At 51.6% G+C, this 230686-nt stretch carries 232 protein-coding genes, 13 tRNA genes, 1 other RNA gene, 1 pseudogene and 1 riboswitch (2 of these 248 running past the window's edge); of the genes and pseudogenes, 120 read left to right on the forward strand and 127 right to left on the reverse strand.

The genetic code is table 11. The annotated features are described in order from the left end of the window. Positions 1-144: the 3' portion of a hypothetical protein gene (locus HX448_RS08320; protein WP_102331808.1), read on the forward strand. Its footprint begins 657 nt before the window's first position; only the last 144 of its 801 coding nucleotides appear in the window; its start codon lies beyond the left edge, outside the window; the stop codon is at positions 142-144. Positions 145-221: 77 nt separating this feature from the next. Further along, positions 222-680 carry a hypothetical protein gene (locus tag HX448_RS08325; protein WP_102331809.1) on the forward strand — a complete coding sequence of 153 codons (459 nt, stop codon included), beginning with the start codon at positions 222-224 and terminating at the stop codon, positions 678-680. A 97-nt stretch (positions 681-777) separates the two neighbouring features. Here HX448_RS08325 and HX448_RS08330 read toward each other — a convergent pair whose 3' ends face one another. The 10 genes from HX448_RS08330 to HX448_RS08375 all read right to left on the reverse strand — a co-directional run bounded on the left by HX448_RS08330 (position 778) and on the right by HX448_RS08375 (position 10767). Further along, entirely contained in the window at positions 778-1641 is an 864-nt protein-coding gene (locus tag HX448_RS08330; RefSeq protein ID WP_102331810.1) for a hypothetical protein, read from the reverse strand. Beyond that, positions 1634-3016, reverse strand: a complete 1383-nt coding sequence (dgt, locus tag HX448_RS08335; RefSeq protein WP_102331811.1) for a dGTP triphosphohydrolase — start codon at positions 3014-3016, stop codon at positions 1634-1636. The genes HX448_RS08330 and dgt overlap by 8 nt, the downstream gene beginning before the upstream one ends. A gap of 431 nt (positions 3017-3447) precedes the next feature. Next, positions 3448-4554 carry a tRNA 2-thiouridine(34) synthase MnmA gene (gene mnmA / locus HX448_RS08340; RefSeq protein ID WP_226846915.1) on the reverse strand — a complete coding sequence of 369 codons (1107 nt, stop codon included), beginning with the start codon at positions 4552-4554 and terminating at the stop codon, positions 3448-3450. Between the two features lie 18 nt (positions 4555-4572). Further along, positions 4573-5004: a Fe-S cluster assembly scaffold protein NifU gene (gene nifU / locus HX448_RS08345; RefSeq protein ID WP_102331813.1), complete on the reverse strand. Its 432-nt coding sequence runs from the start codon at positions 5002-5004 to the stop codon at positions 4573-4575. A gap of 9 nt (positions 5005-5013) precedes the next feature. After that, complete coding sequence (gene nifS, locus HX448_RS08350; RefSeq protein WP_102331814.1) at positions 5014-6183, reverse strand: cysteine desulfurase NifS; 1170 nt, start codon at positions 6181-6183, stop codon at positions 5014-5016. Between the two features lie 16 nt (positions 6184-6199). Continuing rightward, positions 6200-7183 carry a cysteine synthase A gene (gene cysK, locus HX448_RS08355; RefSeq protein WP_226846917.1) on the reverse strand — a complete coding sequence of 328 codons (984 nt, stop codon included), beginning with the start codon at positions 7181-7183 and terminating at the stop codon, positions 6200-6202. A gap of 37 nt (positions 7184-7220) precedes the next feature. Continuing rightward, positions 7221-7826 carry a methionine biosynthesis protein MetW gene (gene metW, locus HX448_RS08360; protein WP_102331816.1) on the reverse strand — a complete coding sequence of 202 codons (606 nt, stop codon included), beginning with the start codon at positions 7824-7826 and terminating at the stop codon, positions 7221-7223. A 6-nt stretch (positions 7827-7832) separates the two neighbouring features. Further along, on the reverse strand, positions 7833-8972 hold the full coding sequence (gene metX, locus HX448_RS08365; RefSeq protein WP_336470075.1) for a homoserine O-acetyltransferase MetX: 1140 nt from the start codon (positions 8970-8972) through the stop codon (positions 7833-7835). 10 nt (positions 8973-8982) lie between these two features. Further along, positions 8983-10281, reverse strand: coding sequence for an O-acetylhomoserine aminocarboxypropyltransferase/cysteine synthase family protein (locus tag HX448_RS08370; protein WP_226846735.1), 1299 nt, complete (start codon positions 10279-10281; stop codon positions 8983-8985). A gap of 42 nt (positions 10282-10323) precedes the next feature. Further along, positions 10324-10767: an RrF2 family transcriptional regulator gene (locus HX448_RS08375; RefSeq protein ID WP_102331818.1), complete on the reverse strand. Its 444-nt coding sequence runs from the start codon at positions 10765-10767 to the stop codon at positions 10324-10326. A gap of 926 nt (positions 10768-11693) precedes the next feature. Here HX448_RS08375 and HX448_RS08380 point away from each other — a divergent pair. The 4 genes from HX448_RS08380 to HX448_RS08395 all read left to right on the forward strand — a co-directional run bounded on the left by HX448_RS08380 (position 11694) and on the right by HX448_RS08395 (position 16733). After that, positions 11694-12287, forward strand: coding sequence for a hypothetical protein (locus HX448_RS08380; RefSeq protein ID WP_046736458.1), 594 nt, complete (start codon positions 11694-11696; stop codon positions 12285-12287). Positions 12288-12432: 145 nt separating this feature from the next. Continuing rightward, positions 12433-14103: an ATP-binding protein gene (locus HX448_RS08385; protein ID WP_052749520.1), complete on the forward strand. Its 1671-nt coding sequence runs from the start codon at positions 12433-12435 to the stop codon at positions 14101-14103. After that, positions 14084-14761, forward strand: a complete 678-nt coding sequence (locus HX448_RS08390; protein ID WP_046736456.1) for a response regulator transcription factor — start codon at positions 14084-14086, stop codon at positions 14759-14761. Before HX448_RS08385 ends, HX448_RS08390 begins: the two co-directional genes overlap by 20 nt. A 1285-nt stretch (positions 14762-16046) precedes the next feature. Further along, the gene (locus HX448_RS08395) at positions 16047-16733 is read left to right on the forward strand and encodes a response regulator transcription factor (RefSeq protein WP_102331821.1); all 687 of its coding nucleotides are present in this window, start codon (positions 16047-16049) and stop codon (positions 16731-16733) included. A 271-nt stretch (positions 16734-17004) separates the two neighbouring features. Here HX448_RS08395 and HX448_RS08400 read toward each other — a convergent pair whose 3' ends face one another. The 6 genes from HX448_RS08400 to HX448_RS08425 all read right to left on the reverse strand — a co-directional run bounded on the left by HX448_RS08400 (position 17005) and on the right by HX448_RS08425 (position 22035). Further along, positions 17005-17289 (reverse strand): dehalogenase, encoded by a 285-nt coding sequence (locus HX448_RS08400; protein WP_102331822.1) that lies wholly within the window; start codon positions 17287-17289, stop codon positions 17005-17007. A 21-nt stretch (positions 17290-17310) separates the two neighbouring features. Next, positions 17311-18969: a reductive dehalogenase CerA gene (gene cerA, locus HX448_RS08405; protein ID WP_102331830.1), complete on the reverse strand. Its 1659-nt coding sequence runs from the start codon at positions 18967-18969 to the stop codon at positions 17311-17313. A 181-nt stretch (positions 18970-19150) separates the two neighbouring features. Continuing rightward, entirely contained in the window at positions 19151-20935 is a 1785-nt protein-coding gene (locus HX448_RS08410) for an adenosylcobalamin-dependent ribonucleoside-diphosphate reductase (RefSeq protein ID WP_102331831.1), read from the reverse strand. 5 nt (positions 20936-20940) lie between these two features. Continuing rightward, positions 20941-21153, reverse strand: a complete 213-nt coding sequence (locus HX448_RS08415; protein ID WP_046736451.1) for a DUF2795 domain-containing protein — start codon at positions 21151-21153, stop codon at positions 20941-20943. A gap of 175 nt (positions 21154-21328) precedes the next feature. Continuing rightward, a complete protein-coding gene (locus HX448_RS08420; protein ID WP_046736450.1) occupies positions 21329-21607 on the reverse strand; it encodes a DUF2795 domain-containing protein in 279 nt (92 codons plus the stop codon). 2 nt (positions 21608-21609) lie between these two features. Next, positions 21610-22035: a PleD family two-component system response regulator gene (locus HX448_RS08425; RefSeq protein WP_102331823.1), complete on the reverse strand. Its 426-nt coding sequence runs from the start codon at positions 22033-22035 to the stop codon at positions 21610-21612. 158 nt (positions 22036-22193) lie between these two features. Between HX448_RS08425 and istB the strand changes: the two genes are divergently transcribed. Next, the gene (gene istB, locus HX448_RS08430; protein ID WP_102331824.1) at positions 22194-22832 is read left to right on the forward strand and encodes an IS21-like element helper ATPase IstB; all 639 of its coding nucleotides are present in this window, start codon (positions 22194-22196) and stop codon (positions 22830-22832) included. A gap of 1112 nt (positions 22833-23944) precedes the next feature. On the opposite strand, the gene HX448_RS08435 is transcribed toward istB, so the two are convergent. The 3 genes from HX448_RS08435 to HX448_RS08445 all read right to left on the reverse strand — a co-directional run bounded on the left by HX448_RS08435 (position 23945) and on the right by HX448_RS08445 (position 29462). Then, a complete protein-coding gene (locus HX448_RS08435) occupies positions 23945-24631 on the reverse strand; it encodes a response regulator transcription factor (RefSeq protein WP_046736448.1) in 687 nt (228 codons plus the stop codon). A gap of 1656 nt (positions 24632-26287) precedes the next feature. Next, positions 26288-27556 carry an IS110 family RNA-guided transposase gene (locus HX448_RS08440; protein ID WP_190259856.1) on the reverse strand — a complete coding sequence of 423 codons (1269 nt, stop codon included), beginning with the start codon at positions 27554-27556 and terminating at the stop codon, positions 26288-26290. A 280-nt stretch (positions 27557-27836) separates the two neighbouring features. Continuing rightward, the gene (locus HX448_RS08445) at positions 27837-29462 is read right to left on the reverse strand and encodes a coiled-coil domain-containing protein (RefSeq protein WP_102331471.1); all 1626 of its coding nucleotides are present in this window, start codon (positions 29460-29462) and stop codon (positions 27837-27839) included. Between the two features lie 226 nt (positions 29463-29688). Here HX448_RS08445 and HX448_RS08450 point away from each other — a divergent pair, with 226 nt between their 5' ends. The 4 genes from HX448_RS08450 (at position 29689) to HX448_RS08465 (ending at position 33531) form a co-directional block, all read left to right on the forward strand. Beyond that, positions 29689-30138, forward strand: coding sequence for a DUF7669 domain-containing protein (locus tag HX448_RS08450; RefSeq protein WP_102331472.1), 450 nt, complete (start codon positions 29689-29691; stop codon positions 30136-30138). Positions 30139-30149: 11 nt separating this feature from the next. Beyond that, positions 30150-30647, forward strand: coding sequence for a heavy-metal-associated domain-containing protein (locus HX448_RS10660; RefSeq protein WP_336470085.1), 498 nt, complete (start codon positions 30150-30152; stop codon positions 30645-30647). An 18-nt stretch (positions 30648-30665) separates the two neighbouring features. Beyond that, complete coding sequence (locus tag HX448_RS08460) at positions 30666-33230, forward strand: heavy metal translocating P-type ATPase (RefSeq protein WP_102331473.1); 2565 nt, start codon at positions 30666-30668, stop codon at positions 33228-33230. Positions 33231-33336: 106 nt separating this feature from the next. Beyond that, positions 33337-33531, forward strand: a complete 195-nt coding sequence (locus HX448_RS08465; protein WP_102331474.1) for a hypothetical protein — start codon at positions 33337-33339, stop codon at positions 33529-33531. Positions 33532-33611: 80 nt separating this feature from the next. Here HX448_RS08465 and HX448_RS08470 read toward each other — a convergent pair whose 3' ends face one another. Then, on the reverse strand, positions 33612-33992 hold the full coding sequence (locus HX448_RS08470; RefSeq protein ID WP_162486010.1) for a hypothetical protein: 381 nt from the start codon (positions 33990-33992) through the stop codon (positions 33612-33614). Positions 33993-34609: 617 nt separating this feature from the next. Here HX448_RS08470 and HX448_RS08475 point away from each other — a divergent pair. From HX448_RS08475 to HX448_RS08520, 10 genes are all read left to right on the forward strand, one after another. Beyond that, positions 34610-35131 (forward strand): NfeD family protein, encoded by a 522-nt coding sequence (locus tag HX448_RS08475; RefSeq protein WP_102331476.1) that lies wholly within the window; start codon positions 34610-34612, stop codon positions 35129-35131. A 10-nt stretch (positions 35132-35141) separates the two neighbouring features. Further along, positions 35142-36674 (forward strand): SPFH domain-containing protein, encoded by a 1533-nt coding sequence (locus HX448_RS08480; protein ID WP_102331477.1) that lies wholly within the window; start codon positions 35142-35144, stop codon positions 36672-36674. 197 nt (positions 36675-36871) lie between these two features. Then, a complete protein-coding gene (locus HX448_RS08485) occupies positions 36872-37387 on the forward strand; it encodes an SHOCT domain-containing protein (protein ID WP_102331478.1) in 516 nt (171 codons plus the stop codon). Positions 37388-37664: 277 nt separating this feature from the next. Then, complete coding sequence (locus tag HX448_RS08490; protein ID WP_226846737.1) at positions 37665-39137, forward strand: reverse transcriptase domain-containing protein; 1473 nt, start codon at positions 37665-37667, stop codon at positions 39135-39137. A 71-nt stretch (positions 39138-39208) separates the two neighbouring features. After that, positions 39209-40135 (forward strand): IS1595 family transposase, encoded by a 927-nt coding sequence (locus HX448_RS08495; protein WP_102331479.1) that lies wholly within the window; start codon positions 39209-39211, stop codon positions 40133-40135. Between the two features lie 31 nt (positions 40136-40166). After that, a complete protein-coding gene (locus HX448_RS08500) occupies positions 40167-41075 on the forward strand; it encodes a DNA adenine methylase (RefSeq protein ID WP_102331599.1) in 909 nt (302 codons plus the stop codon). Further along, entirely contained in the window at positions 41041-41514 is a 474-nt protein-coding gene (locus tag HX448_RS08505; RefSeq protein WP_102331480.1) for a PD-(D/E)XK nuclease superfamily protein, read from the forward strand. The genes HX448_RS08500 and HX448_RS08505 overlap by 35 nt, the downstream gene beginning before the upstream one ends. 447 nt (positions 41515-41961) lie before the next feature. Next, a complete protein-coding gene (locus HX448_RS08510) occupies positions 41962-43029 on the forward strand; it encodes a DUF3800 domain-containing protein (protein WP_102331482.1) in 1068 nt (355 codons plus the stop codon). A 142-nt stretch (positions 43030-43171) separates the two neighbouring features. Further along, on the forward strand, positions 43172-43447 hold the full coding sequence (locus HX448_RS08515; protein WP_102331483.1) for a hypothetical protein: 276 nt from the start codon (positions 43172-43174) through the stop codon (positions 43445-43447). A 24-nt stretch (positions 43448-43471) separates the two neighbouring features. Next, positions 43472-44578 carry a saccharopine dehydrogenase family protein gene (locus HX448_RS08520; RefSeq protein WP_102331484.1) on the forward strand — a complete coding sequence of 369 codons (1107 nt, stop codon included), beginning with the start codon at positions 43472-43474 and terminating at the stop codon, positions 44576-44578. A 104-nt stretch (positions 44579-44682) separates the two neighbouring features. On the opposite strand, the gene HX448_RS08525 is transcribed toward HX448_RS08520, so the two are convergent. After that, positions 44683-45174, reverse strand: a complete 492-nt coding sequence (locus HX448_RS08525) for a DUF7000 family protein (protein ID WP_102331485.1) — start codon at positions 45172-45174, stop codon at positions 44683-44685. Positions 45175-45382: 208 nt separating this feature from the next. Between HX448_RS08525 and HX448_RS08530 the strand changes: the two genes are divergently transcribed. After that, positions 45383-46387: a DUF4870 domain-containing protein gene (locus HX448_RS08530; protein ID WP_102331486.1), complete on the forward strand. Its 1005-nt coding sequence runs from the start codon at positions 45383-45385 to the stop codon at positions 46385-46387. Here HX448_RS08530 and HX448_RS08535 read toward each other — a convergent pair. Then, the gene (locus HX448_RS08535; protein WP_102331487.1) at positions 46378-47619 is read right to left on the reverse strand and encodes a hypothetical protein; all 1242 of its coding nucleotides are present in this window, start codon (positions 47617-47619) and stop codon (positions 46378-46380) included. The two genes, HX448_RS08530 and HX448_RS08535, sit on opposite strands and share 10 nt — an antisense overlap. 614 nt (positions 47620-48233) lie before the next feature. Between HX448_RS08535 and HX448_RS10615 the strand changes: the two genes are divergently transcribed. The 4 genes from HX448_RS10615 to HX448_RS08550 all read left to right on the forward strand — a co-directional run bounded on the left by HX448_RS10615 (position 48234) and on the right by HX448_RS08550 (position 50230). Next, positions 48234-48359, forward strand: coding sequence for a hypothetical protein (locus HX448_RS10615; protein ID WP_264294063.1), 126 nt, complete (start codon positions 48234-48236; stop codon positions 48357-48359). A 115-nt stretch (positions 48360-48474) separates the two neighbouring features. Then, positions 48475-49389 carry a DNA-3-methyladenine glycosylase family protein gene (locus tag HX448_RS08540; protein ID WP_102331489.1) on the forward strand — a complete coding sequence of 305 codons (915 nt, stop codon included), beginning with the start codon at positions 48475-48477 and terminating at the stop codon, positions 49387-49389. Next, the gene (locus tag HX448_RS08545; RefSeq protein ID WP_102331490.1) at positions 49386-49913 is read left to right on the forward strand and encodes a DUF488 domain-containing protein; all 528 of its coding nucleotides are present in this window, start codon (positions 49386-49388) and stop codon (positions 49911-49913) included. The genes HX448_RS08540 and HX448_RS08545 overlap by 4 nt, the downstream gene beginning before the upstream one ends. 107 nt (positions 49914-50020) lie before the next feature. After that, positions 50021-50230, forward strand: a complete 210-nt coding sequence (locus HX448_RS08550; protein WP_102331491.1) for a hypothetical protein — start codon at positions 50021-50023, stop codon at positions 50228-50230. A gap of 11 nt (positions 50231-50241) precedes the next feature. On the opposite strand, the gene HX448_RS08555 is transcribed toward HX448_RS08550, so the two are convergent. Continuing rightward, positions 50242-50907, reverse strand: a complete 666-nt coding sequence (locus HX448_RS08555; protein ID WP_102331492.1) for a peptide arginase family protein — start codon at positions 50905-50907, stop codon at positions 50242-50244. 352 nt (positions 50908-51259) lie between these two features. Between HX448_RS08555 and HX448_RS08560 the strand changes: the two genes are divergently transcribed. From HX448_RS08560 to HX448_RS08595, 8 genes are all read left to right on the forward strand, one after another. Continuing rightward, positions 51260-51733, forward strand: coding sequence for an Hsp20/alpha crystallin family protein (locus tag HX448_RS08560; RefSeq protein WP_102331493.1), 474 nt, complete (start codon positions 51260-51262; stop codon positions 51731-51733). A gap of 282 nt (positions 51734-52015) precedes the next feature. Further along, positions 52016-52924 carry an EamA family transporter gene (locus HX448_RS08565; RefSeq protein WP_102331494.1) on the forward strand — a complete coding sequence of 303 codons (909 nt, stop codon included), beginning with the start codon at positions 52016-52018 and terminating at the stop codon, positions 52922-52924. Between the two features lie 96 nt (positions 52925-53020). Beyond that, positions 53021-53437, forward strand: coding sequence for a response regulator (locus HX448_RS08570; protein WP_102331495.1), 417 nt, complete (start codon positions 53021-53023; stop codon positions 53435-53437). Between the two features lie 50 nt (positions 53438-53487). Continuing rightward, on the forward strand, positions 53488-53895 hold the full coding sequence (locus HX448_RS08575; RefSeq protein WP_102331496.1) for a pyridoxamine 5'-phosphate oxidase family protein: 408 nt from the start codon (positions 53488-53490) through the stop codon (positions 53893-53895). Positions 53896-54283: 388 nt separating this feature from the next. Beyond that, positions 54284-55972, forward strand: coding sequence for a sensor histidine kinase (locus HX448_RS08580; RefSeq protein ID WP_102331497.1), 1689 nt, complete (start codon positions 54284-54286; stop codon positions 55970-55972). Between the two features lie 14 nt (positions 55973-55986). Then, positions 55987-56661: a response regulator transcription factor gene (locus HX448_RS08585; protein WP_102331600.1), complete on the forward strand. Its 675-nt coding sequence runs from the start codon at positions 55987-55989 to the stop codon at positions 56659-56661. Positions 56662-56798: 137 nt separating this feature from the next. Next, entirely contained in the window at positions 56799-57146 is a 348-nt protein-coding gene (locus tag HX448_RS08590) for a hypothetical protein (RefSeq protein ID WP_102331498.1), read from the forward strand. Beyond that, positions 57124-67401 (forward strand): tandem-95 repeat protein, encoded by a 10278-nt coding sequence (locus HX448_RS08595; RefSeq protein WP_190259857.1) that lies wholly within the window; start codon positions 57124-57126, stop codon positions 67399-67401. The genes HX448_RS08590 and HX448_RS08595 overlap by 23 nt, the downstream gene beginning before the upstream one ends. 719 nt (positions 67402-68120) lie before the next feature. On the opposite strand, the gene HX448_RS08600 is transcribed toward HX448_RS08595, so the two are convergent. Both HX448_RS08600 and HX448_RS08605 read right to left on the reverse strand, forming a co-directional pair. Continuing rightward, positions 68121-68194: transfer RNA gene (locus tag HX448_RS08600), tRNA-Glu, on the reverse strand. Positions 68195-68205: 11 nt separating this feature from the next. Then, positions 68206-68279: transfer RNA gene (locus HX448_RS08605), tRNA-Gln, on the reverse strand. Between the two features lie 347 nt (positions 68280-68626). On the opposite strand from HX448_RS08605, the gene rnc reads away from it, so the two are divergent. The 7 genes from rnc (at position 68627) to purU (ending at position 73411) form a co-directional block, all read left to right on the forward strand. Further along, complete coding sequence (gene rnc, locus HX448_RS08610) at positions 68627-69328, forward strand: ribonuclease III (protein WP_102331500.1); 702 nt, start codon at positions 68627-68629, stop codon at positions 69326-69328. Positions 69329-69378: 50 nt separating this feature from the next. Next, a complete protein-coding gene (locus HX448_RS08615; protein WP_190259858.1) occupies positions 69379-69522 on the forward strand; it encodes a hypothetical protein in 144 nt (47 codons plus the stop codon). A gap of 15 nt (positions 69523-69537) precedes the next feature. Next, a complete protein-coding gene (locus HX448_RS08620) occupies positions 69538-69819 on the forward strand; it encodes an acylphosphatase (RefSeq protein ID WP_102331501.1) in 282 nt (93 codons plus the stop codon). A 72-nt stretch (positions 69820-69891) separates the two neighbouring features. Then, a complete protein-coding gene (locus HX448_RS08625) occupies positions 69892-70536 on the forward strand; it encodes a lysophospholipid acyltransferase family protein (protein WP_102331502.1) in 645 nt (214 codons plus the stop codon). Continuing rightward, on the forward strand, positions 70533-71378 hold the full coding sequence (gene ispH / locus HX448_RS08630; protein WP_102331503.1) for a 4-hydroxy-3-methylbut-2-enyl diphosphate reductase: 846 nt from the start codon (positions 70533-70535) through the stop codon (positions 71376-71378). The genes HX448_RS08625 and ispH overlap by 4 nt, the downstream gene beginning before the upstream one ends. A gap of 125 nt (positions 71379-71503) precedes the next feature. Beyond that, complete coding sequence (gene trpS, locus HX448_RS08635; RefSeq protein ID WP_102331504.1) at positions 71504-72478, forward strand: tryptophan--tRNA ligase; 975 nt, start codon at positions 71504-71506, stop codon at positions 72476-72478. 78 nt (positions 72479-72556) lie between these two features. After that, complete coding sequence (gene purU / locus HX448_RS08640) at positions 72557-73411, forward strand: formyltetrahydrofolate deformylase (protein ID WP_102331505.1); 855 nt, start codon at positions 72557-72559, stop codon at positions 73409-73411. Between the two features lie 73 nt (positions 73412-73484). Here the strand turns inward: purU and HX448_RS08645 are convergent, their stop codons facing one another. The 6 genes from HX448_RS08645 to HX448_RS08670 all read right to left on the reverse strand — a co-directional run bounded on the left by HX448_RS08645 (position 73485) and on the right by HX448_RS08670 (position 76458). Further along, a complete protein-coding gene (locus HX448_RS08645) occupies positions 73485-73895 on the reverse strand; it encodes a RidA family protein (protein ID WP_102331506.1) in 411 nt (136 codons plus the stop codon). Between the two features lie 3 nt (positions 73896-73898). Then, positions 73899-74798 carry a VOC family protein gene (locus HX448_RS08650; RefSeq protein ID WP_102331507.1) on the reverse strand — a complete coding sequence of 300 codons (900 nt, stop codon included), beginning with the start codon at positions 74796-74798 and terminating at the stop codon, positions 73899-73901. A gap of 33 nt (positions 74799-74831) precedes the next feature. Next, positions 74832-75242 carry a VOC family protein gene (locus tag HX448_RS08655; RefSeq protein WP_102331508.1) on the reverse strand — a complete coding sequence of 137 codons (411 nt, stop codon included), beginning with the start codon at positions 75240-75242 and terminating at the stop codon, positions 74832-74834. A 39-nt stretch (positions 75243-75281) separates the two neighbouring features. After that, positions 75282-75653, reverse strand: a complete 372-nt coding sequence (locus HX448_RS08660) for a DUF1428 domain-containing protein (protein ID WP_102331509.1) — start codon at positions 75651-75653, stop codon at positions 75282-75284. A gap of 94 nt (positions 75654-75747) precedes the next feature. Further along, positions 75748-75936: a hypothetical protein gene (locus HX448_RS08665; protein WP_162486012.1), complete on the reverse strand. Its 189-nt coding sequence runs from the start codon at positions 75934-75936 to the stop codon at positions 75748-75750. A gap of 135 nt (positions 75937-76071) precedes the next feature. Next, complete coding sequence (locus HX448_RS08670; RefSeq protein ID WP_102331511.1) at positions 76072-76458, reverse strand: hypothetical protein; 387 nt, start codon at positions 76456-76458, stop codon at positions 76072-76074. Between the two features lie 66 nt (positions 76459-76524). Between HX448_RS08670 and HX448_RS08675 the strand changes: the two genes are divergently transcribed. Beyond that, positions 76525-76872, forward strand: a complete 348-nt coding sequence (locus tag HX448_RS08675; protein WP_102331601.1) for a DUF488 domain-containing protein — start codon at positions 76525-76527, stop codon at positions 76870-76872. A gap of 4 nt (positions 76873-76876) precedes the next feature. Here the strand turns inward: HX448_RS08675 and HX448_RS08680 are convergent, their stop codons facing one another. From HX448_RS08680 to HX448_RS08705, 6 genes are read right to left on the reverse strand one after another with little or no spacing between them, the layout of a single operon-like run. Continuing rightward, positions 76877-77401, reverse strand: coding sequence for an NADH-quinone oxidoreductase subunit B family protein (locus HX448_RS08680; protein ID WP_102331512.1), 525 nt, complete (start codon positions 77399-77401; stop codon positions 76877-76879). Further along, entirely contained in the window at positions 77398-78972 is a 1575-nt protein-coding gene (locus tag HX448_RS08685) for a hydrogenase large subunit (RefSeq protein ID WP_102331513.1), read from the reverse strand. Before HX448_RS08685 ends, HX448_RS08680 begins: the two co-directional genes overlap by 4 nt. A 3-nt stretch (positions 78973-78975) precedes the next feature. Next, positions 78976-80448 (reverse strand): proton-conducting transporter transmembrane domain-containing protein, encoded by a 1473-nt coding sequence (locus HX448_RS08690; RefSeq protein WP_102331514.1) that lies wholly within the window; start codon positions 80446-80448, stop codon positions 78976-78978. Beyond that, positions 80448-81125: a hydrogenase subunit gene (locus HX448_RS08695; protein WP_102331515.1), complete on the reverse strand. Its 678-nt coding sequence runs from the start codon at positions 81123-81125 to the stop codon at positions 80448-80450. Before HX448_RS08695 ends, HX448_RS08690 begins: the two co-directional genes overlap by 1 nt. After that, positions 81122-82060, reverse strand: coding sequence for a respiratory chain complex I subunit 1 family protein (locus HX448_RS08700; protein ID WP_190259860.1), 939 nt, complete (start codon positions 82058-82060; stop codon positions 81122-81124). The genes HX448_RS08695 and HX448_RS08700 overlap by 4 nt, the downstream gene beginning before the upstream one ends. After that, complete coding sequence (locus HX448_RS08705; protein ID WP_102331516.1) at positions 82057-83988, reverse strand: proton-conducting transporter transmembrane domain-containing protein; 1932 nt, start codon at positions 83986-83988, stop codon at positions 82057-82059. Before HX448_RS08705 ends, HX448_RS08700 begins: the two co-directional genes overlap by 4 nt. Before the next feature lie 188 nt (positions 83989-84176). Between HX448_RS08705 and HX448_RS08710 the strand changes: the two genes are divergently transcribed. Continuing rightward, positions 84177-84509, forward strand: a complete 333-nt coding sequence (locus HX448_RS08710) for a Smr/MutS family protein (RefSeq protein ID WP_102331517.1) — start codon at positions 84177-84179, stop codon at positions 84507-84509. 54 nt (positions 84510-84563) lie between these two features. Here HX448_RS08710 and HX448_RS08715 read toward each other — a convergent pair whose 3' ends face one another. The 4 genes from HX448_RS08715 to sso10a all read right to left on the reverse strand — a co-directional run bounded on the left by HX448_RS08715 (position 84564) and on the right by sso10a (position 87664). Then, the gene (locus HX448_RS08715; RefSeq protein ID WP_102331518.1) at positions 84564-86201 is read right to left on the reverse strand and encodes a GH3 family acyl-acid amido synthetase; all 1638 of its coding nucleotides are present in this window, start codon (positions 86199-86201) and stop codon (positions 84564-84566) included. A 4-nt stretch (positions 86202-86205) separates the two neighbouring features. Then, a complete protein-coding gene (locus HX448_RS08720) occupies positions 86206-86787 on the reverse strand; it encodes a methyltransferase family protein (protein WP_102331519.1) in 582 nt (193 codons plus the stop codon). Between the two features lie 160 nt (positions 86788-86947). Then, positions 86948-87370 (reverse strand): hypothetical protein, encoded by a 423-nt coding sequence (locus HX448_RS08725; RefSeq protein WP_102331520.1) that lies wholly within the window; start codon positions 87368-87370, stop codon positions 86948-86950. Between the two features lie 12 nt (positions 87371-87382). Beyond that, positions 87383-87664, reverse strand: a complete 282-nt coding sequence (sso10a, locus tag HX448_RS08730) for an Sso10a family chromatin protein (protein ID WP_102331521.1) — start codon at positions 87662-87664, stop codon at positions 87383-87385. Between the two features lie 124 nt (positions 87665-87788). Between sso10a and HX448_RS08735 the strand changes: the two genes are divergently transcribed. Then, on the forward strand, positions 87789-88886 hold the full coding sequence (locus HX448_RS08735) for a type IV pilus twitching motility protein PilT (protein WP_102331522.1): 1098 nt from the start codon (positions 87789-87791) through the stop codon (positions 88884-88886). A gap of 170 nt (positions 88887-89056) precedes the next feature. Then, positions 89057-91603 carry a diguanylate cyclase gene (locus tag HX448_RS08740; RefSeq protein WP_102331523.1) on the forward strand — a complete coding sequence of 849 codons (2547 nt, stop codon included), beginning with the start codon at positions 89057-89059 and terminating at the stop codon, positions 91601-91603. 63 nt (positions 91604-91666) lie between these two features. Here HX448_RS08740 and nadC read toward each other — a convergent pair whose 3' ends face one another. From nadC to HX448_RS08765, 5 genes are all read right to left on the reverse strand, one after another. Continuing rightward, positions 91667-92530, reverse strand: coding sequence for a carboxylating nicotinate-nucleotide diphosphorylase (nadC, locus tag HX448_RS08745; RefSeq protein ID WP_102331524.1), 864 nt, complete (start codon positions 92528-92530; stop codon positions 91667-91669). Positions 92531-92538: 8 nt separating this feature from the next. Further along, on the reverse strand, positions 92539-94074 hold the full coding sequence (nadB, locus tag HX448_RS08750; protein WP_102331525.1) for an L-aspartate oxidase: 1536 nt from the start codon (positions 94072-94074) through the stop codon (positions 92539-92541). Positions 94075-94131: 57 nt separating this feature from the next. Continuing rightward, the gene (gene yajC / locus HX448_RS08755; protein WP_102331526.1) at positions 94132-94416 is read right to left on the reverse strand and encodes a preprotein translocase subunit YajC; all 285 of its coding nucleotides are present in this window, start codon (positions 94414-94416) and stop codon (positions 94132-94134) included. After that, entirely contained in the window at positions 94413-95693 is a 1281-nt protein-coding gene (gene miaB / locus HX448_RS08760; RefSeq protein ID WP_102331527.1) for a tRNA (N6-isopentenyl adenosine(37)-C2)-methylthiotransferase MiaB, read from the reverse strand. The genes yajC and miaB overlap by 4 nt, the downstream gene beginning before the upstream one ends. A gap of 1175 nt (positions 95694-96868) precedes the next feature. Then, entirely contained in the window at positions 96869-97084 is a 216-nt protein-coding gene (locus tag HX448_RS08765) for a hypothetical protein (protein WP_102331529.1), read from the reverse strand. Positions 97085-97533: 449 nt separating this feature from the next. Here HX448_RS08765 and kaiC point away from each other — a divergent pair, with 449 nt between their 5' ends. Genes kaiC through HX448_RS08790 form a run of 5 tightly spaced genes read left to right on the forward strand, consistent with a single transcriptional unit; the run spans position 97534 to position 101838 of the window. Next, entirely contained in the window at positions 97534-99261 is a 1728-nt protein-coding gene (gene kaiC / locus HX448_RS08770; protein WP_226846739.1) for a circadian clock protein KaiC, read from the forward strand. 1 nt (position 99262) lies between these two features. Continuing rightward, complete coding sequence (locus HX448_RS08775) at positions 99263-99589, forward strand: circadian clock KaiB family protein (protein ID WP_102331530.1); 327 nt, start codon at positions 99263-99265, stop codon at positions 99587-99589. A gap of 27 nt (positions 99590-99616) precedes the next feature. Next, on the forward strand, positions 99617-99934 hold the full coding sequence (locus tag HX448_RS08780; RefSeq protein ID WP_102331531.1) for a circadian clock KaiB family protein: 318 nt from the start codon (positions 99617-99619) through the stop codon (positions 99932-99934). 1 nt (position 99935) lies between these two features. Further along, positions 99936-100334 carry a circadian clock KaiB family protein gene (locus HX448_RS08785; protein ID WP_226846741.1) on the forward strand — a complete coding sequence of 133 codons (399 nt, stop codon included), beginning with the start codon at positions 99936-99938 and terminating at the stop codon, positions 100332-100334. After that, positions 100309-101838 (forward strand): PAS domain-containing sensor histidine kinase, encoded by a 1530-nt coding sequence (locus tag HX448_RS08790; RefSeq protein ID WP_102331532.1) that lies wholly within the window; start codon positions 100309-100311, stop codon positions 101836-101838. The genes HX448_RS08785 and HX448_RS08790 overlap by 26 nt, the downstream gene beginning before the upstream one ends. 59 nt (positions 101839-101897) lie before the next feature. Here the strand turns inward: HX448_RS08790 and HX448_RS08795 are convergent, their stop codons facing one another. Continuing rightward, entirely contained in the window at positions 101898-102218 is a 321-nt protein-coding gene (locus tag HX448_RS08795; RefSeq protein WP_190259861.1) for a response regulator, read from the reverse strand. Positions 102219-102600: 382 nt separating this feature from the next. Here HX448_RS08795 and HX448_RS08800 point away from each other — a divergent pair, with 382 nt between their 5' ends. Then, complete coding sequence (locus tag HX448_RS08800; protein ID WP_102331534.1) at positions 102601-102972, forward strand: PadR family transcriptional regulator; 372 nt, start codon at positions 102601-102603, stop codon at positions 102970-102972. Next, entirely contained in the window at positions 102962-103888 is a 927-nt protein-coding gene (locus tag HX448_RS08805) for a sensor domain-containing protein (RefSeq protein ID WP_102331535.1), read from the forward strand. Before HX448_RS08800 ends, HX448_RS08805 begins: the two co-directional genes overlap by 11 nt. Positions 103889-103971: 83 nt before the next feature. Here the strand turns inward: HX448_RS08805 and HX448_RS08810 are convergent, their stop codons facing one another. From HX448_RS08810 to HX448_RS08830, 5 genes are all read right to left on the reverse strand, one after another. Beyond that, a complete protein-coding gene (locus HX448_RS08810) occupies positions 103972-104334 on the reverse strand; it encodes a cupin domain-containing protein (RefSeq protein WP_226846743.1) in 363 nt (120 codons plus the stop codon). Between the two features lie 308 nt (positions 104335-104642). After that, complete coding sequence (rsgA, locus tag HX448_RS08815) at positions 104643-105578, reverse strand: ribosome small subunit-dependent GTPase A (protein WP_190259862.1); 936 nt, start codon at positions 105576-105578, stop codon at positions 104643-104645. A gap of 346 nt (positions 105579-105924) precedes the next feature. After that, complete coding sequence (locus HX448_RS08820) at positions 105925-106716, reverse strand: hypothetical protein (protein ID WP_102331537.1); 792 nt, start codon at positions 106714-106716, stop codon at positions 105925-105927. Between the two features lie 173 nt (positions 106717-106889). Beyond that, positions 106890-106981, reverse strand: a tRNA-Ser gene (locus tag HX448_RS08825). A 50-nt stretch (positions 106982-107031) separates the two neighbouring features. Then, positions 107032-107262, reverse strand: coding sequence for a hypothetical protein (locus HX448_RS08830; protein WP_102331538.1), 231 nt, complete (start codon positions 107260-107262; stop codon positions 107032-107034). A 113-nt stretch (positions 107263-107375) separates the two neighbouring features. On the opposite strand from HX448_RS08830, the gene rsfS reads away from it, so the two are divergent. Further along, positions 107376-107696, forward strand: coding sequence for a ribosome silencing factor (rsfS, locus tag HX448_RS08835; protein ID WP_226846919.1), 321 nt, complete (start codon positions 107376-107378; stop codon positions 107694-107696). 6 nt (positions 107697-107702) lie between these two features. Here rsfS and HX448_RS08840 read toward each other — a convergent pair whose 3' ends face one another. From HX448_RS08840 to HX448_RS08910, 14 genes are all read right to left on the reverse strand, one after another. Then, positions 107703-108302: a YkgJ family cysteine cluster protein gene (locus HX448_RS08840; RefSeq protein ID WP_102331540.1), complete on the reverse strand. Its 600-nt coding sequence runs from the start codon at positions 108300-108302 to the stop codon at positions 107703-107705. Between the two features lie 12 nt (positions 108303-108314). Next, entirely contained in the window at positions 108315-109199 is an 885-nt protein-coding gene (locus tag HX448_RS08845; protein WP_102331541.1) for a diacylglycerol/lipid kinase family protein, read from the reverse strand. A gap of 140 nt (positions 109200-109339) precedes the next feature. Beyond that, complete coding sequence (gene ndk / locus HX448_RS08850; protein WP_102331542.1) at positions 109340-109771, reverse strand: nucleoside-diphosphate kinase; 432 nt, start codon at positions 109769-109771, stop codon at positions 109340-109342. Between the two features lie 11 nt (positions 109772-109782). Then, complete coding sequence (gene tsaB / locus HX448_RS08855) at positions 109783-111135, reverse strand: tRNA (adenosine(37)-N6)-threonylcarbamoyltransferase complex dimerization subunit type 1 TsaB (RefSeq protein ID WP_102331543.1); 1353 nt, start codon at positions 111133-111135, stop codon at positions 109783-109785. Continuing rightward, positions 111132-111602, reverse strand: coding sequence for a tRNA (adenosine(37)-N6)-threonylcarbamoyltransferase complex ATPase subunit type 1 TsaE (gene tsaE, locus HX448_RS08860; protein WP_102331544.1), 471 nt, complete (start codon positions 111600-111602; stop codon positions 111132-111134). Before tsaE ends, tsaB begins: the two co-directional genes overlap by 4 nt. A 74-nt stretch (positions 111603-111676) precedes the next feature. Continuing rightward, positions 111677-112663: a thiamine-phosphate kinase gene (gene thiL / locus HX448_RS08865; RefSeq protein WP_102331545.1), complete on the reverse strand. Its 987-nt coding sequence runs from the start codon at positions 112661-112663 to the stop codon at positions 111677-111679. A gap of 120 nt (positions 112664-112783) precedes the next feature. After that, positions 112784-114049, reverse strand: coding sequence for a serpin family protein (locus HX448_RS08870; protein ID WP_102331546.1), 1266 nt, complete (start codon positions 114047-114049; stop codon positions 112784-112786). Positions 114050-114233: 184 nt separating this feature from the next. Beyond that, positions 114234-114443 carry a hypothetical protein gene (locus tag HX448_RS08875; protein WP_102331547.1) on the reverse strand — a complete coding sequence of 70 codons (210 nt, stop codon included), beginning with the start codon at positions 114441-114443 and terminating at the stop codon, positions 114234-114236. A 116-nt stretch (positions 114444-114559) separates the two neighbouring features. Further along, positions 114560-114934, reverse strand: a complete 375-nt coding sequence (locus HX448_RS08880) for an ArsR/SmtB family transcription factor (protein WP_102331548.1) — start codon at positions 114932-114934, stop codon at positions 114560-114562. Positions 114935-116400: 1466 nt separating this feature from the next. Further along, positions 116401-117756, reverse strand: coding sequence for an RNA polymerase sigma factor RpoD (gene rpoD, locus HX448_RS08890; protein ID WP_226846745.1), 1356 nt, complete (start codon positions 117754-117756; stop codon positions 116401-116403). 357 nt (positions 117757-118113) lie between these two features. Then, a complete protein-coding gene (locus tag HX448_RS08895; RefSeq protein WP_102331552.1) occupies positions 118114-118323 on the reverse strand; it encodes a hypothetical protein in 210 nt (69 codons plus the stop codon). A 253-nt stretch (positions 118324-118576) separates the two neighbouring features. Beyond that, entirely contained in the window at positions 118577-118882 is a 306-nt protein-coding gene (locus HX448_RS08900) for an RNA recognition motif domain-containing protein (protein WP_102331553.1), read from the reverse strand. A gap of 99 nt (positions 118883-118981) precedes the next feature. Beyond that, positions 118982-119302 carry a CxxC-x17-CxxC domain-containing protein gene (locus tag HX448_RS08905; protein ID WP_102331554.1) on the reverse strand — a complete coding sequence of 107 codons (321 nt, stop codon included), beginning with the start codon at positions 119300-119302 and terminating at the stop codon, positions 118982-118984. Positions 119303-119535: 233 nt separating this feature from the next. Next, a complete protein-coding gene (locus tag HX448_RS08910; RefSeq protein ID WP_162486013.1) occupies positions 119536-119784 on the reverse strand; it encodes a hypothetical protein in 249 nt (82 codons plus the stop codon). Between the two features lie 109 nt (positions 119785-119893). Here HX448_RS08910 and HX448_RS08915 point away from each other — a divergent pair, with 109 nt between their 5' ends. After that, the gene (locus tag HX448_RS08915) at positions 119894-120106 is read left to right on the forward strand and encodes a tyrosine-type recombinase/integrase (RefSeq protein WP_226846747.1); all 213 of its coding nucleotides are present in this window, start codon (positions 119894-119896) and stop codon (positions 120104-120106) included. A gap of 58 nt (positions 120107-120164) precedes the next feature. Here the strand turns inward: HX448_RS08915 and HX448_RS08920 are convergent. From HX448_RS08920 to HX448_RS08930, 3 genes are all read right to left on the reverse strand, one after another. Continuing rightward, positions 120165-120241: transfer RNA gene (locus HX448_RS08920), tRNA-Arg, on the reverse strand. Beyond that, complete coding sequence (locus HX448_RS08925; RefSeq protein ID WP_102331556.1) at positions 120219-121412, reverse strand: tyrosine-type recombinase/integrase; 1194 nt, start codon at positions 121410-121412, stop codon at positions 120219-120221. The genes HX448_RS08920 and HX448_RS08925 overlap by 23 nt, the downstream gene beginning before the upstream one ends. Beyond that, positions 121409-122362 (reverse strand): hypothetical protein, encoded by a 954-nt coding sequence (locus HX448_RS08930; protein ID WP_162486014.1) that lies wholly within the window; start codon positions 122360-122362, stop codon positions 121409-121411. Before HX448_RS08930 ends, HX448_RS08925 begins: the two co-directional genes overlap by 4 nt. 58 nt (positions 122363-122420) lie before the next feature. Here HX448_RS08930 and HX448_RS10725 point away from each other — a divergent pair, with 58 nt between their 5' ends. The 7 genes from HX448_RS10725 (at position 122421) to HX448_RS08965 (ending at position 126320) form a co-directional block, all read left to right on the forward strand. Continuing rightward, complete coding sequence (locus HX448_RS10725) at positions 122421-122651, forward strand: helix-turn-helix domain-containing protein (RefSeq protein ID WP_162486015.1); 231 nt, start codon at positions 122421-122423, stop codon at positions 122649-122651. Next, positions 122641-122850, forward strand: coding sequence for a MerR family transcriptional regulator (locus HX448_RS08940; protein WP_102331559.1), 210 nt, complete (start codon positions 122641-122643; stop codon positions 122848-122850). The genes HX448_RS10725 and HX448_RS08940 overlap by 11 nt, the downstream gene beginning before the upstream one ends. A 40-nt stretch (positions 122851-122890) precedes the next feature. After that, positions 122891-123661, forward strand: a complete 771-nt coding sequence (locus HX448_RS08945; RefSeq protein ID WP_162486016.1) for a replication protein — start codon at positions 122891-122893, stop codon at positions 123659-123661. After that, positions 123662-124378: an ATP-binding protein gene (locus HX448_RS08950; RefSeq protein WP_102331561.1), complete on the forward strand. Its 717-nt coding sequence runs from the start codon at positions 123662-123664 to the stop codon at positions 124376-124378. Between the two features lie 23 nt (positions 124379-124401). Continuing rightward, complete coding sequence (locus HX448_RS08955; protein ID WP_102331562.1) at positions 124402-125547, forward strand: recombinase family protein; 1146 nt, start codon at positions 124402-124404, stop codon at positions 125545-125547. Between the two features lie 81 nt (positions 125548-125628). Next, a complete protein-coding gene (locus HX448_RS08960; protein WP_102331563.1) occupies positions 125629-126111 on the forward strand; it encodes a phage terminase small subunit P27 family in 483 nt (160 codons plus the stop codon). 8 nt (positions 126112-126119) lie between these two features. After that, positions 126120-126320, forward strand: a complete 201-nt coding sequence (locus HX448_RS08965) for a hypothetical protein (protein ID WP_162486017.1) — start codon at positions 126120-126122, stop codon at positions 126318-126320. Positions 126321-126520: 200 nt separating this feature from the next. On the opposite strand, the gene HX448_RS08970 is transcribed toward HX448_RS08965, so the two are convergent. Genes HX448_RS08970 through HX448_RS08985 form a run of 4 tightly spaced genes read right to left on the reverse strand, consistent with a single transcriptional unit; the run spans position 126521 to position 128359 of the window. Then, entirely contained in the window at positions 126521-127057 is a 537-nt protein-coding gene (locus HX448_RS08970; protein WP_102331565.1) for a hypothetical protein, read from the reverse strand. Between the two features lie 13 nt (positions 127058-127070). Beyond that, positions 127071-127799 (reverse strand): hypothetical protein, encoded by a 729-nt coding sequence (locus HX448_RS08975; RefSeq protein WP_102331566.1) that lies wholly within the window; start codon positions 127797-127799, stop codon positions 127071-127073. Positions 127800-127839: 40 nt separating this feature from the next. Further along, positions 127840-128106, reverse strand: a complete 267-nt coding sequence (locus HX448_RS08980; protein ID WP_102331567.1) for a hypothetical protein — start codon at positions 128104-128106, stop codon at positions 127840-127842. Between the two features lie 43 nt (positions 128107-128149). Further along, on the reverse strand, positions 128150-128359 hold the full coding sequence (locus HX448_RS08985) for a hypothetical protein (RefSeq protein WP_102331568.1): 210 nt from the start codon (positions 128357-128359) through the stop codon (positions 128150-128152). A gap of 140 nt (positions 128360-128499) precedes the next feature. Here HX448_RS08985 and HX448_RS08990 point away from each other — a divergent pair, with 140 nt between their 5' ends. Continuing rightward, entirely contained in the window at positions 128500-128718 is a 219-nt protein-coding gene (locus HX448_RS08990; RefSeq protein WP_102331569.1) for a helix-turn-helix transcriptional regulator, read from the forward strand. After that, positions 128718-128948: a hypothetical protein gene (locus tag HX448_RS08995; protein ID WP_102331570.1), complete on the forward strand. Its 231-nt coding sequence runs from the start codon at positions 128718-128720 to the stop codon at positions 128946-128948. Before HX448_RS08990 ends, HX448_RS08995 begins: the two co-directional genes overlap by 1 nt. A 335-nt stretch (positions 128949-129283) precedes the next feature. On the opposite strand, the gene HX448_RS10645 is transcribed toward HX448_RS08995, so the two are convergent. Further along, positions 129284-130288: a LuxR C-terminal-related transcriptional regulator gene (locus HX448_RS10645; RefSeq protein WP_190259864.1), complete on the reverse strand. Its 1005-nt coding sequence runs from the start codon at positions 130286-130288 to the stop codon at positions 129284-129286. A 191-nt stretch (positions 130289-130479) separates the two neighbouring features. On the opposite strand from HX448_RS10645, the gene HX448_RS09005 reads away from it, so the two are divergent. The 7 genes from HX448_RS09005 (at position 130480) to HX448_RS09035 (ending at position 135672) form a co-directional block, all read left to right on the forward strand. Continuing rightward, the gene (locus HX448_RS09005) at positions 130480-130860 is read left to right on the forward strand and encodes a DUF302 domain-containing protein (protein WP_102331571.1); all 381 of its coding nucleotides are present in this window, start codon (positions 130480-130482) and stop codon (positions 130858-130860) included. Between the two features lie 63 nt (positions 130861-130923). Further along, positions 130924-130999, forward strand: a tRNA-Thr gene (locus HX448_RS09010). A 58-nt stretch (positions 131000-131057) separates the two neighbouring features. Further along, entirely contained in the window at positions 131058-131768 is a 711-nt protein-coding gene (locus tag HX448_RS09015) for a hypothetical protein (protein ID WP_102331572.1), read from the forward strand. A gap of 71 nt (positions 131769-131839) precedes the next feature. After that, entirely contained in the window at positions 131840-132658 is an 819-nt protein-coding gene (rsmI, locus tag HX448_RS09020; RefSeq protein WP_102331573.1) for a 16S rRNA (cytidine(1402)-2'-O)-methyltransferase, read from the forward strand. Between the two features lie 56 nt (positions 132659-132714). Then, positions 132715-132909 carry a hypothetical protein gene (locus HX448_RS09025; protein ID WP_226846749.1) on the forward strand — a complete coding sequence of 65 codons (195 nt, stop codon included), beginning with the start codon at positions 132715-132717 and terminating at the stop codon, positions 132907-132909. 101 nt (positions 132910-133010) lie between these two features. Beyond that, positions 133011-134684 (forward strand): methionine--tRNA ligase, encoded by a 1674-nt coding sequence (metG, locus tag HX448_RS09030; RefSeq protein WP_102331575.1) that lies wholly within the window; start codon positions 133011-133013, stop codon positions 134682-134684. Further along, the gene (locus HX448_RS09035) at positions 134650-135672 is read left to right on the forward strand and encodes a polyprenyl synthetase family protein (RefSeq protein ID WP_102331576.1); all 1023 of its coding nucleotides are present in this window, start codon (positions 134650-134652) and stop codon (positions 135670-135672) included. The genes metG and HX448_RS09035 overlap by 35 nt, the downstream gene beginning before the upstream one ends. 130 nt (positions 135673-135802) lie before the next feature. On the opposite strand, the gene ftsH is transcribed toward HX448_RS09035, so the two are convergent. From ftsH to HX448_RS09060, 5 genes are all read right to left on the reverse strand, one after another. Continuing rightward, on the reverse strand, positions 135803-137767 hold the full coding sequence (ftsH, locus tag HX448_RS09040; protein ID WP_102331577.1) for an ATP-dependent zinc metalloprotease FtsH: 1965 nt from the start codon (positions 137765-137767) through the stop codon (positions 135803-135805). A 59-nt stretch (positions 137768-137826) separates the two neighbouring features. Beyond that, complete coding sequence (locus HX448_RS09045; RefSeq protein ID WP_102331578.1) at positions 137827-138663, reverse strand: TIM barrel protein; 837 nt, start codon at positions 138661-138663, stop codon at positions 137827-137829. Positions 138664-138703: 40 nt separating this feature from the next. Beyond that, positions 138704-139927: a hypothetical protein gene (locus HX448_RS09050; RefSeq protein ID WP_102331579.1), complete on the reverse strand. Its 1224-nt coding sequence runs from the start codon at positions 139925-139927 to the stop codon at positions 138704-138706. Between the two features lie 130 nt (positions 139928-140057). Beyond that, positions 140058-140330 carry a dehalogenase gene (locus HX448_RS09055; protein WP_102331580.1) on the reverse strand — a complete coding sequence of 91 codons (273 nt, stop codon included), beginning with the start codon at positions 140328-140330 and terminating at the stop codon, positions 140058-140060. 21 nt (positions 140331-140351) lie between these two features. Continuing rightward, positions 140352-141920: a reductive dehalogenase gene (locus HX448_RS09060; protein WP_102331581.1), complete on the reverse strand. Its 1569-nt coding sequence runs from the start codon at positions 141918-141920 to the stop codon at positions 140352-140354. Between the two features lie 618 nt (positions 141921-142538). Between HX448_RS09060 and HX448_RS09065 the strand changes: the two genes are divergently transcribed. Next, positions 142539-143960 (forward strand): hypothetical protein, encoded by a 1422-nt coding sequence (locus HX448_RS09065; protein ID WP_162486018.1) that lies wholly within the window; start codon positions 142539-142541, stop codon positions 143958-143960. Between the two features lie 113 nt (positions 143961-144073). Next, positions 144074-144649, forward strand: coding sequence for a rubrerythrin (gene rbr, locus HX448_RS09070; protein WP_102331583.1), 576 nt, complete (start codon positions 144074-144076; stop codon positions 144647-144649). A gap of 198 nt (positions 144650-144847) precedes the next feature. Here the strand turns inward: rbr and HX448_RS09075 are convergent, their stop codons facing one another. Genes HX448_RS09075 through HX448_RS09085 form a run of 3 tightly spaced genes read right to left on the reverse strand, consistent with a single transcriptional unit; the run spans position 144848 to position 148240 of the window. Next, positions 144848-145486 carry a response regulator gene (locus HX448_RS09075; protein WP_226846751.1) on the reverse strand — a complete coding sequence of 213 codons (639 nt, stop codon included), beginning with the start codon at positions 145484-145486 and terminating at the stop codon, positions 144848-144850. Continuing rightward, positions 145476-147257, reverse strand: a complete 1782-nt coding sequence (locus tag HX448_RS09080; protein WP_102331584.1) for a sensor histidine kinase — start codon at positions 147255-147257, stop codon at positions 145476-145478. The genes HX448_RS09075 and HX448_RS09080 overlap by 11 nt, the downstream gene beginning before the upstream one ends. After that, a complete protein-coding gene (locus tag HX448_RS09085) occupies positions 147257-148240 on the reverse strand; it encodes a BMP family lipoprotein (RefSeq protein WP_102331585.1) in 984 nt (327 codons plus the stop codon). Before HX448_RS09085 ends, HX448_RS09080 begins: the two co-directional genes overlap by 1 nt. Positions 148241-148479: 239 nt before the next feature. On the opposite strand from HX448_RS09085, the gene HX448_RS09090 reads away from it, so the two are divergent. The 4 genes from HX448_RS09090 to HX448_RS09105 all read left to right on the forward strand — a co-directional run bounded on the left by HX448_RS09090 (position 148480) and on the right by HX448_RS09105 (position 151967). Next, a complete protein-coding gene (locus HX448_RS09090) occupies positions 148480-149208 on the forward strand; it encodes a DUF998 domain-containing protein (RefSeq protein ID WP_162486020.1) in 729 nt (242 codons plus the stop codon). Between the two features lie 56 nt (positions 149209-149264). Beyond that, positions 149265-149681 carry a hypothetical protein gene (locus tag HX448_RS09095; protein ID WP_102331587.1) on the forward strand — a complete coding sequence of 139 codons (417 nt, stop codon included), beginning with the start codon at positions 149265-149267 and terminating at the stop codon, positions 149679-149681. 102 nt (positions 149682-149783) lie between these two features. Continuing rightward, the gene (locus HX448_RS09100; protein ID WP_102331588.1) at positions 149784-150803 is read left to right on the forward strand and encodes a putative zinc-binding metallopeptidase; all 1020 of its coding nucleotides are present in this window, start codon (positions 149784-149786) and stop codon (positions 150801-150803) included. 30 nt (positions 150804-150833) lie between these two features. After that, the gene (locus HX448_RS09105; protein WP_102331589.1) at positions 150834-151967 is read left to right on the forward strand and encodes a D-alanine--D-alanine ligase family protein; all 1134 of its coding nucleotides are present in this window, start codon (positions 150834-150836) and stop codon (positions 151965-151967) included. Between the two features lie 2 nt (positions 151968-151969). On the opposite strand, the gene HX448_RS09110 is transcribed toward HX448_RS09105, so the two are convergent. From HX448_RS09110 to HX448_RS09120, 3 genes are all read right to left on the reverse strand, one after another. Next, a complete protein-coding gene (locus HX448_RS09110) occupies positions 151970-154108 on the reverse strand; it encodes a B12-binding domain-containing radical SAM protein (protein WP_162486021.1) in 2139 nt (712 codons plus the stop codon). 68 nt (positions 154109-154176) lie between these two features. Then, a complete protein-coding gene (locus HX448_RS09115; RefSeq protein ID WP_102331591.1) occupies positions 154177-154803 on the reverse strand; it encodes a DOMON domain-containing protein in 627 nt (208 codons plus the stop codon). 84 nt (positions 154804-154887) lie between these two features. Beyond that, a complete protein-coding gene (locus HX448_RS09120; RefSeq protein WP_102331592.1) occupies positions 154888-156309 on the reverse strand; it encodes a reductive dehalogenase in 1422 nt (473 codons plus the stop codon). Positions 156310-156628: 319 nt separating this feature from the next. Between HX448_RS09120 and HX448_RS09125 the strand changes: the two genes are divergently transcribed. The 5 genes from HX448_RS09125 to nrfD all read left to right on the forward strand — a co-directional run bounded on the left by HX448_RS09125 (position 156629) and on the right by nrfD (position 161979). Then, positions 156629-157096, forward strand: coding sequence for a MarR family winged helix-turn-helix transcriptional regulator (locus tag HX448_RS09125; protein ID WP_162486022.1), 468 nt, complete (start codon positions 156629-156631; stop codon positions 157094-157096). Positions 157097-157336: 240 nt separating this feature from the next. Continuing rightward, on the forward strand, positions 157337-158125 hold the full coding sequence (locus HX448_RS09130; RefSeq protein ID WP_102331594.1) for a 4Fe-4S dicluster domain-containing protein: 789 nt from the start codon (positions 157337-157339) through the stop codon (positions 158123-158125). A gap of 2 nt (positions 158126-158127) precedes the next feature. Beyond that, positions 158128-159183 carry a hydrogenase small subunit gene (locus HX448_RS09135; RefSeq protein WP_102331595.1) on the forward strand — a complete coding sequence of 352 codons (1056 nt, stop codon included), beginning with the start codon at positions 158128-158130 and terminating at the stop codon, positions 159181-159183. A gap of 24 nt (positions 159184-159207) precedes the next feature. Beyond that, positions 159208-160776 (forward strand): nickel-dependent hydrogenase large subunit, encoded by a 1569-nt coding sequence (locus tag HX448_RS09140; protein ID WP_102331596.1) that lies wholly within the window; start codon positions 159208-159210, stop codon positions 160774-160776. 39 nt (positions 160777-160815) lie between these two features. Further along, entirely contained in the window at positions 160816-161979 is a 1164-nt protein-coding gene (nrfD, locus tag HX448_RS09145; protein WP_190259865.1) for an NrfD/PsrC family molybdoenzyme membrane anchor subunit, read from the forward strand. Positions 161980-162609: 630 nt separating this feature from the next. On the opposite strand, the gene HX448_RS09150 is transcribed toward nrfD, so the two are convergent. The 8 genes and pseudogenes from HX448_RS09150 to mscL form a co-directional block, all read right to left on the reverse strand. Then, positions 162610-163023 (reverse strand): barstar family protein, encoded by a 414-nt coding sequence (locus tag HX448_RS09150; RefSeq protein ID WP_190259866.1) that lies wholly within the window; start codon positions 163021-163023, stop codon positions 162610-162612. Further along, positions 163020-163433 carry a guanyl-specific ribonuclease gene (locus HX448_RS09155; protein WP_190259867.1) on the reverse strand — a complete coding sequence of 138 codons (414 nt, stop codon included), beginning with the start codon at positions 163431-163433 and terminating at the stop codon, positions 163020-163022. Before HX448_RS09155 ends, HX448_RS09150 begins: the two co-directional genes overlap by 4 nt. A gap of 3 nt (positions 163434-163436) precedes the next feature. Next, the gene (glmS, locus tag HX448_RS09160; RefSeq protein ID WP_190259868.1) at positions 163437-165221 is read right to left on the reverse strand and encodes a glutamine--fructose-6-phosphate transaminase (isomerizing); all 1785 of its coding nucleotides are present in this window, start codon (positions 165219-165221) and stop codon (positions 163437-163439) included. A gap of 48 nt (positions 165222-165269) precedes the next feature. Beyond that, positions 165270-165353, reverse strand: a riboswitch (cyclic di-GMP riboswitch). A 538-nt stretch (positions 165354-165891) separates the two neighbouring features. Continuing rightward, a pseudogene (locus tag HX448_RS10730) lies at positions 165892-166008 on the reverse strand (DUF4332 domain-containing protein); the annotation flags it as partial. A gap of 45 nt (positions 166009-166053) precedes the next feature. Next, positions 166054-166305, reverse strand: a complete 252-nt coding sequence (locus HX448_RS09170; protein WP_190259869.1) for a GlsB/YeaQ/YmgE family stress response membrane protein — start codon at positions 166303-166305, stop codon at positions 166054-166056. A gap of 159 nt (positions 166306-166464) precedes the next feature. After that, complete coding sequence (locus HX448_RS10620) at positions 166465-166593, reverse strand: hypothetical protein (RefSeq protein ID WP_264294064.1); 129 nt, start codon at positions 166591-166593, stop codon at positions 166465-166467. Between the two features lie 30 nt (positions 166594-166623). Next, positions 166624-167028, reverse strand: a complete 405-nt coding sequence (locus HX448_RS09175) for a DUF4332 domain-containing protein (protein WP_190259870.1) — start codon at positions 167026-167028, stop codon at positions 166624-166626. A gap of 35 nt (positions 167029-167063) precedes the next feature. Continuing rightward, positions 167064-167534, reverse strand: coding sequence for a large conductance mechanosensitive channel protein MscL (mscL, locus tag HX448_RS09180; RefSeq protein ID WP_190259871.1), 471 nt, complete (start codon positions 167532-167534; stop codon positions 167064-167066). Between the two features lie 229 nt (positions 167535-167763). Here mscL and HX448_RS09185 point away from each other — a divergent pair, with 229 nt between their 5' ends. From HX448_RS09185 to ypfJ, 6 genes are all read left to right on the forward strand, one after another. Beyond that, a complete protein-coding gene (locus HX448_RS09185; RefSeq protein ID WP_190259872.1) occupies positions 167764-167982 on the forward strand; it encodes a TRASH domain-containing protein in 219 nt (72 codons plus the stop codon). Positions 167983-168096: 114 nt separating this feature from the next. Further along, positions 168097-169197, forward strand: coding sequence for a hypothetical protein (locus tag HX448_RS09190; RefSeq protein ID WP_190259873.1), 1101 nt, complete (start codon positions 168097-168099; stop codon positions 169195-169197). 124 nt (positions 169198-169321) lie between these two features. Further along, positions 169322-169696 (forward strand): DUF2780 domain-containing protein, encoded by a 375-nt coding sequence (locus HX448_RS09195; protein ID WP_102331096.1) that lies wholly within the window; start codon positions 169322-169324, stop codon positions 169694-169696. A 404-nt stretch (positions 169697-170100) separates the two neighbouring features. Then, complete coding sequence (locus HX448_RS09200; protein ID WP_162485955.1) at positions 170101-170619, forward strand: hypothetical protein; 519 nt, start codon at positions 170101-170103, stop codon at positions 170617-170619. Positions 170620-170675: 56 nt separating this feature from the next. Next, the gene (locus HX448_RS09205; protein WP_102331094.1) at positions 170676-170882 is read left to right on the forward strand and encodes a dodecin family protein; all 207 of its coding nucleotides are present in this window, start codon (positions 170676-170678) and stop codon (positions 170880-170882) included. A 69-nt stretch (positions 170883-170951) separates the two neighbouring features. Further along, positions 170952-171788, forward strand: coding sequence for a KPN_02809 family neutral zinc metallopeptidase (gene ypfJ / locus HX448_RS09210; protein WP_102331093.1), 837 nt, complete (start codon positions 170952-170954; stop codon positions 171786-171788). 179 nt (positions 171789-171967) lie between these two features. On the opposite strand, the gene HX448_RS09215 is transcribed toward ypfJ, so the two are convergent. The 7 genes from HX448_RS09215 to HX448_RS09245 all read right to left on the reverse strand — a co-directional run bounded on the left by HX448_RS09215 (position 171968) and on the right by HX448_RS09245 (position 184163). Further along, positions 171968-173575, reverse strand: a complete 1608-nt coding sequence (locus HX448_RS09215; protein WP_102331092.1) for a nickel-dependent hydrogenase large subunit — start codon at positions 173573-173575, stop codon at positions 171968-171970. A 55-nt stretch (positions 173576-173630) separates the two neighbouring features. After that, a complete protein-coding gene (locus HX448_RS09220) occupies positions 173631-174587 on the reverse strand; it encodes a hydrogenase small subunit (RefSeq protein WP_102331091.1) in 957 nt (318 codons plus the stop codon). 59 nt (positions 174588-174646) lie between these two features. Continuing rightward, positions 174647-175258: a cytochrome-c oxidase, cbb3-type subunit III gene (locus tag HX448_RS09225; protein ID WP_102331090.1), complete on the reverse strand. Its 612-nt coding sequence runs from the start codon at positions 175256-175258 to the stop codon at positions 174647-174649. A gap of 342 nt (positions 175259-175600) precedes the next feature. After that, on the reverse strand, positions 175601-176170 hold the full coding sequence (locus HX448_RS09230) for an NADPH-dependent FMN reductase (protein ID WP_102331089.1): 570 nt from the start codon (positions 176168-176170) through the stop codon (positions 175601-175603). Between the two features lie 95 nt (positions 176171-176265). Next, on the reverse strand, positions 176266-180414 hold the full coding sequence (locus HX448_RS09235; RefSeq protein WP_102331088.1) for an acyl-CoA dehydratase activase: 4149 nt from the start codon (positions 180412-180414) through the stop codon (positions 176266-176268). Between the two features lie 113 nt (positions 180415-180527). Further along, positions 180528-180884 carry a response regulator gene (locus HX448_RS09240; RefSeq protein ID WP_162485954.1) on the reverse strand — a complete coding sequence of 119 codons (357 nt, stop codon included), beginning with the start codon at positions 180882-180884 and terminating at the stop codon, positions 180528-180530. Positions 180885-181232: 348 nt separating this feature from the next. After that, positions 181233-184163 (reverse strand): cation-translocating P-type ATPase, encoded by a 2931-nt coding sequence (locus HX448_RS09245; RefSeq protein ID WP_162485953.1) that lies wholly within the window; start codon positions 184161-184163, stop codon positions 181233-181235. Positions 184164-184387: 224 nt separating this feature from the next. Here HX448_RS09245 and HX448_RS09250 point away from each other — a divergent pair, with 224 nt between their 5' ends. From HX448_RS09250 to HX448_RS09265, 4 genes are all read left to right on the forward strand, one after another. After that, entirely contained in the window at positions 184388-185287 is a 900-nt protein-coding gene (locus HX448_RS09250; RefSeq protein ID WP_226846925.1) for a presenilin family intramembrane aspartyl protease, read from the forward strand. Positions 185288-185433: 146 nt separating this feature from the next. Further along, entirely contained in the window at positions 185434-188244 is a 2811-nt protein-coding gene (locus tag HX448_RS09255) for a PAS domain-containing sensor histidine kinase (RefSeq protein ID WP_102331084.1), read from the forward strand. Further along, on the forward strand, positions 188241-188924 hold the full coding sequence (locus HX448_RS09260) for a response regulator transcription factor (RefSeq protein ID WP_102331083.1): 684 nt from the start codon (positions 188241-188243) through the stop codon (positions 188922-188924). The genes HX448_RS09255 and HX448_RS09260 overlap by 4 nt, the downstream gene beginning before the upstream one ends. A gap of 207 nt (positions 188925-189131) precedes the next feature. After that, positions 189132-189827: a winged helix-turn-helix domain-containing protein gene (locus tag HX448_RS09265; RefSeq protein ID WP_102331082.1), complete on the forward strand. Its 696-nt coding sequence runs from the start codon at positions 189132-189134 to the stop codon at positions 189825-189827. A gap of 63 nt (positions 189828-189890) precedes the next feature. Here HX448_RS09265 and HX448_RS09270 read toward each other — a convergent pair whose 3' ends face one another. Beyond that, complete coding sequence (locus HX448_RS09270; RefSeq protein WP_102331081.1) at positions 189891-190337, reverse strand: DUF5946 family protein; 447 nt, start codon at positions 190335-190337, stop codon at positions 189891-189893. Between the two features lie 137 nt (positions 190338-190474). On the opposite strand from HX448_RS09270, the gene HX448_RS09275 reads away from it, so the two are divergent. The 8 genes from HX448_RS09275 (at position 190475) to HX448_RS09310 (ending at position 197551) form a co-directional block, all read left to right on the forward strand. After that, on the forward strand, positions 190475-190888 hold the full coding sequence (locus HX448_RS09275; RefSeq protein ID WP_102331080.1) for a Fur family transcriptional regulator: 414 nt from the start codon (positions 190475-190477) through the stop codon (positions 190886-190888). Between the two features lie 2 nt (positions 190889-190890). After that, positions 190891-192930: a ferrous iron transport protein B gene (feoB, locus tag HX448_RS09280; RefSeq protein ID WP_102331079.1), complete on the forward strand. Its 2040-nt coding sequence runs from the start codon at positions 190891-190893 to the stop codon at positions 192928-192930. Next, on the forward strand, positions 192927-193124 hold the full coding sequence (locus HX448_RS09285; protein ID WP_102331078.1) for a hypothetical protein: 198 nt from the start codon (positions 192927-192929) through the stop codon (positions 193122-193124). The genes feoB and HX448_RS09285 overlap by 4 nt, the downstream gene beginning before the upstream one ends. Next, complete coding sequence (locus HX448_RS09290; protein ID WP_102331077.1) at positions 193121-193783, forward strand: metal-dependent transcriptional regulator; 663 nt, start codon at positions 193121-193123, stop codon at positions 193781-193783. The genes HX448_RS09285 and HX448_RS09290 overlap by 4 nt, the downstream gene beginning before the upstream one ends. Positions 193784-193817: 34 nt before the next feature. After that, a tRNA-Ala gene (locus HX448_RS09295) sits at positions 193818-193893 on the forward strand. Between the two features lie 86 nt (positions 193894-193979). After that, on the forward strand, positions 193980-194489 hold the full coding sequence (locus tag HX448_RS09300; RefSeq protein ID WP_102331076.1) for a hypothetical protein: 510 nt from the start codon (positions 193980-193982) through the stop codon (positions 194487-194489). Positions 194490-194575: 86 nt separating this feature from the next. Next, the gene (locus HX448_RS09305) at positions 194576-196273 is read left to right on the forward strand and encodes a cation:proton antiporter (protein ID WP_102331075.1); all 1698 of its coding nucleotides are present in this window, start codon (positions 194576-194578) and stop codon (positions 196271-196273) included. A gap of 138 nt (positions 196274-196411) precedes the next feature. Next, complete coding sequence (locus HX448_RS09310) at positions 196412-197551, forward strand: S41 family peptidase (RefSeq protein ID WP_102331074.1); 1140 nt, start codon at positions 196412-196414, stop codon at positions 197549-197551. A gap of 47 nt (positions 197552-197598) precedes the next feature. On the opposite strand, the gene HX448_RS09315 is transcribed toward HX448_RS09310, so the two are convergent. The 4 genes from HX448_RS09315 to HX448_RS09330 form a co-directional block, all read right to left on the reverse strand. Further along, a complete protein-coding gene (locus HX448_RS09315) occupies positions 197599-197823 on the reverse strand; it encodes a hypothetical protein (protein ID WP_102331073.1) in 225 nt (74 codons plus the stop codon). Between the two features lie 234 nt (positions 197824-198057). Further along, an RNA gene (gene rnpB, locus HX448_RS09320) (RNase P RNA component class A) lies at positions 198058-198427 on the reverse strand. 50 nt (positions 198428-198477) lie between these two features. Further along, the gene (locus tag HX448_RS09325) at positions 198478-198702 is read right to left on the reverse strand and encodes a hypothetical protein (RefSeq protein WP_104201600.1); all 225 of its coding nucleotides are present in this window, start codon (positions 198700-198702) and stop codon (positions 198478-198480) included. Between the two features lie 12 nt (positions 198703-198714). Next, complete coding sequence (locus HX448_RS09330; RefSeq protein WP_102331071.1) at positions 198715-199926, reverse strand: ArsA family ATPase; 1212 nt, start codon at positions 199924-199926, stop codon at positions 198715-198717. A 70-nt stretch (positions 199927-199996) separates the two neighbouring features. Here HX448_RS09330 and HX448_RS09335 point away from each other — a divergent pair. From HX448_RS09335 to HX448_RS09355, 5 genes are all read left to right on the forward strand, one after another. Then, positions 199997-200082 (forward strand) — tRNA-Leu (locus tag HX448_RS09335). Positions 200083-200100: 18 nt separating this feature from the next. Next, positions 200101-200177 (forward strand) — tRNA-Arg (locus HX448_RS09340). Between the two features lie 418 nt (positions 200178-200595). Further along, a complete protein-coding gene (locus HX448_RS09345) occupies positions 200596-204249 on the forward strand; it encodes a DNA polymerase III subunit alpha (protein ID WP_102330946.1) in 3654 nt (1217 codons plus the stop codon). Continuing rightward, positions 204221-204502: a putative signal transducing protein gene (locus tag HX448_RS09350; protein ID WP_162485937.1), complete on the forward strand. Its 282-nt coding sequence runs from the start codon at positions 204221-204223 to the stop codon at positions 204500-204502. Before HX448_RS09345 ends, HX448_RS09350 begins: the two co-directional genes overlap by 29 nt. Before the next feature lie 41 nt (positions 204503-204543). Next, positions 204544-205206, forward strand: a complete 663-nt coding sequence (locus tag HX448_RS09355; protein WP_162485938.1) for a TIGR01906 family membrane protein — start codon at positions 204544-204546, stop codon at positions 205204-205206. A 63-nt stretch (positions 205207-205269) separates the two neighbouring features. Here HX448_RS09355 and thpR read toward each other — a convergent pair whose 3' ends face one another. The 15 genes from thpR to HX448_RS09430 form a co-directional block, all read right to left on the reverse strand. After that, positions 205270-205860, reverse strand: coding sequence for an RNA 2',3'-cyclic phosphodiesterase (thpR, locus tag HX448_RS09360; RefSeq protein ID WP_162485939.1), 591 nt, complete (start codon positions 205858-205860; stop codon positions 205270-205272). After that, positions 205853-206755, reverse strand: a complete 903-nt coding sequence (locus HX448_RS09365) for an amidohydrolase family protein (RefSeq protein WP_192948983.1) — start codon at positions 206753-206755, stop codon at positions 205853-205855. Before HX448_RS09365 ends, thpR begins: the two co-directional genes overlap by 8 nt. Next, entirely contained in the window at positions 206752-207183 is a 432-nt protein-coding gene (locus tag HX448_RS09370; RefSeq protein ID WP_102330951.1) for an SRPBCC family protein, read from the reverse strand. The genes HX448_RS09365 and HX448_RS09370 overlap by 4 nt, the downstream gene beginning before the upstream one ends. 583 nt (positions 207184-207766) lie before the next feature. Next, complete coding sequence (locus tag HX448_RS09375; RefSeq protein WP_102330952.1) at positions 207767-208558, reverse strand: ABC transporter permease; 792 nt, start codon at positions 208556-208558, stop codon at positions 207767-207769. After that, positions 208558-209562, reverse strand: a complete 1005-nt coding sequence (locus HX448_RS09380) for an ATP-binding cassette domain-containing protein (protein ID WP_102330953.1) — start codon at positions 209560-209562, stop codon at positions 208558-208560. Before HX448_RS09380 ends, HX448_RS09375 begins: the two co-directional genes overlap by 1 nt. Further along, positions 209555-209887: a 4Fe-4S dicluster domain-containing protein gene (locus HX448_RS10735; RefSeq protein WP_102330954.1), complete on the reverse strand. Its 333-nt coding sequence runs from the start codon at positions 209885-209887 to the stop codon at positions 209555-209557. The genes HX448_RS09380 and HX448_RS10735 overlap by 8 nt, the downstream gene beginning before the upstream one ends. A 38-nt stretch (positions 209888-209925) precedes the next feature. Further along, positions 209926-210456, reverse strand: a complete 531-nt coding sequence (locus tag HX448_RS09390; RefSeq protein WP_102330955.1) for a PadR family transcriptional regulator — start codon at positions 210454-210456, stop codon at positions 209926-209928. A gap of 82 nt (positions 210457-210538) precedes the next feature. After that, positions 210539-211948 carry an MDR family MFS transporter gene (locus HX448_RS09395; RefSeq protein ID WP_226846753.1) on the reverse strand — a complete coding sequence of 470 codons (1410 nt, stop codon included), beginning with the start codon at positions 211946-211948 and terminating at the stop codon, positions 210539-210541. Between the two features lie 163 nt (positions 211949-212111). Beyond that, positions 212112-212924: a patatin-like phospholipase family protein gene (locus HX448_RS09400; RefSeq protein WP_102330956.1), complete on the reverse strand. Its 813-nt coding sequence runs from the start codon at positions 212922-212924 to the stop codon at positions 212112-212114. Further along, positions 212921-213565 carry a GNAT family N-acetyltransferase gene (locus HX448_RS09405; RefSeq protein ID WP_102330957.1) on the reverse strand — a complete coding sequence of 215 codons (645 nt, stop codon included), beginning with the start codon at positions 213563-213565 and terminating at the stop codon, positions 212921-212923. The genes HX448_RS09400 and HX448_RS09405 overlap by 4 nt, the downstream gene beginning before the upstream one ends. Before the next feature lie 64 nt (positions 213566-213629). Beyond that, a complete protein-coding gene (locus HX448_RS09410) occupies positions 213630-215207 on the reverse strand; it encodes a helicase HerA domain-containing protein (protein WP_102330958.1) in 1578 nt (525 codons plus the stop codon). Next, positions 215204-215806, reverse strand: coding sequence for a hypothetical protein (locus tag HX448_RS09415; protein WP_102330959.1), 603 nt, complete (start codon positions 215804-215806; stop codon positions 215204-215206). The genes HX448_RS09410 and HX448_RS09415 overlap by 4 nt, the downstream gene beginning before the upstream one ends. A 27-nt stretch (positions 215807-215833) precedes the next feature. Beyond that, positions 215834-216142 carry a hypothetical protein gene (locus tag HX448_RS09420; protein ID WP_102330960.1) on the reverse strand — a complete coding sequence of 103 codons (309 nt, stop codon included), beginning with the start codon at positions 216140-216142 and terminating at the stop codon, positions 215834-215836. A 93-nt stretch (positions 216143-216235) separates the two neighbouring features. Next, a complete protein-coding gene (locus HX448_RS09425) occupies positions 216236-217441 on the reverse strand; it encodes a DNA double-strand break repair nuclease NurA (protein WP_102330961.1) in 1206 nt (401 codons plus the stop codon). Between the two features lie 95 nt (positions 217442-217536). Next, positions 217537-218211, reverse strand: coding sequence for an MBL fold metallo-hydrolase (locus HX448_RS09430; RefSeq protein ID WP_102330962.1), 675 nt, complete (start codon positions 218209-218211; stop codon positions 217537-217539). Positions 218212-218325: 114 nt separating this feature from the next. On the opposite strand from HX448_RS09430, the gene HX448_RS09435 reads away from it, so the two are divergent. The 3 genes from HX448_RS09435 to HX448_RS09445 are packed head-to-tail and all read left to right on the forward strand — an operon-like array spanning position 218326 to position 219928. Continuing rightward, positions 218326-218817 (forward strand): YajQ family cyclic di-GMP-binding protein, encoded by a 492-nt coding sequence (locus HX448_RS09435; protein ID WP_102330963.1) that lies wholly within the window; start codon positions 218326-218328, stop codon positions 218815-218817. A 6-nt stretch (positions 218818-218823) separates the two neighbouring features. Further along, complete coding sequence (locus tag HX448_RS09440) at positions 218824-219435, forward strand: LysE family transporter (protein ID WP_102330964.1); 612 nt, start codon at positions 218824-218826, stop codon at positions 219433-219435. Position 219436: 1 nt separating this feature from the next. Next, positions 219437-219928 (forward strand): putative immunity protein, encoded by a 492-nt coding sequence (locus HX448_RS09445; protein WP_102330965.1) that lies wholly within the window; start codon positions 219437-219439, stop codon positions 219926-219928. A 5-nt stretch (positions 219929-219933) separates the two neighbouring features. Here the strand turns inward: HX448_RS09445 and HX448_RS09450 are convergent, their stop codons facing one another. Then, the gene (locus HX448_RS09450) at positions 219934-220383 is read right to left on the reverse strand and encodes a YdeI/OmpD-associated family protein (protein WP_102330966.1); all 450 of its coding nucleotides are present in this window, start codon (positions 220381-220383) and stop codon (positions 219934-219936) included. Positions 220384-220410: 27 nt separating this feature from the next. After that, positions 220411-220815 carry a gamma-glutamylcyclotransferase family protein gene (locus HX448_RS09455; RefSeq protein WP_102330967.1) on the reverse strand — a complete coding sequence of 135 codons (405 nt, stop codon included), beginning with the start codon at positions 220813-220815 and terminating at the stop codon, positions 220411-220413. A gap of 142 nt (positions 220816-220957) precedes the next feature. Here HX448_RS09455 and HX448_RS10540 point away from each other — a divergent pair, with 142 nt between their 5' ends. From HX448_RS10540 to HX448_RS09495, 9 genes are all read left to right on the forward strand, one after another. Then, a complete protein-coding gene (locus HX448_RS10540; RefSeq protein ID WP_226846755.1) occupies positions 220958-221251 on the forward strand; it encodes a hypothetical protein in 294 nt (97 codons plus the stop codon). Next, positions 221221-221979, forward strand: a complete 759-nt coding sequence (locus HX448_RS09460) for a hypothetical protein (RefSeq protein ID WP_226846757.1) — start codon at positions 221221-221223, stop codon at positions 221977-221979. The genes HX448_RS10540 and HX448_RS09460 overlap by 31 nt, the downstream gene beginning before the upstream one ends. A 137-nt stretch (positions 221980-222116) precedes the next feature. After that, positions 222117-222722, forward strand: a complete 606-nt coding sequence (locus HX448_RS09465; protein WP_102330969.1) for a MarC family protein — start codon at positions 222117-222119, stop codon at positions 222720-222722. 120 nt (positions 222723-222842) lie between these two features. Then, entirely contained in the window at positions 222843-222983 is a 141-nt protein-coding gene (locus HX448_RS09470; RefSeq protein WP_190259874.1) for a DUF5679 domain-containing protein, read from the forward strand. 119 nt (positions 222984-223102) lie between these two features. Next, positions 223103-223729, forward strand: a complete 627-nt coding sequence (locus HX448_RS09475; protein WP_162485941.1) for a TetR/AcrR family transcriptional regulator — start codon at positions 223103-223105, stop codon at positions 223727-223729. 160 nt (positions 223730-223889) lie between these two features. Continuing rightward, positions 223890-223965, forward strand: a tRNA-Trp gene (locus HX448_RS09480). A gap of 3 nt (positions 223966-223968) precedes the next feature. Further along, positions 223969-224055: transfer RNA gene (locus tag HX448_RS09485), tRNA-Leu, on the forward strand. A 33-nt stretch (positions 224056-224088) separates the two neighbouring features. Further along, a tRNA-Gly gene (locus HX448_RS09490) sits at positions 224089-224163 on the forward strand. 44 nt (positions 224164-224207) lie between these two features. Further along, a tRNA-Cys gene (locus HX448_RS09495) sits at positions 224208-224282 on the forward strand. 24 nt (positions 224283-224306) lie between these two features. Here HX448_RS09495 and HX448_RS09500 read toward each other — a convergent pair. Further along, on the reverse strand, positions 224307-224693 hold the full coding sequence (locus HX448_RS09500; protein WP_102330971.1) for a hypothetical protein: 387 nt from the start codon (positions 224691-224693) through the stop codon (positions 224307-224309). 130 nt (positions 224694-224823) lie between these two features. On the opposite strand from HX448_RS09500, the gene HX448_RS09505 reads away from it, so the two are divergent. After that, complete coding sequence (locus HX448_RS09505; RefSeq protein WP_190259875.1) at positions 224824-225315, forward strand: helix-turn-helix domain-containing protein; 492 nt, start codon at positions 224824-224826, stop codon at positions 225313-225315. Between the two features lie 16 nt (positions 225316-225331). On the opposite strand, the gene HX448_RS09510 is transcribed toward HX448_RS09505, so the two are convergent. The 3 genes from HX448_RS09510 to trhA all read right to left on the reverse strand — a co-directional run bounded on the left by HX448_RS09510 (position 225332) and on the right by trhA (position 226525). Further along, the gene (locus HX448_RS09510; protein ID WP_394573310.1) at positions 225332-225631 is read right to left on the reverse strand and encodes a hypothetical protein; all 300 of its coding nucleotides are present in this window, start codon (positions 225629-225631) and stop codon (positions 225332-225334) included. Between the two features lie 51 nt (positions 225632-225682). Further along, positions 225683-225767: transfer RNA gene (locus HX448_RS09515), tRNA-Leu, on the reverse strand. Positions 225768-225841: 74 nt separating this feature from the next. Further along, a complete protein-coding gene (gene trhA / locus HX448_RS09520; protein ID WP_162485942.1) occupies positions 225842-226525 on the reverse strand; it encodes a PAQR family membrane homeostasis protein TrhA in 684 nt (227 codons plus the stop codon). A 92-nt stretch (positions 226526-226617) separates the two neighbouring features. Here trhA and HX448_RS09525 point away from each other — a divergent pair, with 92 nt between their 5' ends. The 3 genes from HX448_RS09525 (at position 226618) to HX448_RS09535 (ending at position 229526) form a co-directional block, all read left to right on the forward strand. Continuing rightward, on the forward strand, positions 226618-227286 hold the full coding sequence (locus tag HX448_RS09525) for a 50S ribosomal protein L25 (protein WP_102330973.1): 669 nt from the start codon (positions 226618-226620) through the stop codon (positions 227284-227286). A gap of 129 nt (positions 227287-227415) precedes the next feature. Then, complete coding sequence (locus HX448_RS09530) at positions 227416-228306, forward strand: ABC transporter ATP-binding protein (RefSeq protein ID WP_102330974.1); 891 nt, start codon at positions 227416-227418, stop codon at positions 228304-228306. Further along, positions 228303-229526 (forward strand): ABC transporter permease, encoded by a 1224-nt coding sequence (locus HX448_RS09535; RefSeq protein WP_102330975.1) that lies wholly within the window; start codon positions 228303-228305, stop codon positions 229524-229526. Before HX448_RS09530 ends, HX448_RS09535 begins: the two co-directional genes overlap by 4 nt. 37 nt (positions 229527-229563) lie before the next feature. Here the strand turns inward: HX448_RS09535 and HX448_RS09540 are convergent, their stop codons facing one another. Then, positions 229564-230686, reverse strand: the 3' portion of a protein-coding gene (locus HX448_RS09540) for a M16 family metallopeptidase (RefSeq protein ID WP_102330976.1). 146 nt of this gene lie beyond the right edge of the window; the window shows 1123 of its 1269 coding nt (coding positions 147-1269); the start codon falls outside the window, past its right edge; the stop codon is at positions 229564-229566.

The raw sequence follows: 230686 nt of genomic DNA on the forward strand, positions 1-230686 counted from the left end.
CATTTTAGGGCAAAATACGAAAAGGAAATGATTGAGACCAACGACACGCATTTTTATGTTGGCACCGTCCACCAGCATCCAGATGCTTGGATCATTGTTGGTTTATTTTATCCAAACAAAACGAGTCAGCTATCATTGTTCTGAATTCTTGAATATTGGATTATTCGTTCTTGATTAGATTTACTAACACGCTCTCGAAATGAAACGAATATCTAAACAATATGGAAACTGACAACTCAACATTCCTCGAGTGTCCAAGTGAAGAACTCTGGGAATCTCGACGGCAATGGTTTGAGACACTATCGGAAAGCACAGCCGGAGAAGCTGCATATGTGGTTAGCGAACAAGCTTGTGCTTTGATTGGAGAAGTTCAAACGGCGTTTTGTGCAGGCGTTTGGGTCGCAGTGGTCCTTTTAGCTATGGCGGTTGTTGACAGCCAACTTCGCGAAACTGAACTTCCCGATTACAAGGGGAATACGAAAGATCTTCTTTCAATTGTAGGAGCCAACGAAGCTCTACAAGGTCTACGGATAAGGAGGAATTCATTCGTACACGTTGATCCTAAAAACCCTGCAATCACCGTCGATCAGCAATGGAATGATAGGCAAAAACTTGAGAACGAAGCTAGAGAGGCTGTGAAGCTTATGTTTGAAGCTTTCTACCTTGGATCTTGGGTATAGTCCGAATAGAACCAATGAAATTTAAACCCGTTAGGACATGCCAAAAAAAGAATCGGGATCGAAATGATCCCATAGTGTTAATGTGTTTTTCTTATAACTATTCAACAAACAAATGAAAGGCTAATTTTGGTAATTCATTTTCTTCCCACAGAGTCAATTGAGGAAGTGACGGAAGAAGTATCGGATCCTCACGTTTTTCCCGCAAACTCTTGGAGATATGTTGCAACCATACCCTCATGACCCCAACGTCATAACGAATACGGTTGTAGTGTTTCAATTGAACCTTCTGAAGTTCCGCATCAGATAGGGAGCCTCCGACATTCGTCAAATAACTTGCCAATTTTGGTCCAATGGCGAAATGTGTATCCGATGCTAAGACTAGGGCACGAACAACGCACAAGGCAGGAAATTGATTATTTTCATTGTTGATCTCTAAAATCCTGTCAACGATACCGTCAAAGAATTGGTCATTATCAGAATAGATTTTTCTCGCTTGGCCTCTCGTCGTCCAAGCGTCCACGGCAACAGCCTCAAGGTTAAAAAACGTCGTCGAGGGCAAAGATTCAAATCGTGCACTCATTATTTGGCATTCACGAAATGCCATTGTTTGTTCAAGTGGCCAGATATCAAACTGCCAATGAGAACGCTTCATACTGAGTCCACCAAACCGGGTTTCTCTAGTAAAATATTCTTGAAACTGTTCTCGTAATTGATCCAAAGATGCACCCGAGACAACAATATCGATATCACGTGGTCTACCAAACTTCCCGGTTTTCAATCGGGATAACAATAACGACCGAAGCGTTCCGCCAAAAAACACCGCTCGGGTGCTGGAAATTTGAAGATCACGTATCGTTTCGACAATCGGAGCGATCCATAATACATCTCTTCGGGAACACAACGATGAGATATCGTGAATTAGTTCGTTTTTTAATTCTGATATTAGGATTTTTCTATCCATTTGTTAGTTCGGTGTGTAATCTCTTAGCGAACGTATCCGTCATACCGCATATATAGTCGGTCATAAGTTGCAACCGATGATAGTTTTGGGGTAGCTCAGGTAATGTCTGAACAGAATTCAAGAACACTTGACGATAGTTATCAGAAAATAGCGCTCCGACTTTACCCTCAAATGAGCTTGTCTTTGGCAATCTATCTAGAGGTAAGTTTCTCGCTCCTTCCCAAAAAATATCCATAAGATCACAAATTACATGGTGACCCATTAATTCCAATTTTAAATTTGATGAGGTGCAGTACACTTTTTTTTGCCCAATGGACTTCAATTCCTCAACTAGGGCAGATGCATCACAATCTTTGATTAATTCATTTCTATAATCACCCGCCATAATTTCATCATATCGGGAGATGAATACCTTTATTACTGAACTTACCATTACCTGAATGGCAGCAGTACGGAATGCTGATGCATAAGTATAGCCTGGCAGATTATCATCAACCTTATCTTTTCCAGCCTTCAATATTGTGACCATACCTTCGATGGCGGATTTAATATTTGCATCATGTTTACTGACTAAACAATCATCGATATCGCTCCAGCGTACAATCCCCTTTTTTACAGCGTCTTCGATGTCAGCGACCGAGTAAACGATGTCGTCTGCAGCCTCAATTAGGTAAGTTAGGGGGTTTCTTGCGTTTCCAGTCCCCGAGCGTTCTCTAATATTTTGCACAATGTTTGTTTCCGACGTAAAAAATCCTAGTTTGGACTTCGCGTGATCTATTCCTTCCTTATTAACCTCATTAGAGGAAGCAGTATACTTACATGATGCAGAAAGAGTCCCAAACGTCAAATTGAGGCCATTGAAGTCCGCGAGGATTTGGAGCTTGGTCAATAGTCGCAAGGATTGAGCATTCCCATCAAATAGCAAAAAATCTTGGGCGAGTTCATTTCTATCGGCCAGAAATTTTGTAAGTTTATCGTCACCAAATCTCGTCTTGAACCAATCACGAATAGCATCTTCACCGCTATGTCCGAACGGAGGATTCCCCAAGTCATGAATTAAACCGCACGTGCTACAAATTGCTTCAATTAACCTCTCCATTCCGCTCGAAACGTGGTCTTCTTTGAGGAGCCACTGTCCAACAGAAATACCAAGCCCGCGTGAGACTGAAGATACTTCGAGAGAATGCGTTAATCTTGTTCTTACCGCGTCGTTAGGCTCGAGAGGAAATACCTGAGCCTTATCTTGAAGCCTTTTGACTGGTGTAGAAAAAATTGTTCTATCGTAGTCTCTCTCAAATTCGGTTCTATGATCTTTAGGGTTTGTTGACTCACGCGGTCTGTCTTTGCACAAAAGTTGTTTCCAAGTTGCAGTCATGCCTAACTCCTTATCAAACCGCGAAATTCAATAATTCCATAGCATACGCAATTATCTAGGTTTACCGTAACGTTCTGAGCTTAAGCAATGACCTTCATAAATAATGGCATCATCGAAAAAGTTTGCTTAAAGCTACAACCCTGCAAATCGTTTGTCAATATCTGTTTTTAGTTTTGGGTGAATTCCCTCTCGGGAGCGCAACATTAATACAGTTGGTCAAATCGTGTTTCCCTTTGTTTCGATAGTTGCATCCGACTTTCTCATTAGAATCAACTGCCATAGTGGCGTTTTGATACATACTGGCTTATAAAAGGTGAGGCAGTAATGGGGGACCTTCGTCCAGTTGAGGAATAAAGAACGACACAATACGTCAAATTGGGGCATTAATGAGGAACCTTCAGATCCGTGGCGGCCAATAAAGGTATCTCCTATCATGTCATAACTCCAGACCCTAAGACTCGGTCGTCATCGTAAAAAACTACCGTCTGACCTGGCGCTGGTGCAATCTGAGGTTCTTTGAAGAGAACCATCACTCGATCAGTCCCTTCAGGTTCTAACAACACAGAAACCATCTTACCCGAGGATCGGATTTTTACGCCTGCTCCTAAACGAACCTTAATTCGTTCGACTGAGATCCAATTCAGGTCTTGCACGAGGACACTGGAACGCATTAGCGAGACTTTATCTCCGACTGTAAGACTATTCCGTATCGGGTCAATTTCTGTTACGTATAATGGTTCTGCACCGCTAAGACCTAATCCGTGACGCTGGCCGATCGTGAAGAACGCCACTCCAGGATGAGTACCCACTTGTTTTCCATTCGCATCCAGAATCAGTCCATTATCAGTTTTGCCTTTCAAGAGTTGGCCGTAACCCCCGGCAATAAAATTCTGACTTTCGGCTTTATCGGCTACCGGTAATTCGTATTTCTCAGCCAATCCCCGCACCTCTTCTTTGGTAAGTTCTCCAAGAGGGAATCGGATAATCTTGAGCTGATCTTGCGACAAACTTGATAGAAAATAAGTCTGATCTTTGTTTAGATCACGGGCGCGAAGGAGTTGGTAACGACCGGAAAGATTGTCATATTCTGAGCGGGCATAGTGCCCCGTGGCGACGAAATCAAAATCCAGTCCGGAACTTCGAGCTCTATCGATGAGAATACCCAACTTAATGCCCTGGTTACAGCGAATACAAGGATTTGGCGTCCTGCCAGCCTGATATTCTGCTTCAAAATATCCCAGAATGTCCGACTCGTATTCACGGCTGAGATCGAAAATTTCCAGGGGAATATCCAGCTTCTCAGCCACTTTGCGGGCATCTTCGATATCCTCGGATTCGCCGGGTCCGTAACAGCCGTGCCTCGTTCGGGTGTCCGCAGTCGGTCCATGACCCTTGTATATTTTCATCATGATGCCGGTGACTTCGTAGCCGTCATCCTTGAGCAGAGCCGCAGTCACGGCCGAATCGACGCCACCGCTCAAGGCAACGAGAACCTTTGGCATAATCATTGATACAACATAGTTTTGATGGGAAAATATGAATTGACGCGGAAATAGTTAATGGTGATGGTCGGACACTGTTACCTCGAGCGGAGGCTTTTCGCCTCGACGTTCGTAGTAGTTTTCAAGGGCTTTCTTCAAGGCTTCCTCCGCCAAGACTGAGCAATGCATTTTCACCGGCGGCAGGCCGCCCAGGGCTTCGGCCACTGTCCGGTTGGAGATTTCCAGCGCCTCAGCGATGGTCTTGCCCTTGACCATTTCCGTCACCATTGAACTGGTGGCGATGGCAGCTCCGCAGCCGAAAGTCTTGAAGGATGCATCGGTGATGACGCCGTCCTTGACCTTGATATAGAGCTCCATGACATCGCCGCATATAGGGTTGCCTACCCGGCCGATGCCATCGGGATTCTCCATTTCACCGATGTTGCGCGGATTTCTGACGTGATCTATCACCAGGGGGCTATAGGCTGCGGGTCCAATATTTGCCATAAATATCTCCTAATGAGCCGCTCGCGGGGTTAACGGCGACATGGCTCTCAATTTGTTTACGATCCGGGGTAAGGCTTCCACAACCGTGTCTATATCTTCAACTTCAGTGGATTTTCCAAGGCTGAAACGGAGCGAACCATGCGCCTCCTCAGCGATTTTACCGCAGGCCAGCAGCACATGAGAAGGTTCCAGAGATGAAGAAGAGCAGGCTGAGCCCGTGGACGCGCAGATGCCTTCAAAATCCAGGTTAAGGAGGAGCGATTCTCCCTCGACGTAATCAAAGGAGATGTTGATGTTGTTGGGCAACCGCAAAGTTGGATGGCCGTTGAGGTGTGAATCCGGGATACGAGCCAGTAGTTCTCTGATCAGTCTGTCGCGGAGAATGGTTAGCCTCTCGGCTTCGGCGCTCATTTCAGTTTGGGCAATTTCGGCTGCGGCGCCGAAACCGATGATGCCGGGCACGTTCTCAGTGCCGGGACGCTTACCGCGCTCCTGGCTGCCCCCGGATAGTAGGGATTCTATCCGGACACCTTTTCTGATATACATGGCGCCGGCGCCCTTCGGTCCGTAGAGCTTGTGGCTTGAAATCGACAGCAGGTCAATATTAAAGTCATTGACTTTTATCGGAAGGTGCCCGGCAGTTTGCACTGCATCGACATGGAAGAGAACTCCGCGCTCCCGGGCGATCTTGCCGATAGCTTCCACCGGCTGGATCGTGCCGATCTCGTTATTGGCGTGCATGACCGAGATCAGGATGGTTTTTGGGGTGATGGCGTTTTTCACATCGTCGGGGTCGACCAATCCGAATTTATCCACAGGGATCAATGTAATATCGAAACCATGTTTGGAAAGGTACTGGCAGCTTTCAATGACTGCATGGTGCTCGATAGCGCTGGTGATGATGTGATTGCCCTTGTCGGCCTTGGCCCAGGCCGTACCCTTGAGCGCCCAGTTATCGGACTCGGTGCCGCCGCTGGTGAAATATGTTTCATCGGAACGGGCATTGATGAGTGCCGCAACCTTGCTGCGCGCTTCCTCCACTGCAGCGCGGACGTTTTGCCCGGCGCTGTGCACGGATGATGGGTTACCGTATAAATCTTCGAGATAGGGCAAAATGGCTGCCTTAACCCTTGGGTCGACCGGCGTCGTTGCCGCGTTATCCAGATATACCTGTTTCATCTTGATGCCTCTTTTATTACACCACTGGTCGAGTGGGATAAACTTCCTGGAAAAGCCACGTGGACAAATAGCGTTCGCCGGTATCCGGCAGCACCACGACGATGAGTTTGCCTTTCATCTCCGGCCGCTTGGACAGTTCCACCGCCGCCCAAGTAGCGGCGCCGGAGGAGATGCCGGCCAGGATGCCCTCTTCGCGCGCCAGGCGGCGAGCCATGACACCGGCATTCTCATTTGATACCTGAATTATCTCATCGATAAGATCGGTTCTCAAAACCTGAGGCACGAAACCAGCGCCGATACCCTGGATCTTGTGCGGGCCGGGTTTGCCGCCCGACAATACCGGCGAAGCCGCCGGTTCCACGGCGTACGCTTTGAAAGAAGACTTGCGTTTCTTCAATTCTTCGGCGACGCCGGTGATCGTTCCACCGGTGCCGACGCCAGCGACCAGAGCATCGACCCGCCCCTCCGTATCTCGCCAGATCTCATCCGCAGTGGTCAGTCGGTGGATTTCGGGGTTCGCCGGGTTTTTAAACTGTTGAGGCATGAAATAATCGGGGTTGGTATCGGCAATCTCCTGGGCACGCCTGATAGCGCCACCCATACCTTCAGCGCCTGGAGTCAGTACGATCTCCGCTCCCAGGATGGCCATGAGTTGGCGGCGTTCCATAGAGAATGTCTCAGGCATGGTCAGGATAAGGTGATAACCCTTTGCGGCAGCAGTGAAAGCCAGAGCAATTCCAGTGTTTCCAGAAGTTGGTTCCACCATTGTGCCGCCGGGCTTCAAATGGCCGGATGCTTCGGCGTCGGTAATCATGGCCACTCCAATGCGATCTTTGACGGAATGGAGCGGGTTGAAGGATTCTAACTTGGCGACGACTACTGTCCCAACGCCAGCGGTCACCCTGTTAAGGCGGACCAGAGGCGTGTTGCCGATGGTCTCGGTGATATCGGCAGCGATGCCTCGGGTAAGAACCGGAAAGCTTTTGCTCCTGAAAGTCATTTTTTTGATCTTGCGCTCGGTTGCCATGTCAGACTCCTTATGCGTTTTCTATTTTTTTATTTGAAATTAGAAAGATGCCGGTCTGGGCGAAAATGTTAGGTAGCAACCGGACTTTCGATTCCTTATTCAGATAGATTACTTTTTCAATCATGATGCCATTATCTCTGCAATAGTTGTGAAAATCCGAAAGGGACAAAAAATGAAGGTTAGGGGAATCGAACCACTGGAAGGGTAGCGCAGGTGTTACGGGTGCCCGCCCGACGACACCGAGTTGCCACCGAGCCGATATGTGGGCGAAATTCGACACCCCGACAATGGCTTTTTTACCCACCCTGACCGCCTCGGCTAACACCGTCTGCGGCGATTTAACCTGCTGCAGGCATTGGTTGAGGATGACACAGTCGAAGGACTTATCACCGTAGTCGGATAATCCGTTATCGATATCCTGGTGAGATACCGATAGGCCGCGGCCGACACAACTGTAGATGGCGGGTTCGGCAATTTCGACGCCTCGGACTTTGACTTGCCGCCGCTCCGCGAGATAGGCCATGAGTTCACCCTCGCCGCAGCCCAGATCAAGCACACTCGATCCGGGGGTTATGAGTCCGGCGATAACCTCATGGTCTTTCGTAATAGCGCTCATTTTCGATTAAACCTTTGCTGTTATCCCGCTCGATACCTTGCGCAAGAAATGGCGGATAAGGTGGGTTTCTTCAGCAACCTCCAGGAGGAAGGCGTCGTGGCCGTAGGTGGAATTGATCTCGCAATAAGTAACATCGACACCTGCCAGTTTGCAGCCGCGCACCAGTTCTCGAGATTGATAGGAGGGGTATAACCAATCGCTCTTGAAAGCCAGGACCAGGAATGGGGCGCGGCGAGATGGGGTAAGTGCCGCCGGAAGTTCCTGGTCTCCAGCTAGATCGAAAAGGTCTACGGCGCGGGTAATATAGAGGTAAGAGTTGGCATCAAAACGTTTTACGAAATTATCACCCTTGTATTGAAGATAACCCGCAACCTCGAAATCGGCGGCGAATTTTTGGCCTGATGTCGCTTCACGGAACCGTCGCCCGAATTTCTCGGCCATGGATTCATCACTCATATAAGTAATGTGGCCGACCATCCGCGCCGTCGCCAACCCGCGCTCCGGCAGTTTACCGCCGTAGTACTTGCCGTCGTTGAAGTGTGGATCGGAAAGAATTGCCTGCCGTCCCACTTCATTGAAGGCGATCTGCTGGGGTGAGTGTTTAGCGGTGGTGGCGATGGCGATGATTGAATTGACGTGTTTCGGGAATTTTACAGCCCAAGAAAGGGCTTGCATGCCGCCCATGCTGCCGCCAGCGACACTCAGAAGTCGTTCGATACCAAGGTGCTCAACAAGTTTTGCCTGGGCTGCCACCATGTCGCCAATCGTAATGATTGGGAAGTCCAAGCCATACGGCTCGCGGGTAGCTGGGTTGGGAGACAACGGCCCGGTCGATCCCTGGCAACCGCCGATAACATTGGAGCAGATGACGAAGTAGTGATCGGTATCGAATGCTTTGCCCGGTCCGACCATTGAATCCCACCAACCAGTCATCCCGGTCTTAGCATTCACACCCGCGATATGGGCATCGCCGGTGAGTGCGTGGCAAATGACCACCGCGTTGGACTTGTCAGGATTTAGTTTGCCGTAGGTCTCATAAGCCAGCGTTACCGGTGCGATCACCTCGCCCGACTCAAGTTCAAGCCGGGCGAGGTCTAAATGTTCAGTCTGGGTTGTTCCCAGTCCTTTTGTTTCTGTGTCCATCATAGGGTTCTCGTTAGGCTGCCGCCTGTTTAAGCGCCTGGTCGATGTCTTCCAGAATGTCGTCGATGTGTTCGATACCTACCGACAGCCGGATATAGTCCGGGCTGACGCCGGTGGCAGCCTGCTCTTCGGCGGTGAGTTGTTGGTGTGTTGTGGATGCAGGGTGGATGACTAAGCTTTTAGAATCGCCGATGTTGGCCAAATGAGAAAGCAGCTTTACTGAGTTTATGAACTTGCGTCCAGATTCTAATCCGCCTTTAATGCCGAAGCCAACCAGTCCGCCGAATTTGTCGCCGAGGTATTTGTGAGCCAGCGAATAGTTTGGATTGGTCGGCAGGCCAGGATAATTTACCCATGCCACCGAAGGGTGAGACGAAAGATATTTCGCCACCTTAAGGGCATTCTCGCAATGTCTTTCCTGCCGCAGCGTCAGGGTTTCTATCCCCTGCAGAAATTGGAATGCATTGAAAGGAGATAGTGACGCGCCGATATCCCTTAAAAGTTGGACGCGGGCTTTGATGATGAAGGCCACGTTACCCATGCCGGGGAAATTGCCGAACACATCCCAAAACTTAAGTCCGTGATAAGTGGGATCCGGCTCGGTGAAATCCGGGAACTTGCCGTTGTCCCAATTGAATTTACCTCCGTCGACAATGACTCCGCCGATAGAAGTACCATGGCCGCCGATATATTTCGTGGCCGAGGCAACTACGATATCAGCGCCTAGTTCCAATGGTCGGACGATGCCGACGCCGACGGTGTTGTCCACAACAAAGGGGATTCCCGCGTCGTGAGCAATTTTTGCGATGGCAGCAAAATCCGGCACGTCTAGTTTGGGGTTGCCGATGGTTTCTGCGTAAATGGCGCGGGTTTTTGAAGTAATTGCTTTTTTGATCGCCTCTGAGTTGCCTGAAGGCACGAATTTGACTTGGCGCCCCAGTTTGGGAAAGGTGTAATGCAGAAGCTCATAGGTTCCGCCATAAAGGTTGTTGAGCGAAACGATCTCGTCACCGGGGCGGGTGATGTTTAGGAGAGCCAACGTTTCGGCGGCTTGACCTGAAGCTACTGCCAACGCGCCGACACCGTTTTCGATGGCAGCGATCCGCCTTTCGAAGACGTCTGTCGTGGGGTTCATGATGCGGGTATAGATATTACCGAACTCTTTGAGAGCAAAGAGGTTGGCGGCATGATCCGAATCTTTAAAGACATATGAAGTTGTTTGGTAGATGGGCACGGCACGGGCACCGGTGGCTGGATCTGGAGTTTCCTGACCCGCATGGACGACAATAGTGTCCAGTTTAAAAGCGCTCAATCTTGATGTCTCCTGTCTTTTATTTTGTTTACGAAGCATTGATTAGATGTAATACATGTCAGTAGAAGGAGACATCTTCGCCTGCTGGCGGCTCACCAGATCGGCCAGTGTCGTCTGATCCAGCACCGAGGTTACAGCCTTGCCCACGTCGTCCCACACATCTCTGGTGGCGCAAAATTGGGACCGGTTGCATTTGTCGGGGCTGTGAATGCAGTACACCGGCTCGATGGGGCCTTCCAGCAGGCAGACCACCTCACTCAGCCGGATAGACTCCGGCGGCTTCGCAAGTTTAAGACCTCCGTGGTTGCCACGGACGGATTGAATCAATCTCGAGTCGACCAGCGGCCCAACAAGCTGTTCGAGGTAAGGTAATGAAATCTGTTGCCTTCTGGCTATGTCTTTTAACGGAACTACTTCATCGCCGTAGTGTTGAGCCAGGTCAAGCAGAGCTCGGGTACCGTATCGGGCCTTAGTGCCAAGTTTCATTTTAATCCCTCATATCATATGTTGAGTAAACAGGTCAACATAGTCATGATACAATGCCAAAAGAGTGTTGTCAACCCTTCTAATTGCCAACAAGCCGAGGAAATTTAAGGGATTTGTGTTTTTGCTAGAGGTAAGTGTTCGGAAGCGGCTGAGGTTATCGGAATATGATATTCAAATCCCACAATCAGTGAGGGTTAAATTGATCGGTGTTAAACTTACGTTGCACAAAATACTATTTTGTGGTCACCCTACAATCCTGGCGATTGTTCTTTTTGCTGGGCTTACTCCAGAGGGCTATACTCTTAGCATAATATTTTTGGAGGCAAAATGTCGAAGATTGAGACTGCTGGGGACGCTGAAAAAATCGTGAACTCATATTATCTAAATCCGATGGGGCCGCGACCCTCCAATTTCGACGTCCATAAGCAGGGCAGGACGTGGGTCGTCAAATTTAATATTCCGACGGGCTTCAGCATCGCGAAACATGAATGGCACATTGATAGTGGAACTGGCAACGTATTAAATAAGAAATAACCAACCGTTCAAATAATGCCCAAAAACGGTCGTTCCACTAGTGTGTAGCTAAACTTTGGTTGGGAAATGTCGGTGCGCGAAGGATGAGTTGAACAATAGCTTGATTTGTTTAGCGGGTCATTAACGGAGTGGCGATCGTGTGTGCATTTTCAGTTTCACACAGTTGGGTTAATAAATGCTGTATCACATCTATTCAAAGCAAAGGCGTGTTAGACTAACGGCCGATCCGCTTTTTAGCTAACGTTCAACAAGCATAGGAAACGCATGACAATGTATAATATTGCCTAAAGGCGGCTCCATTTAGTTACCATCTAGTTACCGTTATTTACCATTGTGATATACTAGTTTTTGGTATCATCAAGTTAATGGTACTTTGCGTTTGGAGGGTTGATATGCCTGCAATAAGCATCAAATCTTCGCCTTTTTATTCTAATTTATTGAATTCCAATTTGAATGGGCTCCCGGATCTATCACAATCGCAATTATTAGACCTTACAATCGACGTGATCCGTAATTGGGATAACGGCAAAAGTCTAAGCGCCGCAGAATTTATTGCCACTTTAAATTATATTAAGGTAAAATGTTCGCGCCTCACACTGGATTATAAATACGCAAAGAAGATTCCGGTTGTATATTTTTCGAATATTATTCCGACTGCTATTATTACTCTCGAAATTCTATTGGCTTTATCTGGAATAAGAACCCAGAGATTTATGTTCCCAAATCACGAACTACCTCCAAATTTAGTTTCAGAATCACTGTTACCCATAATGGTCGTCACTGTTAATCAATATCATCAATTGCCTGTCCTAAACGTTCTGAGGAATAACCCTACTAACAAATACACGATGTTAATTGGGGGAAATGTATTTAATTTAATCCCCGAATTAAAAACACCATTCAAACAATGTTTATACCCGAAACATATTCTCGATATACCGAATGCCATCAACGATTTAGTGCTTAATCTATCTGAGGGAGAGTAATGTGCGAATTGGATTAGTGTCTTGTATTACAATGTTGGATCACGTTAGATCTGTTATTCATAATATTCACGATTGCGAATTTACTATTTACCCGATACTGCCGTGTTGTTTGTTCAATGTCGAAGGGGAGACTGTTTGCAAACAAATGGATAAATCAGTATTAGCAAATGATTCTACAATTATCATATATGGTACCTGTCATCCTGACCTGAACCGGGTCGGGGCAGATTATTATGGAAACAACGTGTACAAGATTCCTGGCAATAATTGTTTCGAAATCATGCTAGGAGAGGATAAATATTTAGAATACGCGAATTCTGAATCATGGTTTTTGGATGTTTCTTTTATTAAACGATGGAAAAAGGAAATGGAGAGAGGGTTCGGGGCCAATAGTGCAAATGGGAACGTTTTACAAATTTCTGGGATAAAGCAAATTGACGTATTCAACTACGACAATTCGGAATTCGATGAAGACATAATTCGAGATTTCAGTAAATCCTTCGGGATGCCCTATAACTATATCAAGGGAAATACTGACGTATTTAGTGCTGCTTTAAGTACAGCCTTCGAACATGTTTGTATAAATGGCGCAACTAATAGAGGTCCAATAATACAACTTAAGAACAACACCGTTCCAATAATATTACTTGAAAATATGAATGATGCGATCTACTCTATCGACCCCAAGAAAATGAAGGTGTCATTTATAAGCCCAATTATCAAAAATATAATGGGGATTTCCCCGCAAGAATTTGCAAATTCTTTCCTTTCCAAATATTCGGAAAAGTATTATTTCGATATAGATCGCGATAAGATCATCGATGAACGCAATGATTTTATTAATGATAGTATAGCCCGTGGGTTCCACCGGCCTATGGAAAAGGAATATCGCGTTGTGAATGAAAAAGGTCAAATGCAGTGGATCCGTGAAATGTTATGCCCGCAATTTACGAGCAGTGGAGAGATCGAGGCTTTCATCGGTAAAATAGAAGACATAACCCAACGGAAAAACATAGAACAATCGCTGGAAGATGCTCTCAAAAAGGAAAGTTCGTTGCGGTTAGAACTTGAGCAACAAATACAGAATCGGAATGATTTTACTAGGGCTTTAGTACACGAACTTAAAACCCCGCTTACACCTATCATTGCTGCGAGTGACGTACTTGTCGTAGGTATTAAGAATAAATCATTTTTAAAATTAGCTCAAAATATAAATACTGGAGCTGAGAATCTTAATCGACGAATAGATGAATTACTAGAATTAGCACGGGGTGAAGTTGGAATTCTCGGTATTCGAAAACAATCTTTCGATTGGGTAGAAATGACATCTAACGTTCTCCAATACATTGAACCTCAAGCTAAAAAGAAAAATATTGCGGTATCATTTGAATGTGCTGAAATCGCCGGTCTTTTGATGGCAGATAAAGAACGAATCAGGCAAGTATTGTTAAATTTGCTAGATAACGCCATTAAATATACTCCAGAAAAAGGCCGTATTACTCTAAAATGTGAAACTATAGAGGACAAGGTCATATTTAAAATTATCGATTCAGGAAGCGTTATCCCTGAGGCTGAAAGAGCTTCCTTATTTAAACCATACCACCGACTAGAAAGAGACAGGGATAAGTTAAACGGCTTAGGGTTAGGGTTGGCTTTATCAAAGATGATAGTCGAATTGCACAATGGGAATATTTGGTTCGAAACAGTTCAAGGTCAAGGAAATATATTTGCCGTAAGTATACCCCTAAACGAGTTATTATCGGACGAGGTTCTAACAGTGAGGAGAAAAACATTCGATGAACTTACTTATAGTTGAAGATGATCCGTTAATAGTAGATGTAATAACCACCATATTTCAAATCGGTTGCCCAAACTTTAGAATAAAATCAGCGTGCAATGGGAATAGAGGAATCGATCTTATCTCCACTTTTGAACCAAATATTGTGATTCTTGATCTTGGATTGCCGGACATAAACGGATTCGAAGTCTTAAAGCAAATAAGGGCGTTTTCTCCGATTCCGGTTCTAATCGTATCTGTTCGAGGTGAAGAGAGTGATGTAGTAAAAGCCCTATCTTTGGGCGCTAACGATTATATTATAAAACCTTTTAGACAATTGGAACTATTAGCGAGAGTAAAAAGACTACTAGTAAATAAGCAATTTTATGAGGAGGATTTAACTATCTCTTGTGGATCGTTGCATTTTGGAGATTCTTTGAGACAGGTTTGGGATAATGATAAACCTATAAATCTTACAACAAGCGAAGGAAGAATATTCTACCTCCTGGTGAAATACGCTAATAAGGTTGTGAGTTATGAAGAATTGTCCGATATACTTTGGGGAGATTATTATGCCGGTGCCCGGGCAAGTCTAAAAACATATATTTTAAGACTGCGAAAAAAAATAGAGGACAGGACCTCTTCAAAAATGATATTGAATAGTCCCGGGCGAGGCTACATATTGAAAATTAGTTAGAACATTGTTAACGGATCTATTACCAGGGTGCTGAAAATGTTGGCCTATGAAGCAGAACACAAACAGTATTTGAGGTAAAATTGAACCTCCAGCCATACTCGTCCGAAAATGCTCGGTTAAGCAGAAAATCTGTCTTTCAATGTTCCGCGGGATGCCCCTGATGAGGTAATTCTTCGGGGATCATAATCCGACGCATGAGTTCATTATCGACCATGCGCTGAAAGAGCTTCTTTATTTTCAATCGAATGTACAACGATAGGCCGGCCGTCAATCCCCACTGAAATACGTGCTAAAGCCTTTCTCCTCACCATCCTCAACTCCATCCTTAGCGAGCGCAAATTCTACGAATGAATGCAATACGATCTCCCATTCACGTGGCTTCTCGATCTTCTTATCCAGTTTCCCCAAAAATCGGTAAATGATGCTTGAACACCGAGTGGCGCCAGCAAAGATACAGACACTCCCATCATGAGCCCGAGATTCGCCCTGGCAAACTCCACCGCCCACCACCCTGGCTTGGGCTCAATAAATTTATACCACAAACTCTTTAAGCACCCAAGTGCCAAGCGCCTGTCGGCTGTGGTTTGTTTTGATACTTCGGTTGTCATCTTCCAAGGGTTAAGTCATTTGAGCTCGCTGATCGAAACACCAGTGTATTTGCTTTTCTCTTATGGCGGATGCTGTCAGGGACAATATGCTTTGCTGCACAGTTCGTTGGTTTTCCCGGCTTAGGCTCCCTTTGTCACAGTGACGATCTACCATCTAGTAGACTCTTATCGATCAATTAAACAGCCCTTGAACGGTTCCTTTTAGCGAACGACCTTAGATCTTGGCGATACTATTTAGTTGGAGTGGGATCTTATTCTTTGGTTTAACTCGCCCGGCCTGTTGTTTTTGGATTTGAACAACCTCCCCTGATTATTTACGATAACATATTCGTCAGTAACAATTAGTTACCGTAATTAACTAATTGTTCGCCGATATTTACCTGGAGCGCCACCTTCGATCGATATAATGTCTGCTTGAGAAACTTGTGAGTCCATTAACAAACCTAAAACGTCAGTAATTGAAAACGAAAGGCAAAATAAAGGTGAATTGTCCATCCAAATTTTCCATCCAACGTTGAGCCGCCGAATCTGCATGAATGGGGTTTTGAAAATCTAGTTTTATATCTGGACAAGCCTAGACCGCAAATTATCGATGGTTTGTCTCGCGGTTAGAATTTGTACGATTCAGTCGTTTCTTCGTACGATGTTTTATCGTGGCCAATTAACAGGGGGAATTTGTGAATATTTTGCTCCTAGAGCCAGTAAAGTCGGACATAGAAGCCATTGGTTCTATTTTCAACATGTGTGTGCCAGGGGTTATTCTCGTTAATGTAGCGACGGGAAATGCAGGGCTGGTCTCCTTTGAACAACAGCCACCAGACTTAGTAATTCTTGATTTGGCTATTCCAGATGTGGACAGTTTCGAGATGATAAAAGCTATACGGCTGTACTCCTCTGTCCCTCTCATTGTGATTGATATTGATCATGATGAATCTTCTTTGATCAGGTCGATTGAATTTGGAGCAGATGATTACATCAGCAAGCCTATCCACCCATTGGAATTGTTAGCGCGTGCTAAATCAATCTTAAGGAGATCCCGGGGGGTCAACCAAGACCAGTATATAGTTGCAGGCCTACTCCGATTAGATGCGAGTCTTCATAGGGTTCACGTTGGTGACAAAGAAGTTCGTTTAACTAGGACGGAAAACATCATCCTTCGCCATTTGATGGAGAATGCCGGAAATATAGTTACGTATAGCAATCTCGCCCATAAAATCTGGGGCGACGATTGGACAGAATCATCAGCAACTATCCGTGTTTATATAGACCGAATTCGGAAAAAACTGGGCAATGATTCTAAAAGCCCATCAATGATTGTTACTGAGACGGGTCTTGGGTACCGATTAGTTAAACCCATTTCGTAACTGGCTATTAGCCAGCCTCGAATTTCTGCTAAATTCCCCAACCTGCTGGCGTCAAGGACCGGCAATTAGCTTCATATTTCGTCCTTCCTACTATTTGAGGCAGTGTGACTGACCTTCCCCCCGAACTTACTAATTTACAAGAATTCCCCTAATTCCAGTTGTGCCAGTTTTCGGGAAGAAAGTCAGCTCTTATAAAGTCAGAGGGGGGAGCCATTATACTCCCCCCTCTGACTTTTACTTAGCTTCTGAAGCTAATAAACTGGCATTCGCCTTATTCTTTTCTGCGGTTGTATGTTCGTAGGACGATAAGATCCAAAATGAGTGCAATGCCACCGAAGATAGCAAGGTACATAAATGCACTCTGGAACTCCATCTCCACACGCATAGACGCATACATATGCTGGAAAACAGACAGCACTAAAAGCAGACTTAAAGCCATTAAAACCCACTCCCACCATTTAAAGTTTCTATTCTTAAAGTGAGTGTAGGTAACAAACCAAACTGCAGCTCCGCCAAGCACTGCGCCAACTAAGAGATAATATAAAACACCACCCATAATAATTTAATCCATCCTTCCTTAAAAAATATCTACGCTTGCGCCGCGAATTGGGTTTACCGAAGCCCACCATTCATCACCGTTTGGGGAGTAACGCGGGCCATATCCGAATGTTTCTTCCGCATTCCTAAAGAAGCCGTTGAATGCTGGTGTGGTGGCAAGTGTCGCCCTAACCACGTTATGCACAAAAGAGTTGTTAGACATAGTGAAGAAGGGGCAGTATACCTCACAATTGGTACAAACGATACATTTGTGATAATCAAGGTGCCATCCCTCATAACCGCTCACGCAATCCCAGTAAGGCGAGTCATAGCGTGGGCCCTCGTGGGATATGGCTTGTCCGGGACATTTTTCGGCACAGATCCCACAGGTCTTGCAGAACTCACGGATACCGGCATCAATCGGTTTGGTAGGGGCGAGAGGCAGGTCTGTAAGCATTCTCAAAGAACCCTTGGTATTGGAGCCGTAGCGTGGCTCAATAATACTGGATACGCGGGCTTGTTCGCCAAGGCCGCTAAGGTTACCGAAGGCACCACCGGGCCCCCAAGCCTCGACACCACCGCCCATGGAGTTATATCCCAAGCCTGAAATGAATTGCAGCAGGCGTCCCTCTACTTCGGTAAATAGCGGGTAGGCAATGCAGGAAGCAACATCCATGCCTATCGAATCCGAATATTTGAAGCGCTTCTCAGGAAGCATAACGGTATAGGTGAAGATGTTATCCAGCGCATTGGGTACTACTATCTTATCATCACCACCGAAACGCTTATAGCTGTAATGCCCCTGGTCTGCGGGTATATCCTCAAACACAATGGGTATGGGATAATTATCCACCGGGACCGGGTATTCAATATACTCAGTCGTTTTCATAACGTGATGCCAGGGCGCAAAGAGAAAAGGTTGAGCTTTGGTGAAAAAGATCTTCTTTACATTATCTGTTATCTTAATGGCACCGATGGAAGATGCTCCAAAGTATCGTGTTGCAGTGCGCATCATGATCAAGTTTTCCTCAGGCGTACCCTGCCACTTCGGGTAATCCTGAAGCTTGACGTCTGTATAGCCAAATTCATGCCAGCCATTTAGGCCGGTCATGGTGCGCAGTGAGAGATACGGACGGGAGCCATTGTAACGATTACTTCCGTAAAGCGGATTATTCCAGATATTATGCGAGCCAGCTGTAGCGGCATAAATTAAAGCATCTTCCTTACGGTCACCAAAGCCCTGCCAACCAGCGTAGTAATCCGGATCAATATTGTCTTTCATCCAGTTTATCCCTGTTTGATACCACAACGTGTCAATCCGTTTCTTCCCTTGGGTACCTTCTATTACCGAATCAACAATTGTATGTCGTCTGTCGTTATAATCTGGTGACAGGTAATTTTCAGGCAGCACATAGGCTCCTTGGTTATTCCAGCCGCTGTATCTGGTTATCAGGTTCCAGTCAATATTACAGGTGGGGTTTTCATGTTCTCTGGTTTTAACCCACCACGGCTCGTTGTTTACCTTATTAGCATGGTCACCCTCTAAGGCTTTACCTGCAGATAGCACGTCATCAAGATCCTTAAACTCAACCGGCAGATTATTGTTCGCAAGTACAGCGGCACCCAGCCCACCTGCACCTGCCAGACCCAAGCCCTTCATAAAATCTCTTCGGCTTATGCTTGAATGGAAATTGGACATGGATTTATTTCTCCTTCTTTCTTCTGGTATCTGTGCTGATTTTTCCGGTCTCTCCCGGATGCCAAGCTGCACTCGCGCCTCCTTCGTAGCTATCACATGCACATTCAAGGGTTGGAAAAAACAAAGCTACTCAAGCTATGTTAGATATTCTTCCTTTCTCCAATAACTTTGATTTCTAACGCTAATCGTTTTTGAACCGTCGGCCAACAAGATTCATTCCAGTCTCACTGGTACAAAGTGGTTGCAAGTCCCGGCTCTTGTCCCTGTACACTGTGATTCCTTTAAGTCCTTGCTCGTATGCCATCATAAAAACCTTGGCGATATCTGCTCTGGTGGCGCTCTTGGGGAAGTTCACGGTCTTACTAACGGCATTATCGGTTTGCCGCTGGAAAGCTGCCTGAACTCTGACGTGCCAGTCTGGAGACACCCTATGCGCGGTCACGAATATCTTACGTATGTCTTCGGGGATCTCTTTCCTGAGATGAAGGTGGTTTGATGTTACCAACTGCTCAAAAAGCTCACGGGTGAAGAAGCCGCGTTCCCGGGCTGCTTCCTCGAAATATGGATTGATCTCCAGCAGATTTTCCCCTTCTAGGATGTTGCGAACGAAAACCGCTGCGAAGATTGGTTCGATGCCGCTAGATACCCCGGCGATAATTGATAAGGTTCCAGTCGGGGCGATGGTGGTGCAGCAGGCGTTGCGCATCGGCATCCCCTCGGCTTCATAAACACTGCCGCTCCAGGCCGGGAACACGCCTCGTTCAATTGCCAGTTGCTGCGAAGCCTTGTGTGCCAGGTCGGTGATAAACTCCATGACTTCTTCAGCCACGGTGATTGCCTTTGTCGAGTTATAAGGGATGCCGAGTCGTATGAGCATGTCGGCAAAACCCATGACGCCCAGACCGATCTTTCTGGTTCGCTTCGTCGCCTGCTCGACTTCGAGGAAGGGGAGACGGTTGATATCGATTACGTTATCAAGGAAACGTACTGCCAACGGGACAATCCTTGAAAGCTTTTCGAAATCGATCTCAAGTCCCTCGGGTTGATTCTTGAGCATCATGGCAAGGTTGATAGAGCCAAGATTGCAGGACTCATACGGGAGTAAAGCCTGCTCGCCGCAGCCGGTGATAGTTTTCATCCGTCCTAGGAGAGGTGTAGGATTGTCGCGGTTAACGCGGTCGATAAACACGAATCCGGGGTCACCGGTTCGCCAAGCCTGATCGACAATGAGGTTAAAGACATCTCTAGCTCTAAGCCAGAGCGTCGCTTTCCCGTTCCGAGGATCAATGATGGGATAATTCTCGCCCGATCTCACCCTCGACATAAAATCGTCCGTAACCGACACTGAGTTATGGAAATTTGTTAGCGCCAACGGGTCGTTCTTGGCCTTAATGAAATCGAGGATATCCGGATGATCCACACTAAGGACTACAGAGTTGCATCCGCGGCGGACGCCGCCCTGTTTAATATAATCTGCTGCTCTGGCAAAGACATCGATAAGGGCTACAGGGCCACCAGCGGCATTTGGATGATCGCCCACAGAACTGCCCTTGGCGCGCACCTGCGAAAAGTCATAACCGATGCCGCCGCCGCTTTTATGGATGAGAGCGGTATATTTTACTGCGTCGAACGTCTCTTCAATAGAATCATGTACCGGGAGAACGAAACATGAGGATAACTGACCGTCTTCGGTACCGGCATTCAAGAGCGTAGGCGAGTTTGGCAGGAACTCCAAATTTATCATAAGCTGATAGAAATTCTTTTCTACCATCGCAACATCGGCATCGGGATCGTATTTGAATTCGGCTGACGCAACCGCTTTGGCTACGCGATGGAACATATCCTCAGGGGTTTCGATGATCTCACTTGCACGATTGCGCCTCAGATAACGTTTCTCAAGTACTCTAAGAGCGTTCGCCGAAATGAGCATCTTTTTTGGAACTGATTCTTCAAGTGTATTGGGCATTTGCATCACAGTCCCCCAAAAACGAACCGGCTCGGGAAAGTAGCCATAAAGCTCAGATCGGACGCGGTATACCGACCTTCGGGCAGACTGGACAGAAACCCGAGTAAACGAATTGGCGCTCCGTCCGATTCGGCTTTGTGGACCATGTCGCCCTTGGTTAAAGAGTCATCGGTCCCTTTGAGTATTGCTTCTAATCTGTCGAGATCTGCCTTGATCATTGAGTCCTTATCTACCTTTACAGACTAGCAAGCACTGCGGTGAACCCCGATTACATCCAGGGAACACACGGGAGGGGTTTCACAGCGTATCAAGCCGGGCTGAGTCGCACAGCCAGGCACCCCGGTTTCCCCCACCGCATGGCTTGCAGGAAAACTGCATATTAAATTGTAAAAGCTAATCCTGCCCGAAAAAATAAGCGCTCGCGAAAGCCGCGAAGCTGAGATCTGATGGACAGTTGTAGATACGTTCCGGTAAACGATAAACGTAAAATTTCATAAGGTTTTCTGGAGCGCGGTTGGCTTCGGCCTTCTTGATAATCGACTCTTTCGACGCCGGATATTCAACACCACTAACGAAATATTCGATTACAGCGGCATTCACCTTAGGCTCCTCAACGAATCCTTGTGCCCATCCATTGACACTTTTCGTCTGCCGTTTTTCAACCGTAATCATTTTCAGGTCCCAACTTTCTTATTTGCCCAAATACCGAAAGCTCTTGATAAATCATGATTAGGCAATTCTTTTGATTGATCGGTTATCGTTTCAATTGCAAACACCAAATCGGCCATTATGATAGGTTTGAACACATAATCAGATTTACCCATACTAAGTACATGTGCTGTATCTATTTGAGTCCCTAAAGGCTCGGAGACAAAAATGATGGGAATTTCCGAGAATCTGCGGATTTCCATTATCGCGGCCATTGTGTTTTGCATCGCGCCATCGATTATTATCAAACTAACATCAATAAGTTGTTCTTTTGTAAGAAAACCCGACCCATCCCCCAATAAAACCTCATTGGAATTCGGCCATCTAAATCGAATACTCATGATAATTGTTGCGGCAGCTTCTGCATCATCTGTCACTACTAAGATTTTCACGGAGATAAGTGTAACTCTCGCGCCTTACTAAATGATTAAATATTGTGACATTACATTACGTTACCTGTTTACAATGTTACAACGATGAATCAGTACATAACTCTATATAACTTATTCGTTGATTGTAAGTAGCGTTAAGACTGGCGCAGGGGCACCGGATGAGTAACGATCTACAGATCCGCAGCTTTTTGAAGAGACTTCGTTTGCCGGTGGTGGCTCAAAACTATTCACGACTCGCGGAAGAGGCGGCGGCCAATAACCAGACGTTTCAGGACTACCTCTTCGCTCTGCTGGAGGGTGAAGTCATCCAACGAGAAGATCATGCTCAAAAATTGAGACTATTGAGAGCCCTTTTCCCGGTGATCAAGAGCCTGGACAACTTCGACTTCAGCGCTATTCCATCAGCCAACAAAGCGCCGATACTCGAGCTGTCCCGCAGCACTTTTATCGACCGGCGCGAGAATGTGATTCTTATCGGCAGCTACGGCACCGATAAAACTCATCTAGCCATCAGTTTGGCGGCCAGCACTTGCCGCCAAGGCAAAAAGGTCCGTTTCTATACCGTCGCCGGACTGATTAACGAGCTGCTGGAAGCCGGATCAAAGCTTAAACTAGGCAAACTGGAATCGGCCTTGGCCAAGTGTGATCTGATACTCCTGGATGAACTGGGCTTCGTGCCTTTCGGTAAAGAGGGCGCCGAAGCCCTGTTTACTTTCTGCTCTTCACGCTACGAGCGAAGTTCTTTGATAATTACCACCAATTTGGACTTTGCACGCTGGAAAGAGATCTTCAATTGAGCGTATTTGTTCTCAAATTCCCCAAAATACGAACCTAATTGGGAAGAAGTCATAAAATACAGGTCTCTCGCGAGATATTGGCCTTCTGGTAAGTCGAGATAAAGGACTACAGTGTGTTAGGCAGATAGTTCATCATTTGCCTTACTATTGGGCCAGTTTTAGCATTTCCTTATCCAAATTCACCTTTGATTCTTTCTTTTATCTAGACATTCATATGGCAAAATTTGCAGTGATACCCCAATTACACTCGGGGGAACACGCTGAAGGGATTTCACAGCACATTAAGTCGGCTGAGTCGTTGCAGGACACCCTGATATTCCTCCACCGCCCCGCGCCTTGCGGACACTTTTTTAGATGTTACTCTATTTGTGTCCGAAACGTAGGCAGTAGTTTTAGGAGGATTTTACGGCGTCCAGAGTTTAGGAGATTGTAGATACGAATTAATAACGATAAAATCGCAATGCGATAAGATATTGTTTCCCTCGGGCCCGCATTTAACGTCTCTTTCTCGAGTCCTCTAAGGAACTCCTTACGACTCAGCTCGGTAGGTAATTTTTGCATTCTAGTTATTACTGCAATGAAAGGTTCCAGGAATGCTTTTTGATGAATCGAGATCTGTAAATTCTTCTGACTGGTTAGATAACGCTTCAATTGCAGACACTAAATCCGTTTTTGCTATGGGTTTAAACAGATAATCAGATATAATTAGACTTAATACACGAGCGGTGTCCATCTGATTCCCAACAGGACTGGACATAAAAATGAGACGGACTTCCGAGACTCTGCGTATTGCCTCAATTGAAGTTATTATGTTTTGCATCTCCCCATCAATTATTATTAAAGCCAAAATCACCAATTGTTGCCTTTGTTAGAGATTTACCTTTGTTTCTAGGACAACCTAATTGGAATTTAGCCATCGAAGCGGATACATACGATAATTGTTGAAAGGGCGTCTACATCATCTATCATTGCCAAGAATTTCATATACATGATTGTAACTGTCACACCTCGCAAATTGATTACCTTTTATAACACTATGATACGTTGCATGGTGCATTCGAGATCTTTATCTAAGTCTTTATAACTTTTACTGTTTTAAAATGGTAGTGAAGTCATGGGGTTAGTTTAACTAAACGGTAACCAAGTCCTGTCTCAGTAAATATCATTGATGGGCTTTTAGAATCGTCACCAAGTTTTTTCCGAATCCGGTCTACATAAACCCGAATAGTCGCTGATGCTTCGGTCGAATCATCACCCCAAATTTTCTGGGCGAGATTACCGTGTGTAACTGTGTTCCCAGCATTCTCCATTAAATGCCGTAAAATAATATTTTCGGTTCGAGTTAAACGAACTTCTTTGTCACCCACATACACCCTGTGAAGGGACGCATCCAACCTGAGTAGACCTGCAACGATGTACTGGTCCTGATTGGTTCCCTGGCGTCTCCGCATAATTGATTTTACCCGGGCCAACAGTTCCAAGGGGCGTATTGGTTTGGTAATGTAATCATCCGCTCCAAATTCGATCGATCTAATCAAAGAAGATTCGTTATGGTTGCTATCAATCACGATGATAGGAATGGATGAGAATAACCGTATCGTTTTTATCATCTCAAAACCATCGATATCAGGTACAGCCAGATCAAGAATTAGTAAATCCGGTGTCTGTTGTTCAACGGAGATCAATCCTTCGGTTCCTGTCGCCACTGTCACGAGGGTAATACCTGGTAAAAACATTGCAAATATAGAACTGATAGCTTCTACATCCGATTTCACGGGCTCTACGACTAAAATGCGCACAGATTGCCCTCTCTTTAACGACATAAGAAAATGTTGCTAGAAGAAATGACGAGCTTTTTTTAAAGCCGATTTGAACGAATCTCACTCTCGCTTAATTTGTCAGCTGAGTCATGTCAACAAAATATAAGATTTTTAATACCGGAATTTTATCCTAAAAGTATTACAATCTGATTAAACTGTGTATCATTACATTACAATTGAAGAGTATAATATAACTTTTCACTAAATACATATTACAATCCGAAACTATTGGTTCCTATTTATCGTTATTCCGCTATCATTTTGTCCGTGTTTTAAATAAACGGTAACCAATCGCTCTTGCGGAAGCTCGCTATAGCTTCCATCCATCAATGTTTGGGGCGCCTGAGGCAGGTTGATCTTCCTGGTAACACTTGATGGGAAAGTCTACATTCAGAGATTGTCGCCAACAGCTTGAGGAGCCCCTGCTCGCTGCAATCAAAGAGTTTTGCCTCGGAATAAGGCACCAAAAAAAGTAGAGGTGTGCCAGCCCAACCAGTCGTTTTAAGAAAAAAGACTCTTCTTGAAATCTTCGACCGTCTCGGCGGATCAGATTACATTATGAACCGGGTCGGAAGATTATAATATTTGAATCATAACCCAGAAAATCCATTCCATATCGGCGACAGTGCCTATATTCAGGAAGCCAACAGCCAACTGGCTATGGTTTAACGTCCCCTTCGTCAATACCACCCGGACGGGCGCGTTCGACGTAAGTTTCCATTTCTTGGCGAAGACTAGGTTGCAGAATTCCCTGAGGCGTTTCCGGTTGGTGATAAAACGCTCCCAAGAAAAGTAGATATGCTGGATGCCATACTTCCCGCCCAGGATTTTACTCCAGGAAACACGCTTGGCCGAGAGGTCTCACGTCTAGCAGCCCAAGAGTTGGTATCTGCTCAGAACGTGCCCTTATCGGGATAGTCGAGGGAGATGCCTAAGGGACGTCGATTAAATCCCAAGCTGTGTCCGGCGGACAGGTCAGGTATGAACCACCTTACTGGAGTATTACCGCCTTGCCTTTCGAATTTTTGTAAGCTAAACTTTCGGTTCCAAAAATCTCGATGCTACTGTTCTATAAATAATCTATCCATTCGGAAACGGTGAATGCCCTATAACGGCATAATCCGTGCGTGACTCCGCACGCAATTTAGCTGAGTGTGCCCCGGATAACGAAAACCCCAGACAACCTTGATCCGGGCAGCAGGTTTTTAAATCCCACGGATTGGATCTGAGCGTCAACAATGTAAGTCCGGTTGCCACCGAGAAGCCGACCAGTTCGGGAAAACTCAACGAAATCAGCCGGCCGCCACAGGCATGGTGCTGTACGACCTGGACAAGCGGTTCTTTCAAGCGCTCCCTAGAGAACCAACAACATACTATATTCGATAAGGTCAATAGCTCCTTTTAGGTTTTTTGTTATTTCCACACCGGTGGGCAGATCCCAGCCTCTGGTTTCCTGGCTCCCAACTTAGCTTTTAGATACGGGCTCGTCCGCAAAAGCGAAGGCCCATCATACCTCATGCGGGGTTGGCCAGGAGGGCAGGGGCACCATGTTGTGTACACGGGTTAGCTTGATATAAGCTCCCAAAATCTGACACCGGTGTCTCCCTGCCCACCTGATGTTAAGGAATAATCCTCCTAGCTGGCCACCGACACCAATTGAGGTGACCCGTAAAACGTCTGGTTTTTCACCATCGAAAAAGCTAAACGTAAGAGCTTGTTTAAAGCAGCACCGACGATTTCCCTACCGCACAGCGGATTTTCGTGGATCGGTCGTTCCCTTCTCTTTTTCGCCCACTCACGAAAATCGGCATTGAAACGTAGCATCGGGATAACAGAAGTCCAAGCGCAGTATCGTAAGACCGGGCGCCCCTGCTTGCTCATCGGAGTATGGGCGCTCTTCTTTCCAGCTGATTCTGACTCAGTTGGATTGCTACCCGCCATCTTTATCATCTGTTTTGCGGTCCGATATGCCTTGAAGCAGCCCAGTTCCGCGATTAGGCCAGCAACGGCGATGTAACTGAGGCCGGTGATCGACAGCAGATATTTACCCTCTTCGGTTTGGTCAACGAGTCTGGTTAGTGTTTGGTCTATTTCTTTGATGTGTTTTTTAATTAATTCGAGCTTTTCCACTAGAAAGCCCATCTCGGAGACCACTGATCGAGCCCCGGATGAAATGCCTATGGTCATCTTCGCTGCTTCATGAAGGTCCGCCAGCTTTCTACGCATTAACCGGTGTCCATGGTAATTGGCTTCTACTTTGGCAATGAAATTCTCAATGTCCATGCCAGCAACGTCCCATGGTGTAAGACAACACGACAAAACGCCTTGCGCCGTAACCGCACATGGATCTTTGAAGACATGAACGAATTCCGGAAACACTCCGTCCAGAAGACCCTTTATGAGGTTTGTTATCCTGGTCCGCTCCTTGACCAACCGCCGATAAGCGTTATGAGAGGAACGTAGGTCTGCATATACGCCTTGGGGGAGACCGCTTTCGACGAACTCACCGGTGCACAGGAGTTGAGCTGCAACCTCGCTGTCCCGGTAATCATTCTTCCTGTGGTTCAAATCCTTCCCTTCGCGCCTTCGCTTCAATGTGTATTGATTGATGAAACGAAATGGAATACCTTTCGCATCGAGGTAATAGGCGATATTCCGCCAGTAATGGCCACCTGTTTCGATCGCGAACATTACGCCGCGGCAATCTGCCCGAACCATTTCAGTCCTGACACGGCGTAGTAACAATTCAAACCCTTCCATTGCATTTTCAAACTTGAACTTGTCACGAATGGTGAAGTCTTGTGTAATGGCGACTGCAGCATGTTTGCTTTTATGGGGGTCGATTCCGATCACGAGGTAACCCTCAGGGACTTGCCGAACTTTCCTGGCAGCGGTATTCTGCATTTTGATAGCTCCTCCTATTTAGATTCGGTGTTTGGGAGACCACCGTTTCTATTTTAGCCGGAGCTATCTCTTACTGTTAGCCAATATACTAATCTCTGCAATTGTTCAACAATTAATGTATCTATAGCTGCAAGGTGGTGGCTTTGAGAGCTGAGGTGAAGAGAGCGACTCAATACGACAACAAGGAATTAAATCACGTTTAACGGACTTGCTTAACCACAAACTGGGCAAGAAACTTCGAGTTAAAAACAATCTCAAATCGCTGATTGACAATGCCTTCTTAGCCCGCCGGCGACTCATCAGATATTGAATTCAGTGTACCGGGCTGGAGCAGCAGCGGTGGCTCAATAGCGGTGATCTCAATCTTCGGACACCGGACCGATATAGGAACGGCTGGATTATATGCCGGCGATGCCAACCAATCGTTGAATATGCTCACCGCCAAGCCGGTAAGCGAGGATTTGGGCACAAAAACCTCAGGCCGGGTTATTGACTGGGCCACGATGTGAGGGCAAGCACAACACATCGGTAATTCGAAGGTCGTTCCAGTCAATGTTTGCACCACGTGATTCCTGAGGGTGACAGCCTTATACCTACCTTTTTTGACGCTTTCAACGAGTAAAGGGAGCAACTGTGAGAAGGTTTCAAGTCCCTTCAGTGGTTGTTCACAGACCAAGGCGACAAACCCCCAAAAAGATTGCCATTCGTTATTGAGTTGTTTCTTCTTTTCCTCAAGATTCGCGATTTCTTGGTTTAACTGAATAACCTGGTTGCCCTTCTTGATTAAATCACCGGTTTTCTCGGTGAGAGCATCAATGCTACTTTCCAGTTCGAGCCTTTCCTGGAGCCGTTGCTTCGACTGCTCCACGAATTTCATCCCGGATTGTTCCAACTCCCCGATCTTAGACTGGAGCAGCTGGTAATCATCTTTAGCAGATTGCAACTTTTTCACATAGGGTTCTAAGGCTGCCTTTTCGACCGATAGGACGGCGATGTCCGCGGCCAGTTCGCCCTTGAGCTCGGCCTGGGCCTCCAGTCCGGCGACGCTCTCCTTGAGCGCCTTCTGCTTGGCACTCAGTGTCGCATTAGTAGCTTTCAAGCTTCCGTATTCCACTAGGGAGGTCAGCAGCTCTTGGCCGCCGTCAACCGAAGTGGCCATTTTCGACTGCGTGACTATATTGGCAAGCAGCGATATGTCGAGCCCAGCGTCATCGAGTATCGCCTGCCGCTCGAGGTAGCTCGTAATAACATAATCCGGGACGCCGGCTTTCTTAAGGGCCATGGACAAGTCTTCGACCAGCTTCAGACGAAAGGCCGTCATAGCGCAGTATTTCATATACTGCGCCAGATCGTTCTCGGTGGTCTTTTTTTGTTCCTCCAGGCCCTTGATCTCCTTTTTGGTGTTCTTGATGAGTGAGTACAACTGGTCGACCTCTGACTGAACTTCCTGGCGCTTGTTCTCGGCAACTTTAAGGTCCGAGATAACATCCAGGCCCGACTTGCCCAAGGTCTCCTCTAGTTCAACGAGCTCCGCTGCCGTATCAAGGAATCCGGTTTCCTCCAGTTTGAGGCAGGCTTTTATGACGTGCTCGTAATCCTCGAGATCAACCCCCAGTTTCTGAAACAACTCGTGCACCTTAAACCCCACCTTGGCCTCCGGCACCGACAAATGCTCCTCCTTGAGCTCGGCGGCCAAGGCGTTTATCTCGGTAGCGTCACCGCCGCCAAACATTTCGGTAGCCGTCTCCAGTCCTTCGGTCTCAGACATGAGATCGAATTGTCCCCAATAATGGCTCACCGTCGACTGGTTGACGTGGAGCTTGGAGGCGGTATAGTGTTGGGAGTGACCGGCGTTCTTGTATTCGATGATCTTCGAGATCTTTGAGGCCGAAAGTTTCTTCGCCATGGTGATATCCCCCTTTATAGTAGTGCTAAAATATAGCTAAATGGCCCGTCCGATGGCATTTATGGCATCAGCCGCATAGACGCCATCATCATTGCCATTGTTAGTATGATAGTGTATCATGTTAGTAACAGCGCGTAAAACCTCCATATATACTACATGAATACTCCGAAATATTACTAACGGCATGAAGTAACGATACTGAAGCGAAACAGAAGGGGGCCACGGATTGGCTACAGAGATCGCCTTTTCCATTCCGGTATCCGGCGTCATCCACATCGAGGGTGACATGATCACCATCACAGTGAACCAATCAGAAACGAGCATCAAGCTGCAGCAGCCGGTGACGCTCGACAAGAAGCCCTGCCCCAAACCAGGCAAGACCCTGAACGACATTGCCCTGGAGGCCGCCCGGGAATTCGTGTCTAAAAACAACGGCGCCAACCGCTTCAGCGCAGCCGACCTGTACCGCTTGGCCTTGGACCGGTATCCCGGGCTCAAGCGCAACAGTTTCATGTCCCGGGTCATCGCCGACACCCCGAACCACCCGTCAAGCAGGCACTTCTCTTCAGGACGCGACTATTTCAGGCAGTTGGCGGCGGGCCTATACCAACTCAACGAAGAGTACCTGCCCGAAACCCGGCCGCTCACTGACCTTGACCGCAAGATCTGGCAGTAGGAGGTTATAGGATGTACCAGAGCACGGCTACCCTTTGCGAGCACGATGATCAAGAGCAAATCCCGGAGATTGTTGAGCGCGAGGCCCAGGAGTTGTCGGACATGCTGACCGAGCTGATTGAGAAGGCTAAGGCCCTGAAAAGGCGTCTCGGCGGGAATTCGAACAGGGATTCGAATTCCCTTGGGGGTACTTCCCTCCTCTCGCTTCATTCAATCACCACTTTGCGTTCAAAATCCCCCTTTTACCAAATCTACGGTATACTAATATCGATAGAGTTTGGAAACGAGAGGGATATCGTGAACGCAACATTAAACATCCAGGGTATGAGCTGCGGGCACTGCGTCCAACATGTCGAAACGGCGCTCAAGAAAATCGCCGGCGTGAGTTCTGTGTCTGTAGATCTAGCCAAAGGCAAAGCCTCGGTGGCATATGACCCTGTTAAGACAAACCCACAAGCGCTGAAGAAAGCCGTCGACGCGGCCGGATACCCGGCGACTATCGCCAGTTGATCCGACTCCAAACACGCGATGGCCGGAACCAAGAAGAAGACCGCTTTAACCCTGTTCATCGGCGGGATGACGTGCGCCGCGTGCGTCCGCCATGTAGAGGGCGCGCTCAAGAGCGTCCCCGGCGTCGGCGAAGTGACGGTCAACCTGGCCACCGGCAAAGCTGCCGTCGAGTACGATCCGTCGCAGGCGACGCTGGCCGATCTCAAGAAAGCCGTCGAAGATGTGGGATACTCCGCCTCCCTCGATGTGGCTGACGTCCAGATTTCGGGCATGTCATGCGCGGCCTGCGTCAAGAACATCGAACGAGTGGTCTCAGCGATGCCGGGTGTCAACTCCGTCGTGGTGAACCTGGGTACCGCCAGTGCCAAGATCGAATACGCTCCCTCTATCACTCCCCTTTCGGATATCATCGCTGCAATCAACGAACTGGGGTACGAGGCGACCGAGAAGATCGTCGGGCAGGCGGCACTCGACAGAGAGCAGGAAGCCCGCACCAACGAGATCAGGCGGCAAAGGCGCAACCTCATCGTTGCAGGGACGCTGGGCATAATCGTCATGGTGGGAATGTTCCAGCCGTACTGGATCTTCCCCAACTTCATCCCCTCCTGGCTCAATAACAAGGTCCTCCTGTTTTTCCTGACCACGCCCATCGTTTTCGGGCCGGCGAGGCAGTTCTTCGTCAATTCGTGGAACGGGCTGAAGCGCGGCCTGACCGACATGAACCTGCTGTACGCCACCGGCATCGGCGCAGCGTATTTGATAGCGGTCATCAACACCTTCTTCCCCGACGCCGGTTTCGGCGGAAAAGAAGCCACATTTTACGAAGCGGCGGCACTGCTCACCGCATTCATTATCCTCGGAAGATATCTCGAAGCAGTAACCAGAGGCCGGACATCCGAATCGATCCGCCGCCTGATGAAGCTCCAGCCCAGAATTGCCCGCGTCGTCAAGGATGGAGTCGAGACCGAGGTCCCGGCTGAAGCCGTCATCATCGGCGACACGATCGCGGTTCGTCCAGGTGAAGCAGTACCCGTCGACGGAACGATCGTCGAGGGGTATTCAGCGGTTGACCAGGCGATGATAACCGGCGAGAGCATCCCCATCGAAAAGAAGGCCGGCGATGAAGTGCTGGGTGGCACGCTCAACAAGACCGGCGCTTTCCGGTTCAAGGCGACGCGCGTTGGCAGGGACACCGCCCTGGCGCAGATCATCCGGCTGGTGGAAGACGCCCAAACGACCAAGGCTCCAATCCAGAAGCTGGCGGACAGGGTGGCCGGGCAGTTCATCATGGGCGTCCATATCATCGCGCTGATTGTCTTTGTGTTCTGGTTTTTCATTGGGTTCGATCTGTGGTTTACCCCCGAAACCCGGTTAATCCTGACTCCGTATGTTCTCTCCGGCCTCGGGGTGTTCGGCTTTGCGCTCTTAACCTCGGTGACGGTGCTGGTCATTTCCTGCCCCTGCGCGTTGGGGCTGGCGACACCTTCGGCGGTGATGGCCGGGAGCGGCAAGGGGGCAGAGTACGGCATCCTGTTCAAGGGCGCCGATGCCATGGAAGTCACGGCTCGCCTCGATGCTGTGATTTTCGATAAGACGGGCACGCTGACCAAAGGAGAGCCCTCGGTCACAGACATCATCGCCATTGAAAACGAATCAAACGAATCGGTGCTCCAATTGGCAGCCATCGCTGAGAAGCACTCCGAGCATCCGCTGGGAGAAGCGATCGTCAGGGAATACCGTAAGACGGGTAAAGAGCCGGAAGACGCGGCGGAATTCGAGGCGGTGCCGGGACACGGAATCATCGCCCGGACTGAAGACCGTTTCATACTCTTGGGCAACCGGAAATTGATGGAAACCAACTCTGTCGCCATCGAATCCCTCGCCAATGACGCCGAAAGACTCGAAAACGAGGGCAAGACGGTTGTTTTTGTCGCCGTCGACGGGAAAGCCGCGGGTGTCATCGCTGTGGCCGACACGGTGAAGGAAACCTCAGGCAGAGCCGTCGACGAATTGAAACGGATGGGGCTCCAGGTGCTAATGATCACCGGCGACAACGCACGGACCGCCAAGGCCATCGCCAAGCAGGCGGGAATCGATGATGTCCTCTCAGAGGTGCTGCCGCAGGACAAGGCGGCTGAGGTCAAGAGGCTGCAGTCGCAGGGACTCAAAGTCGCCATGGTCGGCGACGGCATCAACGACGCGCCAGCCCTCGCCCAGGCGGACGTCGGCATCGCCATCGGGTCGGGGACGGATGTCGCCAAGGAGACGGGCAACGTCATACTGGTCAAGAATGACCCGCTGGACGTCGCCGCCGCGGTGCAGGTCGGGCGGCAAACGCTCGGGCTGATCAGGCAGAATTTGTTCTGGGCTTTCGGGTACAACACGCTGGCGATACCCCTCGGCATGGGGGTGCTGTACCCCTTCACCCACCAGATGGTGTCGCCGGAACTGGCGGCGCTGCTCATGGCCACGAGCTCACTGTCAGTCACGCTGAACACGCTCCGGATGCGGGGCTTCGTGCCGCAGATACGCAAAAGAGGTACCCCCTCTCCCTACCCTCTCCCCGTGGGGGAGAGGAGTTAAATATGAAAAACTCGACAATCGTTGCACCTTCTTCCATTGAGGAGTTGAGTATGGAAAACTCGACTATAACTGCACCACCTTCTCGTCGGGGAGCGGAGCTGAGTTTATGAAGAACTCGAACATGGCTGCCGTGGTCTATACCGGGCTGTCGCTGCTGGCGGCTGCATTGTTCATTGTCGCCACCATAAGCGGCGATTACAGCTCCGTTGCCATGATAGGCGGGGCGGTGTGGGTATTCATACTGTCGATGATTATCCTGATGCCCCCGGTCTCCGGCGCGTTCAAGAAGCGGGGCAGGTAAGTTCACAGTCTTCAGTTCACAGTTGTCAGTTCTAATGAACTTAGAGCAATCCGGTTGAGCCGGATTGAATTGTTGTTTTTTCATTTCTGATATATTTTTCCTAAAACGACTCGGATTTCAGGTTCATTTTCGGCTAAAACGACTCGGTGGTTGTTGAAACAATTGCCGTGCTTAATCGTGAAAACCGGGGCGGAGCGAATTGTTTCACCAAGGGTCTCGTGAAAAACAATGCCCCTTGGTCCTGGGGCAGGGTTTGGGGCGGCAGGTTGAATTGTTTTAGCCTTCCGGCAAAACCCTTTTTTCTGAAACAAATCATCCGAAATCAGCTTTGCGTCAATCGTAAGATTTGTTTTCGAAAACAAATCATCAACGATGGTAATCGATTCATGCATTCTCTGGCGATCCGCGAAATTAAAGTGGAGCGGGTAACTGTAATGGCACAGGTGTGCTAATTTATCCATGCCGTTATTATAGCACGGGAGTTCCTTGAGGTTGTCAAGCGTCTCGTGTCGTTTTTGGCGGAATATTTTGTTATGTTAAGTGTCGAATAATGAGAAGGTGGGGTAAATCCTCGAAATGGAGGAGGGGAAAGAGCGAATAACCCTCGCCCTCTTGTCCCTCTCCCGTTCTGGGGGCGAGGGAGGTGGAGGTGGGAGATAGATTCCCGCTTTCGCGGGAATGACAAGGGAATAAAAAGCCCCCTCTCCTTCATTTCCTCTCCCACGAGGGGCGAGGAAAGCCAACTGACAGGCGGGCGACCGAGTGGGTCGCCCCTACCGAAAATTCTTGGATCGGTGCTGGGGGAGGACGATTGCCACGGCTTGCCATTCAAGGCAAGCCTCGCAAAGACAGTTTTTTGTAGAAATCCCGATGTGCGGTGATGACATAGAGTTTCCAACTCTTTCTTCGATAGAATTATTCCTTGCGACCAACCACCGTCTCCGACCTTTTACCCTATTGTCAGGCGATTACCCAGGGAGTAAAATCGACAACGGAATTCAAACTAAATTTAATGTACCAGAGTCCCGGGCGGGTTTTTATTCACCATTAGGCCGATAGCGTTTAACGGAGGCGGGTAATGTACATCTTCCTTGCCATCGGAATCATCGGATTCATAATCCTCCTGGTCAGTTTCATCTTCGGTGAGATAACCGATTTCGCCCAGGATACCATCGGCGACGTTACCGGCAATGAAGTTGGCCACGGGCCAGGGCCATTCAGTTTACGATCGATTGCCGCGTTCACCACCGGTTTCGGCTTCGTGGGCTACATCTTTTCCGAGCTGGGATGGGACCCGCTCCAGGCGGCGCTGCCGGGGTTGCTCTTCGGAGCGCTGATGTCGCTGCTAAGCATCGTCCTGGTCAAAGCTCTTATCAAGCAACAAGCGAGCGGCAGTTTCGGTTTATCCGAGTTGGTAGGCAAGCCGGTCGATATTTCCACGCCGATACCCCAGGGAGGAGTCGGCGCCGTTACATTAGTTTTCAAAGAATCCTCTCAGACGTTCATCGCCAGAACCAAAGACGGAAGCCCTCTGGAAGCCGGAGCACCCGCCAAAATCACCAATTTTCAAGGTCGAACGGCGATCGTAGAAAAAATTTAGGAGAAGAAGAATGCCTTCATCCGGAGTAGCCATCGCAATCCTCGCCATCGTCATCGCGATCCTCCTCATCATGGCGCTGGTCGCCAGCAGATATCAGAAAGTTGCGCCAAACGAGGTCCTGGTCATCGCCGGGCGTAAAAGAGTGACCCAGGACAGCGCGGGGAACCCGGTCGTGATGGGCCACCGCATCGTCAAAGGCGGCGGCACGTTCGTATACCCGGTATTAGAAAAAGTGAACCGGCTTTCTCTCAACGCCATGGCGATCGACGTCACCACCGCCGATGTTTATACCAAGAACGGCGTGCCGGTGACGGTCGACAGCGTGATCGTGATGAAGATCGGCGGCGACGACCTGTCCATTTCAGCGGCGGCGGAGCGTTTCCTGGGTTTCAAACCTGAAGAGATCAAGCATGTCGCCCAGGAAGTCCTGGGAGGGCACTTGCGTTCAATCTGCTCCACCATGACCCCGGAAGACATCAATGCCGACCGGACCACCTTCCAGCAAAGAGTCCTCGAGGTCGCCCACAAAGACTTCCAAAGCATGGGGCTCATCATCGATGCCTTTACTGTCCGCCAGATAAGCGACAAACAGGGGTACATGGACGCCCTGGGCCGCAAGTCCGCGGCCGAGGTCAAGAGGAACGCCCAGATCGGTGAAGCGGAAGCCCTTGACCGTGACGCCACCCAGAGCCAGTCCCTGGCCCGCCAGGCAGGACAGGTCACCAAAGCCGAAACGGAAGCCGCCATCGCCGAGGCTAACCGGAACCGCGACGTCAAGATGCAGGAATACAACGCCACCGTCGAAATCGCCAGGGCGAAGGCCGGCCAGGCCGGTCCCCGGGCGGAAGCGGAAGCCAAGCAGGACGTCATCGCCGCCCAAACCGATTTGGCGAAGAGGGAAGCTATCCGCAAGGAAGCCGAACTCAACGCCACCGTCATCAAGACCGCCGAGGCGGAAAGACAGCGGACGATCATCAACGCCGAAGCCGCCAGGCAATCCCAGATCGTCCAGGCAGAGGGCGAGAAGGCCTCCCGGGTCCTCAAAGCCGAAGCCGACCAGAAGGAACGTGAACAGGAAGGTCTCGGCGAAGCGGCGAAGATCCGCAACGTCGGCATGGCGGATGGCGAAGCCAGCAAGGCCAAAGGCCTAGGCGAAGCGGAGGCCATCAGGGCGAAACTCCTGGCCGAAGCCGAAGGCCTCCATAAGAAAGCCGAAGCGATGAAAGCCTTCAACGACGCCGGCATGAACCTCCAGATCGCGACATCGCTCATCGCCGTGCTGCCGGAGATCGTCAAAGCGGCGACGTCGCCCCTGGCCAGCGTCAAGGACATCCGCATCATGGATTTCGGCGGAGCAAACACCGACGGCCACGGCGGCCCGGTGGACAAGCTTCTCAACATCACCCCTCAATCCCTGATGGTTGCCAACGAGGCCTTGAAGAATACGATCGGCATGGACCTGACCGAAATGATCAAGCTTATCCGTACGGGCAAGACCGACGAAGTCCTCAAGATGGCGGAGGGGAAGACCGAGACGGAGTAGCGACGACACGAACATTAAAAAAGAGCCCTCTTTCGAGAGGGCTCTTTTTGTTTTGGCGCTGTGGCAGTGGGGTGGGGAAATTTATTTTTGGGGACTGTATTGAAAGGATAATGGGCTGGGTATATTATTGCTCGTTAATATTACCCTAAATTTGGCGCGTCAAACTTTACGATGGGTGCGGATTTCAGGAGTTACAAATGGAATTACGCGATGCCGAGACTGCAACTGAACAACTACTTACTTCCGGAATTGTCAGCGAGAATGAAAATGTCATTCATTATTATGGAGGTAGCTTATCTCTTGGGGCAGGTTGGAGCGGAGGATACGCGTTTATTACCGAAAAGAGGTTAATATTCGGACGCCAAGCTCAAGGCTGGTCTTCACGAGGGATTGATCTCATCTTCGAATGTGAACTCGGAGATATCCTGAGTGTTTCTACTAACGGTTGGTTTGATAAAAGAGCCAATTTTGCTGTCAAGCAAAATGGTCAAATTGTCCAATGTACGCTTTCTAGCCCATATAATATAGCATTTGCTCAGAGCCTAATTGAATCGAAGAGATCTTATAAGGAAAAAAGGACCGTCGTAGCAAATACAATAATTATCGAAGAAGCCAAAAAGGAAAAGGAAAAGGCTTCTGAAATACTTCAGAAGAGGCTTGCCAGGGGCGAGATTAGTCTTGAGGAATTCCACCAGAAGATTCAGCGGACTTGATAAAAAATCGATCCATTAAATCTATACGTAAGCGGTTTTTATGGGGTGGGGGAGAATATTTATACCGACGTAAGCGAATAAGCTTGCTGGGGGGCACTAGGGAACCGTATAATGCCTATTGCTTGCGGGTGGTGCTTTGCTAGCCGTCGTTGATCCAGCGACGACCTTTAGGACTCTTTGCTTTATGCTCAGCTTATCATGGTCAAGGAAGCAGTCATGCTGATGCAGAAGGGTAGATTCACTCCCCCGCAAGCACTTTTAATATCGAAAACATTAAGTGAAAATAAGCCACAAATTAAATAGCCCACCCCAAGATTTGGCCAAGTCATTCTCGGCTCTAAAAGATGGGCGCGATGTCGCTAAACTCCTTGAAGTCGAGTATGCCCACTTGGTCTATCATTTGTACAAAATTCCACAAGAGGCTCGTTATTCTCAATTCAAAGTCAAAAAACGTGGCACGAATGAATTTCGCACGATCTCAATTCCGAATGGTTCACTTAAAATAATCCAAACAAAACTCGTTCAAGTGCTTGAAGCCGTATATTTTCCAAGAATCGCAGTACATGGGTTCATAAAGGGCAAAAGCATATTATCCAACGCCAGGATTCATGCCAACCAAAAATGGGTATTCAATGCTGATCTTGAAGGATTTTTCCCTTCAATTAACTTCGGGCGAGTCCGTGGTTTGTTTATTGCTAAGCCTTACGTGTTACCAGATAACGTTGCAACCGTCCTTGCCCAAATATGTTGCTACAACAACGAACTACCTCAAGGAGCACCCACATCTCCCATTCTTTCGAATATGGTTTGTGCAAAATTAGATAGCGAACTCCGAATTCTTGCGCAACATTCACGTTGTAATTACACACGATACGCAGATGATCTTACTTTTTCTACATCTTCGCCCAAATTTCCTCCTCAAATCGCATCGATAGATGGAGATTCACAAAATACCATCATAGAACTCGGTGAACAATTACGAACAATAATTGGAAATAATGGATTTTGCGTTAATGCCCAAAAAACACGACTTCAAACAAAAACCCACAGGCAAGAAGTCACTGGTTTAGTTACGAATCAATTCCCGAATGTGAGTAGACAATTTATTCGCCAAGTGAGAGCTATGCTCCATGCGTGGGAGAAATTTGGCCTTGAAAAAGCCCAAACTGAATACCTAATGTTATACCGCGATCAACAAAGAAATCCTTTAAAAAATGACCCCAAATACAGGAATGTTTCATTAAAAGATGTCATTTTGGGGAAAATCGGCTTCATCGGTTCCATAAGAGGTAAGACTGACTTCATTTATATCAAATTATTGAATAAAGTTATCAGTCTATCTCCCGAACTGGCCAAACAAAAGGATAAAATATCAGCTTTAATGTCTTCAGGCCCAGCCCCATTAATAAGGGTTACAACGGAAGGTCCAACTGATTGGATGCATATTGAAACTGCTTTTAACAACCTCCAATCAAAAGGACTGTTTGCCGGACTCGCCTTCGATTTGGTTCGGTACGAGCACGATATGGGACATTCCAGGCTATTGTCCATCTGTGAAGCATATGCAACATTACCGATCCCTGGAGGACTCTCTCACGTATTTATTTTCGATAGAGATGAACCGCAAATAGTAAACAAAGTCAACGAACATGGCGATGTGCGAAAATGGCCGAATAATGTGTATTCGTTCTCAATTCCAATACCTACCCATAGAACTAAAACACCCGAAATTTGCATCGAATTAAATTAGGTAACTATATACTTGCGTGACCCACTTTTGTATGCTATAATGCGATTATCAAAAGTTAGGGGTCCAAGAAAATGTTACCTCAATTCGATACTCTGGTTGGAATGATCAAGAAATTCCCCGATGAACAATCCTGTATTGACCACCTAACCGAAGTAAAATGGCACGAAAGCCCTTTTTGCCCCTACTGTGGTTCTCATAAGGTTTACCACTTCAAAGATCATCGTACCCATAAATGCGGTGACTGCCGAAAACGGTTCAGCGTTAAAGTGGGGACTATTTTCGAGGACACCAAAATCCCCTTGAAAAAATGGTTCATGGCTATCTACCTGATTACCGCCCACAAAAAGGGTATCTCATCCGTTCAACTTGGTAAGGATATTGGAGTTACCCAAAAGACCGCATGGTTCATCCTTCATCGGTTGCGTGAAGCCGCCAAAACCGAAGCCTTTAATGCTCCGCTCAAGAATTGTGTTGAAGTTGATGAGACTTACATAGGCGGCAAAGAAAAGAACAAACACGCCTGTAAACGGATTGGTGGCACTCAGGGTAGAAGCACCAAAACCAAAACCACTGCCGTTGTTGTCCTTCAAAGAGGCGGCGAACTAAGGGCATTCCAAACACCCGATACCAACCGGACAACACTTCAAAAACTTGTTGCTGAAAATGTCGCTCTTGGTTCTAAGGTCAACACCGATGAATGGGCTGGATACAAAGGACTTGAAACCTTTTATCTCCATAGCAGTGTCAACCACATTGGCGGTCAATACGTGAATGGCGATGCCCATACAAACACAGCCGAAGGTTTCTTTTCACTGCTAAAGCGGGGCATCATCGGTATCTATCATTTCACCAGCAAAAAACATCTACAAAGATACCTCAACGAGTTCACTTTCAGGTATAATCTCCGCAAGGAAAGCAACGGGGCTGGCTTCTTATCCCTCCTCCAACATTGCAACCAGAGACTAACCTATAAAGGACTGATCGCCAATGAAGCGTAATATAACCATTGACCCGCCCCTCAGCCTACCAATGCCGTTCGATGAAGCTATTGAGCGGTTTGCCCGTGTAAACACTAAAGACGTTGAAGCCACAGTGTGTTCCCGTGATGCCGCTCCATTCGTAAAATGGGCTGGTGGTAAACGTGGGATTATTGATCAACTCGTAAACCGGCTCCCTGATAAGTTTGGCGAGTATTATGAGCCATTCGCAGGTGGAGCGGCTTTATTTTTTGAGATAAGCGACAACCTCAAAAAGGCCTACATATCCGACAGCAACCTTGACCTAATGATTACCTATGCCGTGGTCAAAGATATGCCCGATGCCTTAATTAAAAAACTCGAAGATCATGCCAAAAAAGACAGCGAGGAATACTATTACAAGGTTAGGGCACAGCACAACCTGAAAGATGCAGTCGATACAGCGGCAAGGTTCATTTATCTGAATAAGACCTGTTACAACGGGCTTTATCGAGTCAATAAAAAGGGTGAATTCAATGTGCCCCGTGGCCGTTATGCCAATCCCGATGTGGTCAATAAGGAAAACATTCTAGCGGCAAGCCAAGCCTTAAAAAAAGCTGAACTTCGATACAGGGAATTCGACAAGATAACACCTAAATCAGGCGATCTGGTTTATTTCGATCCGCCGTATCATCCCACAGATACAGCATCGTTTACCCAATACACAAAGCTAGATTTTTCGGAAAAAGATCAGCAACGTCTCGCCAACTTTGCATTGGAACTTCACCGACAGGGCGTTTACGTTATGCTTTCCAATTCGGATACGCCTTATATCCGCAACCTGTACAACAACACAGCTTGGAATCTAAGTGTAGTTTCTGCACCACGTCTGGTAAACTGTAAAGCCGAAGGCCGGGTGGCCGTCAAAGAATTGTTGGTGAGAAATTATGCCGGAAATGATCCAGGGCGGGACACAGGCTAACTACACAGGGACAGTACTAGAAAAGTTCGTTGCCTCTCGTTTGGATGAACGGGGATATACCTACGTCCCCTCTGTCCGATTTTTTGCCGCTCGTGCTTTGAAGCAGCCAATCTATACTAGACGCTGTGAAATCGGCAAGAACATCTACAACCTTAAACAGATTTGTGACTTTGTGGTGTACCATCCTGAAAAATGGCCAGATAACCTCATCATCGAATGCAAATGGCAACAAAGTGGCGGATCGGTCGATGAAAAGTTCCCTTATCTAGTTTTGAATATCAATATGAAATACGAAACTCCAACCATCATCCTATTGGATGGAGCCGGTTTCAGGCGTGGAGCTGGTGCTTGGCTTAGACAGCAAGCGGGTAACGGCAACCTAAAACAAGTTCTCGATATGTCTCAGTTTACAACTTGGGTAAACAAAGGCAATTTGTAGGGTCAAACACGTATATAGTTACCTTAAATTATTCCGACGCTGAAATCCAACGAATCGATTCCTCGGGGAGAAGGTTGTTTATCAACACGGAGTTTGATCATGATAGTCAGATGCACAATTCCCTTGACCTTTCATGTACTGATCGGAGCAAATTTCCCCGAAGTAAGGCGATTCGAATAATAGATGACAATGTGTTTGACCGCGCAAAACACAACGTGGCTTTAACAAAAAGAAAATTCGCCGAATACGTAACAACCGGTGAACCTAATTTTAATGATTTTGACTTTCTCCCATTTAAAGGAATATTTGATAACCTTAAAAGAATTATGGACAAAACAATCTAACTAATCTTCTCGATGTAAGATTTGAAAAAAGCGATGGGTGGAGGCGGACCAAAGAATGTTACCTATGCAATTTTCTGTCTAACGTGAACCATAATAAGAATATATGACCATCCATAACGCCACCGTTTTTTGTGACGAATCAGGGAACACCGGTGCCAATCTACTTGATCGGGATCAGCCGCTATTTGTCGTCGGAGGCTGGTTGGTAAATGATAACTGTCATGAAATGGCGGAGGGTTTGGTAGAAGAGGCGCATAAACTGTTGCACCCACCCGACGGCGAACTTCACGGGGTTCGTCTTTTGCATACTAGCCGCGGCATCATGGGAATGCGTCAGCTAATCAGAGCGTTATTGATGGTCTACTGTGCCCCCATCTGCCAGATTATCGAAAAACGTTTTTTACTCGCAGTAACACTTTATGAATTCTATCTCGATGTTCGTTTCAATAAAAATACGCCAACTTCTATAGATAATGATTGGGAACAAAAACACGTTTTTGGGGAGGCGGTATACCGGCTACCGGACGATCTTCTAACCCAATTTGCCCAAACGCACTCTTCGTTAGACAAACAACTTGTGTTAGAAACTCTTCGGGACATAACTAGAGCTTTAACGCTCCAAAGTGACGACGATTTAGCAAGTCTATTGATAGGGTCAATCCCTTATATCGATGACATCATCGATTATCACAAATTCGGTAGAACCCATTTTGATTCAATTACTCTGAACGCACCAAATGTAGCTTCATTCCACATGTTTTTTCATAGCTTAGAACAAATAGGGCGTGAAGCTGAAATTCCCCGCTTAACCTTGATTCACGATGAAAACCCTCAATTCCAGAACACGTTCCAAAAAGTGTTCGAGCATTTTAGAGATGACCCCCGGGATGATTCTTATCGTGAAGGACCATGGAGTCAGGTATTTCTCGGGTTTAGGTCATTAAAAGACCTCAGATTCGCAAATTCTAAGAACGAACCTCTTTTACAAGCGGCCGATATTTTCACTTGTATGCTGCATAAATACGCTGTTAACATTTACAAAGGAATTCCCAACTCGCCAACATTAACCGAAGTAGCTGGCATGTTTCTCAAAGAACCACCGGAATGTCCGGCGATAGTCCGCATAATAACGTCGGATCAATTTTGCACTAAGTTAAAAACCTTCAAATAGTTCTTATCTGGATGTGTCCTAACGGAAACATTCAGGTTCATTCTGAATTCTGTTTTATACGCTCGAGCCAACATTGCTATCAAAAACCAAGACCGAGAGGTCCGTGTCCCAATAATTGATTGGTTTATCTGGGAAAGATAGAATGGCAGATATCAAAAGGTCAATCGAGGTAAGAATGAGCATCGCCGGATTCGTTATCGGTATCCTTGCTTTCCTGGGTTTCCTGGTCGGCCTGATCCCTTTCCTGGGTTGGACCAACTGGGTGAATATCCCTTTCGCAATACTCGGCTTCATCCTGAGTTTAGTCGGGGTAACCAGGGGGCCGAATAAGGGTCTAGGGATTGCGGGTTTAACACTCTGCGCTATCGCGATCGTCGTCGGGGCTTTGAGGCTGGGGGCGGGGGGAGGGATTATTTAGGTTGTAAACCATAGGAGGGAATCAATGAAGATCCTCATCCTGGGCGGTTATGGGATGACGGGCAGGCTTCTCGCCCGCTACCTGCTGGAACAAACTGAATGCGAGGTGGTGATTGCCGGCCGCCACCTCGACAAAGCACTTTCGTATGCACAGGAGCTAAACTCCAAATTCGAGGGCAACCGCGCATCCGCGGGACGAATCGACGCTTCTTCAAAAAATGACCTCGTCGAAGGTCTGAGAGGTGTTGACATGCTGGTTGCCGCTGCGCCGACAACCAATTATGCCGAGGTGGTAATCCGCGCCGCTATCGAATCCAAAGTGGACTACCTGGATATCCAGCTTGATTCAAAAAAATTCGACCTTTTAATGAGGCTCGACAATGAGATTAAAGAAGCCGGGCTCTGCTTTATTACCGAAGCCGGATTTCACCCCGGTCTGCCGAGCGCCATGGTCCGTTACGCTGCGGCCAACCTTGACCGGCTGGATAGCGCCGTAGTCGGGTGCTATCTGAATATGGGGCGGAGTTTGCCATATTCGGAAGCCGTCGACGAGTTGATGGAGGTTTTCCAGCATTACCAGGCCCAGGTATTCAAAAACGGCCAATGGACAAAAAGGAGTTCGTACGATACCCGGAAGATCGATTTCGGCGGGGAGATCGGCAGGAGAACCTGTTTTTCGATGTTCTTCGAGGAAATCCGCAACCTGCCAGCTACATACCCGACTCTGAAGGATATTGGCGTTTATATCTCCAGTTCCCACTGGTTTGTCGATTGGATCATCACACCGGTGGTGATGGCGGGATTGAAGGTGGCTCCGCGGCGAGGACTGCGCCCAATGGGGAAGTTGATGTGGTGGGGCATGCAGACTTTCCCCACGCCACCGTATCTGGTGATGCTGCAGGCGGAGGCGGCGGGAACAAAGGGCGAAAAACCAGCTACATTCAAAGCGAAAATCTCCCATGCCGATGGATATGAGCTCACAGCGATCCCCGTAGTTGCCTGCCTGAAGCAGTACCTCGATGGGTCAATCCGACGTCCTGGAGTGTGGATGATGGGGCAACTCGCCGAGCCCACACGGCTCTTTGATGATGTTAAAACGATGGGTGTCATCGTTTCAAGCACCATGAATTAGAACTGGCAGCCGGCTCCATGATGAGTATCAGGCGGAGCGATTATCCAGGTCGGAAAAAGCGGGTGGGCTGCTATTCAAAGACTTGAAAAAACCGAGTGGGCTTTTCAAGATCGAAGAACTTCTTCAATGCGGGATACGAAGTTCAATGTCCCTTCTTCAATTTGTTTTTTAAGGGAACCCAGGTTATCGAAGTCCGGATGTGGAGCAACGTTGTATATCAGGATAGCGTCGATACCTTTTCCCGGGGTCACGACCCGATATTCCCCCCAATCTCTTCCCTTGAGCAATTCCCAGTATTTCGCCTGAACCTGCCGGTTGGCTGCGGCAAGCCAAACTTCAAAACTGGCGGTGCTGTGGATGAAAACTACAGCGATCTTGAGTTGCCGGGTTTTCAGCGACGGCGGGACGAGCGCAAAATAGGTCATATCCAGGTACCCCGGATATAAGCCCGAGGAAACACCCAATTGAGGACAGTTTCTGTTGAATTGTGCTTTCAAATCATTCATGAATTCCATCAAGCCACGGTAGACTCGCTGGATACCACCCTTAGCAAGTTGCTCCCGATAGTCAGCGACATAATCTGAAAACGTTGTCATCTCATCTCCTGAAGGCAATTCCGCAGTGGGCTAAATTATAGCACCGGAAGAACAGATTGCGGGCGACTGTTCCAACATAGCGGGCGACCCACTGGGTCGCCCCTACCGAAATTTCTTGGATTGGTGCCGGGGAGGACGATTGCCACGTTTCGTGAGATTTACCATATAATCTAGAAGAGTATTATTATCGGACTTTCGGGGTACAAATATGGAAATTTCGCCAGAAGAACGAAGGAAAATATACGAGGAAGAAAAGGCCAGGATTGAAAGGGAATCGCAGACGTCGGTAAAACCGACAGACTCTTCCCAGAAAACAAGCACGGGGCTTTCACCGAATATCGAGGCATTTCTGTGCTACCTAGGTATGTGGGTTACCGGCGTCATTTTTCTCATCATCGAACAAAAAAACGCCAAAGTCCGTTTCCACGCCACCCAATCCATCCTGATCTTCGGTCCGCTCTCAGTTGCAGGATGGATCCTCGGCTGGATCCCGGTCTCAGGCGGGGTCATTTCATTTATCGTGTCTATCGTGGCTCTTGTGCTCTGGATAGTCTTAATGGTCAAAACTTACCGGGGCGAAGAGTTTGAAATACCCGTAGTCAGCAACCTGGCCAGACAATTGACGGGAATATCCGGTACTTCAACTTCTCTAAGCAACAGCGCTCAAACCGCAAGCGCGGAAAATGCTTCAAAGCCGGCAACGGACTCCCAGAAGTATGTGCCGGGGAGCCGGGCGGGGAGGCTCGTTGGTTCCAGCATTTCAATCGCATGGTGCTCGGCATTGCTGATATTCATGAATTTCTACCACCAGTACATTGCTATTTACCACGGAAGTACTTCGAACGGCGTCACGATATGGACCAGGGATCCAATTCTGAACCAGGATTTTCACCAATGGTTGCCGATACTTAATGTCGCGCTGTTTGTGGGTATAGCAGGAAATATCATGACCATTATTTGGGATAAATACCTGCTCCGGGAACCTGTCAAGATGGTTATCGACATTTTTTCCCTCGCCGCGATCATCAGCCTGATAAACATTTTCCCATTCGATTTCAGTTCGTTCCCGGACGCCATTTCAATCGATGCCACGCGGGTCGGAGTGAGAGTGGTATTGATATTAGCGGCGGTCGGCACGGGAATCGGCATACTGGTCCGATTCATTAAATTTGTCGCAAATCTTTCCACGGGCAAAACAAGTTATCATCCGTGAAGACCTGTGTTTTTCCATGAAACCTTTTGCTTCTTGAGGGTCGCTGTGACTTTATCCAGGTGGGTGAAGCGGAAGGAAAAATGGGCTTCGAGCCGGGATAAATGGTCGCTACCGAAGAACTCCCGGCTGAGGTAGGCGGCGCCGATCATCAATTGGGCGACGCTCATGCGGATGACTTGTTTCAAGGGATCGATACCGGGCGCCGAGAACGCATCGAGATCGTCCATCACCTTCCTCCCGAAGGCGATAGCCCGGTTGGCGAGCGATTCCAGGGCCCGGGAATCTTTCGCTGCCAGGCAAAATAAAGTGACGTTGCCGCCCTTGAGGTCTGGCTTCAGGTCTTGAAGATCATCGACCAGTTGTAGAAAAATGCCCAGCCCGAAAATGAATCTAACCTGCTGCGGAGTGAGCCTGTTCTCAGCGATGAGATAAGCATCCGCAAGCACCGAAGAGCCGCCCTTTTCGAGGGTTATTGCCAGTACATCATCCCTAACAGGCTGTTTTATGCCTTCCAAATCCAAGCTTTTGGATTGGGCGCGGTGAATGGCTAACAGGCTGTCATAAACCTGGGGCATAAGCTCGCGGTCTTTTTCAGACTCGATCGTCGCCACCAGCGAAAATATCTGTTTTTCGTGCCGGTTGGCCGGGGCGACAATTTCTCCGGCAAGCCGGCGTCCGAAGCGACCGTTGAATTCCCGTTTGGTTGCCGCCGGGATCCTGGGGTTGTCGAGGTAGTTATCGGAATAGGGATACAGCATGCTGTAAGCAAAAACCGCAGGCGTCAGACGGCACTGTTGACCTAGCATCAATTGCAGAGTGTTCATCACGCCGACGTTCCGGGAGGCTTGAAAGGTCTCAGCATCCGATATAGATCGATGCGTTCGGGCTGTTCGCGCGAACTGGACAAGGGATTGGGGCATACCGCGCTGGAGGAGGATTTCAAGGTGGGCGGGGGTTAAGTCGAATGCGTCCTGGCCAAGCTGGGCTAGACCGATGAGCATGCGGGCTTCAAGAAGGGAGAAACCTTCTGGGGTTGTGAAGGGATGCCGGAATTCCTCCAGAGCCTGGTCCAGGAAACGGTCAAGATGCGATTCTCGAACGGCGTGAACGGCGTCATCAATCGCAGGGCCTAAATCGACGTCTTCTCCCGCCTCCATCCAGATGCGGGTGAAATCGCCCACCAGTTGGGCGATGGGCGGATCGATGACGCTTTTCAATGAATCAATCGCCATTACCTAAAGTATTCTCGATACGCTGAATGTTACCACGACAGCGGGGCGGGGGATAGGGGGAGCCTGTTTAAAAATCCTCCCCTTCAATAGCGGCAGGCAATCGGCCGTTTGCTCTATAGGGTCTTGATAATGCCTAAACATAGTGATACTTTTATAGACAGCAAAGAAGGTGACCAACATGCGGAAAAAGATCGTTTTCCCCATTTGTATAATCGTAGTGCTGATCGCGATTGGAATATTGGCAGTTCCCGTGTTCGCAGATGATTCCCCGATTAAACCGCCTCCCACAACGGACGCACCAAGGGTGAAAGTGCCACCCGTGACAGTCGATGGACCGAGGGTGAAGTTGCCTCCCACTTCGGTTGCGCCCCCAAGAGTGAAATTGTCTCCAACTACTATAGAATCCCCCAGGGTGAAGGTACCTTCGGCAACTGTCGAACCACCGAGGGTTAAGCTCCCTCCCCCCAGCGTCCCCTCAAAATAGCAGCTGGTTCGGACTAATAGTCTATGGAATGCCGGGACCAAAAGTCCTGGCATTCCCTTGTTTTCGACGAACCCGTCACAGAAATACGATTGGTGCCGGTTTGGGGGGCGGGGAGTTGCTGCACGGCTTTTTGGCTGAATTGCACAATACGCCCGACAAAACGGTCAAGGATTTCGTCAATCACCTGTCATTAAGATGGAACGTCATTTACCGCTACCAGGGAGCGGCAAAAGCCCAGAAAATGCCTATCGAATAGACATTACTTTCGGGCTGGTTCAAGAAGGGAGCTTTGAGCTCCCTTCTTTTTTGTCCCTTCGATTTTTGCCGTTCCATACGAGCAAACACTTGGACGTGATATTATCAAAATGTAAATGAAATTTAGCATCGATGCAACACCGCCTTTTCGCCTCGATCTCACGGTGTGGGCACTCCGGAGACGAGACAAGAACATCGTCGATCGATGGGACGGGAGTCGGTATTCGCGCACGTGGGTTTATGATGGGAAAATCATCCTTATCAACCTCACGCAAACGGGAACCGAAGCGCATCCAAAAGTCATCGCAGAGCTAAAAAGCAAATCCGATCTTCCCCCTGATTTTGAAAAAGAAATCAGACAATGGGCACTCAAAGTCCTGGGACTAAATGTCGACCTTGGCCTCTTCTATAAACTAACCGAATTCAACGCGATCATCGCCCGTTTAGCCAGGGAGTTCAAGGGTGTCAAACCGCCGCGTTTCCCATCCATTTTCGAAGCCATGGTTAATGCCATCGCCTGCCAGCAGGTATCGCTGGACGCCGGGATACAGATACTCAACCGTTTGTGTGTTCAATTCGGCGCAAGATTCGAAGAAAATGAGGGCGTTTTATATGCCTTCCCGCGACCAGAAGATCTGGCCAATGCATCCGAAGCAGAAATCAAGAAAGCCGGTTTCAGCAGTCAAAAAGCCCGATCGATTAAGGCGTTAGCGACAACGATACAAGAAAAAACCATGAACCTCAATGAGTTGGAAAGGATGCCTAACGAGTCTATCGTCAAGTGCCTCATGGAAATCCGTGGCATCGGTCGATGGTCAGCGGAATATGCACTCCTGAGGGGGTTGGGGAGGCTGGACAGTTTTCCTGGAGACGACGTCGGTGCAGGCAACAACCTCCAGCGAATGTTCAGCCTTGACGCTAAGCCGGACTACGAACAAATAAAAGATTTAACTTCCGCATGGCAGCCATACCAGGGCATGGTTTATTTCCATTTGCTGCTCGAGCGGCTGCGATCACGAGGCCTGATATGAACGTAACTGTGTTCACTATCGGTCATTCGACCCGCACAATCGACGAGTTTGTGAAAATCCTCAATGCGTTCAATGTCCAAACTGTTGCAGACGTGAGAACCATCCCGGGATCAGCGCGTAATCCGCAATTCAACGCCGAAACCCTGGCATCGTCGCTGTCCCACGACAACATCGAATATATCCACCTCGCGGGGTTGGGAGGCCTTAGAAAACCAAGCAAAACATCAATCAACACCGCATGGCGGAACGCGTCATTCCGCGGCTACGCCGATTACATGCAAACCGCGCAGTTCGAGGAGAGCCTGGATGAGTTGATCGGCATCGCCCGCCAGAAGATCACTGCAATAATGTGTTCGGAGGCGGTGCCGTGGCGCTGCCACCGGTCTCTCATCGGGGACGCGCTAGTGGTGCGGGGTTTTCAAGTCCAGGATATCTTTAGCGCGATTATCACCAAACCCCACGAAATCACCTCCTGGGCAAAGGTAGAAGGCCAAAAGATAACGTATCCGGGAATCCCTGGTTGACGGTGGAAATATATTAGCGGGGCCAAATTTCAACGCCAAAATCGTTGACATCGGTATCTTCTGGGACTAAAGTGGTTTCAGTCATTGTTTGACTGAAGGAGTTGGATATGGGCACCTCAATCGATTATCAAAAAGTCATGACAGAGGTGGTTTATATCAATTTACCGGGCCCCGCTGAACCGGAACCAGGGATGAGCGGCGGGGAGTTGCTGCACGGCTTTTTAGCTGAGCTGCACGATACGCCTGATCCGGCAATCAACGTATTTGTGAACGAATTATGCCTGCGGTGGAATGTCCACTTCCGGCAGCAGCCCTGAAAACTCAGACGCTAGACCATCTTCATATAGCTTGATATCAAAGGTATCAAGGCATCGCTTGCCACCGGGGTAAAGGCCGGCGACTTACTCAAGATCAGGCAGTCGAAAGGCTGGCGAGTCTGGAAATGATGGCGGGACAATACCTCAAACGGGCACCCGGGGCCCCAATCCCGCTGAACAATTCCCGGCTGTCCCTTTTCCACACCCTGCGCACCACTTTTCGATCGCATAGGTGGTTCATGCAAAGGAACCCAAGTAAGGGAGGCAACCCATCCCATAGCTATGGCGTAGCTAAGGTAATTGCCCGAGTGTACGTAGTCATCTTCAAAAACAGCCGGACTTTGTACCGGATCAACATAAAGCCTGCCTTCGACCAGGTAAATCCCTCCCCTGATTGACAAGTCCGGGTGGGCATCGACGTGAATGACATCGAAAGGCACCCTGAGATAACCGGAATCGATCAATTCTTGCCAAAACCTCAGGACCAGATCGTGGCTTTCTATTACTCTGCCGATGACTGGTACCTCCAATGATAAGCCGCAATTATTTTCGAGAAAACTGCGAACCCGCCGAGGCTGCCAGGGCCGATAATTTTCGCCGAGTCTCAGCGCGTCATCGCCTGAATAATACGCGTCCCGATTCAGGAAAAAATCCAAATCGATGTCAAGGCAGCGCATTTTACCTCTCAAGAGGCAAATCCAACCCGTTGAATTCTAGTCCCACCCCAGCGGCTAAACAATAGTTTGTGGAAATTTTTTAGCCCCCCGCAATCACATGGCAACTCAATCATAATCGCAGGTGGCTTGATTTGGAGATATTATGAGATATCTGGTGATATTTTAACTCCGGCCGTTTTCCAATGAGAATCAATCCGTAATTTCGCCCTTTTTCTCCAGATTTAATTGTAGACTTATCTATATCGATATAAATGGATTTGGCGAAATGTTAATAGTTTGGTATAAAGAAATTAGCACTCTCTCAATGAGAGTGCTAACAAATAGTAATAAAATAAAAGGAAGGAGATAGTCTATGGTGCTGCAAAGATGGGACCCCTACCAGGAACTGAGGCAGATGGACAAGACGTTCGACAGGTTATGGCGCGGTCTCGGACGGTTCCCGACAACGGTAGAGAAGTGGGATATCCCGATCGACGTCAAAAAGGAAGGCGACGAGATTATCGTCAAGGCTTCCTTGCCGGGAGTCAAGCCGGAAGAGATCCAGGTCACGGTTGAAGACAATGTATTGGAGCTCAAAGCTGAAAGCTCGACCGAAACCGAATCGGAACAGTCAGGATACCTTGTCCGAGAGCGGGCTTATGGTTCGTTCTTCCGAGCGTTGAGACTGCCGGAGAATGTCGACACGGAACACATCCAATCGTCGTATGAACATGGCGTCCTCACCGTCACGTTACCAAAAGCCGAGGAAAAAAAGCGCAAGCAGATCAAGGTGGCCGTTCAAAGCGGCAATAAGGTGATCGAAGCTCCCGGGAAAAAGGAAAAATAGTAGCTGCTTCGGTTAGCTACAAAAAGGCCGGCGAACATGCCGGCCTTTTTGTTATCTTAAACACAATCCAAAATGGCTTTTGAATTTCGGCATCGGGGCTCTTATAATACCGGAATCGTTCAGATGAAAAACTCAATTTTACCCCCGGCAAACCTAGGATCCTTACATCCGGCCTTAACGGCCGGCGGTGTTGTCATCGCCGTGGTGAGCATCCCCGTCTGCGTTTTCGACTAGCGGCCTTTCTAACGGTTCGTCCACCACAAGTTAGAAAGGAATTTTTCAATGTCACCGATCTGGTTTATTCTTGCCTTCTCAACAACAATAATCTCCGCCCTGGTCAGCCTGCTGGACAGTCATTTCATGTCCCGGCGCATGCCCGGAATGAGAGCGTACATCCTGGTGTGCAGTATTTTCACGCTACCAGCGAGCATTGTTATGCTCATATTCTTTCCGTTGCCTGCCGGAATCGGCTTGGCACCGATCTGGGCGATTGTCGCCTCCGCTATCCTGACCTCGTTCGCCTCGGTGCTTATCCTTCAGGCGATGAAAAGCCAGGACGTCGCCCGGGTCGCACCTATGACCAGCACGGCACCGGTTTTTGTCGCTATCCTGGCGACGATATTTCTGGGAGAGAGCCTGGGGCTGCGCCAGTGGTTTGGCATCGCGGCGGTTATCGGTGGGGCGATCATCATTTCATTCAATTGGGACGCCGCCGGCGAAGGGCATTTCCACAAAAAACCATTCCTCATGCTGCTGAGCGTCGCAGTTATAGCCGCCGTGAGCAGTGTCATAAATAAGTATGCCCTTGACTACATGTCGTTCTGGACGGCGGCCGGGCTCGATTTCCTCATCGCCTCGATACTCATCCTGGCTTTCTGCCTGCGGAGGGATGTGCTGGCCAGCCTGCGTTCGATGGTAAATTCCAGACAGGCGATCAATCTGACGGTGTTCAACCAGGGCATCGCCACCGTGGCCACGGTGATGGCGTTCTGGACTATCCAGCTGGGACCGGTGGCGCTGGCTTCAACGGTATTCAATGCCAAGCCGCTGCTAATTTTTATTTCTTCGGCGGTTATCGGCAAGCTGGCTCCAGGATTCATGGTCAGTGAAAAATTGAGCCCGAAAGGGTGGGCCATGAAAGGCATCGGCACCGCGGCGGTGGTGGGAGGACTGGCGGCTGTGTTCATCTAGTTCAAAAAAACGGCTTAAAAATTAGGTAGTTTTACTAATTGTTGAGTTGATAAATGAGCCGTATAATCAGCCAACTCTTTAGAATTGGAGCCTGGCATGATCACAATCGTTATTGCCGACGACCACAAAGTAGTCCGACAGGGACTCCGCAATCTGCTTGAGATGGAACCTGACCTAAAGGTTGTCGGCGAAGCTGCCAACGGCTCCGAAGCCCTAGCCCTGGTTGAAAACCAGAGACCCGATATCCTGGTGACCGACATCAGCATGCCACCTCCAACCGGTATCGAGCTTGCCAAAATAATCAGACAGAAAGGCTATCCGAGCAAAGTGGTGGTACTCTCGATGCACGCTGATGAACCATTCGTGGTCAGCGCCCTCACTGCTGGAGCCTTGGGCTACGTCCTAAAAGAAGCTGGAGTCGAGTATGTGGTTACGGCAATCAGAGAAGCCGCAGCCAACAGGCGCTTCGTAAGTCCGCCGCTGGTAATGCCTGATGATATCAAGACGCGCTGAACTTTCTCACGCGTCAAACCTGAGTTATAGAAGAAAAAGGAGACGCAATAATGGCCGTTAAAATCCCGCAGGATCTTCAGGAGTTTATGAAAGGGAAGCAGGGATGGGTGGCTACATCCTCGAAAAATGGAGTTCCCAACGTTTCGATTAAGGGTTCGCTTCGATTGCTCGACGACGAGCACCTGGTGTTTGCCGACCTGTTCTCGATGAAAACCCGCACAAACCTGGCCGAAAATCCGGTCGCCGCGATCATGGTTTTCGACGAAGCCTCGAAGCGGGGCTATATGTTCAAGGGATCAACAGAGCAAATCGGAAGCGGTCCCCTTTATGACCAGACCGCGGAAGCCATCCACAAGGCTATGCCCCAACTACCGGCGCCGAAGTACGTGGTAAAAGTGACAGTCGAATCAATCTGGGACCAGTCTTCCGGCCCAAACGGCGGGAAGCAGATCGCCTAATTACCGGCGGGGGATGGCTCAAAAACCATCCCCCATTTCATTTTTAACCGCCGCCTTCCACTTCGCTACGGCGTCGCCCGTTGAATATCCATGCCCGGGCGACCGTCTCTCAACGAGTCTCGAGCATCATTTCTGCCCGCTCATGACCATAGTTCACTCTTAAATTTCCTCTATATAAGAATTAGCCGGGGTCACTGAAGATCCCTTTTGTTTCGTTGAAAACCGTCGACCACCTCATCTGCTAATCCGAAAACCTATGGCCCAACACAACTAAACTCCGAATTTGGCACGGTTCAATCCGTAACATCTATTGTATTGAAATGGATAATCGATAGGATTAAACTTGACTTGTTTTTCAATCGGCTGATTATCGGGCGATTTTGGTGATATGATCGGATCATACTCCTATAGTCCGGGCTTCTGGCCTACAGCTATTGCAGCCGGTCTTCTCGCATTACTCGGGTTGTACATCTGGAGCCGGCGTGATATCACTGGAGCCCGTCCGCTGGCATTCGCCGCCCTTTTCGGAGTCCTCTGGATCACAGGCTTGATCCTGGAGGGTGCCGCCGAAGAGACGTCAACGAAGATCTTCTGGTTTGAATTTCAGGGGCTGTGGCAGTTGCCGCTGGGAACCGCAATCTTCCTGTTTGTGGTCCAATATTCGGGTCTGGGCTACTGGCTGACCAAATCCAGGATGACCTGGTTGATCATACCTTCATTCCTGGTCGCTGCCATCATTCTCACCAACAACCTGCACCACCTGATGTGGCAAAGCTTTCAAGTGAACGAAACTGTGATCGCGCCGCGCGGTCCGGCTTATTGGCTGGCCCTGGCTTTTGCGCTGATCCTAGCCGTGATTGGTCTTGTGATCCTCGGACGATTGTTCATCCGTTCGCCACGTCACCGCTGGCCGGTTGCCTTGATGGTGGTCGGGCAGGTAGCCAACAGGATTTTCGTAGTCATGGATTCACAGAAGTTGAATTTGCCCGGATCTATAGATCCGATTGTTTTTATGTTTGGCTTTGCTTTTGTGATGTACACTATCGCTCTATTCCGTTTCCACATCCTGGATCCGGTCCCGCTAGCCAGGGCGACGGTTCTGGATCAGATGCACGAGGGAATGTTGGTTATCGATCCTTCGGGGCACCTGGTCGACATGAACAGGTCAGCTCGAGCAATATTGGGACAAATGGGCATCAAGCAAAATCCCAGGCATGTGGATAAAATCCTGGGAATTAATCTTGACCTTCTGAAGCAACGGAACAAGAACGGTAATCCCCGATCGGAGATCATTTTGGGGGAAGGCCCTAACAAGCGCCATTATAATTTGAGTCTGGCCCTACTATCAGACCGAGGTGGCGAAGCTGTGGGTCAACTCCTCCTGTTGCACGACGTAACGGAGGAAAAGAAGTCCCAAATCCAACTTATCGAACAGCAAAAAGCGGTGACCATGCTGGAGGAACGCGACCGCCTGGCTCGAGAGTTACACGACGGTATTGCCCAGGTGTTGGGTTACATTAGCCTCCAGGCACAGACCGCAAGCAAGTTGTTGAACGAGGGCAAAGGAGAGAAAGCCGATTCGATCCTTGGCAGGCTAGTAGAAGTGGCTAAAGACGCGCACGCCGATATCCGGGAATCCATATTGAACCTGAGATCGAATCCTCATGAGGAGTGGAGCTTCATCCCGGAACTAAGACGTTACCTGCGAAATTTTGAAGCGAATTATGGCATCCACACAGATCTCAACCTGACCGAAACCGATGAAAATCGATCAATCGAACCTGTCATAGGGCTACAGCTATTCCGTATAATTCAAGAAGCCCTGACTAACTCGCGAAAACATGGCAATGCCCAGAACATCAAGCTGAGCCTTGAGACAAATGACGGCAGAATCTTTATCGAAGTCGGCGATGATGGCTGCGGGTTCGATCTCAATAAATTGGAACCAGAGCCTGGAAGCCACCTGGGTCTGGCTTTTATGCATGAGCGCCTTGACGCGATCAACGGGTCCATGGTCATTGAATCAACGCCCGGAGGTGGGACGGTTATCAGACTCGAAGCCCCTTCGAATGCTTAGATGGAGAACTTATGATGAAAGTATTGCTGGTTGACGATAACAGATTGATGCTCGAAGGGTTGCAAAACCTGCTGGATGCTCATGGCATTGAAGTTGCCGGAGTGGCTACCGATGGTCTGCAATCTGTGACCCAAGCCCGCCAGCTCAAGCCGGATGTCATTCTCATGGACGTCCGCATGCCAAAATGTGATGGCCTGTGCGCCACCCGTCTCATCAAGGCGGAGATGCCCGAAGCCAAAATCGTCATACTTACCACTTCAACCGAAGACAAGGACCTGTTCGAAGCCGTCAAATCCGGCGCTTGCGGCTATTTGTTAAAGAGCATGGACGCCACTAGCCTGGTTGAGGCGCTGGAGTTGGCGGCGCAGGGCATACCGCCGTTCTCTCCCGAAATGGCCACCAAATTACTGGATGAGTTCGCCAGGATCAGCTCTTTACAAGATGCGCCACCTACTCCTCACCTCCCCCCCAAAAATACTCCCGGTACCAGGTTGAACGCTCGTGAAAACGAGGTCCTCCGCATGGTCTCGGAGGGTCTGACCTATAAGGAAATAGGTTCTAAGCTGTCACTAAGCCCCCGGACCATCAAGTATCACATGGCCGAAATAATGTACAAGTTGCACCTGGAGAATCGGGCCCAGGTATTGGCCTATGCGGGCTCAATTGGCATGAAAACCGAAGAACGCTAGGTTATTCCCCGACTGTCCACAGAGACAGCCCCTTTTTTCTGGGGGGCTGTCCTTTTTTTGTCCCTTGAGACCTTTTAAACAGGTACTTTAGTCCTTAAGATTCACACTGAACCAAAATGAACAGGCGAAGAATCTGTTTGTGCGGCAGTTCCGTTATCCTGGGCACCTTAGGCTTGAGCCTGAAGTGCCATCCCCAGTTTGAAGTTATAACTCTCAACGAACTGCGGGAAAATGGCCGACTCAGAAACTTGAATCCCGACATTATTTTCTTCGATCTGAATTCTCAACGTCCCCGGCAAGCCTTCACTCTGCTCGGGGAAAATCCGGAACTGACGATCGTCGGCGTAAGTCCGGACACTAATGTCGTCAAAGTTTGGTCGGGAAAGCAATTAAAAGAGTTATCTACCGCAGAATTAATGCGGGTAATAGACCAAAATGATCAAACCATAAAGGAGGGGGTCAATGGAAGCGCAAAGGATCAATAAAAAAGGTTGGTGGCGTAAACACTTCAAATCGGTATTATATCCCGCTATCTTTTTCGTTCTCGCGATTACAATGGCCATTTCGATGACAGCTCCGGTCAGTGCTGCAATCACTACCGGTAACTCAACAAATGCCAATAGCGGGACAGGAATGACTATTACCATTGCCAAACCTTCGGGCACAGTGACGGGTGATATGCTCGTAGCTTGTATTGTGGCGACGACTTTTTTTAGCGATGTGTGGGTGACGCCCCCTGACGCGAGTTGGCAATTGATCAGGACTACCAATGCCAACCAGAGCGGCCATTACTACGATATGGTAACCTACTATAAAGTCGCTGGTTCCAGTGAACCTTCGTCTTATACGTTTACATCCTCAGAATGGAATGCGAGCGGCGGCATTACACGCCTTACCGGAGTAGACGTTAACCATCCTGTGGATGTTTCTGCGGAAAGCCAGGGTCAGGGCAACACCGATTTGGTGACTGCCTCGGCTCCATCAGTGACGACCACTTATGCCAATGATCTTGTGATTAATTTTTTTGGAAGTTACACCGCTCTTGCGGATTCCAACTCTTTTATTCAGGGCTCTTACTCTCCGGCTTTAACTCCGCTTTATGAGTATGTTATCCCATATCCTGGATCTGGTTCTTACGATATCCCTAGTATCGCTTCTTATGATTGGAACATGGCATCTGCAGGTAGCACTGGTTCTAGAGACTGTCGTCTTGACAAGCGAACATCGGCAGCAGGCCTGTGGTGGGTTGCCCAGACCATCGCTTTCAAAGCAGCCCCCAGGGCTTACTTTCCGACTGCCTCAACCACTGCCAGTGAGGCTAACACGGGTTACTGGGCGGGGGTAAACCTCAATTCAAACGCACAGGGGCCAGTGGAAGTCAATTTTACCGTCAGCGGCACGGCTAAACTTGGTACTGACTTCAGCATGATTACGACCAGCCCCCTTACTATTAACACTGGGTCTAGTTCTGCCAGTATTGGTTTTAATGTACTGGAAGATAATGAATATGAAGTTGATGAAACCATCATTATTACCATTGAACCGAGTTCAGAATACTATTTATCAGGTAATACCCAATTTACCTATACCATTACCAACGATGATGGATCCGCCCCAGCCCCGATAATTTCCTATCAGAACACCAATGGAGGTTCTGGCGGGATTGGAGGAGTAAGCAATCATCTATTAGGCATCGCCAAGCCCGCCGGGACTGCCCCGGGAGATTTCCTGCTGGCCTGTATTGTGAACAGAACGGATATCACGCATCCAGGCGTTACTGCGCCCGAGGGCTGGACATTGATCGGGACAACGCTCAACAGCCCGAATAGGATCACCACTTTTTACCGCTTTGTGGGAACTTCGCCTGGTACTGATCCCGATATTTACAGTTTCACTATCGGGACTGCAGGGTACATTTATGAGGATCATGCTACCGGTACCATTGTGCGCTATACCGGAATAGACACCGTCAATCCGGTCGATGTAGTGGGTGGAGCTGCTGGGTCTGATACTTCAGCCGAAGGGCCATCGGTCCATCCGAGCTATGATAATGGGCGGCTGGTGACAGTGTTTGGGTCTTATGTGCCGGAGGCATTCAGCACACCATCAGGCATGACCCTGCTTAATTTTGTGCATTATCATTCCGGAGATACGTGGCCCGTGGATACCTGGCCGGCCACCTATGTGTTTGACCAGGCTTGGTCGCCAGCTTCTCCGACTGGTGTTAAGACATCTACCGTCACCCAATTTGGTGGGCATGGCGTCCAGTGGGTCGCTCAGTCCCTAGTACTGCGGGCAGGGAGTCCTATGCCCTCTGTAGGCTTCAACATTTCTGCATCCACCGCTGCCGAGAACAACACCGTCGTCAACCTGGCGGTACAGCTGTCGGCATCCCGGGCTACCCCGGTAACTGTCAACTATGCAATCTCCGGCGGCACGGCCACCGGTGGCGGTGTCGATTACACCCTGGTAGCGGGCACCCTGACCTTCGCTCCGGGAGATACCCTCGAATACGTGCCTATCACTGTGGTAAATGACGGTGTAAATGAGCCCAATGAGACTATCCAGGTCACACTGTCAAGCCCTTCGGGCGCGGTCCTGGGGGCGAATACGGTCTATACCTACACCATTCAGAACGATGATCCCACCGTCTATTTCACCAGTAGCGGGTCCGCCGGCGATGAGAGCACGGCTACCGTGAATCTACAGGTCAATCTTTCATTTGCTGCCACAATTCCGGTGTCGGTAAACTATGCGGTTAACCCGGCCGGAACTACCGCAAAGCTTGGCGCCGACTATACTCTATCATCCGGCATTCTCAACTTCGCTGCGGGAGAGACCAGCAAGAACATCGTTCTTAGTATCATCAATGATGCCGAGTATGAGAACGTCGGCGAGACCGTCCAAGTTACCCTTTCCAGCCCCACTGGGGCAAGCCTGGGGTCTGTGGTTTCGTACACCTACACTATCAATGCCAATGACAGCCCTGCCCCAACCCCGATAATTTCCTATCAGAACACCAATGGAGCTTCTGGCGGGATTGGAGGAGTAAGCAATCATCTATTAGGCATCGCCAAGCCCGCCGGGACGGCCCCGGGGGATTTCCTGCTGGCCTGTATTGTGAACATGACAGATTACACGCATCTAAGCGTAACGCCTCCCGTGGGCTGGACATTGATCGGGACAACGCTCAGTGGCCCTACCAGGGTCACCACCTTCTACCGGTTTGCGGGTACTTCGCCTGGTACTGATCCCGATACATACAGTTTCACTATCGGGACTGCAACTTACCAGTATGAGGATCATGCTACCGGTACCATTGTGCGCTATACCGGGATAGACACCACTAATCCGGTCGACGTTTGGGCTGGTGGTGGTGGGTCTAGCACTTCGGCCGAAGGACCATCGGTCCATCCGAGCTATGATAATGGCCGACTGGTGACTGTTTTTGGGTCTTATGTCCCAGCTGGATTCAGCACACCATCAGGCATGACCCTGCTTAATTCCGTTCATTTTCATACGGGAGAGACCAATTACGTAGATACCTGGCCGGCCACTTACGTGTTTGACCAGGCATGGTCACCTGCCTCCCCGACTGGCATTCGGACATCTACCATCACCCAATTTGGTGGTCATTTCGAGCAATGGACTACCCAGTCCCTGGTACTGCGGGCGGCACCGCCGTTAGCACTCTCAATCAACGACGTCACAATAGCTGAGGGAGACCAGGGCGGCACCCATAATGCGATATTCACAGTTACTTTAAGCGCTTCGAGCCCTACTCCTGTCACATTCACATGGTTAACCCAGGACGGCACGGCAACCGGTGATTTCCCAGCGAGCTCTTATCCCGATGATTACCAGATATCGGGCGTCAGCACTCCTTCCTTTGAAACTATTCCTGCCGGTCAGACGACTTACCAACTATACGTGCCAATAGTCCCAGATGCTATTCTCGAATCCAACGAGACCTTCTTCGTAAACCTTACAGGAAGCTCTGGAGCAATCATTTCGGATTCACAAGGTATAGGAACTATTGCTAACGATGACTCTACTCTTTCAATCAATGATGTGACATTATCCGAAGGCAACAGTGGAACGACTAATGCCGTTTTCACGGTTACTTTGAGCAATGCGAGTGTTCTAACCGTCTCAGCAGACTACATATCCGGGGGCGGTTCAGCCACAGCAGGCAGCGATTACTCGAACCTCTCCGGAACACTCACTATCGCTGCTGGTCTTACCACAGGCACAATTTCCATCCCCGTGATCGGTGATACTACCTACGAATCTAATGAAAACTTCAACGTAACCCTGATAAGCGCGACAGGAGCGCACATCGGCGACGGTGTGGGTGTCGGGACTATCAACAACGACGATTTAGCCCCGGTCAATGTTGCTCCAGTAGCCACAGATGTGACTACCTCCACCAATGAGGACACCGCCAAAGCGATCACGTTGACGGCAACCGATGCCGATGGAAACCCGCTAACCTTCAGCATCGTCGGCAATCCTAGCCACGGCGCCCTCGGCACAGTCTCAGGCAATTCGGTGACCTACACCCCGGCCGCTAACTATAACGGCTCCGACTCCTTCACCTTCAAGGCCAACGACGGAACGGTGGATTCCAATACCGCGACCGTCAACATCACCATCAACGCCGTCAATGACGCCCCGGTGGCTACCAACGTAACCACATCCACCAACGAAGACACCGCCAAGGCCATCACCCTGACGGCAACCGACGTCGACGGCAACCCACTGACGTACAGCATCATCGGTAGTCCCAGCCACGGCACCTTAGGCACGGTCTCCGGCAGCTCGGTGACCTACACTCCAGCCGCCAACTACTACGGCTCCGATTCCTTCACCTTCAAGGCTAACGATGGAACGGTGGATTCGAACATTGCTACCGTCAATATCACTATCACTTCGGTGAATGACTTGCCGGTGGCTGACGGCAAGACAGTCTCAACCGATTTTCAGACTAACAAGACAATAACCCTTACTGGATCTGACATCGAGACCCGCGATCTATTCTTCGCGATCGTAACACAACCCGCGCACGGCTCGTTGATTGACATCATCAATAGTCCGGGTTCCTGGACCATACCCTTCTCGGATCAAGCTGACGTCATTTATTCACCTAATGGCGGTTTCTCCGGCACCGATAGTTTTACCTATAAGGTAGTTGACGAAAATTCCGGCGATTCTAACGTCGCCACGGTCAATATAACCGTGAATCCGAGTGCTAACGTCGCCCCGGTGCTCGGAGCGATTGGGCCCAAGAATATCAACGAACTTGTAGCCCTCATCTTCACCGCCACGGCTACCGATGCCGATCTCCCAGCTAACACCCTAACCTTCAGCCTTGCTGATGGTACCAGTGGCATTGTACCCAGCGGTGCTTCAATCAACAGTTCAACCGGTGCCTTCTCCTGGACACCGACCGAGGCCCAGGGTCTCGGTAGCTACACCTTTGATGTCGTCGTCTCTGACGGTGCTCTTACCGATTACGAGACCATCACGGTCACTGTCGCCGAGGTTAATGTCGCACCGGTGCTTGCCGCCATTGGGCCTAAGAATATCAATGAACTTGTAGCCCTCACCTTCACCGCCACGGCTACCGATGCCGATCTCCCAGCTAACACCAAGACCTTCAGCCTGGCTGATGGTACCAGCGGCGACGTCCCAAGCGGTGCTTCGATCAACAGCTCAACCGGTGCCTTCTCCTGGACACCAACTGAGGCCCAGGGTCCCGGCAGCTATACCTTTGATGTCGTCGTTTCTGACGGTACAGCTACTGACTTCGAGACCATCACGGTCACCGTGGCCGAGGTAAATGTCGTTCCGGTGCTTGCCGCCATCGGGCCTAAGAATATCAACGAACTGGTAGCCCTCACCTTCACCGCCACCGCTACCGATGCCGATCTCCCGGCTAACACCCTGACCTTCAGCCTTGCTGATGGTACCAGCGGCGATGTCCCAAGCGGTGCTTCGATCAACAGCTCGACCGGTGCCTTCTCCTGGACACCAACCGAGGCTCAAGGACCCGGTAGCTTCACCTTCGATGTTGTTGTATCTGATGGTGCACTCACCGACTTTGAGACCATCACTGTTACGGTCAATGAAGTCAATGTCGCTCCGGTGTTGGCGGTTATAGGTCCCAAGAGCGTCAATGAGTTGGCTACTCTTGGTTTTACCGCTACCGCGGGTGATACTGATGTACCGGTTCAGACTCTAACCTTCAGCCTGGTCGGTGCCCCCTCCGGAGCCTCGATCACCCCCGGAGGTGTCTTCTCGTGGACACCGACCGAGGCCCAGGGCCCCCACGCCCCTTATACCTTCACCGTTCAGGTCACCGACGGTACTCTTACCGACACTGAATCGATCACTGTTACCGTCATTGAAGTCAACGTTGCCCCGGTGTTGGCGGCTATCGGCCCTAAGAGCGTCAATGAGTTGGCCACCCTCAGCTTCACTGCCACCGCCGGTGATACTGACCTGCCGGTTCAGACTCTGATCTTCAGCCTGGTCGGCGCCCCCTCCGGTGCCTCTATCTCCGCATTCGGTGTCTTTTCCTGGACGCCGACAGAGGCTCAGGGACCTGGGCCCTACACCTTCACCGTTCAGGTCACTGACGCTACTCTTACTGACACCGAATCGATCACCGTCACCGTCAATGAGGTTAACGTTGCCCCGGTGTTGGCCTCCATTGGCAATAAAAACGTCAATGAACTGGGTAACCTCACCTTCACCGCCACCGCTACCGATGCCGATTTGCCGGTTAACACCCTGACCTTCAGCCTTGCCGATGGCACCAGCGGCGACGTCCCAAGCGGTGCTTCGATCAACAGCTCAACCGGCGCTTTCTCCTGGACACCGACCGAGGCTCAAGGACCCGGTAGCTTTACCTTCGATGTTGTTGTATCTGATGGTGCACTCACCGACTTTGAGACCATCACTGTTACGGTCAATGAAGTCAATGTCGCTCCGGTGTTGGCGGTTATAGGTCCCAAGAGCGTCAATGAGTTGGCTACTCTTGGTTTTACCGCTACCGCGGGTGATACTGATGTACCGGTTCAGACTCTAACCTTCAGCCTGGTCGGTGCCCCCTCCGGAGCCTCGATCACCCCCGGAGGTGTCTTCTCGTGGACACCGACCGAGGCCCAGGGCCCCCACGCCCCTTATACCTTCACCGTTCAGGTCACCGACGGTACTCTTACCGACACTGAATCGATCACTGTTACCGTCATTGAAGTCAACGTTGCCCCGGTGTTGGCGGCTATCGGCCCTAAGAGCGTCAATGAGTTGGCCACCCTCAGCTTCACTGCCACCGCCGGTGATACTGACCTGCCGGTTCAGACTCTGATCTTCAGCCTGGTCGGCGCCCCCTCCGGTGCCTCTATCTCCGCATTCGGTGTCTTTTCCTGGACGCCGACAGAGGCTCAGGGACCTGGGCCCTACACCTTCACCGTTCAGGTCACTGACGCTACTCTTACTGACACCGAATCGATCACCGTCACCGTCAATGAAGTCAACGTTGCCCCTGTATTAGCTTCCATTGGCAACAGGAACGTAAATGAACTGGTCGCCCTCACCTTCACCGCCACCGCTACCGATGCCGATCTCCCGGCTAACACCTTTACTTTCAGCCTTGCTGATGGTACCAGCGGCGACGTCCCAAGCGGTGCTTCGATCAACAGCTCGACTGGTGCCTTCTCCTGGACACCAACCGAGGCTCAAGGACCCGGTAGCTTCACCTTCGATGTTGTCGTCTCTGACGGTACAGCTACTGACTTCGAGACTATCACCGTCACCGTGGCTGAGGTCAATGTCGCCCCGGTACTTGGCACTATCGGTAACAAGAATGTAAATGAACTGGCAGCCCTCACCTTCACCGCCACAGCTACTGATGCCGATCTCCCGGCCAATACCAAGACCTTCAGCCTTGCCGATGGTATCAGCGGCGACGTCCCAAGCGGGACTTCGATCAACAGCTCAACCGGCGCCTTCTCCTGGACGCCTACCGAGGCACAAGGCCCAGGCACTTACACCTTTGACGTCGTCGTCTCTGACGGCGCTCTGACCGACTTCGAAACCATCACTATCACCGTAGCCGAGGTCAATGTCGCCCCGGTGTTTACTTTCTATCCCGATGGATCCGGGTTCCCTGAATTGGCCATTTGGGGATCCGCGGTTACTGCCACTGACGCTGACGTGCCGACTCAAACGCTGACCTTCAGCTTGATCGGTGCTCCGGCCGGCATGACAATACATCCTACGATCGGAAACGTCACCTGGACGCCTACAGAAGCTCAGGGGCCTGGCAACTATTCATTTACCATCAGAGTCAGCGATGGAGTCACCAATACCGATGTGACAGGAAGGGTTAGTGTTGTCGAGGTCAATGTCGCCCCGGTACTGGGAGTCATCGGCCCCAAGAATGTAAATGAACTGTTGGCACTCACCTTCACCGCCACCGCTACCGACACCGATCTGCCGGCCAACTCCAAGACCTTCAGCCTTGCTGATGGTACTAGCGGCGACGTCCCAGGCGGTGCTTCCATCAATAGCTCAACCGGTGCCTTCTCCTGGACACCGACCGAGGCCCAGGGTCCCGGCACTTATACCTTCGATGTCGTTGTCTCTGACGGTACAGCTACTGACTTCGAGACCATCACGGTCACTGTGGCCGAGGTCAATGTCGCCCCGGTGCTCGGAGCTATCGGCCCTAAGAGTGTCAATGAGGGATCTGCCCTCACATTCACCGCCACCGCTACCGATGCCGATATCCCAGCCAACACCAAGACCTTCAGCCTTGCTGATGGTACAAGCGGCGACATCCCAAGCGGTGCTTCGATCAGTAGCTCAACCGGTGCCTTCTCCTGGACACCGGCAGATGGAAATAGTACCGCTACCTTCGACGTGGTTGTCTCCGACGGTGCTCTAACCGACTCTGAAACAATCATCGTCACGGTGAATAATGTCGCCCCAGTCGTGGATGCTGGAGCAGCAACGGCTTCGATAGACGAAAACACCACCTTCACCCGTTCTGGTTCATTCACCGATCCCGGTGACGATACCTGGACAGCGACCGTTGATTATGGCGATGGGGGCGGTACTGTGGCTCTAACCCTCACTGGCAAAACTTTCAATCTGAGCCACACCTACGCCGATAACGGTGTCTACACCGTCACTGTGACCGTCACCGAAACTGATCTCGAAGAGGCCTATGGCTCCGACACCATCACTGTCACCGTTAACAACGTAGCCCCAATTTCTGATGGCGATCCAGAGACTCAGAATGTCCAATACAGCGATCCTATTGCCACCATCACCATCGAAGCGACAGACGTCATTGGTGACACCTTAGTCGCTTCAACACAGTGGAAGTTGGGAGCCGCTTCCTTTGACGATGGCTTGTTCGATGATCTGACGCTCAGCAGTCCGTATACCCCAGTGAACAACGGAGATGGCACTAGCACCACAACCTGGACCATCGATGGAATCGCCAATGTGGCTCCCGGTGTCTACACAATCCGTATCACAGTAACAGATGAAGATCTTGATTCGGATTACTATGACGTGACCATCACGGTAACAAAAGAGGCCGCTGTAATCACCTTCGATTCTGGCAACATAGTCGCTCAGCCCGTTACGGCTTCGGGTTCTGGAGTTGGGAACCTCGACGGAAAAGTTTTCACGGTTTATGTTTCTCAACAGGCTGACAGTCATCCCGGATCTCAGCTACTCACAGAAGGTAGTGCCACCGCTCGTTTGGTTCCGGTTGGTGGTGGTTCACCAATTGATTTGGTTCGCCAATCTTTCGAAATCGGTGACTTCGCTTCAAACGGCGGCAAAGCAACCTATACATTTGGTTACACAGGTACTATTCCTTTGGAAACTTACACCCTTGAGGTCAAGCTGACTGATACCTACTATACCGCTGCCCCGGGTGAAGATGCGTTCGTGGTTTACGATCCTACATCAGCCTTCACCACGGGCGGTGGTTGGTTCAACTGGCCCCAAGATGGTAGCCCACTGGCTGGCGCCAAGACTAACTTTGGCTTTACTATGAAGTACAACAACAAAGGCCAGCAAGTACAGGGTAGCCTGTTGATCATTGCGCACCTGCCCGACGGTTCCATCTATCGTATCAAGAGTAACGCCCTTAACGGGTTGGCTTTGAATAACCTCACTGGTATTGCGACGTTTAGTGGCAAATGCACTTACTTGTACCCCAATCCCATTCCTGGAGGTGACCCAATCAATGTGGGCGGCCAGGAGTTCATGATCTACATCGACGACAACAACAATCCCGGCGATGGCATTGACCAGTTCTGGTTTAACGTGCTTGGACAACCCTTCTCTCTGGACACAGACAACGACAACCAGGCTGATTCTCAAGAGATCCTTCCAATCACCGGTGGCAACATCGTCGCCCCGCACATAGCCGCCGGACAGGTTACAAATCCAACGGTAACATTAGTCAATCCTGATGAGGGAATCAGAGGAAGTACGATACAAGTGGTCACCATAACTGGCACTGGTTTTAATGGCGCTACCAAAGTGAGTTTTGGAGCAGGAATAACCGTTACTGAACTCACGGTGGTCAGTGATACCGAGATAAGCGTCAAGATCACCATCTCCTCCAAAACTAAGGCCGGCACAAGGGATGTAACAGTAACCACGTCTGGAGGTTCAGGTACATTGAAAGGGGGATTCACAGTCTCCTAGTACTTGCCAAAAACGTCATCGAATCCAAACCAAGAGGGGCGGGGATTTCTCCCCGCCCCTCTTTTTTGTCGTAAAATATTCCATCAAAAACGACATGAAACGCTTGACAGAACGCTGAACACTCGTGCTATAATTCCCCTCTGAATAGCACATGTTTTCTACGGAGGTCTTTTTGTGTTGCCAACCGTTCAGCCCCCTGGTCAATATGCTTGGTTGCCGCACCTTACAAAAAAATAGCTTTGACGCCATTTGATTTTAAAAACAAATCCCACGTTTGGAGCAAACGTGAATTTTCCGGATTTGTTTCGCATAAAAGGTTTTTGAAATCTTCGGTGAAACAATTCTGGCAGGAGCCACCGTTCTTCCCTGCCCCATTATTTACAGAAAAGGTTGCTCAAATGATTCAATCAGGCATTTGTTTCAATGGCCCCGGACCGGTTTTGCAGAAAATGAACGTGAATTCCGAGTCGTTCCAGTCAATATGAATACAATGAAAATTCAAATGACAATCATTCCCATGTTTCGGATTTCAATATCGGATTTCGGATTTATGAGGTAGAAGCTCTCAGCGGCCGCGCGCTAGAATACTTTTCACTATCGCAACAAGGATAATCTGATGACTGACGCTCCGATGACCGATCTCCCCAAGGCTTACGACCCGGCTCAGGTTGAGGATAAATGGCAAAGCCGGTTCAAGCGCATCATTTTGAATGTAAAAGTAGCGCATACGGGATTCGAACCCGTGATCTCTGCCTTGAGAGGGCAGCGTCCTAGGCCGCTAGACGAATGCGCCGCGAGGAAATTTGGCTGGGGATCCAGGATTCGAACCTGGCCAAGCAGATCCAGAGTCTGCTGTCCTACCGCTAGACGAATCCCCATCGGCTTTAAAGAAGCAAAGGTAATTATATCTGAAAAAAGCGTAATGCCGCAAACCGCAAAGCGGCTACGGCATTATTAAAGAGCGACCTTGATTAGCTATTACGTTGGGTTGTGGGTCATGAAACCCCAGAATAGGACGTAGGAGATGCCGAAAGCGACAAAGGCCATTCCGGCAATTATGGCGATAGAAACCAGGTTGTCGATTAAGGTGCGCAAGATCAGCCTCCCCAAGGATGAATGCCTATATAATAACCAGTTTAGTCATTTACGTCAAGGGTTCTAACCCTAAAGGACTAGTACCAACCATAAATTGACAACCGTAATGTCCATCCCTATTCTTTAGAACATGGCTGACCTGGAAAGAATACAAACGGCATTGAACCTCCGTTTCAAGAATCCGGCGTTATTGGAAACCGCGCTGGTGCACAGCTCCTACCTGAACGAACGACCCGGCCAGGGACGAATTTCCAACGAAAGACTCGAATTCCTCGGCGATGCGGTTTTGGGGCTTTTCATCGCCGATATGCTGTATCGGACGTTTCCCGGCGAAGACGAAGGGACGCTCACCCGCTATCGGTCGATCCTGGTGCGCCGCGAAACTCTGTCTCGGCTCGGGACGTCGCTTAAACTAGGAGAATACCTGTACATGGGGCGGGGCGAGGACTCAAGCGGCGGCCGCGCCAAGCCAGCCAATTTATCCCGCGCCCTGGAGGCTCTCATTGCGGCGGTGTACCTTGACCAGGGCAGCGAAGCCGCCGGACGGTTTATAAGGCGCCTATTTGCCGCCGACATCGAGCGGCTGGAAGCGCTCAGCGCCATCGCCGATTCCAAAAGCCGGCTGCAGGAGATCGTTCAGAGCCGGTTTCAGACAACGCCGGCCTATACCGAAACCGAGATATCAGGCCAATCCGGCGAGAAAATGTTCGTCGCTACGGTATCGGTCAGGGAAGCAGTAATGGGACGCGGAGAGGGGCGGACCAAGAAAGAAGCCCAGTCACGAGCCGCGCAACAAGCCCTCGATGAATTGGGGACACGCTTTACACCCTGAGTTCGCTTTGTTAAACTTGGATTCGAATAAATTCAAAATGAGGGACTCAAATGGGACAACGAGACAAAGGCGGAAGAGAACAGAAAAAGGCTAAAAAAGATGCCTCCAAGCCGATCGTTTCATCTTCTTTCACACCGCCACCCCCACCTGTCGAAGTAATGAAGACCAAGGGCAAGAAACCCAAGGCTGAATAACGGGCAACCATCAAAATGTCTAAAACCACGGCGGTGCGCCTGTCATTCGGCGGGAGGGTGCAGGGAGTGAATTTCCGAGATTTCACCAGACGGGAGGCCGCCGGTTTTAAAATCGTGGGTTATGTCAAGAATATGCCTGACGGAACCCTCGAAGTTATCGCCGAAGGCCAACGGCCGGACCTACTCCACTTTATCGAAGTCCTCATGTCCGGTCCACCCGGCGCGATCGTCAATACAGTCGACACCCAATGGGTCGAGCCAACCGGTGCATACTCCGATTTCCGCATAGCGTTTTAGAATCTCCACTCTCCCCTTTTTCCCGTTCATTCTATTGTTCAGCAGAGAATTTAAAGGATATAATCTGACGCCATGAAATTCGCCTGGTATTACCGGTTGGTGCGCCTGTCTGCGAGAATCGTATTCATACTCACCCGGGTCAAAATCATCGGCAAGGAAAACGTGCCAACTTCCGGCCCAATGCTGGTTTGCAGCAACCACATTCACCTGGCCGATCCGCCGCTTTTAGGTCTCAATCTGCCTAGATATCCTGTTTATTTCCTCGCCAAGAAGGAACTCTTTAACAATAAATTCGTCGGATTTATTTTCAGGGGATCCGGCACCATACCGGTTAACCGCACCGGCGTCTCCGGCGAAGGCATCAAATTATCCCAGTCCGCTTTTAAACGGGGCGGTGCGATCATCATCTTCCCGGAAGGCAAGCGCAACCCGGCGGCGACATTGTGCCAAGCTCTGCCCGGGGCGGCTTACCTGGCAGCCACCTTCGGAGTGCCGGTGGTCCCAACAGCCATCCTCGGCACCGAGAACATCAAAGGTAAATGGTGGTTTTTGAAGCCGCGGACGGTCACCATCAAGTTCGGTAAACCATTCAACCTGGATGCAGGCTCGGATAAGAACGATAGGGACGCACTCGCCGCCCAAGGCGAGCGGATAATGAAAGCGATCGCCGAACTGCTGCCGCAGGCAAATCGCGGCGTGTACGGGGAAGAAGCGTGAAAATCGAACGGGCGGCGGACCTCGGTTTCTGCTTCGGGGTCAGGCGTGCCCTCGGCATTCTTGAAGATGCGGCACGCCAAAAAGGCGGAGTCGAAACCCTCGGCGCCTTGGTGCATAACCGCCAGGTCATGGCAAGGTTGAACGGACTCGGTGTCAGGACAGTGAACGACGTTTCCGAAATTACCGGAAAAACCGTCGTCGTTAGTTCACATGGCGTGGGTCCCAGAGTGCTGCAGGACATCAGGGAGCGCGGCATCGAGATCGTCGACACCACCTGCCCGTTCGTGCAACGCGCGCAAACGGCGGCACGCCGCCTGTCCGAGGCGGGCTTTTTCACCGTCATCTACGGCGACGTCAATCACCCTGAAGTGAGGGGCATACTTGGCTGGGCTGAAGGCCACGGCATCGCCACCTTATCGGCCGGAGACCTCGACAGTATCGAACTGCCGCGTCACATCGGACTACTGTCGCAGACGACCCAGGTTCCCGCCCGATTCATCGATTTTGCCAAGCGGGTCACTGAAACTGCAATGGTCAAGGACGCCGAGCTCCGCTTGGTGGATACCGTGTGTCACGACATCCGCAAACGTCAGGCGGCAGCCCTGGAACTTGCCGGCCGCGCCGATCTGATGCTGGTCATTGGCGGGCACCACAGCGCCAACACGCGACACCTTGTGGACCTATGCGCCGCCAAAACGGAGACTCACCTGGTGGAAACCGAAGCCGAAATCGACCCGTCGTGGCTTAAAGGTAAAAACCTGGTCGGGGTCACGGCTGGGGCTTCCACCGCGCCCGAGACCATCGATTCAGTGGTGCGCCGCCTCGAAGATCTAGCAGGGTAGCCCCTGCGTCACCAACCCCAGACTGCTTCGTCGCCATGCTCCTCGCAGAGACGGCCGTTGAAAACCCTCGCATCGAAAGCGTGCGTTATGTTAAAATTGTCTTTCGTTAAGGAGTCTCATTTACGATGAAAAAGCGCGTTTTTTCCGGCATCAGGCCTACAGGCCGCATCCACCTGGGCAACTACCTGGGTGCGGTGCAGAACTACGTGGCGATGCAGGATGAGTTCGAATGCATCTATTGCGTTGTCGATATTCACGCCCTGACGACGCTTGAAGACACCCATCTGCTTAAGGAAAACGTCCGCGAAATGATCACCGACCTGCTGGCGGCGGGACTCGATCCAAACAAATGCGCCCTGTTCGTCCAGTCTCACGTGCCGGAGGTAACCGAACTCTTCACTCTGCTGGGGATGGTGACACCTCTCAGTTGGCTGCTCCGGGTGCCAACCTTCAAAGAAAAGGTCAAGCAGCAGCCCCAAAATGTCAATTACGGGCTGGTGGGCTACCCGGTGCTGATGACCGCCGACATCGTCCTGTACAAGGCTGAGGTGGTTCCGGTCGGCGAAGACCAATTGCCTCATCTTGAACTGGCGCGGGAGATCGTCCGGCGGTTCAACGACCAGTTTGGCGACACTTTCCCCGAACCAAAAGCCCGCATGACCACGTTCCCGATGGTGGTGGGTCTTGACGGCCGTGAGAAGATGAGCAAATCGCTGAATAACCACATCGAACTGGCCGCTACTCCTGAAGAGACAATGAAGAAGGTAATGAGCGCCGTCACCGACCCTGCAAGAATGCGGCGTACCGACGTGGGACATCCGGAAGTTTGCAATATTTACAAGCTGCAGCAAAACTTCAACCCGCAAGCCATCGATGAGATCGCTTCAGGCTGCCGGTCTGCTTCCCGCGGCTGCGTGGAATGCAAGAAGCAACTCGGAGCTTCCATCAATGAATTCCTGGCGCCCATCCGTACCCGCCGCATCGAGATCGCCAAGGACCAGGCTTATATCGATAGAGTGATGAAAGAAGGCGCCGAAAAAGCCCGGAGTATTGCCATGGTAACGATCACTGAAGTGAAGCAAAGAATGGGGTTGCTGTAATCTGTCCCAGGTTTGAGGGTGGCTTTTCACCCTCTCCTTTTATCCTTTCCCATCGAGGGAGAGGAAAATGAGAGCGATATGACTTCTGTAATACTGAAAGTCACCTGTCAGGACAAAAAGGGGCTCATCGCCGCGGTTTCCGGTTTCATATCACAGAATCGGGGCAACATCATCACGCTGGATGAATTCGTCGACAAGGCTTCCAATACTTTTTTCATGCGGATCGAGTGGGATATCCAGGATTTCTCGATCGCCCGCGAAAAAATCGCCCCGGCGGTTGCACACGTTTTCGCAAGCGGCGGTTTCGGCGGTAAATGGGAATTGGTCTTTTCCGATACCAAGCCCCGGATGGCTATCTTCGCCTCCAGGTTCGACCATTGCCTGTGGGACTTGCTGCTGAGGCATAAGGCTGGTGAACTGCGGTGCGATATCCCGGTCGTTATCTCGAACCATGAAGATCTGCTGCCTGTCGCCGAGTTCTTCGGCGTGCCATACCACGTCGTTCCCAAGACCTCCGAGAACAAGTTCCAGGCCGAGCGCAAAGAGTTCGAGATCCTCGAGGACTACCAGATCGATTTCGTCGTCATGGCCCGTTACATGCAGGTCCTCTCCGAGGATTTCCTGTCACGGTACGAGAACCGAGTTATCAATATCCATCACTCGTTTCTTCCGGCCTTCGAGGGCGCCAAGCCCTATCACCAGGCATTCGAGCGTGGAGTAAAGATTATCGGTGCAACGGCTCACTTTGCCACGGTAAATCTCGATAAAGGGCCGATCATCCACCAGGCAACGCTGCCGATCTCACACCAGGATACGGTTGACGATCTCATCACCAAGGGCCGGGATATCGAGAAGAGAGTTTTATCCGACGGGGTGAAGCTGTATATTGCCAACCGTGTCTTTGTCCACGGCCATCGCACGATCATTCTTTAAACACTAAAAGCCCGTCCATGGTTTGCTTCGACGAGCTCAGCACAGGCTCGCGCTCACCACGAACGGGCTTGCATTATGGCTGATTAGACTCCATCACCGCGATAGCATCCATCTCGATTAAAAAGTCAGGGTTGGCAAGGCCAGACACTATGGCGGTAGTGACGGCGGGCGGGTTAGGCCGTCTGCCCCAGAACTCTTGGAACGCCTCGAAACCCAAGAGAAGAGACTGTCCCTGCACGAGATAGATGTTCCATTTAACGATATTCTCCGGAATGCCTCCCGCGGCTTTAACAGCCGTTTCCAGATTAGCCAGAACCTGCTTGGTCTGACGCTTGATATCGCCTTTCCCGACGATATTTCCTGATGCGTCGATCGGGTCCTGGCCTCCAATATAAATCGTCTTAGTATAGCCGAGAACCGAGACAACGTTAGTGAATACAGGGTTCTTATTCAGCCCGTCGGGATTGAAGTACTGGATTGCCATAGATTATGATTTTCCTTCGAACGCCTTCACAAGCGCTACGAGATCGATCTTCTTCATCTTGAGGAAGACCTTCATCATCCTCTCGACTTTAACTGTATCAGGGTCCTTCATCATATCTGTCAGTGCGGCCGGCGTCACCTGCCAGGAAACACCATATTTATCTTTGAGCCAACCGCACACACTCTCCTCGCCGCCTTCGGTCAACCGCTCCCAGTAGTAATCGATCTCCTTTTGGTCTTTGCAGTCAACCATGAATGAAACTGCTTCGTTGAAAGCGAATTTGTGCTCCAGGGCGCTGTCCATGGCGACAAATTTCTGCCCGGCGAGGCTGAACACGCCGTGGTTAATTGTGCCCGGTTTGTCTGCTCCGCCTTCCCCATATCGAGATAACATTACGATCCCGGAATCAGGAAAGATCGAAACGTAGCGATTGATAGCGTCCTCGCAGTGACCAGCTTGCCTGCCGACGTACATGAGGCATGGCTGTATCTTCTGGGTAGGCTTTTCAGCCAGCATCACCTGCCATGAAAGTCCGAATTTATCATTCAGCCACCCGAATTTTTTGGCGAAAGGGTAATTCTGGTATTCCATGAGCACGGACCCACCCTGGCTAAGGCCTGTCCACATCCGATCGGCTTCCTCCTCGGTTTGGCACATGATGAAGAAAGAAACGGAGGGGTTGAATTTGAAAACCGGGCCACCATTAAGAGCAATAAAATCATAGCCTTCGAGCTGGAACTCGACGGTTAACACCGACCCTTCGGGCATACCGGACACTTTGGCTCCCTCGGCGCCGTAGTGAGAGACGTAGCCCTTGCGAGAATTGTTAAAGAGTGAAGTATAAAGGGCAACAGCCTCCTCGGCATTGTTATCGAACCAAAGGTTCGGCGTTATCTTCTGCATAATTTCCTCCTAACTTAACAAGCGGGAATTTGATTACATGTCGCTTTGGCCAAACTGGAGCATCCAGTTGAAACCAAACTTATCGATCAACTGGGCATAGGTGCCAAAAAATTCTTCCTTCAAGGGTTGTTGAATCTGGCCACCCTCCTTCAATTTGGCGTAGAAGCCGTCGATCTCCTCCTTGCTCTGGCATACCAGAGTCAAAGCCACCGTGTTGCCGGGAATGCGCTGTTCCGGAGTCAGCCAATCGGAAGCCATAATAACCACTCCATCTGCGCGCAGGATGGAATGAAGAATCTTGTCCTTGACCTCTGGGCGCTGAACGGCCATAGGCGATTGCCCTACGGTCATGATCTTCAGTTCGCCGCCAAAGATCTTTTGGTAAAACTCCATTCCCTGCTTGCAGTCACCGGCGAAATGAAGGTACGCATTTAGAATGGCCACGATACCCTCCTTCGATATATTACTGTTCTAGTGAACTTGTTATAAATCTACGATAGCCTTGAAACCGCCAAAAGCCGTCCGCTTGACATCGAAAGGCATCGGCTGATTTGGCTGGGTATTCATAAACGGATCCGCCATCACTTTGGCGTTCACTTCGTCACGATGCTCCCGCGATTTATAGACGATGAACGAAAAGGCGACAGTCTCGCCGGTTTTGGCGCCGGCAATCTCAGGGAATGTAAGCCCTTTCATTTCTCCAGGCGTCTCAGGGTTCAGATCATCGCCTATGCATTCGACATACTCAAGCGCCCCATATTTTTTCCAGATCTGGCCGGATTCCTCTGCAAGTTTGCGATAGGCTTCAAGATTTCCTTTGGGTACAACGATAACAAATCCGTCAACGTACCTCATCTCCAAGACTCCTTTCCTGTTTCGCTTGTTCCGAATATAAAGAAGCGCAGACAACCGTTAATTGCACCTATGGATAAAAAAATGCCGGGATCTGCTACTTCGACCCGAGGTAGCAATGCCAGTCCAGGGACTGTTCCGCTTCCATTTCAGGGCTGCGACCGGAGAACCCGGGCAACGGCATTTGAAAACCACCCACCATCGGCGGAACGGCGCATGCTTTTTGGCCGAGGCTTAGCAGCTGGCGTTCCGGAGGAACAGAGACAGCCGGCAGCAATGCTACCAAATGCGTATCTTGCACGACTTGTTTCGTGACCATCGCAATTACTTATACCCCATTGCCGGCGTGATTGGAATAGGTAGTTTTACCTAATTTTGCAGGGAAAAACCCGAGATTACAGAGGTTGGCCGGCTGAGAGGTTCACCGTTTCGGTTTTCCAACAGGTTGGAACCGCATCGCCGACCAGGTATCGTCAATCGAAATCATGGCGATCCCGGCCATGCCGAACTTGGCCATCTCGGCCCATAAAATGTAGCGGTTAACATCGGCCGGCATTCTGGAGTTATTAGCTGAATAAGCGATCCATAACAGACCGCCGGGCTTCAATGCCCGAAGGATTTTCGGTAACTGAAGAAGGAATTCCAGCTTGCCAGTGACAAAAACCTGGATAAAATCAAGGCTCGCTTTGATCGATATATCGTCCATTACCGGAATCCCGATCCGATCCAGGTAATCCGGCGGAGCATTAAGGATGGCGGCTTGATATTCCCTTTTAAAGAGGAGTTTCTTGACTAATTCTTCGTCCACTGAGCCAGCATATTACGCCGGTCTTTTTGAGTCAATGATAAATTGGAGTAAATTGGTCTTGTGACGATACAGATCAAGCGGGCTTACCAAGCAGCCGAAAAATCAGACGGCTACCGCATTCTGGTCGACAGGCTCTGGCCGCGTGGCATCTCTAAAGAAAAGGCTGGAATCGACCTCTGGCTCAAAGAAGTGGCGCCGAGCACTGAACTTAGGAAATGGTTCGGGCACGATCCTGAGCGCTGGCTGGAGTTCAAGTCCAAATACCGGACTGAACTCAAGGATCACACGGACCTAGTGGACCAGTTGAAGCAGGCTGAAGCTGACCACAAAACGATTACACTGGTTTATGCAGCCAAAGATGAGAGCCACAACGAAGCCGCTGTTTTGAAACAGGCGCTCGAAGCTACCAGATGACAGTTCAGCCCTTCTGCTGAATCGCCCGCATAAATGTCAGGAGCCCGCGCATTATTTCGAGCGGAGAAGGCGGATTGCCGGGGATCTTGAAGTCGACGGGAAGGATTTTGTCGGCGGCGCCGAGAACCGCATAGCTGTCTTTGACCAAACCGATGCCGCAAGCATCGTCACCCACCGCCACTACCCAACCCGGTCGAGGCATGGCTTCGAAGGTCTTCCTGGCGGCTTCGGCTATGGCCAGCGTCACCGGCCCGGTTATGACGATGACATCGGCATGCCGGGGAGAGGCGACAAAACTGACCCCGAAGCGCTCGACGTCATAATGGGGTGTGCCGAGGTTATTGAGCTCGATCTCCGCCGAGTTATCGGAACCCGAATCCACCTCACGGATAGCCAAGCTTCGTCCAAACACACGGTCGATTTCTGATTTAAGCACAATCCCGACAGTTTCGAATTCCTCGTCCCGGAAGGCGACCGCGCCAGCGCGCTTGGGCGAGAGAATATTGTTTATCAGACTTTTTGTGCTCATAGATCATTGCCCGCGTATGATAAGTTCAGACTCTTGTTGATGAGAGGGAAGTCCGGCACGATATTGCCAATGACCGCGTGTTGAATGGCCAGCCAGTTACTGAAGGAGGACGTCCTGACCTTCCAGCGGTCAACTCGTCCGTCTTTGAGGCAGACCCAATTCAAGTTCTGCCCTCTTGCAGCTTCAACCAGCGACAATGCATACCCGCTTTCCGGCCGGCAATCAACTCTCACCGGACCGGCTTGGGTTTTGGTAATAATGTCCCCGATCAGACGTAGCGATTCTTCAATTTCACCAGCTTTAACCTGGAACCGACTCAGGACATCGCCGGAATCCCCGATCTCAACCTCAGGCTTGAACTCCTCATATAATCCATAGGGGTGATCGACCCGGGTATCAATAACCGTCCCGGAGGCGCGGGCGGTCGGTCCCGTAAGGTTTAGCGGCGCAACAAGTTCGCGCTTCACGATGCCGGTGGTTTCAAAGCGGTCTATTACCCAAGCGGAATCATAAATTCCGTCAAGAGCCTGGTTGAAGCGGTTTGAAAAGCAAAGGGTGTATTCTTTCAGATCTTCAAGGTGTTCGTGCGATAAATCCCGGGCGCAGCCGCCCGGCACAATGAAACCCTTGAGAAACCGGGAACCGGTCAATTCAGCGTTCCAGCGCATTATCTCCTCGCGGAGGACGAAGAAAGGAGCCGCCCCAACCGGATAAGCCACATCCACCGACATTCCGGCCAGGTCGCCGAGGTGGGAGTAGACCCGCTCGAGCTCGAGCACGATCATCCGCAACTCCCATCCACGCCGCGGCACATTCACGCCGGCGATGCATTCGACCGCCATGGCGAAGCCGCAGGCGTTAACCGCGCTTTCGTCGCCCGAGACCGTCTCCGCCAGTTTCAATGCTTCATCAGTGGTTTTCCCCTCAGCCAGTTTCTCTATACCGCGATGTTTCCAGAAATGTCTGATCTCCAGGTTGAAAATGGTTTCGCCGATAACGCTGAACCTGAAATGACCGGGTTCGATGATACCGGCGTGGACTGGTCCCACCGGGATCTGGTAAACGCCCTCACCTGTGATCTCTTTAAACCGGTACTCCCGCGCCGGAGTGATTTTGGCGGATTCAGGACGGTGGCCATCGAAAGATTTCAAGAGCGGATGAAAATCATCCGCGTAAGCCTCGTGGAGAAACAATCTGCGGGTATCGAACGAACCGGTGAATTCGATGCCAAAACCGTCGGCGATTTCTCGCTGGAAGTAGCTGGCGATGGGGTATTCAGAAGCTATGGAAATCGCCCGGTTGCCCACCAGCCTTACCTCAAGGACGAAGAGGTCCCTGGCGCCACGCCATTCGAAGCAATAGAACAAGGTGAAACCGTCGTTTGTAAAATCCTGGGCCGCCCAGAGACCGATCAACAGCACGTCCTGCTGTTTTTTCAATAAAGCAACGGCTTCAACCAGAGCCACAACGCTGACTGACAAGTGAGTTTCACCGCTGGATCCTTTGCGGCTGCGGCTATCGAAACCCTTGTTATAGAGGTGTTGTTCAACCACAGATATCAGATTCTGCATATGCTACAAACCCAGGTCCGAAACGATGGTGTTCAGAGTCGTATTCAGCCATCCGGGGAGGTAGACGCCGAGGGCAAACAAGCCGATTAAAACCGCCACTATGGGAGCTTTCATCGCCAGGGGTGTTATATAGGGCTGGATAGTCTCGTCATCCGGCTGGGAAAATGCCCGCACCAGGTAATAGCCAAAACCCGCCGCCACCAGCAAAAAGCCAGCCAAAACAGCGATGAACAAAGGCAAAGCCTGAGAAGCCATGACCGACAGGACATTGAACTTTGCCAAAAATACCGGCAGAGTCGGCGTGCCTACGGCGGCTGCTGAGCCGAGGATTAAACCCCAGGCCGCCAATGGCTGCAGCCTGAACGGACTTTTCACGGCAAAGAACTTGTTGGAATTGTACTGGCGGTGGAAAATGCCCGCGGAGAAGAATAGCAAGGCTTTAACCAGTGCATTGCCGGCTTTGTGAAACAGTGCCCAGAACAGAGCTATCGGGGAACCCAAACCTATCGCGATAAGTATCAGTCCCGCCTGTTCCACGCCAGAAAAGGCGATGACCTTCTTAGTATTGGTTCGAGCGATCAAAGCTAAGGCGGCCACGAAAATGCTGACGGCTCCGAATGTTATCAAAAAGGGGTTCAGAAAACTATCGTCGCCAGCCCGGTGCCCGATGGCGTATAGCCGGATGATGGCGTAAAGTCCGAGATTGAGTACGGCACCGGAAATGACGGCTACCACCGATGGTGCCCTGACATAGACCGTGGGCAGCCAAGTATGGAAGGGGACGATAGCCGACTTGGCAGCGAAGCCGATAAACAGAAGCACGAAGGCAAAGGTATAGAGCTTAGGGGGGATGGCGGAGGCTGCCGACATCAGGTCGGTCCAATTGAGGGTACCTCCCGGAACTGCGGAGCGCGATAGGGCGAACAGGACGATGACGCCGATGAAAGCGAATAGCATGGCCGTCGACGTCACGAAAACGTACTTTAGCGCTGCGGTGATGTTCTCCCTGGCTTTTAACGTTACCAGGAGAACGACCGAGAACAGCGTGGAAAGCTCTGCAAAGATCCACATCAGCGCGATGTTGTTGGCCAAAAAGCCCATGACCAGGACTAGTGGCAACAGGGCAAAAGCACCGTAAAACAGGCCAAGAAGCGACCTCTCGATCTCCCCTCGCTCCAGGAGTGAAGCCAGGTAGCCACGGGAATAAACCGCCGATAAAAGAAAGAGCACGGTGGTGATCAATATCTCGTAAGCGCCGAAAGTATCAGCAAAAAGGTAGTGATTGCCCACCAGAAAACGCGGAAGGTCGGACACCGCAAGCCACACCGCCAGACCCAGATAAACGACCGACTCGGCGATGAGCAGGCTGTTGAGCAAGCGTCCATCGGTCTGGGGATGGAAACGTCCCAGTAAGAACGACACCGCGGCAATTATCACCGCCGGCGCGGCAAACCCGACTATGATCATGAAATCCATCAGTCTTCAGACTCCAGGCCGAGCTGGCTCAACCGCTTGTGAAAGGCTTCAACCGAAGAATCTATGCCGAAAGCGAGAACCGTAGACAGGACGATGATCATCAATAAGTCAACCACGATCAAAACCTCGATGATGAAGGGCATTTCGGCAATAAAGAGTGAAAACAGCAGCACGCCGTTCTCCATGGTGAGATAACCGATGATCTTGGTGACAACCTTACGGCGGCTCATCACGACTAGCATGCCCATGAGCGCCAGCGATACACCGATCACCGCTCCGAGAAGGAACAACGGACCGACCGAAAGTGAAGCCGAGAACACGTTGAATGCTGTGTAGACGACGAAAAACAGAGCCGCCGAGAGCATGATGGAGCCTATCGGCGTCAAATAACGGAACTCCAGGTCGCGCTTGATGGGCATCACCGCCAGAAGGCGGCGCAGGAACATGGGGATGATGATCACCTTGGACAATATTGTGAGCAGCGCCATCAGAAGCAGGCTCAAGGTCGCCTCGCGGGAGAACAGGACCAAAGCGATCGCCGCGAGTATACCCGACTGCAACGCATAAATCGAGAAAAGCGATGTTAAAGACCGCTGAGTGATAATCAGGGCGGCGCTGCCGATCAAGAATACCAGTAATATCTTGATGATGTCATCGCCGAACAGCATATCTGTCATGCCAGCAACTCAAAGACAATAGTAGCGAAAGAGAAAAACAGCGCCAGGATAAAAAAGCTGGGCAGGCGGAACAACCTGATCTTGGCCATCATCGATTCAAATACCCCGACGACAATGGAGAAAATCATCACTTTGGCCGTAAAACTCACTATCGACACGATAATCGGAACGACCCCCACATTCGCCGCAAGACCGACGGGCAAAATAATGTTGATCGAAAGCGCCATGAGGATGGTCTGCTTGATGCCCTGCGATAGTTCCATGAGGGCCAGCTTGGGCCCGGTCTGCTCGAGAATCATAGCCTCGTGAATCATGGTGAGTTCAAGATGTGTTTCCGGGTTATCCACCGGGACACGGGCAGTCTCGACGATGATGACGATGAATAGCGAAAACGCCACCAGGATGAGGGTGGGGTACTGGGAAATCGATCCGTTCAGGGTTGTCGCAAACATCTCAGGGATATCGGTAGATTTGAGTACAAACGCGAGAGCCGCGACCGAGGTAATGGTCACCGGCTCGATAATGGCAGACAGGCTCATTTCACGGGAAGATCCCATACCGCCGAAGGTCGACCCGGCGTCCAAACCGGCCAGTGCCACAAAGAATTTCGCCGTCACCATAAGGTATAAGAATAAAATGATGTTACCGATCCCCGAAACATCCGGGAGGAAAACCATAGGCACCATCACCGAAGCAGCCAGCAGGAATCCGATATTCAGATACGGCGCCAGGCGCATGATAAACGAGGAATTTTGAGAGTAGACAATCTCCTTCTTAAACAGCTTGAACAGGTTGTAGTAACCCTGAAGGAGCGGAGGGCCGATCCTGCCTTGAGAGTAGGCTTTCACCTTTTTTACCAGGGTCATGGCCAATGGCGATAGAGCCACCACGAAAATGGTATTCAACAAGAGATAAAGAGCAGTGTTCAAGATCACAGCAGTTGCCCAACCGCCAGTAAGATGATCACGATGACTGCGAAAACGTACATGACATTGGCATCAAGGTCAACGTTATGGAGCGCGGAGACCCATGACGCAATGCGCTTGACGAACAACGCTATGGGCAAATAGATTCTCTCCTCAAAGAATTGCAGGGTATGAACTTCGCCCGAACCGCCAGAAACGATCGATTTATCCTTATCGGCGAACTCCCGCTTACCGATCTTCCTGGTGCGGAAAATGGGACTGAATATCGTGATGATAGGTTCGGAGAATCCGGAGGCGGTGTACTCCATGCGGCTTGTCTGGGTATGGATGCCGCAACCCCAAGTTTCTGAGATACGGGCTCTGGTCTCCATCCGCCTGACGGCTAGTACCGCCAGACCGAAAACCAGAAGAGCCACCAGGCTCACGGGCAGGACATTGGGCACCGGCAAGTCCAGACCGACAACTTTAAGAATCTGATAGCTTAAGACACCGAGGACAACACAGGCCGCCGCCAGGATGCCGGGGCCGACAAGCATCGCCCTCGGCGCCTCATGGGCATGTTCCGCTTCATGCGACCTGGGAAGTGCCAGGAAGACCGCGCCGAACGCCTTCACGAAACAGGCGGCAGCCAGGGCGCTCATCAACGCAAAACCGGCCAGCGCGGTGAACAACAACACGGCCGTCAAGGGACTGGGCACCTGGAAAGCGCCGAGGTAAGCCTGGAAAAGCATCACCTCCGAAGCGAAGCCGTTTAAAGGAGGCAGCGCCGAAATGGCGACCGAGCCGATCAAGAAAATCACCGCCGTCGCCGGCATGGTTTTTACAAGACCGCCCATTTCCTCGATGTTACGGGTATGGGTGGCAGCTACCACTGAACCGGCGGTCATAAACAGCAGGCTCTTGAATATCGCGTGGTTTAGAATGTGGAACAAAGCTCCAAACAGGGAAAGGTCGGCCAGAGTGCTCAAATTGTAATGGCTGAAAATGACCCACAAGCCGAGGCCGACGACGATGATCCCGATGTTCTCGATCGAATGAAATGCCAGTAATTTCTTGAGATCATGTTCTTTGAGGGCATAGATGACGCCAAGAACCGCCGAGACGGTGCCGAAGACCAACAATAGTGTCCCCCACCAAAGTTCAGGCGACAGGACATCGAGCAGGATTCGAACCAAGCCATAGATCGCCACTTTGATCATGACACCGGACATCAGGGCAGAGATGTTCGATGGAGCGGCGGCATGGGCGAAGGGCAGCCATTTATGGAAAGGTATGATTCCGGCTTTGGTGCCAAAGCCGATAAAGAACGCGCTAAAAATAATTCCGGCCGTCGAGAGGGTCAGTCCGCCGGCAGACGTGATATCGAAGGTCCCGGTGTACCGGTGTAATAAAAGAGCACCAAGCAAGAGGAAGAGAGTCGAAAATTGGGTCATCACCAAGTAATAAATCCCGGCTTTGGCAGTTTCTGCCTTTTCCCGGTCAAACATCACCAGAAATAAAGATGACAGCGACATCAGTTCCCAGAAAAAGATAAAGGCGAAGAAATTGGCCGAAGCCACGACCAGCACCATAGAAAGGATGAATACCGACATCGCCGCCACCGACATGTCGCGGCGGGACTGGCTGCCGGTATGCTCGACGTAACGAAGCGAGTAGACGGCGACGCAGGCCGCCACCGAACTGATGATCAGTATGAAAAATGCTGCCAGACGATCCAGGTGGAAGGAGATGCCTAGCTGCGGTGTAACCTGATGAAGCTGGAATGTAAGGTCGGAGTTCTCAGCAAGGACGATACCGGAAGCCGCTATCAAGGAGAATGCGCCGGCTATCACAAGCCCCAGAGCAACGCGCCGTCTGCCGCCCCGGTTCCCGGTGATCGCCGCTGCCGCGGCCAACACCAGAGCCGCCCCGCCGCCGAGGAATAGCCCCTCTATCACTTTGTTTTAATGTCCATACGACGCCGCGCCGGGTGCTGTGAAAAGTAAAAGGAAGCCCTCCCGGGACTTCCTCACATGCTGTCTTTGTTAATGGAAGAATATTCTAGACATCTCGTGCTGAGGTGTCAAGAGAAAGACCCCAGGGAGTAACCGCGCCGATAGCGGCGTTCCTCAGCGCCTCATGATAAATGGTATATAATCCAGACGTGGTAAAAAAGAACAAGCGGCGAATTCCCAGCGACAAATCAACGGGACATCCCGGTTATCTTGAGGCTCTCCCGATTCTCGATCTGCACGCACTCACCGTGGTCGAAGCCTTGCCAAAGGTCGACGAATTCCTACATTCATCGTTCCAGGCGGGCTATTTCAGAGTGAGGATCGTCCACGGCAAAGGCACAGGCGTCTTGAAGATGGAAGTAACCCGGTATCTAGCTACCCATCCATTAGTGCTCCGCTACCTGCCCGCCGACTGTTATCATGGCGGTTCCGGCGTCACCGATGTGGACCTTACATACCATTGAAAAACGGGACGCAGTAAGTCTGCGTCCCGTTTCGAGTCACGATTCAAGTCTGGTCTAGACGGCAGTGGTAACGGGCTCCGTTTCCGCCACCCGTACGCGATCTGCGATCGAAGTGAGAAATTCGACGATCGAATCTGAGGGATTGATGTGCGGCGGTTTCAAATGGGCCAGTTCGGCCCCGCTGGCCTGCTGCTTCATTTTGTACAATTTGAAAGCGCCATGGGGCAGGACAGTGGCATCCATCGGCTGCAGGCCGGTGAACTCTTCCAATTCGGCGTAAGGCGTGTCCAACTTTTTTAACTCAGAATGGATCGCCGACGCCACCTCCTCGGCCGACCTGGTTTCCTGCCGTTTCAGTTCGACATAAACGTGAAGCTCGGGCTTATCGCCGACGATCTCCTTGCGGGCAGTCCAATCTTCATATTCTACGCCGGAGTTTTCCAGCGCCTGCCAGATAACCTTTTCCGACAACCTGGTGAAACCCGCGATATCTATCTGGTCATCAAGCCTGGTCAGGAAGCGCATCTGCGGGATGTCGATATTCAGTGTGTCGTTCCGGAGAGCCGTTATCTCAACCAGGTGTCCCAAGCGGTATCTGACAAAGGCGCCTCCGTGAAGATTGGTGATCACCAATTCATACTTTCCCGGTTTGAGCTCGTCCATAAGGAAAGTCTCGGGTTGGTATGCCGAATCCTGCCAGCACTTGACGGCTTCGGCTTCGGGGATGAATTCGAAAAAGTTCATGTGGGGGACGAAGGTCATACCCTCATGGTCCCAGGTCTGCATGGCGATTACAGGCGCTTCGGTGCAGCCGTGGAAGTCCAAGGGATACTGGCCCCACATGTCTTTGATCTTTTCACGGAAGACCTCACCGTCGATACCGTAGGTGATCAGGCCTTTGAGTTTCCACAGGTCTTTGGGCAGCATCTGACGCCCAGCCAGTTTTGAGACGACCTTACCCTTGACCAGACGCGCCAGCGTCCGGGGACGCTTCAACAATTTCTTGATATCTACCGAGCCGCCGCTATGCTTGAACCGCTCGCCGATGGCATAAGCCACACTGGACATAGATAGAACCCAATCCATGCCATGGTCCAGTCCCATCTTGAACCCGGTGTTGATGCGTTCTTCAAACGAGGCCTGCTCCGCTTCCGACACCGGTGGCAGGAAATCGAACATCTCGTGGGGGAAGACACGAGTCATCGTGCCGGTGGCGTAGGGTGGCGGAGCCATCCCGTACAGGACGCGGTCACCGGGGCGGATCTTGATGTCGTATCTCTTTGTAGCCGCAGAAAAGAAAGACAGGGCGAACACCAGAGCCTCAGTTTCGTCAAGCATCCTCGCGGTCACCGGCGCCCAGCGGTAAGAGTATTCCGCGCTCTTCCCTGAGGTGTACTGCCAAAGGATAGGTTTGCGGGGCAGCACCTCCCAACGGCGCTTCAAAAGGTAAGGGGCATAGTCCTCGTAGCTGGTCAACGGCACCATCTTGCGGAACTCTTCAACGTTCGTCGGATTGGCACCCTTTAAAATGCCCTTGCCTAATTGGCAATTTTTCAGGAGTTCGAGTTGCTCCATAAGCAGCCTCTTCTGGATACCCATGAACTCCTGGAGCGAAAGGTCGATGAAGCCGCAGCAGCGGTCCCACATCTCATCGTATTTACCCTGGCGGAATAGTTCTGAAAGCTGGCTCACCTTCTTAGGCCTCCGGTAATTTATTTCTTCTAAAGCCTTCAAAGAAGGCAGAAACACTATTTCGATTAGGCACGATCATCGGGGTAGTCTTCTGGTAAATGGCATAACCGGAAAACATGTGCGGGAAGATTTTCCGGTCCTGAACGTAAACCAGGATCAGGGACAGGATTGTCCAGGCTATACCGGCTTCAACTGCCAGTATTGAACGAGAACCCAGCGCCAAGCCGGTCATGGAAAGGGCGAAGAACAATAGCCAGGGATGGCGGACGAGGGCATAGACCCCGCGAGTTACCAATTGGCCACTGCTCCCGGGTTTGATGTAAGTTCTGACCGCGGGCAGGGCGAAATAGAGCGAGTAAACCGTGAGCCAAGCTGACACGCCCATGATCGCCCAACCGGCTATTGAAGCCCACTCAGGTAATCCGAATTTCCGGCAGGCGATGGCAACCATCGTGGCGGAGACAGCAATCAGCATTGTCCCAAAAAACGAAAGAGCCGGTTTGATGAAGGGCGCCTTTTTTATGGACGCAAAGTCCAGAAGGTGCATTAGCAGAAACCCGGCGGCGCCCAGCAGAATGTATGTCATAGTACTTTTTCGGGAGACACTATGACATTCGTAGGATACGATTGGAAGGTATAAAGTACTAGAATAATGTTCTAGTCAAAGCTGGGTCACGAATAAAAAAATTCCCCCGGGATCCGGGGGAAGCAGTTTGTGCGCCATTTTCCTGGGTTCTTTTGTACTGCTATTTCCACTTGATCTTGACTTCCCGGCCCTCTTCCGGGACGTCTTTGTTGGCTTCCTTATCCAGGCCAGCCATCTTGCTGGTGATTTCTTTCATGTCGATAGGCCCGTCTTTGCCGAGCTCAAGACCATAACCGATGAAAAAATCGACAAAGCTCTTGAGAAGCTTCTTGGTATCTTCCTGGAAACCGGCCATCTCATCTTTGAGGGCATATTTGTAGCTCTCTTTGTTGAGCATCTTGGCGACATCGGCCTTGACAGCTTCAAGGTCTTCGCGAGTCACGACGCTGGCGGGAGACGGCGAGCCTTTGAGATGGCTTTCGATCAACAGATCGATGAATTCCGCCTGTGAGGTGTCGCCGCGGTTATCATCGATTTTCTTAACCAGCTCGACTGGTAAGATGAGCATGCGTTTTTCGGTCATACAGGCTCCTGTCTAGGGCGTCTCTTCGCCGTCGTCTTTGAGATTGAGGGTGTCGAGGATCTCGTCGATGTTCCGCAAAAGACTAAGCCCCTTCTTGGTTACCCGGTAGGCGACCGAAGGATTGCCCAGCTTTACTCTGTCGATCAGTTCCCGCTCGACCATAAAATTGAGGTACTTCTGCAGTTGAAAATAACTCATATTGACGGAGTACATTATCTCCGTCTTGCCTGCTTCGCCTAAGCGTAGCATATCGGCAATTATTTCGATACTTGACCGTCGGCGGTCTAATCTCATTCCTTAATCCAGAGAACCAAAGTTCTGTTTCTATCCAGATTAACTAGTACTATTATACTACCCAAGTCAAGGGTGGAGGGTGTATGATATGCGCAACGCTGAAAAGCCCCTTCAGGAGGCGCGAATGAAGGCTGACGAACTGTTACGGGCAATGGTCAAGGTCGGAGCTTCCGATATGCACCTGAAAGTGCCCAATCCGCCTGTTTTCAGGATCGACGGCGTCCTGAAAAGGCAATCTCAGTATCCCTGCATCAATGCCGCCGACATGGAACGGTTGATGCGGGAGATGACAACCCCGCAGCAGCAGGAGACTTTTTACGCCACCAAGGAATTGGATTTCGCTATCTCCGTTCCCGATGTCTCAAGGTTCAGGGTAAACATTCTCTTCCAACGCGGCACAATTTCCATCGCCGTGCGCATGGTGCCTTTCCAGATTATGACCATCGATATGCTGAATCAGCCGACGATATTCAAAAGCCTGATCATGAAACCCAGGGGTTTGATCCTGGTCACCGGACCGACCGGTTCCGGCAAATCGACCACCATGGCAGCCATGTTGCAGCACCTAAACGAGAACCGCAACTCAAGCGTGATCACGATCGAAGACCCTATCGAATACGTCTTCCAGGACAACAAGTGCATCATCGCCCAGCGGGAACTCGGCGGGGACACCAACTCCTATCCTATCGCCCTGCGTCATGCGTTGCGCCATGACCCGGACGTCATCGTCGTCGGCGAGATCCGTGATGTGGAGAGCCTGACCACCGCCATCGCCGCCGCCGAAACCGGCCACCTGGTGCTTGGAACCCTCCACACCATCAACGCCGTCCAGACGGTAGACCGGGTTATCGACATGTACCCGCCGGGACAACAGCACCAAATTCGGCTTCAACTCTCCCAAGTATTGGAAGCCATAATCTCCCAAACCCTGGTGATCCGGTCAAACGGCCGCGGCCGTGTCGGCGTTTACGAGATACTACTGGCCACTACGGCTGTCCGGAACCTGGTCCGCGAGGGCAAGACGTTCGAACTGCAGTCGATAATGCAGCTCAACCGGCAGATGGGAATGCAGACGTTAGACCAGCACCTGGCGGAACTTGCCGCCAACGGAGTTATTGCCAAAGAAGAAGCCTTGATGAAGAGCGATAATCCCGAACGGCTCGAGCGTCTGATCGAGGAAGCCAAACGTAACGTCAAGGGGCCTGATCCCTTCAAACGCTGACGGCCATTCAGGTTTGAAATCCGATTTCGCCCAAAGAGGCGGCATGGGTGATGGGCGAGAACGAAGATGGTACTTTCGGACGAACGCCTTACGTTTGCCCGCCTTTGACTTCTCAACAGAGAATCGACATAATGTGCCATCGAAGTCTTATTCTCGGGGGACGTTGACCTTTGAACGCCTGGGCCCTGATCCCCCTGGCCGCCAGCCTCGTTTACATTGTCCTGCTCCTGATGGTAATTCAGGACACTCAGCGTAAGGCTAACCGCTTTTTCGCTTACTTTCTTGGTGTCGCCGCATTCTGGAGTTTCAGCTCTTTCATGCTGGTGTTCAACCCGAGCGCCAGCCCTCAGCACTTACAACTCTGGAATGAGCTGGTGGTCACCGCCATCGCCTGGGTGAGTATCGCCTATTTCCATTTCGTCAGAGTCTACAACGACAAAACCGGCGGCATCTGGTCCTACCTGGGTTATGCCTTCACCTCTTTCATCCTGGTCATGGCATTATCGGGAAGAGTCGTCTCCAATGTCTCTTTGGTCAACGGATACCTGTTCCACGATATCCGGCCCTGGGACATCGTCATCGGCGCCTTCATCGCCCCGTTCGTGGTTTCGGGACTAATAATGTTGATCAACCGGTATCGGCGGTCGACCGATCCATTCGACCGTAACCGCACGATGTACCTGATAATCGGTTCCGGTGCCCTGATTCTTTTGAGCTATGTGACTCCGTTCACCCCGGCTCTGGCCGGACTGACCACCGATCATATCGGCAACATCATCAACGCCGCGCTCATCGCGTACGCCATTTCCCGGTTCCAACTCTTCGACATAAAGCTGGTCGCCAGGCGCGGTCTGACTCTACTAGGCTTGATGGGTGCTATTGCAGTAACCTACGGCGGCCTAAGTTTCATTCTCATTCAACTCGGCGTCCCTAGCACGACGGTGGTCATCACCGCAGGTATTATAGTAACTATTGCGGCATTATCGGGCCGGTCGCTGGCTCATTTTATCAGTGTTTCGGTCGACCGCCTTTTCTACCAGGACACCTACCGCTACCGGCAGGATTTGGGGGATTTTTCCCGCAAGATGAGCCATATCCTCAACCTCGATGACCTATCCCAGGCTTTGCTCCCGCCCCTGACCAAGGCTCTTGGCGTGACCCATTCAGCTCTGCTTTTTCAGGACAACGCCGCCGCCGATTTCATTGTCCAATACACCTATCCGGACAACCATGAACTGAAAGGCAATCTTCGGCTCCCGGTGGACAACCCGATCATCGAGTGGATGGACCGCAGCGGTAAACCCTTGACGCCTTCGCAGGTTGAGTCATTGCCAGAGTTTAAAGGATTGTGGCAGGCGGAAAAAGAACAACTCACTAACGCTAACCTGGCATTGCTCCAACCGATAAAGAGCCGCGAAAAACTCATCGGATTAATCGCCATCGGACACAAGCGCCGCGGGGTAGTATACACTACCGAAGACCTCGATCTGATAGACCGGATATCCTCACAGGCCGGGGTGATCATCGAAAACGCTCAACTCTATATCCAGGCAACGATCAGGGCCAACACCGATGAACTGACAGGACTCTACAACCACCGCCATTTTCATGAACGCATCGAGCAGGAAATCGGCCGCGGCAGCCGCTTCGGCATCACCTTCTCATTGATCATTCTCGACCTCGATCTTTTCAAGGTCTATAACGACATCTACGGCCACCTTGCCGGCGACCAGTTGCTGCGCAAGGTTGGGAAACTCATCCAGTCCTCGGTCAGGACTATCGACCTGGCTTTCCGTTACGGTGGCGAAGAGTTTGCCGTGCTGCTACCAGAAACCCGTATGGAAGATGCCTTCCGCGTCGCCGAACGCCTGAGAAAGACCATCGAGTCGAAATCATCCTTCCGCGAGATGCCGGTGACCGCTTCGCTGGGCATCGCCAACTGGCCGACCGACGGGGTGATGAAGGAAGAGATCATCCACCGCGCGGATACTGCGCTCTACCGGGCCAAGCAGACCGGACGCAATCGTACCTGCATCGCTTCGGACGGCCTTAAACTGGTAAACAATCCCAAGGAAGCCCCGGAAACAGAATCCCAACCCAAGCCGCTTTCCATCATTTACGCCCTGGCTGCAACGGTGGACGCCAAGGACCATTATACTTATGGCCATTCCCGCAAAGTCAGCGAGTACGCCGTATCTCTTGCCGAGGCCTTAAACCTGCCGCAAGATACGGTGCATACCATTCGCGCTGCCGGTTTGCTTCACGACATCGGCAAGATTGGTGTGCCTGACTCCATTCTAACCAAACCTGGAGCGCTTGAACAGAAAGAATGGGAGCCGATCCGGACCCATCCGGAACTTGGCGTGGAGATACTGAAGCACGTCGTCGACCTGTCCAAATGCCTGCCTGCCATCATGCACCATCATGAGAACTGGGATGGCACAGGTTACCCGCAAAGGCTAAAGGGCGAGGCGATCCCGCTCGAAGCCCGTATCCTGTCAGTCGCCGATGCCTACGATGCCATTACTTCACCGCGGCCGTACCGCACCCAACTGGCTCTAAAGGACGCCCTCGACGAACTCAGACGCTGCTCCGGCACCCAGTTCGATCCAGACCTGGTGCCTGTTTTCTGCAACCTGATGGAATGCGGAGCCAAGATCGGTCCGGTTTCAATGGACAGGCGCGGCGAACCACAGTCGCCTCCGCTTGACGAGTAAGTCTAACACCGCTCAAAACCAACGGGGGTTAGGCATTCCTCCGATCCCGGGCAGTTTGAGCGATCAGGCCTGGGGCGGCCTGCCGGTGACAAAGGACAGGCTGAAATCAATCGCCCTGGCCGAGTGAGTGATCGCGCCGATCGAAATAACATCCACTCCGGTTTCAGCCACCGCCCTGACATTTTCCAGATTAATGCCGCCCGATGCTTCCAGGCTGATTGAGGCGGGCACCATTTTGGCGCCCTTCTTCATTTCGTCTACAGGCATATTGTCCAGCATGATGATATCCGGTTTGCCCAAGATCGCCTGTTGAAGCTGTTCCAGGTTCTGAACCTCGATCTCGACCTTCATGCCCTTGGCGCCCGCTTTAGCCTTGGCGATGGCTTCGGGGATGCTCACCCCCCTGGCAGCAAGGGCTACCAGGTGGTTGTCTTTGATAATGATGCCCGAAGCCAGGTCAGGCCGATGGTTCTGACCGCCGGCGGCATACACGGCGTATTTCTCGAGGAGTCTCAGCCCAGGCAAGGTTTTGCGGGTATCGCTGATCTTGACATCAAGCCCCTTGACTTTTTCTACGAAGTGCGAGGTCGCCGTGGCGACACCCGACAAATGTGAGAGGAAATTTATTGCAACTCTCTCAGTCTTTAAGATGCTGGCGACTCGGCCGGTGATCAGGAGCACCGGATCCCCAGCTTTGGCCTTCTGGCCGTCGGGGATATTCACCTTGATCTGGAGGGTCTGGTCAACTTTCATGAAGGCGATCCTGGCAATTTCGCCGCCGCAAATCACCGCGGGTTCTTTGGCAATGATAGCGGCGGTGCCGCCCATACTCGGCGGGATGACTAGTTCGGTGGTACGGTCACCGCGACCGAGGTCTTCGGCTAAGGCGACGTCGATGATCTGTTCTATCTGAGCCTGCGTTGCCATTTTTCCTCCTAGTTTCCAGTGTTAATAACTATATGCCGCCGCCATTTCTCCGAAGTCCAGGGGAAATCGGCTCGGAAATGAGCACCGCGGCTTTCTTCTCGATACAGGGCGGCTTCGGTCATCAACCTGCCGCAGGTGATCAAGTGGCTGATCTCGTAATCTTCCCGCGACTGGAGGACTGAAGCGGCGGTTTGCCAGTTCGCGAGTTTGAGCGCGGCATCGGCCAGCCCAGCGGCATCGCGTACGATCCCGACGCTGCGCCACATGATCTCCTGGATATCTTTCTTTCCGGGTAAAGATAGTACCGCACCGGACTTGGCTTCAGCAAGCCTGCGGCGCTGAGCGGGAACCATCGCCATGGATTCACCCCGCCCAACCGAATTTTCGATGATGCGGTGAGAAAAAACTAATACTTCTAGCAGGGAATTGGAGGCCAACCGGTTGGCGCCGTGAACCCCGGTGCAGGAAACCTCTCCGGCGGCATAGAGCCCGGCCACCGAACTGGCGCCCCAGGCGTTGACCCTGACTCCGCCGATCATATAGTGAGCCGCCGGCGCAACCGGAATAAGATCTCTGGTAATATCGAGTCCCTGCTCCAGACAGTAGTGATAGATCTGCGGAAAACGCGCCAGAACCAGCGTCGATGGCAAATGCGTAACATCAAGGTAAACGTGATCAGCTCCCGTTTTATTCATCTCCGACACGATAGCCCTGCTGACCACATCCCGCGGAGCCAGCTCACCCTTGGGTGCGTAGTCGGTCATAAAACGTTTTCCATCGTTATTGCGTAAAATGCCACCCTCACCCCGAACCGATTCCGAAATAAGGAAGACGGGAACTCCCGGAAGCTTGAGCGCCGTTGGGTGGAATTGAAAGAACTCCATATCTATGATGTCCGCCCCGGCTTCATAAGCCAGAGCCACCCCGTCACCGGTGGCAACGGAGGGATTTGTCGTAAGACTGAATAACTGGCCGGCGCCGCCGCTGGCGAGGACCAGGTGGCGACATGCGAGCACCTCGCGCTGGCCGGTGGATGCCGACAGAGTTTCGAGGCCTGCCGCTCTGCCGCCCTCGATGATGATCTTCGTCGCCAGGCAGTGCTCAAGAACCGGAATGTCAGCGGCGCGAACACGAGCGGACAGCGTCTCCTCGATGTAACGGCCAGTGGCGTCGCCTCCGGCATGGAGAATTCGAGGCACCGAATGCGCCGCTTCTAGGGTTAAAGCGACCTCGCCCTCGATAGTGTCAAACGGGACACCCAGTTCGATCAGATCTTTGATCCGGAGAGCGGCTTCGGTGGCAAGGATGCGCACCATCGTTTCGTCGGAAAGACCGGCGCCAGCAGCCATGGTATCCTTAAAATGGAGTTCCGGCGAATCACCGGCGCCTACCGCCGCGGCGATGCCGCCCTGCGCAAAACGGGTGTTGCACTCCTCGATGCTGCCCTTGGTGACGATGAGAACCGAGCCGTATTTCCTAGCCAGGAGGGCGCTATACAGCCCGGCAATGCCAGAACCGACGATGATGTAATCGTAAGACGCCAATCGGCCTCCGAAGGGTTTGCAAATAGGCAGCCCATGCCGCCCGTCATTTGTAGATCGCTAGGGTTGGACCGTTATTTCCTCTTCCTGCTTCATAGCCACGCCGCCGCGTACCAGGCGCAGCAGAGCGCCGGACTCGGTCTTAATGACGATGCTCTTCTCATCGAGGGCTTCGATAACGCCGAAGATGCCGCCGATGGTAATGATCTTATCGCCTCTTTTGAGATCGGCAAGCATCGCCTGCTGCGATTTAGCCCGTTTCTGCTGAGGGCGGATGATCAAGAAATAGAACATGACGAACATGAGCACCATAAAACCGACGAGAGTTACCGTGTCGCTGGTCATTTATTCTCCTTTGATAATTCGATAGGGTCTCCCTGTAACGACCAGGGGCCCGCTTTTGTTATTCTTACCGGAACCAAACGCCCTTTGAGATCGATGCTAAGCGTGTGGTCACGTTTGACATTAAAGAATACAAGTTTACCACTTCGTTCCCGGCCTCGCCACTTGCCCCTATCTTCTCCTTCGACGAGGACCTCGATTATCGATCCGACCAGGCTAGAGTTGATTTCCGCCGCTATCCCGGTCTGAAGGGTCTCAAGCTCGGTCAAGCGTCTCGCCTTTTCTTCGCGGCTGATATCGTCCTCGAATTTCTCGGCGGCTTCGGTGCCCGGGCGAGGCGAATAAGCCGCCAAGTGGACAGCATCGAATCTCACAGTTTCGATAAGGCGGCGGGTGTTGGCGAATTGTTCCTCGGTCTCGCCGGGGAAACCGACGATGACGTCGGTGGTCAAACACACACCGGGTACCTTTTGCCGAATTGTCCCGACGAGCGCCCGGTAATCACCGACGGTATATCCACGCCGCATCCTTTCCAGGATATCATTGTCGCCCGCCTGGGCTGGTAGGTTGAGAGACGGACAAACTTTATCGAGCGAGGCCATCGCCTCGATGAGCCTGGGGCTCATGTCTTTGGGATGGTTGGTCAGGAAGCGGATTCGATAGAGCCCCTCGACATTGTTGATCGCTATGAGAAGGTCGGCGAGATCCACCGTTCCCGTCAGGTCGTGGCCGTAGGCGTTCACATTTTGTCCCAGGAGGGTCACTTCCCGGGCTCCCCGCTCCACCAACTCAGCTACCTCAGCGACGATGGTGTCAAGCGGCCTGGAAGTCTCCCTCCCGCGACGATAAGGCACAATGCAGTAGGAACAGAAGTTGTCGCAACCTTGGATGATGGGGACATTGACCGATATGCCCGGTTTTTGGGGCAGGATGTCATCGGGCAGTTGATCAAGAAAATCAGGCATCGCCCCTGCAGTAAAAAAATAGTCGACCATCGGGTATTGTTTTTTCATCAAGGCCAGGTCTTCTTCGACCATGCAGCCGGTGAGGGCGATTTTCATCGATGGTTTTTGATTTTTTAATCGTCGCAGGAGAGCCAGCCGGTTGGTGATACGATCCTCGGCGCCCTGGCGAACGGCGCAACTGACGAGAAGGGCGAGATCGGCCTTATCAGCGGAATCGACAGGAGAATAGCCTTTTTGAAACAGCAGGCTTTCGAGGCGTTCTGCCTCCGCCTGGTTCATCTGGCAACCGATGGTAAAAATGAAATAATTCGGCATATCTCTATTTAGAACTATCGCGCGGTAAAGCTATGGAACCGGATTCTCAATAATTATGTCAAGCAGTATAGCATAAATTGGCGTCCAGCCGCAGCCTCGACGATTTGTTTTATTGAATTTTCAAAAATGATATTTTTTTGGGAAAACGACTCTAATTTTACGTTCGTTTTCGGCCGAAACGACTAACCGGTTTTTAAAACAACTACCCGTCTGTATCGTAAAAATCATGGCTGCGCGAATTGTTTCAACGGCAAATTGTTGCGTACAGAAAAACTACTCATCCTGAGCGTCGAGACCTGCCAGAGAGCGGGAAAACCTCGCCTGCACGCTCCTCACGATAGCAGAATGGTTGGATTAAACACAGGTGTTTTATTGCTTCTCATACGCGGGCATTATAGCACAGGCGTTCCTTTAGACTGTCAAGCGTTTCGTGTCGTTTTTGGAGAAATATTTTTACGACAAAAAACCTAACTCCTGCCCCGAAATGGGGGATCAGATTCTTTACAGTAGCTAGCGCGTAACGCTTTTTCAAATCCGAAATCCGAATTTCGAAATACGAAACAAGTTCGAAAAACCAAATCCAGAAACTCTGAAACCAAAAAAGGAACCTAACCCCTGCCCCTTCCCTTCGGCTCGAAGTTGCTCGCCGTGGGAAGGGGTAAGTTTTTAAAGAGGTTCCGGCTCGCATGCCCCGCTCGCCGGAACCTCTAACCGTTGCACCACCCCACGATTAACACGCTGTTGGGACATTGTCTCGCCCTCACCCTGCCCTCTCCCGCGAGGCAGCGGGAGAGGGGATATTGAAGCCGGTGTACAATTCGCGGACGATTGCCACGGATTACCATTTAAGCCAATCCTCGCAAACCCAGTCCGGGGAGAGGTTTGCCCGCTCTTACCCTACCTCTCCCGCGAGGCCGCGAGAGAGGGGATTAGTTCGGAACTTCCTAGATGCCAGATTTTTGTTTCGGAGAAATCCCCATGACGAGGGAAGAGGATGGTTTACCGGTGGTGGGTTACACTACGTTTCACCCACCCTACTATTCGTGGACGATTGCCGAGGATTGCCATTCAAGGCAATCCTCGCAAAGAGAGAAAAGGGAAAGGCTGCGGGGAGAGGGGATGTTTGATCAAAGGCTTCAGCTTGTATAACGACGACCAGGGATTGCCGCGGTTGTTTACTTTATGGTCAATACTTTGACGGGCACGGCGCTGCGATATTGCCACTTTTTCGATAGCTCGCAGATTTTTTCCGATCCGAATTCGATGACGGAGATCATATCGTTCAATGAAATGGCGGGTTCAGAAAATTCGCAGGATTTTTGATCGAACGTCATTACCCTTGTCTCGGCGGGATATTTCTTCAGTTCTTCGATCAATTCCGATACTTTCATCGGTGGTCCTCTCTGAATGTTTTTGAGGACGAAACGGCCTCGATTTCCGTATGATACCAGTATATGGCTCTGATGACTACCCGATTTCGCCGTTGTCTTTATTCCTGGTAATCAGGCGACCAACCCTATGTGCTAATTCGCGTCGTTGGTGATGCGCCTCATTCCTCATTATTTCGCTCACGCCAATAAAATTCGTATTATACGCGAATTTCGTTGTTTTTTGAGGAAAATTTTTAAAAACACTCTTCAGATAACGTAACTAAATATAACTCCCCATTGGCGCTTTATCTATTTTCAAAATAGACGTTGTTATTGAGGTAAATATATCGTTATTTTGATATTGACATTAGGTATCTGCGGGAGTAAGTTTTGAGTTATCTCCTTTGACTCCCGAGATAGCCTGTGTGAATTTTCAAACAAGGTCTTGAGTTTTAGAACAGGAGGAATTAATGTCCGCCAAATCCAGTTCCCCGACAGCCATGCCTAAATTGGAAAAAGTTTCTTCCGGAATCCATGGCCTCGATGAAATAACGGGGGGCGGTTTACCTAAAGGCAGACCTACCCTGATCTATGGCAGCGCAGGCTCGGGAAAGACGTTAATGTCTATCGAATTCCTGATCCGCGGCGCTATCCTATATAACGAACCGGGAGTATTCATAAGTTTCGAGGAGACAGAAGAGGAGCTGGCCACCAATGTCAGTTCACTCGGCTTCGATTTAAGCGGGCTTATCGCAGCAAAGAAGATATTCGTCGATTACGTGGCGGTGGAACGCAGCGAAATCGAAGAAACCGGAGAATACGACCTTGAAGGCCTGTTCGTTCGCCTGAGCAGCGCAATCAACGCCGTCAAGGCTAAACGGGTCGTTATCGATACAATTGAAGTGTTATTTGCCGGATTAAACGATAAAGGCATAGTACGGGCTGAACTACGACGTCTATTCAGGTGGCTCAAGGGAAAAGGAGTCACTACCATCGTCACAGGCGAAAGAGGCGGCGAAACTACGCTGACCCGTCACGGCCTCGAAGAATATGTCTCCGATTGCGTCATCTTCCTGGATAACCGAGTTAATGACCAACTGTCAACGCGCCGCATACGCATCATCAAGTACCGCGGATCAAGCCACAGCACCAACGAATTCCCATTCCTGATCGACGAACAGGGGCTATCGATCCTGCCAATTAATACAATCAGACTCAACTACCCGGTATCAAACGAAGGCGTACCAAGCGGCGTCGACCGGCTCGATATCATGCTAGGGGGGAAAGGATTTATCAAAGGAACGTCGATACTGGTGTCCGGCATGGTCGGCACGGGCAAGACCAGCCTCGCGGCCCATCTTGTCGACACCGCCTGCCGCCGCGGTCAGAAATGCCTTTACTACGCATTCGAGGAAGCACCGGACCAGATAATGCGCAACATGACCTCCATAGGCATTGATTTGAAACCGTGGGTGGAGAAAGGACTCCTGCACTTCCACGCCACCCGGGTTTCGGAAGAGGGGCTGGAGAAGCATCTGCTGGTAATGCAGAAAGAGGCTGAAAAATACAGGCCGGACGTGGTCATCGTCGATGCGCTGACGGACTTTATTTCACTCGGTCCCGGAAATGAAGTCAGGTTGATGATCCTGCGCATCGTGGACTATTTCAAGATGCACCAGATTACAGCCATGTTCTCCAGCATGTCAGCGCGCGCCGACCTCGAAGAGACCGGAGTCGGTCTATCGTCGGCCTTCGACACCTGGATCCACCTGGTCAACGTCCAGAACAACCAGGAGCGAAACCGCACTATGACCATCGTCAAGTCACGCGGCATGGCACACTCCAACCAGGTCAGGGAATTTGTTTTGACCAATAAAGGCGTTAAACTGGTAGACATTTACGCCACTCCAGCCGGCTCTTTCATGGGTACGGCGCGGATAGCACAGATGGCAGCGGACCAGGCAGCCGGGGTTACCCGTGAGGAAGGTGTGACTGCCAGGGAGAGACAATTGCAACAGCAACGGCGCGCCCTGGAAGCGAAAATAGACGCCCTGCGGGCAGAGTTCGAGGCAGAAGCCAAGGAATCAGAGTTGACCATCGCTGAGGAGAAGGCAAAAATAAAGGCTATATCCGACGACCGCAAGATGCTGGACAGGCAAAGAAAAGCCGAGGACAAGAAAGCCAAGACCGGAGTATGACATGGAAAAAGTAAAAGGCCCGCCCTATGGGGACACCGAGCCAGCCGAAGAATGGAAACTGCGCCTGTTCGTTACAGACTGGAATCCCCGGTGTATAGTGGCCTACCGGAACCTGAAAAAGATTTGCCAAGAAGACCTTGAAAACAAATGCTCTATCGAGGTAATCGACATACTGGAACAACCCGATATCGCCCGCCAGGAGCAAATTGTAGCTATACCCGCGCTCAAGAAAATTTTACCGAAGCCCAGCCGGATATTGGTGGGCGATTTTTCAAAGAAGGAGAAGGTCCTCAAAGCACTGGATGTCGAACGGTGGCTGCACGGTTAGAATCATTATATTTTCAAGGAGTTTTGGATGGCGACAAAGACAATAGAGAAAATACTTAAAAAACCGGAGACATGGCAGCTGCGCCTTTACGTCGCCGGGCAGACACCAAAGTCGCTGGCGGCGTTCGCCAACCTGAAAAAGATCTGTGAAGAACACCTTAAAGGTCAATGCACTATCGAGGTTGTCGACCTGCTGGAAAACCCGAAGCTGGCTAAAGGCGACCAGATCCTGGCCATTCCCACCCTGGTGAGGAAACTGCCGCAACCTTTGAGAAAGATCATCGGCGACCTATCAAACACGGAACGTGTCCTTGTCGGCCTTAATATTCTTCCCCTGGAGATCTGATGTGGAATATGAACGAGAGCCTGAAACAACTTCAGCGACCGGAAAATTTGAAGCTGCGCTGATTGAAAGCGATAAAGGAAAATATGTCCTGAGGCTCTATATCACCGGCATGACCCGCCGTTCCCAGATCGCCCTCCGCAACCTGGAGAAGGTCTGTGCCGAGCACCTGGGAGACCGGTGCGAACTAGAGGTTATCGACATCTACCAGCAGCCGAACCTGGCCAAGAGCGACCAAATACTCGCCATCCCGACGCTGATAAAAAAACTACCTCTGCCGGTAAAACGATTAATCGGCGACCTTTCAAAAGAAGACAGAATTATCCTAGGCCTGAACTTAGAGCCAAAGCCTAAGCAAAAGAAAATGAAGACTGGCGATGGAACAGAACCAAAAAACGAATGAACTAGAAGCGGAGGTCAACCGCCTGAGTGAACAGCTCACCGAGTGCAAAGAGACACTCCGGGCAATCACAAGCGGCGAGGTTGACGCGCTGGTGGTCAACACTCCCATGGGCGACCAGGTGTTCACACTCCAGGGCGCCGACACCGTTTACCGCACGGCTATAGAGAATATCAACGAAGGCGCCATCACAGTATCCGCAGAAGGAATTATCCTGTATTCCAACCGCTATTTTTCAACGATGATGCAAACCGGTTTGAACCGGGTGATGGGATCTTCAATATTCGAGTATATCGTTCCGGAAAGCGTTGAACTTTTCCAAACGCTGCTTAAACAGAACGGCCATGGAGAAGTAAGGTTCCGTTCAAGACTCGGTCACAATGTTCCGGCCTTCGTTTCGGTTAAAAAATTGCATCTGGACAGCCTAGATTCGGTCTGCGTCATGATAACCGATCTGACCCGCCAGAAACGCAGCGAAGAACTTATCAGACAAGGCGCAATGATACAATCAATCCTGGCACAATCGCCCAACGCGGTAATCGTCTGCGACGAATCAGGGACCATTACCTATGCCAGTTCTTCAGCCCACCACATATTCGGGCATCACCTTTTGGGTAAAACATTCGATGAAATCTCCGGCAATCTGCGGATCTCTAAAGAGAGACCATCCTTTTCATCTATAAAGAGCGGCAGTTTTCAGCCTGACACCACGACGGTTTTCGGGATGCAAAACGGCAGCCTCCAGCATTTCCTGCTGCGTTCAACCCAGTTTTGTTCTGACAAGCCGCTTGGTTATGTCATTACCCTGACGAATGTTACGGCACTCAAGGAGGCGGAACAGCTCAAAGACGACTTTATCGGGATGGTGTCGCACGAGATACGAACCCCGCTGACCGTATTGATAGGCGCCCTCGGTGTGGCGATGAGCGAGGGCGTGACTCCGGAAGACTCGAGTGCGATGCTGCAGGATGCCTTGGAAGGGGCTGAGTCACTGGAGCAAATAGTGACTAACCTGGTCGAATTGTCGCGCTACCAATCCGACCGCATAAACCTCCACAAAGAATTCATCGACATTGGCGCCCTCGTCAGGGATTTTGGTAAAAGGAGATTAACCAAGATCGCTTCGAATCGATTGATATTTGAAATATCCGACAGCCTGGGGCGGGTGAAGGCTGACCGGGTCAGGATAGACCTGATCCTTTTGAACCTCCTGAGCAACGCGGTGAAGTATTCACCCGAGGAAAGTAAGATAAAGGTCAGAGTAATTCGCGAAGATGGCAATGTCGTCATCAGTGTCATTGATAATGGCGTTGGAATCCCGATCGAACAACAGGCGACATTATTCACTCCTTTTACCAGATTGGAAAACATAAGACGACCGGCAAAAGGCCTGGGGCTGGGATTACTGGTCTGCAAACGGCTTGTTGAAGCACACGGCGGTAAAATCTGGGTAGAATCCAAACCAGGAGAAGGTTCGACTTTCAGTTTTACGCTGCCGTTAGGCTGATTTATTCTCCGCGGCCCTGGCCAGGACACTGCCGATCTTGTCCACCAGGGCATCAGGATTTATCGGTTTGGCAACGCAATCATCAGCCCCCATTGACTGTGCCAATTCGGCGACGTCGTGCGGGCTGAAAAGACGATTATCGGGACTTTAGAAAATTTCCTGACGGCATCAAGAACATCCAGGCCGGTCACTTCCGGCATGAAAATGTCCAGTAGGACTGCGTCGAAATGATCATTCCGGACCAGTTCGATGGCTTCGGCACCGCTACAAGTGGCTGCCACGTCATAGCCGGACAACTTCAGCTTCAGGCTGAAGATCTTGCCGATGTATGGCTCGTCATCGACGATAAGTATGCGTTTTTTGCAGGCGGGATCCGACATAGGCGACGATTTGATTGTATACCATAACTAAATGTTCAACAAAATTCTCTTTCATCTCTAGAAAACAGGACAGCATTGTCAGGATTAACACCCACGGACGATTAAACAATACGACCTTTCGATCAGTTGTGCTTCGCTTGACTCCTCATTTTCTCGAATAAGAATGAGAAGGGATCATACGACAGGAAGAGGCTAATATTGTGGTTTGGTTTTTAGCGATCAGCCGCAGGCAAAAACCCGATTTGACAAGGCTTTCATCGGGAGCTATTATTAACTTATCAATATAATTAATCCAATAGTATTAATGGGTGGCGAAATTACCGATGAAAAGCATTCGTGGACAATTGCCGGATCCGTTTTGTCATCCGAGAGGGAGGTTTGAATGGTCGATACTTACGAAGCGGTCAAAAAATTCCAGAAGGAACTAAACGGCGGCACGGCTGCCCTGGTTCTGCTCGGGGTTATGAACGGAGCCAAAAATCCAATGTACGGCTACCAGATCGCCAAGCACGTCGAGAAAAAGGCCAGAGACGTAGACATCATGAAACAGGGGGCACTCTACCCTGTTTTGCGGTCGCTTGAAAGCTCCGGGCTTCTGGAAAGCGAGGTTGAGCCATCGGTTTCCGGGCCGCCGCGACGCTATTACAGGATAACCCCTTCCGGACGCCAGACACTCCAAAGTTTCAAAGAAATCTGGAACGAGACCCGTGACTTCGTGGATTCTGTCCTAAGAGGAGAAGACGATGATCAATAGCATCGAGGAATATTTATCTGAACTCAAGAAAGAACTGGCAGGCAGCGATCCCGCCACCATTCAGGACGCACTGGCTGATGCCGAGGAATATCTCATGACCGCCCTTAGCGGCGCTGTGGGTCAAAATCCAGACATCAATAAGGCTGAGGCGTTGTCCAGCATCATCAGCAAATACGGCGAACCGGTGGAAGTCGCTGCGGCTTATCGAGAAAACGAGTCCCGCACTCCTCCGGCATTTGCACATGTGACTGTACCTCATGTAGCCGAAGGCGTCCCGGAGGCACCTGCCCCCGACCGGCGCGGATTTTTCGGGCGGTTCTTCGGCGTGTTCGCTGAACCGAAGGCCTGGGGATCGCTGTTTTATCTGGTCCTGGCGCTGGTAACCGGCACCATTTATTTTACCTGGGCGGTCACCGGCCTGGCCGTCTCCGTGAGCCTGTTGATCTTGATCATCGGCCTGCCTGTAGCCGCGCTGTTCCTGCTCTCCGTGAGAGGCATCGCGCTTGTCGAGGGGCGACTGGTGGAAGCACTGCTCGGTGTTAGAATGCCACGCAGAATGCGTTTCGCTCCAAAAAACACTTCACTCTGGCAAAAACTCAAGAACCTGCTTACGGACAGACATACCTGGTTTTCCATCGTGTATATGATCGTGCAGCTACCGCTTGGAATCTTCTATTTCACGCTGTTCGTCACGCTTATCGCCTTTTCGCTCGGGCTGGCGTTCGGGCCGATTGTACTGTCGATCTTGAACATTCCGGCATACAGCACGGACTCATATGAATACTTTGCCCCGGTCTGGATCACACCTTTTACCGCTGTGATCGGTGCGTTCTTACTGACCGGCACCATGCATTTGGCGAAGGCTCTGGGGAAAATTCAGGGAGCTATAGCCAAGGGTTTGCTGGTGAGGCAATAATAAACTACAGACTGGAGGAGTAATAAGGCAGTTTGAGGCGGGTTAGACGACCCGCCTTACTGTTTTCTCGATGAACTCGAAGGCTACCCTTTAGTTCCCATCTCAACCGTCAGGTAGACGGCGGGTTCATTGCCAATTACCCAGGCATCATGTCCCGCAGGCACAATGTTGGGTTCGTCCGGGCCAACTTCAACTTCTTTGCCCTGGGCCAGCTTTATGACCATTCTTCCCGAGATTTGGTAGGCTACATGGGGGACCTGGTCAAAATCAGTCTTCATGATCGGCTTAATGTCTTTGGACCACCGCCAACCGGGTTGGAAAGTGTATTTGGTGAAAGTGTAATCACCCAATTTCACAATTTCGACTTTAGTGTTGGGCGGGGTCATCGTCTGGTCAGGAGTTTTGAAACTCTTATGCAAAATCTCATTGGTCATCACCGGTAACATGGTTCGCCTCCTTCAAATTCCAATTCAAATATATCCCCGAAATCAGGCAAGGCGGTAATCGCCGTTTTCCGGGGGAAATACTCGCAGGTTAATCGAGATCAAAGAATTAGGAGGATATGGCGAACAGGACAAGCTACTCCATAGTTATTATGAGCTCTCTCCAGATACTTTGGGGGGGGGGGGGGGAAAGTTCTCTCGGGCGTGATTGAGATTGCTTCACCATGTTCCAATGGCTCGCAACGACGTTGGGGTGTGAAGTTAATTCAAGATCCTCATGGGGCAGTGCCTGGGCGGCGAGTATATTTCAATTAGCCTTTTTTCAGTTGTTTAACTAATTTCGCTATCGGCTTGAACTTCGCCTTTTCGTACTGGCGAGTATTGTCTGCTTCCCGAGAACTCACGTATTCCAGCTCTTTTTGCAACTTGCGATAATTTTCCAGCCTGGCCAAATCCAATTCTCCCCGATCAACAGCAGCGATGACGGCGCAACCAAATTCCGAGGAATGGCTGCAGTCATTGAAGCGACAGCCGCGGGCGAGTTCGCTTATATCGGAAAAAGCCCCATCGAGACCGCTGTCATCGGTCCACATCTGGATTTCACGCATGCCCGGTGTGTCAATGACGACTCCCCCTCCGGGAACTGGAATCAACTGCCGCATGGTAGTGGTATGCCTGCCCATGCGATCGTCGGCGCGGACTTCTCCAATATCCTGTTTCTTGTTGCCCAGCAAGGCGTTGATCAAGGCTGACTTGCCTACCCCCGACGACCCCAGAAATCCGATGGTGGTGCCCTCTGTGAGGTAGGATCGCAGAACGCCGAGCCCGTTCCCGGTTAAAGCGCTGACGGGATGGACCGAAATCCCGGGCGCGATTTCTTCGACGGCTCTGACAAAGGCGTCGGCGCTTTCGACCATATCCGCTTTGTTCAAGACGACGACGGGGACGGCTCCGCTGTTCCAGGCGAGCGTCAGGTAGCGTTCAATCCTTCTCAGGTTGAAACTTCTGCCGCCATCCAGGCCAGCGACGATGAACACGAAGTCAACATTGGCGGCAACAACCTGCTCGGCGGCGCATTCTCCGGCGACTTTCCTTGAAAATGCGCTTTTCCGGGGCAACACACCGTGGATCATTCCCTTTTTTTCGGCGGGTACAGGTTGAATCAAAACCCAATCACCTACCGCCGGGATGGCAGTTTCCGGTCCCATAGTTTGGAACCGCAGCTTGCCGGTCAGTCGGGCCGACATTTCACCTTCTACGGTTAATACCCGGTACAGACCTTTGGATTCCGAGCTTACCCTAGCCGGAAACGTTCCAGGGATTTTCACGGATTCATAATCGGCCTGGAAATTCGGATTCCAACCCAGTTGTTTAAGCCAACGATCAGAAGAGTACTCCATTCGCACATTATATAACGCCTGACAAGCATAATGGATTCCCTATGTTCGAAAAAATTGAAAAACCACCAGATGGTTGAATACCAGAAGCATCCTCTTGTCCTCACCTAAGTCGTTTTACACCGTCAGCGGGAGAGGATGCATATAAACAAATCCGCCGCCCTGGCGGGCGGCGGAAAGGGAGGATAAGGGATGGTTAGCTTTTTACCGGAGATTTAGATTGGGCGATGAAGGTGGCGAAGTCAAAAACGACCTTTTTTTCGGTTTCGGTCTGTTCAGGCCTCGGCCGTTCAGGAGAAGCGGTCTCAGGTTTCTTCAATACCGGTTCTGGTGCGACAGCTTTTTCCGGCGGCGGATTCACCGGTACGGCAGCGTCTTTGTCCGCGGTTTCAATCGCCTTCTGTTTTCCTGTCACGGAAGGGACTTCTTTATCAGCCGAGACCGACTCTGGCTTTTCCGGCGGATGGTTTGAGGGAGCTTCTGCGCGAGGTTCGGCGCCGGCTGTCAGCAGGTCCTGAGACATGCTTTCGGTCTCGATCTGCCAGCCGAGAACGAACTCATCCACGAGATTGAGGGCTTTTTTCTCGGTCTCCAGAAGTACTGCCTGACGTATCTGGGTGGCGATCCTGGCGCAAATCTCGTCTGCCAGGCGGACGCCTTCTTCCCTGATGGTGGATTGCATAGAACCGACGATTCCCTGCATCTGCCGCCGGTACTCTTTCATCAAATATGCCGAGGCGCGCTGGGCTTCCAACCTGGCTTGGGCAGCAAACTGATCTATAGCCGGGGCGGCGCTACCAACGGCGTTTTGGGTACCTCCGGTAGACTTTATTATCCTGGATACGTCGATACCTCCAACCATATCCGGCTGATCGGAGTTTTCCGAAGATTTTTCGGCCTCGGTTTCTAGCATTCCCTCGGCGGCATCTTCGACCTCTTCCGGCGCCCGGTCGGCATCAAGCTTGTCGACATTGATTTTCTTACCCATACCCTACCTCAGTTTACGTTTTGTTACCGTTAATCGTAGTCCAGGCGGGGACGTGCCACAATCCCTCTTTAGTACTCTAAGCCATAATATAAAGTACCGACGAGGGAGAAATGGAAAATAGAAAATCGAGAATAGAAAATCGAGAATAGCAATTGAGATTTTTCAGTTAGAGGTGGCGGAGGGAGGGAGATTCGAACTCCCGACCCCGGTTACCCGGGGTAAGCACTTAGCAGGCGCCCGCACTAGACCACTATGCGATCCCTCCGCGCGTCATGCTTGGCAAAGTTGTAATATACCATAACCGGCTTTGGTGGCTCAACCTGCCGGGGGTTGATCACCCGGTTTTTGATCGCCGGCCGGGGGCTCAACCTGGCTGGCGTCGTGCTCGCGGTGTGGCTTACCCAACCACCACAGGAGATTGCCGACGATGCCAAGAACCAGGGCGGCGATGAAAAGGCTCAACCTGTCCCCGATGAAAACGGCAGCAAGGATGGAGACGACACAGGCAGCGATAAGCACCAGCCCGGTTATCTGAAGTACGTTCATCTCACACTTCCTTTCAATCGGAGACGTTCAATGGTATATGTGATATAATCAATCCAATTCTAACATCATCGGGGGACTGTAAACCACTGGAAAACATCGATATAGCCCGGCGGATCGCCGACATCGCATCAGAAAAACAGGCAACGGATATCATCGTCACCGACGTTCGGGGCATCTCAAGCATTACAGATTACCAGGTAGTACTGTCGGCGGATAACACCCGCCTGGCTCGCGCTATCCTCGACGAAGTCACCGAGAAATTGAAGAAGGAAGGCCAGCGGCCGCTTCATTCCGAGGGCATCGGCCCTGACCAGGATTGGCTCATTGTCGACTACGGCCCGGTGATGATGCACGTTTTCACCCCAGAAAAGCGGACTCTGTTCGATTTCGACCGGTTGTGGCCCGCCGCCAAGACGGTCCTCGCCCTTCAATAGTACGGGTTAGCTGCCGGCCGCTTTTTTCTGGGCTTCCAGGGATTCCATGACTTTCACCGCCGTCACCCTCACCGCATAGGCGCATTCGGCCACCGGCTGCAGGCAGCGTATCCCTTGTTCGTTCGGCAGGGAGGAAGGCCAGATACGGCAGGTTACGGGGCGGATACTGTATATCTGGCATCGCCCGGTCTTCTGGTTCCACCACTGGCAGGGATGGGCGTTTTTGATGGTCCATTCGTTATTCCGCATGACGAAAAGGTCGTCTCTCTTCTGTTTAAGCTGGCGGCTGATCCGTTCGGCATCTTCAGCCGACACGACAATGTTGCCGGTCTGGGAGCAGCACCAACCGCAGCCGGCACAGGCATCTTTCAGGCGTTTCATCATCGCCTGGGTATCCTCACCCACCGTGTCGACAAAAGCGATCAATTGCCGAAGCTGTGCCTCAGACATGCCGGCGAAGGTCCCGGGAAACTCAACGCGCAGCAACTGAGCTACCGTCCACAGGAAACGCTCGTACCTTTCGCCGTGCTTCTTTCGTTTCTGTCCGATCATTTCCAGCACGGATTTCAAATTCTGTTCTGTTTTGGCGTTTTCGTTTTCCATCATCCATTCACCTGTTCAAGGCACGATGAAATTGATTGCCCGGGGGCGCACCTTAATCGCCAGAGGCGTTTGGCCGATAATGTCTCCATCACCCTGTACAGACTGCTTTGCTATGCTAGAGATTACGATCTCCGAGCCTTCACCCAGGAAGCGAATGGCTCGTCGTTTCCTGCGCCTGAGAAGAACATCAAGCACGGCTCCGATAACGGTGGTCGGCAAAAGATTGGACAAGCCGAGCACCTCCACCTTGCCATCGTCGATATGGGACGTCTCATGGATGTGGTAGCGGGGCAAGCCGAGCACGCCGAGGTTGGTCACGTGGAGCTCTATTTCCCGGCCGCACACTTTTCGCCCGTCGATGGTTATTTCGTAGTCGCACGGCACAGCTTTGAGTGACGCCCGTGCCACCCCTATGACATAGGAAAACATGCCAACGGTGGCCTTGGTTTTCTCATTAAGGCAGTCAAGGGAAATCGGGGATAGACCCGCTGAGACGTTTAGCAGATATATCCGCCCGCCGACGTCCATACCGTCAATTGTGCGCGTTTTAGTTGAAGAAACGGCCAGTTTTATGGCTTTTTTGGCAGACATGTTGACGCCAAGCACCCGGGCCATAAGGTTAGCTGTGCCAGCGGGAATTATGCCAAGCCGGTGCGGCTTTCCGTAGAGGCAAGAAGCGACAAGACTGATGGTACCATCGCCGCCTACCGCCAGATAGTAACGGCAACCAGCTTTATAGGCGGCTTCAATTTCTCCGGCAAGCTCTTTTTCATCCTCGATGTAATAGAAACGCAGGGGTATACCGGCGCGGGAGAAAGCCCGGGTAAGGTCGCGGCAAACATTGGGACGGAAATGCCCCGCCTTCTTCGAGATCAAAGCCAAAAAACCGGATTGTTCCATAGTCAACCGATTATACCAGCAGTCTTAATATTTAAGAAAAGGGTGGAAAACAACTTGTTTCCGTTCATGGATTCGACAAGCTCACCACGAACGGAAACAAAGTGCGGTTGATCACTGGCTACAATGCCAAGACGAACGGTCTATGACCGAAGCTGATATGAGACGATCTCTTCCGGCTTAAAGTAAAGGGCTACCTCAACCTTGGCGCTTTCCGGCGAATCCGAACCGTGAACCGCGTTCTTCTCGATGCTCTCGGCAAAATCCTTGCGTATGGTGCCGGGTTCGGCGTTGGCGGGATTGGTGGCGCCCATGGCTTTGCGCACCTTGGTGACGACATCGGTGCCTTCAAAAACCGCGGCAACCACGGGACCGGAGGTGATGAAGCCGACGACACTGCCGAAGAAGGGCTTAGCCTTGTGCGCTTCATAGTGCTTTTCGGCCAAGGCTTTTGGGATTTTCAGCATCTTGGCGCCAACCAGCTTGGCGCCGGTGGCTTCCAACCGGGCCAGGATAGCTCCGGTGTAGCCTTTTTCAACAGCGTCGGGTTTAACCAGGACCAGTGTTCGTTCCATTTATACTCCTTTTAATTCTTGGCGTTGATAAGTTCCAGCAGTTGTGACGGTTCCACATCCTCAAGGGATGAAAGGACCAGGTCCGCCGCCGCCAGTTTTTCCCGCGGGTGGGTGTTGGTCACGGCGACCACCGCCATGCCACCTCGCTTGGCAGCCTCCACCCCCGCCACAGCATCTTCAATGACGAGGCAGGCTTTGGGCGATAGGCCGAGCTTTTCGGCGGCTTTCAGGAACACCTCGGGGTCGGGCTTCCCTCTGGATACACCAGAGGCATCGACTGTGGCCGATATGAACGGTTCAAGCCTCATCTCTGCGATGACTAGCTTCAAGTTGTCGGCAGGCGCCGACGACGCCACCGCCTGCTTGAAACCGCCTTCTTTTAAAGAGCTCATGAGTTCCAGCACGCCAGGGAAAAAGCGGGCATGTCCTTTCACCATCCGGCGATAGTCCGCCTCTTTTTCCTTGCCTATAGCAGCGATTTCATCGGCTGATATCGGCTGCCGGATTATCCCGGCAATGATATCGTCGTTTCGCTGGCCGAATCCCTGCTCAAACTGTTCCCTGTCTATTGAAACATCGTGCCGGGCAAGGGTCTCCCGCCAGGCTTGGAAGTGTAAATCAGCGGAGTCGATTATAACACCATCAAGGTCCCAGATAACACCGCGCCCCGGTACTCCGGACATGTCCCGGGGCACTTTGGGAGGGGTTACCTGAGGGCGGCGGAGGTAGAGAGCCTGGAGAGACTCAGCGGAATCGGTCTGGCTACTCCGCAACCGGTCGAGAACGATCTGCCCTAATGCCACTGCGCGGGAAATGCCCGCCTCGCAAACGATGTCGATGTCCGGCGAAACATCCCGCAGGGCAAGAAGCAACCGCTCTGGTATGTCGCCGATGAGGAGGGCACGGGGCGGCAGGGTCCTCAACAGTTCTTCCGAAGTCATGGCTTGCTCTGGGACGGTGCGAACCCATTTGCCATCGATGGCATCGAAGAATGCTGCCGCATAATCGTGTCCAAGAGGCAGCACGGCCACAACGGCCCGTCCGAGGTCTTTGAAACGCCATGCTTCGGCTTCCAGGGTCGAAACACCTAAGAGAGGCTTATTCAAGGCAAAAGCCAGTCCCTTGGCAGCGGCAATGCCTACCCGGACGCCGTTGTAACTGCCGGGGCCGCGAGTAACAACGATTGCATTAACATCAGGAAAAGCGACTCCGGCGTCACGCAGCAGCGCATCAAGCCTGGGGTATATCTCGACGGTCTGATTGTGCTTTGTCTGCCAGGACACCTCACCGATCGCGATCCCGTCGCGCAGGACCGCCAAACCTGTGTTAGCAGTGGCACAATCGATAGCCAGTACCAGCGTCATCGCTTCTCCCCGAACTTCAAAGCCAGGTTATCCAACATCTCATGATATCGTTTGCCGTGGACTGTAATTTTCAGTTTCCTGGCTTTATCCCCAGCGTATTCCAGATCAACCCTCAGATGATCATCAGGCCATAGAGTCTCGGCACGATCAGCCCACTCGATGACGGTGACGCCGTCGCTGTAAAGATAATCATCAAGTCCCAGGTCGGTAATCTCAGGCATTTTCTCGAGGCGGTACAGATCCACGTGGTACATCTTGAGTCGCCCTTCAAGCTCCCGAGCCAGGACAAAAGTAGGGCTCATGACGCTGCCGGTTACCCCTAAGCTTTTGGCCATACCCTGCACCAGGGTCGTTTTGCCGGCGCCGAGGGGCCCAGCCAAAAGGATAATGTCGCCGGGTCGAAACTCCTTGCCGATAGTCTCGCCGATGCGGCGGGTTTTCACCGCAGATTTCGACTCAATAATCATGGGTCTTTAATTCTACCTGAAAACACGGGGGCGGGTCACACAGACCCGCCCTCTCGATAAGACCCAATTTCATTCTAAAAATGATGCCAGCCGCCGTTCTCGAAAGGAATATTTTTGCCATCATTGTCCAAAACATCCAACTTACCGGCGCCGCGGGTAATCTCACCTATGATGGTAATAGGACAACAGGCTTCCGCCGCGACCTTTTCGATCGCTTCCTTCTTGCCGGTAAACAGGAGTTCGTAGTCCTCGCCGCTGGTGAGGGCGAGTTTCAAGCCTTCGAAACCGAGGACAGCCACCGAGGGATGCACCGGGACGCGGGCGGCTTCTATCCGGGCACCGACCCTGCTCATTTCAAGGATATGACCAAGATCGGCGACGAGCCCATCAGAGATATCCATGCCGCAATGGATACCGCTCTTTACCAAGATCCGACCGACATCGATTCTGGGTTGAGGATACCAGAAGGCTTTTTCCAATATATCAGCATCGTTACGTGAGGGATGAAGCGAGCCCCCGAGGGTTCTCAGCCCGGCTGCCGCGGCGCCGAGTCTTCCTGTGACGGCGATCAGATCGCCTTTTTTAGCCTTCGACCTCAAAAGAACTTTACCCCGAGCCGGCACCTCTCCGATTACGGCGGCGTGGACTGCGATCTCTGACGCCCTAGAGATGTTCCCTCCCGCGATAACTGTTCCGCTCTCGCTAGCAGCTTCCAGCATCCCTTTGTAAAGCCGAACCACATCTTCGACATCGGTATTAAGGGGGATAGCGAGTGAGACAACGGCGTATTTTGGCAAGCCGCCCATGGCGGCGATATCCGACAGGTTTATTGCCAGGGCTTTCCAACCGAGGGCGTTCCAATCGAGAAAACTCTTTTTGAAATGGACGTTTTCAACGAGGCAATCAGTAGTGGCCACCTGGTAGCGGCTGCGCGACCTGATAACCGCGGCGTCATCGCCGATGCCTGAGACGAGCGAGTTCCACTCGCCGGGTTTCACCTTGTTGATCTCGGATATAATCCTGTCAATGAGAGCAAATTCGCCCGTTTTGGAGGCTTTCATACTTTGAATTATAACACACTACATCATCAAATCAGTCGCCACCTGGATATCAAATGTGAATCGATAAAAAAAGCGCGGTGGTTTTGAAACCGCCGCGCTAAGTAATCACTGAACCGGTTTTCAGGAAGGATCAGTTACCCGTCCGGTAAATATGACCGCGCCGGTAGCGATGTCACGAATAAGGAAGAGGAAAGGATGATCGAGGGTAACCGTCGCCTGATCCACTGGCATCGAGGTACCGCCGACGACGACACCGCTGGCAGCCGCAGCTTCGGTGCCGGCTTCATTAACAGAGATAAAAGCTTTGTGGACGACGTCCTGGATTTGAAGGTCGGTCTTGCCGTCCATGCCTGAAAAATCAGCGTTATCGCTGAAGGCGATGGGCATGCCTAGTGTGGACAAGGCGGATTTCAACCCGAAGCTGGAATCGAACTCGAATTTGGGCATAGTCAGGTTGACCGAATTAGCTTTCAATCCGTCGATGATTTTTTCCAGTTTTTGGCCATCAAGGCCGCTTTCAAAACTGGAGAGAGTTCCTGCTTCGGGCAGGATAATGACCATGGAAAGTTCGCCGCTGTCGTATTTGAGTTCCACCGCCTGGTAGCCGGGACCGGAGGCATAACCCATGCTCTCGGTCTGGTTCATCATCGGTACGTTTACCTTCTGACCGCTGAGGAGGAAAAAGGAACCGTCCCTGGTGAGCGCCTTGTCGAAGGGAGTAAGCCAGCCGCCGTTGAAATAGACGGCATTGGTCAGCACGAGCTGCGTCAATTCGTTGATCGAGCCCTGGGGAATCAGGTCTTTGATCCGTTGTTCGGTCTCTTTGGCGACCCATTCGTTGATCGTCCTTCGGGATTCTTCTGGTGATTTGATAAAATCCAATATCCTAAGACCCGCGCCATAGTTCTGAGCCAGGAGGTCAAGATAGTCCGCCGTGAAAGTGAAATCCTTTTGGCCCCAAATGGCATTGACCACCTTGAGCACAAGAGGTTGGTCGTCTTTGCCTTTAGCGTCCTGGCCTCTAGAAGCCAGAGCGGCATCCAGGTAGTTGAAGGCAGCGTGCAAATCCGCCTGAGACAGGCTGAAACTCAGCGCATCAGCCATCCGCTTTTCGGTTTCATTGCGAGCGCCGCCCCAGGTCATGGCGAGGGCTTCGGAAATGCTATAGGGCGAATAGAAAAGGTTGCCATCCTGCTCTCTCAAAACCTGATAGAGCGCCATGGCAAAATCGGTGTTGCCCGCGACTAATGCAGCTGTATCTGACGCCGAAGCATTCGAAATCAATCTCGCTTTATCCGATTTTAATTCCTCACCGTAAGTCGGTTTGGCGCAGCCGGAGAATAACATCGCCGCGGCCAGGATTATCGGTATGGCTATCTTTTTCATCGTTCGTTCCTCTGAACAATTCTATTTCAAAGCACACCAATCTCTATAACGCCAAAAAGGTGGAAAAGTTACCCGGCGAGAATTTCGTGAAGGAGAATGAAGGTCGTTGATTCGTGAGTATCGGTGGATCTAAAGACAGCTGACCGGACGGTGGAACAACCCTTAGGATGCGAGGTGCGGGCTGTTACCAGTCGGTAGTCTGAGTCTGCTGCTTATCGGCTTCAGCTGTGATCTGGCACTCAGCAGAATTAACCGGAACTTTAACACCGTGCGCCAAAATGTAGTCCTGGCAAGCGATAACGATTTCGTGACTGGCGCGGGGACATCGGCAGGGGTAGTTGTTCCGGTTACACGTGTCGCACAGCGGTTTTATGCCGCTTGATAATGGTTTCACCGAGATACCTCCGGGCTAAACAGCCCGAGCTTCGTATTTGAGCGGGATTATATGGCCGAAAATCCAGTTTAGCAAGAACTTTTTTATTTATGTCAAGTAAAATTGCGACAAGGTACTCAACACTTGCCGGGCGACCGGGAAGGCTTGCCGTCCGCAGGGGGGCAAAGCCTCTCGCTCACCGCCAAACGCTTCCGGTCTTTGTCGGCTATTGGATTCCCAGCCAATGCCTCCCCGACCGCTTTCACGATGAGTTTGCGGTAATCATCAACCAGACCCGGAGTCAAAGAGTAGATGATCCAGAGCCCTTCAGAACGCCTATCGAGAAGCCCGGCATCGTAAAGTTGGCTGAGACTTCTCGAAGCCCTGGTCTGGGAGATACCAAGAATCTGGACAACCTCACAGACGCAGCATTCCCTCAGCGACAGCAGGTTCAATACTCGAAGCCTGGTTTCATCCGACAGAGCCTTGAATACCTTGATAACATCTCTCATTAAGTACCTGACATAATTGCGTAAATATGCATATGGTAGCTCGAACATAAATCGGGGTCAACGGTTCGATATCAACGCGGGGACAACTTGGTACCCCTGGCGCGATTCGAACGCGCGACACGCGGTTTAGGAATGCGCGTATATCGGCACCATTAGCTTCAAATACGCATTATTAGTCACCAGCTCCATATCCTAATTTACGTTTAATGGTATCTAATGGTTGTAAAAATAGAATAGCAAACGGAATAGCAAAACCAGGTGAGCCACTAGATTCGGATCCCCTCAGGTGGAGCTGAGGTATCAATAGGTAGAACCTTCAATCTCGAATTCAGGCTTACCTAGACCAATAGATTCGAGGTGGAAATAACATGGCTATCTTAAAGTACCTCGGCTATTGATTGCACATTTGCAGAGACTGTGTTACTTGGACAAGGAGACGGGGGAGAGTCGAATTCTCTCCGAAACACGCTGGGGGGTTACTTGGGATTCTTATCGTATATCAAGATGGTAGTGAAATTATATTAAAATAGGAGCTAAGACTTCAGATCTTAGCTCCTATTATCACCTTCGTAAATTAATATTCAGAATGAAACAGAAACGTTTTCGCTATCGGCTCTTTATTATTAGCCCGGTTCAGGGAAGAGTAGAATCTTAGGGAAGTAGCTTATTATGAGAACAACGGTGACAGAGCGAACAGAACAACACTTGGTTAAAATAACCAAAAATCTGGGGGAAGTACGGACAAAGGAAATCATCGGATTAATCGGCAAACACATAACCGAATACAAAGGCAAAACAGAGGACAGGACCGAAGGCCGGCATGGAATTCCGATGATGATTTTCGAAAGACAACAGGATGCTCATCTTTTCGCGAATGAGTTGAGCAAAAAGCTCGATTTTCCGAAGGAACATGTCGAATCAAACCCCGTACAAACCCGGTTCGACTTAACAGGGAGGACGTGATTCGACATAATAAGGGTTAGGTTAGATTCCCAATTATCAGCGCGGACTAGGAGCAATAAACCAAATAGGGAGACCTGAAGGCTTTAGTCTCGGAACTAAGCTAACTTAATAAGGGTTGAAGCCGATTTGAGGGGGATTTGTTCCACCAAGTACCCCTCTCGAACCACCCGATGGCTTTCAATCGCTGGTTGAGAGCTTCGTGCAGTTTTTTCTTTCTTTGGTCCGTTGTCGCTTGAACGGCAGACGGGAAGATCATACAGTTGCGGAATTGTACGCCTCCGTCTCTAGATCGCTTCAACCTTAGGTCATCGTTACCCCTCAAGAGAATGCTGATCAATTCATTCGCGAGGGGATTCATATCGCGGTCACAAGGCATTGAGTTCCCACCGCGAAGACATTGTGATTTTAGATTGTCTATATAATTCTCCAGTTCTTTCTAATAAATCCATTATCGCCCAGTTAAACGCTGTATCGGTAGTCCATTTTTCCGAGAATTACTTGATTCATTCCAGATAGTCTCTTAGTTGGCGGCTCCGGCTCGGATGCCGCAGTTTGCGGAGGGCTTTAGCCTCGATTTGGCGAATACGCTCCCGGGTCACATTGAATTCCTTGCCCACTTCTTCAAGCGTTCGAGCTCTGCCATCTTCAAGCCCAAAGCGGAGTTGAATGACCCTTCGTTCTCGCGGTGTTATCGATCCAAGGACGCTTTCGATCTGCTCTTTCAGAATCTGTTTAGAGGCAGCATCCGGGGGTGCCACTGCGCTCTTATCGTCGATGAAATCTCCAAGAAATGAATCACCGTCCTCTCCAATTGGTGATTCAAGCGAAACCGGGGATTGGGACACTTTAATAATCTCTTGGACTCTTTCCGGTGTAATTCCCATTTCAAGCCCGATTTCTTCGTTAGATGGATCGTGCCCCAGTTTCTGTGACAACCCGCGGGATACGGACAACAGTTTATTGATCGTCTCTACCATGTGTACCGGAATACGAATGGTACGGGCTTGATCGGCGATAGCTCGGGTTATTGCCTGACGGATCCACCAGGTGGCATAGGTTGAAAACTTAAATCCCCGGTGAAAATCGAATTTCTCCACAGCCCGAATAAGACCGATGTTCCCTTCCTGTACCAGATCAAGGAGAGGTATACCTCGCCCAATGTGTTTCTTAGCGATGCTGACCACGAGCCTTAAATTAGCCTGGATGAGATGCCTACTGGCCTTCGCAGATTCGATTCCAACTAGGTCAAAGTGATTTTTAAAAGAAGCTTCGTAGGGTTCAAGTTTCAAAAGAAAACCTTGGTCGATCGTCAAAGCATTGATACACGAAATCTCCGCATCTTCGGGTATGGTGTCTAATACCCTTCGATGAAGCAGTTCAAGGTTGAGAGATATATTGATTAAAGACTGTTGTATCTCAGAGGGTGTTCGTCCCAATTGCTCGGCGATATTCTTGGTCAGTTCCGGGTCAATCTCCTGGTCGAAGCAAGCCCTCAACAATGGGTTGAAAAATGCCTTTTTGAAACTTGACGATACTTCCAGCCCCAGTCGTTTTCGTAAAAGGTGTACCGTGTCTCCAGCCAGGACCAATTCCTGGAGGATGCATATAATGGTTCCTCTCGCACTGGGATTATTGCCGCTCTCAGTTTTGAGCCGGCTCCGAATCTCCTGAATACGCTTACCTTGCTCAACTCTTTGGGCCAGGATCCTTTCATTTGCACCGCTAAGTAGGGGGACTCGACCGATCTCACTCAGATACATTCGCACAGGATCGTCGGTCGGAATATGATCGAGCAATCCCAAGGGCGCGTCTAGAGCCGTTTTGGAATCCCCGGGATTCGTCTCTCCTTCTGAAGTCAATTCCTCGTGCTTGAGGTCACTCTCGAGCGGTTCGCTAATAGGTGCATCCGCTTCCTCTTCGAGGCACTCGGTTTGGCTGGAAAGTTCTTCTTCCTTTGGGTTCGTTTTCCCTTGTTTGTCAGTCCGGGTTTTTTTTGGGGCAGTTATCAGGACTATTACGCCCTCCTTACAGATCTAAAAGATCTAGGAATGTATAAATTGGACGTCACTAAGCCACAGTAGATGCGAACATCAATGGTTTTTTAACCGCAACTCAAAAGGGGTTATCCGAATCGCCCAAATACATGCGACCCACCATAGGTTCAAGTACTCGTGATTGCCAGGCGGTTGATCATAGTGGTTGAGGCGGTGTCTGTTTCAGGGTTTCCTTTTCATGGGCAAACGGTTTGCGACAGCTTGCCACATGGCTCCCTCTCGACGCCATAAAACCGCTCCACAATGGTTGCAGGCGAGAGTGATTTGGTTGCCGTTCATTACTTCCTTAACTCTGACCAAACGCATATCTACAGGGCAGTAGGTCTTTTTAAGGGTGAGTTTTAGCTTTGGCTCCTTAGAAGGCATCGCCATATGTTTTCCCCTTTTTTGGATTTTCCGTTTGGGTTGACAGATGAAATTCTAAGAGCTAGCCCAAATAACCACTGGGCTAACCATTTTGTTTTGGGAGGATTTCGTCAGTATTCCTATCCACAATCATTTTTATTTTGTTGAGAAGCTTTATGGAACCGCCTCGATGATGAGAGGCTGGCTTTTTCACACTATTCCCATATTTTTTCATTGTTCTAGCCCTCCATAAATCATTTTGAAATTTGGTGTCCGGTGCCTAAACCGACTGAACCTTTTGCCTTTTTCGAGTTCGACGACCGCCGGTTTCTTCTTGTGACATAGGTATAGCTTGGATAACGCTGATGATCCTACCGTCGAGACTTTTTCCATTCAATATAGATATGGCGAATTCCCCTTCATCTGTGGACGGCATCTGGACGTAGCTGTAAGCCCGCGGCTGACCACTGCCAAAATGGGTGTCATCCATCATGGTGACAGTTGTGACGGTTCCGAAGGGAATGAATTCATGCCGCAGATCCGCCTCAGAAACAGTTAAGGCTAAGTTTCCTACATATATGTTCATGGTACCTCAGGCTATTCCATTCTTCATAGATCTGGAGAAGTATGGAGAATAGTGTACAGGTTGGAAAATTCCGATCCGTACACTATTTCGAAGGATTTACTACCGGTTGGCAGACACTTTGCGATAGCAGTCGCTACAATAGACGGGTTTGCCATTACGTGGTTCAAAGGGAACCTGAGTAGACTTGCCGCAATCTGAACAGACTGCAGGATACATTTGACGGGGAACGTAAATGTTATTGTAACTGGTGCTGTTACCTGTGTTGCCGCCGCGCTCCGTTTTGCGTGCTGTTCTACAAGTAGGACAACGTTTCGGGTCGTTTACGAAACCTTTGGATTGATAGAATTCCTGTTCAGTGGCGCTGAATTCGAAATTCACTCCACAGTCGCAACAAGGAATTGATTTTGTTTGGAAGCTCATTAGATGACCTCCTCTCTTTATTATTAGTCAGAGTCGGGGTCATCCAGTACTCAGGGAATCTGAAGAGGTATTCCGGAAAGTGCTATAACCTAAACTGCAACCTTAACCACTATATACCCATTAAGGTTGGATAGCAAATCTCGAAGCACCTTCTATCTAATCACCAATCATCGAAGTGGAGATTGGCACCCAATCTTTTTATCTCGTCGTAGCTCTTTTTTTGATTGGAAAACTTAATAGCGGGGAGAACCTGCCTGGCGACCTCGAGTTTTACTACTTGCAGCAGATTTCTTTTGGAGATAAGGTTCTAATTTCATGGGCTTTCCACAGCAAATAGGCCCTTCAAATGACATACTGCATGAGACATAATCAATGACAACACCCAGACCGCACGTCTCGCAGGTCAACTTTTCCCCTTTCACTGGGATTCTCTTTTCCGAAGCGGCTTGAACCGGAACAGATACATCTTTTTTGCTGGGCATGTGACTCCGCCTTATTAGGTTTACGTAATCTAATTATCTTTTAATTATACTATAATTGTATGTTCCAAAAAGGCCAACCAATAACTTAAAGAGGGGTCAATATTTAGCATTGACCACCCACATCCATTTTCACTCGTTGCGGCACAGTCATTCCACGCTTTTATTGCAAGAAGGCATTAGCCCGAAGGTCATCTCAGAACGGCTTGGGCATGCAAACGTCAACACGACAATGAACATTTACGCTCACGTGACCCCGGGAATGCAACGGGAAGCAGTTGAAGTGTTTGACAGAATATTGGAAAACAGAATAGCAAAAGAATAGCAAGTCAGATAAAACGGCAGTTGGAAAAACCGATAATTGAGTAAATTACGTTCAAAGTTGGTACCCCTGGGGCGATTCGAACGCCCGACACGCGGTTTAGGAAACCGCTGCTCTATCCAACTGAGCTACAGGGGCTCAAAGCTAATTTTTGAAGAGTTGGCGACATTTTGGCGACAGAATTTTTTACCACACCTGCCGGGAGTACTCCATCCAATAATGCCATCGCATCTTCTTGCATACCGCTTATTATATGGGAATAGACGTCCATTGTGAAAGCAACCGAACTATGCCCCAGTGCTTCCGAGATAACTTTGGGCTTGGCGCCACGGAGAAGCATGAGTGAGCTAAAAGTATGCCGCAAATCATGGAATCTTACGCCTTCCAACCCGGCACCTTTCACCAGCTTGGTAAAGGCATGAGTTAAACTGCACGGATCCACCGGCCGGCCTTCAATACCGGTAAATACCAGGGCGTCCAGCCCGAGCTTCTGTTTAAGATCCGCATAGAGCTCCTCGCGTTGCGCCCGGTAACCCCGGAGGAATATTGCCAACTTGGGAGTCATGGACACCCGGCGCCGGCTATGGGCTGTCTTGGGCTCTTTGAAAAGGCAAACACCGCGGCGCTTGTATAAGACCTGGTTGACCGATATCGATAAGAAGTCGAGGTCGAGATCTCGCCACCTGAGCCCCAGAAGTTCAGCTTGCCGGAGTCCACTACTTAAAGCCATATAGATCACCGGGTAGTAATGGCTGGATTGAGCTGACTCAAGGAGGACTTCGACCTCACCAGGGGTCAAGGTCCGCATGGTTTTCTTCCGAGGGGCTGGTGGATCTACGAGCTCGGCCGGGTTTCTGCCGAGATAGCCTTGCCTGACAGCGTACTTGAGCGACTGGAAGAGTACCCGGTGATGATGATGGACCGTCCTCGCTGACAGGCTCTCGCAGGCCTTGCCGTAATATGCCTGGATAGACTGGGGGTGAAGCTGTTTCAACTTGATTGAGCCAAGCGCTGGAATGAGGTGAACATCGATAATCGACTGGTAGCCATCCAACGTCCGGGGCGAGCAGTTGGTTTTGACGTAGCCTTTGAGCCAGTTTTGAAAGTGATCGGCCACAGTGAGACGGCCGGACTGGGAATAGGTTCCCTTATCGAGGCTGACCAGCAGATCGTTGAGCCGACGTTGGGCATCTGAGCGGCGGCCGCGGACCGTTTCGTAATGCCGTTGACGCTTCCCACCAGGCCCTTGGCCAGTATCCAGGATGATCTGCCAGGACTGCTTACCCTTGCTGCGGATGTAGCCTCTCATTGGTTGCCTCCGGTTGCTTGCTTTTTCGCTCGTTCTCTAGACCAAACCGTTCGCCTGTCGCAACGTGAGCAATAGCGCTGATTGCCATGTCCCCAATGTAAACTTCCGCATGCTTTACATGTCTTGATGTGTCTCTTTTTTGCTTGATATTCTTCTAAAGAGAGCGTCGTTAATAACCCCAATTGGTAATGACAGACATCGAAAAGGGATTTAACACTGAGATAGAACTTTGGCCCGAGAAACGTGTAGTGTAAAGAAATACCGCTGAGTTGTTGATCTAGACACATTCCAACATTCTGTCTGATCGCCTCGAGCATATTCATATTTTCTTTTTCGAGATATTTTGTTCTGAACTGGTCAGCTGTCAATGGCTTCAAGAAAAATGGGTGCGTTATTAGGAGCCAGGTAAGGTGTTTAAGCCGGTCAGTTGACTCGATGTCCGTTTTCGAAATTTCGATTTCACGTAGTAGGTCATTGATTTCAAATAAGAGATAAATAGTCGCAATACTGATCTTGAATTTTTGTAGCGGATAACCCCATAAACCATGTGTGTATGCATCCCCGCTATGTCCAGGTAATCCCCATTCCTCCAGCCATTTGACAACTCGTTTCAAAGGGATTGCACCCTTAAATGATTCTGTCCACGAAGGCGAAGTCGTCGTAAAGTCTTCCCAATTCCAAGCTACTGTCCCATCTATCACATCGATTGTTGAAACAAGCAAACGATTGTAATCATCCGGCCTTAATTGTTTGCTATACAGCCGGTCGACGCGTTTTCCGGGCCAATCCGTACTATTTTCGTCGTCGATTATATGCAGGGTACCGTTAACGCCCATCAAAGAATAAGCTTTAGCATCCAACAGATAACCGACGTTCAGATCTGAATTGATCACTTCCCCAGGAGGGAAGATGTACCGAAACTCAGACGCATTATCAGACGAATATGCCATATATTTTCGTCTGAATAGAGTATACCCTATAAAACGAAATGTCAAGATGGAGGAAAAAATGAAAAGTATCTTAAGGGAAAAAAGAGAAGCCCTTGGGATTTCTCAGGTCAGGCTTGGGAGTTTGAGCGGATTAGCAAATAACGTAATCTCAGATTTCGAACGAGGAGCGAGGCGGCCTTGGCCTCGAGCACGGAAGGCCCTTGCCCGGGCGCTGCGCGTCCCGGAGGCCGAGCTCTTCCCTGAGGTTGGCGTGGAGGCTGGTGAGGGAGGTGTCCAGAATGGCCACTAAGGAAAGCTCCACTAGCCTCACCATGACGATCCCCGAGTTCGCCAAGGCCGCAAACATATCTCCAGGACTGGCCTATGATCTAGCCCGGAAAGACGATCTACCGGTCAAGGTAATCCATTTTGGCCGGCGCATGCTGCTCTCCCGCCGGGCGGTCGATGAATTGCTGGGGACATCCACCCAGAACGGCGCTTTGGCTTGAAGAAGTATTTTTCAAGAAATAATGAATAAGGACTGACAAATTGGCTAGTCCCCAGCTTGAAAACGGCTTCCTCCGCATCGCTTGCGAATTGATTGAGGCAATCTCTCGCACACGGTTTAGCCCGAGGGAGAGTCAAGTATTCTGGTCGGTTGTCCGGCGGACTTACGGATGGAATAAGAAGGCTGACCGGATCTCATATAGTCAACTCGAAGAGTCAACAGGTCTCAATAGACGCCATATCGCAGATGCGCTCTCTCGTTTGATTCGCCGGAACATCATCTCCCGCTGTGGATCAGGATACAAGCTTTCTTACGGAATCCAGAAGGATTACCAGCTTTGGATTGTTACCGATAGGGGCAATAATTCAAAGCTATCATTACCGAAGGGGGCAACAAATAGAATCATTACCGAAACCGACAAAGGTTCATTGCTCCCGGGGGCAACAAAATCATTACCGAAAAGGGAACACACAATAGATAAAAAAACATCTTCAAAAAACAACCCTCGAGAGGATTTCCAAAAGCCTGCAAAACAAGCCTTTGGCGAATTTAAAAACGTCCTCTTAACGGCCGAAGAGCGCGAGAATTTGACGGCTAAGTTGGGGTTGGCTGCCGCGGAAGCCTCCGATCTGATTGAGCGCCTCTCGGCTTACCTCGAAAACCATCCCAACAAAAAATACGCCAGCCATTACGCAACGATAAAAACGTGGGCACTTGACGATGTAAAGAAGCGGACCGCCGCGGGCCCCCGGCAGGATAGATTTACAAATCTACCTCCTGGCGCTGACTTAAAAAAATGGGAGAACGTGTAGATGGAACAGAATTTTTTAGAAAAAGCAGCTGAAAACTTGGGCAAACTCAAACCTACCGCGACCTGTGAAACATGCGGAGCCACAGCTTATAGCGGTGCCGAGCTCGAACATGAGCCGCGCTGCCTGAAGGACCGCGAAAATTGGATGCGCCGGGTGATCTCCTTTTCACAACTCCCGGCTAACAAACCACGGACCTTTGATGGTTTCAAGAAAATTGATGGTACTGCAAAAGCTCTCGCCGCGGCTAAGTTGTACTGTGATCCGGCACAGCGCCGGCATCCATTCCTGACATTTATCGGTCCTCCTGGGGTCGGCAAGACCCATCTGGCCCAAGCGATCGGTTGGTGGTGGGCTGAGAGTTTGAAGTTCAATTTTCGTTATGTCCAAGCCGAGAAGATGCTGGACCAACTCCGACGATGTTTCGACCGGCGAAGCGACAGTCCGGAGGATGATTTTGATACTCAACTCAATTTCCTCTGTAAGGTTCCGCTCCTCATCTTAGATGATCTAGGCACCGAATCATCGAGCGACTGGTCCAGGGCGAAACTGCAATCGGTCATCGACGACCGTTATGAGAACGGGCGATTGACCGTTGTGACCACTAACGACCCAGCAAAAATACCTTCGCGCGTTCTCTCAAGGTTAAGAGAGGGCGTAATTGTTGCCATTGATGCGCAGGATTACCGATTAACAATAGCATCAGAAAGATCAGTGTAATCACTCAAGAGGCTGGTGGAGTAATGCCGATTGCAACCGAGAAAGACCTGCCGCGCCGGGATATGGAAATGATAGCGAACTCCGGGGCCGTCTGTGGCACATGCGGCGCCGTGCTGACGGTGGCATGGGGTGGAGAACTCGGCTGGATCCTCCGCTGTGGCCGCAGCCTGGAGCACAATACCATGCGGCGGCTCAGTGCCAAATCATCAAAAGAACTCGAGGGCGAGAAAGTTTACAGGAGAATGAAGATGCAAGGAACCGAACTCACCACCATATCACCCGAGAAGATGTTGGCCGAGCGCATGCCGGCAGCCATGTTTCCCCAGTCTATGTCCATGGAACAGCGCCTTTTCATTGCCAAGATCGCCGTGAGCTACGGCCTGGACCCGATGATGAATGAGCTGACCGTCTACCAGGGGCAGCCGTTCGTCAGCCTGGCGGCTCGACTCAGGAAGGCTCAGGAGACCGAGCAGCTTGATGGCGTGGACATGCGCCCGGCTACCACTGAGGAAAAGACCGGTCGCGGCCTTGAGGCTGGTGATTACCTCTTTATGGCTGAGGTGTGGCGCAAAGGCAGCTCCCGGCCGTTCATGGGCTGGGGGACTGTCAAGAAAGCGGAGATCGATCGCGCGGTAGGGAACGCCCGGAGCAATAACCGCGATCCGTTCTTCCTTCCCCTGGTTAAGGATCCGGCTTCGATGGCCGAGAAACGAGCAATAGCGAAAGGCCTCAAACTGGCTTTCCACCTGCCGCTACCTTCCGTCGAGGACATCGGCGGCGAAGATCCTCTCATGCCTGACTCTTCCCCAGTCCCTCCGGCGGTTCCGGTATCTCGTGCCAATACTCACCCCCAGTCTATTCCCAGCAACACGCCCCCAGCCTGTTCGGTGATCATCGACCAGTCTCCCGCTGAGGGAATGGTGCAACCTTCTGAAAATCCTGAGCGTGCGGCCACCAGGCCCTCAGCCAAGCCCACCAGGGACCCGGCCAGCATAAAGATCTTGGCCGACTGCTGGAAGGCCTGCCATGAGGACTTCGGGCTTCAACCAAAGGATTGCTTGAGAGAGCTGGGAGCATCCAACCAGGCCGATATCGTTACTACCCCTTCCGAGTGCTACCTGGTTTTGAAGAAACTGAGGGAGGACCAGGGAAGGGGTGGAGGCGGGTAAATTCTTCGGAGCAAACGTTTTTCCAAACCGTTTGCCCAACTACGCGCACAAAATCGCAGTTGAGATGAAAGGGGATTAAAAATGCCGAATCATAAAAAACCTACCGCCATGCGCCGCTTGGAGGGCAATCCAGGGAAGCGTCCTTACAACGAGAATGAACCTCAGATCTCGGCCTCCCAGCCCTCTTGTCCCTCCCACCTCACCAGCCCAGCCCGGAGAGAATGGCAGCGGATCGTGCCGATCCTGGCCCGGGTAGGCGTTCTGACTGAGATCGACCGGGCGGCACTGGCCGCCTATTGCCAGGCATACGGTCGTTGGGTTGAAGCGGAGAGGCTAGTGAAAAAAGAGGGGATGGTGAAAGAAACTGCCAATGGATATCCGATAATCTCGCCTTACTTGGCCATTGTTAACAAAGCCCTAGAGCAAATGCACAAGTACCTGGTGGAGTTCGGGTTGACTCCTTCCAGCCGGTCCAAGGTCAGCGCGGTCCCCATGGTAAAAGAAGAGGATCCGCTTGAGACGTTGATGCGCGAGGCCGAGGAGAGGGCTGGTATAACAGGTTGAAGCGGCCGGTGAGCCTATACGAATGTTCCAATGCGATCGTCCAGGGCGATGTTATCAAATGCATCGCTGGCCATCATCTCGCCCGAAATGGGGAAGTCTGGGCAGACCGGCTGCAATCCGGGGAGGAGCTGGTATTTCAGGTCTGCCAGAATTGTAAGGACCTTGACCGGGCTGGCCGGCCGGTACCGGAAAAAGAAAGAGGCTGGTGACGATTACACCAGCCTCTTTCTACAATGCACTTGAACTTATACCCCCCTTTGCTAATTTCCCAGACAGAAAAATCTAGCTGTCAATCCGCTTTAAACCGAACGCTTTTAGAGTTTTGATGAGGCTTATCCCCTTTGTATATCCGGACAACCAGGAGATGCAATTTTCGCCTCCCGGTTGTGATAATTGCCCATTTTAACGCTCATTTTCCTGTGATTTGCACGCAGTTTTGAGCCTTCACCAGCCCCGCTCCAGCTTTGAGCTTACCGGCTATGATAGTCTTTAGGTCATTCGTAATCGGGTCAGTTGGCGGGATAAACCCATTGAGGATCATATCCGCGGCGATCTTCGCGAAAGACTGCAGCTCTATGCTGGCTCTTTCCTCCGGGGAGCTGCCGCGGGCCCACCCGCCCTTACCCTTGCTGCCATCTTTTACCGGTTGGCCATCGTCGTAGAGTTGAATCACCTTGCGGTGAGGGTATTCCTGGCCGCCGGCCGTGACGAACTTGGAAAATTCTACATCAGCGTCGAGCTCGGCGCCGTCTTTGATGTGCTCGAACAAGGCTTTAGCTGTGCATTCAAAAGGAGACTGGGGGCGGCTCTGCACACCAGCCATTACGGCTGTGAATTCGACTTTTGGCACGGCGCCGTTCTGCCCCTGGAAGGTCTTATCGACTGGTGAACCTACCACCAGGAGCTTGAGCCGTTTTACTTGTTTTTCTAATGTCTGGGCTGCCATGATTGTCCTCCTCTTATTTTGTTGTGACCCTGATCGTTTCTTCCTGCCAGGCCTTAATACCCGGAACGCCGCCACCAGCCTCAATTACCTTGCGGATCCTGCCAGCATCGAGCACCTTGAACTGCTCGGGGACCTGCGCCTGGTCGACGCATTCCCACTTCCAGATCTTCGATGTACCGGCTGTCCCCAGGCTGCCACGGACGTTTTTGGCGACGAAAGGGACTGGTAATTGAGAGACCGATTCGGAGATCTCCCCAGTCCCCGAAAGCTCGGCCTCACGCCGGGCGGCCTCTTCCCTGAGCCGGTTGATCTCCTCTATCTCCCGGCGTTTTCGCTCTTCTTCCTGATGGTAAGCCAACAGCTTCTGCCGGTTTATCAGATCGGCGGCTTCAAACGGGGCCAGAAGTCCTTTGACAGTCTCCCGGACCGCTTTCAGGTGGGCATTGATAGGGTCGGTGTACTCTTTGCCCTTCTCTTCGACAGCCTTCTTAAACTTGGCGATCACGGCCAGATCGTCGGCAGCATCCTTGGCGGATTCCTGGCTGGCGATGATGCGGCCTGTGGCCAGGTTGTTAAGGCAGACGCCTTGGCTGAAAAGATCGCGGAGTACAGCATCAGCGTCCGGCGATACCCTAATGAGTGCCGTTATCGGCTCCCCAGCCTCTCCCCTCAGTTCAACCGGAGGCTGGGGACTCTGGCGATCCTCCTCCCAGGGCATTGGGTTATTGATGTTTAGTGTCATGGTTGTTGTTCCTCCTTGATATTTTTCGAAAAATAATCTGCTAGCTTGGCCGTGCCGCTTCGAAACCCATGGAGAAGACGCAAGCCTGATGCTGCAGCTCATCATCTTCACCAAGTACGAAAGTGGCTGGTGAGGTCTTGAGATAGTTGACGATGTATTCCCTGGTGGCCACCCGGATCTCCCCAGTCAATTCGAGATTGTCGAGGATGCTTTCGATCGTTTTGTCAGTCTCCCCTTCCTGTTCTCTCCAGCAAATGGTATAGGCGCCGTGGGGGCCGATGAATTCATGGATCTTGGTAACAGCCATTTTTTGTTTCTCCCTTTCGTTTATTCTCCATGCTGGAAGAGATCTACTCTCCCAGCATCATGGCCAGTTTCAGGGCTTCGACCGCTTCCCTGGAGGCTTCAAGCCGGGCATCGATGCAGCCCTGGCACTCAAAGACCGGCACGTAACCTTGGCCGCCGATGTATTCGAAATATCCAACCAGGTCTGTCCCGGTATGGCCGCATTCGCAGCAGCTCTGGAGTTCCTTTGTCTCAGTGATCGTCATGGTGGTCATTTTCTTGTTCCCTTCTTTATTTCTACCAGTATTCTACCATTATTATAGTAGTATGTCAATAGGTTTTTAAAATATTTTTTGTAGATTGTATTTACTTTACTGGTAGTTAGTGCTAACATCTGGCTTGAAGGAGAACGGACATGAAATTAAGAGAAGCAAGAGCTAATGCCTTAATGACAGCCCAGAGTTTGGCTGATAAGGGGGAGGTATCCGTGGCAACCATCAACAAAATCGAGCAGGGGGCCTGGTTACCATCCCTAAAGACAGTGAAGAAGCTGGCCGACGTCCTGGGGATTAAGCCTGGTGACGTCGAAGAATTCCAGGCCGCGATCAATAAAGCGGCTGGGAAGGGTAAGTAATGTACGGGCAGCCCAAGAATCCACGCCGCCAGGCTGCCGGCGCCAAAGGAGGACGAAAGGTCGTTGAGATCTTTGGCGTCGAACATATGCGTGAGATCGGGCGCAAAGGCGGGCGTCCCCGGCTGCCAACGCTCGAAGAAATGAGGGCTAAGAACCCTCCACCTCAGCCTGCTTCCGGCAGCCTACGCGATCTCAAGAAATGGTTCCGGGAAACCTTCGGGAAGAAATAACCCAACTGGATGCTCCATGTACGGAACAATCGCATAAAGTTGGCGACAATTTGGCGACGAAGTAAAAGCAAGAGGCGGCAACCAGCCGCCTCTTTAGCTTTGTGGAGATAATCTAAAAACCTGTCAACCAAACGTTAGGCGAGGCCTTGATAAGCCTCGCCTAGAATTAGGAAACCGCTGCTCTATCCAACTGAGCTACAGGGGCATAATTTACGATTATATCAATAAACTGGTGCGCCTGTGAACTAGTCAATAAACACACACAAGCCGGATGTCGCTGGCTTTCGATGACAGGATTTGAAGTCAAACGAACCTTCTCCCGGTACCACAGAGGATTATTTGGCCTTTTTTGATTGGGTCGCGGCTAAGACCGCAATTTGCTGCCTGTTTTTCAATTCGAGTTTTTGAAGGATGTTTTTTACGTGTACCTTAACTGTGTGTTCGGATATGAACAATTTGCTGGCAAGCTCTTTGTTCGTTGCCCCTTGTGAGACTAATTCGGCAATCTCTAATTCTCGCTTAGACAAAATAGAAGCAATAACTGAGATCGGCTCGGGCTGGTCCGGCTCGTTAACAGGCACAGGGGTTTGGTGCTGGAGAAAATCAACAGAAGTTTTGACCGCCTCCGGACTATCGATAAACCTTGTTACAACCTCCTTAATAAAACGGCTATTGGGAATGATCACCAAATTGCCTTCAGGGGTCAATACCTCAATATTCTGCCAATTCAATTTAGAAATGATGCCCTGCAACCCATTTTGAAGCTTAATCGATTCCCCAACCCCGATGTGTTTCCACATCGCCAATTGTAAGGCTGCCGCGTAATCAGGACCTGTGTCCCTGAGAGCCAATAACAAAAGAACTGTGAGCCCTGCAATAAAGATCAACAACGGACTTGTTTCAGCACCCCATACCAAGAGCAACACCAAGACTGTGAGTACCAAAACTATGATCACTAACGAGACCTGAATCGCTCTCGTGGCGCCGGGAAGGTTCAATCGCTGACCATAAAAACTCGCCAGGCTCTGAAGAATATTGAGCAACGTAAGCATTACCGCGAGTATCGCAAACGATAAAAGCGCATTCGGCGGTGCATATCCCCATCCTCCCGACCAGGGAGCGGCTAACAAACCGGCGTGGGCACTTATCAAAAGTAGAAAGACAATCGCCGACCGCTTGATTCCGGAATAGAGACTGGAGAATACCGGATGGTTGTGCTTTTTGGTCCAGGACTCGATTTTATCAAGAGCAAATCTTAAAAGCAGCCACAGAATCACGGCGCTAAAGATGAAAACAGCGACGGGCACGACCAAGTTGACCAAAAATCGAATCAAAGCCAAATACCTTCTGATTTATTATATCATCACCTCTTGGAATAGCCCGATAACACATAACACCGGACCGAACGGAAAAAAGATCTAAACATATGCGATCACTCCACAATTCGCATATTTCACATGATGTCGGCCGGCGGTTGAGATGGATTTCGGTAATACCAGGCCGCGTAGTACTATTGTGAAGAGGAGGAAACATGTACGCATTTAAACGAGAAGTCGAGGGGTCTTTTGAAGATGCAGTGACCAGGGTTAGAACCGAACTTAAAAAAGAAGGTTTCGGGGTTATTACCGAAATCGACGTGCAAAAGACAGTTAAAGAAAAACTAGGCGCTGATTGTGAAAAATATATAATCCTGGGGGCATGCAACCCGCCATTCGCATACAAAGCAATAATGGCGGAGAGGGATATCGGATTGTTCATGCCATGTAACGTCATTATTTATGAAGAAAACGGAAAGGTTTTTGTGGCCTCCGTAAAGCCCACCCTGGCTATGAGCATGACCGGTAATCAGGCTCTGGAACCTCTCGCCCAACAAGTAGAAGCAAAACTGAAGAAGGCGATCGATAGCGTTTAGATGAGGGCTGACGTCCGTTGCCGGAAAATCCGCACATAGGCTATAATGGCCTTTGGCTCAGGCGCCAGCGTAGCTCAGTCGGTAGAGCAGCTGTTTCGTAAACAGCAGGTCGGAGGTTCGAGCCCTCTCGCTGGCTCCACTATTTGACGCGGCAAACACCTGGTCCAGTCAAAAAAATAAATTCCCAGGATAAAGAAATGGCCAATAAGTTCAGTGAGCAACTGGAAAAAATAATCCGTGGCGGTTCCCGCCCTTTGGGTTTCGGACAGTATGCCGCCCCTGCCAAACCAAGGCTCTTCGTTTTGGCCGAAGCCCAAACCATGGATAACGGCATCAAATTAAAGGGCATAGATGCCGTTCTGGTACCGGGCCCCTGCAAATGTCCAGCCAAAAAGTCCGAAATCCTCATGGGCTGCTCGATTCGAGAAAATATCGAGCACAAAGGGTGTGATTTCGTCGTGCTTGACCTTGAAGGCGCTATCGTCGGTATCGAAGAAAATACCGCACGTGTTCTTCAAATCGGAGGCGATCTCACCGACGCTCAACTTCGGGCGTTGGGCGGATTGGATGCCGCAGCGCTGATCGCCGACGCCGGACTTGGCGATTCGCTGATTTTCCGAGACCTCCTGGCAGTGCAACGGTTGGTGGATTTCTACGGCAAAACGCTGTTGCTCAGACTGCCGAAGATCTATGGGAAAGCTGAAATGCAGGCTCTTTCAGACCGCGGCATCGCCGGTGTGGTCGTTGATGGGGCCAAGATCGATACCGCCGCGCTGCGTAAGGCAATCGAGGAACTGGAACCGAAGAAAAAGGGCAAAGAAAAGAGCACCGCAATTGTAAACTGCCCGCCGCCCGCGGCACACACCGAGGAAACCGAACCGGAAATCGAGCCAGACGAAGACGAATAGGGCGAATAACCAAGGTACAAGAGACAACCAATCAGGATTACTAGTCAGTAAAAGTGTCCTTTGGGGGTAATATGCCGACGCTGTTCGTCGTCGCGACGCCAATCGGTAACCTGGAGGATATAACCCTCCGGGCGATGAGAATTCTCAAAGAGGTTAGTCTCATCGCCGCCGAAGACACCCGCCACACTCTAAAGCTGCTCAACGCCATGGGCATAAAGACGCCCCTGACCAGCTATTATGAGCACAACAAGTCGACCAAATTGGATTACGTCCTTGACCAACTCGAAAAGGGAGATGTTGCGCTGGTTTCGGACGCGGGGACTCCGGGCATCGCCGACCCGGGTAGCGAGCTTATCGCCGCGGCTATCAAACGGGGATTCAGGGTAGAGGCGGTTCCCGGCCCTTCCGCAGTGATGACAGCGCTGGTAGTCTCAGGGCTGCCGACGGCGCAATTCAAGTTCATCGCTTTCCTGCCGAGGAAGGTTTCCGAACGGCGGACAGTGATCCAGGAATTGTCCGGTGAGACGGCTACCATTGTGTTCCTGGAGGCTCCGCACCGGTTTAGAACGACCGCTGAGGCACTTCTGGAGGGGCTAGGCGATCGGAGGGTGGCGATCTGCCGCGAACTCACCAAGATCCATGAGGAAGTATTCAGGGGCAAAATTTCAGATGCACTGGCGCATTTCATTGAACCACGGGGTGAGTTCGTTTTAGTAGTTGAAGGCAAAGGGATAGTCGAAGCGAAACCCATGCCTGTCAACGAAGTCGAAACCCAACTATGCAAGTTGAAACGAAACGGGGTTAGCGCCAAAGAAGCAACAACCATGTTGGCAGACAAAATGGGGCTGTCACGCCGTGAATTGTACAAGGCTTGGCTTAAATTGGAATAAAACTATATAATACTAGGATATTTCTGGAGGCAAAGATGCGACGCGGATGTATTTCATTGGGTAATATTAAGTGCGACAAATGCGGCCGGATCATCGGGTATCCGGAGCGTTATCTTGTCGTCGACGAGAAAAACGGCGAAGAAGTCGCCAAGGGCGACACAGTGCGCTATTGCGTGGAATGCGCCCTGGATAAAGGTTATGCCCATTATCGCGAAGAGAAGGGCGAACGGACACTGACCTTCCTGCCGTAGGCAGAATAACCAATAAATCAAGAAATCAATGACCAAACAAATCCCAAATCCCAATCACCAATATTCAAGCGTTTGGACATTCGGATTTGGTCATTGAATAGATGACTGAACCGATCTTCATCGGCGTTGCCTGGCCCTACGCCAACAACCTGCTACACCTGGGTCATGTCGCCGGGGCATACCTGCCGCCTGACATTTTCGCGCGGTATCACCGCACCAAGGGCGACGATGTTTTAATGGTGTCCGGGTCCGACCAGCACGGAACGCCAGTAACTATAAGGGCGGAAACTGAGGGAAAATCACCAGCAGAGGTCGCCGCTTATTACCACCAAAAGTTCCTGGAAAGTTGGGCGGGCCTGGGCATCACTTTTGACCTTTATACTACCACCGGCACGCCGAACCATCGGGCGGTGGTGCAGGATATCTTCCTCAAGCTCCTTGAAAAGGGCTATTTATACAAGGACATCGTTTCCCAACCTTATTGCCCTAAGTGCAAACGTTTCCTGCCCGACCGGTATGTCGAGGGCGTCTGCCCATCCTGCAAGATGCCGGGGGCACGCGGCGATCAGTGCGACGCCTGCGGCAAGCCGATGAATCCGGCCGATCTTATCAACGCCTGCTGCAAGCTGTGCGGCACACCGCCGGAATTTCGCGAGACCGAGCATTTCTTCCTGAGACTGTCCGCCTTTCAGGAACCCTTACTTGAATGGGTCAAGGAGCAGGAGAGCCACTGGCGTCCCAATGTTCAGCGCTTTACGCGGAGGTACCTCGAAGAGGGGTTGCGTGATCGCGCTATCACCAGGGATATCACCTGGGGCATACCAGTGCCCCTGCCGGGCTACGAGAACAAGCGCATTTACGTGTGGTTCGAAGCGGTCATCGGCTACCTTTCCGCCAGCAAGGAATGGGCTGAGCTCAAAGGCGACCCGGAGGCATGGCGAAAATTCTGGCAGGAACCCTGCAAAAGCTACTATTTTATCGGCAAGGATAACATCCCCTTCCACACTATCATCTGGCCGGCTATGCTGATGGGTTACGGCGGCTTGAACCTGCCTTACGATGTGCCTTCCAATGAATTCCTGACTATCGAAGCCCAGAAACTATCCAAGAGCAAAAACCTGGCTATCTGGCTGGAAGATTTCCTTTCGCGATATCAACCGGACGCGCTGCGCTACATGCTCTCGGTGAACATGCCAGATACGTCCGATACCGATTTCTCCTGGCGCGAATTCGTGCGCCGCAATAACGATGAGCTTGTGGCGACTTATGGCAACCTGGTCAACAGGACACTCTCGATGCTGCAGAAGCATTTCGAAGGGCGGGTGCCCCAACACGGAGCCCTCGACGAAAGGTCGCTTGGCATGATCGCCAGGACCGAGGAAACTCTGAAAACCATGGATGAATTGCTTTATGCCTGCCGTTTCAAAGAAGCGATCAAAGCGGCGATGGCACTGGCATCCGAGACCAACCGGTATCTCGACGAAAAAGCCCCGTGGAAAACGGTGAAGATGGATAAGGCCGCCGCCGCCGATGGGCTCTATACAGCGCTCTGCGTCATCTCCGGCCTGCGAACCGCCTTTTACCCATTCTTGCCTTTCAGTTCGGAGAGACTGCATCGCTTCCTCGGATACGAAGGCACCATACAAGCTGACGGCTGGAAATTGCGCCGACCGGTCCCTGGTGCCGACCTGAACACGCCGGAAGCGCTTTATATTAAACTCGACGAATCTATTATCGAAGATGAAACCGCCCGCATGGGGCTTACCTCTACTTAAGACGCAGGTGGTTGAGTTGGACCTGAAAACGCTTTATGCCCCGGTCAAAAACGATCTAGCCGACGTCGAAGCCAACTTCAAATCCCTCGCCGATTTCTGGAAAAGGGATTTTCCGGACCTCCATGACATGCTCCGCCATATCCTGATGGGCGGGAAAATCCTGCGTCCAGCCCTGACATTCATGTCCGGCCGGTGTATTGATGGCAAAACCGGGCGCATCCTCGATATGGCCACGGCCAACGAATTGATGCACATCGCAACCCTTGTTCATGACGACGCTATAGACAGGGCCGACACCCGCCGCGGCCGCGTTACGGTAAACAAGTTGTGGGGTACCGAAAAGGCGATACTGCTGGGCGACTTCCTGTTCGCCCGCGCCGGCGAGTTCGCCGCCTCCACCGATAATCTGCGAGTGACCAAGCTATTTTCCCAGACTCTTGGAATCATTGCCATTGGCGAGTTGAGACAAGCCCGTGATCTCTATTCTCCGGCTCAAAACATGGAAGGCTACCTTCAGAGGATCGCCGGCAAAACCGCCGCCCTTTTGAAGATGTCAGCGGAATCCGGGGCTATCCTGGCCGGAGGCACCGAAGATCAAGTCCAAATTCTCACCGGGTACGGCTACAATCTCGGCCTGGCTTTCCAGATCGTCGACGACATCCTGGATTTCATCGGTACCGAGAAGGAACTGGGCAAACCCGTCGGCTCTGATTTGAGGCAAGGGACGGTAACGCTCCCCGCTCTCATACTGATGGAAAGGCAACCGAAGTCCAATCCCGTGGCACAATTCCTCGCAGGGAAAGACCGGGAGAAAAACATTGGCCTTGCCATCGAGCAGATTAAGAGTGGCGGGATCATCGAAGAATGCTACCTCGAGGCCGAGAAGTACTCTGAAAAAGCCATTGAACTGTTAGCGGGATTACCGGAAAGCACCTGCAGGGAAGCCCTCAAGGCACTTGCGGTTTATTTGGTCAGGCGGCGGAATTAGGCACCCAAGAATGGCAGGCCATGCCTTAATAAACGCCCCACCCTCTTATCCCTCTCTCGCCCAGGGAAAGGGAAGTTGAAAGAAGGGATGAAAAAAGGGGCGGGTCTTAACCCACCCTTTTTTTGCGTTTCTAGGCCGGGGCGATCGCTGGCGCAGCCGTGCCGGGTTCCATCGGCTTCTCCTTAGGTTTCAAAACAGGGTCGGCTTTCTTCTCAGCCGGCGCCTCGTTCTTGGCTATGGGCGGTTCCACCGGAGCGGTCGGAGCGGCTGCTGGCAAAGATTCGGTGAAGAGTTTTTCCAGCTCATCGCCTTCGAGGGTTTCCTCAGCCATAAGCTGCGTTGCGATGTGAACCAGGCGGGCTTTGTTATCGGTCAGGATGGTCCTAGCTGAATTGTAGGCGTTCTGAATCAAAGCCTCGACTTCCTGGTCGATGAGGTCAGCAGTCTTTTCACCGTAATCGCGCTGTTCATGGATCTCTTTGCCCAGGAAGACCATCTCTTCTTTACTGCCGAAGGTGCGCGGGCCAAGCTTTTCGCTCATGCCGTAAGAGGTGACCATCTTTTTAGCCAGGTTGGTGGCTTCCTTGAAATCCTGGGAAGCGCCGGTCGACATTTCGTTGAACATGATTTCTTCGGCGATGCGGCCACCCATGGAGATGGCGAGCTTCGCCTTGAACTGAGAGTCAGTGGCGATGTAGCGGTCTTCAGCAGGCAGCTGTTTGGTGTAGCCGCCGGCCATGCCCCTGGCGACGATAGTTATCTTATGAACGGGGTCGGCGTTGGGCAGCATGCGGGCTACCAGGGCGTGACCGGCCTCGTGGTAGGCGGTTATCTCGCGCTCGTGAGGCGAAACCTTGCGGCTCTTGCGCTCCGGCCCGGCGATAACCCGGTCGATGGACTCCTCAAGGTCGCACATCTCGATGGCTTTCTTGTCCTCGCGGGCGGCCAGGATGGCGGCTTCGTTCATCAGGTTGGATAGGTCGGCGCCGGAGAAGCCTATGGTCTGTTTGGCCAGGGTTTCCAGGTTAACGTCGGCGGCCAAGGGTTTGCCCTTGGCGTGGATGTTAAGAATTGCCAGTCGCCCGTGCAGATCCGGCATATCGAGGACAACGCGCCGGTCGAAACGACCGGGACGGAGGAGGGCAGGGTCGAGGACATCCGGGCGGTTGGTAGCGGCGATGACGATGATAGTGGTGTTCGCCTCGAAACCGTCCATTTCAACGAGAATCTGGTTCAGTGTCTGTTCCCGTTCATCGTGGGAGCCGCCGAGGCCGGCGCCGCGCTGGCGGCCGACGGCGTCGATTTCATCGATGAAGATAATGCACGGGGCGTTGCGTTTGGCCTGGTCGAACAGATCGCGAACGCGGGAAGCGCCGACGCCGACGAACATTTCGACGAATTCGGAGCCTGAGATGGAGAAGAAGGGCACCCCAGCCTCGCCGGCGATGGCGCGGGCCAGGAGGGTTTTACCAGTTCCCGGGTAACCGATCAGCAGTACGCCCTTCGGAATCCGGGCTCCAAGCGCCTGAAACTTCTCACGGGATTTCAAAAACTCGACAATTTCCTGGACTTCTTGCTTAGCCTCGTCTACGCCGGCGACGTTGTCGAAGCAGGTGGTGGGCTTGTCGACGTTGAACAGCTTGGCGCGGGAGCGGCCGAAGCTCATGGCCTGGTTGTTGGCGCCCCGGGCCTGGGAGAACAGGAAAATGATCATACCGCCGATAAGAAGCATCGGGATAAGGGTGCTTAAAAGCGAACCCCAATCGAAACTTGAAGGGCCTTTGGGGGTGATATCGATCCCCGCCGGATCGAATCCGGGAATTTCATAGATCGAAGTCAGCGTCTCTTTGTAAGTAAAAAACTCACCTGACGGGTCTCCCTGTTTGGGGTAATTGCCGGTGGTCGTGATGTTAATGCGATCGCCATCGATGACAATGCTTTTTATGAGATGTTCTTGAGAAAGGCTCACCATCGTATTCTGAGATATTTCGGTGGGCTTGTTCTGGTTGCTCGGGATGAGGATGGCGAAAATGACAATGCTGGCGATCAGCATGATGATATAGGCAATTGTGGTACGTTTCCAGTTAAATTTCATGGATGCCTCTGTTTACTACTCGGGGAACAAACTAGTTTACAGAATATTATAGCAACAATTTAGGTTCTTGGCGACAAATCAAGGTAAGTCCGCTGTAAAAGAAGGGTGTCTTCCTCGATGTTGGGGCTTTCGCAGATCAATAATCCGCCAGCTTTTACGTCCGCCAAGGCCTGGAGCAGTTCATCGTAGCGGAAATCCGATTCAGCCAGGTTGAGGTGCCGCCTTTCGCCGGTCTTGGCGTATTCAATGCCAGAAACGTGGAGGTGGAGATCGTCAAGCGACTCCCGTCCCAGTGCTTCGCCGACTCTGTTGAGCACCTCAGCAAATTCAGGGTAGCTGTTGTACCTCCCGGTAGACGCATGAAGATGAGCGAAATCTATCGCAGGAGCCACGCCCGGTAATTCCCTGGATAGTTTCAGGATTTCCGCCAGATTCCCGAATTGCGAGATTTTGCCAGCCAGTTCCGGACGCAAGGTAATCTCAGTCCCTTCATCAAGCAACTTCCCCAATACGACCTCCATCTCGGCCTTGATGGCATCATAGACGGTCTCAGGGCTACCCTTGAGGTAGTACCCGGCGTGAAAGACGATGGTTCTCGCCCCAGCCCTGGCCGCGGTGCCGGCTGCGTGGTGGAGGACGCCGCCAGCCTGCCGACGCCGGACCTCGTCGGCGTGATTGAGATTGAGGTAATAAGGAGCATGGCACGACAATTTAAGGCCAAGCTTCTTGCCCACGTAAGCAACCGGGGGCACCATGTTGTCTTTGAGGTAGACACCGCGGACAAATTCGATCTCCATGCCCCCAAGACCGAGTTCGGCGATGCGCTTGAGGCCGGCGACGGTGTCACCGTTGGTCTTAGTCGAGGCGGGAATACCGGCAGTTCCGAATAAGAGCATGATTGCTCAGTATAACATCTTGCGAGATGTTAAAAACTATTTAGAGTTCTACAGCCGAATCAATATCAGGAGTACCGAAGGTTCTCTCGCAAAGATGACAACGGTGACAGAGGTTTCTGCAATTTTTGAGGGTATATTCCAGTTTTCTTCCCTTTTCGGTTAACCAAAGATCACCCAAGAGCTTATTATTGATCCTGTCGACATCCAATTCGCCTCTGTCACTTAGATACGGGCCAAATCCCCAGATATGCAAAGGTTCGATCGCATTTTCTATTAATTCAGAGAATGAACCAATAAAATAGCCATTCTCGCCTTTGGGAATGAACTGCCAACCGAACATCATTTTACCTGTACCATGCGGGTGGATTTTATTTAATCTACCACTGTATTTAAAAATATCAACTAGATTCGCGTACTCCTTAAAGGTGTCGAGACTGGTCCAATAGCAGTTTGTACCAAAGCGAGGGAGGAGGCTTCCGCCATTTTTATCGGTCCACCGGTTGCAGGTGAGCGTACCCAGCTGGCTGTCCCAATAATTGATCTTCTTTAAATATATTTGCAAATCATCGTGTTCCCGTTTAAATGGGCAGGATGGCAGGCAGTCTTCCCACACCAATAAGCTCGTTTTAACGAGTTTCTCCGGGAATTTAACCCGGAAGCCCTCCACCACTTCTTTGACACGCTTGAGCTCATCAATGTTGCGGTTCAAAGAACGATCTAGCTGTACAATGTTATAACCAAGATAAAGATAGTCCAGGACCTGCTGAGAATTTGACACCTGCTGATTGACAGTGTTTTTCCATTTCATATCCGGAAATCGCTTCTGAAGCAGGCCTGTCCTCATCAGGTGGTTGTTTGCCAGCGTACAATTCCTGAGACCCCGATAGTAATATTCACCAACCCAATCGAGAAATGCCGAAACGACCCTGTCGTTTTTACTGTAGAACATTTCTACCGGAATATTTAACTGGTTTAACGTCAAAGAGATTTCGATGCCAAATTCAGTTTGGATTTTGAAGAGATTATCAACCTGGGCATCCGAAGCTTCCACACCCATGACATTGCCATACATAATTTCATGCGGTTTAGAATAAACATCGTAAATCTCTTGCTCTCGATACTTGTAGCGGAATGTTTTCCCGAAATAAATATCAAATATTTCGTTTTTGAATTTCTGTGAGGAATTCTTGATAGCTTCGTAGTAAAGGTTTGGTTCTTGCCAGTTGTCGTAATGGGCTATAGAGAATTTTTTACTTAGATCCATAAATCACCTGCCGAAATAATGGTTGATCGGAATAGCATTAATCTAGCGGATGAACCGTCCGGGTGCAATAAAAAGTTGAGACCGCAGGTACCGGTTTGGTACCTGCGGTCTATTCGAATTTAGATTACATTTAGGATGCTTTTTTTCTTCTTACAGCTAACTGCCAGGCTGCCACCATGAGAATCAATCCTGGCAGACCTACGAAAAGCAGGAACTTGTTGGCCGCGCTGGGGTTGAACTCATCCCTAACTTCAATGAAGTTCTGGGCAGCGAAAAGTACCAAGGCCAAGCCCACCAAGCCGATAATCCACTCATACCAGGAAAGGCTGAAGCCCTTGGAGCGCATGCCGAAGATGAGAGCTGCTGCGGCAAAGCCGATAATCAATGCAACCACTAACCACATATTACTAACCTCCGTTTTATTCTATTTGTATCCGCCGTGCTTGGCGCCGAGGGCGGTGGAGTAGCCGTAGGACGGAAGGGACATATCCCACCATTCTTCCTTAGCTTCGCCTTGCTTGAGGCCGAAACCAAAGGTCGTGTCCATCTGAGCGAAGAAGCCATTGAACAGGCTGGTGGTCGCCAGCGTGCCCCTGACCACATCATGGACCAAAGCGCCGTATTGTGAGTTGAAGACACACACGCCAAAGCACAATTGGCAACCGTTGGACAATGGGGCGCGGAACGCGGCACAAGTGATACCGTCGCTCCAGTAGGTCTTGCGGCCAAGCTTGTAGTACTCGGCTTCGCCTTCACCGACCGGGTTGAAGCCCCAACCGGGCAACGGCGGATGCTTGGGGTTAACGGACGAGGCATAAGGTTCATAGGAGATCTCTCGGCCGCCCTTGGGTTCGATAGACGCAGACGGGCAGTGATCCGCGCAGATTCCGCAGGATTGGCAGAAGCGCCAAATGCCGGCGTCGACGGGCTTAGTATGGGCCATTGGTAAATCGGAGTATAACTCAAACAGACCTACGGATGAGCCATGTTCGGGGCTGATGGCCATGATAGAATGGCGTCCGTTCTCCGCAAGACCTGATAGGACGGCGCCGGCAATGCCCGGCATGGCACCATATGGCTCGTCGTTCATGTGCTGGTAGCCCAAGCCGCGGATAAACATCTGGGTGCAGGCGCGGATATTCTCACGCAAGCGATAGCGGGTAATGTTGGCGGCGCTGAAGATCGCTGAATTGGGTGTGGTGCGGAAGGCTTCATGCGATTGCGGGACGGTATAGCTCAGGGTGTAAACACCGTGGTCAGGGATGGATGTCACCTGAGTGGCAGCATCATAGGAAAACTTAGAGTCATTGACCAGTTTCATTGGCTGGACAAAAGTTTCGGTCGGCGGCCAGGTGGTCTTACCTTCATAGGGGAAATAGGTCTGGGCGATGCTCTGCCGACCGTGAGTGGCAAGAAGTTTTTGGTGGTTGCCTTCCAGTGCGGCAGCTCCAATGTTGGAAGCGCCAAAATGGGCCATGGCTGCCTCCATCATCTTCAGGTTTTCTTCCGGCGTACCTTCCCAGCGAGGCACGCCCAAGTCGCTAGGTGTTTGTATGACAGCCAAGCGCTTATCGATAAACTTGTCGGTATCGAGGGCAGTAAAACCGACACCGCGGGAGGCGTTGTTGAGCGCCTGGTCTCTGAGCGTCAGACCCGGCTCGTTTTTAAGAATCTGTTGCTTCTTAGCCTCGGTCTGCTGGTTAATAAGGGCTGTATATTCTGCTAAGCCAAGATAACGGGCGATGATGGCGCCAGACTGAGTGCTGTGGAAACTGTGATGGCGCTTCATGATATCCCAATCGATATCTACGGTTGGTTCATCGACTTCTTTGACCCACCAGGCTCGTTTGCGCAATTCAGTAGATGATGACGTGAGCTCATCGATGTCGTGATACACCGGGGCGACCAGGCTGGCGCCTCCGACCGTTGCAGCTCCGAAGCCTAAAGCCTTCATAAAGGCCCGACGTGTGAGTGTGCTATGAAATTTGGACATCCCTTTCTCCTTATAGTTCAGCTAATTAATTCTAGATTTTCCGGTCTTTCCCGAATGTCATCTTTCTGTGAACACCTCCTTATTCTTGTCATTTATTTCCAAGAGGCAAAGAATCTGAACTCGTAAAAACGAAAAAACAACAAATTCATTGCCCTGACACAATCCGTCGGAATTTTTCATGAATCCCACTGTCTTTTGCAGAAACAATCGGAGTAGTTTTCTGCAGGGAAACATTCTAACAGACTAAGGGTTATAGTCATCGTACTAAAGAACTAGTACCTATGCTGATTTATTATTATTAATGTTCTGTGAATAATAGTTATGGAGCAGCTTGTTATTAGTTGATTAATGTGATTAATATTTCAGAACAATCGGAGTGTTTTTTGCAGGGAAACATTCTAACGGACTAAGGGTTATAGTCATCGTACTAAAGAACTAGTACCTATACTGATTTATTATTATTAATGTTCTGTGAATAATAGTTATGAAGTAGATTGTTACTAGTTGATTAATATGACTAATATTTCATACATATCAAACAATGACTCCTGTTGTGGGATCATACCCCCATCGGGCAATCAGTTTTTATGATGTCATGTTCTGGGCTATAATCGTTTGGTGCCTGAAACACCGAAAAACCTGAGTTTCAACGACCGAATCGGTATAGCATTCTGCAGCTTCCAACACCGCTTTTTCACTTCGAGATTGGCGCTTTTCCTATTCGCTATTGTCTTCCTAGTCGCAGCCGCTGCCAGGATCGTTGCGGCACCCTACTCCGCCACCCAAGACATAGCCCAATTCTGGTCTTTCGCCCAATTATTCAAAGAACACGGATTGGACTTCTACAGGTATTACAGCGGCTATGATCCGATAAATCCGTGGCAGGGATGGGGTTACGTTTATCCGCCAGTATGGATACTGATCCTGGGCATCGGCTTGGCGGCTGTTCCCGGGGCAATGGCCGATAAATTTTTCGTGGACACGGCCTGGCGAATCGCCGAGAAAGCGCCCATCATCGCCGCCGACCTTGCCATCGGGGTTCTTCTTTTCATCGGCATCCCCGGATCGCGCTGGAAAAAATTATTCTTTGCCGCTTTATGGATGCTAAATCCGGTCGCCTGGTACCAGTCAGGGGTGTTCGGGCAATTCGATGCCATCGCCTCCGCATTTCTCATCGGGTCGCTCATCCTGCTTGAACGGGGCCACGACCGCTGGGCGTTCGCCGTGGCCGCGCTGGCGGTGATGACCAAGCAGCATACCCTGATCCCGATCGCTTTCATGATGGCGGTGACTTTAAGGACCATGCCCTGGAAACGGTTTGCGGTGAACTTCGCGATTTTTGCGGGAGTCATCGCAGCATTCTCGTTGCCCTTCATAGTCACGGGCAATATCGTGGAATACACCAAAGCGGTGGTGCTGCCGGGGCAGGCGCCGGCTTACCAGGAACCGATGTTGTACACCTTCTCTGGCACGGGAGCGGCTTTGACTTACCTGCACGACCAATACGGCTGGGACACCTTGAGCTGGTTCGGCTATACTATCCCAGTCCTCATCATCGCCATCCTCGGCGGAATGGTGCTGGCATATTTCAAACGGCTATCGCCGCTCCGGGCGATGCTTGTTGGCATACTCCTGTTCATCGCGCTGTTCTATCGCATAAATTACCAGTACCTGGTGGTTTTCATCCCGTTGGCCATCCTGGCCCTGGCAAGAACCACCTACGTCTCGGAACGAATCCTCACGCTTTGGCTGGCGATTTTCCCGGCGGTCTGGCTATGGTATTTCGACGTGTCGTTCTGGTTCACCTACCTGACACCGGACCACCCAGAGGTGGTCCCATTTTTCGAACGGATCGGCCTAACCCACCTGACCGCCTCGGACACCGTTTATATGCGCATCGCTCTAACGATCGCTGTACTTTGCCTTGCATACACCTTCTTTGCTTTCACTCGATGGAAGCAACCTCATGCTGGCTCCATCCCGAGGTGGTCAAACATCAACCAGCCTTTCAATGAATTTGGTGGTCGCCGGATGGCGTAATATTATGTCATTATCAACTTGAGATGTTCCGCCACCGTTCCCGATTCAAAACAAGAGTTGATGTTCCATAGCGCTTGATATTATTATGACCATAACAAGAAAGGGAGGATTATATGAAATCGATCAGAGGCTCACGAACGGAAGTCAATTTATTAACAGCCTTCGCCGGCGAATCACAAGCCAGGAACCGCTACACCTATTTTGCTTCCGCAGCCCGGAAAGAAGGATTCGAACAGATAGCCAATATCTTTATTGAGACGGCTGAAAATGAGAAGGAGCATGCCAAGGTCTTTTTCAAGTACCTGGAGGGCGGTGACGTTCAGATCACGGCCAGTTATCCTGCGGGGGCAATCGGCACGACTCTTAAAAACCTTGAAGCGGCGGCGGCGGGAGAAAACCTGGAATGGACCAAGATTTATGCCGATTTTGCCCAAACGGCCAAAGAAGAAGGATTCCCCGAAGTGGCCCAGTCTTTTGAACAGATTGCCAAGGTGGAACGATTCCATGAATCACGATATAGCCGGCTGATTTCCAATGTTGTCAAAGGCGAAGTCTTCAAGAAAAGCGGCACGGTTAAATGGCACTGCATCAATTGCGGGTACGTCCATGAGGGTCCGGAGGCGCCACAGACCTGCCCTGCTTGCAAGCATCCCCAGTCTTTTTATGAAGTACTTGCCGAAAATTGGTAGGCTAATCATCATTAACAAAAAGATGGGAGACTTTCAGGTCGGCTACCCAGGCGATCGCGCTGACAGCTGCGGCGAGAAGTACCAGTAACATTTCCATCCTCCCGATTGATTTATGCTAAGAGCATAAAACAGAAATCCCCCCGGGAAATCGGCTTTCCGGGGGGATTTTTTGTATCCGGGAGGTGAGTTATTTACAGGTCATTTGACCAGTTTCTGTTTTAATGCCAGGGAGACGGCTTCTGTCCGGCTGGCCACTCCCAGCTTGGAAAGGACGTTGGAAACGTGGAACTTGGCGGTGGAGGGGCTCACCCCCAGCTTATCGGCGATCTCAGTGTTGGGCAGGCCGTCCACCATGAGCTTAAGGATTTCCTTCTCTCGGGCGGTCAGGTCATAGTCCCGGGCCGATGGGCTCCTCATCTCCTGGATGAGCACCTGGGTGGCCTCGGAAGAAAGTTTGGATTGTCCCGCCATGGCACCCCGGATGGCAGAGACCAATTCCGAGGCGGATACTGTCTTTAAGAGGTAGCTCATAGCCCCGGCCTTGAGCGCCCCATCTACCTGCTCCCGCTCCTTGAAACTGGTGAGAACGATGATCCTGATGTCAGGGTAACGATCGTGGATGGCTTTGGTGGCGGCTACCCCGTCCATTACCGGCATCAGGAGGTCCATCAGGATGACGTCGGGCTTGAAGCGCTCGACGAACCTGACGGCTTCGCTGCCGTCGGCCGCTTCCCCGGCCAGTTCCAGATCGTCTTCTGCGGCAAGCATAGCCTTGAGCCCGGAGCGGACGACGCTGTGGTCATCTACCAGCATTACACGGATAGGTTTAGTCTCCATTATCGTTTGCCTCCTTAACCGGCATCTGCCATTTCACGGTGACCATGGTCCCTTGACCGGGTTTACTTTCGATGGAAAGGTCGGCGCCGATCTCCCGGGATCTTTCGGTCATAATACCAAGTCCAAGGCTGCCCGGGCGGGTATGAGCCCGGTCAAACCCCTGGCCGTTGTCAATAACTCTAAGGAAAATGGAATCGTCTTCGCACCATAAATGAATCGATATCTGAGTCGCCTGGGCATGTTTGGCAACATTGTTCAAAGCCTCTTGGGCGATACGGTAGAAAGCGACCTTGACTTCCGCGCTCATGCCACACTCGTCATCAATCTTAAGGTCCACGGGTATGCGATGGCGAGTTCCGAACGACTCTACAAGCTGACGCAATAAGTAGTTGATCTCCGCATCGAGGAGGGCTTGCGGCCTTAATTCGAACAACAGAGTGCGCATTTCAGCCAGAGCGCCCCGGGTCAGTTGCTGTATTTCGGCCAACCTGCGATGTCCTTCCTCCGGATTTTTGTTCCATAACTTCGGCAAGACCTCGGCTATGATAGAAGCCGAAAACAATGTCTGGCTTACAGCGTCATGGAGTTCTCGTGCCAGGCGGTTGCGTTCCTCGGCCGCAACGTGCTCAAGCTTACCTTCGGTGGTCTGAAGCCGTTCGATCATCTGGTCAAACGAGCGCGAAAGCTGACCGATCTCATCGCTTCGCTCCATCGGTTTGATGCGTTTTAAAGCACCGGTGCGGGCAATGTCATTCGTCGTCGCGGTTAGAGTGACGATCGGTTTAGCCACGCCGTTTACAGCGCGGAAAATGGCGGCTGTACCCAGAAAAGCCATGAACATCCAGATACCGATAACGGCGGCACCCATGCGGCTGATGGGAATGTTGGTCTCGGAGGCGGACTGCTCAATGACGACCCCCCATCCGGTCAATCCCCCGACAGGGCTGAAAGCTGCCAGGATCAAACCGCGGGCAGGATCACGGTATTCCGCAAAACCCTCGTTACCGCTTAACAATGGCGTGAGAGAGTCCTTGATAGGTTGGCCCAAGCCCGATGATTCGGGGTAGGCGATAATGAACCCTTCGCGCGAAACGATGTAAGTGAAGCCGGTCTGACCGAAGGTGATTTGATCGATTCGTTCCCACATGGCCTGGAGATCGATCTCCAATACGACGATAGCCGCACTACCCTCTATCGGATTCAATGGCAAGCCCAGATAAAGGACAGGGACATTCCCCAGGTTTGTGTATTGAACTTCCGAGACATACGTGCCGCCAGTTGAGGACTGCCGGAAGGCATTCATCACCAGTTCGTCTACGCTAATCGGAGAACGGGTTAGGATATCGGCGCTTCTTAACCGGAGGAGGGAGTCGATGCTGTCATTCACGAAAAGCTTAAGCCTGCCCTGAGGGTCGAACTGATAAATGCCCCGGTACTGCTGCGGTGCCGATAAACGAAGCGATATCGCCGCCGAAGCCTGGGCATCCAGGTCGGGGCTCAGGAGTTCAAGGTGCCGGGTGAAATTCCGGGCATCGGCAAGAGTGCCGTTCATCTGGGAGTTCAGGTCACGGCTGATGATAGAGGCTGTCTGGACGTTGCGATCCCGGGTTTCGTTAAGCATCTGTTGCTGGCCAAAACCCAGAAAGGTGAATGCGATGATGGTCACAGCGACAATCCAGAAAATCGCGCTGGACACGACCAACCGGCGCCTTAAACTCACCGACGCCCACCGGATGATGCGAGACCATAGGGGCGGACGACTTGGAGACATTATTCTGCCTTTACCACGATCTGACCAGTGATGATTTTCTGCTTAAGTTCATCGAGGCGGGCGGTGATCTGAGGGGTGACTATATTCTGGTCAAACGGTCCCAGAGTCAGTCCGTTTTCTTTCAAACCAAGCGACCTGACACCCGGTTTGAATGAGTCATTGTACACCTCATCGACCAGCAACATGACCGCCGTGTCCACCCTTTTAGGCCGGTTACCGACCATGTTGCCGGGAGCCAGGTAGCGCTGGTCGCCGCTGGTACCGGTAACCAGCTTGTTTACTTGCGCTGCAGCCTGGATGATCCCGAGGCCGGTTTTTGAGGCGGCGTTATGGATGACATCCACGCCTTCGCCAAAACGCTTCAACGCCAATGACAATCCGACTGCCGGATCAGCGAAGGTTCCAGCAAAGTCAGTCAAAACGGTGACTCCCGGATCTTGGTATGCCGCCCCCTGGACATATCCGGTCATGATGCGATGGATGGCGGGGATGTCAGTGCCACCAATGACATCGACCTTCTTTGTTTTGGTCAGCATGGCAGCCAGGGCTCCCATCAGGAAATCACCTTCCTGTTCGCGATAGACGATGGAAGATACGTTATCCGCGGTCAGCTCGAAATCTATCCCCGCAAAATGCGTATCCGGAAACTCGGCAGCGACCGCCTGAAGACTTGCCATGTTCTCAAAAGCTACGGCGATAATCAGGTCATAATTGTTACGGGCAAACAGGCTGAGGGCATCTTTGTTAGCTTCCAAGGTGCCGGTATCTACAGTCTCAAAGCGGATGTTGTATTTCTTCTGAGCTTCGAGCAAACCGGCATAAGCCGAATCGTTGAACGACCGGTCGCCCAGGCCGCCGCTCCCCAGGAGAAGTCCAATATTCAGCACTTTGGCGGGTTGCGAGGGTTGGCTGCAGCCAAAAACCGGGATAATCAGAGAGATCGAAATTAGAATTATGACCAAACGCCGCCTGGCTAAAAACATAAGCTAACTCTCAGGTAACGCAATCGTCATAATCGTAAATGGGACATTAATAAATGTCAATCGAAATCTTTACGTTTTCCTCATAAAAGGCGCGACCTTATCCCGCCACAAGTCCAGTATTAAAAACTAGCCATTAATATAGTCAAAATCCGTCCATTTCCACGGCGTCAATAAAAAGCGCCGGTCTTATACTTGCCACTGTGAACATTTCAAACATCCGGGATAGAGCCAAATTCGAATTGAAAACACTGGGCAAATCAACCAGGCCTATCGGCAGGCAAGCTGCCAACGCATTATGCCTCGGTTTTCCGGCTGTTTTCCTGCTTGGCACGACCGCATTGGAGATATATCAGCCGGGATACAACCGGCTGACAAGCACCATCAGCGAATTGGTCTGGGGGCCGGCGGGGTGGCTAGAAAACATCTTGTTCCTGGTATTCGCCATTACCCTCGCGTTATTTGCATTGAGATTGCGCACCGCTTTCATACCTCTGGCTGCCGCCTCATTGGGATTCGTGCTTATTGCTATTTTCCCAACCAGGGCGATAGGTGGGGAGATAACGATGATTTCTTTAATCCACGAATACTCGGCTCAGGGAATCGCGCTAGCCCTGCCTGCGGCCTGCTTCCTTTTGGCAAAAAAGTTGGACAATAATGAAAAACATCGTTTCCTGGTCACCTGCAGCATTACAGCCGGGGTGATCGGGATTGCCGTAAATATCTGCGGTTTTTTGGCGCTGCACAACGAATCTGCCTGGGTCGGAGCGGCTGAACGACTCATAGTGTTGAACGGCCTCTTCTGGCTGCAGCTCGCCGGCATCCACCTTTGGCTCTTGCAAAAAGATACAACAACCGCTCAGCCTCCAAAACATTATCGCAGCTCGAGATTCTCCACAGCGCCCTGTCCGGCGGCAAATCCGGTTAGTACGGCCGCGACGGTCCAAAATGACACCTCAAGATGGTATTGACCCTTCGGCGTCAAGTTCATTGACGGCCAGGATTAGAAGTACTAATATAGCGGCATATGCTTGGGACAAAGATCGTCAGGGTCGCTGCTGTTGCGGTGTTGGCGGTTTCTCTTCTTCTGGCGTCAGGTTGCGATAGTGTCAAAGGCGTTTTTGATTCCAAAGACGACACGTCAACCACGACCGCTCTACCGGTAACATCCATGCCCAAACCCAAACCGGTGGTGAAATCCGTTGAAGCCACGACGAGCGGTATGGACAGTCACTACTACGCCATACTGGAAATCACCATCGAGAACAAAGGCTCCGACGGCACCGTGATCGTCAGGGCGACGCTGACCCAGGGCGGAGTCACCCAAACCAACGACATGATCACCAACCTCGATAAAGATAAGACACAGACCCTTCCCCTGGTTTTCCCGCTCAAATGGCAAGGCGGCGATTGGACTCAGACGGTCGACGTGATCGTCCCTTAAGTATCCCCAAACGTCTCTCTGCTTCTATCGCATCATCTCCTTATAATTTGCCCGTACCGATGGGATAAGATACATTGGTATTACGAGGCAAAAAGGATAAACGTGATTCCAGGAAACCCAACCGGAAAAGAACTTGCACCTTCTCAAGCCAGGCTCCTGTCGACCAGAATCGCCGACCTGCAACTATCGATACACGGGACCAGACTCGAATTCCTACTGAAAGATCTGTACAAGGAGCTTGAAACGGCGGGGCTGGCGAATTTCAAGCCGGAGGCTTACCTGTCTGACGAGTGGGGCTGCCCGGCGGGGGTGCCTGTCATCGGCATTCCGTTTTACCTGGCCAGCCCCGACCTATGCGAACTGGAATGCCGGGTTACCGGCGTCGAAGCGGAAAGCGACGATGAGATAATGATGTACCTCCGCCACGAAGCCGGACATGCCTTCAACTACGCCCACAAATTGTATGAACAGGCGGAATGGTCAAAGATATTCGGCAATTATAAGTCAGCCTATCGCGAAACTTACGGCGTAGTGCCATTCAGCAGCAAGTTTGTGCGGCATATTCCCGGATGGTATGCCCAAAAGCATCCCGACGACGACTTTGCCGAGACCTTTGCGGTATGGCTTACCCCGGGAAGCGAGTGGGCTAAAGTGTACAAGGGCACTCAGGCGTTAAAAAAACTGCTCTACGTCGATAAAGTAGCCGAACGGCACAACCACCAACCTACGGTCATCACTAAGAGAGCGCTGGACACGCCTGTTGAAGAGATGACGATGACCCTCGACTCATGGTACCGGACATTCTCGCAACACATCCATGAAAAACAAATCACTAACCCGATCCTCGATGAAGATCTGAAGAGGGCGTTTCCCGACGTTACCGGCGAACCGGCTGCAGGGGTCATCGAACAGGAAAAAATCCAGCTGGTCTACGAGATCAACAGGTGGACCGGGCTCGAGAGGCATATCGTGTCAGAATTGGTAGAAGAGCTGATAAAACGAACCGAAACGCTTGGATTGAAAATCGAACCGGCAAACAAAGAGGCCAGCCTGAAGACTTTTGCCATCATCGCGACTACACTGGCAACGAATTTTCTAAGCCGGGGAACATTCATCGAATAAAGTTTCACGGCAGACTCTGAGGATAGCAACATGGACAAGCTCAAGATAACCGTCCTTTTCTGGGAAGAGCGCGGGCCGGAAAAAGCGAAACATGACGAGGTCGTTGATGAGGTTTTCGCCGCACTGAAGGCATCCGGTCACGATGTAGCCCTGCTTGGGTTGTGCGACGACCTTCGGGAGCTGCTGGATAAACTCGATGAACAGCGGCCTGACCTGGTGTTCAACCTATGCGAACGCTTTGCCGATAACGACGCGTTCGAGATGAACGTCACCGCCGTACTGGAGATGGTCGGTCAACCGTTTACGGGGACCGGACCCCAGGGTATGGCCATGCGGCAAGACAAGGTCCTGACCAAGAAACTTCTTCAGTTTCACAACGTTCCCTACCCCAACTACGCCATTTTCGACAAGCACAACATCGAGTTTGCCGGAAAAATGCACTTCCCCCTCTTCGTAAAACCTCTAAAAGGCGATACGTCTCTTGGCATAGAGGGCTCGTCCCTGGTCACCGAATATTCCAAGATGGTTGAGCGGATCGATTTCATCCATAGCCAACTGAAGGAACAAGCCCTGGTTGAAGAGTATATCGAGGGCCGAGAGTTCTATGTGGGCGTTTTGGGCAACGATCAGTCTGAGGCGCTGCCTGTGATGGAACTTGATTTCTCCGGGTTGCCCGCCGGAACGCCGCGGGTGTTCGCCCGGAATTATAAAGACGAGTCGAGCCCAGACTATAAATTCGTAAATGTTGAAGTAGCCACCGACCTCAATCCCGAGACACGGGCCAGGATCACTGCGACGGGTAAGGAAGCGGCTTATGCTCTAAAAGTGAGAGATTACGCCCGGGTAGACATCAGGCTATCGCCCACCGGCACCGCCGTGGTCGTTGAAGTCAACGCCAATCCGTACCTGGAGCGGACCAGCACGTTTGCCCTGGCGGCGCTCCAGGCCGGCTTGGGATACAACACATTGATCAACCGAATCGTCGAAGCCGCCTGGAAGCGGTATGAACCGACGCCGTTTCTGGCTCAGTTACAAAAAGCCCGATCGGAGCGGGTGAGGACACGAAGACAGGTTTCTAGATTGATTGAAACGTGTGAAAAACCGGAGCTGGCCAAGGTCACTGAAACGAGGCCACCGGTCATCGGCACGAACCCGCCAGCTTAGTTTCAGATAATAGCCTTATCAGCGGCTAGATAACCCTCGTTTTTTAACTGATTTAAGGCGTCCAAGCAAAAAGCTTCAACCGCCGCCTCAGGAATATTGTGCCTTTGAGAAAGCTGCCTGGCGATCATCCGGATGGTACGCCCCCTACCCAACAGGTCAAGCATTTCAGAGACGTTGGGACCGATCGGCCTGATCTTTCGGTTTTCTGGATCGAAAAGAACGCGAACCGGCGAAGGCACCGCGTCACGTTCCCAGTTCAGAAGCAGGTTCTTCATGATGTCCGGTAGATCAAAATTGAGTGTGGTTCTAAAAACACCGGGGGATGTTTTAAGTTGAGAGTCAAGGGTTAATTCGACTCCCGGCGCCGAAACCGTCGGGGATCTCTTGATCTTTGTAAGAGCAGGATCCGTTGACTCGAAATGCGAGAGGTAGAGGAGCAAATCCTCTTTGGACAACAGATCCAGAACTCTACTCGTCGGATACTCTTTCGACAAGATGGCCCATGCCTCCCGGCTCAGTTCGGCAGCCCGCGAGCTTGAAATGCCACTGGACGGGGCATAGGAATAAACCATGGCCAAATCATCGAGCCGCGCCTGGCTGATCTTGATCCCGTAATCTCCCGGCATCCGCATGACCTCGGAACCTCGGCCCAGGGAAAAACTGCCGAGATTAAAGGAACGGATGATGCTGGCATTCTCCGAAAGAAACGTTATCGTTTCCTGGGCATCGTTTTCAGATTCGCCGGGAAAGCCAAGGAAGATGTACAGATGGTCCCAGATACCCGCGTTTACAAGGTTGCGGCAGACTTCGATTGCGGTATCTTTGTTGAAGCCCTTTTTCATTAAACCGAGAACCCGGTCGCACCCGGACTCCTGCCCCAGATAGACAACCCTGAAGCCAGCTATGTGCATCGTCTCGCAGAGTGCCGGGGTAAACTGCGGTTCGATCCGGATATTTGTAGAGAAGCGAAAATCCGTTTTGTCCTCGATCAGCCTCGAAGTTACCTCGCGCATGACCTTCGGGGCGATCGCTTCATCGGAAAAAGCGAAGTGCTTGACTCCATATTTTCGGTGGAGTGCCTCCAGGTCAGCAACGATTTTCTCGCCCGAGTGTGGACGGTACTTGTTTTCATATGATACGTTGTGCGAACAAAAGGCACATCTACCCCAGTAGCAGCCCCGTGAAGCCAGAACAGGCAACACCGGATCCGGGGCGAGGTATTCTTGAAGAGGCAACCCGTCGAAATCAGGCGCCGGGAGCCCTTCCATTGGTTCGGGTGGGGACACCTGGTTCGCTCTGACACTTCCGTCGTCGAAGTAAATCAGGTTCGGCACGGACTCAAGGCTCTGATGAGATTCAAGTCTGCGGACCAGTTCAAGCAGGGGGCGCTCGCCTTCAAGTACTAACAGGCTGTCGCAATATTCCTCGAACAATTTGCGATGACGGGTCAAGGAGTCGGCAAGCAACGTCACAACGTAGCCGCCAAGAACAACATGGCAGTCAAAATTCTTTTTAACCAGCCGCGCGAGAGTCAGGGCAGGAATTAATTGGCTCTCGCCGGCAATTGAGATACCGATGACCCCAGGGGCCTGTTCGCGAACATACGGCAATACATTTTTCTCAAAATATTCGAAATAGGGGTTTCCCTGAATGTTGGAGGTAAGTTTTTCGATGGTCTCAAACTTACCGTCGTATTCCGGCATCGAAAATGACATCAACTCAAGGCGAGCCGGGTAATGGGCGATAGAGACCGTTGTCAGAGCGTTTTCAATAGTCTTGCGGGCTGTATTTAGAGTTTCCGCATTATAGTAGCGCCGACCGCGAAAAACTTTAACGGCATCTTCTATGTTATCGGCGAGATGATACAAGGAAGACTTGGCTATGAAGATATCACTATAAACCTGTTGTTCCGGGCTGGCGGACAAGCGCGGTTTGGAATTGAATTCGTCGAATTTGGAATCCAACGCTGATTTCAAGGAACGTAAATATTTGCGAGTGAGGAATTGGTTGTATGATCCTACGTTCAGATCTTTCTGGACGGTCTCGACCCCGTTAGAGCGCAGAAAAGCAGCCAAAGAGGGCAAGGCGAGGTGTGGGTAATAAGGTACCCACTGCGGCGGAAAAAGAAGTAATACTTTCATGTTCATATTAAACAAATGAGGCGACAGGATTATACACCCTGCTGCCTCATTTGATGACCTACAAAATATTACTGAATTTCAATCTCGCTGTAACCCCGAGCGGCATGAGCACCGTTTTCCTCCGGATCGAAGCCGACCGCCCACATGATTTTGTTGGTCCCTTTAATTATTGTCTGATCCCGATTATCGCCGGTGTTCAGTTTGCGCTTGAACTCGATCAGGGTCGTATTGCCGTTGATCGAGCCGCTAGATTGCTCAACGTCATTTTTGCTATCGTTCGGATGAGGGCCGATGACGCCTGTGATAAAGGTATCGACAACGGTAGCTTTACCCGCCACGACGAAACCGATGATGGCATCGGTGTTCATCTTCTGCATCGACGGTGTCCAATTAGATGGCAGAAACCCAAGACCGACATACCCAGCACTGATCGGAGATGTTCCCTCCATTGCGATGTAGATGTAGGTCGAATCGGTGTTCCACCAAAGAGTGAAAGTATCACTGATAATCTTGGTCGATGTGTATTCACCCTCTGAAACGACGCCATCGGATTTCCAGGTGACACCACTGGAATTTGTGGTGCCGGATGGGGTTCCGTCGGTTCCTCCACAAGCTGTAAATAAACCCAGAAACAGTATTATACCCACTAAAGCAATAAGCGGGCTGATACCGAGGTGCTGGAGTTTTCGTTGCATTGGCTCTCCTCCAATTACTACGGGGTATTAATAATACGGGTGGGGAAAATCCCCACCCGTATTCTACAGAATAAACCGGTCCATTTAGTAGGTAGAATGCGTGACGCCGACAGTAGTGTCAAAACCAAGACTCGGTTGAGTTAGGTTCCACCAATTTTCCTTGTCCTCATGTGCGCCATAACCCCACCATTTGTCGGCACGCCACAGGAAGTCATTAAACATGGGGGTACTAGCCAGCGTTGCTTTAACATAGCTGTGAATACCGGCTGCTCCGGTATTGAAGGTACAAATGCCCATGCACTGGCCGCAGCCGCCGAAGGTAGCCTTCAAGCTCCAGCAGGAAACGCCATCGGTCCAGAACTGCTTCTTGCCCGGAACATGGGTATTATCTGCCTTGCCATAGATCTGGGGGATGTCCCATCTGGGCTCCTTATCATCAGGAATAGAGCCGGTCGGGCAGGCCTCGGAGCACTTGTGGCAGGTCTGGCAGAAGCGCCAGATACCCGCATCGATCGGCGGAGTCGGTGCTACCGGAATGTCCATAACCACAGAGAAGGCGCCAACGGTAGAACCATACTCCGGGGAGATGCAGACACCGTTGTTACGACCACCCTCAACGGTACCCGTTAAGGTGTTGGTGGCGATAGTCGGAATGGCGCCGCAAACAGGGGTGGTATAACCGTAGATTTGATAACCCAGGGTGCGGGCAAACTGCTGCAACCGCGGCTGGATTATGGACCATTGGCTGTACCGGATAGAGTTGCCTGCGCCGCCGATATTGGAGCTAGGCCAAGTGCGATACATTTCCTTGGACAACGGATGCAGGAAAGCCATATCGTATAGGGGAACACTAGCAGGCAGAACGAGTTTGTCCGTGCCTTCATAGCCGACGGCAACATCTTCGAAAATGTATTTCTTGTGTGAGGCAGCTTTGTCATATTCGCGGACCAGTTTATCCTTGTACTGCTGGGAAATCTCAGCGAAACCAACAGTAGCCATCCCGTAGAATCGAGCAGCCGCGCGCATCATCTTAGCGTTTTCTTCCGGCGTGCCCGACCACTTAGGAACTCCGAGCTGGGCTGGGGTTTTTGAGGTCTGCAAGCCCATGTAACTAATGGGGGCCTGGTATATTCCACTTGATAAGGCGGTATCACGAAGGTTCATACCAGGGGCATTTGCCTTCAATTTTTCGGCCGTATACGCCGTTGCTTGAGCAGATCTTTTCTTTTGTTCATCAGCGCCCATGAAGTAAGTCTGGCAAGAGGCATCCTGACCGGTCCACTTGCCGTCTGACCTTTTCATCTGGCTCCAATCCAGTTCAACCGTAGGATTTTCCAGTTCGCGGTCCTTGATCCACCACGCACGGTTCAACTTGCCTTCAGGCGAACTTATTACTTCATCCAGATCCTTGAAGGTCGGCGCTGTTAATGCAGCTGCACCTACTGCAGTCAAACCAAGCGCTTTCATAAAATCGCGACGACTCAGTGAGCTGTGAAATTGTGACATATTCTCATTCCTTTCCTATCATTTTTCTTGGTCTTCCCCAATGCCATCCGGTCTATCCCGAAGGCCATTTTCCTATCAGTCTCCCCCTTTCGGCGTAACGTCATATTACCTATTTGTGTCTTATTATAACGTATTATTCTACATAGAACATCCGCCAACATGCGTATTTTTAATTAGGATTTACTTACTTTTGCATTAAATAGGTTTAATACCATAAATTCTCTTTTTTCGATCAATTCCTTGAATGACCTCAATTTTTTCCTTGTCAATTTGCCACAAACGCTGGATTTTCATAGAATGGTGCGAGAATGGAGGAAAAATGCCTCAGACAACCGTCACAAGTTATTCCGATCCGATACTCGATCGCTGGGCCCGTTTTATGCGAACGAGGAACCTTTTATATAATATCTTCAGGCGCGATCTAGCCGAATTGGGTATCAAACCGGAACAACTCGGTATTTTGAACATCGTAAATATGGCCGAGGGACCGGTTACTCCTTCATTTATTTCACGTATCTATCGTCGAGAGCCGCACACGGTTTCCGTTAATTTAAAAAGGCTCGAAGCTAGAGGGTTAATTAAGTTGGTCAAGGACATGCAACGAAGAAACATGATCCGTGTAACGATTACCAAAGCGGGTGAAGATGTTTGGGAAAGAGGTATAAAGAAAACAGACAATGTCGGCCTCATTTTTGCTGAACTCTCTCCGGCTGAATCAGACCAACTGGATACCATCATAAACAAGCTGGCCGAAGCCTCCCTAAGAGTAGCAAAACGGCATAAATAGATGGACAAATACTTCACCTCCGTATCTTCTTTCGTCAGTTTTTAGTTCGCATTGTTTACCTGGCCTGTTATCAATTTCTAATCCGAACCAATCGTAAATCATAGCTACAAACGATTTACACCAATTGAAATCTGTGATATATTTTTCCGATGGTATTAATCCTTGGAACTCATTACTTAAACAAGTACCGCAATTCTCATTTTTTCCGCTAATAAGCATTTTTACGCAAAGGAGACCGCTATGCCCGTTGGAATGCTGATCGACACCACAAAGTGCATCCTGTGCCTGAGGTGCGAGAATGAATGCCACAATTTTTACGGCCTGAAAAACAAGCGTCTTGAGGGCAGCAGCGAGAAGCCTGAACTGGATGCTTATCACTATGTGGTGGTAAAGAGCTACGAAGTCCCGACGCCTAACGGAACCAAGGTCATCGGGGTCAGCAAACGCTGCCTGCATTGCTTCAGCCCGGCATGCGTTTCAGTTTGCCCGGTAGGCGCCCTTCACAAAACGCCCGAAGGCGCGGTGATCTGGGATGAAGGACGTTGCATCGGCTGCCGCTACTGCCAGAACGCCTGCCCGTTCGAAATCCCCAAGTTCGAATGGGATGTCGCCTGGCCGAAGATCCAGAAGTGCATTTTTTGCCTTGAGCGACGTATAAGAAACGGGCAGAACCCAGTATGCTCCGATGTCTGCCCGACCCAGGCTATCCGTTTCGGCGACAGGGCTGACCTTGTCGCGGAAGCGCATAAACGTATCGCCGAAAATCCGGATGTTTATTTCGATCACGTCTACGGTGAGACCGAAGTCGGCGGCACTTTCAAAATGTACATCGGCGCGGTTGACATGCGCGAACTGGGATTCCCCGAGACCGAGACCGAGATGTACCCCAATTTCACCCATGAATTCTTGAGCAAGATCCCAGTGGAAATCGCCTCCCTTGCTCTTGTACTGGGCGGGATATACACCTTCCGCTCGCGGCGCATGGCAGCCGCCGGCCAAGACAACTCCCATAACGAAAAGCGAGGTTAATCGTGACTGTCAAATTAACGCGCCGCCATTTCATCGAACTCTCCGCCGGATCGACCGCAGCGCTTGGCATGTCGCTGTTCAAGCATCCCGAATTTCACAAACTGTTCGCCCAAGCGCTTACCGAGGTGCCGGTCATCTGGTTCCAGGGATCCGGCTGCAACGGCTGCAGCGTATCGTTATTGAACACTTTCCCGATCACCATTCAGAACCTCCTCCTGTCCGAAGTAGTTAACGGAAAGCATGTCAGCCTGCGCTTCCACAACACGGTAATGGCCGCCCAGGGCGACCTGGCGATGAAGGCGCTGACCGACACCGAGGTCGCCGGGCCTTTTGCCCTGGTGGTCGAGGGCGGCATTCCGTTAAAAGACGACGGCTTCTATTGCGAGGTGGGCGAGAAAGGCGGTAAAGGCATTCCGATGACCGAGACCATCGCACGCCTCGGCCCCAAAGCAATAGCCACCATCGCTGTCGGCACCTGCGCCTCGTCCGGAGGCATTTCTTCGACACCGCCCAATATCGGAGAGGTGGTCGGCGTCCATGAGTTTTACAAACAGAAGGGCATCACCACTCCGGTTATCAACACTCCCGGTTGCCCCCCCCACCCCGATTGGTTCGTCGGCACCCTCGCCCAGGTCCTCATGAACGGACCCGAATCGGTCAAGGTCGATGGCGACCTGAGGCCGACGGCTTTCTACGGTGGAACCATTCACGACCAGTGCCCCAGACGAGGCAGCTTCACGGCCAAGCAGTTCGCCAAGAATTTTGGCGAACCCGACTGCCTGTACCTCCTGGGTTGCAAAGGGCCGATCACCCACGCCGACTGCAACGCCCGCCTGTGGAACAACAAGACCAACTGGTGTATCGGTTCCGGAGCGCCTTGCATCGGGTGCGCCGAGTTGAAATTCCCCGGCCACCTCGGACCGATTCACGAACCGATCGACCTGACCCAAACTATGGATAAGGCCGCTATCGGCATTGTCGGCGCCACTGCCGCGATCGTGGTCGGTGGAGCGATTGCCGCCGCTTCCGCTTCCGGCGACAAAAAATCCGAACATTAATCGAGGATTGAAAAGGATAAATAAATGGGAAACATAGTCATCGATCCCATCAGCCGAATCGAAGGGCACCTGAAGATTGACGTCGTCGTCGAAAACGGCGTGGTCAAGGACGCTCACTCTTCCGGGACGCTGTTCCGCGGTTTCGAGATGTTCATGAAGGGCCATAACCCGACCGATGCCCAGCATTACACCCAGCGCATCTGCGGCGTTTGCCCTGTATCTCACGGAGTGACTTCGGTGCTGAACCTGGACAGCGCTTTCGGCGTCGACGATAAGATTCCGGCCAACGGGCGGATCATCCGCAACCTTATCCAAGCCGGCAACACCATCCAGTCCCACATCCTCCACTTCTATCACCTGGCAGCGCTCGACTATGTCGACGTCACCGCCGCGGCCGGCTACACCGGAAACGACCCGGGGCTGATCAAAGTGGCGGATTTTATTAAACGGGCCGGCAGCGACACCGCAAAGCTCGGTCCTTTCTTCCCCCGTTACGAAGGCGATTACCGCCTGTCCAAGGCGATCAACCAGAAGGCCGTCGCCGATTATGTCACCGCCCTCGATATGCGGCGGTTGGCGCACGAGATGACTTCAATCTATTTTGGGCGCGTTCCCCACGGGCCGGGACTGGTGGTCGGCGGCGTCACCCAGGGACCGACCGCTGACAACATTGCCCTGTACCGCCAGAAACTGACTGTGCTGCGGGATTTCATCGATAACGTTTACATCCCCGACGTCATCGCCGTGGCTGAGGCCTATGCCGACCATTTCTCACAAGGTGCGGGCTGCGGCAACGTCCTGTCATACGGCGTGTTCGATCTTGATTCCACCGCCGACCTGACCAAGCGCAGGCGTTTCCAGCCCCAGGGTTCGGCGAACACCAAGCTGCAGTTGGCGGCGATGGATCCGAAGGCGATCACCGAAGACGTCAAATACAGCCGGTTCTCCAGCGTATCCGGGGCTTATCCCGGCAACGGGGATACCCAGGACAGCCCGGACAAGTCCGGCGCCTATTCCTGGCTGAAGGCGCCCCGGTATAAGGGCGGCGTCTATGAAGTAGGTCCGATGCCCCGCATGCTGGTGGCTTACCTCTCCGGCGACGCCACCGTCAAGGCGATGGTCGACTCGACACTAGCTCATTTCCAAGCTCCCCCATCCGTGCTCTTCAGCACGCTGGGGCGCCATGCCGCCCGCGCCCTTGAATGCAAGCTGGTCGCCGATGCCGCCGACGGTTGGCTGAACGAACTCAAGGTCGGTGAACCCTTCAATGTGCCTTTCGAAATCCCCGATCAGGCAGAAGGCATGGGCTTGTGGGAGGCACCCCGCGGCGCTCTTGGCCATTGGATCACGATCAAGGACAAGAAGATCGAACGCTACCAGTGCGTCGTACCGTCAACCTGGGACTGCTCACCGCGCGATGACAAGGACCAGCCCGGTCCCATTGAACAATCACTGATCGGCGCCAAGGTCAAGGACGAAGCCAACCCGTTCGAAGTCGTCCGCATTGTCCGCGCCTATGATCCGTGCCTGGCTTGCGCCGTGCACCTAGTCAGACCTAACGGCGATGTGATCGGCCAATACCGGGTAGCATAGTGTCTCTTATGCAATCTACTAAAAGTCTGGAGGCTTGATTTGAACAACAAGAACATACCTCTCTTTAGCTTCTGGGGCGTCGTCCAGATCCTGCTAGCGCTGGGGGCACTCGGCGTACTCACCGCCAAGATGATCTGGGGTCTGGGTGCCGTCACCAACCTCTCCGACAACTGGCCATGGGGCCTGTGGGTCGCCTTTGACGTCGGCATCTACATCGCCTCGGCGGCCGGCGGCTTCGTCCTGGCGGCGCTGGTCTACATCTTCAAGATCGAGGCTTTCCGTCCCCTGGTCAAGCCGGCCATCCTGATCGCCGCCCTGGGCTACACCATCGGCGCTCTTGGTATTGCCGTCGACCTCGGCCGCAGCCCGCTCATTGTTCACCCCCTGTGGATGTGGCAGCCTGGCTCCATCATGTTCGAAGTGGCCTGGTGCGTCATGATGTACTTGACCGTCCTGTATCTCGAATTTTCACCCAATATCCTCGCCCGCTTCGGACTTGAGAGATCTGAAAAGGTGCATCATGCCCTGGCGGTACCGCTGGTCACCTTCGGCATCCTCTTGTCCTTCCTGCACCAATCGTCTTTGGGCGCCCTGTTCCTGATCACCCCGGACCAGCAGCCGCTGTGGCACCTGCCGCTCATGGGATATCTCTTCGTCATCTCCGCCATGTCGCTGGGTCTTTCGGTGCTGACTATCTTCACCATCGTCACCGCCAAGTCCTGGAAGCTGACTTTGAGGATAGACGTGCTGTCCAAGGTCATGTCCATCGCCGCCTGGATATTGGTCTTCTACCTTGGCCTCAGGTTCTATGATACCGCCCAGTCGGGCCACTTCTCGGCCTTCAAGTTCGATAGCTTCGGCTGGCTATACATCGCCGAAGTCGGCGTGGGCATGATCCTGCCGGTCATCCTCATCGCCATGAAGAAGGTCAGGGAGTCCAGAGCCGGACTGCTGTGGGCATCATCCCTCATCTTCTTCGGCATGCTTCTAAACCGCATCAATACCCTGGTGCTGTCTCATGCACCCGCCCGTACCGGCAGCTACTTCCCGACGGTGTGGGAGTTCATCTTCACCCTGGGTCTTATCGCCGGTGCCATCTACGTCTTCCGGCTGGCGGCCAAGTATCTGCCGCTCTTCTCCGACAACAAGGCCGGCTTGCCCGAGACTGTGGCCAAGAACAACCCGGTGGTCGTACCGGCTTAACCTCGCCCTCCTATCCCTCTACCAGTCGCGGGAGAGGGAAGCTGAAGGGAGTGCAGTTTAAGGGGAGCGGTTCGCAAGAACCGCTCCCCTTTTTCGTGCCGGTAAGATTCGTTTTCGTTTTTTCTGCTGAAAAGTTTTATAGAGAAATGAATCATCCATTTTTAGCTTTAGCTCAATCGTGGGATTCGTTTCCAAAAACGAAGGAAAACCAATCTGCCACAAATCCGGATTTCGAATATCGAAATACGAAATGCCGATTCGTCCCTCGTGCCATATCCCCATCCGGTGAAGAATGCAAAAACGATTGAAACGACTCGTTGATGCTTGGCGCTAAAACGAATGAAACGAATCCTGCCCTCAGTGTGCGTTCGCCTCAAGAATCGCGGGAGACGGTTGTTTGTACAGGTGTTCTGATATTCACGGGTGATATTATAGCACCGGCGTTCTCGTGAGTGTCAAGCGTCTCGTGTCGTTTTTGGTGCCATTTTCAAAAAATATTTTAAGCCAGAAATTCAGCTTCCTGTCTTAAGTTGTTGGATATGCTGAACTGACGAGGACTGGACACCCCTCCAGTTACAACCACCATACAATCCGTCAGATTGTTCTAATAACGCTTTTGGAGATTTTACTTCATCCATCCAATAAGATGACGAAAAAAGGTTTACCTTGATCCTTCCAATACGAAGCGCTGGATCGAAAAATTTCCTTAATAACCTCAAAGTCCTCAGGCATTTTGTTCTTAAGGGATTGAAAGTGAGTAATTAGAATGACGTAGCCCTTGGCAGGTTTCCACGAAAGATCAGTAAGGCTGTCTTTGAGGGCGTCCCAGTTATGTCCGAAGTAGACTGGGAAATGAAATACTTTGGCAACCCGCCTTAGAAAACCCAGTTTCGTGCTGATTCGATCAAAACTAAGGGACGTCATTTCGAAACCATACTTTTCGGTTGCCTGTCGAATCTCTGACTTCCCATATTTGGTATCCGCCGAGTATAGGCCCGAGTTTGTTGTTGAACTGAATAACACATTAAAGTCTATCACGTTCATCTCACAATCAACCTGAAACTAGCATAATGGTCGTCTGTATAATAAGATTCTCCGTTGGCGCCGATCACAATCCTTCGCGGTCCTCGGTCACTCGATCCCGGAGTAATGACTGTGTACTCATGGTAATAGCCTGATCCCTTTTTGGGAAGTAGCATTTCGAAATTATTGAACACGGAACCGTCTTGCGGGAAGGGGAAGGGTCCCCGGATGTCAATCAGATGCAGGGTAGTTTTGGCTTCGGTAGGCAGATCGGAATATCTGATAGTCCTGTAACTAGTTTCTCCGTTCGTCGAACCTGAAGGAACTAATGCGCATCCTACTAAGGAAATTACACCCGAAAGAAGAACAATCAACGTAATAGAAATTATCCGAGTTCTCGGGGTAGAAAGAATAGAAACCAGATGATCCATCGTTTATTCGACCGTGACGCTCTTAGCTAAGTTTCTCGGGAAATCAATCGGGCAATCACGGAATTTGGCCGCGAAATAAGCTAATAATTGCAGAGCAACGGTATTAATTATTGGCGATAGGAGAGTATGCGTGACTGGGATTCGGATCGTGAAATCGACCAGTCCTGGAATTTCAGTATCGGTCTCCTGTACCAAAGCAATCACAGGCGCTTTGCGAGACTTTATTTCTTTTATATTGGTAACCATTGCATCATAACAGGCGTCCCGATTAACTATGGCGACCACAGGGGTATCTTGTTGCAGCAGAGAGAACGGACCGTGTTTCAGTTCACCCGCGGCATAACCCTCGGCATGGATATAACTGATCTCTTTAAGCTTCAGAGCCCCCTCGAGGGCGACCGGATAATTGATGCCTCGACCAATAAAAAAGACATTTGAGAACCGCGTTAAATAGCGCGAACAGGCTTTTATCTGATCTTGATTGTCAATTACACTTTGCACTAAGTCCGGAAGTTGGCTCAACCGGACTATCAGTTGCTCGCGCAAGTTCTCTTCCGTGTCCTGTTGCAGCAAAGCAAGTCGATAAAGTTCCATAAGTTGGGCGATGAAGGTTTTAGTGGCAGCCACACCGAATTCTGGGCCAGCATGGGTGTAGGTGACCTTGTCGGCCAATTGAGTAACAGAACTGCCTTTGACATTAGTGATGGCCAAGGTGGCGCAGCCCGCTTGTTTTAATCTACTGAGCGACGTCAAAACGTCAGCGGTCTCCCCAGATTGGGTGATAGCGATGACATTGGCGACAGGAATAGTGCGTTCACGGTGGTTGACCTCTGATGCCAACTCCACCCGAACAGGTATGTCCAACAATTCTTCGATAACATATTTTCCAATTAAACCTGCATGGTAGGACGTGCCACAGGCGAAAATCAAAAGTCCTTTACCCTTTTTATATCGCATAAACTCAGCGTCGATTACCGGAGCAGTTCGGTGGAAAAAACCCTCAAGAGCCTGGTTGATTATCCTAGGTTGTTCGTATATCTCTTTAAGCATGAAATGTTCAAATTCATTCTTCTCAACCTGATCGGCAGACCAATCAATTGGAACGATAGCCCTGGTTGTCTCTTTGCCATTTTTCAAAATTTTCAAGCTATTTTGGTCGGCAACACCGATTTCACCGTCTTCAAGGTAAATCACCTTGTTAGTGTGTTCTAGAAGAGGTGGGATGTCAGACGCAACTAAGATCTCACTCTCTCCGATGCCGATGACCAGGGGGCTCTGCTGGCGGGCAAATACCAGCTTATGTTCGCCTTCAGCGATCGCGACAATCGCATAGGAGCCCTTTAACTGGACAATGGTTTCCGCCAATGCCTGTTCGAGGTTTCCTGTGTAATGCTTTTCTATCAGATGAGGGATGACCTCAGTATCGGTCTCCGAAAGAAATACGTGGCCTTCGGCAATCAGCTTCTCCTTCAATGGTCGATAGTTTGAAACGACGCCGTTATGGACCAGAGCAATTTTGCCGCCGCAATCAAGATGGGGATGAGCGTTGACTTTCGAAGGTTCTCCGTGGGTGGCCCAGCGGGTATGCCCGATTCCGACGGTACCCACAAACCTGGGAGATGAATTTCTTAGATTGCCGACCCGGCAAGCACCCTTATAAACGTTAATTACATCATCTAGTACTGCAATACCCGATGAGTCATAACCCCGGTATTCCAGCTGTTCCATTGCCCTCAGCAGTACAAACTGAGCGGATTTGTTCCCAATGTAACCAACGATGCCACACATATCAGTTCCTTTAAAAAGATTGTGCTAAAAATAAAATAACCGACATGATCCTTCTAATGTCGGTTTCACTATTGGCTCCCCACCACCCAAGTGACCAGATAAAGGTGGCAGTTCACAGCCTCATCTATTTATTCTTTTATACTTAGTAACTCAAATTATCCATTTTTGTCAGGATGATTGACAATACTACCTTAGTATGATTACTTTTGTTCATAAGTAGGAATATAGTGCTAATTATTATTAATGATAATAACAATATTCTGCAGTTTTGCTTTAGACGGCAATCTAACCATCTTCAATATAAACTTAGATATTGTCGAGCGGCTTCCACGGGTCGTCAATTTACGGAGTACCATTCGCACAGAACGAAATTTTAAAAATTTAAGGAGGGCATCTCTTTGATGGATGCCCTCCGGCTAACCGACGACTGTACGATAGGAGTTAGTTCTTGTCTTCTCTCTGAGCTTTGCCGGTTCTCCTTTTCACCAGATTGTTGTATCTTTCTGGCGCAAGGGCTTTTCCTTCCACCTTGGGGTCTTGATTCTTTTTGTGGTTAGTATCTACAGATGCATTTCTAACAATTCTTGGGATCAATATTCCACGACACGCGGCAATTCTTTGGCTTGCTTAACCCAATCAGCTACCGAGGTAGCGTGGGGTAAACGGCGTATCAATTGTTCTCTTTGTTCGCGTCAACCAGTTTTGCCAAGAGATTTTCAGGTTTCCGTTGGCCTAGTTTTTTAACCATATCGACGCCTGCAGCTTCAAGTAGGTCACTAACCTCTTCGCCAACACCTTTAAATTACGAATCCTTCACCACTCGCTTAGGAAACTATTTATTTTTCAATTGTCTCCAACCGAATAATAATAGTAATGCTCCGCCCGTTGCTAACAATAGGGTGGTTAGATTAAATCCAGTGACTGAACCTATTCCCAACAAATTTCCGATAAAGCCACCAATCAAACCACCAGCGATACCGATGAGTATAGTTACTATAATATTCCCTGGATCCTTGCCAGGCATGATTAATTTGGCTAAAGCACCTGCTACAAGACCTACAAAAATCCAAGATAGAATCCCCATTTATTTCTCCTACAAAAAAATACTTGTCGAATTGCTTGAAACAACTTCGAGGTGCACCAATAGCCTAGAGTAATCCAACGTGCTGAGGCTTGAGGGTGGGGAATAAAACACTTCCGTCCTAAGGGGTAGCCGAATAAGCTACCCCTTAGGACGGAATGATTACTCGGAGTCTTTCTTAGCTTTACCTTTGGCTTTGCCAATAGCCTTCTCTCCGGCTTGCTTAATTTGACCGGGTGCGGAGGACTTTCCTTTTGCTTTCCCTCGCGGGTCTTTTTCCTGCTTGGCCATTTCTTATTTGACTCCTATACGCGGATTTAATCAATACTCCACGACACGCGGCAATTCCTTGGCCTGCTTGACCCAATCAGCTACCGAGGTAGCATAGGGCAAGCGGCGTACTAACTGTTTCTCTTTGTTCACCTCAACCAGTTTTGCCAAGAGATTTTCAGGTTTTCGTTGGGCCAATTCTTTAACCGTGTCGACGCCAGCAGCTTCAAGTAGATCGCTGAATTCCTCACCTACTCCTTTTATCCTAAACAGGTCAGCCCGATTGACCCATTCCAGAATTAAGGCATCACTGATTTGGGTCTTTTCTGCTAGCTCTTTTCTACCCTTCGCAGAGGCCCCGGAAGTTAACAATTTCTCGACTGTGTTAATTCCAATTGCCTTCAACTTTTCCGCAAATTTTGGACCGATTCCCTCGATTTCTACAATGCTTGACATGTTTTCTCCTTCTCGTTATTTCCTAGCTAGGTATTCTAGCGTAGTTCCGAGGTGCAATTGGGACATCTTTTAGCCTTGACCGAAATAGTCGTAGCACAGTAAGGGCAGTCCTTGGTGGTCGCGGCAGCGGGAGTAGCGGCGGCAGCCTTCTTGGCGGCCTCTTTGGCGGCTATCATGTTGAGCGGCTTGACCACCACGAAGAAGATAGCCGCGGCGACGATTATAAAGCTGATAAGGACGTTGATAAATAGACCGAAATTCATGGTGACGGCGCCCGCAGCCTGGGCGGCGGCCAGTGAATCATACGGCCCGGAGGTAGCGCCTTCCTTGAGGATGGCATACATATTGGTGAAGTCGACTCCACCGAGGAGCATACCAATCGGCGGCATCAAAATGTCCGTGACGAAGGAGTTGATGACGGCGCCGAAGGCTGCGCCGATGACAATGCCGACTGCCAGGTCGACGACATTGCCACGCATGATGAACGTCTTGAATTCTTTGAGCATTTACCCTCCTTTTTTCCCGTCTTATGTATTTTGTATAACCTTACTCCTGAAATCACGACATAGCAAGAGATAATTGCTGGTCAGGAGCACCGTCTTTAAATTCATGAATAAACTATGTATGAATTCTGCCCTAAAGTACAACCATGATTAGTCCTTTAGGACGGTGTTTTTCACTTTATAAAGAGTATGATTGTGTTGAATGGTGCTCTAGAATACAAAAGGAGGAGACATGGATCTTAAAAAAATCGCCGACAAAGGGAAGGAAATGGCTGCACAGGGCAAACAAGCCGCTGGCAAAGTAATGAATAAGGTGGATGTGACTTGCGACGCCTGCGGTAAATTGATGAAACCAGGCGGCATAGTAAAGAAAACAATCGGAGACAAAGATTACCAATTCTGTAGCAACGCCTGTGTGGCCACGTTTAAACCAGGGCAGAAAACAAAGTAAAGAATTTCCTCTCGATAAGTCAATCGGTTAAGCGCAATTTGTGTGCGAAGGGTTTGTTTTTGTCCAAATCAATAGGACGTTTATTCACTGAATAGTCGCATAAGGAGATTTGGAATGAACTGGCTAGCTTTCCTGATCGGCGCCCTATTCCTTGGTTTTCTTCTTTATCTGTTAATCAACTACATCTTGGACCCAAACCGCAAAAGTTCTAAAGCTGCCATCCAGGAAAAACTTGAACTGGCTAACAAAGAGAATTTTTCACTGAAAACCCAAGTATCAGGAAATCAGGGTTTACAAGCCCGCCTGGAAGCTGCGAACAGCGAGACCGAGGCACTGAAAACGCAACTTGGGAACATGAAAGCCTTAAGTGCTCGCCTGGACGGCGCCAACGGCCAGATATCAGAACTACAGGCGCAATTGGCCGGGATGAAAGACCTTCAGGCGCGCTTAGATGGCGCCAATGTCGAATTGGATTCTCTAAGGGCACAATTGAGCACGGCGAAGGACCTGAAAATGCGCCTCGATGGTGCCAATGGCCAGATATCCGGGCTGCAATCGCAATTGGCCGGGATGAAAGACCTTCAGGCACGCTTAGATGGCGCCAATGTCGAATTGGATTCTCTAAGGGCACAATTGAGCACGGCGAAGGACCTGGAAATGCGCCTCGATGGCGCCAATGGCCAGATATCCGGGCTGCAATCGCAATTGGCCGGGATGAAAGACCTTCAGGCACGCTTAGATGGCGCCAATGTCGAATTGGATTCTCTAAGGGCACAATTGAGCACGGCGAAGGATCTGAAAATGCGCCTCGATGGCGCCAATGTCGAAATGGAGTCGCTGAGGGCACAGGTCGGGAGCATGAAAGGGATAAAGGCTGATCTCGATACTTGTCAAACCAAGACAGCACAACAAAACGTCGAAATCGAACGCCTACACAAAGAATTAGCAGCTTTCAAGCCCGATGACCTGACGATCATCGAAGGGATTGGATTGAAGATCGGCGAGCTCCTGAACCAGAACGGCATCCATACCTTTGCCCAACTAGCTACGACAAGCGTGCAACGTCTGCAAACCATCCTCAACACGGGTGGGACTCGCTTCGCTATTGCCGATCCGGGAACATGGCCGGAGCAGGCAAAGCTTGCCCGGGATGGTAAATGGGACGCTTTTAAAACCCTTACCGACAACCTTAAGGGCGGGCGTCGCACTGAATAAGCTGGGTGACATCCAACTATAAACAAATAAATAAACGAAACCGAATTGAGAAAGACAAGCGTTCGGTTGAAAAAATCTGATCGGGCGCTTGTCCTCAGGTCAAGAGGCTTCATGAGAGGATAAAATGGAACTCTTGGATCAGTTGACAACCAAACTCGGAGTAAGTGAGTCTCAGGCTAAAGGTGGGGTGGGTTTACTTTTCAAACAAGCTAAGGAACGTCTGACGGCATCGGATTTTTCGAAAGTCTCGGCGAGCGTACCCGGTGTGGACAGTCTAATAAAAGCGGCACCTTCGTCTACTAGTAATTCGGGCGTTTTCGGCAAGATATTTTCTGCTTTTAGCGGAAACAAAGGCGGTGTCTTAGAGCTTGCAGGGGGGTTCTCAAAACTAGGTTTAAATAGCAGTATGATAAGTAAGTTTATTCCAATTATTCTGGCTTTCGTCCAGAGCAAGGGCGGCGATGGAGTAAAAGGTCTTCTGGAAAAAGCCTTGAAATAGATACAACTTGGGAGTTGAAAGGATTTAACAAGCATAAATGGATAGAACTTTCCGGGTGCCAACAAAATTCCCCTTAAGTGAGGAACAATGCATCACAATAGGGGGGCATTGCTATATCAGATCAAACATGGTTTCCCAAACCATGCCACCGATCTATCACCGCCATTGCAAGCACTGCGGTCATACACAACATGGTCGGGCACAAGAAAACATCTCCTGGAGCGATACAGAAAGGGTTTGAAATAATCGGCTATCAGAGCGTGGCAACTCCAATCCCGTGGGCATTTGTGTCGTTAGTGAGGAAATAGATGGTCTTTGATCGATTCCTGAGGATCTTGACACAGCGGTCGATAAAACCCCAGCCTACGCCAACTCGGCAAACACCAACCAGGATTCCTCAAGCGATGAGGTCGGGAAACTTAATCATCACCCACCCCGAAGAAGCAATGAACCCTTCTGCAACACTCGCAAACACCAATCTGGCTGAAATAATAAACAAATGGCTGGCAGATTGGGATGTACCGGCTCAACATTGGGAATACTGGAAAACGGCGATTGATATTCAGGTATATGAAACCTATCCCGCTTTTCTCACGACATCAGGAATGAGCCAGAATACACCAGCTGGTGCCTGGGATGCAGACGGTAAACGGCATCTAGCAGTGAAGCCCCAGTGGTTAAATCCCGGCGTCATCGCGCATGAGCAGGCACATAACAGCTACGCCTTACTCCCACCGGCTCAAAAGGTAGCATTTTCAAGCGCCTATTCACTTCTTAAACACACCGATCCACTCATCAGACTCCTATATTCAAAAAATCAATACGGACTAACCAATGATGTTGAAGGACATGCCGAGGTCTACCGCTATTTAGGAAATCAGATGCCGGTCGAGCTTAAAATGTATTATCCATTATTATTTTGATCCAAAAAGATCCCTTGTTGAAGGTTTGATCAGGAAAATAAATTAAGAGGTTAAGAATGTCAATTTCAAGAATCACCGAGGTAAAATCAGCCTCTCCAATTAGCTTTGACGATGCAATTAGACAGGGCGTCGCCCGCGCCGAAAAAACTCTTAAGAATATTAAATCAGCCTGGATCGCTAATCAGGAAGTATTAGTGAATGAAAACGGTGATATCTCGGAATATCGGGTTCACATGAAGATTACATTTCTATTAGAAGAATAAACAGATTAAGTCGTACGAAGCTGACATTTAGATATCGTGAAGAGGATATAGAGCCACTATAGGTTCGCCATGAAAACAAAGGACCGAAGAAAGAGTCAGAATATCGAAGACCGTAGGGGTGCTCCGCGAGGAATTGTTGGAGGTGGCATCGGGGCGCTCGTAATTCTGGTTTTAGCGGCTTTACTTAATGGTGGGGATCTGACAGGGGTACTTGATATCTTCACAGGGCAACAGGAAAATGCCCCATACACAGAAACACCTGCAGAAAAAGAACTCTCAGAATTTGTATCGGTTGTTCTTGCTGAGACGGAGGACACCTGGACTACTCTGTTCAGGGAACAAAACCAGGTTTATAGTTACCCCTTCTTAGTGTTATATACCGGGAGCGTTCAGTCTGCCTGTGGTGTATCAGGTGCATCGACAGGACCTTTTTATTGCCCGGGTGACAAGAAGGTATACATAGACCTAAGCTTTTTCAATGAATTGAAATTAAAATTTCAAGCTCCCGGGGATTTTGCTATTGCTTACGTCATTGCTCATGAGGTTGGGCATCACGTCCAGACACTTCTAGGCATTACCCAACAAATGGATGCCTTGCGAGGAAAATTGTCGGAGAAGGAATACAATAAATACTCAATTCGTTTTGAATTGCAGGCTGATTATTTTGCCGGAGTCTGGGCTCATTATGCCAACAGGATGAACCTTTTAGAACCGGGCGATGTAGACGAAGCCCTTAATGCTGCTGCCGCTGTAGGCGACGATAGGATTCAACAAAATACCCAAGGGTATACAATACCTGATAGTTTCACACATGGGACATCAGCCCAGAGACAGGGTTGGTTTTACAAGGGGTATGTCTACGGTACGATCAAAGACGGCGACACTTTTACGCTTTCGGATCCTTAAATATCAGCCAAGAGAATTTCCTGCTGATTACGAAAAACAGACAGATCGCGACCAACATTTTCCGTTTTTACGTCCCCAACGCATTTAGATAAACTTCGGAAATCGCGACTTGAGAATCTATAAACTTAAAAGGAGAGCCCTTTCGGGCTCTCCTTTTACCAGCGCTTCAGAGAAATCTTTTAGAGATTGACCACCTTAATGTCGTTTGTACTCGGATCGATGATATGGACACCGCAGGCGATACAAGGATCGAAGGAGCGAATGATGCGGACGATGTTGATCGGATTGTCGATGTCCGGCACCGGCGCACCGATAAGGGCTTGCTCGTACGGACCGCGAACCCCTTTTTCATCTCGGGGTCCGGCATTCCAAGTGGACGGAACGACCATCTGATAATTCTTGATCTTCCAATTATCCACCGATACCCAATGACCGAGGGCGCCGCGGGGGGCGTCCCAGACGCCGAAACCCTGGGCGGTCTTGGGCACTGCCTTCTCGTTCATGCCGACAATCGGACCCGCTGTCCTGAGAGAAATCAACTGATCAATCCAGGCGATACCGGCGTCCACAATCTGCTTGGTAATCAAGGCACGGCACAGATGACGGGCGACGACGCCCTCGCGACCGCCTGCCTTGAAGAAATCAATCAGTACCGGGAACTTATTGACCAAACCGCGCGCCAGGGGACCGACTTCCATGGTCTGCGAGTTGTAGCGGGGAGACTTGAAGAAGGAGTAGGCGCCCGCCTTGTTGACGTTGAATTCGGTGACGCCGGCGGACGGATGGAGCGCCGTGGTCCCGGAGGGGTAATTGTACCAGGAATTGGTCACCGATTCGGTGATCTTACTGTAGTCAACCGCTCCCACGGTCAAGCCGGCCACATCGGTTATGCTGCCGGGAGCGCCGGTAGAAGTGATGACGCCGCCCTTGAACATCGGATTGGAACCGCCAAACGAGGTATCCGAAGGAGTTGCCGAGGGATTCTGAGGCAGCATCGGATAAGCAAGGTAATTGCCGGCGGTAGCGCCGAGGGCTATCTTAGCCAACGGGAAGAGAGGACCGGTTCCGACAGCCAGGACATCCGGCAGGTAATAGTTGTCAACGAATGCTTTCTGCTCCATCCACAGTTCACGGAAAGCCAGCAGCTGTTCGCGCGAAGGAGTAGCGACGCACCCGCCCACGGTGATGGTATTGGGATGGGGCTGGATGCCGGTGATGTAAGCCAGCATTTTCTGCGATTTGGCTTTCATTTCCAGGGACTTGATGTAATGGGAAACAAGGGTAGTAACGGTGTCCGGATCATTCAGAGAGAAGGCGTCCGGAGTGTAGCGGGGTACAAATGGGGAGGCATCGCCCCGGGTGACCAAGCCGACGATCTTGTCCCTTATCGCCAGAAGCCCGGCATCGGATCCCTTGTAGTTGGCGACAGCCAGGATATCAAGGTAGTCCAGGGCGGACAGATTGTAAAAATGGACATAGTGGTCGTGGACATAATATCCGGCGCAAAAGAGGTTCCTGAGCAGCCGGCCGGCTTCGGTGAGTTCGATGCCAAAGGCGTTCTCCATGGCCTGAGCGGAGGCGATGGCGTGAACACCTTCGCAGACGCCGCAAACGCGGCTGGTGACGTAGGGAGCGTCCCAGGGATCCCGGCCTTGGAGCAGTATCTCAAAGCCGCGGGCCATGGTCCCGGCAGACCAAGCATCGGTAACAACTCCGTTGTTGACCTCTACTTCAATCCGGAGGTGACCTTCAATTCGCGTCATCGGATCGACGACAACTCGGGTCATTTCATCTATCCTCTTTCTTAACCTATTTCCAGATTCCCTTTAGCTTGATTGAATGTCACACACCGAAGTTGAAATCATGGGCCAGGAGCATGTTACCTTTTTCGAAGAATTCGGGCTGCGAGCAAGCGACGCAAGGGAAGCTACTCTGAATGCAATAGCTGGCGCGGTTGTTCCACAAGCGCTCCCAGCAGTCCTGGAAGGCGATAGGGCCCTTACAACCCTTGAGAATCAGGCAGTAGCCCTGCTGCTTCGGGTCGTTGAAATTGGTGACAAAGCGTCGGGCTTCAAACTGGCCACGGCGAGCACAGTTGTCATGCTGCAGCTTACCATAGAAGGCCAACGGCCGATGGAAGGAATCAAGGTCGGGAGCCTTGCCAAAAGTTAAATAGTAAACCAGAGTTGCTACCAGGCGCTCATTGTGAACGGGGCAGGTCGGAAGGTTGATGACCGGGGTCTTGATATCGGCGAAGGTGTTGTGAGGTGTGGTGCCGTTGTAGAGAATACCGACGCCCCCGGTGGGCCCGAAGCGGGGGATGCCGCCAAACGACGAGCAGACTCCGGCGGCGACAATCACCGCGGCGTTCTTGGCGGCGGCTTTGAACTGGTCGACAAAGGTCTGACCGCCGATGGTGCAATACTTGCCGTTCTCCGCCAGCGGGATGGCGCCGTCGACGACCAGAACGTATCCGCCCTTGGCGATGGTCTGGGCCAGGGCGTCTTCTGCCTGGTAACCCGAACCGGCCATCACGGTCTCGTTGTACCGCAGCGAGATGGTGTCGAGGAGCAGGTCAACGGCGGTCGGCTCCAGGTTGTTGACGAACGATTCCACGCAACCGGTGCAGCTCTGGCCGTTAAGCCAGATGACCGCCGGCTTGGCGGCTTGTTCTTCAAGGGCGTTCACGATCGTGGGGGTCAAGGCTTGGCTCAGGCCGAAATAGGTTACGGTCATCCCGGCGATCTTGACGAAATCCCGGCGGTTAAGTTCCTGTTTGGTCAGGATTGAAAGATCCATTTTTGCTCCTTCAGCGGGCTGTCGCTCCGCGCTATTTTTACGTTCAGGACCTGTCCGTACTAGGGCACCGTCTTCAGGTAATGAGCCAGGATATCCTGGCGGTCCTTGCTCAGGTTGGATCCGGTAAAGTGAGCCGAGATGAAGGTGCTTAATTGAGCTTCGGTATTAAAATTGGTCAGTTGAACCGCGGTGATATTCGGACCGCCCAAACCGCCGGTGCGACTGGAACCGTGGCACAAGGCGCAATTGCTGGAGTACAAGACTATCGGATCGGTGCTGAAGGCGGGGCTGGTGGACGTAGCCGGCTTGGACTTGATCTTAAGGTAATCAGCGAGGATGTCCCGCAGCGGCTGGGTCATTCCGGGCGCCGGATGAACGCCGAGGAAAGTGCTTAAGAAAGCGGCGCTGAAATTGCTGGTGTCGGTGATGTCCGGGCCGGCCGCTCCGCCCTGCAGGTTTATGCCATGGCAAACGGAGCACTTGCTGACGTAGAGAAGGTCGGCATCAACGCCGGCGACGGTGGGCAGTAAGGCGGTCGAAACCGGGGTGGTGGTGGGCGGCGGCGAGGTGGTCTCAGTCGTTGGATTATTGGAAGTACAGGCGCTCAGAATGGGTATTAACAACACTACCAGGGCGAGGATGAGGCTGGGGACGCCGTGTCTTTTCATCATTCAACTCTCCTGTCTAATATCGCCGCTTGTTTAGTTCCTCAGCATATTCAATTTTAGTTCTTCGGCGGGTTTATTTCGCTCCGGCCGAAAACAACTTTTCAAACTTGGCGGATTGTAACACCGCGGTATTAATACTGTCAAAGGCGACTTACGCTAGTTGGATAAGATGTCCAATTCCCAATCTTAACCGAAACCACGACATCATAATTTTACAACCCTTTTATTTGATATCAAAAAAGAAATCAACATATTCACGATTAATCCATACAACTGCCAAAATATTTTTTGATTTCATGGGCAAAAGAGGTGAAAGCTGAGGATGACTTCCAGTCCGGCTTATCCCTATTGAATCGGATTGCATTTTAGCCTGAGCGTCCAGTCGTAGAGGGCATTTAGCAGTTGTTTGACGAGATCACGGGCTTTTTGATCGATCAAATTGCCATCCGAATCGAAAGCCTGCGCGGCCAGGGGCACCATTACTTCCGGCTTGTTTACCGGATGCATCTCCAGGAACACCATCATCTGCCTGAGATGATACTGCGCCCTGGCTCCGCCAAGCGAACTTGTCGAGGCGCTCATGATCGCCGCCGGCTTATCTTTGAAGGAATTATCGCCGTGAGGGCGCGATGCCCAGTCGATGGCATTTTTCATGACTCCGGGAACGGAGTAGTTGGCTTCAGGAGTAACGAACAGTATCGCGTCAGCGGCATCGATGAGCGACTTGAATTCCCGGACTACACCGGGCAGGCTGTGTTCCTGGTCCTGGTTGAAAGGGGGGATCGGGGCAAGATCGAATACCTGAAGATCGATGCCGGGAGGCGCCAGTTCAACAGCCGTCTTCAGGAGCATTCTGTTGAACGAACCTTGGCGAAGGCTGCCGGCGAAACCGAGCACCTTGATCTTGGTCTGCATCGAAATTGATTATAGTGCGGCGTGCGGCAAACTCAAATTGAGAATCTAAAGGCGTTCGCCGGGATAACGAGAAGAGTCGAAAGGGGCAGGGCGGGTTAAAAATCCGCCCCTACATGGGACGAAATCGAAGAAGCTGAGTACTTGATGATCTCGGCGAAGTTCTGGATGCGGGTGCGGTTATTGCTCTCCATGATGCCATCGTAGGTCAGGGTGATCCACGGTTTGTGCAGAGTCAAAGCCAGCTTTTCCGACATGGCGGCTACGATACCCCCCGGCATGCAGCCGTGGGGCATGACCGAGATCACGCCGGCAAAATCCCGGCTCTCCAGCCACTCCAGCCCCGACCCTATCGAAAGCACCGCTTCGCTGCCGCACCGAGGCGACAGGTGACGTCCCGATTTATTCAGAACTTCCTCGATCGGACCCTCCTTCAAACCGCCCACGATATGTTCGATCAGGCCGATGCTCTTCCGGTAGTCGTTGTCCAAAACGTGGCGCCTGAGGTAGCTTTTAAGGAGCTTGCCGTACCGCCGGAACCTTAGGTTATCCTCGTGGGCGCGGTGGAAAATGTACCTCAACCATTCGGCAGTGGGCGAAACAGTAACTTCAAGCCCGGCGGCCTCGCAGCAGAGGACCAGGTCGTTGTTGGCAAAGCGGTTAGCCCGAAGATAGATCTCTCCATTGATTCCGACCAGGGGGCGGCGGGGCAGGGTTGGATCCATAATGTTATTAAAATCACGCGCCGCACCGGACAGCAACCCGTTCAGATTCTCCCTGCGACGGGCGCTTTCCCGGAATTTCGATAAATACGACTCGAACAGCGCGTCGGCCAGTCCGGCCTGTTTTTCATACGGTCTGGCACGCCACAACAGTTTTTCCAGGGCATCCGAGGCGAAAATGGCATCCGCAGCGCGCCGAGGGAAATCGGGACCGAGATTCATATCCTCGTAAGCCTTGTTGGAAGTGGTCGATCTGATCTCGATGTCGTAACCGGCTTGTTTCAGCGCGACACCTTGTTCCAGGGCATATTTCCCCAAACGGCAGGGACCGTAGGCGCTGGCCATGATAAACTCGGACGAGGTCACGACTCCCCGGTTATCCTGGCAGAACCTCAGGAAGTCTCCCAGGGTAGCCCGATAAGGCAAACATTCGGTTCCGGCGGTGACGCGGTTGGACAACTGGAGACTGCGGGCATCGGTTTCCGGCAATACCTCCACTTTCGGGCCGCTGGATTCGACCACCCCCGCCAGGACCTTGATGAATGGCGCCATCAGCGGTATGACGAACGTCTTGTGATTGACCATTATTGGCAAAGTCTGTCTTCGAAACTCAATTGGCACCATTTCATGCTGCTGCGGCGTCCGCGAATACCCGTTAATAGTATCGACGAAAGCCTCAAGCCTGGTGATGACGCCGGCTTCGGCTGCATGTTCGTCGATCTCCAACTGTCCCAGGGGTTTGCCGCCCATGATATCTTCCAGCATCGGCAGGATAAATGAGTTCGGGCCGCAGCCAAAATTGGTGATCATCAGGCCGTAGAGACCAGGCTCCTGAAAGATAATGACCGAAGCGGCGATGAATTTGCTCTCATACGACCAGTACGGCCGGTCGGAGTATTTACTGATATCGACCGAATCGAGGGGCAAATAGTCCATGGGGATGGGCTCGACGCCGAGTTGAGCCAGGGCATCAGCTATTCCCAAGTTAGCCCCTGGGTCCCCCGCCATATAGGACCGGGAGATGATGACAACCCCGGTTTTACCGCCGGATTTCAATTTCGCGAGGGCTTCCCTGCCGGCCGCCGCTCTCTCCGATTCAAACAGCCTCTGGGAATGGATGCCCGCCAGAGCCGCCCGTCTGGCCACCGACGGATCAGCGCCGAGTTCGCGGGCGGCGGCGGCGAGGTTGGCGGCAACCTCATCGTCACCGAGGCTGAAATCAAGGACCGGCGATAAAAGACGAGCCCCCAGCCCGAGAACCTCCCTGACGATGAAAGGCGAAGCCTGCACCAGCGGGCAGGCATACTTCTGATTTTCATCCCCTTCCTTAGGACCCAGCCTGATGGCGGCGGGACACAGGATGAAATCAACCCGGTCTTTGAGGGACGCGACGTGCCCGTGGAGGAGCTTCACCGGAAAACAGCTGTCGGTATAGGCCAGTTCCACGGAGTGTTCGATAATCTTGGCTGTCGTCCGGGAGGAAACCACTACCCTGGCATCGAGGGCATTGAGGAATCCTATCAGAAGCGGCGCCAGGTCATGGGCCAGGAGCGCCCGTGGAATGCCGACCCGGGGCCCGTTGCCGGCGCCTTCGTTAAAACCTTTAAGCAAGAGTTGTTCTCTATCATCAAAAGCCGTCCGGACTTTGGCCTTTTCGGTCCGTGCGTCGTAGCGGTCGCAGCGGCTGCCGTAAAAAGAAAGAACACCACCCGGCAACTTCATTTGGGTGATGGTGCAATTGTTGTCACAGTGATAACAGGGGAACGTCGTCAGATTGCAGTTACTTTCGGACAAGACCCGGAATCCTTTGAAGATCGAAGACCTCGGAATAAGCCCGTTCTGGTCTCGGGCGAGAAGAGCCGCGCCCATGGCACCACTGACTTCCCGGTGTTCCGCCACCGAAAGAGTATGCTCCGGAAGCTGCTGCCGGAATGCGGACACCACTGCTTCGTTGTAAAAAACGGCGCCCGTCAAGATGATGTTGTTGCCCAGCTTGCGGTGGGCAACGACCTTCGATAGATAGTTCTTGGCTATGGCATTCGCCAGCGACGCCGTGATTACGGGAAGAGACACCCCGTCCTGCTGGGCCGAAGTGATCGACTGGCTCATGAAGGCCGCGCATCTTGTTCCCAGATCGATCATATAGGGTGCGGTAAACGCCAGGCGGGCGAAATCGCCGTTGGTGACCTTAACCCCCAATTGGTCAGCCAGTTCGTCTATAAAGCTCCCCGTACCGGCGGCGCAGGCTTTATTCATCTGGCAATCGATAACTACACCATTTCGCTTCAGCACCAGTTTGGAGTCCTGACCGCCGATCTCGATTATATCCGCGTCTTTGTCGATGACAGCGGCCGCCCTAGTCTGAGCGGTGATCTCATTCTTGATCAAATCGGCGCCGACGAAACCTCCCACCAGGTAACGTCCGGAACCGGTTACGCCGGCTCCGGCGATATCAATGTTGCCGGCTCCCTTTTTCAGCAGTTCGACCATCACCTGTTTGACGGCATCGATCGGACGGCCGGCCGTCATCAGATAGGTCTTGGCGATTATCTTGCCGGTCACACTGTCCAGGATGACCGCCTTGGTGCTGGTGGAACCGACATCGATTCCCAAGTAACCGCTGCGGCGCTCCGTGACCGGAGGCAGGGCAGGGGGTACGAGTATCGCCTGGTGTTCAAGAGCCGGAGTTTGGAAATAACTTCGGCGGTTTTCGGCAACCGGCAAAGAACTGACCCTGGAGTGTTTTCCTATCGACAACAGGGCGGCACCGAAAGCTTCGGCGTAAACGGCGTCATCCGGCACGATCGCCTTAACTTCGCGACCGTTCCTGCCGGCAAGCAAACCGTTCAGAGCCCGCTCTACGGCGCCATTAGCGGCGACACCGCCGACGAGATAAACCGGTTCCTCGAAGGAGCCCTTCTTTAATGAAACGATCATCCGGGCGATGCTCTCGCACAGCGCGTACAGGATGGCTGAAAGGGGAACTCCTTTTTGCTGCAGGTGGATAATATCGCTCTTGGCGAAAACGCTGCACCGCGCGGCGACGCGGGGCGCAGGCCCCCGTTGTGATAGCGCTATGGTGGTGAAATCATCCATGGTAATGCCCAGCCGGTATGCCTGCTGTTCAAGGAAGCGACCGGTGCCCGCGGCGCAAAGGGGATTGGATACAACCTTCCAGGGTTTTCTCAACCCGTCTTCCAAGCTGATGACCAGGGATGTCTGTCCGCCGATCTCGATTATCGTCCGGGCATCAGGATAGCCGTGCAATACTCCCGAGGCGACCGCCAGAGGGCTGGAATACGCCCCCCAACCCCATTCTCCGGGGATAATGTCCTTACCTGATCCGGCAACACCCGCCCCGGCGACAGATCCTATCTGCTCCAAACGTTCCAGCAAGGTGTTGACGGCCAGGCGCGCATCAAACACGATCTTCTCGAGATCGCGCTTGACAACGTTCCCTTTGCCGTCGATGAGACAAAGTTTAACGTTGACCGAACCTACATCCAGCCCCAGGTAATAGCTCATTGCTTTGGCAATTATGCTAAAAAACCCTTGAGTTGGCAAATCAAAAGGATAATGTCTGAATTCGAAGGATCTTTGACTGAAATTCTGAACGGATTACCGGAGAATCTTGAAGGTCACCCGGCCGCGATATCCCTCAACAACTGGATAAATACTTCTGGTGGATCATTCTTACTGATGAATGCCCTGGCACCGCAGACCAGCGCTTCTTTTCTTGATTCCGGAAGGGCGCTGAGGACGACCACGGCAGCACCAGGACACCGGGTCTTTAAATCCTGCAGCAGGCTGAAACGATCTTCGCCCGGGAGTTCCCAATCCAGCAAGATCAAATCCGAGGAAGCGCACTGATGCAGTTCCAACAGTTGTCCCGCGGCGGATATTTCTTCAACCGCCACATCGTCGAATTGCTGCTCGATGAGGAGCCGTAAAGCTCCCCTCACCTGGAAATCATCGTCAGCAATTAGTATACGCACGATCGACTTCCTTGGAATTTAGCTATCTAGCAAGCGGCTGATCCCGCCGGCGGGGGTTTCGCCCTCATGATTGGCATTCGGCGCATCCCCGGATCTTACAGTCAGTTGTTCCGGTTTGGGTTCAGTAAACCAGATAAAAACGATAAGCGCTGCTATAAATATAATTAGCCACATATTCTGCCTTCTTTCTTTACATGAAGAAGCATAAAACAGAATCCGGAAGGGCGTATCTGCGGTTAGGCGGGATTTGGGGTGGACGGAGGAGGGGTTTTTAATTAGCCGTTCGGCCAGTATTGGACTATGAATGTCCTCAAAAAATCGGAACTATGATGTTCGTTGGCGTTTTGGCTAGAAGAACCTGCCGTGCTGACGGACGCGGGCTTTGTACCATTCCAGCAAACCAATCGGAATCAGTGCAAAAACCAGCGCAACTATCCAATCCACCACAGTCAGACGTATTATTTCAAGATTGATGGAGAGGTTATTATTCAAGAATTCCTGAAGCCCAGGAATATACATAAGCGCCACATGCAGAACCGGAACGAATAGCAGGAACGGCCAGACAAACCAATAATTGTCATCGTTGAGGGTTCTGAACGCCGATTTGTTCAAACGGCGTAAGCACAGTACGAGTAAGGTCTCGCTCAAAAGCGCAACGGTCAGCAGCATGGTACGGGCTTTGGCTTGCGCCCACCCTACCGGATCAAGAGCACCGCCTCCGAAATCCGGGATTATGCCCAGATGGTTCCCGTCCCATACCGGCAACAGCCCGGAAGAAGCAACAAGGTAGATCAATGAAAGCACCGAGGCCAGCGATACGATGAACAACGCCATGGCGAGAGTGGTATTCCGGTTGAAAATGTCCTCGCCGTCACGGGGTTTTTCGGACATGACGTCCCGGCTAAGACGATCCGAAATGAAAGCCAGCGGCGGAATTGCATGGGCGGTGGTAAAAATGTATATCCTCTGCCAGGAATTCAAAAGATTGAAATCCGGAATGAAGGAGGCGCCGAAATAGACCAGGGCTTCGGCGGCGTTGACTGAAATGTAGAAAAATATAAGAGACCGGATCTTCTGGAAAAGTCCCCGGCCTTCACGGATTCCCACCACCACCGAATTGAACGAGTCGTCGGCGATGATCATATCCGACGACTGTTTGGCGACATCTGTCCCGGTCACGCCCATGGCGATACCCACGTCCGCCGTCGACAAAGCGGGCGCATCGTTCACCCCGTCCCCGGTGACGGCGACGGTACGATTAGCCTGCTTGTAGCGCTGGACGATAGCCATTTTGTCCTCGGGCGAAACCCGGGCGAAGACCGAGGTTTTAAAGAATTCCTGATCGGGGAGGTCCCGGTTGTAAGCCATTGAAGCTAAATCGCCGTCGCGGACGATCCCCACCTGGCCGGCGATGCTGCGGGCGGTTTCCAGACTGTCGCCGGTGACCATCACCGACCGGACCCCGGCCTTTTCAGCTTCAGCGACCGATTCCAGGACGCCGTCACGAGGAGGATCGATAATCGCAACAAAACCGAGATAGATAAGGCCGCCTTCGACCGAGTCCCTGGAGGGTTGCTGCTCAGTCCCATCGATACATTTGAACGCCAGCGAGATGACCCGATAGCCGCGCGCCGCGAATTCTCCGGCTTTTTTTAAAAGATGCCCTTTTTCTTTTTCACCGAGGCCTACTGAATCTTCCATGGAGCCGAAAACCAGAGATAAACTTCTTTCTAGCACTCTTTCAGTGGCGCCCTTGGTAAACGCCAATAATTTTCCGGTCCTGCTGTCTTCGAAAACTTTGCTTACCCGCTTTAGATTAGAGTCGAAAGGATATGAGGCAATTTCACGGAAGGCCGAGCGGTAAACATCTTCATCGAGCCCAGATTTTCCGAAAAGAGTCAGGAGCGCGGCATCGGTGGTATCGCCCACGGCACAAAAAGTTGCCCCTTCGCCAGTTTTACCAGCCTTTGGAGCCGGGATCTTTACTATCGAACTTTCATTGTTCAACATACCCGAGACGAGCAGCATTTCTAGCGCCGAGTCACGGGCGACCGTTGCGGCTGGCCTGGAATCCGGCACCTGGTCGAATTCGAATCCACCCGCTGCCTCCGATGTATCCGACACAGCAAACAATCGTCCGTGCGGATCGAAACCGGTACCGGTAGCGCCAAAAATGTGATCGGCGCCATTAAGTTCGGGTAGACAGACCCACCTGACCGTCATCTCGTTTTTGGTTATCGTCCCCGTCTTATCGGTACATACAACCGAAATACGCCCCAGGCTCTCGACGGCCGAGAGGTCCCGGATCACCACCTGCTGCCGGGCCATAGCCAGGGTTCCGGCCAATAGAATAATGGTTGTCAGAAGGGGAATGTTGATGGGCATGATGCTCATCGAGGTGATAAGGCTCCGGGAGGCGGTCTCAGCCAGCAAACGCGCGTTCAAGGCTCCGTCAACCACGAGAAGGCCTTCCCGGGACAAAGAAACCAGGTGATACGCAAGAGAAATCAGGAGATATACGGCGACCGCCGAAGCGAGATAGCGGGCAACCTTGTTAACTTTTTGCCTGAGGGGGATGTCGCCGGTGTTTAACCTGACGACGGTTTCCGCGATACCGCCAAGGCGCGTCCGGCTACCCGTCGCGACCACAAGCGCGGTTGTGGTGCCCGATGTAACATATGTTCCCAAGTAAACCATGTTACCGTTTTCTGAAACTGAAGAGGCGCTCTCCGAGGTTTTTTCCACGGGCACGGATTCACCGGTTAGCGGCGCTTCGTTCACGGTAAGGAACGATGCCTTTATGAGTCTCGAATCCGCAGGCACCCGGTCTCCCTGCTCCAGCTTGATCAGGTCACCCGGGACTAACTCCTCGGATTTGATCTCTTTAACCTCGCCGTCACGGATGACCTTGCTTTTGGGCGGAGACATGTTCTCAAGCGCTTCAAGCTTTTTCTGCGCCCGGATTTGTTGAATGATGGCGACGGCGGCGTTAAGCACAATGAAAATTATCCAGAAGGTCACCTGCCCCCATAGGTCAGGGAGGACAAAGATCGCCAGTAACGCCAGGATTGTCGTGATGACGAGGTAAATATTGACCAGCCAATTGAGGAGCGGGGCTATGTATACCTGGAAAAGATTTCGGGACGGCCTGGGAATAACGTTTAGCCCGTATCGATCCAGCCGTTTTCCAGCTTCATCCTGGGACAGCCCGGAATTAAGGCTGGCCCCAAGGTGGCGCGCCAGTTCGTCAAGTGATTTCGGCGAATTATCGGAAACCATCGGACATTTTATAAACAATAACACTGCAATAATCAAACGAGGACTGAGGTTACCGTGTCCAGGCTCCTAACTTTAAAGGCATACCGGCGTTAATACTCTTGATATTATTTCTTGTGTTAGAATACGAAACGAATTTGACCGCAGACAGGTAGACCGCCCAAATAATGGAGACCTCCAAAAAACCGCGTCATATCAACCCCGTAGTTTGGGGTTTACTGTTGTTCGTGATCGCACAGGTCTTGACCCTACTCATGGTCAACCGCATCGATCCCTTCCTGGCTGAAAAGAACATCTATGTACCAACCCAACCCCCTCAAGATGTGACTATCTGGCCAGGAGAAACCACCCTTCCCTCCGGTGAAGTAGTCGATGTCCCGGTCTATTCTTCGCTTGGACCGATATTGATCTACTTTGCGGTCGTGGTCGCTATCGTGGGGCTAGTGTTGGCGCTGATACCGGTCAGGATGTTGAAAACGGTCCTCCGGGGCGTCTTCGCACTGGTTTTCGGGTGGGGATCTTTCATCATGGCGGCGTTATGGCTGCCTTTTCAGTTCGCGATAGCGATTGCCCTGGCAGTCAGCTTGATCTGGTTCTTCATCCCCCGTGTCTGGTTCCACAACGCCGCACTTGTCATTTCATTCGTGAGCCTCGGCGCGGTTTTCGGGAGGTTCATCACTCCGTGGACCGGGATGATCATCATCGGGGCGCTTGCTATCTACGATTATTTGGCTGTCAGATCTGGTTTCATGGTCTGGATGGCCGATAAGATGACCCAAACCGCAGCACTACCCGCATTGGTCATTCCAAGATACGCCGGCGAATGGGGAGACAGCATCAAGGAAAAAGGCGTCCAAACTATCGTCCAGACAGAACCCACCGACAGGAAATACTCGATCGTCGGCGGCGGAGATATCAGTTTCCCGTGCCTGCTTACAGCCTCGGTCTATTTTTCCCAGGCGCAGGGCCTGGCTCCCGGCATCATCATGGCCATCGCTGGAACCGCCGGTTTGGGTGGCGCCTATCTCATCCAAAAATTCATCGTCAAGGGCAAACCGGTCCCCGCTCTCCCACCCATTGCAATTTGTACACTTATCGGTTTATTCATTATCCGCTCGATCTGGTAATCCGGCAGTTGTGCCGCCAGCCTCGCAGGGATTAAAATCTCTCTGATCGCACGGGAGATCCCAACTTACATTTGATTGCCGCCCGCCTGTTTATTGCATCAGAGCACGGCGACAATTCGTGCCCCAAAAGGTATCGGTAACCAGATTTGAACGCGAAACGCGGTAAATCAAATAAATCCGCTCTAGATACACTCGGACTGTTCGAACATCCGACAATCAGTTTCGTTCGCGGCAGCATTGTTTACGACAAAGAATCCAAGCCAATCGATTATGAAATTCTGGACGTTAATGACGCCTTTCTAAAATTCACCGGCTTAACCAAAGAAAAGGTCATTGGCCGCAATTCATCAAATCTCTTTTCTGGCGAGGGGAAAGTCGCGCTTCCGCCCCTTAATCTCATCGTTAAGACAGTCGAGTCTGGCAAACCCCAATCGGTCGAACTGTTCTTCGAAAGTTCAAAACGGTGGTTTTCAATCGCAGCGTACAGGCCGTCCGCCGACCAATTTGTCGCTATGTTCGAAGACATCACCGATCGAAAAAGATCAGAACTATCACTCAAAGCCTCCGAGGAACGTTTCAGACTCCTTTTCGATCTGTGCAACGATGGAGCCATGGTACACGGGATGTCTACGGACGGAAGCCCGACTCCTTTTATCGAAGTCAACGTGGCGGCTTGCCAGAGACTTGGCTACACCCGCGATGAACTTCTCAAAATGACGCCGGGCGACATTGACGACAAGAATTCTTCGGGAACTACGGCCATACACAAATTCATGAGCGACGGACGTGTGGTATTCGAACAAACACACGTGGCGAAGGATGGCCGCCGTATTCCAGTTGAAATAAGTTCCAAGTTAGCAGAGATCGAAGGGAAGCCTTTCGCCATCTCAATGGTCAGGGACATCACCGACAGAAAGCTCGACAGAGAGAGACTGGAAGCCCTGGTCGACCTGCGGACACAAGAATTGACCGAAGCCAACCGGCGGCTAATTGCCGAAATCGATGAGCGCATCAAAGCGGAGGCCGAACTACAAAAAAGCGAAGCCTATTTCAGATCTCTGTATGAAAAACTGCCGGTCGGTTATCAATCACTGAACGCTGAAGGGTATTTTCTAGAGGTGAATCCCGCCTGGCTGCAAACCATGGGTTACGAACGCGAAGAAGTCATCGGCCGCAAGTTTTGCGAATTTTTAATCCCGGAGCAAGTGCCATTATTCCTGGAAAGATTCCCGATTTTCAAGGAACGCGGCGAGGTTCAAACGGAATTCACAATGCTGAGGAAAAACGGGTCACACGCCTTGATCTCGGTCACCGGGAGGATCGATTATGACCCTGAAGGCAAAGTAAGAAAAACCCACTGCTTGATGTTGGACATCACCGAACAACGCCGTATCGAGAAGGAACTTTACAGGTTAGCTTCATTTCCCCTGGTTAATCCAAATCCGGTTATGCGATGCTCGCCGCAGGGCGAAATACTTTTTGCTAACAACGCCAGCCAGCCGATACTGGAGTGCTGGAACACCCGGATCGGCGGAACGCTGCCGGACTATTGGAGATCTCAAATCAGCGAAATTTTCGCCAGCGGCCAAATGAAAGATTTTGAGATCGTCTGCGGTAAGCGCTTCTTTGATCTTAAAGTATTCCCTAACCTGGAACTGGGCGTACTCAATATTTATGCACTTGAGATTACTAAAAGAAAACAAATCGCTAAAGATCTTGAAATCAGCGAAGCCAACTATCGCATGCTCTTCGATAAAGCTTCCGACGCCATGATCCTATGGGAAATCGAGGCTGACGGAGCCTACCGCGTCAGGGAAGCGAATAGAATGGCGCTAGAGCGCTACGGATACACTAAAGAAGAGATGTTAAAGCTGGGCGGGCAAGATTTAAATACTCCCGATAGCTTCAAATATACCTCCGATGCAGTCGATCAAATGAAAAATACGGGCTACGCAGTTTACGAGCTGACTCACAGAACCAAAGACGGACGGCCGATTCCGAGTGAAGTCTATGGACACGCCTTCGAGTTGAATGGAAAGCAGGTGGTCCTTTCCGTAATCCGTGATATATCCGAGCGCAAACGGGCTGACGCCGAAAAAGCCAGGTACCAGGCGCAGCTTGAATCTATGGTAGAAGAACGGACGGCGGCATTGTCGGCCGAGATCGCGTCGCGGCAGAAAGCCGAGGAAGCGATCAAGACCCTGTATGAACACGAGCGGTCTCTTAGTCAAGCCCTGAAACGTCAGATCGACGAGAGAATATTTTTTACCAGGGCGCTGGTCCATGAACTCAAAACGCCGTTGACGCCTCTTCTTGGTTCAAGTGAAATAATGGCTAAAATGACTAAGGAAGAACCCTTGGGCAGCTTGAGCCGCAATATCCACAGCGGGGCTTTACAACTTCAACGACGCATCGACCAATTATTAGATCTGGCAAAAAGCGAGGTCGGTCTGCTCAAATTAAGACTGGTGCCTGTTGATCTTTTGGAATTGATCAAAGATGTCGCCGCTTATACAACTCCGGCGGCAGCAAAGAAGGAAATCAAGTTTTTACTGAACCTGCCAGACTCAATGCCGAAGATTCAGGGTGAAAGGGAATATCTTAACCGCTTACTCCTAAATTTGATTGACAACGCCTTCAAATATACCCCCAAGAGCGGTCAAGTTACTATCGGAGCTACCCTGGAAAAAGAGGTAATAACGGTAGAGGTTGTCGACACCGGGATCGGCATTTCGCCCGAGAAACTGGGCCGCTTGTTCGTGCCGTACTCCCGGGTGGCGGCGGACGAATCCAAATTCGCCGGCTTGGGCCTCGGTCTTGCCCTGTGTAAAACAATTATCGAGCTTCACGGCGGGAGCATCTGGATCGAAAGTCCCGGGCACGGCACAACGGTACGGTTCACTCTTCCGGTTGGTCAAAAACGAGTTAAAATAGTCGAGGAGGACCCCGAGCAATGAAAATCATGGTGGTAGAGGACGACCGTGATATCATCGAATTCATTTCCCTCGCGCTTGGTATCGGCTGGCCAGGGATTGAAATCGAGGTTGCCGAGACAGGTGAAAAAGGAATAGAACTGGCCGGAAAAATCAATCCGGATATTATCACTGTCGACCTCGGCTTGCCCGGGTTGAATGGTTTTGAAGTCATCAGGTCGATAAGGTCATTCTCCAAAGTTCCAATAATCGTCCTTACGGTTCGTGGTGAAGAAAGAGACATCGTCAGGGGGTTGGAACTCGGCGCCGACGAATACGTCGTGAAACCTTTCGGGCAGATGGAACTCATCGCCCGCATCAGGGCGCTCATGCGTCGAAATCAATCACAGGACGAGCTCAAACCGATCGTTTACGGCAATATAAGCCTGGACACGGTCAAAAGAACGATAAGCAACGGAACCAAGCAAGTAGTTCTAACCTCCACCAAGACCAATATCCTGAAACAACTTATGTCCAAACAGGGTGAAACGACCACACACTCGGCGATAGCAGAAAAAATCTGGGGCTCAAATTATCCGGAGGCATCGGAGGCCATCAAGGTCCATATCCGTCACATTCGGGAAAAAATAGAAGATGACCCGGGGAATCCTCAAATTATTCTTACCCGCTTTGGAGTGGGTTATTATATTGCCAGACCGGAGTGAATATTTTTGCCAGTCTCCGGGGAAGCAATTCTGGATTTGTCATCATGTTAACCATTGACACTTGCGATTGTTAAATCGGTTAAATTCACTTAATTCCTGGGCGCCTACCCGTATCAGACCGTAATTCAAAATACGCACGTTGGCGGATATCCCCCTGCTCTGTTTCTGGTTATAATCCTAGTGTTAAATTATTAACACGGCAGGGCAATGAATTTTCTGGTTGTAGCTCCCAACAAAGAAGAAGCCGATTCCGCCTCCGCGGTCTTCAAGATGCTGTGGCAAGGCACCAACATTCTGACCTCGACCTGTTGCCAAGAGGCTCTCTCAATCTTGGAAAAGTGCCGCCCAGATTTTCTACTGCTTAACCTGGCCGTTCCCTCTGGGGATTGGCTAGACCTAATCCGCGACGTCCGCCTTTTTTCCTCAATCCCGTTAGTCGTTGTTTCAAACGACGCCAACGAGTCAACAATGGTGCGTTCTTTCGAACTTGGCGCCGACGATTATTTTATTAAACCCTATAAACCGTTGGAGTTGGTCTTAAGAACGAAGGCGATCATCAGGCGGGCTAGCGGGGTTAACGAAGGGGAATCTCTGGTCGTCGGACTGCTCCGGCTCCACGCCCTCCTCCACCGGGTGTACGTCGGCGACAAAGAAGTATCCCTTACGCCGACAGAGAACAACATACTGCGCCACATGATGGAAAATGTCGGCCACATCGTGACTTACAGCAGCCTTGCCCAGCAGGTATGGGGCGACGACTATCCTGACGCCTCAGCGACTCTGAAGGTCTATATTAAGCGTTTGAGACAGAAACTGGGCGACGACTCTAAGCGGCCTTCGATGATTTTAAACGAAACCGGTTTAGGCTACAGGCTGGTCAAACCTGTCATGCTCCCCGCATAATCATACCGGTTAAATCGTAACTTTTTTTCCCGCCAGTTTCAAGGCACCTTGCTGTCAGGCTTTTCATATGTTGCCCGACTCCTTCAATGCTTCAAAAACCGATCGAGCCCAAGTTTTGACACTCGTAGGATAACATTCAAGACCTCCGGCGATGACATCCTTAACGGTCATCGTCCACTTCGGAGGGCAGCGGTATTTTCCACTAGTGGAATCTCGCGCAGTTACCGGCCAGTCTCTGCGATCATTCTGGACATTTCTGGCTTCGCTGCGACGAATCATGTCCGGAGTTGTTCCATTTTCCAGGAATTCAACCAGGAGACCTTTGGCGTGCTCCAACCCTTCTCGGGAATACAAGCCCGGGTGCTGCAAGTGGAAACACAACACAGTCAAATGGTGAACGGACCCCGCCACAACCGGGTCCTCGAAATCCCAGGCTAGCGCCTGATGAAAGTAGGCCGCGCAAGTCCGGTCATCCGGTAATTCCGCGTTGCACTCCCCGCACGTAGCCATAGCCCAATTATGGCACAGTCGGCTATTTCTAACATCCGGTATACTGCCTGGCCATGGTTGACTCTTAAGAAAATATCCCCTATAATTATTGCTAATGATTAGTATTTGCATCTCACAGACGGCTTCAAGGAGGCTCTATGACGCCGCTGGGTAGGACGGAACTCAAAGCTACAAGCCAACGCTCGGTGATTTTAGATATCGTCAGAGCGGGCAAAGGACACCTCGATGCCGACGAGATCTACCAGCGCGCGCGCGAAAGACTGCCACGCCTTTCCCTATCGACCGTCTATCGCGCTTTAGCCAAATTCAAAGAGACCGGGCTCATCGAAGAGAGGCACCTCGATGAAAACCACCATCATTACGAGATTTCACACCACGACGAGCACCATCACCTGATCTGTACCGGATGCGGCAAGGTTGTGGAATTCAAATTGCCGATCACCGAGATCATAATCGAAAAAGTTCCCCAGGCGGCGGGTTTCAAGATAAATCACAGCGGCGAACTCAGCCTCTCGGGCATGTGCCCGGATTGTCAGAAGAAAGCAACATAAATATGGCTCGACCCGACACCGTCATCGACTATCCCGATAACTGTGCCGCCTGCCACGAGCGTCGGCCCAAGAAGATAACACAGAGACTTGCCTCCGCACAGGCCTTGAAAATAGCCCTAGTTGGCAGCCCCAACGTGGGTAAAAGTTCCGTCTTCCACGCGCTCACCGGCAGAAGGGTCATCATTTCCAATTACCCCGGCACGACGGTGGACATTTTCCGCGGCAACGCGGTTTTCGACGGTCACCCGGTGGAAGTCATCGATACGCCGGGCATGTACTCCCTCCACTCGATCACAGAAGAGGAACGGGTGGGCCGCGCCATCCTGCTCAAAGAAAAACCGGATGTCGTCCTCCATGTGCTAGACGCCAAGAACCTGGAACGTATGCTGCCGATGACATTCCAACTCATCGAAGCCGGACTCCCGTTAATTGTGGTTTTAAATATGGTCGACGAGGCCGAAGCTCACGGAATAGTAATCGACATAAAGCAATTGTCGAGCGCACTCGGGGTGCCGGTGTTAACCACCGCCGCCAGCCTCGGACGGGGAGTGCCGGAACTCAAACAGGCGATCCTCGATTACAAATCGCAGGGATTCTTTCAACCCATTGTTTATGATGAAACCATCGAGAACGCAATCGACAGCCTTATCCCGTTGGTCAAGGACAGCCCGCCGGCAGAGCGAATCTCCGCACGTTCGGTTGCACTGCTTCTCCTAAGGCAGGACGAACAGATCCGGCGACTGGTAGCCGGCGAAGGCAAAGACCTGTCAACAGTTGACATGATCGTCGAAAAAACAACGCTTGGGCTATCTCAACCACCGGCATATTTATTAGCTTTGGCTTTGCAGCGGGAAGCCACCAAATTAACATCTTCGGTGATGACCCACCGTGAAACGCCCGGGATCCGCTTCAACGAAAGGCTCTCCCGCGCCATGATGCATCCGCTGAGCGGCGGGATCATCCTGGCGGTGGTGCTTTTCGCCATGTACTACATCGTCGGTATATTCGGGGCTGGCTTCCTCGTCGGCTGGCTCGAAAAAGCGCTATTCGGCCAAATTATCAATCCATTCTTTCAAAACACGCTCTCAACTTTGATCCCGGTCAAAGCGATCTCAGACCTTTTCGTCGGGCAATACGGCATAATCACCCTGGGCTTGACCTACGCCATCGCCATCATCTTGCCGATCGTGACGACATTCTTCCTGGTATTTTCGATGATCGAAGACTCCGGATACCTGCCCCGTTTGGCAATGCTCATCGACCGGCTGTTCAAGTTCATCGGCCTTAACGGCCGGGCGGTCATCCCGATGGTACTCGGCTTCGGCTGCGACACAATGGCCACCATCGTCACCAGGACCCAAGAGACCAAACGGGAGAGGATTATCACCACCCTGTTGCTGGCTCTGGCCATCCCCTGTTCGGCCCAACTCGGGGTGATCTTCGGCATTTTGTCGGTATCGACAGGTATGCTTATCACCTGGCTGGGGATCATCGCCCTGATCTTCGTCCTAGTAGGCTGGCTGGCTTCCAGAATCATTCCCGGCGAGCGCGCCTGTTTCTACATGGAGGTGCCCCCGCTGCGTCTGCCCCGCCTGTCCAATGTGCTGCAAAAGACCTACGCGCGGCTGGAGTGGTATCTCCTGGAGGTCATCCCGATCTTCATCCTGGCCAGCGTCGTTCTGTGGGCTGGGGACCTCATCGGGCTGCTCGACTTATTGATAAAAGGTCTGCGTCCCGTCGTCGAGTTCGCCGGTATCCCAGCCGCTGCCTCAGTGGCATTTGTCATCGGGTTCTTCCGGCGGGATTTCGGCGCCGCCGGATTGTACGCCCTGGCGACCCAGGGGATTCTGACAGGCAACGCCCTCCTCGTCTCGGCGGTGGTAATGACCCTTTTCGTGCCCTGTATCGCCCAGTTCAGCGTGATGATCAAGGAGCGCGGACTTAAAACCGCCCTGGCCATTGCCGGGTTCATTTTCCCGTTCGCTTTCCTGGTCGGTTTTGTCCTAAACCATGCACTTAATTTACTAGGGATTAACTTATGAACGAAACAGGCAATGACAAAATCAAATGCCCTTTTTGCGGCTTCGAGTTCGATGCCGCCTCAGGCACCGGTTATTGCGGTTCCTGCCCCCTGGCCAAAAACTGCAAGCTGCTGCGCTGCCCCAATTGCGCTTACGAGATGCCGGCCGAGACCAAAATCTTTGCGGCGATCAGGAAACTGAGGAGAAAACAATGAACATAGACGAACATGGCGAAGAAATCCTGGAAACGATGTGGATTCGAACGCAGGAGGAAAAGGCTCCGGTGAAGGCTGACGAATTTCAAGCTCACAAAGCCCTTGAGCAACTGATCGAAGGAGGCATGATAATCTCAGCCGGCGATGGTTCACTCGCTCTAACGGAAAAAGGATTGCCCGAGGCCCGCAGCGTCGTGCGCCGCCACCGTCTGGCCGAGAGGTTGCTTTACGACGTCCTGGGCACGCGGGACCGTTTGATGCACGACAAGGCCTGCAAATTCGAGCACTTGCTCGACAAAGGGCTAGACGAAAATATCTGCATCCTGCTCGGTCATCCGAAGGTTTGCCCGCACAACAAGCCGATCCCCGCTGGCAGATGCTGCCAGGAAGCCGCCGGGAAGCCGCAAAAACTGGTGTCCCCGCTTTCCGAATTGCGGCCGGGTCAACACGGAACCGTGGCATACCTCTATGCCCCGGAAGCTGGCAAACTGCAAAAATTGATGGCGATGGGGGTTTTGCCGGGGGCGCCGGTCAAACTCATCCAGAGCTTCCCCTCTTACGTGTTCCAGGCTGGCATGAGCCAGTTCGCCACCGACCGCGAGATGTCTGACGCTATTTACGTGCGCCTGACCGAGGAGCAGCGCCCGATTGCGCGATAACGGAAACGGCTGATATAATTCAGGCGTCTTTTATGGGGCTGTAGCTCAGCTGGGAGAGCGCCGCCTTTGCAAGGCGGATGTCAGGGGTTCGAGCCCCCTCAGCTCCACCAATAGTTCAACAGGAAGATCCTTCCATCCCGATTTCTCTAGACCGTACCCGGTATCCTTTTTCCGCCGATTTCGTTAATATGGTTGGATGAAATCCAAACGATTCTTACCCCTATTGGTATCTCTGACGCTAGTCTTGGGCTTGATCGCCTCCGGTTGCGCCGGACGAGGGGGGGAGGGATTCGCCATATACCTGACCGGTCGGGACCCTGCCGGCACCTGGTCCCCGGCTTCATCGCCTGAGATTAGCGGCGCGCCTGTCATCACCCTAGTGGATATTCAATCGTATGACAGGAACCACCACTGGTTGACGCTGACCAGTACCGCCATCGAAAGGTTAGCTGGACTCGACGTGCCGGTCGGCGGTAAGGGATTTGCCGTCTGTGTCGATAAGGAAGTGATCTACACCGGGGCGTTTTGGACGCCGATGTCGTCGCTGTCTTACAACGGCCCGGTGATAGTACAACCGACAAAAGGCCAGGATTCGAGAGTTTTGACGATTGAACTCGGTTACCCCTCCAGTGCCTATGTCACAGCTTCAGATCCGAGGTCGGACCCCAGGGTTCTGGAGGGTCTGGCGGGGAGATTGGTCGGGTAGCACCAGCCGGCGTTTCAAACCTGCTTCTGCCGTGACATTCTTCGTGATAGAATGAGACACTTCTGGGCTTCACCGGAGATGTCTCTTTGGAAAACCTTGGCCTTGGATTTGAACTCATCATCGTGTTGGTGGCCGCGGTAGCCGGAGGCATCCTTGCCCACCGTCTAAAACTACCGGTGCTTCTCGGCTACCTTATCGCAGGTATCCTTGTGAGCCCCCATGGCCTGGGATTGGTCCAGGACACGGACGCCATCGAAAACCTGGCGAGCCTCGGCGTCATCCTGCTTCTTTTCACCCTGGGTCTCGAGTTTTCGCTCGACGAGTTGAGGCGCATCGGCCGGGTGGCGGTGCTGGGGGGAATCGCCCAGATATTATTGACAGCCGCCGCGGGTTTCATCCTGGGTAAAGTGCTGGGCTGGCCCACTCCCGAAGCCATTTTCTTCGGTTTCCTCATTTCGCTGTCGTCTACTCTTATCGTTTTGAAACTGCTCCTCGAACGCGGCGAACTGGATACAATCCACGGACGGGTCATGACCGGCATACTCCTGATGCAGGACCTTTCCCTGGTGCCGTTGATGATCATCCTGCCTACCCTGGGCAAATCCGGCTCCGAAATCGGCCCGGCTCTTCTCGATGCCGGTGCCAAAGCGGCCGGGTTCGTCGTGGTTATGGCCGGTTTGGGATTGTTTTTGCTGCCCAAGATCCTCGATAAGGTGGCTCAAGCTCGTTCACGCGAACTGTTCTTGATTACCGTGGTATCGTTGTCTTTGGCAGCGGCGATCACCGCCCAATTTTTCGGGGTTTCCGCCGCGGTCGGGGCATTTATCGCCGGGTTGCTTATCGGCCGCTCGATCTTCGCCCGCCAGGCTTTAGCAGACATCGTCCCATTCCGGGATGCCTTCGGCGCGCTGTTCTTCGTCTCACTGGGTACTCTGGCGGATCTATCGTTCATCACCAACAACCCCGGTTTGGTCATTGGCGTCGTCGTCTTCATAATGGTAGTTAAGTTCATTATTTGCGGCGGGGTGCCTTTCGCTTTCGGATACAATGCCCGTACCGCTATCTTCACCGGGTTCGGATTAACACAAATAGGTGAATTCAGTTTCGTTTTGGCCGGGGTTGGGGTCGCGGCGGGCATATTGCGAGACTCAACATATGCCCTTACTCTTGGCGCAGCCATCACCACTATGGTATTGACTCCATTCGCTCTAAGCTTGGCTAATTTTTCTTACCGGCAACTTGAACGTTTCCCGCTAGGCCAGAGGCTGATCAGCTTTCGGGCTTCGACCGATGAAAAGCGCGCAATCCAACCTCTTTCAGGCCATGCCGTGATCTGCGGGGGAGGCCGGTCTGCAGAATCGTTGATAAAAGTCCTCGGGCGGCGCAATCTATCGCACCTCATTATCGACCTGGACCCCCAGGTCATTACGCGGTTCCGAAAAATGGGCATCCCATGCATTTACGGAGATGCGTCTAATCCCGATATCCTCGACCGGGCCAGCCTCGAAAAAGCCAAGCTTTTAATCTGCACCTTCCCGAGCTTCCTCGACGTGGAGCTAACGGTGAAGAATGCCAGAAACATCAACCCAAAGCTGGATATCGTCGCCAGGGTAGAGCGGGACCGTGACGCCGATTCTCTTCGTAACATCGGGGTGAACGAACTGGTAAAACCGGAGTTCGAGTCCAGCCTCGAAATCACCCGCCACTGCCTCCATCGTTACGGGCTGTCAGCGACGGAAATCCAATACCTGTTAAACAGCCTCCGCCAGGGGACAATGAGCTGAGCCGCTGCATCACCTCAATCCTTGCGCCCACCGGGAAAATTCTATCAAGTAGAGTCCAAACTTCCAGTCGGCATTACTGTGCAGTGTAAAGATTTCAATGTAACATGTACTTGTTGAAACATTAGGAGAAAACAAGGTATGTCAACGCGTTGGAAAGTGGCTCTCGGCAGCCTGGTATCGGTAATACTCCTGTCCGCCTCTTTCGGCCTGGGCTACATTACCGCGGCTTTCGCTCCTCCCAAGGACAATTATCTCAACCGGGTCGTCGAAGCTTGGGATACCATCACCAATCATTACGTAGACCCGACCAAAGTAGCTGAAAACGCACTGGCCGAAGCTGCTATCAAGGGGATGATGGGGTACATCGATGATCCCTATTCCGCTTATCTGGATGCCGAGGGTTTTATTGCCTTACAGCAAAATTTCGAGGGTACCTATGTTGGCATTGGCGCCGAAATGGCGGTACGCGACGGCATAGTGATCGCGTTGACCGTATATCCCGATTCGCCGGCCGCCCGAGCCGGAATTATTCCGGGTGACCACATTACCACCATCGACGGAAAATCGACCGAGGGGTTGACGATCGCGGAACTGGTACCCCTGGTCCGGGGCGACACCGGCACCCCAGTGACCCTCGGAGTCGATCGGGATGGGACTAATCTGACTTTTACGATGACACGTGAAAAAATCACCCCGCCCTCGGTTACCATAGAGCTGAAAGGCACGATCGCTTATATCCAGATCTCAAGTTTTACCGAACACGCCGATGAAGACATGCTCCTGGTCATTCAGCAAATAGCCGCCAGCGGCGCTACCGGCATCATCCTGGACCTGCGGGGAAACCCGGGAGGACTTGTAACCACCGTGATCAATATCGCCAGCTATTTCATCACCGATGGCGTTGTCCTGACAATCCGCGACCGCGACGGCAATACCACAACCTACGATGTAGTGAAGCAGGCGGACACGACGAACCTGCCGATGGTTGTACTTGTGGACGGTTACTCGGCTTCGGGATCCGAGGTCCTCTCGGGAGCGTTGCAGGACCACCACCGGGCGACGATCGCCGGAGCGCAGACATTCGGCAAGGGCAGTGTCGACCAGCTATTCGAGCTTCCTGGAGGAACCGGCATTTACCTGACTATCGCCCGTTGGCTGACCCCTGACGGGAATTTGATCGAAGGCCGGGGGATCACCCCAGACTTTCCATTAGACCTTTCCGGTGCCGAGCTCCTAAATTGGGCGATCGATTTTCTGAACGGGACTAATGTCCCGTAAAATAAAGAGGGGAGACCAAATGGTCTCCCCTCTTTAACTGCGCCGCCTCAATTGACTGCTGTGTTTTTCAAAACGGAATCCACCAGATCAGCGGTGGTATCCAGGCTATCGAGATCTAGAGCGAGGCCGAGTGCCCTAAGTTCGGGGTATCCCATTCCCCTGAACCGTTTTTTGGCGGCCGACCGGCACATCTCGTCGTAAAGATCGGGCCAATGACTCCCGGCACGATGCGCGCAGGAGAGGATGAATTCGTGGAGTTGGGGGTGGGTCATCACGGCGCGTATTATAACCGACTCCGTTGATACCGATTCAAGGCGATTCACAACAATTTAACGGCATCGGCACAACCATGTCACGGTTGATGTACAGTATGCCACGTCAGAAAGCCGCAGATTTTTGCACCTGCCACACTGTGACAGGGTAGACATTTAGTCCTGCCAGGCTTGATACTGAATATTGTCGAGGCTGTGTTGACGATGACAAGGGGGAAAGGAAACTAACAAATAGAGCCAAGCAGAGCTATAAGCCGAGTTCTGTATCCCGACGTAATCGGGACGGCAGCCATCTATCTAGTCCTGCCGTTACCGGCAGGCTCATGCGGCCAACCCGGGGACAGCGCGGACTCGCCTTTATGTCCCCCTATTTGGCCTTGCTCCGGGTGGGGTTTTCACGGCCAAACGGTCTCCCGCCTGCCGGTGAGCTCTTAACTCGCCATTTCACCCTTGCCCGCATCCCGATATTATCGAGACCGCTGGCGGTATGTTTCTGTGGCACTTTCCGTAGGGTCGCCCCTCCCGGGTGTTACCCGGCACCCTGTCCGGCGGAGCTCGGACTTTCCTCCCCGATAGATATCGGGGCGTCTGCCCGCTCTGCTTGGCAAAATACTCTATTATAAACAGGTTATTATGTCAATTGAGATAAAAGGGCTACTCAACTTTGATCCGGGTCTTCTCTTCTGAGGGTGCACCGGCAGCTTCGGTCTTAGTGATGGCTTCATCAAGTAGGCTGCGAAGCGCCATGAGCATCTCTCTTTTAGCCCCGATTATGTGCTGGGCCGTTTCACCCTTCATCATCTTAAGATTAGGCGCACGGAGACGGATGACTACCTCCTCCCCCGGCTGGAAAGAAATCTCGAACATACTGTCACTCATTTGTTTCCCTCCCTATTGATGTTTTTGTTTCTTGGGAGCTGCACCCTCGACGGCAGGCGATTCACTCAAAAAATGGATGCGTAGGATGTGGTCATCCATTTTGGCTTCGGAAACCTTCAGGTTGATCAGAACATGGGGTAGAGTAACGGTGCGCCGGTACGACCCGACCTTGACATTCAACTCATCCCGGCTGTGGATCAAGGATACCTGTTCTTTGCTAGCAAACGGGAGTTCAAGGTTAAGAACGTATCCATCCTCGACTTTATCAATCGTTTGGACATGACCCTTATAATAAAACTTAGTAGGGTCTGAATCGCCATAAACCGCCGCCGCCATTCGGCGCAGCATAGCCAAACCCACGACTTCCTGGTCCAATAGCGGCATGTTCAGGATCGGCAACGGCGAGAAGGCTTCGTCGATGTATTCGATGTATTTCCGCTGGCTTTCCTTCCAACCGGTAAAATAAGCGTCGCTGAGAGATTGTGGCAATATGCGGTTGACGATCACCGAATCGGTGGAATAGCCGAATAAGTTGAGGTAGGTCAGAGTCCTCTGCGCTTCCTTGATAACCATCTTTTCCGGATTGACCACTAGTCTTATTGAAGTTTGTTCTCCATCAAGGAGGAGTTTATGGACATCTTCGAGTTCGGCGTATAGTTCCACCACCGCATCCATTACTGAATTCGAGGGCAGCGGGATATCCGAAATGGCGCCGACTACAGGCCGCACGACAGCCGCCACTTTGCGTTGCAGCGGGAATAGCCGGTTCATCCACCAGTGGAGCATGTCCGGGAACGAAAGCAGCCTCAGTGTCTCCCCGGTTGGCGCAGAATCAACGATAACAACGTCGTAGGTGCCTTCCCGGCGGTAGCGTTCGATATACAAGAGGTTCGCCAGTTCCTCCATCCCCGGCAGAATGGCTACTTCGTCCGCCACGATGCCGCTCATACCCCGCCAGGACATCAGGGCGGCAATGTAGCGTTGGATCACGCCCCAGTAGGTCTCCAAAGTCTTGTATATCTCGGTTTCCTGGCCCCAAAGGTTGGGGATGACCTCGCGAGGTTCGTTGGCCAGTTCAACATCGAGCGAATCAGCCAGGCTGTGGGCGATATCGGTGGAAAGAACGATGGTGCGCTTGCCCATGTCAGCGGCGCGGACGGCGGTGGCTGCGGCGAGAGAGGTCTTGCCCACGCCGCCTTTGCCGGTGAAAAGGATGACCCGCATAGCCAACCCTCCGATTGACTTTAGAATTCTAAACTAAGTATAATTGACACTTGCCTGTAATCAAAACCGCGCCGAAGTGGCGGAACGGCAGACGCGCTACGTTCAGGGCGTAGTGTCCGTAAGGGCATGAGAGTTCAAATCTCTCCTTCGGCACCAATCGTTCAGGTTTCCCGGGCGCTTGTAGCTCAGTTGGATAGAGCGCGGCCCTGCGAAGGCTGAGGTCGTGGGTTCGAGCCCCGCCAAGCGCGCCATTTCTCCGCCCATCCACGGGCAACTATATTCGAACACCTCCTCGGATCCCATCCTTCTTCATTGCCAAAAAGACACGAGACGCTTGACAGTACAAACGTACACGTGTGCTATAATATCGCGATGTTTTCCATTTCTGTCGTCCTGAACAGAGTGAAGGACCTCCATGCAGCATTGTCGACGACCACTCTGAAGGATAACAATATCTCTGATCGATGCAGCCCTAGCCGGATTTGTTTCAAGCGAGGTACTTCGGTGAAAGCCGAAGTTGAACGCAAACTCCTAGTCGTTCCAGTCGATTATCGCAAAAGCGAAAATTCAAAAACAATCTTATGATGATAACCGCTGAAAGCTGATAACCCATGCCTCGTCATGGGACGGATTACCGCCCCCGATGGTATAATAAGCCCCGGATTTTTGATGTTTACCCACCTGCACGTTCATACAGAATTCAGCCTTCTTGACGGCATGTGCCGCATCAGGGATATCGTGTGTCGTGCCAAAGAATTGGGTATGACCGCCTTGGCCATCACCGACCATGGCAACATGTACGGCGCGCTCAAGTTTTACAAAGAGTGCAAGGCGCAGGGAATCAAGCCTATCATTGGCTGCGAGGTTTACGTGGCTCCCGGGTCCAGGCTGGACAAAGCCGCCGCAGACAAGAACCACCGTCACCTGGTGCTTCTAGCGAAGAACAAAACCGGCTACCAGAATCTATTAAAACTGGTATCCATCGCGAACACCGAAGGCTACTACTACAAACCCCGCGTCGATAAAGAAATTTTGGCGAAATATCGAGAAGGATTGATAGCCCTCTCCGCATGCCCCTCGGGCGAAGTGCCGCGCTTTATCCTCGAAAACCGCCTCGACGACGCCAGGAAGGCGGCAGCCTGGTACCGTGACAATTTCAACGGCGAGTTCTACTTCGAGATTCAGCGCCACCCTATGCCTGAGTTCGATCGGATCAACGGCGCTCTGGTCAGAATCTCAAAGGAATTGAATATTCCCCTAGTGGCTACCGGCGACGTCCATTATCCGCGCAAGGAAGACGCCACCATCCACGACCTGCTTCTATGCATAGGCACCAGCACCACCGTGCAGGACTCTTCCCGGATGCGGATGCAGGCGGATTCTTTCTATCTCAAAACAGAAGCCGAAATGGCGGAACTTTACCGAGACCTCCCCGAGGCTTTGGCCAATACCAACAAGATTGCCGACGCATGTGACCTGACACTGGAATTCGGCCGGCTGCACCTGCCGCAGATCGATCGTCCTAGCGGATTTAGTTCATTCCAATATCTAACGAATTTATGCCAGGAAGCTTTACCGAAATACTATGCTAATCCGTCCGACGCGGTTAAGGATAGGCTGGCTTACGAGCTCGACGTCATCGATAAAACTCAATTCGCCGACTACTTCTTGGTGGTCTGGGACATTATTCGCTTCGTCAAAGAGCGTGGCATCTACTACGGCGTACGCGGCTCGGCCGCGGCTTCCATCGTTCTCAGGTGCCTTGGTATAACCGAGGTCGATCCACTGGAATACTCACTGGTATTCGAGCGTTTCCTGAATATCGAGCGTAAGGAAATGCCTGATATCGACATGGACTTCCAGGACGACCGCCGCGAAGAAGTTATCGAATATGTGTCCGAAAAGTACGGCATCGACCATGTCGCCCAGATCATCACCTTTGGCACCCTCGGCGCACGCGCGGCCATCCGCGACGTCGGCCGCGCGCTGGGCATGAACTTGCCGGATGTCGATAGGGTGGCACGACTAGTACCCTTCGGGCCTCATATGACTCTTGAAACTGCCCTCGAAGAAAACTCGGAACTCAGAGATGCTGTTGGCAACGATGGCACAGTGCAAAGATTGGTGTCGACTGCCCAGCAGGTATCCGGTTTATCGAGGCACGCCAGCACCCACGCCGCGGGGGTAGTGATATCAAAAGAACCACTCGCCTTGCATGCACCGCTGCAGCGCCTTAACCGCGAGAGCGCCGCTGGCGGCAAGGTGGAACTGGTCATGACCCAGTACACCATGGAGGATATCGCCCTCATCGGCTTGCTCAAGATGGATTTCCTGGGGCTGGCCAACCTCACAATCCTGTCGAGAGCGCAGGAAATCATACGTGAACGAACTGGGATACCGCTGGATGTCCACAAGCTTCCGCTGGATGACAAGAAAACCTTCGCGCTACTTTCAGCCGGCGAAACAATGGGGGTGTTCCAGCTTGAAGGCGTTGGCATGCGCCGTTACATCAGGGACCTGAAGCCAACTCATTTCACTGACATCGCCGCCATGGTCGCCCTTTACCGACCCGGTCCGATGGAGCAGATCCCGCGCTTTATCCGGAGCAAGCACGGCGATGAGCCAATCACCTACCCACATCCTGCGCTGGAGCCGATCCTCCGGGAGACGTACGGCGTAATCGTCTACCAGGAGCAGGTGCTGTTCATTGCCCAGAAATTCTCCGGCTTCTCCCTGGGCCAGGCCGACATCCTGCGAAAAGCCATGGGCAAGAAGAACGCCGAGGTGATGCAGAAGCAGAAAAAGAACTTCATCGCCGGCGCGGTCAAAAACGGCTACACCGAAGACATGGCAGAGCAAATCTTTGCCCTCATCGAACCCTTCGCGGGATACGCCTTCAACAAAGCACATGCCGTGTCCTACGCCCTCATTGCTTACCAGACTGCCTACCTCAAAGCGAACTATCCCGTGGAGTACATGGCGGCTTTTATGGCCACCCAGCGCGATGATGCCGAAAAAGTAGCCGTCGCCGCCGCCGAAGCCCGCCGCCTTGGCATTGAATTGCTTTCACCAGATATCAACGCCTCAGAGGTCAACTTCACTATCGAAGAAAATGATAAAGGTTCGGCCATCCGCTTCGGTCTCGCCACGGTCAAAAACGTCGGCGAGCAGGCAGTGGCGCCTTTGGTTGAAGAACGGCACAAGAACGGGGCTTATCGTTCGATCGAAGACTTCTGCCGGCGCGCGGAGGCCTCGGTGTTGAACCGTCGCGTGCTTGAGAGCCTGATCAAAGCCGGAGCTTTTGATTCCTTGGGAGACCGTGGCACTCTGCTTCACAATGTCGGCAGGCTGCTCGATTTTGCAGCAAGGGAGCTGCGCATCCGTCAGTCTGGACAGGGCACCCTTTTCGACCTTTTTGGTGGCGTTGCCGAAGTGCCCTCCGCCCCATTGGAAATGGAAACGATGGCCGTGCCTCAAAAAGAGCAGTTGATTTGGGAAAAGGAACTGCTCGGCGTTTATGTCTCAGCGCATCCCTTCTGCCAATTTGTTAACAAGATCGGGCGAGATACCACTGCTCTTTGCGGTGAGATCTCTGAGGAACTCGACGGCCAGTTGGTTACCATTGCCGGCTTGGTCGCTTCAGCGAGAACATCGCAAACCCGGGATGGAAAAACGTTTGCCACCGTTGAACTGGAAGATCTGAACGGACGGACCGAAGTAGTCGCCTGGCCCCGGCTTTACGAACAGACCAAAGACTTCTGGCAGGAAGGCAAAGTTCTTCTCATCGAAGGAAAAGTGTCCTTCCGCGGCGATCGGGGTTCGATCCACGCGGACGCGGTGCAGGTCTATCAGCCAAACGCTGAAACTGAAACCGTCGAGGCCGGACAAATGGTCAGGATCAAACCGCAGGGTACCAACTTCCATCAAGGCAGAGGGGACTTTTCATCCAGGCCTCCCGCTCCTCCGAAAGTTCAATCTAAACCGGCGACCCCGCCTCAACCCAAGATCGAATCCGCGCCCGTTGTCGCAATGGAAACCAAAGTTCAAGAGAAGGAAACACCGCGTCAAATGTCACGTCGCATGCTGATCTCCCTGACTCAATCCGATAATGTCGAAGCTGATTTGAAGGTCTTCAACCGCTTAATGGATGTCCTTGCGGTTTACCCGGGTCCTGAAAGCCTGACGCTTCAGATTACCTGCCCGGATAAGATGTACCATCTGAGGCTTCCACAGGTTAAAATAACGTGTAACGACGCTCTTTTGGAAGAGGTCGAATCCATTCTCGGTGAAGGTTGTGCCAGATTCGAAAACAACGGACATTGAATTTGTAACCGCAGGGCTGGCGCCCAACGAGTTCACCGCGACGCTTTGGCGCGACATACTGGCCGATGCCGGTATTCATGCATATCTCAGACCGATCGACGCGGCAACCTTTCTGATCGCCGCCGCGATCTTGCCCGTAAATGTTATGGTCCCGAAGGACCGTTTGGGGGAGGCGAGATCTATTCTAGCGGATGTTTCGGTGGTTGAATCGGCTTCAGCGGAGCCGAGCGATGAGTCTGAGCCGGGGGAATAATCCAGTTAACGACCTCTCCAAACAGAGGCATTGGTGAAATCTTGAAAATTTTTGGATGGCTTTTTGTCTTCATTACCCCGCTTTTGATCATCAGCGGGATCATCGCGTTTGCCTTCAATTTCCAACCCCTGTATGAATACGGATTTCAGCGTTACGAAGTTTCCAAGACAACCGGCTTAACTGATAGCGAGTTATCAAAGGCTGCCCGGGGCCTCATCAATTACTTCAACTCTGATCAAGAATTCATTGACGTCACTGTCCAAAAAGATGGGAACCCCTTTCCGTTATTCAACGATCGCGAAATCCAGCATCTGAAAGACGTAAAGGGTTTGGTTAGACTCGATTACCAGGTCTTGATCTTTTCTTTGCTCGGTGCGGCGATAGTCTCGGCAATCGCTATCTACCGAAAACAGATACAACTTCTAGCGACACCGATGTTTGTGGGCGGATCGACGACGCTGGTAGGCTTGATGCTGATAGCATTAGTCGCCGCCACTAATTTCGATGCTTTCTTTACGAAGTTCCATCAATTAAGTTTCGCCAACGATTTGTGGCTGTTAGATCCGTCGAGGGATTACCTGATCATGTTGTTCCCTGGGGGCTTCTGGGAAGATGCTTCGATTTTTATAGCGGCTTTGATCGGTGTATTCGCGGCCGGGGTAACATACATCGGCTGGAAGAATTTACGAGCCGTTCACTCTTAGCTTCAAAATGAATTGAGTCTCAATCGAACTGGATTGTCCCTTCTCAACCCGGTTAAACTCGAATTACGAAAGAGGGAACCGGGCGAGTTCGGTGTAAACTGCACCGGTCGGGAATAGAGTACTTTGCATCAAGCTGACCGAACCAACCTGAATGGTGAGATCAGGATCGACCTTTGTTCTGGTGATTTTAAGGGCAAGCTTTTGTTTTACTTCGGAGGTCACTTCATCTCGCAGCCGAGCCAGGGTCAAATGCGGAGAGAAGGCGCGGCTCTCCGTGGGAAAACCCAACAGTGACACCCATTTTTCGATCGATTGCTGGAGCATGTTAAGCTTGGGTAAATCACCTGAAAGACCGCACCAGACCACATTCATCCGCTTCATGCTTGGGAATGCTCCGAGGTTGCTTAATCTGAGCTCAAAGGGCCCGGTTCCGGCAATCGATTTGGCGATGGCAGATTTAATCTGTTCAATGCGATCCGGGGCGACCCAGCCGAAGAATTTGAGAGTCAGATGGATACCTTCCGGGGCTACCCACTTTATACCCTCCGAAGGCTGGACCTGCAATTGGCGCTGCAAACTCGATAGTTCGCGTTTTACGCTTTCGGCAAGTTCAATAGCGATAAAAGCCCGAATCGGCGAAACCCGCTCAATCATGCCCGAGCTCCAACAACGAAGCCGCATTACCCCCGGTGATCTTTGACATATCGGTACCTGCAAGACCTGAGGAAACCAACTCATCGAGCCCGCGACGGGGTGATAGCAGAGGGAAATCCGAGCCGAAGAGTATCTTGTCCACCCCCGACAATTCGGCAACCCGCTTGTAAACGGGAGGTAGGTAGAGGAACGGGGATGCGGCACTATCGAACCAAACGTTATAAAAAGCTTTTCTGACCTCCGGCATGAGGGAGTAGAAAGGTAATCCGCCCCCCCAGTGCGCCAGGACCAGTTTCAGGTCCGGATAACTTTGGATGAACGAGTAAAAACTCGAAGGTGTGGCCTTTCCTTTGCCCGGATAGTGGTGGCCGACTGGTTCATCAACATGGGAAAGCAAGATCAATTTATTTGAGACAAGCGATTCGATCATTGGCGACATGATTGTCTGGTCATCGAGATTCAGTCCCTGGACATCGGGCCGGATTTCGCCGACACCTTTTGCCCCAGCTTGTACGCATCGTTCAATTTCGTTGAGAGCTTTCTGGCTTGCCACGGGTTGGACTGCGATGAAGGGGATTATTCTCTCCGGGTATTTGGTGGCGGATGCCAGGATATAGTCGTTCGATTCGACACATAACTCGTGTGAAGACCAGCCAATGTTGAGAACTACAGATTTATCAATACCGCATCTGTCCATCTCCGCGATTAGCTGGTCGGCGGTAGTTAGCTTCGCTTTCGGGTTATTGTACAGCGTGGCGAAACAGGGATCGGCGGCGACATACCGGTCGCGGTTGGCGATGATCTTGGGCGAGAAGGCGTGAGTGTGGAAGTCAATGATCACGCTCCGATTGTAACAAGCGAACAGAGGCGCCGCAACCGATTGTGCCTCAGTCAACCCTGTTCGGCGACGCGCCTTAGCTCCTCGAGCATTATCTTCCAGCCTGACTCGAGGTATTTCTGCTCGGCTTCTGTCGTAATATTCTCGTTCAGGAGGACGAGTTCCGTGGCATTACCTCGATCAGAAAGAGAATACGTAAGTACGTGGTAGTTTTCCGGCCGGTCGGGCAGTCCGGTCGCGGGGGCATAATGGGTGTATTTTACCCGGCTTTCAGGCTCGAAGATGATTACTTGGCCTTTATCTCTATAGGGTTGACCTTGCCACAAGCCCTCCCAAAAAATCGTCCCGCCTGGTTTCCATTCGGTGACGACTTGCGCACCGCCCATGTACTCCTTTATCAGTTCCGGATCAACAAGCGCCCGCCAGACCCTGGCGATGGGCGCCTTAATGGTTATGGTTACTGTGATCGAGCGGTCGTTAGACATTTGATTGGGTTCTCATCTGTTTGTAAAAACGACTGAAACGACTCGTTGATGCGTACAGAGTTTCGAGTCGCAAGTCTCGAGCATTTTTGCTTTTCGGGCGGCCGCCGCGAAAACAAAGGAAACGATTCCCCGGGGGCTTTTGCTGATCCCTCGACCCCCTGGATTCCTGCCTTCGCGGGAGTGACAAAAAATGTCGGATCCGATTCGTTTTTCGTTTTTTCCCGACAAGTTTTTATTGCGAAACGAATCCCCAAAATTCAGCTTTGGCGCAATCGTAAGATTTGTGTCGAAAAACGAACCATAGGGAACCCTAAACCAATCGCTGGCAGTCGAGATCGAAAACCCGGAATAGCATCGGAATGACATTAGGGGTGCGCCAGTTTGATTCATGGCAGGTATCATTCGACAGGTTCCCGTCAAAACTATGCCTCCTGGTTGTACAGGCGTGCTAACATTCATGGCGGATATTATAGCACGAGTGTTCCTTGGGTTTGTCAAGCGTCTCGTGTCGTTTTTGACAACATATTTTATTATGTCAATATGACGAAGTTTGTTTCGCTCAAGAACGAGATTTACTTTGGGGTCAATCACGTTTGCCGAAGGTAAATGCGGCCGTGGTCATGAATACCAACCCGATAGCGGCAATTACCAAAAGATCATCGCTGAAATTAAGACTCCGCCCGAAAAGCTGAACACCCAGCGCGCCGGCTGCTTCATTTCCTAGGAAGAGATGACGTACGGCATCAACTCCGTAGGTCAAGGGGTTGATCTTAGCCAGCGCGCCGAGCCAGGCAGGAACGTTGTTCAGAGGGAAAAAAGCCCCCGAAGCGAACATCGAAGGGAACACAACCAACTGCGTAGCCATCTGGAAACCCGACATGCTCCTCATCCGTGAAGCTATCAAGAGACCAAGACCCGAGATCGAAAGAGAGATCAGCAGCAGAACCGGCATCAGTTCTAGGACCGTACCGAGATTGAGGTCGACCCCCACGATAGGGGCCAGGATCAGCATCACTAATCCCTGGAACAGAGAGATAATAGCCGTACCCAGGGCTTTACCGAAGACGATACCCGGGCGCGGCAAGGGAGCCACGAGTACTTCTTTTAGGAAACCGAACTCCCGGTCCCAGACAATCGAAAGGCCGCTCTGGAGCGAGGTCTGGAAGGCTATCAGAGCTACAATGCCCGGGAACATGAACTGCAAGAAATCGACTCCTGGCAATAAAGCCCCGATGGTCCTCGAAAAGCCCGAACCGAAGACGAAAAGGAACAACACCGGCATGGCAAAAGAGGAAAAGACGCGGGTGCCATCCTGGTAGAAACGCACCAGCTCGCGGTAGGAGGTTACAGCGATGGCCCGGAACAGATGATTCATCAGCGGCGCCTCCCCATCCAGGCGGTATGCCTGGCTTTCATGGCGTCCATAGGACTCATCTCCTCCGACCGGATCTCACGGCCGGTGTATTTCAGGAATACGTCGTCGAGGGTCGGACGGCGCAAAGAGATTCCCTGGATCTGACCTGAGAAGCTTTTAACGAATTCGGGAAGAAATGTCTCTCCCCCTTGAACCGAAAAGGTGACCTGGTCGTTCTTGGCGAGGGCTTCGATATTGTAACGCCGGCGGATCTCTTCCAATGCAGCAGAGTTGTCTGTTGTCCTGAGCGTAATGACATCGCCGCCCACGGCATCCTTGAGGCATGTCGGCGTATCAAGAGCGATAATCTTGCCATGATCGATGATGCCGATTCGATCGCAGTTGAGGTCGGCCTCGTCCATGTAATGGGTGGTCATGAAGATGGTCAGCCCGATCTGCTTGCGCAGTTCGTGAATATAGCCCCAGATCTTATTGCGGGTTTGGGGATCCAAACCGATAGTCGGCTCATCGAGGAAAAGGACTTTGGGTTGATGCAGCAAGCCGCGGGCGATCTCAAGCCGCCGTCTCATGCCGCCGGAATAGGTGCGGGTGCGGTCCTTACGCCGAGGCCAAAGTTCGACCATTTCCATCAGCGATTTCAGGCGGGAGTCTCGGACCTCGGGCGGTACACCGTAGGCCAGGGCATGGAAGCGCAGGTTTTGCTCGGCGGTCATATAGTCGTCCAGGGTCGTATCCTGAAAAACAAGGCCGATAGAGGCTCGCACCAGGTCCGTCTGAGAATCGACATCATATCCGGCGACGGTAGCCTTGCCGGAGGTAGGTCTGAACAGAGTGCAGAGCATGTTGATGGTGGTGGTTTTTCCGGCGCCGTTTGGTCCGAGAAAACCAAATACTTCGCCTTTTTTCACATCGAAAGAGATGCTGTCAACCGCAGTAAGTGTTTTGAATTTCCGGGTGAGGTCTTTGACCTCAATGACGTTTTCAGAATTTGTTTCTTCAGACATAGTGGAAGATATTATGCCTCTTTATGTTCGTTTTCGCCAACGTAGAACAGACTCCGGTATCAGGCGCGCTGCATTTGACGGCGTGTACCGGGCAGGCTTTAACGCAGTCGCCGCAGCCATCGCAGACTCCGGGATTTACTACGACAGCCTGCCGGTTTTTGTGTACCCAGATCCTCAGCCGTACGCCAAAACGGAGGCCGACTTTGTCATTTCCGCTGAGTGCCCGAACTTCGAGCACGGAATTTGTGCAAGCGGCCAGGCAGGGCATCCGATTTTCCTTGCACTCATTGTGGAAGCCGCCTTCACAACGAGTGCGATCAACCATCGGTCTTAGAATGCCAACCCGTACTTTAACTCCCGTCGTCAACCTTCGACGATTTTCCGGATGTCCGCCGAAGCCCTGGAAACGACGTCGTGGATCTTGGCCAATTGATCGTCGGTCAGATTGCGGACCCGGCCCCTGAAGTAGCGTCCAAGACCGTGAAGTTCGACAAGCGTTTCCTTCAAATGGGCTTTGCTTTCGAAAGGCCAGTGATGGCGGGCGAACTCTCGAAGGTGGTCGATCTGCTCCTTGTTCTGGCGCAGGTGCTCAAGGCCGGCTTCGGTGATGGTGTAGGTTTTCTTGCCCTCAGATTCGCTGGCAACCAGGAAGCCCATATCGGTTAGCATCTGCAGTATGGGATATATGCTGCCGGCAGAAGGGGTGTAAAAACCGTGGGAGCGCTCCTCAAGGGCTTTGATGAGTTCATAGCCGTGGGCGGGCTTATCCTTCAGGAGATCGAGGATGACCAACTTGAGAGCTCCTCTCTCGAACGTGCCTTCAGGAGCACGACCATGACCGAATCCCCAATCCCCACGTCTCATACCCATGAAACCCAAATGATGATGCAACATGTTTTTCTCCTTTTACATGATATAACGCGATATATCGTATTATATCGGCAAATCAATGTCAATAAGGACGAGGATGCCAATTTCACTCGGATCGAGGGGCGGGTTTGGTGGCTTTCATGGATTCCGCCGCATCTTCGTCATGGATGGTCGAAGCGAAGATGATGGCGATAACTCCCATAGCGGCGGCGACGATGAAAGAGACATGATAAGCCAGGAGCTGCCCGGCAGTGTCCATCGAGCCCTTAAGCATCTCAAAAAGTACTGTTCCGAGAAGTGCTGTGCCGAACGACGAAGCAACCTGGCGGTTAGTATTGAAAATCGAAGACGCCCTGCCTGTTTCAGGACCTGAGATATTGGCGAAAGCCGCCGCCTGGATGGGAATCACGGCAAAAGCCATCGACGCGCCCCTCAAGAATAAGGCACCCCTGACCGTCCACAAATCAACGCTGGTATTCATGAAAATAAAACCAAAAGTCATTATGGTGGTACCGAGCAATCCGAACATGACCATCCTTCTCGGTCCGACCTTCTTGTAGAGCCTGCTAGCCACAGCGGCCATGGCGATCCATCCCAGCGCCTGGGGTCCGGTGGTCAATCCGGACTCAAACGCGGTATGACCCAATTGGAGTTGTAAAAATAGGGGCAATACAAACAAAAAACCGATCCACAGGGCAAAGGCGAAGAACATTACCAGGTTCGATGTCCGGAACAACCGCTCCTTATAAAGCGAAAAATGGAGGATAGGGTCTTTGATCCTGGACTCGACGATCAGCGCGGCCGTCAAGAGCCCGGCACCAAGGATCGCGGTCACGATAACCCTGAATGATCCCGGTCCATAAACCGGTACCGTAGAGAGGGCGTACAGCAATAATGCCAGACCGACGCCAGCCAGCAAAAAACCGGTGAAGTCGAATTTCCCCGCGTTTTCCTCTTTGTGTTCCTTGAGGACCTTCGAGGCGAAAAGAAAGGCGAAAATTCCGATCGGAACGTTGACCAGGAAAATCCATCGCCAACTGGTGAAATCGACGAGAAATCCTCCTAGCACCGGGCCGATCGCCGGGGCTGCCGCTGCCGGGATCGACAGGATCGATGAAGCCGCCGCCCTTTCTTCCGGAGGGAAGGTTCTGAACAGCATGGCTACGCCGACAGGAGTCATCATACCACCGCCGACGCCTTGCAAAATCCGTGAAAATACCAGTTTTTGAATACTGGAAGACATGCTGCAGAGAGCCGACCCCAGGGTGAAAACCGCAAGAGCGAAGAGAAAGGTCTTTTTGGTGCCGAATTTGTCGCCGATCCAACCGGAGGCAGGTATCCAGATCGCCAGGCTCAGCAGGTATCCAGTTACAACCCATTCAAGGGTGGTTTGGGAGGCATTAAGTTCTTTGGCCAGGGTCGGCAAGGCGACGTTGACGATGGTGATATCCATGAGATCCATGAAAAAACCGGCGACAAAGGCAATGGCGACGAGCCACTTGTATTGGAGCTTCAAAGATGCACCGATCCTGCGATTTACACTTTTCCCAGTACAATCAAACCATTTTCATCCCGATAGTCCCCAAGCGCAATTAGTAACCATACGTAATTTTCACGCAGGGCGACCCCATGGATTACTTTGTGAAATCAGAGGGCCGGTGGGAAGGTGAGTGAGATATTCAAATCGAAGAAAGCAATTTTCTTATCGATGGGACACTAGCTTCGGCGGCTGTCTCACCCCGCTGGATAGCATCTGAGGCCATTCCGAAATCCGCCAGGTGAATGCCGGTCATGTCCGGCTCGATAGCGACGTCCGCCTGTTTGAGTCCGGCTTCCGCAAGGTGTGCTGAAGCGATGTAGATGACCTGAGTCGCCACCCTGACGAAATTCGGCGCGTGTTTCGGGATTTCGTCCATCGATTTCGAGCTTGTCGGGATGATGCCAAGCCCTCTAAGGACGTTAACGGCGATAATTTTGTCGGCTCCGAGGTCTTTTAGAGGTGCCACCGGCAGAGGATCGGATATCCCGCCATCCACAAGATACCGGCGGCCGAGCCGTGGTACCTTGAACACCAATGGCAGCGCCATGCTGGCAAGAACGGCGTCAAGGACCGATCCGCGTTTGAACACTACCTCTTCACCTGAAATTATGTCGGTGGCGACGCAGACGAAGGGTTTTTGCAGTTCGGAAAAGTCGCGGTCACCGATGATGCTTTTCAATTTCTCTCTGACCCGGCGGGTGCCGGTAAACCCGCTGGTCCTCAAAGGGTTAAACTCAAAAAGCCTGACAAGCTTAGGCCAGCTCAAATCGAGGGCATGGTGTCTGAGTTCCGCGGCCGACATTCCGCCGGCGTAAGCCGCCCCGATAATGGCGCCCATGCTGGCGCCGGCAACCATGTCGATCCGGATATTCTCACGTTCGAGCACTTCAATGACGCCGACGTGGGCCAGCCCTCTCGCCGCGCCCCCGGAAAGCGCCAGGCCGATTTTCATTTAAGGATCCCCGGCGGTTCGACGTGGGGTACCAGGCGGACCGAGCAAGGTTCGACGTGCGATTCCAGCCATTCTTCAGCCAACAGAGTCATGAAGAAGGTGTCCTGCCACTGGCCGAATTTGAGGACATCCCTCCGCAACCGGCCGTCGGTGTTGAAGCCGTTTTTTTCCAAAGCCCGGCGGCTGGCGAAATTATCGGCGAAAACGGTTGATGACACCCTCACAGCGTCAAGGCAGGTGAAAGCAAAGCAGCAGGCCAGGCCGATAGCTTCGGTCATATAGCCCCGGTTCCAGTAGGGTAATCCCAGCCAGTAGCCCAGTTCCACCGAGTCAGGGTGGTAAGGCAACTTGATGGTGATGGCCCCGACGAATCCCGGCGTTTCCAGCGGCTCAATGGCAAAATGATAACTCAAGCCCCGGCGCATCTCCTCCGGCCAGCGCTCCTGCCAGGTTCTGGCCAGTTCGGCTTTGTCCGATGGCCCGTCCCACAACAGCCATTTCAGGATTTCGCGGTTGTCATGGATAAGTTCCCAAGCCGGTTCAGCGTCGGCTTCGGATAAAGGGCGCAGTTTTACACTCTGGCCGCATATCTCGACGTCTTCAAAACCAAGATTGTGGACGGATTCCAGGGGGATGCTCATTTAAAATACCCCTCCTTCATCGACTTCGCTCTGGGGCAGGCTACAGGGAGAGGAAGGTTGGAGATCATTTCCAGAGGTCTTCGATTTCTTCGGTCGTTACTTTGGTGGCAGTCTCTCCCCAATCACCGTAGGTCGTGCCATAATCCCTCGGCACGAAGGCGACAGGCATGGGAACAGCGTGACCGAAAATAAGCGCCTGCTGGCGGGCCGACAGCTTGGCCAGGACGTTTTTCAGCTCGCCTTTGCCGGAGACACCCGAAAGCACGGCGTCGATGTCCTTCTCGGAATCGAGGAGACAGGTGATCTTGGTGCCCAGCTGGGACATGATGTCTTCGTCGATACCTGAGGGTCGCTGATCGATAACGAGCAGAGTCACCGAATATTTCCGCATCTCGCGGGCAATGGTGCCGAAAATCGTCTGCCCTGCCACAATGGGGTTTAAAAACTTGTGCGCCTCTTCGATGGTGATGACCAGCGGCATAGGATAACCGGAATCGGAGGCGATGGCTTTCTCCGTCCGGTCGCGGTAGCGGGCGTAAATGCGGCGGGTAAGCATGTTGGCCACCAGGATGTAGGCGGTGATATCCGTATAGCGGCCGAATTCCAGGACGACATGCTTACCGGTTTCGAGGTAGGCCAGGATGCGATCGACAACATCGCCGGGTGCGTTCGACGAAATAAACGGTAGCCGCTGGATGGTGTTCAGGCCGCGTTTCAGATTCTGGAAGGTACTCTCGTGGATGGATAATTCGGCCAGCGTCTCTTCGTCCTCCAGGTTGGCGGCGGCCACAAACCAACTCTTGCCAAAATGCTTCCTCAGCTGGTAGACGGCTTCGACGGCGGCATCGGTAAGATTCAATGTTTGACGGAGGAGCGAGATATCCTCGGGCTCGATTTCCTCATAACCGATCTTGACGACGTAGTCGGTGGAGACGCCACGGCGCCTGGAGTTCTCCTCATCCAGGGTGAATACTGCCACCTTTGAAGGGAACAGTTGCTTCAGTGCCTTGACCTGGCGCTTTTTTTCGCTGGTGCCGGCCCAACCGTACTCCGAATGCATGTCGAAGACGAGATTGACCGCGGCCGATTTCTGGAGCATGCCAATTAACAGCATCCTGGTCAGGAAGGTCTTGCCAGTGCCGCTCTTGCCGAAGATGCCGTTGGAACGTTTGACCAGAGTCGGCAAGTCGAGGCAAAGTTTCACTTCCATATCCAGCGGGTTGCCAATCCAAAAACGCTCTTTGTCCTCTTTACCGAAAACAACTTCGATGTCGGTGGCGGAGGCTTCCTTGACCGCCGAGAAATGGCTGGGGATGGTCTTGACCGGCTGCGGTCCCTCGATCATCGTTTTCTCATCGCCGCCAATAGTCAGGTAAGGCGCGACGTGAAGTGATCCATACGCTGAAGTGCCGGAAAGAACCTCGGTCAAAAAGTCATCGCCGGAAGGCGGAGAAACCGTCAGGTTTAAATCTGTGACCCCGAGTGAAACATCGGTGATCATTCCGAAAAATTTGCGCTTCCTTCCCTCGATAGTGACATAGCGGCCGACGGCCATGTCTTCAATGGAGGCGTTGCCTTCGAGCTTGACTTCAATGCCTTTATTAAGCGAACCGGCGGTGACGATACCCAGTTTTTCGGTCATGCGGACAACCTTTCGAGGATGGTCTTGAGACGACTGTAGTCAGCTGACAAAAGCTGCGCCAGAGCCTTGCCGGCGGTGAGCAGATATTTCCGGCGTTCCTTGCCTTCATAGCTGGCGGCTATCCAGCGCAACACTGCCGATGTCATTTCTTCCGGCGAGACGTTGCCCTGGGCCGATAGAAGCAGGGTGATAAAGCCGGTTTTTTGCGAAAAAGCCCTAACCTCGACGTCGTCGCAAGCGTACACAAAACCATGGAGACGGGCGGGGCGGGGCGGCAGATAGTGGCGGATCTCGTCGTCCGACTGATGTCCGACAATAACCGCCTCAACCTCGCATCTCAGAAGTTTTTCCAGTTGGGGATTAGCGGCGAAGACAGCTTCCTCCGATGCTTCGTCTTTGCCGCGAGCAACCGGTCGACGGCCGGGTTCCAGTGAGGTCGTAGAGACGTGGCCGACGGCGGCGTAAATCATCGTACCGTCGATCGAGGTCTTAACGAGAGACCCCAACGGCGGCGGCGCATTCAGGTCGTAACATTGGGCGGTGAAGCCGGTTGATGAAGTCTCGATGACCTCGGCAAGTTTTGTTTCTATTGCTGGCAATTTTTACTCCTTGGTTGACCGTAATGATTATTCCATTTTGGCTTGTTTCGTTTGAGGTTTCAGGAATGGATTATTGTCCATGATTGCAGCCGGATAAAAAAGGACCTTTGAACCAGCGCGAGAGTACACGTACCTGTCTTCAATCGGGTTTGAGTCGTCGACGAGCATCTTTTTAAGCGTCCACTGAGCACGTCCGCCGTGGATGGGCTGGAGTTTTTTCTTGATGATGAGCTCTCGCAGGTAGTCATTGAAGTCGGAATAGGTAAGGAAGCCGCGTTTAGCGGAAACTTCTCGGGCGACCGCCAACACCCTGGCTTTATCGAGTTCACGCATCATCTGGACTCCTTTCGGGGGTTGCCCCCTCACCCTCTTATCCCTCTCCCTCCTTCGCCTTCGCGTAGGATGGGGAGAGGGAAGTTGGAAATCAGACTAGATCCACCTCGCTTGTTTGGAGAAACTCTTAGCTGAGCCGCTAACCGGCAACCCGCGTTCAGCCAGATACGTATCTACCACTTCATAAAAGAGTTCCCGGTCAGCGCCGGTAACAACTGCCTGCTCGTGGGCTTCGGACAGAGCTACAGGATAGCCCTTGCCCTTTTTCACCTGTTCGAGGACGAGGGTATGAATCAAGTTCACCAGCTCATTATTTGTCGCCAACCAGATCGGCAGCTCGACGCGGGCGATTTCGCTCTCGAGTTTCAGATAGAAGAAGCAGATGCGGTGCTCTCCGTAATATTGACCAATCACTTTAGAGGTGCTCTCAAAGATGGCGGAACGCTCACCGAGACTCAGAAACCGGTCGAACAGCGCAGCATCCGACACACCTGACACCGGATCACAGGGGCGATCTCCGGATTTCAATTCGCCGCAATAGCGGTCGCAGTTTGCAGGTTCATGGGGGCAGAGCGTGAGGCGGAGGGTGTTGACCACTTCGTTGCCGCCCGGCTGCGAGATATAACTGGCGACCGCGAGTGGTCTTTCGGCACAAAGCTGTTTGAAAGCCGAAAGACATTTCAGGTAACCGTCATCGAGCAGTTCGCGGAGGACGTAGGCATCATAGTTTTGGGTCGTCAGGTTCCAACGGATCAGCGTGCCATCGGCCAGGGCCAAGGCAGGACGTTCGGGTGGAAGAGAGGCCGAGAGGGCGACCAGGGCGGAACATTCCTCGACGTCGCGCTTGATGCCCAAGAGTGCCCCTTGAAGAGGCGTCTCGCGGTTGCCCGCCGGATCATGGATGAAGAGGTCAGCATCATCGGACAGGAGGCGAGGGTGGCTATCGAGCATTGCACCAGAATTTTCCCCATAGTCCAATCGTACTTCGCCGATATTGATCAGGCTGCATGGAGCGGCGTGGTGGCGGTCGATGTCTATATGAGAGCCGTCGGCAGCGACAACGGAATAAGTGGTGGGTGGAGGTGCTGGCAATACCCTTTCGTCAAGGGGTGTCAAGGGGGCGGCCAACAGAAAACTGGTTTTTGAACGACGAACTTTGTCCAGCAGTGGGAACGGATCACCGGCGTTTTCAAGGCTTTCGACCGAAGCCGCCACGTGAGCCTGGTGCTCAGAGCCGCTTTCAGCCAGCTTTTCGGCCATGGCACCGATCTGACCGGCGACCTTGGTGATGTCAAGCGACACTCTTTTTCCTCCGCCGAAATTCAAGCCTAGTATAGTTTATGAAGGCGACGGCCTCAAGGATTTTTGCTAACAGCTATCAGCCCTCAGCTATCAGCTTAAACCGGACTGCAGGGAAGCATAGCCATCATATCGCGCAGCTTGGCTGAGGCATCGCTGATAACCGGCGGACCGTGACCGCCAAAAAGGGAATTGAAATCCAACCTGGCAATTTTCTTCATCGAATCCATCGCTCGGGGCATATCTATTGCGGTCGGTCGGGAAGGAGTCATCAACCTGTCTCGGGCATGCGTGCGTAGGGCGTCGCCGGTGAAGATGATCTCTCCAGGTTTCCATAGACAGATACTGCCCGACGTATGTCCAGGGGTATGGACAACCTGGAAGCTACCGACTTGGTCAAATTCATTAAGCAAGATATCAGGTTTAAAACGGGCAAAACGGCCCAAACCCGGGATCAGCCGGGAGATCCAGCGGAAGGGAAAGGGAAGCTCCGTTCGAGTGGTCATATAGTGTGCCTCGATGTTGTGGACAGCGATCTTAGCCCCGGTGAGTTCCCTGAGTTCAGAGGCGCTGCCGGCATGGTCGATATCAGTGTGGGTAAGGATAATGTAGCTGATTTTGGAGACGCCGAGTTTTTTGGCGTAATTGTCTATGCGGCGGGCATTACCCAGCAAACCGGTGTCGATGACAATGGAGGATTCCGGCTCGACGACAAGCCAACAGTTGCAGCCAATGACGCCTCGAATCCAATGAATGCCAGGTATGACTTCGATGTTGTACCGTCCTGTTTACAACATGATAATCCTCGATGCAACGGTAAACAATGGCAAGAACAAAGTTTTGGGTTCGTGCTAAAATAATCGTCAACTTCTGAAGGAGGCAAACTAATGCCGTCAATGGATGTGGTCAGCGCCGTCGACCTGCAGGCGTTGGATAACGCTATCAACAATGTCAAACGAGATATTACCAGCCGATACGATTTTCGCAATATCAAATCCGAGATAAGTCTTAACCGCAAGGAAAAGACGATTCATCTCCAAAGCGGAGATGACGTAAAAGTTAAAGCAATGACCGAAATGCTGATCGGTCACGTGGTGAGGTTCGGCCTGGATCCCAAGTGCCTCGATTTCGGGAAGATGGAAGCCACCGCTCAAGGCGGCGCCGAAATGGATGTGAAAATCAAAGAGGGGATTCAGAAAGAGACCGCCCAGAAGATGGTGAAGTTCATCAAGACTTTTAAACTCAAAGTCGAGCCAGCCATTCAGGAAGACCAGTTGAGGATCACCGGCAAGCAGATCGACGACCTGCAGGAAGTGATGCGGCAGCTTAAAGCCCAGGATTACGACATCCCTCTGCAGTTCGTGAACCTGAAGCGCTAGACAGCAATGCTGGCATTACTAGCCTCGGTCTTCGTCATATCGTTGTCCGGCGCCCTGATGCCCGGTCCGGTGTTTGCAACCGTTTTGGTTAAAAGCTGCAAGTCGCAGTGGGCAGGCGTCCAGGCTTCGCTTGGGCACGCCGTTATCGAAGTGCCATTGATCATTCTCATCTACTTCGGCGCCGCCGCATTTTTTGCCCATACCGCAGTCCAGTTTGTTCTGGGCGTGCTCGGCGGCGGCATGGTGGTGTGGATGGGAATCGGGATGTTCCGCGCCCGGAAGGCTATCGCCACCGGGCAGAAGGATACGGCGTACAGCGCATTTACCGCCGGCATAGTCCTCTCAGTGGGCAATCCGTTCTTTCTTTTATGGTGGGCGACCGTTGGCGCGCTCTTGGTGTCAAAAGCGGCTGAATTTGGCGCAGGGGGGCTCTGGGGGCTGATTCTGACCCATTGGCTGACCGACCTGATATGGATGTCCTTTGTATCGTTTGTGGTGTATAGGACACACCGTCTCTGGGCTCCCGTAGTCCAGGAAGGAGTTTTCATCCTGTGCTCATTGCTTCTGGTGGGGTTCGGTGGGTGGTTTATCGTGTCAGGTGTTCAATCGGTAATCTGAAATGTATAAAAAGTACTCCCGGGAAGACCAGAAAGCGTTGGCAACCTGGGCTGCGAACTGCGCCGAACGGGTGTTAACGCTATTCGAAAAGACTGTCCCGAGCGACAACAGACCTCGAAAAGCCATCGAGCAGTGCCGGGAGTGGGTAGGAACCGGAATTTTCAGCATGGCAGTGATCAGATCAGCATCGCTTTCCGCCCATGCCGCTGCGCGTGAGGCGCCAATTGAGGCAGCAAGATACGCCGCCCGCGCCGCCGGACAGGCTGTGGCAACCGCTCATGTTCCCCAGCATGCCTTTGGCGCTGCGTACTACGCTCTCAAGGCGATGGCGGCGGCCGATTCGGCTAATGCCAAAGCTAACGTGGCGAGGGAATGGGAATGGGAGGCGGGGCAGGTGCCCGAGAACTTGAGGGATGAGGTGTTAAAGAGGGTTGTGATCCAGCCCACTAAAAAGGGCATCTCGATTAAGATAGACAAAAGCGGAGATTTTTAGATTCTTTAATCGGTGGCTAATTCGCCTATAGTTTTTTGTATCCGCCGTGACCGGGTCTCCGGTTTTTTGGCTTCTGTGATGTACTCGACGTATTCTTTCCTATGGCTATAGGAAAGCTTATCGAATCGATCGCGGGAGACGGGGTTCTTGTCCAAGGCTGTCGAGAGGTCAGCCGGAATTACAACAGTTCTTTCCTCGGTGTCTTTTTCCATCATTACATGGATGGAGTCGCCGGCGTTCTTTCCCAATGATTTGCGCATCTCGGCGTCAATACCGATAACGTGTCCGCCGGTCATTGGTTGAATGGTGCCGCGGTATGGGCGGCCGTCGAAGGTGCCTTTGACAGCGACGCGGGCTCTGGTACCGAAAACCTCTTCAACATCGAAGGGGACGCAGATATAGGCGGCGCGGGGGGCATCGGGGGGACTCTGGATGACGGCTTCGAATTCAGGCAAGGGATTTCACCCTTTCCAAAAAGAGAGTTAGATCAAACCCCAATCATGGTATCCCTGTTGTAAAAGAGCTAAGTACTCAGGTGCGGGTTTGGATTCCTCGGCGGGGTGGGCTGGAACGTATGTGAAACAAGAGAGCGACTCCCCAGTTTCGGTGTTAACTATTACATTGAGTTTGGTGTTTTGGGTGGGGAATCCCTCGGCAATGTCCAGTTTCTTCAGAGCTGAATCGGGGACGTCGTAAACACCCCCTTTGACACGTGCGCCGCGGAGGGGTTTCAGGGCGGCGGTCCCGCCGTGGGAAATCCGCGACCATCCGGTGAATACCAGTTGATAGTTTGAAAGAGTGGCGGAGACTCTGGGCTTGCACTCCGGGCAGCGCTGGGCCATGTATTTTCTGGACAGGGAGGCGCCATAGGCGAAGTAAAGCGGCATATCGGCATTATAGCACAGGCCGATGCGAGGCTTTAGAGGTTAATTTCAGGTTGGATTTCGTAACAAAACGTTTGTTTTGGGTTTGACTTTTAGCTAGGGGCGTCTTATATTGGCATCGATTTTTGGGAGGGTGGTTAGCCGTATGCGGGCTGCCGATGAACCGATTGTAATCGAGAGCCTGGGCCGGCTGAATGAGTACGGCGCGGATGACCTCCTTGTTTGTTGCGCCTCCTTTGAAGAACGGTGCGTGTCAGCCATCCAACGGATGAGCGCCAATTTCAGAGTAAGATATTCAATCATCTTCGTAATCGAAGAACCGCGTTACCAGGACGCCATAGACTTCAACCTCACCAAGATCCAAACCATGCTTTCGCGTAAAACGTCCGAGGGTGTTTTCGTCATTCGTTGCCAGCGCGACGACCCGTGGAAGGCGTAGCCCAGTTAAAGACGATTTGGAAGCGATGCCGGCCGAAGGATGCCGAAGAACCGTACATCACACTTGATATTTCCGGCTTTTCGAAGGTGTACCTTTTAGGTCTGCTGCACTATCTGGTGGCGGAACTCAACATGGGTTTGCCTAGGATCGTCCACACCACCCAGACGTACGCCCCTTCACGGCTGACACAGGGCGTGCATCAGATCACCACGGTGGCCAATTTCTTCGGTTCTTTTTCGGTTGAAAAAGAGACGGTGCTCGTCCTCTTCCTGGGTTTCGAGGCCGAACGATCTCTTTCTGTTTGGAAACAATTCAATCCCAGCCGCACGATCTGTCTTGTAACCGCTCCCCGCGACGGCAATGAAGAATACCTTCGATATGCCGAAAAGAACAATGATGTCCTTCTCGCCCAGCCGAACGTGGAAGTCAGGCGGGTGGCGGCGGATTCACCCTATCACATCCGCAACACCCTGGAGTCTATCTGGGAGGAATTCAAGGCTTCGGCTAACATGATCATCGGTCCGTTCGGGACTAAACCCCAAACGGTGGGTATTTTCGTGTTCTGGCTGGAGCATCCGCGGGTTCAGATCGTCTACTCTTTCCCGAGCGAGTATACCAAGAGCTATTTGAACCGAAAGCCAGGAAAAACTATCGTACTTCCCCTGACCAACGTTAATAGGGGCACCATCGATCCAAAATTCCAATTCTCCAGAACGGGAGATCTTTGATCCGGTCGAACAGCTTTTAAAGCTGCGGCATTGATTCTGCCGAATTATATTTGAACTAAAATATATTTGTGGCATTTCGGGGATCTTGTGCCTATAATGGCTTCAATATCCCAATTGAAAGGCCGCCCGCAAGCTTGATGTCCAACTTTTGGCAAGATTTCCTGCTGACCTTCGTTCCCCTGTTCATCGTCATCGACGCTGTCGGCAACCTTCCGTTTGTCATCGCTCTGACCGAGGATTCCACCAAGGAAGAGCGGTGGCGCATCATCAATTTGGCGACTATCACGGCCGCCGCGGTCGGCCTGTTCTTTTTATTTCTCGGCAGTTTCATCCTGAAAGCCATGAACATAAGCGGCGGCGCCTTTGCCATCGCCGGCGGCATCATCCTGATGGTTTTCGCCATCCGCTATATGACCACCGGACACATGGTGGAAGTCATCAAGGAGGAAATGGTGGCGGTGGTCCCGATAGGCACACCCCTCACGGTCGGTCCAGCAACGATCACCACCTTGCTGCTGCTTTCAAACCAATACCCAGTTTATATCGTATTCATCGCATTCGCGGTTAACATATTCATTGCATGGCTGACCTTTGTCGCCGCCGGATTTTTCATGCGTTTGATGGGCCGGGGCGGCCTGAGGGCCATTTCCAGGGTTTTCAGCCTGCTGCTGGCGGCACTCGCGGTGAGCATGGTCATTCGCGGGCTGGAACTGATCAACGTCCTGCCCACGGCCCCGGCGTAGCTTTATCAGTTACCCTAAAGTCCCGGCTTTGTTTAGCTTTAAAAATAATTGGTTCCAAACGCTTGACAATCGTGTTAGCTTGGGCTATCGTATAATTCAAATTTACGAAGGAGGGTATTTATGGAAGGTTATTGCATGAAATGCCGGACCAAGAGAGTTATGAAGAACGCCAAGGCTATCACCATGAAGAACGGCCGGCCGGCCACCCAGGGCGTCTGCCCCGTCTGCGGCACCAAGATGTTCAAGATCGGCAAAGCCTAAATTCATCAACACGTTTGATTAAATGAGACCGGGCCACAGCGCCCGGTCTTTGTTTTTTTCCGAAAATTATTAAACAATTAGTCTTGACAGCCTATCTGGCCGCTAATATAATCCAACCGATGATTGAACATTCAGTGAAAGCTGAAAAAACGCGCCGGCCTACCTGGCGCGACGAAAAAGCCGAAGAGCGCCGCCTTCAGCTCATCGATACGGCGCTGGAGGTTTTTGCCCGAAAAGGCTTCGACAAGACCAGCGTGCGGGAACTTGCAGCCGCGGCCGGGGTGGCCCAAGGGCTCATGTACCACTATTTCAAAAGCAAGGACAAGCTCCTTGAAGCTGTAGTCGAGAGGCACAGTTTCCTGCCGCAACTCAAGAGCCTGCTGGCAACCCTCCATAACGAGCCGGCGGCCAAGGTATTGAAAGCCGTCGGACGGCAGTTCTACGATCTCCTCGGGCAAAAAGAAAGCCTGATGAACATATTTTTCCACGAAACGCAGAGCCATCCCATCGTCCCTCGCATCTGGCGCGGCATCATGAACGAAGGCATCTCGCTGTTTCAGAACTACCTCGATGAACGGGTCAAGGCCGGAGAACTAAGAACCCACAACACCGACGTGACCGCGCGTACCCTGGCTTACACCATCGTTTTGCTACGCGCCGGCGGCGTCGCCTTCCACCAGCGGACCCGCCCTGAAGCCTTCATCGACCAGATGGTGGACAATATTCTCAGTGGCATAGCCGCTTGACTTACCAAAACTAAACACTTTGGGCAGCTCCCCGGACCTCGATCGGATTTCCGTTTCAAAGACAGTTTGATAGGTCCCGGCGCCGGCGAACCCAACTGACAATATCCCGTTGACAATGCGGAACGGCATACGGTATGATTTTAACCCGCGCCTACTCTGTAGGAGTGTAGCTCAGTTGGTAGAGCAGTGGTCTCCAAAACCACTGGCCGAGGGTTCGAATCCTTCCACTCCTGCCAGCGGCCGAGATGGTGGAATGGTAGACACGCTAGCTTGAGGGGCTAGTGAGTGATGAGCTCGTGGGAGTTCAAATCTCCCTCTCGGCACCATTAAAAACTTATGGTATAATCCCGGTTCATCGGGCGGAAGTAATTCAGTGGTAGAATGCCTCCTTGCCAAGGAGGATGTCGCGAGTTCGAGTCTCGTCTTCCGCTCCATTTTTGTTCTCTGGCGGACATACCCCGAGTCCGAGGCGAAAAACGGCGACGTAGCCAAGTGGCAAGGCGGGGGTCTGCAAAACCCCTATTCACCGGTTCGAATCCGGTCGTCGCCTCCAATTCTTTCCCCCTTGAACCCCCTCCTACACTTTTTTCAGATGAAAACCCCACGTCGCCAGCAGCGCGGTCAGAATGACCACACTCCAGAGCATCAGGTCCGAGTTTGAGTTCAGGTTCAGCGGTTCCGCCAAGCCGAGAATAATGATCATTCCCGCCAGCGCCCCAAGCGCCGCCAACCATATCGATCCCCGATATTTAAAAGCTTTGCTGAACACCAGCACGCCGAATACCACGCCTAACGCATAGCCGATGATCATGCCCGCGATAGCGCCAACCAGCCCCCCGAACCCGCCGTAGCTGTTCCAATCAATCAGCTTGGATCCGAGGAGCGCGCCCACGATTGCAAAAACATAACCGCCGAAAGCCGAAGCCAGCGCCATCCCGATGAAAGATTTTACCGTTCTTTTCACGTTTTGATCGAGCCCCCTTCTACTTTGGGTAATTGTATCCTAAAAGATGCGGCAGTTAGTAATAATTCGGTTGATTACGTTTGGAGACCCCTTGACACCCCTAGTCACGGACGTTACACTATGACCGTTCATGAATACGCAGAATTTCACTATTGCCCAGGCTGCCGAAAAACTGGGCGTTTCTACGCGCACCATCCGCCGCTACATCAAGGCCGGCAAACTAAGAGCGGACCTGGTTAACGGGCCATTTGGAGAAGAATACCGCATTCGCGAATTGCCGGAAGACCTCAAAAAACTCGAGCCCGCCGAACCCTGGACAGCCCTCGAAAAGCGGGATCCTCTGGCCGGGGCATCACAGGACGCGATGGCTGTTCTACGTGATTTGCAGGAGAAGAACTTGGCCCTGGCTGCTCAACTGGGCGCCGCAACCGAGCGCATCCGCCAGCTCGAGAGCCAGCTTAAAACCAAAAACATCACCGACGGCAAAGCATCCAGTGTCCCGTGGTGGCAGAAGCTTTTCTCCGGGATACGTGCGCTGTTTTCTAGTAAGTCGGAACAACCTATGACCGTTCAATCAACTGAAACGGACGGCGTGTCTAAAACTGTAGAACCCGCCGCTTGAAAATGGCATCCCGCAATCACCTCCGGCACGCCGCCCTGGCGCTCCCACCGAAGGCGATGCTGATTCCGAACAGGAAGCCGAAATCGTACCAGCCGCCATTATTGTGGACTTCGTAGATATTCACGTTGTTGGAAAACAGCGAGATTATGAACGTTATGGGGGATATTATTCCCTGCCAGAGCCCTGACCAAAAACCGGCGATATGATCGGCTCCATCAGGCGTGTTCAATGCGGGATTGGCTCCTGCCGCGCACCCGGCAAGTAGCAAAACCGTTACCAAAGTCGCGGCGGTGAGTAGTAGTCTCATCTTCATCATTTTCCCTCGCTAATTTCCGCAACGATGCGATGAGGTGGCCAATTGAATCATTGGTGCCGGGAGAGGGGATCGAACCCACACGACCGAAGTCGGCGGATTTTAAGTCCGCTGCGTCTGCCAGTTCCGCCATCCCGGCGCCGGAACAGATTATAGCATAAGGCGTCGGGATTTTGGCGAAACGGAAATCCGGGCGGTTTCGACGTTGAACAGCTATGTCACCGATGACACAACAACTGCGAAATGGAGCGACGCCCCGATAATTATCCAGATGTGGAAAATGTCGTGGAAACCGAACAACCCTGGTACCGGATTGGGACGTTTCAGAGCATAGATGACGGCGCCGATGCTGTAGGCAACGCCGCCGGCCACTACCCCCCAAAATGCGAGCCGCGGCATCGAGAGCCACAATTGCCGCATCGGCGCCAGCGCCAGCCATCCCATGCCCAAATACAGGATTGGCGACAGGATTCTCGGGGCGTGCATCCAGAACAGCTTGTAGAAGATACCTATAGCCACGATGACCCACGGTATAGCGATCATGAAAACCCGCCACAAGCCGTCAAGGTAGATATAGACAAGCGGCGTGTAGCTGCCGGCGATCATGATGAAAATGGCGATATGGTCCAGTTTCCGCCAGACAGAGGTTTCACCATCCCGGCGTTTTAGCGCGTGGTATAAGGCGCTGAAAGAAAATAAAGCGGTGATCGACAAGCCGTAAATGACAACAACGGTAAGGAGGTCCCATCTGCCCCAGGTCAAAATAAGCAAGGCGACTAATCCTGCGCCTCCGGCGACAGCCCCGCCAAGGTGAGAATAGCATGAAAAAGCTTCGGCGCGCTTAGCTACGATGTTACATTCCTCTTCTTTCGCGGTATTATAACCGGACGGAGGCAAAACTGCCACCTTAGGTCGATATTTATTGACTTTAATGAGGCAATTCTGTTTTAATTAGCATTTGTTTGCTGAATAAACAAGGAGAAATCTGTATGGATAAAATCGCCGTTACTTTATCGCCGCGTACCGTGACCGGCAAGAAAACCCGCTTCCTGCGTCGCGCCGGCGTTACCCCCTGCCATGTTTTCGGCCACAACCTGGCCTCGGAAACCCTGCAGGCAGCAACCGCCGATCTGGAAAAGGTTGTCGCCATGGCCGGTACCACCCGGTTGGTAGCACTACAGACCGAAGGCCAGAAGAAGGCTCGCATGGCTTTCATCCGCGAAGTCCAGCGTACTCCGGTTGGCGGCGGTCTTTTTCATGTGGACTTCTACCAGGTCAATATGAACGAGCCCATCACTGCTGAGATCCCGCTACGGCTTGTCGGTGAAGCCCCGGCCCTCAAGACCAAAGGCCGCATCCTGGTCCATCCGATGGCGCACGTCGAGGTCGAAAGCCTGCCCGGTGATCTGCCAGCGAGCATTACCGTCGATATCTCGGTACTGAACGAACTTCATGACGCCATACACGTCAGGGACCTCAAAGTCGAGCCTGAAGTTACCGTCTTGTCCGAGCCCGATCAGCTTATTGCCAAGGTCAGCGAGATCACCGTCAAGGCCGAAGAAGTCATCATCGCCGCCCCGGTTGCCGAAGCTGCCGCTCCTGCCGAGGGTGCCGCTCCTGCCGAGGGTGCCGTCCCGTCCGCTCCCGAAACAAAATAATCGTACAACATCGAAAAACAGAGGCTCATACTGGTCAACCGGCCAGTATGAGCCTCTTCTTTTAGCTATTGTCATTTCAGCATTTACACGCTAAGATTGCGGGAATATTCCGACGATAAGGTTTGTGCGTTGTTAGCAGTAAAAATATCTGAAGTCTCAAAGATCTACGGCGAAAAGAAGGTCGTGGACGGAGTTTCCTTCGAGGTCAACACCGGGGAGATTTTCGCCCTGATAGGTCCCAACGGCGCCGGTAAAACCACCACCATCCGCATGATGATGGATATCATCAAACCGGATGGTGGCGATATCCTGATAATGGGACAGCATCTTGGAGAAGGGTCCAAAAATTGCATCGGTTATCTGCCCGAAGAACGGGGACTCTATCGCAAACTCCGCATAATGGACACTATCGTCTATATGGCCTCTCTGAAGGGAGCGGCGGTCGAGACCGCGGTTTCTCGTGCAGAGGCTCTTCTCAAAAAATTCGGTCTTTATGAGCACCGCTACAAGAAGATAGAGGAACTTTCCAAAGGTATGGGGCAACTTATCCAGTTCGTTGTTACTGTGGCTCACGATCCCGGGTTGATCATCCTCGATGAACCGTTCGCCGGCCTCGACCCTGTCAACACCCGACTTCTGAAAGACACCATCAAGGACCTTCGAGGGGAAGGCAAAGCAATAATTTTGTCTACTCACCGCATGAATGAAGTGCAGGAAATGTGCGACCGGTTGTTCATGATTAACAAGGGTCAGCGTGTTCTCTACGGCGCTCTTAACGACATTCGAAGGCAGTTCCGCTCTAACTCGGTCATCGTCGAATCGGAATCGCCGTTGCCGGCTCTTGCAGGCGTGACCGGGATTGAATCCAAAAATCATTCATCGATATTGAAGCTTGGAGATGCGGCAACGCCTCAATCGGTACTTGCTCAACTCGTCGCTGCCCAGGTGCCGGTAGAGCGGTTCGAGGTGGCCTTGCCTTCATTGGACGATATTTTCGTACAGGTGGTAAAGAAGTCGTGAACAAAACGGCCCTCATCTTTAAACACGAATTCACCACTCTGATCCGACGGACCGGCTTCATTATCATGACCGTCGCAATACCGCTTATCGGGCTCATCCTTATCCTGGGTGGCCAGATTTTTTCCGGCAACCAGGGCGGTGGCGGGCCGGTCGAACAGGTCAAGATCGGATACGTCGACCAGGCTTCGCTCATCACCGGCCATCAACAGGAGGGCAATTTCGATTTTGTCGCTTTTGATTCTGCCGAGGCGGCCAACCAGGCCTTGATCGGCAAAACCGTGTCCGAATATATCGTAATCCCGCCGGACTACATCAACACCGGCGCTCTGGCCAGATTCACCACCGAACGTCAGTTGGAAGTGCCGGGCGATCGGCTGTACGCCATTCAGAACTTCATGCTGGACAATCTGCTATCACCCACTGTGGGGGCTGCTGTCATCGACCGCGTCAAGGCCCCGGCCAACCTTTCAAGCATAATCCTCGATCCCGTCACCGGCTTACCGGCCGAAAATCAGGGAGGCGTGGCGGCTTTCCTGCTGCCTTACCTTTTCAGCATTCTCCTGGTGATGTCGATCTTCACGTCCTCGGGCTACCTGTTGCAGGGACTGGCCGAGGAAAAAGAAAACCGCATCATGGAAGTCCTGCTTTCCAGTGTTTCGGCCAGGCAACTCATAACGGGAAAGGTCCTCGGGTTGGGCGCTGCCGGATTGGCGCAGATGGCGATCTGGCTCTTTTCAGCCCGGTTCCTGGCTAACCTGGCTTCGGCTAACTTTTCGGCTATACTGGGTTCGATCGAGCTATCGGCCAGCTTTGTGATCCTTGGCCTGGCTTATTTCATTCTTGGGTATCTGTTGTTTGCCATACTCCTGGCAGCGATCGGCAGCATTGCTTCGAGCATGCGTGAGAGCCAGCAATTGGCCGCCATTTTCAGCGTCCTGGCGGTCTCACCGCTCTGGGGCCTCGTTTTCATCATTGAAAATCCTCAACACCCGGTGAGCGTTTTCCTTACCATTTTCCCGTTTACCGCCCCCATCACCACGATGATCCGGGTGGGTACCGCGGAAGTGCCGTTCTGGCAGATAGGCTTGAGCATGATGGTGATGGCGGTATCCATTTTCGGGTTCCTGCTGCTTTCGGCCAAGGTCTTCAGGACATTCCTGTTGATGACCGGTAAAACGCCCAAGATCGGCGAGATCCTGCGTATGCTTAAGGAAGCCTAAGCGGGCGACCTTTGTCGTTGCGTTAAGAATGCAGAGACTAACCCGCGCCGATAAGGTTCTTGAGAGGCTTTTCGTCCGCTACCGGGCCGACCAGCGATAACCGCATCCTGTCTTCCCGGATCAGGTCGTCCGCCAGGTCCCTGAGGTCGTCAAGGGTCACCTTTTCGATCCGTTTGATGACCTCTTCAGGCGTCAAGACCTCAGCGGTGAGTATCTCCTGACCTCCCAGCCAAGACGCCACGTGCCTGGAATCTTCCAGGCGCAAAGCCAGCCGTCCTTTAGAGAGTTCCTTGGCTTTAGCCAGTTCCTGGGCGGTCAACGTCGATTTGAGCAGGTTGAGTTCCTTTATCACCGCTTCGATTGCCTTGAGCAGGTTATCTGGGTCCACACTGGCGGCCACGGTAAGCGCCCCGGTGTCTTTCAAAAACTCGGCGTAGCTGTGTATGGCATAGGCCAGACCCATCTTGTCGCGAATCTCGGAAAAGAGCCGGGAACTCATACCCTCTCCGAGGATCACGTTCAAAAGGCTCTCGGTGTAACGCCTGGGGTCAGCTATCGACAGGGCGGGCAGGGCCAGCAGGAAATGGTCCTGTTCGATATCCCTCGTCTCAGCGATCAGACGCTCGCCGTCAGTGCGGATGAACGGGGGAAAAGGCGGCGCGACGCTGGAACCCGGTTGCCAATCCCCGAATTTATCGTTGATCGCCGATAAAATATCTTTCCGGGCAACCCCGCCGGCGATGGCGACGACGGTGTTCTGCGGCAGGTAGTGTCGCGCCATATAACCGCCCATGTCATCGCGGGTAATCGCGCCTACCGATCTTTCAGTCCCGGCAATGTCGCGCCCCAGGGGGTGATCCGGCCACAGCACGGTGTCGATAAGCTGGCAGGCTTTCTGGTCGGGCTGGTCTTCCGACATGTGGATTTCCTCCACTATGACCTGCCGCTCTTTTTCGATGTCCGAAGGATCGAATTTTGAATGCAGCAACATATCGGAGAGCGTGTCAAGGGTAGACACAAAATGGTCGCGCGGCGCCTTGGCCCAATATACGGTTGTCTCCCGGTCGGTGCCTCCGTTCAAGATGCCGCCGATCCCTTCTATAGATTCCGAGATGGCGCGGGAGGTCGGTCTCTTCTCCGTTCCCCGGAACAAGACGTGT

The organism is Dehalogenimonas etheniformans (genome assembly GCF_014672715.2).
Taxonomy (GTDB): Bacteria; Chloroflexota; Dehalococcoidia; order Dehalococcoidales; family Dehalococcoidaceae; genus Dehalogenimonas; species Dehalogenimonas etheniformans.

What these genes read in the sequence shown, in the direction of transcription:
- HX448_RS08325 (WP_102331809.1), top strand. Translation starts at nt 222, where the DNA reads ATGGAAACTGACAACTCAACATTCCTCGAGTGTCCAAGTGAAGAACTC.
- HX448_RS08330 (WP_102331810.1), bottom strand. Translation starts at nt 1,641, where the DNA reads ATGGATAGAAAAATCCTAATATCAGAATTAAAAAACGAACTAATTCAC.
- dgt (WP_102331811.1), bottom strand. Translation starts at nt 3,016, where the DNA reads ATGACTGCAACTTGGAAACAACTTTTGTGCAAAGACAGACCGCGTGAG.
- nifU (WP_102331813.1), bottom strand. Translation starts at nt 5,004, where the DNA reads ATGGCAAATATTGGACCCGCAGCCTATAGCCCCCTGGTGATAGATCAC.
- nifS (WP_102331814.1), bottom strand. Translation starts at nt 6,183, where the DNA reads ATGAAACAGGTATATCTGGATAACGCGGCAACGACGCCGGTCGACCCA.
- cysK (WP_226846917.1), bottom strand. Translation starts at nt 7,183, where the DNA reads ATGACTTTCAGGAGCAAAAGCTTTCCGGTTCTTACCCGAGGCATCGCT.
- metW (WP_102331816.1), bottom strand. Translation starts at nt 7,826, where the DNA reads ATGAGCGCTATTACGAAAGACCATGAGGTTATCGCCGGACTCATAACC.
- metX (WP_336470075.1), bottom strand. Translation starts at nt 8,972, where the DNA reads ATGATGGACACAGAAACAAAAGGACTGGGAACAACCCAGACTGAACAT.
- HX448_RS08375 (WP_102331818.1), bottom strand. Translation starts at nt 10,767, where the DNA reads ATGAAACTTGGCACTAAGGCCCGATACGGTACCCGAGCTCTGCTTGAC.
- HX448_RS08380 (WP_046736458.1), top strand. Translation starts at nt 11,694, where the DNA reads ATGCCTGCAATAAGCATCAAATCTTCGCCTTTTTATTCTAATTTATTG.
- HX448_RS08385 (WP_052749520.1), top strand. Translation starts at nt 12,433, where the DNA reads ATGGATAAATCAGTATTAGCAAATGATTCTACAATTATCATATATGGT.
- HX448_RS08390 (WP_046736456.1), top strand. Translation starts at nt 14,084, where the DNA reads ATGAACTTACTTATAGTTGAAGATGATCCGTTAATAGTAGATGTAATA.
- HX448_RS08400 (WP_102331822.1), bottom strand. Translation starts at nt 17,289, where the DNA reads ATGGGTGGTGTTTTATATTATCTCTTAGTTGGCGCAGTGCTTGGCGGA.
- cerA (WP_102331830.1), bottom strand. Translation starts at nt 18,969, where the DNA reads ATGTCCAATTTCCATTCAAGCATAAGCCGAAGAGATTTTATGAAGGGC.
- HX448_RS08410 (WP_102331831.1), bottom strand. Translation starts at nt 20,935, where the DNA reads ATGCCCAATACACTTGAAGAATCAGTTCCAAAAAAGATGCTCATTTCG.
- HX448_RS08415 (WP_046736451.1), bottom strand. Translation starts at nt 21,153, where the DNA reads ATGATCAAGGCAGATCTCGACAGATTAGAAGCAATACTCAAAGGGACC.
- HX448_RS08420 (WP_046736450.1), bottom strand. Translation starts at nt 21,607, where the DNA reads ATGATTACGGTTGAAAAACGGCAGACGAAAAGTGTCAATGGATGGGCA.
- istB (WP_102331824.1), top strand. Translation starts at nt 22,194, where the DNA reads ATGAGTAACGATCTACAGATCCGCAGCTTTTTGAAGAGACTTCGTTTG.
- HX448_RS08440 (WP_190259856.1), bottom strand. Translation starts at nt 27,556, where the DNA reads ATGCAGAATACCGCTGCCAGGAAAGTTCGGCAAGTCCCTGAGGGTTAC.
- HX448_RS08445 (WP_102331471.1), bottom strand. Translation starts at nt 29,462, where the DNA reads ATGGCGAAGAAACTTTCGGCCTCAAAGATCTCGAAGATCATCGAATAC.
- HX448_RS10660 (WP_336470085.1), top strand. Translation starts at nt 30,150, where the DNA reads ATGTACCAGAGCACGGCTACCCTTTGCGAGCACGATGATCAAGAGCAA.
- HX448_RS08460 (WP_102331473.1), top strand. Translation starts at nt 30,666, where the DNA reads ATGGCCGGAACCAAGAAGAAGACCGCTTTAACCCTGTTCATCGGCGGG.
- HX448_RS08465 (WP_102331474.1), top strand. Translation starts at nt 33,337, where the DNA reads ATGAAGAACTCGAACATGGCTGCCGTGGTCTATACCGGGCTGTCGCTG.
- HX448_RS08470 (WP_162486010.1), bottom strand. Translation starts at nt 33,992, where the DNA reads ATGGATAAATTAGCACACCTGTGCCATTACAGTTACCCGCTCCACTTT.
- HX448_RS08475 (WP_102331476.1), top strand. Translation starts at nt 34,610, where the DNA reads ATGTACATCTTCCTTGCCATCGGAATCATCGGATTCATAATCCTCCTG.
- HX448_RS08480 (WP_102331477.1), top strand. Translation starts at nt 35,142, where the DNA reads ATGCCTTCATCCGGAGTAGCCATCGCAATCCTCGCCATCGTCATCGCG.
- HX448_RS08485 (WP_102331478.1), top strand. Translation starts at nt 36,872, where the DNA reads ATGGAATTACGCGATGCCGAGACTGCAACTGAACAACTACTTACTTCC.
- HX448_RS08495 (WP_102331479.1), top strand. Translation starts at nt 39,209, where the DNA reads ATGTTACCTCAATTCGATACTCTGGTTGGAATGATCAAGAAATTCCCC.
- HX448_RS08500 (WP_102331599.1), top strand. Translation starts at nt 40,167, where the DNA reads ATGCCGTTCGATGAAGCTATTGAGCGGTTTGCCCGTGTAAACACTAAA.
- HX448_RS08505 (WP_102331480.1), top strand. Translation starts at nt 41,041, where the DNA reads ATGCCGGAAATGATCCAGGGCGGGACACAGGCTAACTACACAGGGACA.
- HX448_RS08510 (WP_102331482.1), top strand. Translation starts at nt 41,962, where the DNA reads ATGACCATCCATAACGCCACCGTTTTTTGTGACGAATCAGGGAACACC.
- HX448_RS08515 (WP_102331483.1), top strand. Translation starts at nt 43,172, where the DNA reads ATGGCAGATATCAAAAGGTCAATCGAGGTAAGAATGAGCATCGCCGGA.
- HX448_RS08520 (WP_102331484.1), top strand. Translation starts at nt 43,472, where the DNA reads ATGAAGATCCTCATCCTGGGCGGTTATGGGATGACGGGCAGGCTTCTC.
- HX448_RS08525 (WP_102331485.1), bottom strand. Translation starts at nt 45,174, where the DNA reads ATGACAACGTTTTCAGATTATGTCGCTGACTATCGGGAGCAACTTGCT.
- HX448_RS08530 (WP_102331486.1), top strand. Translation starts at nt 45,383, where the DNA reads ATGGAAATTTCGCCAGAAGAACGAAGGAAAATATACGAGGAAGAAAAG.
- HX448_RS08535 (WP_102331487.1), bottom strand. Translation starts at nt 47,619, where the DNA reads ATGGCGATTGATTCATTGAAAAGCGTCATCGATCCGCCCATCGCCCAA.
- HX448_RS08540 (WP_102331489.1), top strand. Translation starts at nt 48,475, where the DNA reads ATGAAATTTAGCATCGATGCAACACCGCCTTTTCGCCTCGATCTCACG.
- HX448_RS08545 (WP_102331490.1), top strand. Translation starts at nt 49,386, where the DNA reads ATGAACGTAACTGTGTTCACTATCGGTCATTCGACCCGCACAATCGAC.
- HX448_RS08550 (WP_102331491.1), top strand. Translation starts at nt 50,021, where the DNA reads ATGGGCACCTCAATCGATTATCAAAAAGTCATGACAGAGGTGGTTTAT.
- HX448_RS08555 (WP_102331492.1), bottom strand. Translation starts at nt 50,907, where the DNA reads ATGCGCTGCCTTGACATCGATTTGGATTTTTTCCTGAATCGGGACGCG.
- HX448_RS08560 (WP_102331493.1), top strand. Translation starts at nt 51,260, where the DNA reads ATGGTGCTGCAAAGATGGGACCCCTACCAGGAACTGAGGCAGATGGAC.
- HX448_RS08565 (WP_102331494.1), top strand. Translation starts at nt 52,016, where the DNA reads ATGTCACCGATCTGGTTTATTCTTGCCTTCTCAACAACAATAATCTCC.
- HX448_RS08570 (WP_102331495.1), top strand. Translation starts at nt 53,021, where the DNA reads ATGATCACAATCGTTATTGCCGACGACCACAAAGTAGTCCGACAGGGA.
- HX448_RS08575 (WP_102331496.1), top strand. Translation starts at nt 53,488, where the DNA reads ATGGCCGTTAAAATCCCGCAGGATCTTCAGGAGTTTATGAAAGGGAAG.
- HX448_RS08580 (WP_102331497.1), top strand. Translation starts at nt 54,284, where the DNA reads ATGATCGGATCATACTCCTATAGTCCGGGCTTCTGGCCTACAGCTATT.
- HX448_RS08585 (WP_102331600.1), top strand. Translation starts at nt 55,987, where the DNA reads ATGAAAGTATTGCTGGTTGACGATAACAGATTGATGCTCGAAGGGTTG.
- HX448_RS08595 (WP_190259857.1), top strand. Translation starts at nt 57,124, where the DNA reads ATGGAAGCGCAAAGGATCAATAAAAAAGGTTGGTGGCGTAAACACTTC.
- rnc (WP_102331500.1), top strand. Translation starts at nt 68,627, where the DNA reads ATGGCTGACCTGGAAAGAATACAAACGGCATTGAACCTCCGTTTCAAG.
- HX448_RS08615 (WP_190259858.1), top strand. Translation starts at nt 69,379, where the DNA reads ATGGGACAACGAGACAAAGGCGGAAGAGAACAGAAAAAGGCTAAAAAA.
- HX448_RS08620 (WP_102331501.1), top strand. Translation starts at nt 69,538, where the DNA reads ATGTCTAAAACCACGGCGGTGCGCCTGTCATTCGGCGGGAGGGTGCAG.
- HX448_RS08625 (WP_102331502.1), top strand. Translation starts at nt 69,892, where the DNA reads ATGAAATTCGCCTGGTATTACCGGTTGGTGCGCCTGTCTGCGAGAATC.
- trpS (WP_102331504.1), top strand. Translation starts at nt 71,504, where the DNA reads ATGAAAAAGCGCGTTTTTTCCGGCATCAGGCCTACAGGCCGCATCCAC.
- purU (WP_102331505.1), top strand. Translation starts at nt 72,557, where the DNA reads ATGACTTCTGTAATACTGAAAGTCACCTGTCAGGACAAAAAGGGGCTC.
- HX448_RS08645 (WP_102331506.1), bottom strand. Translation starts at nt 73,895, where the DNA reads ATGGCAATCCAGTACTTCAATCCCGACGGGCTGAATAAGAACCCTGTA.
- HX448_RS08650 (WP_102331507.1), bottom strand. Translation starts at nt 74,798, where the DNA reads ATGCAGAAGATAACGCCGAACCTTTGGTTCGATAACAATGCCGAGGAG.
- HX448_RS08660 (WP_102331509.1), bottom strand. Translation starts at nt 75,653, where the DNA reads ATGAGGTACGTTGACGGATTTGTTATCGTTGTACCCAAAGGAAATCTT.
- HX448_RS08680 (WP_102331512.1), bottom strand. Translation starts at nt 77,401, where the DNA reads ATGAGCACAAAAAGTCTGATAAACAATATTCTCTCGCCCAAGCGCGCT.
- HX448_RS08685 (WP_102331513.1), bottom strand. Translation starts at nt 78,972, where the DNA reads ATGCAGAATCTGATATCTGTGGTTGAACAACACCTCTATAACAAGGGT.
- HX448_RS08690 (WP_102331514.1), bottom strand. Translation starts at nt 80,448, where the DNA reads ATGGATTTCATGATCATAGTCGGGTTTGCCGCGCCGGCGGTGATAATT.
- HX448_RS08695 (WP_102331515.1), bottom strand. Translation starts at nt 81,125, where the DNA reads ATGACAGATATGCTGTTCGGCGATGACATCATCAAGATATTACTGGTA.
- HX448_RS08710 (WP_102331517.1), top strand. Translation starts at nt 84,177, where the DNA reads ATGGTATATAATCCAGACGTGGTAAAAAAGAACAAGCGGCGAATTCCC.
- HX448_RS08720 (WP_102331519.1), bottom strand. Translation starts at nt 86,787, where the DNA reads ATGACATACATTCTGCTGGGCGCCGCCGGGTTTCTGCTAATGCACCTT.
- HX448_RS08725 (WP_102331520.1), bottom strand. Translation starts at nt 87,370, where the DNA reads ATGACCGAAAAACGCATGCTCATCTTACCAGTCGAGCTGGTTAAGAAA.
- sso10a (WP_102331521.1), bottom strand. Translation starts at nt 87,664, where the DNA reads ATGAGATTAGACCGCCGACGGTCAAGTATCGAAATAATTGCCGATATG.
- HX448_RS08735 (WP_102331522.1), top strand. Translation starts at nt 87,789, where the DNA reads ATGAAGGCTGACGAACTGTTACGGGCAATGGTCAAGGTCGGAGCTTCC.
- nadC (WP_102331524.1), bottom strand. Translation starts at nt 92,530, where the DNA reads ATGGCAACGCAGGCTCAGATAGAACAGATCATCGACGTCGCCTTAGCC.
- yajC (WP_102331526.1), bottom strand. Translation starts at nt 94,416, where the DNA reads ATGACCAGCGACACGGTAACTCTCGTCGGTTTTATGGTGCTCATGTTC.
- miaB (WP_102331527.1), bottom strand. Translation starts at nt 95,693, where the DNA reads ATGCCGAATTATTTCATTTTTACCATCGGTTGCCAGATGAACCAGGCG.
- HX448_RS08765 (WP_102331529.1), bottom strand. Translation starts at nt 97,084, where the DNA reads ATGAAAGTATCGGAATTGATCGAAGAACTGAAGAAATATCCCGCCGAG.
- kaiC (WP_226846739.1), top strand. Translation starts at nt 97,534, where the DNA reads ATGTCCGCCAAATCCAGTTCCCCGACAGCCATGCCTAAATTGGAAAAA.
- HX448_RS08775 (WP_102331530.1), top strand. Translation starts at nt 99,263, where the DNA reads ATGGAAAAAGTAAAAGGCCCGCCCTATGGGGACACCGAGCCAGCCGAA.
- HX448_RS08780 (WP_102331531.1), top strand. Translation starts at nt 99,617, where the DNA reads ATGGCGACAAAGACAATAGAGAAAATACTTAAAAAACCGGAGACATGG.
- HX448_RS08790 (WP_102331532.1), top strand. Translation starts at nt 100,309, where the DNA reads ATGGAACAGAACCAAAAAACGAATGAACTAGAAGCGGAGGTCAACCGC.
- HX448_RS08795 (WP_190259861.1), bottom strand. Translation starts at nt 102,218, where the DNA reads ATGTCGGATCCCGCCTGCAAAAAACGCATACTTATCGTCGATGACGAG.
- HX448_RS08800 (WP_102331534.1), top strand. Translation starts at nt 102,601, where the DNA reads ATGGTCGATACTTACGAAGCGGTCAAAAAATTCCAGAAGGAACTAAAC.
- HX448_RS08805 (WP_102331535.1), top strand. Translation starts at nt 102,962, where the DNA reads ATGATCAATAGCATCGAGGAATATTTATCTGAACTCAAGAAAGAACTG.
- HX448_RS08810 (WP_226846743.1), bottom strand. Translation starts at nt 104,334, where the DNA reads ATGTTACCGGTGATGACCAATGAGATTTTGCATAAGAGTTTCAAAACT.
- rsgA (WP_190259862.1), bottom strand. Translation starts at nt 105,578, where the DNA reads ATGTCGGCCCGACTGACCGGCAAGCTGCGGTTCCAAACTATGGGACCG.
- HX448_RS08820 (WP_102331537.1), bottom strand. Translation starts at nt 106,716, where the DNA reads ATGGGTAAGAAAATCAATGTCGACAAGCTTGATGCCGACCGGGCGCCG.
- HX448_RS08830 (WP_102331538.1), bottom strand. Translation starts at nt 107,262, where the DNA reads ATGAACGTACTTCAGATAACCGGGCTGGTGCTTATCGCTGCCTGTGTC.
- HX448_RS08840 (WP_102331540.1), bottom strand. Translation starts at nt 108,302, where the DNA reads ATGATGGAAAACGAAAACGCCAAAACAGAACAGAATTTGAAATCCGTG.
- HX448_RS08845 (WP_102331541.1), bottom strand. Translation starts at nt 109,199, where the DNA reads ATGGAACAATCCGGTTTTTTGGCTTTGATCTCGAAGAAGGCGGGGCAT.
- ndk (WP_102331542.1), bottom strand. Translation starts at nt 109,771, where the DNA reads ATGGAACGAACACTGGTCCTGGTTAAACCCGACGCTGTTGAAAAAGGC.
- tsaB (WP_102331543.1), bottom strand. Translation starts at nt 111,135, where the DNA reads ATGACGCTGGTACTGGCTATCGATTGTGCCACTGCTAACACAGGTTTG.
- tsaE (WP_102331544.1), bottom strand. Translation starts at nt 111,602, where the DNA reads ATGATTATTGAGTCGAAATCTGCGGTGAAAACCCGCCGCATCGGCGAG.
- thiL (WP_102331545.1), bottom strand. Translation starts at nt 112,663, where the DNA reads ATGAAAGCCTCCAAAACGGGCGAATTTGCTCTCATTGACAGGATTATA.
- HX448_RS08870 (WP_102331546.1), bottom strand. Translation starts at nt 114,049, where the DNA reads ATGAAAAAGATAGCCATACCGATAATCCTGGCCGCGGCGATGTTATTC.
- HX448_RS08880 (WP_102331548.1), bottom strand. Translation starts at nt 114,934, where the DNA reads ATGAGAGATGTTATCAAGGTATTCAAGGCTCTGTCGGATGAAACCAGG.
- HX448_RS08895 (WP_102331552.1), bottom strand. Translation starts at nt 118,323, where the DNA reads ATGGCGATGCCTTCTAAGGAGCCAAAGCTAAAACTCACCCTTAAAAAG.
- HX448_RS08900 (WP_102331553.1), bottom strand. Translation starts at nt 118,882, where the DNA reads ATGAACATATATGTAGGAAACTTAGCCTTAACTGTTTCTGAGGCGGAT.
- HX448_RS08905 (WP_102331554.1), bottom strand. Translation starts at nt 119,302, where the DNA reads ATGAGCTTCCAAACAAAATCAATTCCTTGTTGCGACTGTGGAGTGAAT.
- HX448_RS08910 (WP_162486013.1), bottom strand. Translation starts at nt 119,784, where the DNA reads ATGCCCAGCAAAAAAGATGTATCTGTTCCGGTTCAAGCCGCTTCGGAA.
- HX448_RS08925 (WP_102331556.1), bottom strand. Translation starts at nt 121,412, where the DNA reads ATGAGAGGCTACATCCGCAGCAAGGGTAAGCAGTCCTGGCAGATCATC.
- HX448_RS08930 (WP_162486014.1), bottom strand. Translation starts at nt 122,362, where the DNA reads ATGGCATATTCGTCTGATAATGCGTCTGAGTTTCGGTACATCTTCCCT.
- HX448_RS10725 (WP_162486015.1), top strand. Translation starts at nt 122,421, where the DNA reads ATGAAAAGTATCTTAAGGGAAAAAAGAGAAGCCCTTGGGATTTCTCAG.
- HX448_RS08940 (WP_102331559.1), top strand. Translation starts at nt 122,641, where the DNA reads ATGGCCACTAAGGAAAGCTCCACTAGCCTCACCATGACGATCCCCGAG.
- HX448_RS08950 (WP_102331561.1), top strand. Translation starts at nt 123,662, where the DNA reads ATGGAACAGAATTTTTTAGAAAAAGCAGCTGAAAACTTGGGCAAACTC.
- HX448_RS08955 (WP_102331562.1), top strand. Translation starts at nt 124,402, where the DNA reads ATGCCGATTGCAACCGAGAAAGACCTGCCGCGCCGGGATATGGAAATG.
- HX448_RS08960 (WP_102331563.1), top strand. Translation starts at nt 125,629, where the DNA reads ATGCCGAATCATAAAAAACCTACCGCCATGCGCCGCTTGGAGGGCAAT.
- HX448_RS08970 (WP_102331565.1), bottom strand. Translation starts at nt 127,057, where the DNA reads ATGGCAGCCCAGACATTAGAAAAACAAGTAAAACGGCTCAAGCTCCTG.
- HX448_RS08975 (WP_102331566.1), bottom strand. Translation starts at nt 127,799, where the DNA reads ATGACACTAAACATCAATAACCCAATGCCCTGGGAGGAGGATCGCCAG.
- HX448_RS08980 (WP_102331567.1), bottom strand. Translation starts at nt 128,106, where the DNA reads ATGGCTGTTACCAAGATCCATGAATTCATCGGCCCCCACGGCGCCTAT.
- HX448_RS08985 (WP_102331568.1), bottom strand. Translation starts at nt 128,359, where the DNA reads ATGACCACCATGACGATCACTGAGACAAAGGAACTCCAGAGCTGCTGC.
- HX448_RS08990 (WP_102331569.1), top strand. Translation starts at nt 128,500, where the DNA reads ATGAAATTAAGAGAAGCAAGAGCTAATGCCTTAATGACAGCCCAGAGT.
- HX448_RS08995 (WP_102331570.1), top strand. Translation starts at nt 128,718, where the DNA reads ATGTACGGGCAGCCCAAGAATCCACGCCGCCAGGCTGCCGGCGCCAAA.
- HX448_RS09005 (WP_102331571.1), top strand. Translation starts at nt 130,480, where the DNA reads ATGTACGCATTTAAACGAGAAGTCGAGGGGTCTTTTGAAGATGCAGTG.
- HX448_RS09015 (WP_102331572.1), top strand. Translation starts at nt 131,058, where the DNA reads ATGGCCAATAAGTTCAGTGAGCAACTGGAAAAAATAATCCGTGGCGGT.
- rsmI (WP_102331573.1), top strand. Translation starts at nt 131,840, where the DNA reads ATGCCGACGCTGTTCGTCGTCGCGACGCCAATCGGTAACCTGGAGGAT.
- metG (WP_102331575.1), top strand. Translation starts at nt 133,011, where the DNA reads ATGACTGAACCGATCTTCATCGGCGTTGCCTGGCCCTACGCCAACAAC.
- HX448_RS09035 (WP_102331576.1), top strand. Translation starts at nt 134,650, where the DNA reads ATGAAACCGCCCGCATGGGGCTTACCTCTACTTAAGACGCAGGTGGTT.
- ftsH (WP_102331577.1), bottom strand. Translation starts at nt 137,767, where the DNA reads ATGAAATTTAACTGGAAACGTACCACAATTGCCTATATCATCATGCTG.
- HX448_RS09045 (WP_102331578.1), bottom strand. Translation starts at nt 138,663, where the DNA reads ATGCTCTTATTCGGAACTGCCGGTATTCCCGCCTCGACTAAGACCAAC.
- HX448_RS09050 (WP_102331579.1), bottom strand. Translation starts at nt 139,927, where the DNA reads ATGGATCTAAGTAAAAAATTCTCTATAGCCCATTACGACAACTGGCAA.
- HX448_RS09055 (WP_102331580.1), bottom strand. Translation starts at nt 140,330, where the DNA reads ATGTGGTTAGTGGTTGCATTGATTATCGGCTTTGCCGCAGCAGCTCTC.
- HX448_RS09060 (WP_102331581.1), bottom strand. Translation starts at nt 141,920, where the DNA reads ATGTCCAAATTTCATAGCACACTCACACGTCGGGCCTTTATGAAGGCT.
- rbr (WP_102331583.1), top strand. Translation starts at nt 144,074, where the DNA reads ATGAAATCGATCAGAGGCTCACGAACGGAAGTCAATTTATTAACAGCC.
- HX448_RS09075 (WP_226846751.1), bottom strand. Translation starts at nt 145,486, where the DNA reads ATGGAGACTAAACCTATCCGTGTAATGCTGGTAGATGACCACAGCGTC.
- HX448_RS09080 (WP_102331584.1), bottom strand. Translation starts at nt 147,257, where the DNA reads ATGTCTCCAAGTCGTCCGCCCCTATGGTCTCGCATCATCCGGTGGGCG.
- HX448_RS09085 (WP_102331585.1), bottom strand. Translation starts at nt 148,240, where the DNA reads ATGTTTTTAGCCAGGCGGCGTTTGGTCATAATTCTAATTTCGATCTCT.
- HX448_RS09095 (WP_102331587.1), top strand. Translation starts at nt 149,265, where the DNA reads ATGCTTGGGACAAAGATCGTCAGGGTCGCTGCTGTTGCGGTGTTGGCG.
- HX448_RS09105 (WP_102331589.1), top strand. Translation starts at nt 150,834, where the DNA reads ATGGACAAGCTCAAGATAACCGTCCTTTTCTGGGAAGAGCGCGGGCCG.
- HX448_RS09110 (WP_162486021.1), bottom strand. Translation starts at nt 154,108, where the DNA reads ATGAAAGTATTACTTCTTTTTCCGCCGCAGTGGGTACCTTATTACCCA.
- HX448_RS09115 (WP_102331591.1), bottom strand. Translation starts at nt 154,803, where the DNA reads ATGCAACGAAAACTCCAGCACCTCGGTATCAGCCCGCTTATTGCTTTA.
- HX448_RS09120 (WP_102331592.1), bottom strand. Translation starts at nt 156,309, where the DNA reads ATGTCACAATTTCACAGCTCACTGAGTCGTCGCGATTTTATGAAAGCG.
- HX448_RS09125 (WP_162486022.1), top strand. Translation starts at nt 156,629, where the DNA reads ATGCCTCAGACAACCGTCACAAGTTATTCCGATCCGATACTCGATCGC.
- HX448_RS09130 (WP_102331594.1), top strand. Translation starts at nt 157,337, where the DNA reads ATGCCCGTTGGAATGCTGATCGACACCACAAAGTGCATCCTGTGCCTG.
- HX448_RS09140 (WP_102331596.1), top strand. Translation starts at nt 159,208, where the DNA reads ATGGGAAACATAGTCATCGATCCCATCAGCCGAATCGAAGGGCACCTG.
- HX448_RS09150 (WP_190259866.1), bottom strand. Translation starts at nt 163,023, where the DNA reads ATGAACGTGATAGACTTTAATGTGTTATTCAGTTCAACAACAAACTCG.
- HX448_RS09155 (WP_190259867.1), bottom strand. Translation starts at nt 163,433, where the DNA reads ATGGATCATCTGGTTTCTATTCTTTCTACCCCGAGAACTCGGATAATT.
- glmS (WP_190259868.1), bottom strand. Translation starts at nt 165,221, where the DNA reads ATGTGTGGCATCGTTGGTTACATTGGGAACAAATCCGCTCAGTTTGTA.
- HX448_RS09170 (WP_190259869.1), bottom strand. Translation starts at nt 166,305, where the DNA reads ATGGGGATTCTATCTTGGATTTTTGTAGGTCTTGTAGCAGGTGCTTTA.
- HX448_RS10620 (WP_264294064.1), bottom strand. Translation starts at nt 166,593, where the DNA reads ATGGCCAAGCAGGAAAAAGACCCGCGAGGGAAAGCAAAAGGAAAGTCC.
- HX448_RS09175 (WP_190259870.1), bottom strand. Translation starts at nt 167,028, where the DNA reads ATGTCAAGCATTGTAGAAATCGAGGGAATCGGTCCAAAATTTGCGGAA.
- mscL (WP_190259871.1), bottom strand. Translation starts at nt 167,534, where the DNA reads ATGCTCAAAGAATTCAAGACGTTCATCATGCGTGGCAATGTCGTCGAC.
- HX448_RS09185 (WP_190259872.1), top strand. Translation starts at nt 167,764, where the DNA reads ATGGATCTTAAAAAAATCGCCGACAAAGGGAAGGAAATGGCTGCACAG.
- HX448_RS09190 (WP_190259873.1), top strand. Translation starts at nt 168,097, where the DNA reads ATGAACTGGCTAGCTTTCCTGATCGGCGCCCTATTCCTTGGTTTTCTT.
- HX448_RS09195 (WP_102331096.1), top strand. Translation starts at nt 169,322, where the DNA reads ATGGAACTCTTGGATCAGTTGACAACCAAACTCGGAGTAAGTGAGTCT.
- HX448_RS09200 (WP_162485955.1), top strand. Translation starts at nt 170,101, where the DNA reads ATGAGGTCGGGAAACTTAATCATCACCCACCCCGAAGAAGCAATGAAC.
- HX448_RS09205 (WP_102331094.1), top strand. Translation starts at nt 170,676, where the DNA reads ATGTCAATTTCAAGAATCACCGAGGTAAAATCAGCCTCTCCAATTAGC.
- ypfJ (WP_102331093.1), top strand. Translation starts at nt 170,952, where the DNA reads ATGAAAACAAAGGACCGAAGAAAGAGTCAGAATATCGAAGACCGTAGG.
- HX448_RS09215 (WP_102331092.1), bottom strand. Translation starts at nt 173,575, where the DNA reads ATGACCCGAGTTGTCGTCGATCCGATGACGCGAATTGAAGGTCACCTC.
- HX448_RS09220 (WP_102331091.1), bottom strand. Translation starts at nt 174,587, where the DNA reads ATGGATCTTTCAATCCTGACCAAACAGGAACTTAACCGCCGGGATTTC.
- HX448_RS09225 (WP_102331090.1), bottom strand. Translation starts at nt 175,258, where the DNA reads ATGATGAAAAGACACGGCGTCCCCAGCCTCATCCTCGCCCTGGTAGTG.
- HX448_RS09230 (WP_102331089.1), bottom strand. Translation starts at nt 176,170, where the DNA reads ATGCAGACCAAGATCAAGGTGCTCGGTTTCGCCGGCAGCCTTCGCCAA.
- HX448_RS09235 (WP_102331088.1), bottom strand. Translation starts at nt 180,414, where the DNA reads ATGAGCTATTACCTGGGGCTGGATGTAGGTTCGGTCAACGTTAAACTT.
- HX448_RS09245 (WP_162485953.1), bottom strand. Translation starts at nt 184,163, where the DNA reads ATGGTTTCCGATAATTCGCCGAAATCACTTGACGAACTGGCGCGCCAC.
- HX448_RS09260 (WP_102331083.1), top strand. Translation starts at nt 188,241, where the DNA reads ATGAAAATCATGGTGGTAGAGGACGACCGTGATATCATCGAATTCATT.
- HX448_RS09265 (WP_102331082.1), top strand. Translation starts at nt 189,132, where the DNA reads ATGAATTTTCTGGTTGTAGCTCCCAACAAAGAAGAAGCCGATTCCGCC.
- HX448_RS09270 (WP_102331081.1), bottom strand. Translation starts at nt 190,337, where the DNA reads ATGGCTACGTGCGGGGAGTGCAACGCGGAATTACCGGATGACCGGACT.
- HX448_RS09275 (WP_102331080.1), top strand. Translation starts at nt 190,475, where the DNA reads ATGACGCCGCTGGGTAGGACGGAACTCAAAGCTACAAGCCAACGCTCG.
- feoB (WP_102331079.1), top strand. Translation starts at nt 190,891, where the DNA reads ATGGCTCGACCCGACACCGTCATCGACTATCCCGATAACTGTGCCGCC.
- HX448_RS09285 (WP_102331078.1), top strand. Translation starts at nt 192,927, where the DNA reads ATGAACGAAACAGGCAATGACAAAATCAAATGCCCTTTTTGCGGCTTC.
- HX448_RS09290 (WP_102331077.1), top strand. Translation starts at nt 193,121, where the DNA reads ATGAACATAGACGAACATGGCGAAGAAATCCTGGAAACGATGTGGATT.
- HX448_RS09300 (WP_102331076.1), top strand. Translation starts at nt 193,980, where the DNA reads ATGAAATCCAAACGATTCTTACCCCTATTGGTATCTCTGACGCTAGTC.
- HX448_RS09310 (WP_102331074.1), top strand. Translation starts at nt 196,412, where the DNA reads ATGTCAACGCGTTGGAAAGTGGCTCTCGGCAGCCTGGTATCGGTAATA.
- HX448_RS09315 (WP_102331073.1), bottom strand. Translation starts at nt 197,823, where the DNA reads ATGACCCACCCCCAACTCCACGAATTCATCCTCTCCTGCGCGCATCGT.
- HX448_RS09325 (WP_104201600.1), bottom strand. Translation starts at nt 198,702, where the DNA reads ATGAGTGACAGTATGTTCGAGATTTCTTTCCAGCCGGGGGAGGAGGTA.
- HX448_RS09330 (WP_102331071.1), bottom strand. Translation starts at nt 199,926, where the DNA reads ATGCGGGTCATCCTTTTCACCGGCAAAGGCGGCGTGGGCAAGACCTCT.
- HX448_RS09345 (WP_102330946.1), top strand. Translation starts at nt 200,596, where the DNA reads ATGTTTACCCACCTGCACGTTCATACAGAATTCAGCCTTCTTGACGGC.
- thpR (WP_162485939.1), bottom strand. Translation starts at nt 205,860, where the DNA reads ATGATTGAGCGGGTTTCGCCGATTCGGGCTTTTATCGCTATTGAACTT.
- HX448_RS09370 (WP_102330951.1), bottom strand. Translation starts at nt 207,183, where the DNA reads ATGTCTAACGACCGCTCGATCACAGTAACCATAACCATTAAGGCGCCC.
- HX448_RS09375 (WP_102330952.1), bottom strand. Translation starts at nt 208,558, where the DNA reads ATGAATCATCTGTTCCGGGCCATCGCTGTAACCTCCTACCGCGAGCTG.
- HX448_RS09380 (WP_102330953.1), bottom strand. Translation starts at nt 209,562, where the DNA reads ATGTCTGAAGAAACAAATTCTGAAAACGTCATTGAGGTCAAAGACCTC.
- HX448_RS10735 (WP_102330954.1), bottom strand. Translation starts at nt 209,887, where the DNA reads ATGGTTGATCGCACTCGTTGTGAAGGCGGCTTCCACAATGAGTGCAAG.
- HX448_RS09390 (WP_102330955.1), bottom strand. Translation starts at nt 210,456, where the DNA reads ATGTTGCATCATCATTTGGGTTTCATGGGTATGAGACGTGGGGATTGG.
- HX448_RS09400 (WP_102330956.1), bottom strand. Translation starts at nt 212,924, where the DNA reads ATGAAAATCGGCCTGGCGCTTTCCGGGGGCGCGGCGAGAGGGCTGGCC.
- HX448_RS09405 (WP_102330957.1), bottom strand. Translation starts at nt 213,565, where the DNA reads ATGAGCATCCCCCTGGAATCCGTCCACAATCTTGGTTTTGAAGACGTC.
- HX448_RS09410 (WP_102330958.1), bottom strand. Translation starts at nt 215,207, where the DNA reads ATGACCGAAAAACTGGGTATCGTCACCGCCGGTTCGCTTAATAAAGGC.
- HX448_RS09420 (WP_102330960.1), bottom strand. Translation starts at nt 216,142, where the DNA reads ATGATGCGTGAACTCGATAAAGCCAGGGTGTTGGCGGTCGCCCGAGAA.
- HX448_RS09435 (WP_102330963.1), top strand. Translation starts at nt 218,326, where the DNA reads ATGCCGTCAATGGATGTGGTCAGCGCCGTCGACCTGCAGGCGTTGGAT.
- HX448_RS09440 (WP_102330964.1), top strand. Translation starts at nt 218,824, where the DNA reads ATGCTGGCATTACTAGCCTCGGTCTTCGTCATATCGTTGTCCGGCGCC.
- HX448_RS09445 (WP_102330965.1), top strand. Translation starts at nt 219,437, where the DNA reads ATGTATAAAAAGTACTCCCGGGAAGACCAGAAAGCGTTGGCAACCTGG.
- HX448_RS09455 (WP_102330967.1), bottom strand. Translation starts at nt 220,815, where the DNA reads ATGCCGCTTTACTTCGCCTATGGCGCCTCCCTGTCCAGAAAATACATG.
- HX448_RS10540 (WP_226846755.1), top strand. Translation starts at nt 220,958, where the DNA reads ATGCGGGCTGCCGATGAACCGATTGTAATCGAGAGCCTGGGCCGGCTG.
- HX448_RS09465 (WP_102330969.1), top strand. Translation starts at nt 222,117, where the DNA reads ATGTCCAACTTTTGGCAAGATTTCCTGCTGACCTTCGTTCCCCTGTTC.
- HX448_RS09470 (WP_190259874.1), top strand. Translation starts at nt 222,843, where the DNA reads ATGGAAGGTTATTGCATGAAATGCCGGACCAAGAGAGTTATGAAGAAC.
- HX448_RS09475 (WP_162485941.1), top strand. Translation starts at nt 223,103, where the DNA reads ATGATTGAACATTCAGTGAAAGCTGAAAAAACGCGCCGGCCTACCTGG.
- HX448_RS09505 (WP_190259875.1), top strand. Translation starts at nt 224,824, where the DNA reads ATGAATACGCAGAATTTCACTATTGCCCAGGCTGCCGAAAAACTGGGC.
- HX448_RS09510 (WP_394573310.1), bottom strand. Translation starts at nt 225,631, where the DNA reads ATGATGAAGATGAGACTACTACTCACCGCCGCGACTTTGGTAACGGTT.
- HX448_RS09525 (WP_102330973.1), top strand. Translation starts at nt 226,618, where the DNA reads ATGGATAAAATCGCCGTTACTTTATCGCCGCGTACCGTGACCGGCAAG.